Source organism: Candidatus Methylopumilus universalis (assembly GCF_006365315.1).
Lineage (GTDB): Bacteria > Pseudomonadota > Gammaproteobacteria > Burkholderiales > Methylophilaceae > Methylopumilus > Methylopumilus universalis.
The window spans coordinates 226157-455587 of the sequence record NZ_CP040968.1; the positions used below are offsets into that span (position 1 = coordinate 226157).

Below are 229431 nucleotides of genomic sequence, written 5' to 3' on the forward strand. Positions count from 1 at the left end.
TTTTCCTGGGTTCTTTTGTGCATCCTCAGTATGTTCCGAATATAAATCAAGACCTTCAATCGCAGCATCTAAAGTAATTGAACCAAAAAGCTTCCAAAGATGTTGGTAGACTTTAATAGAGCCTTGGCTTCCGGGCTTATTCTCGATAGAGCCTATTAATGTATTATTTTTATAAATCTCGATGCGATCAATATGATCTGAATTATCGAGTGTCAATAGAATTTCATTGAATTTTTGCATTGATTAAATTTTTGCAGAGAGCGTAGTCATAACTTTTGATGTTAATGACATTGCTTTTTTGACTTGATGAGGCAATTCGATACCACCTAATTCCTTTGCTTTGGCTGCATGCTGTTCTTCATCGTTCGCCATCACTTCTAAAATTTTATTAGTTTTAAGATCTTTTTTTGATATTTTATTTAAGTGATTTGTTAAATGTTGTGTTACTTGACGTTCTGTTTCAGCTAAAAATCCTAAGTTATATTTTTCACCTAATACGCTTGCAAAAGAGCCCATTAAGAACGATCCCGTATACCAAATAGGATTAAGAAGGCTGGTTTTGCCCCCTAGTTCATGAATTCTAGTATTACACCAATCAAGATGATCAATTTCTTCCTTGGAAGCTTTTTTTAAAGACTCCGTCCCTTCGCCATGCGGATTGAAAAGAAGTTGTCCGCTATATAAAGCTTGTGCGCATACCTCACCCGCATGATTGACTCGCATCAATTCGATGGTGCGTTTTTTTTCGTCTGGAGTTAATTCGGTATCTTCAATGTGAAGATCAGGTCTTGGTCTTGAGCCCTTAGGTTTGGAAAATAAAACCTTCAGGCCCTTATCAAATTCAATAATGAGATCATCAATCATTTGTTTTGAATAATTTGTAGGCCTTTGAGAATATTCATCGCTTCTTGAAATTGCTTATCTGCTTTACTTGCAGGTTCAATCGGGCCTGATGGCGTATCAGAAGTTTTCTTTTTCTCTTCTTCAGGTTTTTTGATTGGTGGAGCTAAAGGTTTGCTATCTTTATCTTTAGGTGCAACATTCGTATCCGTATCTTTTGGATTTGAAAGATGGTTTGTAAGATCCGCTTCTTTAGTCATAAATGAAGGATCGCTTCCGTCATCAACAATGATATCAGGCACAATCCCTTTAGCCTGAATAGATCTTCCTTTAGGCGTAAAGTATCTTGCTGTTGTCATCTTAATCGCCGTACCGTTATTCATAGGCAGAATACTTTGTACAGAGCCTTTACCAAAACTTTGCATACCTACAATCAAAGCTCTCTTATGATCTTGGAGTGCGCCTGCTACAATTTCAGATGCAGATGCTGAACCGTTATTTACTAAAACAGCCATGGGTGTTGTTCTAATATCCTCTGGAAAATCTTTAAGGTAGTCATCTTTGCCCCCGCCTTTTAAATAATCCCCTGGTACAGCTGTTAAGTGCATTTTTGAATCTTGTGCACGACCTTCGGTATAAACGACTAAGTCACCTTTTGGCAAGAAGGCAGCAGATACACCTACAGCGGCATTCAATAGACCGCCTGGATTATTTCTAAGATCAAGCAATATACCTTTTAATGGTGTTTTATTTTGCTGGCGAAGATTTTTTAGGAGCTTCGCTAAATCTTCACCTGTATGTTCTTGGAATTGAGCGACACGAACGTAAGCGTAATTAGGTTCAACAAGCTTTCCTTTAACGCTTTGTGACTTGATGATGGCGCGCACTAGATTAAAAGTTAAAGGTTTAGTTTCCCCCTTTCTTAATACAGTGAGAACAATGCTGGTCCCTGGTTTACCACGCATTTTTTTAACTGAGTCATTAAGCGTTAAGCCTTTTGTCGAAGTCTCATCTAATTTCATGATAAGGTCGCCGCTCTTCAGACCTGCTTTATAAGCTGGACTATCTTCAATCGGAGAAACCACTTTTACAAAACCATCTTCCATGCCGACTTCAATACCAAGACCACCAAACTCACCTTGAGTGGCTTGATTTAAGTCCTTAAAATCTTCGGTATTTAGGAAAGAAGAGTGAGGATCAAGTCCTGTTAACATGCCGTTGAGTGCTTCGTTAATAAGCTTCTTGTCTTCTACAGGCTCAACATAGTCAGATTTAATTTTGCCAAAGACTTCAGCAAAAGTTCTAAGCTCATCAACGGGTAAATTATTTTTTTCAGCTTTATCCGCAAAGACGGGTAAATTTAAACTGATTAGAACACCAATAATAGCGCCACAGGCTATAAGGGTAAATTTTTCGAATTTTGAGCGCATGTAGGACTTTCGTAATAAGCTATTAAGCAGTAATTATTTAATAATAAAGCATTCTGTCTTTTTGTTTGCCTTATATCAATAGGCTTGAATAAATATATTTTAAGAATACCTTTGAACCATGGGAACTAAATCTAAAACATATGAAATCGAAATTCAATTTTGCACTCAATGTGGCTGGCTTCCCAGAGCATCATGGATGATGCAGGAGATATTAACGACTTTTCAGGATGAAATTTTATCAGTCACATTAACCCCAAAGTCAGGCGGAATTTTTGAAATTTTCCTAGATAAAGAAAAAATCTATTCTAGATCGGACTTCGGAGGATTCCTGGATATTAAGGATATTAAAAAATTGATTAGAGATAAGATTAACCCAGGAAAAAACCTAGGTCACACTGATCTTTAGAGTGTTTCTTCTGGATCAACTCTCGTTGCGCCATTAAATCTTTTATGCCAATAGTTTTTTGTAAGATTTTCTACGCGAATAGTTTTTCCTGTGCGTGGCGCGTGTATAAATTCATTATTTCCCACATAGATACCAACATGAGAGAACTTAGATTTTCTTGTATTAAAAAACACAAGATCCCCCGGTTGTAAGTCCTCAAATTTTATAGTTTCACCAATCTTACTAAGTGATCTGGCACTTGGCGGAAGGCTTAAATTTAGCGCTTGCTCGAATACATATTTTACAAACTGACTACAATCAAAACCCGTTTCTGGTTTTGAGCCACCTAACTTATATTTAATACCCGTAAGCTCATAAGCTTTATCAATGATAAGAGGGATGTTGTTAGTCCATTGTTTATCAACTACTGGTGTCGACTCTGAGGCTACCACCGAGTCTTGACTGCTAACATTAATTGAATCAACTTCAGCCCAAGCGGGACTTGAAAATGCAAGTATTAAAAGGGTAATTAGCGTTTTGAAATTCATAGTTTGAAAATGAGTTAATTTAAGACATTTTACCATTTAAGGTGTGTTTGTGAAATCGGAGTTTCATCTGCATGAGATAATCCTGGGACCATGAATGAACTATTTATTAAACAATTTTTTAGTGAAAAAGGCGAGCTATCTCAGAGTATTGAAGATTATCGTCTGAGACAGGAGCAGGTCGACATCTCGGTGTTAATTGACGAAGCTATCACAAATAAAAAAAAGTTAATTGTTGAGGCCGGAACGGGTATTGGTAAAACTTTTGCGTATCTTGTGCCAGCGTTTTTGTCTGGCGGGAAAATTATTATTTCTACGGCTACCAAAAATCTTCAGGATCAGTTGTTTACTAAAGATATTCCCATGATTAGAGATGCATTAAATGTCCCCGTGACTCTAGCAATGTTGAAGGGCAGATCAAACTATCTATGTCATTTGCGATTAGAAAACGCCATGATCGAAGGCGCATTTATGACCAAAGAAGATGTCACTTATTTGCATCTCGTTAATCAACATGCGAAGCATAGTATGGATGGCGATAGATCAGAATTGGATACAATTCCAGAGAGCTCCTCCATATGGCCCCAGGTGACCTCTACTAAAGAAAATTGTTTAGGTCAGGATTGTAGTTTTTATAAAGAGTGCTTTGTTATGAACGCCAGAAAAAAAGCATTGACTGCTGATGTCACGATCGTGAATCACCATTTATTTTTTGCCGACCTTAACATGAAGGAAGAAGGCATATCCGAACTTCTACCAAAAGCCACTACTGTTATTTTTGATGAGGCCCATCAAATACCTGACATCGCATCTATTTTCTTTGGAAAAAATGTTTCAACGGCTCAAATTAGCGAGATCGTTCAGGATGGCTATCAAATTTATTTGAAACATATGAAAGACGTTTCAGATTTTGAAACAATTTTAAATGATCTAGAAAAAGCAAATAAAGATTTTAGACTTGTATTTCCAAGGGAATCTAATCGATACCCATACCAAAAAATTTCTACTTTTAGCCGATTCGACTCTGCTTACGAAAACTTAATTGAAAAACTCAAAACATTAATTCAGTTATTGGCTCATCACAAAGACAGGGATACGGAGATTGAAAAGTATTTTGATAGTTCGAATGAAATAATTTCCAATTTTGATAATTGGCGTGACGATAAAGATAACAACTCAATAAAGTGGGTAGAGGTTTATTCTCAGTCCGTGCAACTTAATAATACCCCCTTATCGATTGCCGATATGTTTGCAAAACATATCAATAATGAATTAACTTCATGGATCTTTACATCTGCAACTCTCGCTGTAAAAAATAATTTTGATCATTTCAAAAGTCAGCTAGGTTTAACAGATGCGGATTCTGTTTCTAAGGAAAGTCCATTTAACTACGCTGAAAAGGCTTTACTTTTTGTACCTAAACTAATGCCAGATGCTAATCATGAGAACTTTAACTTTGCGGTTGTTAATCAAATTTATCCCTTTATCAAAGCGAGCAAAGGTAGGGCATTTATTTTATGTACTACACTAAAGTCTATGCGGGAGATATTTACGCTCCTTCAAGATAAAATTGAAACGGATCAGTTGGATTACCCCATATACCTTCAGGGCGATGGTTCAAGGAATCATCTTTTAAATAAGTTTAGAGAACACGGTCACGCTGTCCTCATAGGCTCTTTAAGTTTTTGGGAGGGGGTTGATGTGAAGGGAGATGCCCTATCATTAGTGGTAATAGATAAATTGCCTTTTTTTTCGCCAGAAGATCCGGTGCTCGCTGCGAGAATTGATAAAATTAACAAAAGTGGAAAGAATGCCTTCATGGAATATCAGTTACCTAACGCAGTGATTACTTTAAAGCAGGGAGCTGGTCGATTAATTCGCGATGAATTTGATAAGGGCGTACTGGTGATATGTGATACAAGAATTATTGAAAAAGCTTATGGAAAAAGAATGTGGCAGAGCCTGCCTCCTTTCGCTCGATCACGAGATGATTTAGAGGTTATCCAGTTCCTAGAAAAAATTTAATCTATGAAAATCTTATCTTTAGATACTTCGACCGAATATATGTCTTTAGGCTTAAAAATTGATGAGGATTTTTACTCGATCAATATCAAGGCTGGACAGACTCACTCAGAAATTGTCTTGCCGGAAATAAAAAAATTACTAAGCGAGCATCAATTAACCATAACGGATCTTGATGCTGTTGCATTTGGCAGAGGTCCAGGTTCATTTACAGGGATTAGAATTGCATGCGGCATAGCTTATGGATTGGGCTATGGTGCATCGATTCCAGTCATCGGTGTTAATAATCTTTTGGCACTTGCTGAGGCATCAGGTAAAGATAAAGTGGTCAGTGGTATTGATGCCAGAATGGGTGAAATATATTTAAGTGCTTACATAAAAGAGGGGAAAACATTTTCAGAGCCTATACTCGAAGGTGTTTATAAGCCTCATGAATTGCCCCAGCTTAAGGGCTTAGGTTGGACCTTAGTTGGAAATGCAATTGAGACATACGAAAAGCAAATGAAAGATCACTTTGGTCAGCAGATTGAAGAAGTTATTTTTGGCCCCTATGAAGTGGTCGAATCCATTTCTAAACTCGCAATGCCCCTCATTAAAAATAAATTATTCAAGCTGATTCATGCCGAACCTCTCTACTTAAGAAATAAAGTGGCCTTTACGACCGAAGAGCGAAAGTCATTGAATGCAGTTTAGTGACTTCAAAGAGATTGATTTAAGCGCGATTGAATTGATTGAAAATGAAGTTCATGCTTACCCTTGGACGCGAGGTAATTTTTTAGATTCAATAAAATCAAGTCACACATGTTTTATGATGAAGGCAAATGAAGAAATCATAGGGTATGCGGTCATAATGTTTGTATTAGATGAGTGTCACATACTTAATATAAGCATAAAAAAAAGTATGCAAAGGAAAGGCTATGGTTCGGATTTACTTAAAGAAGTAATTCGTCGTTCAGAGTTGGCTCATTCTAAAACGATTTATCTTGAAGTTAGGATGTCCAATCATGCCGCTATTCACTTGTATGACAAACATGGGTTTAATGAAATGAGCATTAGAAAAGATTATTATCGTGCTAAAGAAGGGCGGGAAGATGCAGTTTTAATGGGGCTCGAGATTTGATGGATGCTGAATACACAAAAAGAATTTTAAAGGAACTTGAATTATTTCCCCTTTGGAAATTAAAAGACAAGGATATTGCTTTATCTATTTCAAAAGAAGAGATAAAGCCCATTGAGACCGATTTATTTTTTGTATTCAAAATTAATTGTGTAGAAGGATCGTTATTACTTTTAAGCCAGAATTTTGTATTGGAACAGGAAGGGGCTGTACAAGAATTATTTTTAAATATTGCAAAATTTATTACAACGACGATAGGTCAAGACACATTCCAGAAAAATCATTTATTAATACTCACTAAAGATCAATTAAGCGATCTATGCCTAAATACTCCTCCAAAGCATATGCTAGCTTTTGGGTTAAATAATCAGTTTTTTGAAGAATACAAAACAAATAATTTGATGAATAATGTCACTTTGAACATTAAGCATACGCTTGATCTTAATCATCTTCTTCAAAACCCAAAAGATAAGAAATTAGTTTGGGAAAATATTTTAGATTTAATTAAAGACTTTTAAAAAAGAAAGAACATTAATGCTTGCATCAAAATTTTACATTTCAACCCTAAAGGAGGCGCCATCAGAGGCTGAGCTTATTAGTCATAAACTTATGATTCGCGCAGGCTTTATTAAGCGACTCGGTTCAGGCCTTTATTCTTGGATGCCACTTGGCTTAAAAGTTTTAAGAAAAATTGAAGCGATTATTAGAAATGAAATGAATAAGGCAGGGGCCTTAGAGTTATTAATGCCAGCCATACAGCCAGCTGAGCTATGGGAAGAGACAGGGCGATGGGAACTCTTCGGACCACAGATGTTAAAAATCAAAGATCGCCATGATCGAAGTTTTTGTTTTGGACCGACGCACGAAGAAGTGATCACAGATATTGCTAGAAAAGAAATTAATAGCTACAAGCAGCTGCCTATTAATTTTTATCAGATTCAAATGAAATTTAGGGATGAAATTAGACCTCGTTTCGGGGTGATGCGTGCTCGCGAGTTTCTTATGAAGGACGCCTATTCTTTCCACGCCTCAAAAAACTCTCTGCAAGAAACCTACGAGACGATGTATCAGGCCTATACCAATATTTTTAATAAGATAGGTCTTCAGTTTAGAGCAGTTAAAGCGGATACCGGTGCAATTGGAGGAGACGGGTCACATGAGTTTCATGTCTTAGCTGATTCCGGTGAAGATGCGATTGCATATAGCTCGGTTTCTGACTATGCCGCTAACATTGAATTAGCAGAAGCTATTCTTCAGGATCATAAAAGGCCAGATGCAATAGAGAAGATGGTTAGATTTGACACACCTAAACAGACGACATGTGACGACGTCGCTAAGTTAATTGGCGCATCTACTAAGAAGACAATCAAAACGATAGCCCTTATCAATCAAACTAATGAAGCGAATGAGTTTTTCTTGGCTCTTCTTCGCGGCGATCATGAACTTAATGAAGTGAAATTATCTAAACTAAAAGGATTTGAGAATTTCCGTTTTGCAACTGAAGATGAAGTGAAAGAGCATCTTAAATGCCCACCAGGATTTATTGGGCCTGTAGGAGTTAAATCTTCTATAAAAATTATAGCGGACAAGTCCGTCGGTATTCTATCTGATTTTATCTGCGGAGCTAACGAGCCCAAGCTTCATCTAAAAGGGGTAAATTTTGTGCGAGACGTTCCGGAGCCACTACTTTATGCAGATATAAGAAAAGTGGTTGAAGGTGATGTTAGTCCAGATAAGCAAGGCATGCTTCAAATATGCAGAGGGATTGAAGTAGGCCATATTTTTCAGTTGGGTAATAAATACTCTAAAGCGATGAAAGCTGAATATTTAGATGAAAATGGCCAGACTCAAACTTTAGAGATGGGCTGTTACGGTATAGGAGTGTCACGCATTGTAGCTGCTGCTATTGAGCAATCACATGATGATAAGGGCATTGTTTTTCCTATTAATATCGCACCTTTCGAAGTGGTGATTGCACCTATAGGTTACGACAAAAGTATTGAAGTTAAAGCTTCGGCTCATAAAATTTATGATGCGCTTCAGGCTTTAGGAGTTGACGTCTTGCTCGATGACCGAGGAGAGCGCCCGGGGATTATGTTTGCCGAGATGGAGTTGATAGGTATTCCTTATAGAATTGTCATTGGTGATCGTAATTTAAAAGAAGGTAAAGTCGAGTTCCAAGGTCGATTGGATCAAGAGTCTAAGTTAGTTGATGAATATCAAATAGTTAAAGAAATTAAATCTTTGTTAGTCCATTGAAAATTTAACCAATTTATTCATAAGTATTTGATTTAATTTAGTTTTTTTTGTCAAGCATTTATTACAAAATAATTACAATTAAGGGGTGTATTTGTTAAAAAAAAGGGTTAATATTCGGCAAGTAGTTAGTAATCAATGACCTGGAAGACTAGGCCCATATGATAACTAAGTGCTCAAGTACTACAGCTCTTTGATGTATATACAGTCAACTAACTTAGGAGATGTTATGTCGAAATCATTAGCAGTAGCAATTAGTGTTGGTGTAATAGCAGGTCTTTGGACTTTCCTCGGAAGTGGTTATCTCAGCTTTGCAAGTATCGCGATTGGTTTTATAGCTTGGGCTGCTTCTGGCCTAGTTGGCAAATCAGACGCAATGCAAAAAACAGTTATTGGAATGACGTTCGGCGCAATTATTGCATCAGTTGCAGTTTATTTAGCGGGTGTTGAACTACCGCTTATAGGTGCAAATATCGCAGTAGGCGTTGGTGTAGCAGCACTCATTCTTGTTCTGGTTGCTGATAAGGTGTCTCAAGTTGCTAATGTTGGCGTAAATGTTTTAGGTTTTGCGTCAGCTTTCACACTATCACCAAGTGCAGCTAGTATCGGTGCAATGGATTTATCTAATCCAGTAGCTATTGTTTTAGTTTCAAGTATCTTGGGCGTAGTTGCAGGTAACTTAGCAGGAAGACTTGCCGCTGCAATTAAATAATTGTTTTAAATAAAAAAACGCACCTTTTGGGGTGCGTTTTTTTTATTTAGATTTGCTAGAAATTTTAAACCCATAATAGGTTCCGAACTCACCCTCAGATTCGTTATATATAAAGAATAAATTATTTGCGAAGCCAAGGCCGTTGTAATGATTGTGTGCCCTTAACTTGATATCCTTTGGCAAAGAAGATTTACCAACGAAGCTACCCTTAACATTAAAGATTAATACTGCTTTATGGTCCACATCGAGAATAGCTAGCTCTTCGCCATCAATGCTCGTTGCCGCAATAAAGCTATCGCTTAAGTCATCAAATGCTACACCTGCTGATTTGAGATCCAAATTAATTTCTCCCACTTTGCTGCCATCATTCACATCAATAATAATGATCCTGCCACTTCTTTTTTGTTTAGCAAAGTAACGATTCGTTTTTGAGTCAAAAGAAGGCATAGTTGCTGAATCGCCAAAGGCAGGATTAAAGCTAGACACTTCTTTGGAGGTACCTTTTAAAATACCTTGTGAATCGAGGTCTAGAGAAAAAATACCCGTGTTAGGTGCGAAACCAGCTTCACTCGAAACGTTATAAGTGATGGTTGTTAGCTGAAAGCTTAATTCATTATAAAAAATGGAGCGATTATCAAATCCTGCTTGTGTTGAAGCCACATACTTTCCAGATTGATCATAGGTGTGAATAAGTGATTTAGAGATAGGCGCTTCAGTTTCAGAGCCTAAAGGAGCTAGGCCGCCATCTGCGATGTAATATTTTTTCTGTCCCGGAATAAAAGCCACTGTCATAGGCCGCGTCGTGGGCTTCCTAGCAAGCGTAATTTTAACTTCTGATTTTGCTTCAGGAAGCACGTCCGCATAAATAGAATAATTAAATATTAAAAAACATAATGCAATAATAATTTTCATAAGATCTATCTTCTAAGGTTGATTGTTAATTTAAGACCGCTCAATAAATGTAGCATCGCCATAACTAAAAAAGCGATATTCATTTTTAATGGCGTGCTGATATAGTCTTTTCATAGTATCACTTCCACTAAAAGCCGAGACTAAAATAAATAATGTGCTTTTCGGTAAATGAAAGTTGGTAAGTAATGCGTCAACAATTTTAAATGTATAACCTGGTTTAATAAAGATAGAAGTTTCTTTAAATCCAGATTGCATCGTTTCTTCAGAAAATAAACTTTCAAGCGCTCTTAAAACCGTGGTGCCGATTGCAATAATTCTGCCATTCTTTGACTTGGCATCATTAATCATGTGAATGGTTTTATCTGGCACATTAAAAGACTCGCTATGCATTTGATGGTTATTAACATCGTTATCTCTAACGGGTTGAAAAGTACCAGCTCCGACATGCAGCGTTAGAAAAGTGTATTTAATTTTCTTGTCATCTAAGGCTTTAAAAATTTCATCGGTAAAATGGAGTCCAGCAGTAGGCGCTGCAACTGCGCCGGACTCTTTGGCATAGATTGTTTGGTATCTTTTTTCATCAGATTTATCCGCATCCCTCTCGATGTAAGGGGGTAAAGGGATATGCCCATATTTTTCAAGTATGTCGTAACTGGATAAATTTGAATTAAATTCAATATAAAAAAGATCGTTTTCTTTCTTGATGACTTTAACCGACACGTCTTTATTGATTTCAAAAATATTGTCATCAACTATTTTTTTTGATGTTTTTAAGTGCGCGAGCGCATGATGGTCATCCAAGATACGCTCAATCATGATTTCAACTTTTCCGCCTGTTATTTTTTTTCCAAATAACCTGGCTTTAATTACACGTGTGTCATTGAAAATCAAAAGATCATTCGGATTTAACAAATCAACAAAGTCTGTAAACTTTTTATCGCTGAATGACTTTGTATTTTTATTCAAAACAAGGAGCCGACTCGAGTCCCTTTTTTGAAGGGGAGTTTGGGCAATAAGATGCTGGGGCAGTTCAAAATTAAAGTCTTCAATTAGCATATTAGATTTATGCGCCTAACATTTTAAGAGCAGTTTTTAAATGATCTGAATATTAGAATTATTTAATATGGTTTAAAATAACACTTACTAAAATTGCAAGCGTTAATAGCAAAAGAATTGCCACTAAAAAACCTATAATCACAAAATACTTTATCCCATGCTTTTCAACAAAAGCATCATCCTGAGAAAATCTTCTATTATTTTGGATGCCGAAAAAAGCCGATAGGATACTTTTGATGATATTAAGCATGGTCTTTTATTTAGTTTTAAATTCCTACAATCATAATATAGTTATCAGATTTAAGCCGATATTATCTATAATGTTAAGCTTGTAAGCATCTAGCGGCCGGGATGGCGGAATTGGTAGACGCACGGGACTCAAAATCCCGCGCTAGTAATAGCGTGCGAGTTCGATTCTCGCTCCCGGCACCATAAATTATTGGAATTTTTTTCTTTTATGTACGTCAAGAGAAAATATGATTCAAATCAAAAAGTCAAAGAAAGGCACTTTAGACGAATTTATTCTTCGCCCAAATCCATCTATGCCTTGGAGAGTGATTAAAAAAATATATCTTTTTTTCTTTATCTTTATTCTCATAATTTCCTCAATACTCTGTTACTTTGGATTATATCTAGCGATTCCTTTTTACGGCATTGAAGTTCTTTTGCTTGGATATACTTTATATTTCACTTGTCTTAAAAGTACCTTTTATCAAATTATAAGAATCAGTTCCCGCTTAATTGAGATTAAAACTATTCAAGGGAAAAAAATAATTAGAGAGGAGTTTAATCGAGACTGGAGTAAATTTAGACTTGTGACAACATACTTTAATCGACCTAGCTATATAATCATAAGCTCTCAGGGGAAAAATACTCGTATTGGAGATTTTTTATGCGAGAAAGAGCGCTTAGAATTGTTTAAAAAAATCTCATGATTACAATTTTTCGTATTGATTTTAAAAAATCCTACTGATAACATGAGGAACATAAAATTTCAGTAAATATAGATCATTCGACTTTTACGGTAAGGAATAATAAATGCATTTGAATAAAAGTATGGCTAGATTTTTATCTAATTTCATAGTTATCGTCTCAGCACTATTCTTATTAAGCCCCGATATATTACATGCTGCCTGGGGTTTAAATATGAGAGAGGGAGCTACCCCTATAAGTCAAGATGTTTATAACATGCATATGACTTCTTTATATGTAGTTACTGTCATTGGTATTTTGGTGTTTGGCGTGATGTTTTGGTCGATATTCCATCATCGGAAGTCGAAAGGCGTTAAACCAGCAAAATTTTCACACAGCACAACTGTTGAAGTAATTTGGACTCTTATACCTTTTGCTATCATTGTTGCATTGGCAATACCTGCAACTAAACTTCTTGCAAGGATGGATGACACTTCAAAATCTGAAATCACTATCAAAGCAACAGGGTATCAATGGAAATGGAAATATGACTACATAGATGAGGATATTACTATTTACAGTAATTTGGCCTCTGATAGTGTTGATGCTAGCCAGAGGAATTCAGGCATTGATCCAAAGACTGCTGATAACTATTTACTAAATACTGATACAGCTCTTGTACTTCCTGTCGGTAAAAAAATTAGAATTATGACAACAGCGAACGATGTTATTCATGCTTGGTGGGTACCTGATTTAGGTTGGAAAAGAGACGCTATCCCAGGATTCATTAATGACAACTGGACGATAATTAATAAAGAAGGTGTTTATCGCGGGCAGTGCGCTGAAATTTGCGGCAAAGGACATGGATATATGCCCATTGTTGTAAAGGCTGTTCCAGAAAAACAATACTTAGCTTGGGTTCAAGAAACAAAACTTGCATTAAAATCTAAAAAAGATAGTGGCGATAAAGAGCTGTCAATGGATGAGTTAAAATCTAAAGGTGAGGCGGTTTATAAAGCAAATTGTCTAGCTTGTCATCAAGCAAATGGACAAGGTATTAAGGGGGTTTTCCCATCAATTGATGGCAGTCCTCTTGCAAACCTAAAGGAAAATATTCCAGCTCATATTCATCAAGTTATTTATGGCAAGGGAAATATGCCAGCTTTTGGCGAGCAACTATCGGACACTGATATTGCCTCAGCAGTTACTTTCACAAGAAATAATTGGGGTAATAAAACAGGCGATATTATTCAGCCTAAAGATGTAGCAGCTGGCAGAAAGAAATAATTTTAAATTTAATTTTTTTAATTTAGGAAGATTTTAAGAATGAGCACAATAGCACACGCCGATCACGATCATCACGATCATCACGATCATAAGCCCGCAGGCATTAAACGTTGGTTGTTTTCAACAAACCATAAAGACATAGGTACGATGTATCTCGTTTTTTCATTGATTATGTTCTTTATTGGTGGCGCAATGGCGATGGTTATTCGTGCAGAGTTATTTCAACCAGGGCTTCAGTTTGTAGACCCCCAATTTTATAACTCGATGGTTACTGTGCATGCGCTTGTAATGATTTTCGGAGCTGTTATGCCTGCTGGAGTCGGTCTTGCTAATTGGATGATACCTATTATGATTGGCGCTCCGGACATGGCCCTTCCTCGTATGAATAATATGAGTTTTTGGATTATGCCTTTTGCTTTTGCACTTCTTTTAGGCACTTTATTTATGGAAGGTGGAGGCCCTGCAGGCGGCTGGACTATGTACCCTCCTCTTGTTCTTCAAACAGGAAAAGCATTTCCGTATTTAATCTTTGCGGTTCATTTCCTAGGTATCTCATCTATTATGGGTGCAATTAATATCATTGCGACAGTCTTCAATATGAGAGCGCCAGGTATGACATTAATGAGATTGCCTTTGTTTGTCTGGACTTGGGTGATTACAGCCTTTTTACTTATTGCCTCTATGCCAGTTTTAGCAGGTGCCGTAACAATGCTCTTAACAGATAAATATTTTGGCACAAGCTTTTTTAATGCTGCCGGTGGTGGTGACCCGGTATTGTTCCAGCATATTTTTTGGTTCTTCGGACATCCAGAAGTTTATATTTTAGCCCTACCAGCTTTCGGAATCGTATCTCAAATTATCCCGACTTTTGCTCGTAAGCCACTTTTCGGATATGCATCTATGGTTTACGCAACAGCATCAATTGCAATTCTTTCTTTCTTTGTATGGGCGCATCACATGTTTACAGTTGGCCTTCCTATCAACGGCGAATTATTTTTCATGTATGCAACGATGTTAATTGCTGTTCCTACAGGCGTTAAAGTATTTAATTGGGTGGCTACAATGTGGAGAGGCGCTATGACTTTTGAGACTCCCATGCTATTTGCATTGGCATTTGTAATTTTATTTACAATTGGAGGCTTTTCAGGACTTATGTTAGGTATTACGCCGGTTGACTTCCAATATCATGACACATACTTTGTTGTAGCTCATTTCCATTATGTCTTATTAACAGGTGCAGTATTTGCTCTTATGGCCTCTGTTTATTATTGGCTTCCTAAATGGACAGGCAACATGTATGACGAGAAATTAGCTAAGGTACATTTCTGGTTATCGACCATTTTTGCAAATGTACTTTTCTTTCCACAACACTTTTTAGGTTTAGCCGGTATGCCAAGAAGAATTCCAGATTACAGTGTGCAGTTTGCAGATTTTAATATGGTTTCAAGCCTTGGTGGTTTTGCTTACGGCATTTCACAATTGTTATTCGTATACATAGTTATCAAATGTGTTCTAGGCGGCAAAAAAGCTACAGGTCAAGTTTGGGAAGGCGCACGCGGTTTGGAGTGGACATTGAGCTCACCTCCGCCATACCATTCATTCACTAAGCCACCAAAAGTCACAAAAGCTTTAATGGACTATTAATGGTAAAAAAAGCATTTCAAAATAATAATGAATTAGTTAAAAAAAGAAATAAACGATTAGCATTGATTCTAGGGTTAGTTGCCTTTTCTTTTTACGTAGGGTTTCTTCTAAGCAATATGAAATGATTAAATTTGGCGGCATTAAGCGAACAACTGTTTATTTAACGCTGCTCACAGTTGTAATGTTTGGTTTTGGTTATGCGCTTGTGCCTCTATATGATGTTTTTTGTGAAGTCACTGGGCTGAATGGAAAGACAGGACGTATTTATAATGCAGAAGCGTCAAAGTTAGTTGTAGACACTCAACGATTTGTTACTATTCACTTTGATTCGAATATAAATGGTAATTTAGCTTGGAAATTAAAAGCCGATCAAAAGTTTTTAAAGGTTAATCCAGGTAAATTTTATGTTGTAACCTATACTGTTGAAAATATGATTAGTGAGGAAATCGTTGGGCAGGCAATACCAAGTGTTACACCTCAAATTGCATCACTTTATTTAAAAAAGTCAGAGTGTTTTTGTTTTAGGAATCAAGTATTAAAGCCCGGTGAGAGTAAAAAACTTACTGTACGGTTTGAGGTAGATAAAGATATTCCTAAAAATGTGGAATCACTTACTCTTTCTTACACTTTTTTCAGAGCTTTGAAAGATGACAAAAAGGCAAGTTAAGTAATATTAATATATTAATAATTAAGGAAATTATATGGCAAGCAAAGATATCTATTTTGTTCCAGAGTCAAGTAAATGGCCAATAGTCGGCAGCCTTGCTCTCTTTACTACATTCGTAGGTTCAGCGATGTTATTAAATCAATCGCCCAATGCAAAATATGTCTTTATTGCTGGCATAGCAGCAGTAATTTACATGTTTGCAGGATGGTTTTCAAATGTAATAGCCGAAAGCCTTTCAGGGAAATATAACAAACAAGTAGATATTAGCTTCAGAATGGGCATGGGCTGGTTTATTCTTTCAGAAGTTATGTTTTTTGCAGCTTTTTTTGGTGCGCTATTTTATGCTCGTGTATTATCTGTGCCTTGGCTTAGTGGTGAAGGTCATGGAGTAGTAACGCATCAGTTTTTATGGCCCGCATTTAAAGCATCTTGGCCTATGTCAGTGATGCCAAATCCAAGCAATTTTACGGTTTATAAAGACACTATCCCGGCATTTGGCTTGCCCGCAGTTAATACCTTAATACTTTTAATAAGTGGGGTGACAGTTACATTTGCTCATTGGGCTTTAAAAAAAGCACAAAGAAATTATCTTAATATCTGGCTTGCTGTTACGGTCGCATTAGGTGCATTATTTGTGTACTTGCAAGCAACCGAGTATCACCATGCTTACACCGAATTAAGTTTAAAACTTAGCTCTGGAATATATGGATCTACATTTTTCTTGCTTACAGGATTCCATGGTTTTCATGTAACAATGGGCGCTGTTATGTTAGCAGTGATTCTATTGAGATCAATTAAAGGGCATTTTACAAAAAATGATCATTTTGCTTTTGAGGCTGTCGCTTGGTATTGGCACTTTGTGGATGTGGTTTGGCTAGGTTTGTTTATATTTGTATATTGGCTTTAATCTAGCACATTTAAAAAGCGCTATATTTATAGCGCTTTTTTATTTCACATGCCATGAGGATGAATCAGGCCAGAATAAAATCCATAAAAAAGCAGGAAGAATAAAAGAAGAGAAAGGCCAACTCTAAAGGAAAGCGATGTAACCATTCTGTTAGAATTCTTTTTTTTATCTTTGATTAGAAAGAAAAGCCCACCCGAAAGGGATAGAAGTATAAATAATAGAATTGCTATTACAAGAATCTTAAACAATAATTCACCGCTCATAAAATAACCTTGTCCTCAATATAATTTTGAAATTTTCAATCTATAACATAAGTTTTAATTATAAGTTATTACCTACTCTGATATTTATTATATTTTTTACCCTTTTTATTAAATTAGGGTTCTGGCAGATGGACCGTGCCGATCAAAAAAAGATAATTAATATGGCATTTGTCGAAAGACAAAATCAGCCGCCAATAAATTTAAATAAAGAAACTATCCAAATGCCAATAAAGGATATTATTTGGCACCATGTTACTTTAAGTGGGGAGTTTTTAAATGATAAGAATATTATTCTAGACAATCAAATTCGTGAAGAAAAAGCAGGCTTTCTCATTTACACCCCTTTTAAAATTTTAAATTCTAATAAAATTATCTTAATTAATAGGGGCTGGTACCCTCTAACTAATTCAAGAAAAGATATTCTTGATATACCCCCTATTAAAGAGATACGAATAATTGAAGGTCAAGTTAGTCAAATGCCCTCTTCTGGTATTTCACTAGGAAAAGTAGTAACTGAAAAATTAAATGAGTCGTCTTTTAGGCTTCAGAAGATGGATTATGAAGTTTTAAGCTCTTTAATAAGCAAAGATTTAATGGGGTATGAAGTTAAACTCAGAAAACCAATTTTTGATAAGACTTATGTTGTAGATTCAGGTATCCCAGTCCCGGACAGTGATAAAAATTACGGTTATGCCTTTCAGTGGTTTGCGATGGCATTTACTCTTTTCATTATTTTTATAAGATTAGGCGTAAAAAAGAAATGATCTTAAGCGATATTCTTAAGTCACGATTAAAACTAATTGGCATTGTATTGTTATTTTTTATGCCTGTAGTTTATGCATGGTATTTAGTTTTTTTTACAAATTACAAAATGCATACAAAAGGAGTAGAGCACGGACTCTTAATTAGTCCAATTATTCAGGTTGGTGATTTCGAGTTATTTGAACCGATAAGCCAAGAAAAATATCAATTAATTGGTAAATGGACATTAGTTTCCTTCGTGGAAAATAAATGTGAGAAGGCGTGTGAGTTTCAATTATATGAGTTAAGACAAATTTGGCTTGCATTAGGTAAAGATGGCAATAAAATTCAAAGGCTAGCTATAGTTAAAGATAAAAATTTAATTTCATCTGAACAGATTAAATTGAGCCAAGGCCACCTCTTCTTGAAAGAAGATAAAGATTCAAAAGATAGACTAAATAGTCGAATTAAATCTTATCCAGCCTTTGATAGCGAATCTATCTATCTGATAGATCCTTATGGAAATTTGATGATGCAATATAAAAAAGGAACGAATCCATCTGGAATAATTAAAGATATAGAACGATTAATAAGAATTTCAAAATAATTAGGAATCTAGATGCTTTTTCAAAAGAGCATTTAATTTATTAAAATCTAATTCTCCTATGACTTTATCAATGATTTTTCCATTTTTATCAATTAGTATTGAAGTTGGTGTAAGACGAATGTTCTCAAATGATTGTGCAATTTGACCGTCAATGTCTAGCACAACAGGAAAAGGGATTTTATTTTTTTGAGTAAAATTTAAGACATGATTTGGCGGGTCATAGCTCATAGATACAGCGATAATTTCCAAACCTTGCCCTCTGAATTGATTATAAGTAGTAGCTAGACCTGGCATTTCTTTGATACATCCTGGACAGTCGGTTGCCCAAAAATTGATGATTGTAAAATTGTTTTTAACTTGATAAAGCTGGAAAGCTTCACCAGTAATTGAAGTAACCCGAATCTCAGGAACTTTTTTATTTGCAGTTAATGACAAAAAAAATAAGACTAAAAGAGCTAATAAAACGAATAACAGCCAGAGAGATTTTTTTGCCATAATTGGGTGAATGTTATAATTCTTTCATAGTAATGGAATTATTTCTTATGAGTCTAATCGATATTATTATAATTTTATAGAAATTTAATTATGAATCTTTTTAAAAAAATTACTTTATTTACAACAATTATGACATTTTGCTTAATTGTTCTAGGCGCCTATGTAAGGCTGTCTGATGCTGGTTTAGGTTGCCCAGATTGGCCAGGATGTTTTGGAACGCTAACAGTGCCAGAAAGCCAACTGGCTATTGAAAAAGCCCAACATACTTTTCCAGGTCAGGTTATAGAAAATGACAAAGCTTGGAAGGAAATGGTTCATAGATATGTGGCAGGCCTATTGGGGCTTTTAATTTTATCAATTGCATATTTGGCTTATAAAAATAAAAAATCACTTAAAGTGAACATCCTTGTTCCTTACAGTCTTCTGGGTATTGTATTTTTTCAAGCTATGTTAGGAATGCTTACAGTTACACTTTTACTCAAGCCTATTATTGTTAGTGCCCATTTAATAGGTGGCATGGCAACTTTAGCTATACTCACCTATCTAAGCTACGAACATTTCAACAAAAATTCAAAATTAATTCTAAAGAAAAGCATAATTTTTTATATGGCAAGGTTTGGCCTTATTCTGATTTTTATGCAAATATTTTTAGGTGGTTGGACAAGCACCAATTATGCTGGTCTCGCTTGTACAGATTTTCCGACCTGCCATGGTCAATGGATCCCTGATATGGACTTTAAGAGTGCGTTTAATATTTTCAGAAATCTAGGCCAAACTTCTGAAGGGGCTCCAATTAGCCTTAACGCACTGCATGCAATTCAATGGATACACAGAGTAGGCGCTATAACTGTAGTTATTTATTTTGGCTATTTATCTTATGCATTAATGAAATATAAACAATTGAGATTTGAAGCAATCCTTCTATTAATTATATTGGCAGCCCAATTTGTTATTGGAGTTGCTAACTTGATTCTTCATCTCCCAATGGTCTTAGCTGTTAGTCATAATCTAACAGCAGCTTTACTAGTTATCATAATAACAATATTAAATTCAAAAATTAAAAAACAATATGCTTAACTCTCTTAAAAAAAATGCTTTGAATCTTAAGGTTGATTTAAAGAATTTTTTAGTTCTTTGCAAGTTGCGAGTTAATTCACTTATTGTTTTTACTGCTGTGATAGGAATGTTTTTAGCTACCCCAGGGATGGTGCCATTTAATCTATTGCTAAGCTCTATTTTGGGTATTGCTTTTGTCTCGTTTGCAGCAGCAGCTTTTAATTGCCTGATTGAACAAAAAATAGATGCTGTGATGGCAAGAACAAAAGGAAGGCCAATAGGGACAGGGCAATTGTCATCCGAACGCACTGTAGTTTATGCAAGTATTTTGGGAGGTATTGGATTAGCAATTCTTTTTTATTATGTGAACTCTCTAACAATGTGGCTTACTCTTGCAACTTTTTTCTCTTACTCTGTCATTTATACAATTTTCCTTAAGCCTGCTACGCCAATGAATATTGTTATTGGTGGGGCCTCTGGCGCCATGCCTCCTATTTTAGGGTGGGCAGCAGTTAATAATACTGTTGGACCGGAAGCGCTAATTTTATTTTTAATTATCTTCTGCTGGACGCCACCTCATTTTTGGGCATTGGCACTTTACCGGAGAAATGATTATGCAAAAGTAGGTATACCAATGTTACCTGTCACACACGGCGAGTCTTTCACATTATTACAAATTGTTCTATATACAATCATTTTGATTATTGTGACTATGGCGCCATTTAGTCTTGGTATGAGTGGGCTTATTTATTTAATTTGTGCCACTATTCTTAATGCCTTTTTCTTGTACTATGTAATTATGCTTTATAAAAAGTACTCAGATAAATTGTCCATGAAAACATTTAGATATTCTATTATCTATTTAAGTTTGATTTTTTCTGCGATGTTAGTTGACCATTATTTTAAATTTACTCTGTATTAAGATTACAAAAGGAAAGTTAAATGAATTTAGAAAAAGAAAAAAATGTATTATTTGAATTAACTATAATTATTGTTGGAGCAATTGTAGGGGGAATTTTATTCATTTCATTCGTAACCTATGACTTTAAGAGCATTACTAGTTCTAACGTTATGGTAGAAAGTAAAATTAAAGAAAATATTCAGCCAGTAGCAAAGGTAGAGTTATCACAGGCTATTGCAGAAGGGTCAGCTTCGGGAGGAAAATCAGGAGAGGAAGTCTACAAAGCTGCTTGTTTAATGTGCCATCAAGCTGGTATGTTAAATGCTCCAAAATTTGGTGATGTGCAAGCCTGGGCTCCAAGAATAGCTCAAGGTTACGAAGTGCTTGTTCAGCATGCCATCAAAGGAATTCGATCTATGCCTGCAAAAGGTGGGAATGCATCTTTGTCTGACAATGAAGTTGCAAGTGCGGTCTTATATATGTCGAATTCATCAGGCGCTAACTTTAAAAAATAAATATCTATGGCAATTTACGCAATTGGTGATATTCAAGGTTGCTACTATTCTTTTCTAGATTTACTAAAAAAAATTAAATTTAAACGTGGCAGAGATCAACTTTGGCTCGTAGGTGATTTAGTTAATCGTGGTAATGGATCATTAGAAATTTTAAGATGGTGCTATAAAAATAAATCCTCAGTGACAGCTGTCTTAGGCAATCATGATCTTCATGCATTAGCTATCAAATATAAAGTCATTGAGCCAGACGATGAAGATACTTTGTCTCGCCTTCTTAAAGCAAAAGACTCAGATTTACTTTTTAAATGGTTAAGATCACTCCCATTAGTGCATTATGAAAAAAAACACTTAATGGTTCATGCAGGTTTAATGCCTCAGTGGACTATTAAAGATGCTCTTAAATTCTCGAAAGAAGTAAGCACGCAACTCCGTAGTAAAAAATATATAGAATTTTTATCTTCTATCTATGGCAATAAGCCAGATAAGTGGTCTAGCAGTTTAAATAAAAATGATAAAGCAAGAATTATCATTAATGCGACAACAAGATTGAGGGCTTTATCTTCAGACGGAGCTATTGATTTTACCTATAAAGGCGAACTTAAAAATATGCCTAAAAAATTAAAAGCTTGGTTTGATTTTCCTAAAAGAAAAACTAAAGATAATGTTATTATTTTTGGCCATTGGTCAGCACTTGGACTTGTCACAAGAGGAGATATTTTTTCGATTGATACAGGCTGTGTTTGGGGAAGAGCTTTAACGACCATCAGACTTGATGATAAGTCAGTATTTTCTGTCAAAGCTAATTCAAAAGATACCTAGTTAATTATTTTCTTCGATTAATTTTTTTGTATAAAGCATTTCGATGTCATCACGGGTAGGCCGATGATTCTGACCTCCTTGATTTTGAATTTTAATAGCACTCATCACAGAAGCTAATCGACCAGTAGATTGCCAATCCCATTTTTTAGAAATTCCATATAGAAGGCCTGCGCGATAAGCGTCGCCGCACCCTGTTGGATCAATAGTTGATTGAACCTTAATGGGTTCGATCTTATATGTTTTATGATCAGCATAAATGATTGAGCCTTCACCACCCCTGGTAACAATTAATGCCTCTACTCTTTTAGAAATTTCTTCTAAAGAAAGAGAAGTCTTTTCTGATAGAAGAGTTGCTTCATAGTCGTTCACCGCAATATATGAAGCATCATCAATAAATTTTAAAAGTTCTTCACGATTAAACATTGGCAGCCCTTGACCAGGATCGAACATAAAAGGGATATTAAGTGCCTTACATTCTTTAGCGTGATTCATCATGCCATCTTTCCCATCTGGCGCAATAATGGCTAAACATACATCCTTCACTTCTTTAATTTTGTTCTGATGAGATTCCACCATGGCGCCTGGATGAAAAGCTGTAATTTGATTGTCACTGAGATCAGTTGTAATATATGCCTGCGCTGTATAGAGACTTTTAATTTCTTTGATATATGAAGTATCAATTCCATTTTGATTAAGCCAGTCAAAATAAACGGAAAAGTCACTACCTACCGTTGCCATAATTACAGGATTTTCATCGAGAAGCTTAAGATTGAAAGCAATATTTCCTGCAGTACCGCCAAATTCTTTCCTAAGTTCTGGCACATAAAAAGCCACACTTAATTTATGAATACTTTCAGGCAAAATATGGTTTTTAAATTGGTCTTTGAATACCATAATGGTATCGAAAGCCATAGAGCCACAGATGAGTATACTCATGCTGGTTTAAATTCGACTAAGTAAATTATGACAACAAGAGCTATTACAGGCACCTCATTAAACCATCGGAAATATATATGGCTATGCTTATTTTTATTGTTTTTAAAATCAATAAGATGTTTAAAACATAGATAGTGATAAGCAAGCAATAAGATTACAAGACCTATTTTAATTTGAAGCCATTGTTCAGTGACTCCATAGAGATTCCAAAGCCATCCTCCGAAAAGTATTGTTAAAAAAGCGCCGGGTGTCATGATGCCAAAAAAAAGCTTTCTTTCCATGACTTTGAATCTTTCATGGCTAATTTTATCTTTACTCATGGCGTGGTAAACAAATAGCCTTGGCAAATAAAAAAGGCCAGCAAACCAAGTCACCATAAATATAATATGAAGGGTTTTTATCCAGAGCATTTTGGGTGTTTTTGAGAAATTAATCTGAACTTTGTTAAAGTCATTGGATTCATAAAATGATAAGGGGCGGGCTCTTTAAGCCGAGTAAATTGAGTTCATATTTTAACTGAATTTTTTGCCTAAAGTTCAATAACCCTATGGGTTATAACGTTGTTAGCAATTCTCCTCCATGATATGCTCATGGTTAAATTAAATTTATTTAAATGAACGCCCCAATACTCAAATCTATTTTTAAAACGCAACCATTTCCAATCAATCGATTGCGTGAAATACCCTATAACTATACTTCGTTTTCAGACCGAGAAATTGTCATTAGATTCTTGGGGGAAAATGTCTGGAATATTCTGAATGAATTGAGAGACGAAAGAAAGACAGGCCGATCTGCTCGAATGCTTTTCGAGGTGCTAGGTGATTTATGGGTAGTTAATAGAAATCCTTACCTTCAAGATGATCTTTTAGAAAATCCGAAGCGACTGAAAGCATTAGTAGATGCTATGTATCATCGTATCCATTCGATTGGGGAGCGAAGTTCTGGCAATGCCAAAGTCATTGAGCTTTCTGAGGCAGCGCATAAGGCAGTTAAGACTTTTGAAAATGATTTCAAGTTGGTCAAAAAACTTAGAAGAAAAATTTTTTCTAAATTAAAAAAAATCACTAAAAAAGATAATATTCAATTTGATGGATTGGCGAGAGTATCTCATGTAACTGATGCAACGGACTGGAGAGTTGAATACCCATTCGTGGTAATAAACCCAGATCACGAAGAAGAGATGGCGCACATTGTTAAAGCTTGTATCGAGCTTGAGTTAACGATTATTCCTCGAGGTGGAGGTACAGGATACACTGGTGGGGCTATTCCGCTCTCCCCGTTCTCAGCGGTCATTAATACCGAAAAACTTGATGATATAAGCAATGTCGAATATCAGAATTTACCTGGTGTTAGTGAGCGTGTGCCTGTTGTGAAGTGCGGTGCTGGGGTTGTTACAAGACGCGCTATGGAAATGGCGACAAATAACGGTCTTGAATTCGCTTGTGATCCAACATCAGCAGATGCATGTTGTATTGGTGGCAATATTGCAGTAAATGCTGGCGGAAAGAAAGCGGTTCTGTGGGGGACAGCTTTAGATAATTTAGCTTCTTGGAAAATGGTTGACCCTAATGGTAATTGGATTGAGATTGAAAGATTAGATCATAATCTTGGCAAAATTCATGATGTAGATTTGGTGCGCTTTAAAATTAGTCGTTACAACACTAATGGTAAAGACTTAATTGATAAGCCAGAAATATTAGAAATTCCAGGAAGCAGTTTTAGAAAAATTGGATTAGGTAAGGATGTTACTGATAAATTCTTGAGTGGGCTTCCAGGTGTCCAAAAAGAAGGCTGTGACGGACTTATCACATCTGGTACTTTCATCCTTCATAAAATGCCAAAGTATATAAGAACTATATGCTTAGAATTTTTTGGTAATGTCTCTCATGCAGTTCCAGCAATTGTTGAAATCAAAGATTATTTAGATCAATCAAATAGCACGCTCTTAGCTGGCTTAGAGCATATGGATGAGCGTTATATTAAGGCTGTTGGATACAGCACAAAAGCTGCAAGGCAAGAGCGTCCCCGCATGGTTTTGATTGCTGATATAGCTAGTGATGATGAAGATGCTGTAGGAATTTCAGCCTCTCAAATTGTCCAGATAGCTAATTCAAGAGATGGCGAAGGTTTTATAGCAGTTTCAGCAGATGCACGAAAACGTTTTTGGCTAGACCGTGCAAGAACAGCCGCTATTGCAAAACATACGAACGCATTCAAGATTAATGAAGATGTTGTAATTCCCTTGCCAAAGCTTGGTGAATATTCTGACGGTATTGAAAGAATTAATATTGAGCTTTCAATTAGAAACAAATTAAAACTTTTAGATGATTTAGAAACTTTTATTGAGCACGAAAAGTTTCTTTATGAAGAAGAGGGTTTGAATTCAGATCCAGAGCTTAATCAAGTTAAGCAAAAAATGAGTATAGATTTGATTCATGGATTAAGGGAAAAATGGGGCCAGATGCTCGACAATTTGGATGGTCCGCTTTCATCACTTCTTCAAAGAAATGTTGATATTGAATATAAATATGAAAATATCTTTAGAGCCCTTCAATCTTATGAGTTAAGAATTTCTTGGAAGAAAGAACTTAAAGATCCACTTCATGAAATTTTTAGTGGAAGAGAGTACCAGGCCTTCCTACTTAAGCTAGATCAAATACATAAAAATACTTTGAAGAGCAGGGTATTTATAGCCCTTCATATGCATGCTGGAGATGGTAATGTGCATACCAATATTCCAGTCAATTCAGATGACTACCAAATGATGCATGAAGCGCATGAGGCGGTAGTGAGAGTTATGGCTTTAGCTAAAAGCCTCAATGGTGTTATTTCTGGCGAGCACGGCATTGGCATTACAAAAATGGAATTTCTAGATGAGAGCACAATTGAAGCATTTGAGAAATATAAAAATAAAGTAGACCCCTTTGGACATTTTAATAAAGGCAAACTACTTCCAGGATCTGGTTTAGAAAATGCTTATACGCCAAGCTTCGGACTATTAGAGCAAGAATCGATCATCATGGAACAATCTGCTATTGGAGAAATCGCAGATTCAATAAGTGATTGCCTGCGATGCGGTAAATGTAAGCCCGTTTGTACTACTCATGTTCCGCGCTCTAATTTACTCTACAGCCCAAGAAATAAAATTTTAGCAACCTCACTTCTGATCGAAGCATTTCTATATGAAGAACAAACAAGGCGTGGCATTTCAATTAAACATTTTGATGAATTCAATGATGTAGCTGATCATTGCACTGTCTGCCATAAATGCTTAAATCCATGTCCGGTAGATATTGATTTTGGTGAAGTCTCTATCGCTATGCGAAATTTTCTAAGAGAGCAGGGTAAGCGTCATTTTAGTCCAGGCACTGCTCTAGCTATGACTTATTTGAATATGAAAGACCCTGTCACTATTAAAATTATGAGAACTTTAATGGTTGATTTCGGTTACAAAGCTCAACAAGCTGGGCATAATCTATTAAAAAAACTTGGTGTTATTAATTTATTTAAAAATAACCCACCTTCTACAATTGGCAAGGCTCCAATTAAGTCTCAGATTGTTCATTTCTTAAATAGGCCTATGCCTAAAAATATGCCCACTAAGACATCAAGAGCTCTTCTTGGCATAGAAGACGATAAGCTTGTTCCCGTAATAAGGAATCTACAAAAAATCAATGAAGACTCTGATGCAGTTTTTTATTTTCCCGGATGTGGCTCTGAAAGACTTTTCTCTCAAGTAGGCTTGGCGACCCAAGCAATGTTATATGAGGTAGGTGCTATTACTGTGCTGCCGCCAGGTTATTTGTGTTGTGGTTATCCGCAAACATCGTCTGGCAACCATGATAAAGGTCAAAAAATAACTTCTGATAATCGTGTTCAATTTCATAGAGTCGCTAACACGCTTAATTATTTAGATATTAAAACAGTGATTGTTTCTTGTGGGACTTGTATGGATCAATTACAAAAGTATGAATTTGAAAAAATATTTCCTGGTTGTAGATTATTAGATATTCATGAATATCTCATGGAAAAAGGAATAAAAATGGAAGGTGTATCAGGTACGAGATATATGTACCATGACCCATGCCATAGCCCAATGAAAACATATGCGCCTAGCAAAGTTACAAATGCATTGATGAATACAAATGTACCTCTAAATGATCGCTGTTGCGGTGAGTCTGGAACGTTTGCTGTAGGTAGGCCAGATATTGCAACGCAAGTTAAAAAGAGAAAACAAGAAGAAATTGAAAAAGGCATTCAAAAAATGGGCGAGGATCAGCCAGAGGCTTTAGGAGAAGTGAAAATTCTTACTTCCTGCCCTTCTTGTCTGCAAGGGCTTGCTCGTTACGGAGAGGATACAAATACGACTGCAGATTATATTGTTGTTGAATTGGCTAAGAATTTATTGGGCGCCAATTGGATGCAAAATTATGTCGAGAGCTCAACCAAAGGTGGCATTGAGAAAATACTTTTGTAATTTAAAAGGGTATCAATAAGCCAGTCGTGACGTTCTGAATAATTCGCGTAATACTGCGCTCAGTTTTTTCAGATAACGTAAAAGCTAGAAAATCTGTTCTACCAATAATTTTTCCAAACTCTCTTTCAAAAGATAAATTACTTTCTTTTTCATTTATTTCATTCGCTAGTAAAAAGAATTTACCGGAGCTATCTTTAGTGTTAGAGAGTTTCCAAACAGCTGTTTCAATATTGCGAGAGGCGTTGTACAACATCTGAGGATCAACGGAGTCGAATAAATAAAATTCTTTTTTGCCTCCATGAGCTTTGATAAGCATTGTATAAATACCCACAATAAATGGAAGCACTTTGTCGCCTTTATAGTCCTCGCTAAATGTTAAATAAATAGCATCCGTGCCTTGAGCATTATTGATAGCTTCAAAATTCCAATTATGGTTTCCATTAAATACCCAATTCACCATTTTTTCAGGATCTTCAGACGTACTTTTTTTTAATTCAGAAGGATTTCTTTTGTAAAGCTTAATCATAAGTGTTTTTAAACTTTGAATATTTTCTCTGATCTCATGATCAGCCATACGATCAAAATCTGTTTTTCCAAGCTGTCTTGCAGACTGCCTATCTGGCTCAACAATTTCTTTTGCATGTGAAATGGGAAGGGACACTAAAAATACCAAACAAAAAAAGAAATAATAAAATTTATTCATTTTCTTCTTCATTTTCTTCTTCATTTCTTAAGAGACAGTCTTTCTTGCGGGAAAATGATTTTAAATTGACTGCCTTTACCTACCTGACTTGTAATTTCTATTTGTGCCTGATGTCGAATGCAGACATGTTTTACAATAGATAATCCTAATCCAGTACCCCCAGTAATTCTGCTTCTATCAGCATTAATTCTATAAAAGCGCTCCGTAAGTCTCGGAATTAGCTTTTCATCAATACCGATACCAGAATCTTGCACTTCAAAATAAGGTTTTTGATTTTCCATATCCCATATAACATTAATCGACCCGCCTTTTTCTGTATAGCGTATAGCATTACTTACTAAATTCAGAAATGCACTATATATTTCTTTTTCATATCCTAATAAAGCAATATTTTTTTTAATGGACATATTAATTTTATGTAATTTGCCGGATATCAAATCTGAATCTTTCTCCAGTCGCTTAAAGAGTTGGTGCATATCTATTTCTTTTTTTTCGGCTGCTGCTGCGTTTGATTCTATCGAGGAAAGTTGAAGTAAGTCCTCAACTAGTTTTTTCATGCGATCTGATTGCTCAAGCATCATTTGCAGATAGGGATAGGTTTTTTTATTGAATTCATTTTTCATATCTGAAAGTGTTTCTAAAAATCCAATGATGACCGTTAGCGGCGTTTTTAACTCATGTGAAACATTTGCAATAAAATCACGCTTAATAGAATCATTTTTTTCAATCTGTGTAATATCTCTACAGATAAGAAGTTTTTGACTTGCACCAAAAGGGACTAGAAGTATTTCGAATGATCTGCTTGTATTGCGCCAAGAAATTAACTTAAGCGAGTCATTGTATTTATTGTCACTGAGGTATTCAGTAAAGCTAGTTTCGCGCAATAAGTAGTTGATAGGCTGATTGATATCTTTGGATAGATTAATGCCGAGCATTTTTTCTGAAGGCTTGTTGCACCATTCAATCTCATTATTTTGATTTAGAGCAACAATACCATCAGGAATAGCTTCTGCTGCTGTCATAAATCTGCCAAGTGTTGTGGTTAGTTCAGACTTACTTTTCTTTTGTTTTCTATATTCTCGATAGAGTATGGAAAATATTTCTTCCCAGATGCCTGATCCATCAGGGATAGTTGATAGATTTGGATTTTTAAGCCATTTGTTTAGACGGTGAATCCAATAAACATGAGAAAGTAAATAGACAGTGAGGCATAAGACAAAAAACAAAAAAGCAACTTCTAAACTTTTAAATCCCCAAACAACAAGAGATAAAAAGGATACAAATAATAAAACCCAAAAAGTATTCCAACGGATATCTTGCAATGTTATTTCTCGCTAAAAACTTATCAGTATTATAGCGAGTAATGCTTGAAGTGATCTAGGTAAATTCTATTTTGTAGAGAGTCTGTAACCTGAGCCTCGGACAGTCTGAATTAAATTTTCATGTTCAGATTGGGTAAGAATATTTCTCAATCTTCGAATATGAACATCGACTGTTCTATCCTCAATAAAAATTTGACTCCCCCAAACTTTATCCAATAATTGACTTCTTGAATAAACTCTTTCAGGGTTGCTCATAAAAAAATGAAGCAATCTAAATTCTGTTGGACCCATCTCCAGCAGTTTATTGTTTCCGGTAACGCGATGGGATACAGGATTTAATTCTAGGCCATTAATTTTCAAGATATCTTCAGTAAGTTCAGGTGCCTTTCTTCTAAGAACAGCTTTGATTCGAGCGTTAAGTTCTCTAGGACTAAAGGGCTTCGTAATATAGTCGTCTGCACCAACCTCCAAACCTTTAACTTTATCTAATTCATCACTTCGGGCTGTTAACATGATAATTGGTATTGTTTTTGTTAAAGCATTGCTACGCAATTTTTTTGCAAAATCTATACCTGACATACCAGGCAACATCCAGTCGAGCAGGATAATATCGGGAAGAGCTTCGTTAATGAGTTTTTCTGCATGTTCTGCACTTATAGCCCTTAAAGGGTTATAGCCGGCCTGAGAAATATTAAGTGCCAAAAGCTCAAGAATCGGGCTTTCATCTTCAACGATCAGTATATTGGCTTTCATAGTTGCTTATATTAATGGATTGGTTATGATCGTATGACATTTGTATGACATTTTAATGACAATATATAGTTTACAAAGAATAAGATGTTTTTTTTAAAAATTAATTTAATATTGAAATGTTGATTTTCGGAGAATGTGTATGCCAAGTTTTTTTTCAAAAGAATATATCACTGCTAAGGCTTCTTATAATCGTTGGTTGGTTCCCCCTGCAGCATTAGCCATTCATCTTTCAATTGGTATGGCCTATGGATTTAGTGTCTTTTGGAAGCCTTTAGGGAACGCCTTAACAGGTCCAGATGGCAAGGCTTTAGCTGCATGCTCTGCTGGAGCAGCTACCTTTGCAGATAAACTTCATGGAACACTTAGAGCTTTAACTGCGACAGATTGTAACTGGACTCAATTTGATTTAGGGTGGATGTACACCCTGTTCTTTGTTCTTTTAGGCTGTTCTGCAGCTTTTTGGGGAAGCTGGTTAGAGCGAGCGGGCCCCAGAAAAGCCGGGCTTGTATCTACATTATGTTGGTGTGGCGGATTGTTGCTTTCCGCATTTGGCATATATACACATCAGCTTTGGATGATGTGGCTTGGCAGTGGCGTCATTGGTGGGATAGGCTTAGGCTTAGGATATATTTCCCCTGTATCGACTCTAATTAAATGGTTTCCCGATAAAAGAGGTATGGCCACTGGCATGGCGATTATGGGTTTTGGAGGAGGTGCAATGATTGGCTCCCCACTAGCCACAATGCTAATGACAAAATTTTCTACAAGCACTAACGGCATGATTCAGCCTGGGATTTGGCAAACATTCGTTGTATTGGCCATTATTTATACTATTTTTATGATTTCAGGCTCTTTAGGCTATAGAGTCCCTCCAACAGGATGGAAGCCAACAGGATGGAATCCTCCCAAGAATAAAAATAATAATATGATTTCGGTTAATCACGTGCATTTAAAAAAGGCGCATAAAACGCCACAATTTTGGTTTCTGTGGATAGTTCTTTGTATGAATGTGTCAGCAGGTATAGGTATTATTGGAGCGGCAGCACCAATGCTTCAAGAAACTTTTGGCGGTGCCTTAATTGGCCAATCAGATCTAGGTTTTGCAGATCTTAAAAAAGATGAGGCCCTATTGGCGCTTGCAGCAGCCGTAGGCGCAGGATTTGTAGGGTTAATTTCTTTATTTAATATTTTTGGCCGATTTTTTTGGGCCAGTATTTCAGATAAATTAGGAAGAAAACTGACTTATATTGTATTTTTTACACTTGGTATCTTGATGTACGTCACCGCGTCCTATATGGCTGGATCAAAATCATTAGCGCTCTTTGCAGCATGTTTTTGTATTATTGCTTCTATGTATGGTGGAGGATTTGCAACGATACCGGCTTACTTAGCAGACATGTTTGGAACTCAATTTGTGGGGGCAATTCATGGAAGAATTCTCACAGCTTGGTCAACTGCCGGCATATTAGGCCCTGTGATTGTAAATTATATGCATGATATGAGGGTTGAAGCACAAGTTCCTTTTTCGGAAATTTATGCACCCATTTTTTATATTTTAGCGAGCATGCTTGCTATCGGATTTATTGCAAATCTTATGGTGAGACCTGTGGACAAAAAATTCTTTATGACTGATAAAGAGTTATTAGCTGAAAAAAAATTAGCCCATGAAAAATTTATTTCAACAAAAGAAACCTTTGGGAAAGCTGAAAAAACTCCATTAATATCTTTTCTTGCTTGGTCAGCTGTTGGCATACCTATATCTTATGGGATATGGAGCACCATACAAAAGGCTTGGATATTGTTTCATTAACTTATATAAAAGCAAAAGATAGCTCTCATATAAGTTAAAATTACTTTTTTATTTAAAAGTAATACTAAAGGACTTAGTGAATTGAGAGAGATTTTAAAAAATTCAAATGGAGAATTGTTCTCTATTGGTATTGTGATGTCAGAATTTAATCCGCATGTTGGTGAAGCTCTAGTTAAGGCATGTCATAAAGAACTTCTAACTCTTGGTGTAAATGATGAACGTATTGTATTGGTAAAAGTTCCTGGTGCCTTAGAAAGTCCATTAGCTCTTAAAAAGATGGCACAAACAAAAAAATTTGATGCACTTATTGCAATGGGAGCTGTAATAAGAGGAGAGACTTTTCACTTTGAAGTTGTAGCAAACCACTCAGCAAAATCAATTATGGATGTTCAATTAGAATTTAGTATGCCAATTGTGAATGCAATATTGACTACTGAAAATGACGAGCAGGCTATGGAGCGAGCCCCAGTTAAAGGCAAAGAAGCTGCTCAAGTGGCTATACAAATGATTCATTTATTAAAGTCAATCTAATGTTAGAAGTGCAACCGATTAAAAAGAAAAAGAAGCTTGTCAATAATAGACGTAAGTCCAGAGAGCTTGTGATGAAAAGTATTTATCGCGGCATCTTAAATCAGTTTGATATTAATCAGATTAAAAAAGACATTAAAGATGACCCTGATTATTTAAAAGCGGATGAAGTTTTTTACCACCAAATTTTTGATGGCATCATGAATAATATGGATCAATTAAATAATGAAATTTCAAGTTTCATTGATCGACCTATTGAAAAGCTAAGTCCTATAGAGCATTCAATTCTATGTATTTCAGTTTATGAGCTTATGTATGACGCGCTAATTCCATATAAGGTGGCTATTAATGAAGGCGTTGAATTAGCTAAGACCTTTGGTGGAATTGATGGGTATAAATATATCAATGGCGTGCTAGATAAAGTAGCTGAAAAAAGAAGACCGTTAGAGTTTCTAAAGCATTAAATTTGATGAGTTTTGATACCATGCAAATCTAGGGTTAAATAACTCCCCTGTTCATACCAGTCACCTAAAACAACGCGTTGCATTTGATGGTCATCAAGATTAATTGAATGATGGTATGGTCTATGTGTGTGGCCATGAATGAAAAAATCTGGGTAATTAAATTGAATTAGGATTCGATTTACTTCATCAGGATTTGCATCCATGATTTCTTCAGATTTATTTTTTTTATTTAATTCACTTTGCTTTCTGAATTCATTTGCAATTAAGACTCGCTCAGGAAGAGGTTTTTTTAGAAATTCATTTTTCCATGATTCATCTCTAACTTTGTTTTTGAAAGATTGATACTCAGTATCATCTGTACAGAGTGAATCCCCATGACTTAGAAGTATTTTTCTGTCATAAATTTTGATAAGCGTTGGATCCTTTAATAAAATGGCGCCCGTTTTTTTTTCAAAGGTAGACCCTATAAGAAAGTCTCTATTGCCGTGCATTAAAAAAACTTTAACATGACGTTCGACCAAACTTTTAAGGGCGCTGATTACATTTTCATGATAGCTTGAATCGTCACCGATCCAATATTCAAAAAGATCGCCAAGTATAAAGAGTGCATCAACCTGACTAGTCATTTTATTTAAAAAATTAACGAAAGCATCAGTAATGCTTGGGCGACTTTCGCACAAGTGTATGTCTGATACAAAGATAGTTTGATTAGGCAATATTAGTTAATAGCGACATTAAGAATTGTGACAGTTTCAATAGGAACATCTTGATGGCCACCCGAATTACCTGTTGCGACTTTTTGAATTTTATCGACAATGTCAGAACCTTCAATGACTTTTCCAAAAACGCAATAACCCCAACCATCTTGGCCTGGGTAATTTAAAAAATCATTATTATTTACATTAATAAAGAATTGGCTCGTAGCAGAGTCGGGTATTGAAGTTCTTGCCATGGCAATAGTGTATTTGTTATTTTTAAGGCCATTATTAGCCTCATTTTTAATAGGTTTCTCAGTAGCTTTTTGCTTCATCGAAGCATCAAATCCACCACCTTGAATCATGAAACCATCAATGACTCTGTGGAAAATAGTGCCATTGTAATAACCATTCTTAGCATAACTTAAAAAATTTTCGACAGTAATGGGAGCCTTATCAGTGTCAAGCTCCAAAATGATATTGCCAAAATTGGTTGAGAGTGTAATCACTTTAATTCCTTTATAAAAAATTAGTTAATATGTTTTGCATTAATAATAATGACGGGCCTAATGGGCACATCAGAGAAGCCTTTGGAGTTGCCTGTAGGTAGCTGACCAATTTTTCGAATAACATTCATACCCTCAGTTATTTTGCCAAAAACACAGTAACCGATAGAACCTGCCTCAGGGCTTGTATAGTTTAAAAAATTGTTATCGATAAGATTTATAAAAAATTGGGCTGTTGCAGAATTAGGGTCATTTGTTCGAGCCATAGCAATAGTTCCTGCGCTATTTACTAATCCATTATTTGATTCATTAACAATAGGAGGTTGCGTTGTTTTTTCAGACATCTCTCGAGTAAATCCGCCACCCTGAATCATAAAGTTATTAATGACTCTATGAAAGATAGTTTCCTTATAAAAACCGTTATTTACGTAATATAAAAAATTAGCGACTGTTTTTGGAGCTTTTTCAGGATAGAGCTCAATCTTAAAGTTGCCTTGATTAGTTTCAAACTCAACTACTGGATTAGCCGCATAGGTTAAGGGTGAAAATAAGAAAAAAACAAAAAGTAATTTGATTAAATTAAGCGCCGCCTTCATACATAATTCTCCATTCATTATTTTCATTAATCCAATACTGCCTTTTATTCATTTTATTGTTAATTGTAGGGCTTTTATAATCCTGAATAAAATCTACCAAAACCATTTCATTTTCTGTGTTCGGATAATCAAAGAATGAAATTTCAGATAGCCCTACAAAAACCTTTTGCTTTTGAGCCTGAATAATTCTTTTTCTCTCAGCCCATGAGTCATAATTATCTTTTTGACTAAAAAAGTTTTTTGAATAAAATTTTAGGTAGCTTTCAGTATCTTGATCTTCCCATTTTTCTCTCCATCTTTCTATGGCATTAATAAGTGAAAGTTTTCTCTCAGCCAAATTTTTGTTACTAGACTCTAGATCTTTTAATGACTGAAAAGAAATAATAATAGGAATTTTGTTGTTATCTAAAACAGAAGATAGCTTCATTAGATCAGGGTTACTTAATACAATACATCCATCACTTGCTAGCGGTGCTCTATTGTAAGTGGTCTTTGGCGTGCCATGAAGCCATATGCCAGAGCCATTTCTTTTATTTTTTATATCAATTTCATTTGGGTAACTTAAAGGGTAGGCTGCTTCACCATAAAAATCAGATAATGATTCTCTGATTTTTTTTCCTGTAAAGTAAACGCCCACCGGTGTCTTTTTATCGCCTTCATACTGCTTGCCAAATCCATTTTTGCCTATAGAAACATAAAAATCATCTTTATAAGAAAGCTTTCCATCTATATTTTCGTATAGATACAGTCGAGAACTACCTGCATCTACATAAAAAAGATATTTATCTTTATCGTTAAGTTGAGCAAAAATTTTCGGTTCATTTTGTAGATTTAAATTATTAAGGTATCTTTCAATTCTTACTTTTGCTTCATTTTTTAAATTTTCAACTTCTTCTTTTTTTTCACCTTTAGTTTCATCACCAATACCATTAATTTGCTTTGCGTGAGCTAAAAGCAAGTCCCCTTGAATTAGATAGGCTAACTTAAAATTTGGTGTTTGTTTGATAAGGGCGTCAATAGTTTTAAGGGCTATATCTACCTTACCTTCTGAAATTTCTACTAAAGATTTTACAAGCATCTTTTCAGGTGTTTCATATTTTAATTCAATAGGATTTAAATTATTATTTGCAACAAGCATTTCTTCGCTTAAGGCTTGGGAGGAATTAAAAAGAAGCGCCAGGATTAAAAAAAAGCGAAATTCTTTTGTCAGTAATATTTTGATGAAATTTATCATCAACTATTGTTTGCCAGAATATTCTTGCTCAATAAACCAACCAGAACCTTCTTTTCTTAAGATAAGAGTTTTGCTTGATATTTGAGTTAGTTTATTTGAAGTATATTTTTGTTTAAAAGTCACCTGAGCAAAACTATCGCCTTTTCTTGAGATGCTTGTTCCAGAAACTTCCACTGTAATTATGTCCTTACCTACAATTCTATTCCTTCTTGATTCTTGCCAGTCTGAAAAGCTTTCTCCATTCGGTGTTCTGAAGTTAGAAGAATATTTAGCTAGATAAGCATTAACGTTTTTTGACGACCAAGCTTCAGCCCATTCTGCTAAAAAAGAATCAATTTCAGAATCACTATTATTAGCTATATTATTTTTAACAGAAGGCATTTCCTGGGGTAAATTTTTTGGTGGCTGCACATTTGCAGTTTGAGTCGGCGGTGATGTCATAGTCGATTGCGCAATTGCAGGTTTCTTGTTGACGTCGTTAGTCGCTATTTGAACTGGCTGTGAGGTAGGGGCAACTGGTGCTTTAATATCATTTGCATTAAAGAGTTTTTTGATAAGGGATAGTTTTGTTTTAGCTTGTAAATTTGTTTTATCAATTTCCAAAGCTTTGTTGTAGGCAACCGTAGCTCGTTTAGTATAAAGATCACCCAAATTAACATGAGCAGTTGCGTAGCTAGGGTGAGTTTTAATAGCTGACTCCAGAGCTTTTTGTGCCTTATCGTAGTCACCTAATTCAGCATAGAGTACTGCTAAATTATTAAATGGCTCAGGAAGGCTGGGATGTTTTTCAGTGAGGTAAGTGAATGCTAATATGGCTTCGTTATATTTTCCAAGCTCAGCCTTCACAACGCCTTTAATAAAGATGATCTGAGGGTCATTAGGATTCGTTTTAAGATACAGGTCTATTTGTTGAGCGGCTTTTTCTTTTTCGCCTTTTTCAATAAGTTGCATAATCGCTTTAAAATCATCAGCTGCGTAAATGTCATTTGCTATGAAAAATGTAGATAGGGATAAAAGGATAAACAGTAAAAAACCTTTTAAATTCTTAATATTAGAACATTCGTTTTTTTGCGGCATGGTATGATTTAACCTAATAAATTTAGCATAATTCTACCAAATAGCACCCTTATCATCTATATGTTATTTATGAATAAGCCCTTCACTATTCCTTTGTTATTCTTGAAATTACAAGCTTATTTGTAATGATTAAAATCTATAACACCCTTTCGAAAAGCAAAGAGACTTTTAAGCCTATCCAGGAAGGGCAAGTGAACATCTATGTATGCGGAATGACGGTCTATGACTTATGTCATATTGGGCATGCGCGTGTAATGGTTATTTTTGACGTGGTAAGGCGTTGGTTTGATATCTTAGGATATAGCGTGAATTATGTTAGAAATATTACTGATATAGACGACAAGATTATCAGTCGCTCCATTCAAAACAATGAATCGATTCAAGCTCTCACGCAAAGATATATAAACGAAATGAATGATGATGCGAAAGCGCTCGGCGTTTTGAGTCCTTCAAACGAGCCAAAAGCAACAGAACATATTAAAGACATGCTTTCTATGATTCAGATATTGATTGAAAAGCAGCATGCCTATGTTGCTAAAAATGGAGATATTTTTTATTCAGTAAGATCTTTTAAGGAATATGGAAAATTATCGGGCAAATCAATAGAAGATTTGCGGGCGGGCGAGAGAGTTGATATCGACCAAAATAAGCATGATGAATTGGATTTTGTTTTGTGGAAGTCTGCAAAACCTAATGAGCCGAGCTGGGAATCGCCTTGGGGTAAAGGAAGGCCGGGCTGGCATATTGAATGTTCAGCAATGAGCTCTCATTATCTTGGCCATCATTTTGATATTCACGGAGGTGGACAGGACCTTCAATTTCCTCATCATGAAAACGAAATAGCTCAATCTGAAGCCGCACATGATTGCAAGATGGCTAATTATTGGATGCATAACGGTTTTGTGAGGGTTGATGATGAAAAAATGTCTAAGTCTTTGGGAAATTTTTTCACTATACGGACAGTGCTTGAAAAATTTGATCCAGAGGTGGTTAGATTTTTTATTTTAAGAGCCCATTATCGAAGCCCACTCAATTATTCAGATGCGCATCTTGATGATGCAAAATTAGCATTACAAAGATTATATGTAAGCTTAAGGGGATTTAAGATTGAGAATTCTGATGTGGATTGGCGCCATCCATTAGCAAATAAATTCAAAGAAGCTATGAATGATGACTTCAACACACCTGAGGCTATCTCTGTTTTATTTGAACTAGCAAATGAAATTAATAAAAGCAAATCTGAACCTCTTGCTGGCTTGCTTAAAGCTCTTGCGAAGACAATTGGACTTCTCGAAAGAGATCCAGAAAATTTTCTAAAAGGCGATGAAAAAATTTCTCTTAATATTGATGCATTAATTTTACAAAGATATGAGGCGAAAAATAATAAAGATTTTAAGGAGGCAGATCGTATAAGATCTTTATTGCTTGAAAATGGCGTTGTGTTAGAAGATACCCCTCAAGGGACTATTTGGAGAAAAGAATAAGCTATGCCAGTTAATCTTAAGCCACTCACTATAGATTCTATTTTCCCCATCAAAGGTATATCGCTTGGGACTGCTAAAGCGCATATTAAAAAACCTAACCGGAAAGATTTGCTGTTAGTAACTATTGCAGAAGGCTCAAGAGTTTCGGGCGTATTTACGCAAAATGCATTTTGTGCAGCACCTGTTCTTCTTTGCAAGGAACATTTAAAAAATGAATCCGGTATTCGTGCGCTCATTATTAATACTGGTTGTGCTAATGCAGGTACGGGAGAAGAAGGCATCTCAAAGGCGAAAGAAACGTGCCAAGCTGTCAGCGAACTTCTTTCCATCAACTCAAGACAAGTTTTACCATTTTCGACGGGTGTCATTTTAGAAAGCCTGCCAATTGATAAAATTAAAAATGGATTGCCAGATACAGTAAAAAACTTAGACCCAGCTCACTGGTTCGATGCAGCAGAAGCTATCATGACTACAGATATTGCTCCAAAGGGAGCCTCGAGAAGAATAAAGATTCAAGATAGGGAAATTTTTATTTCTGGTGTAAGTAAAGGCTCCGGCATGATTCATCCAAACATGGCAACCATGTTGTCATTTATTGCAACAGACGCTTCTATCAATCAAATCCTACTTGATAAACTTCTTAAAGAAGTGACGCAACAATCATTTAATTGCATTACTGTTGATGGCGATACATCTACTAATGATTCATTCATTCTCATTGCAACAGGGCATGCAGGGAATCGTGAAATTATTGAAGAAGATAATGATTATGAGATTCTTAAGGCTGCCATTCTTGAGGTTGCCATTGAGCTAGCGCAGGCTATTGTGAGAGATGGAGAAGGCGCTACGAAATTCATTACTATTCAAGTCGAATCAGGTCTTGATAATGTTGAATGCAGAAAAGTAGGTTTTGCAATAGCACATTCACCTTTAATTAAGACAGCTTTCTTTGCATCTGATCCGAACTTGGGAAGAATATTAGCTGCAATTGGCTATGCTGGTATTGAGTCTCTTGATATTTCAAAAATAGAATTATATCTGGGAGATTTTTTAGTAGCAGAAAAAGGTGGTCGAGCAACTTCATATACTGAGCACCAGGGACAGGAAGTCATGAAACATTCTGAGATCAGTATGCGAATACTTCTTAATCGCGGCCATGCTAAAGCAACAATATGGACATGTGATTTTTCATATGACTATGTAAAAATTAATGCCGATTACCGCTCTTAAATTGTGAATATTGTTCGCGCAGCCGCAGCTGTTATCCAAAGACATGATGGATTTCTTCTGATGGCCCAAAGACCCCCTGGTCGAGGATGGAGCGGGTGGTGGGAATTTCCAGGTGGCAAGATTGAAATAAATGAATCACCTTTTGAGGCACTTCAAAGAGAGCTTCAGGAAGAAATTAATATTTCCGCAAATGATGCGACGTTATGGTTTGAGCGAAGTTACATCTACCCAGATAAGAAGGTCTATATCTACTTTTTTAAAGTGACTGATTGGACTGGCCAAATCACATCATGTGAGAATCAATTATTAGATTGGCAAAATCCATCTCATGTAACAGTTGCTCCAATACTACCTACCAATTTATTTGTGCTGAAATCTATTCTGCTTCCCTCAGTTTATGCCATTACGAATATTGAAGAAATGGGAGATACATTATTTTTTGAGCGATTCAAAATTAAACTTGAAGAAGGCTTGAAGATGATACAGGTGAGAGAAAAAAACTTACCTTACCAAGACGTAAAAAAAATAGCTCAAAAGATCTTAGATATGGCAAGGCCTTATCAGGCAAAAGTTTTAATTAATGAAAATGAAAAGCTCGCATTAGATATTGGAGCTGACGGTGTTCATTATCCATCACATAGACTAAATAAATTAAAAGACCGACCAGCCTTTTCTCTATGCGGAGCTTCTTGTCACAGCATAGAAGAGCTGATGATTGCACAAGATTTAAATATGTCATTTGCTGTATTTTCCCCAGTTCAAAAAACTGAATCTCATCCTCTTGCCGATCCGATAGGCTGGGAATTCTTTAGTGAATGTACAAATAAATTAGATTTACCAATTTATGCGCTTGGTGGACTCAACCCTTCGAGCTTAAGCACATCCTGGCAATATGGTGGACATGGTATTGCGATGAAAACGGCTATTTGGGAATAAAATTACTTGATGACTGCGTTAATTGATTTATCAAAAGACTGATTTTTTTTGTCCTTAAAATGAAGTGTAAGTTTCACTTTTTGGCCAGCCTTTAGAGGACCTTTAAAATCCATGAGCATTAAATGATGTCCACCGGACTTAAATTCAAATGTCTTGTCTTGGTCAATTCTGATTTCATGCGCCATACGCATTTTCATGACGCCTTTTTCTTGAATAGTATTGTGCATTTCTATCGTTTTAATTCTTTGAGAAGTAACCGAAGTCAGAATTAAATCTTCATTACTAAAAAGTGACATATAAGCGACGCTCATATCATCAGCTTCTTCAGTAGAAGCAATCCAAGCATTTTCTATTTTGATATCTGGCGCTGCTAGTATTTCTGTCGATATTAGAAGTGCAATTGCAAATAAGATAAATTTTAACAATTTTCTAGATAGAGTCTTCATTTAAATCCTCGAGGTTAATTTCAACAGGAATTTTATAGCCTTCATTTGCCCACTGACCCAAATCAATCATGCGGCATCGTTCAGAGCAAAAAGGCCTAAAAGCATTAGATAGACTATATTCAATGCTTTGATTGCATTGAGGGCAGTTTACAAAAGTAATCTTCGCGCTCATAACCAGCAAATACTATATTTAAATTCAAGATTTAATTTAACAGGCTCTTTTTTTAATTCTTCACTAAGCTGGTTAAAGAAAACATTAACGGTATATTTGTTTGCGCTAATTTCAGGATAAATATTTAAAGTCTTTTCAAGTTCAAGTCGGATAAGGTCGAATGTCTTGAGCGGGTCAATGGTTTGCTGATGTTTGCCTTCTTTTGCTTTGATCGACTCAACGTGACATTGATTTCTCAATATTAATAAAATGATAGAGGCCGCATCCTTAAATACCATAAGTGGCTGAGCCCAGGATTTAAAATCCTCTAATTTAGATTTTCTCGTTTTATGAGTTGCCCAGTTACGAAAATTTGGAAAATCAACATCTAGAAGGCCGCCGGGAGAGCTAATCCTTTTTTTAACCTCTTCTAAAAATAAATTGTTATTGAAGTTAAAGCCAGGCTTTACATCTATATTCTCTAACTTTTTACGAGCTACTTGTATCATTGGAATAATTTCTTTTGGATTGAGCTGCCCTTCTTTTAATGTTTGACTCTCTATGAGCGTTGACTGCTTCTTTTCTTGCCTTTCAAGCTCCTGAAGAAAATCAATTTTTAAATCAGACCTTGATACAAGCTGTACTATTTCAAAAAGTGTATTGAAACAACCGAATTCAAAATAATCATGTGTATTTTTTAATTGATGTTCAAATTTTTGATAGATTTCTTCAATACGAAGTAATCTTCGAATGCGTTCATTAAGCGGAAATTCAAATGTGATCATATGGGCATTATCGGTTTGATTTTATTTAACAGCAACTAAATTTAAATATTTCTTATGTAATGATTTTATCGATTCTTCTAGCTTTTCTATTGATCCATCATTAATAACGACATCATCTGCTTTTTCGATGCGTGAGCTACGATTGATTTGTTGGTCGATGATGGATTGAATAACAGAGATATCAATACCATCTCTTTTTTTAACACGTTCGATTTGATCATTTTCCTTACAGTCAATAACAAGTGATCTAGAAATAAGACTTGTGTATTGATTTGTTTCAAATAGTAGTGGAATGTCAATCACCACATAAGATTCGTGAGATAACGCATTTAGTCTTTTTTTCACTTCTTCATAAATTTTTGGGTGAAGAATTTTTTCGAGATTTATTTTTTTATTCTTATCTGAAAAAATAATTTCTTTTAATTTTTTTCGATCTAATTGATTGTCTTTATCGAATATAGCATCCCCAAAAACTAATTTGATTTCTTGTATAGCTTGATGACTTGTCTCTGTAATTTCTTTTGAAATATTATCGAGATCAATAACTTTAATACTTAAGGATTTAAATATTTTCAGCGCTTCACTTTTGCCTGATCCAATGCCGCCAGTCATCCCAATAATAAACATTATTTACCTTAAACTTTTTTAAATATTATGAATAAATTTACTTGAAATTATAGAATTAATCACCATTAATAGATCATGAATGATTTAAACTATGACTTATGAATGAATTGCAAAATACGCCAAACAACTTAATTCCATCGGAAGATCAATCTGCCTGGGCCGATTTAGTGATTTGTCGAGTAGAGGTTGATTTACCTAATTGGCTTTCACAGCTCGCAGGTGGCAGCAATTGGCAAGTTTACTCCGAATCGGAATATGATCACTCCATTAGTTTCTTATTGCGACAAGGCAAGAAGGAAGCAGAAGTAACTTTGTTTAATAATGGCTATGCTCAAGTTGATCTTAACGGTAAATCGATTTTTGATGGATCCATAACCTCAGGCACCAATAAATGTGCGCATCTGAGTTATTACCGTGCTGATAACGGTGATCCTATTGTTTTAAACTAGTAATCTCTCAATATTACAAATTGGGTGAGAGCTAAAAGAGCATCTTTATAAACTGAAGATCTAATGTGTTTAATCAGTTTTTCACCTTTTTCTATTTCTTCTTTTGCAAGCTGCCTCACATATTCTAGAGCTTTGGTTTCTTTGACAGCATTTAAAACACTCTCTAACTCCGTTAAGCCTCCATTTTCAATAGCTGCTCTAATAATATTTTTTTGCTGGTCATTACCTTTTTTCATTGTATATAAAAGAGGCAGTGTAGGTTTGCCTTCTGCTAAGTCATCACCTAGATTTTTTCCTATCTCTTCAGGGTTGCCTGATAGATCAAGAACATCATCAATCAACTGAAAAGCAATACCCATATGTTTTCCAAACTGAGCAAGGGCTTTTATGTCGGCATCATCAGCGCCACCTATAATGGCTCCGAGTTCGGCAGCAGATTCAAACAATTTGGCAGTTTTGTAGTACACAACTTTTAAATAATCCTCGTCTTCAATAGAAGCGTTATGAATATTTAAGAGCTGTAAGACTTCACCTTCTGCAATTGTGTTTGTTGTATTCGCTAAAACCTCCATCACTTTCATATGATTGATTTTCACCATCATCTGAAATGCCCTGGAGTAGATAAAATCGCCCACTAAAACGCTCGCAGCATTTCCAAAAATAGTATTCGCTGTTTTGTGGTTTCTTCGTTTTGTGGACTGGTCTACAACATCATCGTGAAGAAGTGTTGCAGTATGAATAAATTCAATGACTGCAGCCAATTCATGGTGCTCTTTTTGAATGGGGCCAAATAAACCACCCGCTAAGAGAAGGGTGCTTGGCCTTAAGCGCTTACCACCCCCCTGGATAATATGGCCTGCGACTTGGTTTACGAGAGGCACTTCGGAATGAAGTGAAGCTCGAATAACCTCGTTTACGGCAAGTAAATCGCTTTTAATTGGGGATAAAATGGTGCTAAGAGTCACAAAAACAAGGCTTAAGGGTTGTTAAAGTCTTATTTTAGCATAGCCCTCTTTGGGCTTTTTACAGACAAAAGGCCTTCATCCTTACCCTTGAAGAATTTGCTTAACAGGCCTAATTTAAGTATAATTCGCGATTCTTTTAAAGTTGTTAAAGTTTGAGGTTTTATCATGTACGCAGTAATCAAAACAGGTGGTAAGCAATATCGCGTAAATCAAGGCGATAAGCTTAAGATTGAAAAAATAGCAGGTGATGTAGGTGCGAATGTCGTTCTAGATCAAATTTTAACAGTCGTTGATGGTGATAACGTGACTATAGGCTCGCCTATTGTAAGAGGCGCTAGTGTTACAGCAACCGTAGTGAGCCACGGCCGTCATGATAAAGTGCGAATTTTTAAAATGCGCCGTAGAAAACACTACCGCAAATCTCAAGGTCATAGACAAAGCTTTACTGAGATTCAAATTGATAAAATATCAGCTAAATAATTTAAGGATTAATCATGGCACATAAAAAAGCAGGCGGAAGTTCAAGAAACGGTCGTGACTCCCAAGCCAAACGTCTTGGCGTAAAGGCTTTCGGTGAGCAGGTTGTTTCAGCTGGTAGCATTATTGTTCGTCAACGTGGCACTAAGATGCACCCGGGTGTAAATGTAGGTATGGGCAAAGATCATACCCTTTTTGCAAAGGCTGACGGTAAGGTAACCTTTACCATCAAAGGCGCATTAAAACGTAAAACCGTTAATATTGTTCCAGTCTAAGCAATTCTAAGATTCTACAAAGCCCTGTCAGTTGATAGGGCTTTTTTATTTGGTAAATTGATATTATGAAATTTATAGACGAAGCAACCATTAAGATCTACGCGGGCGATGGCGGCAATGGCATTGCAACATTTCGTCGAGAAAAATATGAGCCTATGGGAGGGCCTAGTGGTGGAGATGGTGGCCGAGGTGGCTCCGTATTTTTCGAAGCCGATCAAAATTTAAATACGCTCGTTGACTACCGTTACACGCGAACTTTAAAAGCGCAAAGAGGTGAAAATGGCCGAAGTGCTGAATGCTACGGCGCTAAAGGGGAGGATTTAATATTAAGGGTGCCTGTCGGCACAGTGATCTCAGATAAAGCGACTGGCGATTCTTACGCTGATTTAAGCCATCATGGGGACAGAGCTCTTTTAGCTAAAGGCGGTAAAGGCGGTCTTGGCAATATTCATTTTAAATCGAGTATTAATCGAGCGCCGAGACAATGCACTAAGGGCGAGCCTGGTGAAGAGTTTGAGCTTTATCTTGAGCTTAAAGTGCTAGCTGATGTGGGTCTCTTGGGTATGCCAAATGCTGGCAAATCTACTTTTATAAGATCTGTATCAGCGGCGAAACCAAAAGTAGCGGACTATCCTTTTACAACATTGCACCCTAATTTAGGTGTGGTGAGAGTAGGTGAGAATCAAAGTTTTGTGATTGCCGATATTCCTGGCCTTATTGAAGGCGCTTCAGAGGGCGCTGGTTTAGGGCATCAATTCTTAAGACATCTTGCAAGAACTACAATACTCTTACATTTAGTTGATATCGCACCTTTTGATCCCTCGGTGAATCCGGTCGATGAAGCGCGCGCTATTGTGAATGAATTAAAAAAATATGATGAACTTTTATATCAAAAACCACGCTGGTTGATATTAAATAAAATTGATATGGTAGAAGATGTTGCAGATAAGGTGAAAGCATTTGTTAAATCTTTCGGTTGGGCAGGCCCAGTATATTCAATCTCCGCAATTAAGGGAGTTGGTTGTAAAGAGCTTACATATGACATCATGACCTTTATTGAAGAAAATAAAAAAATTCAAAATGAAATCGTTATTAGCGAATAGTCAACGCATTATTATTAAAGTAGGCTCTAGCTTACTCACCAACCATGGTGAAGGGTTAGATCAAAAAGCTATTGCTTCATGGGTAGAGCAGATCGCTCATCTTGTTAAATCAGGCAAAGAAATTGTTTTGGTTTCAAGTGGCGCCGTCGCTGAAGGCATGCAAAGACTTGGTTGGAAAGCGAGACCAACTTTAATTAATGAATTACAAGCAGCAGCTGCTATTGGTCAAATGGGTTTAGTTCAAATTTATGAAAAGAATTTTTCACAGCACGCATTAAAAGCTGCACAGATTTTATTAACGCATGATGACCTTGCTGATCGGAAAAGATATCTCAATGCGCGCTCAACATTAAATACACTTTTAGAACTTAAAGTGATTCCAATTATCAATGAAAACGACACAGTAGTGACGGATGAAATTCGTTTTGGTGACAACGATACGCTGGCATCCCTAGTTGCTAATCTTATCGAGGCTGATCTCTTAGTGATTTTGACAGATCAACCAGGACTATTTTCTGAAGACCCAAGAAAAAATGAAGAAGCCAAGCTCATTCATCATGGCGTTGCAGGCGACATATCCCTAGAAGCAATGGCTGGCGGTGCAGGCTCTTCAATTGGTACAGGGGGTATGCTTACTAAAGTTTTAGCTGCTAAACGCGCATCTAGAAGTGGGGCGCATACAATCATCGCATCTGGCAAAGAAGAAAATGTTTTAATTCGACTTAGTCAAGGTGAAACCATTGGGACTCATTTAGAAAGCAAACAATTAAAAGTTGCAGCAAGAAAACAATGGCTTGCTGATCATTTACAACTAAGAGGCAAGTTAATATTAGATGACGGTGCTGTCGATGCGTTAAAAAAAGAAGGCAAAAGTTTATTGCCTATTGGTGTCACTTCGGTTGAAGGAGATTTTGATCGGGGAGAGGTTGTGCTTTGTCTTGATTCAAAGGGCGGCGAGATTGCGCGTGGACTCATCAATTATAATGCGGCCGAAACAAAAAAAATTATGGGCAAATCTACTAATTCGATAGAAAATTTATTGGGCTACATTGATCAGCCTTCTTTGATTCATCGAGATAATTTAATTTTACTTTAAGATTTTTAAAGGGAGTTTTGTATGTCAGAAAATAAAAAACTTGTCGCCATTGTTATGGGATCTGACAGTGATTGGCCGGTCATGAAATTTGCAGCTCAAATGCTTGCAGATTTTGATGTGCCTTACGAAGCCCAGGTCATTTCAGCGCATCGAACCCCAGATTTGATGTTTAAATTTGCTGAAGATGCTGCAAAAGAAGGCTATCAAATTATTATTGCAGGCGCAGGAGGTGCGGCTCATCTGCCTGGCATGGTTGCTTCTAAAACCACGTTGCCCGTATTAGGCGTGCCGATTCCTTCAAAACATCTTCAAGGTCAAGACTCTTTATTATCGATTGTACAAATGCCAAGAGGTATTCCTGTAGCCACTTTTGCTATCGGTGAGGCAGGGGCTGCAAATGCAGGACTTTTTGCAGTATCTATTTTGGCGCATGAAAATAAAATATTAGCTAAAAAGCTTGAAGTGTTTAGAGAAAAGCAAGCTAAAAAAGTCATCGATATGAATTTATCGGAGAAGCCTTGAGTCAACTAGATCAACCGCTTTTACCTCCAGCGATGCTTGGCATTCTTGGAGGAGGTCAGTTAGGCCGTTTCTTTGTGATTGCAGCTCATGAGATGGGTTACAAAGTCACTGTATTAGATCCTGATCCACAAAGTCCGGCAGGGACCATCGCAGATATTCATTTATGTAAATCTTATGATGACGTATCGGCTTTGGAAGTTATGAGAGATACATGTCAAGGCGTAACCACTGAATTTGAAAATGTTCCTGCAGATAGCATGGACTTCTTATCGAAAAAGATACATGTGAGCCCTTCAGCAGAATCGGTAAGAGTCGCTCAGTATCGCGTTCTTGAAAAAACTTTTTTAAAAGAATCGGGACTTCCCGTAGGTCCTTTTGAAATCATTCGGGACGACAAAGATATTCCATCTGATACTTCCTCTATTTATCCTGCTATCTTAAAAGTCGCTCGCTTTGGATATGACGGTAAAGGCCAGGCAAGAGTTGCTTCACAAAAAGAAGCATTAGTTGCTTTTCATCAATTCTCAAATCAGGAATGTGTTTTAGAAAAAATGCTTCCTTTAGATATGGAAGTTTCTTTAGTTTTGGCGCGAGATCAAGCAGGCCATATAGAGACGTTTAATGTTTCAGAGAATATTCATACTAACGGTATTTTAGATATCTCCATTGTGCCGGCGCGTTCAACACAATTGATTAATAATTTAGTAGATCAACTTGCAAAACAAGTAGCTCAAGCACTTAATTATGTCGGCGTACTAGGCGTTGAGTTCTTTGTCAGTGAGGGTAAAGTTTTTGTTAATGAGATTGCTCCTAGACCTCATAATTCTGGTCATTACACCATTGACGCTTCTGTGACGAATCAGTTTGAACAACAAGTAAGAGTGCTAGCAGGTCTTCCGCTTGGAAGCGCTGAGCTTCATTCATCCGCTGTCATGGTTAATCTATTAGGGGATGTTTGGACAAACAGCAAACAAAAAAAACCTGATTGGGATAAGGCTTTTAATGAGCCGGGTTTAAAAATGCATCTTTATGGAAAACATGAGGCAAGACCAGGTCGAAAGATGGGTCACTTTACCGTGGTAGATAAAAACTTAGATATAGCCTTTGAAAAGGCTATAAAAGTAAGAAAGCTTTTGGGAATTGCTTAGATCAAAGAGAGAAGCTCTCTTTGAAATTAAGCCATTGATTTGATTGCTGCGTTTAAGCGTTGTTTATGACGTGACGCTTTGTTTTTATGAATAATCTTTTTATCAGCGATACGGTCGATAACTGAAACATTTTCTTGGAAAGATGTTTTTGCAGCTGCTTTATCGCCAGTTTGAATTGCTTTTAAAATCTTTTTAATTGCAGTACGCAAAGTTGAACGCAAACTTGCATTGTGAGCTCGTTGCTTCGTTGCTTGGCGGGCACGTTTTCTAGCCTGTGCGGTATTTGCCATGTTTATCCTTTAGTTAATATCTTTTATTACGAAGGCGAGAATTTTAGCGATATTTGAGGTTTTATACAAGATAAAACGCTCATTTTAGCCCTAAATTTCAGTCATATCCCCTTGATATTCTAAGCTTATCAATATTTTTGTTGGAAACCTTGATAAAACGACCTCCATGCTAAAATCTTTGTAATTTAGTGACACTTAAATAGATAAATTCAATGAATCTTCTTAGAGCACTCGCAACCGTCGGAAGCATGACTTTCGTATCAAGAATTTTAGGTTTTGTGAGGGATAGCTTGATCGCCAAAATCTTTGGCGCGGGCATGGAGACAGATGCTTTTTTTGTAGCTTTTAAAATTCCCAATTTATTAAGGCGGATTTCAGCAGAAGGCGCCTTCTCCCAAGCTTTTGTCCCAATTCTTGCTGAGTATAAAAACAAACGTAGTTATGAGGCAACACATCTCTTAATTAATCACGTATGTTCATTATTAAGTCTTTTTCTAATAGCAATTACATGCATTGGTATTTTTGCGGCACCTTGGCTTGTCTATGTTAGTGCGCCAGGTTTTATTGAGCATTCCGAAAAGTTTCAGCTCACTGTTGATTTATTAAGAATCACCTTTCCTTATATATTTTTTATTTCTCTTGTCTCGATGGCCGGCGGCATTCTGAACACTTTCAACAAGTTTTCCGTACCTGCTTTTACGCCTGTATGGCTTAATTTATCTTTTATATTTGCAGCATTATTTTTTGCCGATTATTTTGATCGGCCTATTTTAGTTCTAGCTTGGGCTGTATTTGTTGGGGGCGTGCTCCAGTTAATTTTTCAGATTCCCTTTTTAAGACAAATTGGGTTTATTCCTAAATATCAATTGGATCTTAAAGATCGAGGTGTATGGAGAATTATTAAACTCATGGGACCTGCAATTTTCGGGGTATCTATTGCGCAACTATCTTTGCTTATTAATACTATCTTTGCATCATTTCTCGAGACCGGAAGTATTTCATGGCTGTATTATGCCGATCGACTCATGGAGTTTCCAGCAGGCGTTTTAGGCGTAGCACTCGGAACGATTCTACTGCCAAGCCTTTCGAAATCTTATTCAGGTAAGAATCAAAAAGAATACTCAGGTTTACTTGACTGGGGACTAAGGCTGACTTTTATTCTTGCAGCGCCTGCAGCTGTTGCATTGGCCGTATTATCTCTACCCTTAATTACAACCTTATTTCACTATGGCGCTTTTAATATGCATGATGTTTTGATGACTCAGCAAGCTACCATTGCATACAGTTTTGGACTGATGGGTTTAATCATGATTAAAGTATTAGCACCTGGATTTTATGCAAGACAGAATATTAAGACGCCGGTCAAAATTGCACTTTTTACTTTATTCTCAACTCAACTCATGAACATGTTATTTATTGGACAATTCAAACATGCAGGCTTAGCGCTCGCGATTGGTTTGGGCGCATGCCTAAATGCAAGTCTTCTTTATTATCATTTAAGAAAAGGCAGGTATTACAAACCTCATGATGGATGGTCACAATTTTTAATAAAACTTTTTATTGCCTTAGTTTTGATGGGTCTCACTTTATTTTATTTAAAAGGTGATTCATTGCTTTGGCTTGAGTATTCAATTTCAAAAAGATTGATTTACTTAATAATGCTTATTCTTGCGGGTTCAGTTGTTTATTTTGGCTCATTGTGGATGATGGGATTAAGACTTCAATCATTCATCCGAAGAGCTATCTAAGTTTTTGTGATGCAAGTCTTTCGCCATTTTCCACTAAGTTCAGAAACGCCTATTGGTCTTACAATTGGCAATTTTGATGGTGTTCATATAGGCCATCAAGCCCTTATTCAAAAACTTATAGAGGAATCTAAAAGAAGAAAAATTACACCATCGGTTATGACATTTGAACCGCACCCTAAAGAACTTTTTGTGCCTGAACATGCACCAACTCGACTTACGAGCCTAAGAGAAAAGCTAGAGTTTTTTTCAAGCTGTGGCGTTGAAAATGTTTTTGTATGTGCCTTTAATAAAAAATTTGCAAACATTTCTAGCGATGTGTTTATGCATCAAATATTAAAAAAGCAATTAAAAGCAGAGCTCATTATCGTAGGAGATGATTTTCGTTTTGGAGCTCAAAGATTAGCGGGAATAGAAGACTTGAGAAAAAGTGGATTTGAATTATTCGAAATTCCAGAAATCGATGTGAAAGGTAAGCGAGTATCAAGCACATCAATTAGAGAAGACCTTAAAGAGGGTCGTATTGAATCAGTCAATGAATTTTTAGGAAGGTCTTATTCGATCAGCGGAAAAGTGGTTAAAGGAGACGGGCGCGGAAGACAAATGGGCTTTCCAACTGCCAATATTCATATGAAGCATTCGAGACCGGCTCTAACAGGCGTATATGCGGTAAAATTAGGAAATAGAAATGGCGTTGCTAATCTTGGAATCAGACCGACAGTTGCAGGCATCCCGAAACTTTTGCTAGAAGTTCATTTGCTTAATTTCAATGAAGATATTTATGGGCAGCATGTGCAAGTGACTTTTCTGGAAAAGATTAGAGATGAAATGAAATTTGAAAATATTAATGCACTCATTGAACAGATTAAAAAAGACGTAATACATGCAACACGTTTTTTTGAAAAATAAAATATATGACCGAAGAAAATAAATATCAATTAAATTTGCCAGATACGCCATTTCCTATGCGTGGTGATCTTGCTAAAAGAGAGCCTCTTTGGGTTAAGCGCTGGCAGGAATTTAAGCTGTACCAAAAAATTAGACAAAAAAGAAAGGGTGCTAAGAAATTCATTCTGCATGATGGCCCACCTTATGCAAATGGAGATATTCATATTGGGCATGCTGTTAATAAAATTTTAAAAGATATTATTGTTAAATCAAAAACCTTATCTGGGTTTGACGCACCATATGTTCCAGGGTGGGATTGCCATGGACTTCCGATTGAGCTTGTTGTCGAAAAATTGCATGGCAAGAATATTGACCCTAAAAAATTTAGAGAACTATGTAGGGAATATGCAGCAACGCAAGTTGAAAAACAAAAAAATGATTTTATACGTTTAGGTGTATTAGGGGACTGGAATCAACCCTACCTCACGATGAATTTTGAAACCGAAGCCGACATTATGAGATCGCTTGGACATATTCATCAAAATGGATACCTCTATCAAGGAAGCAAGCCTGTGCATTGGTGTGTTGATTGTGGTTCAGCATTGGCTGAGGCTGAAGTGGAATATGAAGATAAAACTTCACCTACGATTGATGTGGGGTTTAAAGTTATAGACGGTGATATTTTAAAAAAGATATTCAATATAAACGAAGTAAAAGATACGTTCGCAGTGATTTGGACAACAACACCCTGGACACTTCCAGCGAATCAGGCTGTATGTGTTCATCCTGAACTAAGTTATGGTTTATATAGTACTGAAAAAGGTAATCTTATCCTCGCTGAAGATTTGGCTGAAAAAAATCTTATGTATTATGGTTTAGAGTCTTTTAAGAAATTATCCTCATGTAAAGGTCAAGATTTAGAGCATCTTAAACTCAGCCACCCGTTTTATAAAAGAAATGTACCTATCATATGTGGCGACCACGTCACTCTAGATGCTGGAACTGGACTTGTTCATACAGCACCTGCACATGGGTTAGAGGACTATGCAGTTGGGATGCAATATCAATTGCCTGTAGATAACCCTGTCAACGAAGAGGGAAGGTTTTATTCTTTTGTTGAACAGTTTGCAGGCGAGAGTATCTGGGAGGCCAATAAAAAAATTATTGAAACATTAGACGCTAATCAATCTTTATTTGCTTCGAAGAAATTAGCACATAGCTACCCACATTGTTGGCGCCACAAAACACCAGTGATTTTCAGGGCTACACGTCAATGGTTTATTGGTATGAATCAAAAAAATAATAAAAAGACATTGCGTGAGAATGCAAACGAAGCGGTCAGTCATACTACTTTTTATCCTGAGTGGGGGAAAGCGCGTTTAGAAGCTATGATTAAAAATCGCCCTGACTGGTGTGTTTCTCGCCAAAGAAACTGGGGTGTTCCTATGCCACTTTTTGTTCATAAAGAAACTTACGAATTACATCCGCGCACCAATGAATTAACTGAATTAGTTGCTAAAGAAGTTGAGAAGTCAGGTATTGATGCTTGGTTTAATTTAGATGCTAAAACATTACTTGGCGAAGATGCTAATCAATATAAAAAAATAAGTGACACATTAGATGTCTGGTTTGATTCAGGAACGACGCATGCTTCTGTGCTAAAAAAACGTGAAGACTTAGCTTATCCAGCTGATCTTTATCTGGAAGGCTCAGATCAGCATCGGGGCTGGTTTCAATCGAGCTTACTTACAGGTTGCGCAATTGATGGAAGAGCGCCTTATGAATCTCTATTAACGCACGGCTTCGTTGTTGATGGAAGTGGACATAAGATGAGTAAATCTAAGGGCAACGTCGTAGCGCCACAAAAAGTCATGGATCAATATGGTGCTGATATTTTAAGATTCTGGGTAGCCTCTACAGATTATTCTGGCGAACTCACTATTTCAGACGAAATTTTAAAGCGAGTTGCTGAGGGATACAGGCGCATAAGAAATACCTTACGCTTTCTGCTAGCTAACCTTGGCGATTTTGATGATAAAAAAGATTTACTTCCCGTGAAAGAATGGCTGTCGATAGATCGCTATGCATTATATTTGACGCATCAGCTGCAAGATCATATTAAAAAAGATTATGCATCTTATGAATTTCATTTAGGCATGCAAAAGTTTGTAAGCTTTTGTTCTGAAGACCTAGGTGGATTCTATCTTGATATTTTAAAAGATCGACTTTACACATCAAATGAAAATTCTAAAGCAAGACGAGCTGCGCAAAGTGCAATCTTCCATATTACACATTCCTTAATGAGATTGATGGCCCCTGTTTTAAGCTTTACAGCAGATGAAATTTGGCAGATTCTCATGCCCCAAAGTGATGAACATATATTTATGGATGAATGGTATGACCTGCCACCTCACGATTTGAATTCTAGAGAGTTGTTAGCGTGGGAGCATATTATTCATGTGCGCGCAATTGCTAATAAAAAAATTGAAGAGTTGCGCGAAAAAGGATTAGTAGGCTCTTCACTTCAAGCCGAGATTGATATCTTCGCTTCAGGTGATATTTATCAATCTTTATCGATGCTTCATGAAGACCTTAAGTTTGCGATCATTACATCGCATGCAAAGATTCATGAAAGACAAGGCGATTTACATATAGATGTTCGCGCAAGCGAGCATAAGAAATGTGATCGATGTTGGCACTATCGAGAAGAAGTTGGATCACATCATGAGCATCCAACCATTTGCAATCGATGTATTAGTAATCTTTTTGAAAAAGGTGAAGTAAGGTCTCATGCGTAAATATATTGTGATTGCATTCTTGATTGTTATTTTGGATCTCATAACCAAACAATGGATATTTAATCATTTAGATTTTGGAAGTACTTTAGTAATAACTCCATTTCTTAATATTGTGCATTTTCAAAATACGGGAGCCGCTTTTAGTTTTTTAAGTGATGCTTCTGGCTGGCAGAGATATTTCTTTATCGTCGTTTCATTGATCGCAATTTTTATCATTATTCGATTAATGCATCAGCGATTAAAACAGCCATTATTATGCTTAGCGCTGGCCTTCATACTTGGCGGAGCTATAGGTAATTTGTGTGACAGAAGCTTTTATGGTTTTGTGATTGATTTCATTTATGTTCACTACGAAGCCTATTACTGGCCAGCATTTAATGTGGCAGATAGCTTTATTTCAATAGGCGTCACTTTAATTCTTTATGATGCATTTAAAAACAAAAAACCTTTGTTGAGCTAATCATGCCTGACTGGAAAAAACTGATAGAAGGTAAAATCGCTCTTGCTAAAAAGGGCTTAAAACGAAACGAACCCAATCAAAATGAGCGTATTCCCTCAGGGCAAACACTCACCACTAAATTTCCTATACTTGATTTAGGAATCAGACCTGACTTAGATGAAAGTAATTGGAGCTTGAAAGTATTTGGTCTAGTTGAAAAAGAAATTGATTTGGATTGGACTTCTTTATTAAAACTACCTCAAACAAAAGATATTTCGGATTTTCACTGCGTGACACGCTGGTCTATGTTGGATGTGCCGTGGGAGGGTGTTTTAGCTAGGGACATTTTAAGTTTGGCTAAGCCATTAGATAAGGCTAATTTTGTAACGCTTCATAGTTATGACGATTACACGACTAATATCCCACTAGAAGTTATGCTAGATGATGATGTGATTGTTGCGCACCATGTTTTTAATAAGTCATTAGAAAATGAACATGGTGGCCCAGTAAGATTAGTTGTGCCTAAACGTTATGCATGGAAAAGTGCAAAGTGGCTAAAAGCCATTGAATTGCACGCTGAAGATAGGCCGGGCTTTTGGGAAGTCCGCGGATATCATAATGATGCTGATCCATGGCTTGAAGAGCGTTTTTCAGAAAATTAACAATCAATTCTTGTTATAATATTCTGACCATGAAAAATGCATATAAAAAAATAGGAAGTTGGATTGCGATTTTTGCAATGCTTTTAACATCCTTTATGCCATTAATTTCACACGCAACTGAGTCACAAAATAATCTTGATAATCAAGAGAGAATTTGTACTTCTCAAGGCATTAAATTTGTTTCGACGGGAAATGATAATCCAGATAAAAATCATACAAGTATTAATATGATTCATTGTGCTTATTGTTCGGCATCTTCAGACAAGAATTATCTACCAGAAGGCAATATTCAATTAGGATTAACTTTGATTCCTAATCCTGCGAAATTTTTCCTAGAATACGAATCTCCAATACTTCAGTCCTACTTTAGATCCTCTCACCCTCCTCAAGCTCCACCAGTTATTTAATCTGTCTATTAATGCATTACTTGTGCAGAAATTTGCACAATTTTTTTCTATTGTATGGATATTGATTAAATGAACTTGAAGAAGATTATTCCTACTATTTTATATTTATTTGTTATGCCATCAGCCTTGTCTGTAGAGACATCTGATTTAGTGACCGGCACTATTACAGTCAAAGATTCTTTTGTCGATAGCCGTATTATGAAATTTCCGGCTACCGTTGAAACTTATGACAAAAAGCAAATTGAAGAGAGTGTTAACGCTGCAACACCAGCACAGACTTTAAAATACCTACCCAGCATTCAAGTGAGGGAAAGATCTATCGGAGATAGAAACGGCATTATTTCGTCAAGAACCATAGGAAGTATATCTAGCGCGCAAAGTATGCTTTATGCAGATGGTATCCTTTTATCTAATTTACTTGGGAATTCATTTTCATATCCTCCAAGATGGGGCATGGTAAATCCAGAAGAAATTCAAAGGATAAGTATGATGTATGGTCCTTTTTCTTCACTTTATGCTGGAAATTCAATGGGTGGAGTGATCAATATCGAAACACGTATGCCTGAAAGATTAGAAGCTCATGCCGGAGTGCAAAGTTTTATCCAAAATTTTAAGCTTTATGGTACAGATCAAACCAAGATTGGTAACCGTGAATTTTTTTCTATAGGTAATAAAGTCAATGATTTCAGTTTTTGGGCGAGTATGAATAGACTTGAAAATACAGCACAGCCTCTTGATTTTTCTGTAACTGACAGTAAAGGGGTAGGGACTACAGTGGATACTATAACTGGCGCCTACCGGGACAAAGGCATAAGAAATCAAGATCGAATCATATTCGGCGCTACAGCTATTGATACTTCTATTCAAACAAATGGAAAATTTAAAGGTCAGTATGAATTCTCAAATCAATCTAAGCTCACTTATACGATTGGCTTATGGGATCTTGATAGCAGACAGAATGTTCAAAGTTATGTTAAGGATACACTGGGAAATTCGATTTATGGTGGGGACGTTACTCTTGGCGGGAAAAATTACTCTGTAACTAGAATGAATCCAGCTCAGGCAGAAGCGTTTCACGTGATGCAATCTATAGATTTTAAATCTAATGATAAAGGTTTTTTTAATTGGCAAATGACACTGTCTGATTATTATTACAGAAGAGACTTGAGTAATCGATCAAACTTGGTGGAAACTTCAAATGCCAACCCCTCGCTCACTAATCCTTATATTTCTAAAACAGGGCAGATTACGGATCTTTCAGGCACGGGTTGGACGGTATTTGATAGTCGCGTTACTTTGCGTCCAAAAGATCATACAATCGATCTAGGTTATCACTTAGATTATTACCATTTAAGGCAGACAGTAAATGCATCTAGCGATTGGATGGGCTCACAAAAAGGAGCTTTTAGTTCCTTATCTTCCGGTAATACAAAAACGCATGCTGTTTATGTTCAAGATAAGTGGCAAATAACGCCACTATGGGCGCTCACATTGGGAGGTCGACAAGAACATTATGAGGCTTATGATGGAGTAAACCAAACTACAAATCTTGCCAGGTATGAGGGCAGGTCTAGAAATACTTTTTCTCCCAAGGCATCTTTAAGTTTTGAACCTATACCAGCTTGGGGATTTCGAGCTGCCTTTGGCAAAGCGTACCGATTTCCAACTGTCACAGAGCTATTCCAACAGTTAACAAATGGGTCTACCATTGTTACGAATAATCCAAATTTAAAACCTGAAGAGATTTATTCCGCTGAAATAACTGCAGAGCGTCGTTTTGCGAATGGTCTTGCGAGAGCTAGTCTTTTTAGAGAAGACAGGTATGACGCATTAATCTCTCAAACAAATATTTCGAGTGTTGGTACTTCAAGTACTTATATTCAGAATGTAGATCATGTCAGGATACATGGCATAGAACTAGCAACTGAATTGAAAAACGTAATGATTCCTAAACTTGATTTGATGGCTAACGCAACTTTAACTGATTCAGAAATTTTGAAAAATGATGCAGCACCGTCGTATATTAATAAAAAAGTGCCCCGTATCCCAAGACAGCTTTATAAAGCTGTAGCAACTTATAGAGTTAGTGAAGATTTCACAATGAGTTTAGCTGCAAGATATAGTGGACGTCAATTTATACAATTAGACAATTCAGATATTAATCCAGAGACATATCAAGATGCTAGCCGATTACTATTTGTAGATGCTAAGGCAAATTATAAGTTTAAAGACAGATGGACAGCGTCATTGGGAGTAGATAATATTTTTAATGATCAGGCTTATGTTTCTCATCCACTTTCTCAAAGAACAGGCTATGCGCAAATTAAATTTGATTATTAAGTTTTTTAAAAAAATAATATTTTTACTATTGATTTTATTCTGTGAGACGAGTTTTTCTCATGAGGGTCATAGTCATGGCCCTTCGGTTGTCGCTTCGGTCTCATTTGATAAGCCAGGAACTTTATGGCGAGTGAGAGAGCAGCAGGGATTTATTATTGTTGACTCATCAAATGATCAAGGGCTTAATTTCTCGAAAACTATAAATGTAAATACCGAACTTCAGAAAATAGGAACATCAGGAGACGCAAAACCTAAGATTGCTATCGGCCCTGAGGGGAATATTTATGTCACTTGGACTCAAACGCTCTCAAAGCCTTATACAGGCTATATATGGTTTGCAAGATCAAAAGATCATGGCAAAACTTTTGAATTACCTCAGATTGTTCACCAAGATAAGTCAGAAATTACACATCGTTTTGATGCTATCAATATAAATAAAGACGGACGAATTTTTGTAGCATGGGTAGATAAGCGCGATTTAGAAAAAGCCAAACTACAAAAAAAAGAAAAAGAGTATAAAGGAGCAGCCTTGTATTATGCAGTTTCAGAGAATTATGGCGAATCATTTAAAGTCGAGAAAAAAATTGTTGATAGCAGTTGTGAATGCTGCAGAATTGGTTTAACCAATGATAGTAGAGGAAACGTTATTGCTATGTGGCGGCAGCTTTATGATGAAGGTATTAGAGATCATGCAGTAGCTAAGATTGATCTTAACGATAATATCGTTGTCAATAGAGCCACTTTCGGTGGTTGGAAAATTGACGCATGTCCTCATCACGGCCCTGCAATATCTAGAGGAGGTGACTGGGGATATCATATGGCTTGGTTTGATGGGGGAGAGAAAGCAGGTTTATTTTATGGGCGAATCGATGGCGATGCTTGGGTAAGCTCACCCGCTAAGAGATTTGGAAATGCTAATTTTCAGGCAGGCCACCCATCACTATTGAGTATCAATGAAAAAGTTTATCTAGCCTGGAAAGAGATCAATGAATCGGACAACTATATTGTTTTAGCTATTTCAGAAGATGGCGGAAAAAATTGGCTAGAAGCTAAAAAAATCAAAAAAACTGAAGGTGCTTCAGACTATCCTGAGCTCATTCAATTTAATAACAAAGCCTTTCTTTCTTGGAATACCATTAAAGATGGCTATCAATTAATATCTCTTGAATAAATTTTTATGAAATTAAAAATCTTTTTATTCTTTTTGTTTTTTTCTCACTTTTCCTTTGCGTATGACTTTATGCCATTTGATATGAACACACGTCAAGTTATTGAAAAAAGATATATTGATCAACCTTTAATTATTTCTTTTTGGTCGATTGATTGTCCCTATTGTATAGACGATCTTAAAAAGCTTGGCAAAGCTCTTAGTAAAAATACAAATGTTAAATTAATTACAGTATGTGTAGATGGAAAAGAGTCCGCTAAAAAAGCTGAAAGAATTTTAAGTCAGGCTAATCTGCCAAAACACGAACAATACCAATATGCAGAAGTAGATGAAGACAGACTTAGATATAACATTGATCCAGCATGGTACGGCGAGCTTCCAAGAACATACTTTTATGATGCGGCACACCAAGTCACTCCTTTAAGCGGGAAAATCTCTAACTCATTCCTCGATAAATGGTTTAAAAAATAAGTTAATAATCTGATTGAAATTTGTGACTTCATCCCCATATTAGTAGTATTAGACTAATTGATGAGGAATTAATATGCGTTTTGATAAATTGACCACAAAGTTTCAGCAAGCATTTGCTGATGCACAGAGTCTTGCAAATGCGAATGACAATCCTAATATCGAGCCAGTTCACATGGTTCAAGCTTTGCTTGATCAAGATGACGGAAGTACAGCTTCACTTCTATCTTATGCCGGTGTTAATTTAGCACCACTTAAAGTATCCCTTAAATCATCTATTGATAAATTAGCTAAAGCAGAAGGCAATCAAGGTGAAATTTCAATATCACGAGATTTAAATAATCTTTTAAATCTCACTGAAAAAAATTCACAAAAATTGGGTGATGCATACATCTCAAGCGAGATGTTTTTACTAGCATTAGCCGATGATAAAACCGAAGCAGCTAGACTATTAAAACAACATGGCCTAACTAAAGCCGCCTTAGAAAAAGCTGTTCAATCTGTGAGGGGTAGCGACAAAATAAATTCTCAAGATGCAGATGGTCAAAGAGAGTCCCTAAAAAAATATACAATAGATTTAACAGAGCTAGCGAGAGTCGGCAAGCTTGATCCTGTGATTGGCCGGGATGACGAAATTCGTCGCACTATTCAAGTACTACAACGTCGAACAAAAAATAACCCTGTGTTGATTGGTGAGCCTGGAGTAGGTAAGACAGCTATTGTTGAGGGCTTAGCCCAGCGCATTGTGAATGGGGAGGTTCCCGATTCATTAAAAAATAAACGAGTCTTGTCACTTGATATGGCTGCTTTGTTAGCAGGCGCTAAGTATCGAGGCGATTTTGAAGAGCGCTTAAAGGCTGTTTTAAAAGAAATTGCATTAGATGAAGGTCAAACAATTGTCTTTATCGATGAGATTCATACAATGGTTGGTGCTGGCAAGACTGAGGGTGCGATGGATGCAGGTAATATGTTAAAGCCTGCATTAGCTCGCGGAGAACTTCATTGTGTAGGTGCTACGACTCTAGATGAATATAGAAAATATGTTGAGAAAGATGCTGCATTAGAAAGACGATTCCAAAAAGTGCTTGTAGATGAGCCTTCAGTCGAAGCCACCATTGCAATCCTTCGTGGACTGCAAGAAAAATATGAACTTCACCATAATGTAGAGATTACTGACCCTGCGATTGTGGCAGCAGCAGAATTGTCACATCGCTATATTACTGATCGCTTCTTACCTGATAAAGCAATCGACTTAATCGATGAGGCAGCGTCTCGTATAAAGATGGAAATCGATTCAAAACCTGAAGTCTTAGATAAATTAGAGCGTCGACTTATTCAATTAAAAATTGAACGTGAAGCGATGCGCCGAGAAAAAGATGAAGCATCTAAAAAGCGTTTTGAGTTAATTGAAGATGAAATAAAAAAACTTGAAAAAGAATTTAGTAATTTAGAAGAGATTTGGAAGTCAGAAAAAGCACAACTTCAAGGTTCAAAACATATTAAAGAAGAGATTGAACAAATACGTTTAAAAATTGAAGAGGCAACACGCAAAGGCGAATGGCAAAAAGTTTCTGAGTTGCAATATGGAAAGTTACCTGAGCTAGAAGCACAGCTCAAGCAAGCTGCTAAAGCTGAGACTGCTAAACCACAAGCGAACCGAATGTTGCGGACCGAAGTGGGTGCTGACGAGATCGCAGAGGTTGTAAGTCGTGCTACAGGTATCCCTGTCGCAAAAATGATGCAAGGAGAGCGTGAGAAACTTTTAAAAATGGAAGATAAACTCCATGAGCGCATTGTAGGTCAAGATGAAGCTGTTCGTGTTGTATCGGATGCAATCCGTCGTTCTCGCTCAGGCTTGAGTGACCCTAATCGACCTTATGGCTCCTTCCTTTTCTTAGGACCGACAGGTGTAGGCAAAACAGAGCTCTGTAAATCTTTAGCTAATTTTTTATTTGACTCCCCAGATCACTTAATCAGAATTGATATGAGTGAGTTTATGGAGAAGCATTCTGTAGCCCGCTTAATCGGTGCTCCTCCAGGTTATGTAGGTTACGAAGAAGGTGGATACCTCACTGAGGCTATCCGAAGAAAACCTTATAGCGTGATTCTATTAGACGAGGTAGAGAAAGCACATCCAGATGTGTTCAATGTGCTTCTTCAAGTTTTAGATGATGGTCGTTTAACAGACGGACAAGGGCGCACTGTAGATTTTAAGAATACCGTCATCATCATGACCTCTAACTTGGCTTCTAATATGATTCAATCAATGTCAGGCGATGATTACCAGGTCATTAAATTAGCGGTAATGGGCGAAGTTAAAAATCATTTTCGACCAGAGTTTATTAATCGTATTGATGAAGTGGTTGTCTTCCATGCATTGGGAGATGATCATGTTAAATCGATTGCAGCGATTCAATTGCAGTATTTGAAAGATCGATTAGCACAGCTTGAAATGAAAGTAGAAATTACTGACGCTGCTTTAGATGAAATATCTAAAGAAGGGTTTGATCCGGTCTATGGTGCAAGACCTTTGAAGAGAGCGATCCAGTCTGAAATTGAGAATCCACTTGCTAAGGAAATTTTAGCAGGTCATTTCATGGCAAAAGATACAATTAAAATTGACAGTGTTTCAGGTAAACTTAAATTTATTAAAGTTTAAATAAAGTCTTATTTATGAAGCAACTCAGTCAAACATTGGCGATCCAAACTTCGGGTCGCCACTTTTATGATGTCACTCAAAAAGTTTTGGATTGGGCAGAGCAGTCAAATTTTAAAGAAGGCCTATTAACGCTTTATGTCCAACATACCTCTGCCAGCCTGCTTATTAACGAAAATTATGATCCAGATGTTTTAGTTGACTTGGAAAGTTTCTTCGAGCGTTTAGTGCCTGACGGCGACCCATTATTTATTCATACAGCAGAAGGTCAAGATGATATGCCAGCTCACATTAGAACTGCTCTAACGCAAACAAGCCTCTCAATACCAATCAAGGAAGGAAAGGTTGCATTAGGTCAATGGCAGGGCATTTTTTTGTATGAACATCGTTATCAATCCCACGAGCGTCGTATCTTAATGCATGTGATTGGTGAATAAGTTATTTAATTGAAGTCCAGGCAAGAGGATCAAAGGGTTTGCTGAGTTTTCTTAATTCAAAATAAAGACCATTTGAGTCATTGCCCCCAGTATTGCCCACCAAAGCAATCACGTCTCCACCACGCACAATTTCACCTGTCTTTTTAATTGTGGATTGATTATTTCCATATAGACTCATATAGCCTTCGCCATGATCCACAATAATAAGATTTCCAAAGCCACGAAGCCAGTCTGCAAAGACGACGCGACCAGTCGCAATGGATTTAACTTCATTACCTTCATTCGATTTAATAAATAAACCTTTCCAAGATAAGCCAGTATCTTCTCGAGGTGAGCCGAATCGATTAATTACATCTCCCTTAACGGGTAAGCTTAATTTACCTCGTAATGTTTCAAATTTTTGACCTGAAAATGTTTCTGTAGGGATGCTCTCATTACGAACAATAGGTGTTTTTGAAGATATTTTTTCTTCTCGTTTTGAAGGAACAGGGGCTGAAGGTAATCTTGCTAAACGATCAACAAGGTCTGTTAATCTTTTTTCATCTCGTATTAATTTTTGAATTTCATTGCGTTGTTGATTAATTTTTGAAGACAAACTTGCAATAAGTCTAGCGCGATCTTTCTTTTGAGATTCGAGTTCAGTTTTCTTTACTTCTTCTTTTTGTTTTAAGCCTGCAATCTCTTTAAGCTTCTGTGCAGTTTCAGCACTATAAGCCTCGATTTTTTTTAAGTTGCCTTGCATTTGGTAAATACTTTTAGCGCGAGCTTTTGCCACATAAGAGTAATATTGAATATTTCTTGCGACAACACTAGGATTTTCAGATTGGATAATCATTTGTAAGTAGCCAGGATCACCATGAAGATACTGCTGGTAGATTTGTTCACCCAACATTTTTCTCTGGAGATCAACCTGAGATTCTACTGTATCGGATTGTGCTTTAAGCTCTTGAAGTTTGGTGTAATTTTTCTTTTGTTGAACTGATATTTCATAAAGTGAGCGATTGGTATCACTGATCTGTTTTTCGCTTTTTCTTAACTGATCGGTCGCATCTTCTTGAGCTTTTTGCGTGCCACTTAATTCTTTTTTCAACCGATCAATTTTTTCATGAACAGCGTTTAAATTTTCTTTAGCTGAATCAGCTTTTGTTGCAGCTAAGCCATGATGAGAAAAAGATAGAAGGAATATAAAGATGCATTGAATCAAAAAACTCAATGAGCTATTTTCGACTTTAATCATTCAATTGAATTAAGTTTTGTCCTGTCATTTCGGATGGCTGTTTTTCACCCATGAGATGAAGTAGGGTGGGAGCTATATCCGAAAGTCTTCCATTGGATTTAATCGTAGCTTTTCGACCAATATAAAGGAAAGGCACTATATTTGTAGTGTGTTGTGTGTGGACTTGTTTATTTTCATAATCTTCCATGAGCTCTGCATTGCCATGGTCTGCCGTAATAATGACTTCGCCGCCTATAGATTCCATAGCATTTACGACTTGACCAATACATGTATCGAGTGCTTCCATCGCTTTAATTGCAGCATTAAGGTTGCCTGTGTGGCCTACCATATCTGCGTTCGCAAAATTACATATGATAGCGTGATATTTTTTACTCCGAATAGCGCCCTCTAACTTTTCGGCGACTTCAAATGCGCTCATTTCAGGCTGTAAATCATAAGTAGCTACCTGTGGTGAGGGCACTAGAATGCGATCTTCACCTTCATAGACAGTTTCATTGCCACCATTAAAGAAAAAAGTAACATGCGGATATTTTTCTGTTTCAGCAATGCGCAATTGTTTTAAACCTAATTTTGAAATGTATTCACCAAATGAATTATTCACAGATGTCTGTTTAAAAATCACGGATGATTTTTTGTCATTCTGGTCGTATTGAGTCAAAGTGAAATAGTGGCTAATATTAATTTTCTTTTGACGCTCAAAGGCGTTGAAGTTGTCTTGCAAAAGCGCATCTGTAATTTGTCGTGCACGATCCGATCGATAATTCATGAAGACGACTGCATCTCCATCTTGAATCGTAATAGCTTTCCCATTTCCATCATGAATGGATGTAGGTTTAATAAATTCATCTGTTTCTTCTCTGTTGTATCCCTCATGAATTGCATCGGCTGCATGAGAGGCATGGATAGGAGATCCTATCGTTAATGTGTTGTAAGCTAATTCAATGCGAGGCCAACGTTTATCACGATCCATCGCATAGTAGCGACCTGATATAGAGGCGATTTTTCCAATACCGATATCTTTTAAATGAGATTCAAGTTGTTCGATAAAATGTAAAGCGCTTTTAGGGGGAGTATCTCGACCATCTAAAAAGGGGTGAATATAAACATTTTTCAATTCACATTGCTTTGCGACTTTGAGCATGGCGTAGAAATGATCTAAATGACTATGGACGCCTCCATCAGAAAAAAGGCCCAGAAGATGTAAGGCCTTGCCATTTTCTTTAAGTGATTTAAATGCATTAATAAGAGATGGATTTTTAAAAAAATCACCCGACGTAATACTTGTGTTAATTCTTTCAAGATCTTGCTGAACAATTCGGCCAGCGCCTATATTTAGATGGCCAACTTCTGAATTACCCATTTGTCCTTTAGGTAAGCCTACAAATTCTTCAGAAGCATTAATAAAGCTATGTGCGTATTTATTCCACAAACCATTCCAGTGGGGCATCTTTGCATTTTTAATTGCATTATGGTCTTCGTCATCTCGATGGCCAAAGCCATCCAAGATAATAAGTAGCACAGGTTTTTTTAACATAATAGAAGACATGTGTATGTGGCTTTAAAGATTAATGAATTATAATGCTTGTCATCAAATTTCACACTCCTTAACGTTAGTGCGCTATGAAATCAATCAAGATGTATACCAGTGCTTATTGCCCTTATTGCTCAAATGCTGAAAAGCTTTTGTCTAAGAAAGGGATTACGCAGATTGAAAAAATCCGCGTAGACGAAGATTCGGCTATTTTAAAAGAGATGATTGAAAAAACTGGACGTCGAACAGTGCCTCAAATTTATATTGGTGACTATCATGTGGGCGGGTTTGATGATTTAAGATCTCTAGACTTGCAAGGCAAGCTCGATCCACTTCTTGGTATTTCTTAGAAAGATTACTTCTTATTTTATTTAAATATTGGCGATAAAAAGATAGAATGCTGTATTCGTTTAATTAAATAACAGCGGTTTTAATGCCGCGTGACTGGAAAATAACATGGCAGAAAAAAAGAAAGCAGCTCCCAAATCAACCAAGGCAGAAAAAAACGTCAAAATTGACCCCCAGGCAAATGGAAGTGCGCAACCTGGTTTTGCTATCGAAAAACTTTTTCTTAAAGATGTTTCAGTTGAGGTACCTAATTCCCCAGAAATTTTTACACAACGTGAGGCGCCTCAAATCGCTATTGAGTTAGGTAATTCAGGCAAGCCTCTCGCTGATGGTTATTTTGAAGTTGCTTTAAAAATTACTGTGACGTCTAAAATTGCTGATAAAACAGCTTTTCTCATTGAGGTGACACAAGCAGGCATCTTTGCATTGCGTAATATTCCAGAAGAAAATCTTGAAATGATTATCGCGATTACTTGCCCTAATATTTTATTCCCATACGCACGCGAAGCTATTTCAGACTTAGTGATTAAGGCAGGTTTTGCACCTGTTCTTTTAAATCCAATTAATTTTGAAATGCTCTATATGCAACAAAAGCAGCAAGCAGCGGGTAATGCGGTTGACACAAAAAACTAAGTTTTTTTTCCGTTATTTTTTTGTGGGGATTCTCTGCGCTATATCGCAATCCGCGTATGCTGAATTTCGATCCGTCATATCACCTAAAACCATTCTCTTTGAAGCGCCATCAGCAACTACCAAAAGAGTCTATTTGGTGGGCGAAGGCTACCCTTTAGAAGTTATTGTGAATTTAGGTGACTGGCTAAAGGTAAGGGATCCTTATGGTGCTTTAAGCTGGGCTGAATCAAAAAATTTACAATCCAAAAGGACGGTGATTGTGAAGGTAGATAAAGCAAATATATACAAAGAGCCTGAATCTAAATCAGCGCTGATAGCTACCATCGAAAAAGATGTTGTCATTGAACTATCAGATCCTCTTATCACTAATGGCTGGATTAAAGTACGTTACCAACAAGATCTTGATGGATACATTCAAACCTCTCAAGTATGGGGAATTTAATTAATTGAAAATCGCAGTCTTAGGTGCAGGCGCATGGGGCACGGCTTTGGCGATGCAAATCAGTCAAAAGCATCAAGTCACCTTGTGGGCTAGGAATGCAGGTCATGTATCTGGCATGCGTAAAGCAAGATCAAACCCGCTTTATTTAGGCGACTTCCCATTTAACGATCAATTGATGCTTGAAGATAATTTAGAGGAAGCGATTCGCGATGCCGAGCTTATTCTGTCGGTCGTACCTACCTCAGGTTTTAGAGCTATTCTAAAAGAGATAAAATCCTTAAATCATAAAGCTCCTGTCATATGGGCCAATAAAGGCTTGGAAGCAGGGACCGCAAAATTACCTCATGAAGTTGCTATCGAAGAACTAGGCGACCCTAAAAAAACAGGACAGCATTGGGGGGCTTTATCAGGCCCGAGTTTTGCAGCTGAGCTTGTAAGATCTCTACCTACCGCATTAACTTTAGCCGCAACTGACGAAGCATTCACACAAAGCTTAGCTTCCATTATCCATGGGAATAACTTGCGCGTTTACACAAGTCAGGACGTGATTGGAGTGTCTGTCGGTGGCGCGCTTAAAAATGTGATCGCTATTGCTGCAGGTATTTCAGATGGCATGGGATTTGGAAATAACGCGAGAGCCGCTTTAATTACCCGAGGCTTGGCTGAAATTACGCGTTTCGGTATGAGTTTGGGCGGCCAAAAAGACACTTTCATGGGACTTACAGGCGCAGGCGATTTAATTTTGACCTGCACTGGAGACTATTCGAGAAATCGTGAGGTAGGCTTGAGGCTTGCTAAAGGTCAAACGATTAATGAAGTTCTAAAGGGGTTGGGCCATGTTGCAGAGGGTGTATACACTGCCAAAGAAGTTGTGAATCGCGCAAAAGCGCTTCATGTCTCTATGCCTATTATGCACGAAGTGAATCAAGTGTTAAGTTTTAGTAAATCACCTAAAGAAGCTGTGATCGATTTATTGGGTCGCGAGCAAAAATCAGAAACACACTAAGTCTAAGCCCCGCCTTTAAATCCATTTTGTCGCCAAGCTTCGTAGAGAAGAATTGCGGCTGCATTCGATAAATTTAAACTCCTACTATTTTCCGCCATAGGAATTCTTATTTTTTTATCGTGATCAAATTGACTACGAATCGACTCAGGTAAGCCTCGGGTTTCAGGCCCAAATAAAAAGATATCACCCTCTTGATATGAAACCTCATGGTAGGGCATTCCGCCTTTAGTCGTGACTGCAAACATGCGACTTTTACTGTAAAGCGATTCGAATGCTGAAAAATTTGGATATGTTTTGACTGGGGCGTACTCATGATAATCAAGTCCTGCCCGAAGAAGCTGCTTGTCATCCAAACTAAAACCCAAGGGCTCAATTAAATGAAGTTGAGTGCCCGTATTGGCGCAAAGCCTAATTATATTTCCAGTATTAGGCGGGATTTCAGGTTCAAAAAGGGCAATAGAAAACATAAAATATAACAACTGATTAATTTTTATACAATTGTAACAAATTATAGTAAAATATCTTAACAATTGGTTTTTAATGATATTTTTATAATTAAATCATATAGATAGGGAATTTTCATGATTGAATCTCAGCCTAATATAAGTCAGCAACCCATTCAATTTGAACGAAAGCCCCCTAAAAAACCAAAAAATTCCCCAAAAGATCGCTGGTCAATTATTGAAATTGAAGCCTTATATGCGCTACCTTTCAGTGACCTTATGTTTAAGGCCCAAACGATTCATCGTGAAAATTTTGATCCCAATAAAGTTCAGGTAAGCACGCTCTTATCTATTAAGACGGGAGGATGTTCTGAAGACTGTGGCTATTGCCCTCAATCTGCTCGCTATGACACCAATGTAGAGAATGAAGCCATGATGCCTATCGATGAGGTGCTTAAAGCTGCAAAGGCTGCAAAGGACGCGGGTGCCAGTCGCTTTTGTATGGGCGCTGCTTGGAGAAGTCCAAAGGATAAAGATTTAAAGCCCGTCTTGGAAATGATTCAAGAAGTTAAAAAAATGGGACTTGAAACTTGCGCAACCCTCGGCATGTTAAAGGATGGGCAAGCTAATATGCTAAAAGAAGCGGGGCTTGATTATTACAACCATAATTTAGATACGGCCCCTGAATTTTATGGCGACGTAATTTCAACACGCGTATATCAAGACAGACTTGACACATTAGATCGTGTTCGAGAAGCTGATCTTCATGTGTGTTGTGGTGGCATAGTTGGTATGGGCGAGAGCAGAACTCAGCGCGCAGGTCTGATTGCGCAGCTCGCCAATATGGAAAAGCAGCCTGAGAGTGTGCCGATTAATTTATTGACACAAGTAGAAGGTACGCCCTTGCATGGTACCGAACCACTCGACCTTTTTGAGTTTGTGAGAACGATTGCTGTTGCAAGAATTACGATGCCAAAAAGTTATGTAAGATTATCTGCAGGAAGACAGTCGATGCACGAAGGCATACAATCATTAGCTTTCTTAGCTGGAGCCAATTCAATTTTTTATGGCGAAAAGTTATTAACGACAGATAATCCGGATGCAAAAGTTGATCAAGCCTTATTTAATAAGTTAGGTATTCATCCTATATAAGCTTGTGATGCTAGATCAAATTCATCGTGAACTCCAATCCTTAAAAGACAATCATCTTTTTAGAACAAGAAAATTATTAAGTGGAAGATTGGGATCTAACCTTTCTTTTAATCATCAAAATTATTTAAGCTTTTCATCGAACGACTATTTAGGTCTTTCACAAAATGAATCTATTCAAGCTGCGCTGATCGAAGGTATTCATTTGTCAGGTAACGGCATGGGGGCTTCTCATCTTATCTCAGGCCATCATGAATTCCATGAGGCATTTGAAAGTGCATTTAGTGAAGCGCTTCATTTTGAAAGAGCGCTTTTATTCTCATCAGGCTATATGGCCAATATGGGGATCATCTCAGCATTAGTTGGAAAAGACGATACTATTTTTTCTGATAAATTAAATCACGCATCATTAAATGATGCGTCTATTCTTTCTCGCGCTATTCATAAAAGATATCGGCATCATGATTTTCAACATCTAGAAGAGTTACTGCAAGCATCAAAATCAAAAGCAAAGCTTATTGTTACGGATGCTGTTTTCAGCATGGATGGCGATTTAGCTAATATTCCAGACTTATTGCAATTATGTGAAATATACGATGCTTATCTTTATATAGATGACGCACATGGTTTTGGTGTATTGGGAAAAAATGGCAAAGGTATACTGCAATACTTTTATGACCAAGAAAAAATTAAAGAACCTTATTCGCCCAGGATTATTTATATGGCAACGTTAGGGAAGGCTGCTGGTATTCATGGCGCTGTCGTAGCATCTTCAAAGAATCTTATCGAATATTTCATTCAAAAATCTAAACAATATATTTATACAACTGCTATCCCAGCTTTTATGGCGCATGGATTGAAAGAATCCTTAAATCAAATTTTGAAGGCAGATCACATAAGAGCTGACTTAAATAATCTTATTGCGCATTTTAAAGCTGAGGTTAAATTACAAAAAATGAATTTAGGTGACTCACTAACGCCTATTCAGCCACTTATTGTTGGAAGTGAAATAAATGCATTAAGATTAAATCAATGGTTAATGGAAAAGGGAATATATGTCCCTGCTATTAGACCGCCTACGGTTCCTCATGGCACTTCTCGTTTACGCATTTCATTTTCAGTATTACATCAAGATAAGGATGTGATGACATTAATAGAAAATATATTAGATTTTGAAAGTCAATCTGATGCACATTAAAAAAATTGGACAAGGCAAAGATCTTGTTCTTATTCATGGATGGGGTATGCATAGTGGTATATGGGAACCTATCATTAAGAAATTTTCAAACCAATACACACTTCATCTTGTCGACATCCCCGGTATGGGTAAAAGTGATAGCATCGACCCTTATGATCTCGATCACCTAGCTGAAGCGATCAGTCAAAAATTACCATCATCTTTTGATATTTTAGGATGGTCTTTAGGTAGCCTCATAGCATTAAAAATGAGTTTGTTACATCCACAAAAAATTCATCGTATGGTTTTGGTGGGGGGGACGCCTTGTTTTATTAACCAGACAGATTGGAGTTGTGGCGTTGATGTTAGAGATTTTAATGATTTTGCTGATAAGCTTTTTAAAGATTATAAATCAACTATGATAAATTTTTACACTCTACAACTCATACATTCAAAAGACAGCAAATTCCTTATTAAAAAACTTAAAGAGATAAATGAAAAATCAGATCCACCCAAAATCAAGTCTTTGCAGCTTGGCCTTGATATCTTGTTAAATAATGATTTGCGAGATGACATTGATAAAATTAGCCATAAAACACTTTTAATAGTGGGCGACATGGATCGCTTGACACCAAAATCAGCTTCTATATGGCTTGAAGGTCATTTAAAGAAGGCGCGATTAAAAGTAATCCGAGGCGCATCACATATTCCTTTTTTATCTCACTCACATGAGTTTTTTGATCATCTCGATCAATTTTTATTAGCAGCTTAATCATGACTCAGCATTATATTGATAAAAAAAGAGCTCAAGCCTCATTTAATAAAGCTTCTGCTTTATATGAAGATTCTGCTGTTCTTCAAAAGCAAGTATTAGAAGAAATGTTTCTAAGGCTAAAATTACTTAAAATTAATCCCAACAGCATTCTTGACTTAGGCTGTGGACCCGGTAATGCTGGACCTGAATTAAAAGCTGCATATAAACCTCATGATCTTATTTATTTAGATTTTGCCTATGACATGCTAACAAAAGCAGAAGAGAAAAACAGAGGTCATTTCTTAAAGGTATTATCAAGTAAAACGACACAGCGATTTATTTGCGCGGACATGGAAGCTATCCCATTAGCAGAAAATAGTGTCGATATGGTTTGGTCAAATTTATCTCTTCAATGGTGCAACGACCTTGATCAGGTATTTACTCAAATAGCAAAAACATTAACGCATAATGGACTTTTTATATTTAGTACATTTGGACCAAGCACACTTCATGAATTAAGAACCTCACTCGCATCATTTTCTCAGTACTCACATGTAAATCAATTTATAGATATGCACGATATTGGTGATGCGCTAATACGATGTGGCTTTTCAGATCCGGTTTTGGATGTAGATGTTTACACACTTACCTACAGTACATTTAAAGAAATAATGTATGACTTGAAGCAGATCGGTGCTCGCAATGCTCTTCAGGGAAGAGCAAAGGGCATGACAGGTAAAGGCTTCTTGTATCAATTAGAGAAATTATATGAAGTTTATAGAGCTGATGAAAAATTGCCTGCAAGTTACGAAGTTGTATATGGGCATGCATGGAAAGTGAATAAGCTGCTTGATGAATCTTCAATTGTCAAGTTTTACCCAAAACAATAATGCATTCATTTTTTATAACTGGGACTGATACAAATATAGGAAAGACTGCTGTTACGTGCAGCTTAATTGTTAAGTGTATTGAGGAAGGATTTCGAGCAGGCGGTATGAAGCCTGTTGCTGCAGGGTGTCATTTGGAAAATGGTTATATGATCTCTGATGATGTTAAAAAGATTATTGAAGTGAGTAATGTAGATCTAAATATCAAAGAAATTAATCCTTACTCATTCGAACGGCCGATCGCACCTCATATAAGTTTTAAGTCAAATGAAATTGATATTCATTTAGTTGAAAAATATTTACGATCTTTTGAAAAAAAAATAGATTATTTATTTATTGAGGGGGTGGGAGGATATGCAGTGCCTTTAACCGAAACCTTTACCACAGCTGATTTAGTCGAGAGTTTAGAGATACCAGTTATTCTGGTGGTGGGTATGAAATTAGGGTGTATCAATCACACTTTATTAACAGTTGAATCAATTTTGAATAAAAAGCAAAAACTCTGTGGCTGGGTCGCCAATCGTGTAGATGAAAACATGGAAGCTTACGAAGAAAATTTTTCTTTCTTAAAAGAAAAAATTAAGGCGCCTTGTTTGGGTGAAGTCCCTTATTTCAAAGATTTTGACCCTTACAAAGCATCAAAATTTATCGATATAAATAAGCTTAATGATAAAGCTTATGAAGATTGATGTAGTGAGCAACACCTGCAGGCAAAAGATTTATAAGATTTTTATTTGAATAAATAGTGTCTCGAATTTGAGATGACGAGATATCAATATACTCAAATGTTTTCGTCATAATTAGCCCGTGACTAGATGTGCGAAGATCCTCAACATTTTGAGTGAGTCTTTCAGCCCATTCTTTTTTTAGAGCTGATGTTAATTGTTCTTCAAAAATAGGGGATTCGCGCCTTTCTACTACTAATATGTGGCAATAATTAAAAAGCTCATTCCATAAATGCCATGATTCAAGCTTTAGGAAAGCATCACTTCCCATTAAAAAACAAAACGCTTGCTCCTCTTTTTTTTCTAGCGCAAGACTTTGCAATGTTTCAATAGTATAAGAGGGCTTTAGGTCGCTCTGATTTTTTTTAATTTCACGATCATCAATGAAAAAATTAGTGTGCGGATTGAGAGCGAGTTTGAGCATTTCTATGCGATGCTTATTGTCTATGACGATATTTTTATGCGGAGCTAAACCGGATGGAATAAAAAGAACTTTCGACAATGACGCTAAGTCTTGCCAGGCTTTAGCTAATTCTATATGGCCACAGTGTATTGGATCGAATGCACCACCTAATACACCAATAAGTTTCAAAGACATTCCTTATTTACGTATATGCCCATTACCTAATACGATATATTTTAGCGAAGTAAGTCCCTCAAGCCCTACAGGACCTCTTGCATGTAATTTATTTGTTGAAATGCCTATTTCAGCACCTAGGCCATATTCAAAGCCATCAGCAAAACGAGTTGAAGCATTCACCATAACGCTACTTGAATCCACTTCTTTTAAGAATCGCATAGCGTGTCCATAGTTTTCAGTAACGATAGCATCTGTATGATGAGAAGAATATTGATTGATATGATTAATTGCATCCTCAATGTCATCGATAATCTTGCATGAAATAATTGCATCAAGGTATTCGGTATAAAAATCATCTTCACTTGCTGCTTTAATACCCTTTACAAGCTTCAAAGTTTCTTTGCAGCCACGAACCTCAACTTTATGTTGATGCAGCATTCTCACAATTTTAGGTAAAAAATCTCGCGCAATGTCTTTAGATATTAAAAGTGATTCGGTCGTATTGCATGTTCCCAATCTTTGAGTCTTAGAGTTCTCAATAATTTTAAGTGCTTTATCTAAATCTGCATTTTTATCTACAAAGACGTGGCAATTTCCATCTAAGTGTTTAATGACAGGCACAGTTGCCTCATCGCTAATCATCTTAGTTAAGCTTTTGCCGCCCCTTGGAATGATCACATCAATGTAGTTATCAAGTTTAATCATAGCTTCAACTATCGATCTATCGGTTGAATCAATCACCTGAACAGCCTGAACTGAAAGACCGGCTTTTTTAAGTGCCTCATGAATAATATTGCTTAAAGCAATATTGGAGTGAATAGCTTCGCTACCACCTCTTAATATAATGGCATTTCCAGATTTGATAGATAAACTCGCTGCATCAATGGTGACGTTAGGACGAGATTCATAAATCATACCTATAACACCCAGAGCTACACGCATTTGACCGACTTGAATACCTGATGGCCGTGTATTCAAATGCATAATTTCACCAATAGGGTCCTTAAGATCAACAATACCTTGTATGCCTTTAATCATCGAATCAATAGTTTTAGTTGAAATGATAAGGCGGTCGATAGAAGCGCGATCTAATTTATTTTTTTTAGCTACCTGGACATCCTTCTCATTGGCTTTCAGAATAGTTTTTGCTTTTGTATTCAAAAGCTGAATGAGATGAGTCAATGCATCATTCTTTTGTTGTGTTGATGCTTTAGCCATCAAGCGCGAAGCTTTTTTTCCTTCTAGGCCAATTTTTTTAAGATATTGATTTATATTTGTCATGTGTGAATTATACGCGTTAAGAAATTAACTTGTATAGGATTAAATTTTTCGACTTCGAGATGCTATTTTTGCAAGTCCTAGACAAAGCCTATCTGTCTCTAACCAAGCATCCCCATGGGAAACACCTTTTGATATTTTATCGATTTCGGATAGCTTTTGAATAGCCGCTCTTAAATGCTTAGCCGAAAAAAAAGAAAGTGCTTTCTTAACATATATAAGTTTGTCTCCAAATATTCTTGATTTTGTAAGATGACTTTCTAAAGATTGACCTCTAAAATCAAGCTCTTTTATTTCAAGCATGGGTTTTAATACCCAAGAAAGTGAGCTTGTAATGCTAATTGGGTTTTGACCTTCTTCTTTTAAAAAATTAAGTGTCGATAACGTTTTCATCTGATCACCAATTAATACATATTCAGTGAGTTCAAAAGCGTCATAACGAGATACATTGGAGATAGATTGAGAAACTTTCTCGTACGAAATAGGTTGGTTTGGAAAAAGCAATGCTAATTTATTTAATTCTTGATCTGCAGCATGCATATTCCCATGAACAAACTGACTAATAAGCTGAATACTTTCATCCTCAAGGATTATAGCTAATAATAAAGCTCTTTTTTTTAACCAGGAAGGAATTTCAGCCGGCTTGATTTCGTCAAGCCTAATTGTGTAAGCAATTTTTTCAAGATTTTTAAACCATTTCTGCTGCTTGGTTTCTTTCTCTGTTTGAGGTAATTGAACAATAAGAAGGTCGTCTTGAGAAAAATTTTGCAGAATTTCATAAAAAAATTCGCCACCTTCTTCATTTATTTTTCCTGAGGGAATAACGATTTCAATAATGCGCTTTTGAGAAAATAAACCTTGAGATGAAAGAGACGAGGCACATTGATCCCATTTGAAATAGCGGTCAATAGTGAAACTCAATTTTTCTAAGTAAGAATGTTCTTTGGCAAATTGACGTAGGATGTCGAAAGCTTCTTTTCTTGAAAGAGCCTCATCTCCTATAAGAAGAAATTTTGATCGCTGATTTTTTTGAAGCTCTTTATTAAGAGCTTCTGAATCAAATGCTACCATTAATTATTTTTTAATAAGCTGAATTTGATTAAATAGATTTGTAATGGCTTCATTACGCATAGCTTCATTTAGCTGTCTTTCTTCCTCTTCTTTACCAATAAGATTTGAATCGCTATAAGTAAAATCCTTGCGCGATTCTATTATGTTCTCTTGGCTCCAGATTTCACTATCGATGGTCTTAACTCGATAACGAACCCTGTAAAAAATTTCAAATTCTCGAACAAGACCCTGGCCGCTTAAAGAAAGAATTCTTTTTTCGCTTTCTTCACTCAGGAGCTCAACTCTTAATTCTGGATTTTCTGTCGACGATACAATAGCTACTTTATTGCTGTTCAAGACTTTTTTAAGGTTTTTTGTGAAACTTAATTCTTTACCTTCTAGACTGATTGTTTTAAATGATATTTCTGTCATACCCCTCATGTGAAATCCACAACTTGAAATAATTAGAAGCATTAATAAAGCTATAAGTTTTTTCTGTATGAAATTCATAATTTATCCTGTGACGATATTAATGAGTTTTTTAGGTACAAATATCATTTTTTTAACTTTACTTTCTTGATCAATAAATCGCTTAACATCTTCATTTTGCAGAGCCATGCGTTCAATATCTTTTTGTTCAAGATCAGCCGATACTAGCATATTTCCTCTAAGTTTTCCGTTCACTTGAATCACCATTGCATATTCGTTTTTAATTAATGCGTTAGGGTCAGCTTTAGGCCATGTCTCATGGTCGATCGTGGTATCAAAAAGATGACCCCATAAGGTATGACATATATGAGGCACAAAAGGATTAAGCAATAAAATAACATTTTGTATTACTTCTTGTTTTACTGAAAGCGTAACAGCATCCTCACCTTCAATCTTTGCAAAGGTATTCATAAGTTCCATCACAGAAGATATGGCTGTATTAAAGCTATGTCTTCTTTGAATATCGTCGGTAATTTTTTGTATAGTTTGATGTAGCTCAAACCTTAAATTTTTTGTTTGAGCCGTGAGCTCACCCTCTTTATAAGATGCAATCTTACCTCTAGCATGATGATCATAAACAGTTTTCCAAAGTCTCTTAAGAAAGCGATTGGCGCCCTCAACCCCACTATCAGACCACTCCAAACTTTGCTCAGGCGGGGCTGCAAACATAATAAAAAGTCTTGCAGTATCAGCGCCGAATTGATCAATGAGAGATTGAGGGTCTACAGTATTTCCTTTTGACTTTGACATTTTGGTGCCATTTTTTAATACCATACCTTGTGTTAAAAGATTTTTAAATGGTTCAGAATGTTTAATGAGACCAAGATCTCTTAAAAGTTTATTAAAAAAGCGCGCATATAATAAATGCAAGATAGCATGCTCAATTCCCCCGATGTATTGATCAACAGGCATCCAGTAATTACTTCTCTCATCAACCATGGCATCTTGATTGTTATAACTTGGATAGCGAGCAAAATACCAAGATGATTCTACAAAAGTATCCATCGTATCTGTTTCCCTTTCAGCTGGCTTGCCGCAGGAAGGACAGGTTGTCTTATAAAAAGATTCATCTTGTTTGATAGGCGAGCCAACACCATGCATAACGATAGATTCGGGAAGCACTACGGGCAAATCTTTTTCTGGCACAGGTACTTCGCCACATGAATAACATTTAATAATAGGTATTGGGCATCCCCAGTAACGCTGTCTTGAAATCCCCCAATCACGCAATCTAAATTGCGTTGTTTTTTTACCTTTATGGAGAGAGCTTAATTTATTAACAATGGCATCAAATGCCTCTTGAAATTCTAAGCCATTAAATTCACCCGAATTAATTAACCGCCCATAATCAGTAAAAGCAGCTTCAGCAAGGTTGGTTCTTTTTGCGTCAATTGGCTCAATAACTTGTTCAATATTGAGATTGTATTTTTTTGCAAAATGAAAATCTCTTTCATCATGAGCAGGAACTGCCATCACCGCTCCTGAACCATAATTCATAAGTACATAATTGGCGATCCAAATTGGCACTTCTTTTTGTGTGATTGGGTGAATCGCTCGAAATCCAGAGTCGATACCTATTTTCTCTGCAGTTGCAAGATCAGCCTCAGCAACGCTGCCTCTTGTGCATTCGTTAATGAATGCTTCAATTGTAGGATTATTTTTTTTAATCGATGAAGCAAGTGGATGTTCTGCGGCAATAGCTAAGTAAGTTACGCCCATAAGCGTGTCTGGTCTGGTGGTATAGATTTTAACGGGATCAGTATGATCTTTAATGGTAAATTCAATTTCACAACCATGACTTTTACCAATCCAATTTCTTTGCATGGTTTTGACTTGTTCTGGCCAGCCTTCAAGCTCATCTAAATCTCTTAGAAGCTCATCCGCATAATCAGTAATTTTCATAAAATACTGAGGGATTTCTTTTTTCTCAATAACAGCGCCAGATCGCCATCCTTTTCCGTCAATTACTTGTTCATTAGCAAGGACAGTTTGATCGACGGGATCCCAATTAACCGTAGAAATTTTTTTGTATATTAATTTCTTCTTAAAGAGTTCAGTAAATAACCATTGCTCCCATTTGTAATACTCTGGCCGACATGTTGCAATTTCTCTTTTCCAATCGATTGCAAGGCCCAGCTGTTTCAACTGATGTTTCATGTAATCAATATTGCTATAGGTCCAAGCAGCAGGAGCAGATTTATTTTGTAATGCTGCATTTTCTGCAGGCAAACCAAAAGCATCCCATCCCATAGGTTGCAATACATTAAAACCAAGCATGCGATGAAAGCGGCTTAATACATCACCGATCGTGTAATTTCTAACATGTCCCATATGAAGTTTTCCGCTCGGATACGGAAACATAGAAAGACAATAATATTTTGGTTTTTTAGAGTCCTCTGAAACAGAGAATGTATGTTCTTTATCCCAATAGGACTGAACTTCTTCTTCAATGCCTTTGAAAGGGTAGTTGAGTTGCATATGCTAATTAATTAATTTGATCAAAAATTGTTTTTTGAATGTCTTTTACATCACCGAGACCGTTAATCTTGATATAGCGAAGCTCTTGATTTTCAGTCATTGCCCATTTTGAATAATAATTAACAAGTGGTTTCGTTTGGGTATGATAAACATCAAGACGTTTTAGAATGGTTTCTTTTTTATCATCATCTCTCTGAATAAGAGGCTCACCTGTGATGTCATCCTGATCTTGAATTTTAGGTGGATTATTATGAATATGATAAATACGACCTGAAGCAATATGCGTCCTTCTTCCGCTTAATCTCTCTACAATGACGTTATCTGGCACATCAATTTCAATGACTATATCTATCATAATCGAAGCCTGTTTCATTGCTTCGGCTTGCGGAATAGTTCTAGGGAAACCATCTAACAAGAAGCCTTGTTTGCAATCGCTATCTTGAATACGCTCTTTAACTAATTCAATAATTAGTTGATCCGGAACAAGTGCGCCACTATCCATAAATTGCTTGGCTTCAAGCCCTAATTTTGTATTTGCTTTAATAGCAGCACGAAGCATGTCGCCAGTTGATATTTGGGGGATGTTAAATTTGTCTTTAAGTATCTGGGCTTGTGTGCCCTTACCAGCGCCTGGCGCTCCTAGTAGAATAATTCTCATGTATCTCTCCTTAAGTCTTAATTATATCAGCCGATCTTCATTTCACATGGCTATTAGCCCGTATTAATTAATCTAGATAATTTGAAATATTCACGAAATCTGATACTGATAAATTTTCGGCTCTTAACTGATGATTGATACCTATTTTTTCAAAATCATTTTCGTTAATAAAAGATTTAAGTGTATTGCGAATAGTCTTTCTTCTTTGAGAGAAAGCTTCCTTAACAATCTTTCCAAACTGATTGATATTATTTGCTATAAAAGGATATTGCTCATAAGGAATAAGCCTCACGAAAGATGATTCGACTTTAGGCTCGGGTTCGAATGCCTCTTTAGGCACATGAACCAAATGTTCCATTGAAAAAAAATATTGAAGCATCACTGATAGCCTCCCATATTCTGAAGACGAGGGGATGGCGATCATGCGATCCACAACTTCTTTTTGTAACATAAAATGTAGATCTTTTACAATTTGAATATTTTCAATGCATTTAAATAGAATGGGTGTTGAAATGTTGTAAGGTAAATTACCTACAATTCTGATTTTTTGATCAAATTGATGAAAGTTAAAATTTAGAACATCCTCATTGAATATGGTAATGCTTTTTTTTTGGTATTCATTTTCCATCCAACTTACAATATCTCGATCAAGTTCAATCGCTAACAAATGAGCACATTTTTCGAGCAGAGGTTTTGTAAGCGCTCCAAGGCCAGGACCTATTTCAATAATAGTGTCATCTGGAAGAGGGTTGATTGATTGAATAATTGAATGAATAATCGAAGCATCTTTGAGAAAATTTTGCCCAAATTTTTTCTTAGGAATATGTCTCATGCGTGAGATTTTTGAGCTAAATCGATTGCTAAATCAATCGCACTATAAAAGCTATTTGGGTCTATATTTCCTTCTCCAGCTAGATCGATAGCGGTTCCATGGTCAACTGAGGTTCTAATGATTGGAAGGCCAAGGGTAACGTTCACACCTAAGCCAAAATTAGCATGTTTAAAAACTGCGAGACCTTGATCATGGTACATCGCCAAAAAGCAGTCAGCTTTTTGGATATATTTTTCTGTGAAAAGTGTATCTGCTGGAAGCGGCCCTTCAATTAACATGCCTTCGCATTTTAATTTGCTGATAACAGGCGCAAGAATATTAATTTCTTCTAAACCTAAAACGCCATTTTCACCTGCATGCGGATTAAGGCCTGCGACAAAAATTGCAGGCTTATTTATTTTAAAACGATGAATAAGGTCACGATGAATTGTTCTTAGTGTTTGTTCAAGTTTTTCTGATGTAATTAAGTGGCTTACTTGTGATAAAGGCACATGTGTTGTCACAAGTGCGACTTTCATAGTTTTGGAAGCGAGCATCATAACTTCATTTTTGGCTTGAGTGTAATCCGCAATGTACTCAGTATGGCCTGTAAAAGGCTGACTTTCATTGATAATGCTTTTATGGATAGGAGCTGTTACAAGCGCATCAAAAGATTTATTTAAGCAGCCATCTAATGCAAAGTTTAGGACATCAAGAACATATTGATTATTCTTAGGATTAAGTAATCCTGTCTGAATGTTTTCGCAAGCAGGAATATGATGAATAGAAAGTGAGTGATCACCCTTATGTTCTATAGGAACATTTTCATAAAATGTAATCGATTTATTGAGACGAGCAGCTCTGTCAGATAAAGCATTTTTATCGCCAACCACTGTAATAAATGCTGGAAATTTTTTTGTGCTAAGCAGAACGCAAAGATCAAGACCAATACCCGCAGGTTCGCCTGAGCTTATGACGATATGTGGCTTAAAAGCAGTCAAGATAAGAAATTAAAAGTTATCTTCTAAGCGAAGCTCTACAAAAGAGCGATCTCTTAATTCTTGAAGCCAATCTTGATAGGCTTCTTCAGATTTACGCATTTTAATTTGCTGTCTTGCTTGCATTCGAGCCGATTCTTTAGACATATCTTGAGATCTTTTTTCAAGAACTTGAATAAGATGCCATCCAAATGGAGTTTTAATGGGATCGCTGATTTGATTTATATTCAGTTGCTTCATTGTTTTTTCAAATTCAGGCACAGTATCTCCTGGATTAATCCAGCCTAGATCCCCACCATTGGTTGCAGAAGGATCTTCCGAATATTGCTTTGCCATATCCTCAAACTTTATACCATTTTCTAATCGCTCTTTAATGCCAATCAATTTTTGACGCCCCTCATTTTCTGAGGTAATTTCAGAAAGCTTAATTAAAATATGCCTTACATGCGTTTGCTCCACAACAACTGGGCCACTTGATCCTTTTTTGTTAATTAATTTAAGGATATGAAAGCCGTTAGGACTTCTTAAAATAGGGCTAAGCGAACCTACTTCTATTTTTTTAAGGGCGTCCACAAATAATGTTGGCAAATCTGAGGCTTTTTTCCATCCAAGATTGCCGCCTTCAAGCGCATTGGAGGTTTCCGAAAATGCTGCAGAAACTTGTGTGAAATTCTTACCCGATTGAATTTGTTTAGAGGCCTCCTCAGCTTTATTCTTTAATTTTTCAAGCTTTTCAGGGGACGCGTCTTCAGGAACCCGAATAAGAATATGGGCGACATCAAATTCGTCTTGAATTTCTTTTGATTGAGCATTTAAGAAATTATCAATCTCACCATCTGTAATTAAAATTTTACTATCAACTTCACGTTCTTTTAATTGCGCAATAGTGATTTCATTTCTAATTTCTTCTCTGAATTTATAAAAATTAGTGCCATCTTTTTCTAACGTTTTTTTAAAATCAACCACATTAAGCTTATTTTTTTCCGCAATACGCTCAATAGTTTTATCAACTTGGGCATCATTAATTTTTAATCCAGTTTGATTAGCAAGTTGGATCTGAATGCTATTAGCAATTAATCTTTCTATTACTTGTTTTCTTAAAACGCTTTCAGAAGGTATTTCAATCTTCTGATTTTTTAAGTTGCTAATCACTGAATTGATTTTTTCTTGTAATTCTTTTTCGGTAATAACATCTTGATCAACTACAGCAATAATTCGGTCGATTTTTTGAATGCTACTTTCTGTCTTTGTGTAACCATAAGAGGAGATTACCAGGCCTAGAAAGACGAGAGTTAACTGTAAAAAAGATATTAATTTTTTAAGCTGCATATTTGAGATTAATTGAAATTTGCCTGACGATTAACATCTGGAATTTGATTGACATTTCTTACGCCAGGAACATTTCTATATAAGAAATTATTAAGTTTATTGGCATCGGATCCAATAGCTCCTAGCCCATTAAGTTCAAGTTGCACGAAGAGCGTGTAATTAGGTTGGGGGCTAGTGGGCAATGATATCCTGTCAAAAACTGTTCTTGCAACCCAGCAGCCACCATCATATTCGACGCCACCGAGAATTTCGATAGTTTGTGAAGTTTTTAAATCGTAATTGTATCTTGCTATGGAATAAAAACGATTTCCAAGCGGCCATTGGCCTGCTGCATTGAAAACCTTTAAATCCTGAGTATTATCAGACACATTGTCAATCATGCGGTAGCTCAAATTAAGCATTTTTCCGGGCTCAGGGTTATATCTGCTACTGAGGGTACTTCTGAGAAGTTTGCTAGAAGTTGGGTCATATTGAAACATGGCATCAAGATTCAAAGAGTTTGCAAGTCTAGCAGTACCGCCCATAAAAATATCAGAATTTGCTTTTTTTGCATCTAGATCCGCACCAAATATTTTACGATCTTCAAAGTAATATCTTTGCGCAACAATGCCTGAAAGTCTCTCTTTGCCATTTTTATCAAGAAATTTGGATGTAATAGATGCAGTAAGTTGGTTAGCATCATTAATTCTATCTTGCCCATTGTATTGATTTTCAGAAAATAGTGTTTGCATATTTAAGTCTGAAAGGCCTGTATCAAAGTTGGGTAATGCAGCTTGGTCTTTATAGGGTATGTAGACATAAAATAATCTTGGCTCAAGAGTATTGGTAAAATTTTGGTTAAGAAGATTTACCGTCCTATCAAAATACATGCCGCTATCTAAAGAAACTATTGGAGTATAAATATCTTTATTATCAATACTTGAGTTATTTAAATTATAAGATCTTACATTGGCGGATAATTTTGGCTTGATATAGCCATATGTTTTTGTAAAGGGGACTGTAATGCTTGGGGTGATGCTTAAGCGACTCCCTGTAGCTTTTGTGTTGGAATCATAAGTAAATTTTTCATCTCTATCAAAATAAGCCCATTGAGATTTAAAGTCTAGAATATAGCTGTCAAAATCTTTTCTCCCTGAAAGATCAAGTTGAGGCAGTCTTTGGTAAGGGGAATTAGAAGCATTTGTTAAAGTTTGATATTTTTCAGTAAGAGCATTGAATTTCCAAGTATCGCCCGCATAGCTGATATTGGCTCTTTGAGGTAAGTTAACAACACTCGTTACCTGAATCATCGTTGCCATATCAGAAAAATAAGCGTCATCAGAAACTTTCTGGTAATTGTAAGAAGCTGACCAGCCATTATTAAATTTGTGTTGATGTTCAAGCCTTACTAAGTATCTATTATCTTTGCCGCTCTCTTCGTCATGCTTCATAAATTGAATTTGATTTTTACCAGAATAATTTTCCTCCATATAGCGGAATTCGCCATCAGCTTGGGGACCTCTTTTGCCGAAATATCTTGCGGTCAGAGTAGCGTCCATATTAGGGGAGATATTAAAGTAATAAGGGATTTGGAAATCAAAACCACTTTTTGTTGTGGTTCCAAAAGTTGAGGCTAAAAACCCAGATTTTCTATTTTTATTTAAAGAAAAATTGATATAGGGCGTGTATAGAACAGGAAGCCCTTTAAATTCAACAACAGCATTAGAGGCATTTACACGGTCTGTTTTAGTATTAACTTCCATATTACTAGATTTTAAATACCAGTCATCTGAATCAGCTTCGCAGGTTGTAATCCTACCTGCTTGCAAGCGTTTCTTGTTTTCACCTTCAAAAAAGATTGCTTTGGCATCACCCCGAAAGTTATATGATCTCTTCGTAATAACAACACCATTTTTAATGACAGATTTTTCTTGCTTGTCTCCACGCTTAAAATTAAATGAAGCATCATCCATTTGCCCAGTTTCATCACTTAATTTAAGGCTGAGTTTCGAGCCACTTAGAGACATGCTTTCTAAATCAATATTTGTATTGCCTGTTGTAATGAGTTTTTCTGAAATTTCATCATATTCAATCACCTCGGCTTTAATCGTTTTATTACCTTTTTTGAGAATGGCATTCCCTTTAGCCTTCATCTTTCTATCAAGAAGAGTTTCAAAGCTATCACCTTCAATTTCAATTGAACTTGGAGAGATTTCTGTTGATTGCTTTTGCGTCGCTAAATCTTCAGCTGACGATAACTGAGGAAGAAGAAAAAACACTAGCCATAGCGGTGAGATTGTTTTTCTAAACATGGAATTTTGCTGAAGGAGCAAGTAGGGGTGCTATAGTTTTAATTTTGAATATTTCATAAACGTTAAAATCTCATATTTTAGATATTTTATCAACTTAAATTTATTAATAATCAGGTAGTTATATAACTTACTTCATTAAGCTAATTGCTTAAAACGTACAATTTTTTTAAAAATTTATAGGTATTTTTTATTGTGACTCGTGAAATTCAGATTGCTACGTGGTTAAATAATACACTTAAAAATCAAGAGTATACGATAAATCCTGCTTCTTCAGATGCTAGTTTTCGTCGTTATTTCCGTATTGTTGCAAATAGTCAGTCTTATATCTTAATGGATGCTCCTCCTGATAAAGAAAATTCAAAGCCCTTTGTTGATATAGCAAATATTCTTTTTAAGGCAGGACTCAATGTGCCTAAGATCCATGAGACTGACTTAGGAAAAGGGTTTTTGTTGTTGTCAGATTTAGGCAATAACACTTACCTTGAAGTGCTTAATCATGAAAATGCATCATCGCTATATAAAGATGCTTACCTAGCACTTATTAAAATACAAAAAAATGCTGATACTTCATCGCTTAAGCTCTATGAGGATTCATTATTGATGCAAGAGCTGCAATTATTCCCTGATTGGTATCTAAAATTCCATAAATCTTATGAAATGAATGATACGGAAAAAAATATCCTTAACTTAACTTTTGACTTACTCATCAAGAATATTCGGTCCCATGCAGAAGTTTTTGTGCATAGAGATTTTCATTCGAGAAACTTGATGTTTTGTGATGGAGAGCAGGGCGAAAATCCAGGCATTTTAGATTTTCAAGATGCAGTGAAGGGATCTATTGTTTACGATCTCGTTTCTCTATTTAAAGACGCTTATATTGTTTGGGAAGAAGAACAGATTATAGATTGGCTAATTCGATACTGGGAATCAGCAAAGAAAAATGGGCTTAAAGTTCAGGAGGATTTCGCAGAATTTTATAGAGATTTTGAGTGGATGGGTGTTCAAAGGCATTTAAAAGTATTAGGTATTTTTGCTCGCTTAAATTACAGAGACCATAAAGCAAATTATTTAAACGATTTGCCAGCCGTTGAAAATTATCTTCGAAGAGCCTGTGAGCGCTATAGGGAATTGCGCCCTCTATTAAACATGATTAACAAATTAAGCTTGATATAACTTTATGAAAGCTATGATTCTAGCAGCGGGCAAGGGCGAAAGAATGCGCCCTTTGACTGATCAAATACCAAAGCCATTATTAGAAGTAGCTGGTAAGCCATTAATAGTTTGGCATATAGAAAAATTAGCTAAGGCTCATTTTAAAGAAGTGGTCATTAATCATGCATATTTAGGCGAAATGATTGAAGCATATCTTGGCAATGGTTCAAAATGGGGCCTTAAGATTCAATATTCCAGAGAAGGTAGCCCATTAGAAACAGCAGGGGGTATAAAAAAAGCGCTAACGTTTTTGGGCGATGAGCCATTTTTAGTGGTTAATGCAGACATATTTACTGACCTAGATTACATTACATTAAAAAATATGAACTTAGATAATTTTAAAGGTCACTTAGTAATGGTTAAAAATCCACCGCATCACATGAAAGGGGATTTTGTTTTAAAACATAACAAGATTGAACTAGAGGGGAATGATAAATTAACTTTCTCTGGCTTAGCAATTTATCGACCAGAAATTTTTGAAGAAATTAATATGGATCCTGTTGCAAAGTTAGCACCTATACTCAAGAAATTAATTGATGCAGGATGTGTTTGTGGTCAAGAGTATCGTGGGCTTTGGTTTGATATAGGCACACCAAAGAGACTGGAAGAAATTAATTTCTTTTTAAAAAATAACAATTTCAAAAGCTAAATTAAATATGAACAATAGAGATTATCAAGAATTTAAAAAAAGGAGAGATGCTCTAGCCAATAAAATTGGTGATGGCATAGCTATCATTTTTAATGCTAATGAAGCAATTAGAAATCGAGACAGTCATTACCCTTACCGATCTGATAGCTATTTTCATTATTTCTCAGGATTTAATGAGCCACAATCTGTACTTCTTATTTTGGGCGGTAAATCTCCAAAAACGATTCTATTTTGTCGCAACAAGAACGTTGATATGGAAATCTGGAATGGTTTTATATACGGACCTAAAGAAGCGAAAGAACTTTTTCTATTTGACGAAGCTTACGATATTAAATTGCTAGATGAGATTGTTTTAAAAGAAATTCCAGGACATCAAAAAATATATCATCGAATAGGTCAAGATATTCTGATTGATCAAAAAATTAATGATTGGATAAAACAATTAAGAGACAAAGGTAGAGCTGGAGTTCGGGCGCCTCATGAAATTGAGGATATTAGCCATATTGCAGATGAAATGCGACTTATAAAAAGTGATTTTGAAATTGACATGATGCGACGTTCAGCAAAGATTGCATCTTTAGCTCACAATCGAGCAATGAAATTTGTAAAGCCTCGTATGTATGAATATGAACTTGAGGCTGAAATTATGCATGAGTTTATGTCTCAAGGAATTCGTTCGCCAGCATACCAATCCATTATTGCCGCTGGGGGAAATGCATGCACATTGCATTATATTAATAACAACTCTGAGATTAAAGATGGCGATCTCATCTTAATAGACGCAGGGTGCGAGTTAGAAGGTTATGCATCCGATATAACAAGAACATTTCCTGCAAATGGAAAATATACAAAAATACAAACAGATTTCTATCAAATGGTATTAGATGCTCAAAGCGCTGCCTTAGAAAAAATATCCCCGAAACATCATTGGAATGAGCCTCATGAGGCAGCTTTATCAGTTTTAATTGATGGTTTTAGAGATTTTGGTTTATGCCAAGGAAGCCGCGAAGAAATTTATGAAACAGGCTCCTATAAAGAATTCTACATGCATAGAACAGGGCACTGGCTGGGTCTTGATGTTCATGATGCGGGAGAATATAAAAATGTTTCAAAGGAATGGAAGCAGCTTAAACCAGGCATGACTTTAACAGTGGAACCAGGATGCTATATTAGACCGTCTTCAAAAGTACCTAAAGAGTTTTGGAATATTGGCATTAGAATTGAAGACGACGTCTTGGTTACGCAAGATGGGCATGAGGTGCTTACCAAAGACAGTCCAAAAAAAATAGAATCCATTGAAGCATTAATGGCAAAATGAAAAAGTCAGAATACCTCATTGTGGGGGCTGGTCCAGTCGGACTAATTTTATCTTTATTACTAGCAAAGCAAAATAAAGCTTCACATCTTTTAGAGGCAAGGAAAAAAAATGACGCACATTCAGACAAACGAGCACTAGCTCTTTCATATGGAACGAAACTGATTCTTGAAAATCTTGGAATATGGAGATTGCTAGAAAAAAAAATTACTTCTATTCAAAGCATTCACACAAGTCAAAAAAATAGCTTTGGACGCACACTGCTATCCTCAGATGAATATAATTTACCTGCATTAGGTTATGTTGTCTCTTATGGCGACTTATCAAAAGCTCTAGAAGATGAAATTAGTAAATCCTCATTAATAAAAGTGAGTTACGAATTTAAAGTTTCAGCTATCGAAAATAAAAAAGATAAATCTATTTTATATAGCCTGACTAAAAATTTACCTCTCGAAGCGCCACTTTTAATATTGGCTGATGGTGGAAAAAATACGATCGATTTAATTGAAAACCTCAAAAGAAAAGAAACTAGTTATAACCATACTGCACTAGTTACGAAAGTAATTTCAGAAATCCCACCTAACAATGTGGCTTATGAAAGATTTACTTCTATGGGACCCATTGCACTTTTACCAAATGGACTAGAAGAATTTTCATTAGTTTGGACAGGTAAAGATAAAGACATTCAAGCGCTGGCTAAAAATAAAAAAAATATTTTCTTAGAAAAATTGCATGAGCACTTTGGAGATAGAGTTGGAAGATTTCTTGATTGCAAGGAATTTATTACTTTCCCATTGAAAAAAATTGTTCTTGAAGACTTTCCGAAATCCAACATAGTGGTTATCGGTAATTCCGCACAAACAATGCATCCAGTTGCTGGGCAGGGCTTTAATACTGGCATCAGAGATGCTTATGCATTATCAAAATTAATGAATGAAACAGAGTTGGCTCATATAGGCTCCGAACCATTTGTTAATCAATATTATTCTTCTAGAAAGCTAGAGACAAAAAAGACACTTTTCTTTACGGATTCTTTGGTAAGCATTTTTTCAAATGATTTAGTTGGATTATCAATAACAAGAGGATTTAGTTTATCCCTTTTAGATAACTTTAAGCCTATTAAAAAATTCTTAGTCAACAAAATGAGTTTTGGTAGATGATTCAAGAGTCGAGTGATGTATTAATTTTAGGCTCAGGTATTGTGGGCATGGCTGCTTTAATTGCTATTGATAAATATGATATCAAGGCAACTCTATTATCAGAAACAAAAACCATCCATAAAAAAGATTTTGATCCTAGATTTTATGCAATTACCCCAGGCGTTAAAACATGGCTGGAAAAAAATGGCGTATGGGATTTTTTGCCTAAGAAAGAAGTATCATCGGTGCGATCTATCATTGTTTATTCAGACAGGGAAAATTCATCTTTAAAATTTAATGCCGATGATGTAGGCATGAATGAGCTTGCATTTATTGTGAGCCATGTCGACATCGAAAAAGCATTTATTCACCGAATAAGCAAAATAGATTATAAGGAAATTAAAACAAACAAAGTTGAATCCTTAAGTGCCGGATTAGAAGATGTAAATCTTATTTATGCGAATGGTAATAAATGCCAATTTAAATTAGCTATTGGCGCTGATGGTTCGAATTCTTGGGTACGCAGTCAGTCATCTATAGATTTTAAGAATAAAGATTTTGATCAGACAGCAATGATATTTAATGTTAAAACATCAAAAGCACATCAAGGGTGCGCTTATCAAAAATTTACGCATCACGGTATATTGGCATTGCTGCCCTTGCTTACCAATGAATTTTCTGTTGTCTTTTCTTTAAATAATGAGATGCTTAAAGAATATAAGAACTTAATTGATGCTAAATTCATTCAAATACTCAAAAATGAAATAGGTGAAATTTTCGGAGATATTACTTTAATAACAAAGCGCCAATACTTTCCTTTAAATATGAAGATTAATAAATCATTAATTTCAGATCGCATTCTACTTGTTGGAGACGCAGCTCACCAGATCCATCCACTTGCAGGCCAGGGTTTAAATTTGGGCTTAAGAGATGCAATAGAAATTGATAATTTGTTAAGTTCAAATAAAAAATATCATCATGATCTTGGATTAAAATCTTTTCTTAAAAAATATAACCGTAATAGAAAGACTGATATATTATCCTTAAGCTATTTGACGGATAAATTAAGCTCTCTCTTCACTGCTAAAAATGATTTTTTAGATTTTGTGATTAATTTTGGCCTCAATAAAATTAATCAAAATCAGTTAATTAAAAAAATTCTTATAGAAAAAGCAATTCATTAAATGATAACTTTAAAAAAAATTACTGCACTTCTTTTATTATTCCCTTCTTTCTATTCCATGGCAGATGAAGTCAATTTAAAAAAGATGATTGAAGCTTCTTACCCAAAATACAAGGTTGAGAGTATCAAGAAAACTTCATACAGTGGTCTCTATGAAGTCTTTATGGGCGGTCAAATTATTTATACAGATGAAAAATTTTCATTTCTTATCGCAGAAGGCCGAATTGTTGATCCAAAAACAAAGAAGGATTTAACAGGAGAGCGTCTTGAGGATTTAACTAAAATTGATTTTTCATCGCTCCCTCTTTCCTCAGCGATTAAAACTATCAAAGGTGATGGCTCGAGGAAGCTAGTTGTATTTTCAGATGTCGATTGCCCTTTTTGCAAAAGGCTTGAGCAGAATGAATTTACACATATAAATAATATTACGATTTATACATTTCTTTTTCCTATTGAAAAATTGCATCCTGATGCTAAGAATAAATCACGACTTATTTGGTGCGCTAAAGATCGCTCAAAAGCTTGGCTTGATTGGTCGCTTAATGAGTCACTTCCTTCAGGTAAGCCGAATTGTGAAGCACCGACAGAGCAAGTGCTTGAATTGGGATCAAAATTAGGTATCACATCTACACCGACCCTCATTTTTTCTGATGGTAAGCGAATGCTAGGTGCTCAACCCTATAAAGAGATAGAAAAAGTATTAAACAACGTTAAATTATAAGGTTTTTTAGGCAACAAATAGCTTGACATTTATGACTAAACAACGTAAAAAAGCTCCCAGGTGTTTGGTTTCGAGTTTTATTTAGCTAGCTTTAATTTATATTTAAGTAGTGCTTTAGTTCTTGATTCAAACTTTTGGGGGGCCTCCCTTGTTTAAAGTTAAGGATTTATGAAATGGCAACAGGTACAGTAAAGTGGTTTAATGATTCAAAAGGTTTTGGTTTTATTACTCCTGATGATGGTGGTGATGATTTATTTGCTCACTTCTCAGCAATCGTAGATACAGGATATAAAAGTCTTAAAGAAGGTCAAAGAGTAACTTTTGACGTTACAGACGGACCAAAAGGCAAGCAAGCTTCAAATATAAATAAAGCCTAGTTTCAAATTGAATAAATAAGCCCGCGTAAGCGGGCTTTTTTTTACATATAACTTATGATGGCATCAGCAAAGCTATCGGTAGATAGCGCGTCAACATTATTTAATTGTGATGAAAAATCTTGAGTAACTTTTTGAGCTACCAATGTTTTTCTAAATGCTGATAAAAGGATGCTAGCAGCCTCCGGCCATCCCATATGCCTTAACATCATTTCAGCCGAAAGAATCAGAGAGCTGGGATTGGCAATTTTTTTACCCGCAATGTTTGGGGCGGTGCCATGGGTAGCTTCAAAAATAACAGTCGAATCTGATAAATTAGCACCTGGCGCAATGCCAATGCCTCCCACTTGGGCTGCTAATGCGTCCGAAATATAGTCCCCGTTAAGATTAAGTGTAGCTACAACATCATATTCGTTAGGGTGCAGTAAAATTTCTTGCAAAAAGGCATCAGCAATGCAATCTTTGATGATGAGGCCGTTATTACATTTAAAACCAGACTTTCCTTCAATAGCTTTAGCACCAAACTCATCTCGTGCTAATTCATATCCCCATTCTTTAAATCCACCTTCAGTAAATTTCATGATGTTGCCTTTATGTACGAGCGTGACCGATTTCTTTTTATGCTCAATAGCATATTCAATAGCTTTTTTTATTAGCCTTTGGCTTCCTTCTTTAGACACAGGTTTAATTCCTATCGCAGTTGATTCAGGGAAGCGTATTTTATTTTTAAAGCCCAACTCCGAAATCAATTGAATAATTTTCTTTGATTCCTCAGAGTAGGCCTGCCATTCAATCCCTGCGTAAATATCTTCTGTATTTTCTCTAAAAATAACCATATTAGTTTTTTCAGGATTTTTTAAGGGGCTTGGCACGCCATCAAAGTATTCAATGGGCCTTAAGCAAACATAAAGATCAAGCCCTTGTCTTAATGCTACATTAAGTGATCTGATGCCACCACTTACGGGCGTCGTGAGGGGGCCTTTAATAGATACAACATACTCCTTCATAGCATCAAGAGTTTCTTGAGGCAGCCATGTATCTTTATCGTATGTTTTTGTAGCTTTTTCTCCAGCATAAATTTCCATCCAAGCAATTTCTTTTTGACCGTTATAAGCTTTTAAAACGGCTTGATTGACGACTTTAAGCATTGCCGGTGTAATGTCGACACCGATGCCATCGCCTTCAATAAATGGGATAATGGGACGATCTGGAACATTCAAAGTTGAATTTGAGTTAACAGTAATTTTTGATGCATTTTTTGGAAGATTAATTTTGTTAAGCATTCATACTCACTTTTATTTTAATGAAAATATTATTTAACAAGCCTTATGGCGTGGTTTGTCAGTTTAGCAAGCATGACAACCATAAAACTTTAAAAGATTTTATTCCAATACCTAATGTTTATCCTGCTGGAAGGCTTGACACAGATAGTGAAGGTTTAATTATTCTAACTGATGATGGGATATTTCAACATCAAATTAGTGATCCAAAATACAAAATGCAAAAAAATTATTGGGTTCAGGTTGAGGGTGCTCCGAAAGATAGTGATTTGGAGGAATTAAGGAAAGGCATTGATTTGGGAGATTTTAAAACATTGCCAGCAGAGGTAAAAATGATAAATGAACCCGCAATATTATGGGAAAGAATACCGCCAATTAGAGAGAGAAAAATGATTCCCACAACTTGGCTAGAAATTAAAATATCTGAAGGTAAAAATCGTCAAGTGAGAAGAATGACCGGAAAAATTGGATACCCCACCCTAAGATTAATTCGTTTTGCGATTGGGGCTTATAAATTAGATGAATTAGATCCTGGTACCTATAAAATTATCCATGAATAAAAAATTAATTTTAATTCAGCCTTTAAGGGCTGCGGATTAAAGGATTGCTATCCCATTAATAAGTAGCCGATTATGATAAAATTTAACTACATTTATAAGAAGCATATCTATGTCAGGTAACACTCTAGGTACATTATTTACACTCACTTCTTTTGGTGAATCCCATGGTGCCGCTATAGGCGGTATTGTAGATGGCTGTCCACCAGGATTAGATTTGTCGGAAGAAGATTTGCAAATAGACTTGGATCGAAGAAAACCTGGTACCTCAAAGCATGTGACTCAGCGCAACGAAGAAGATAAGGTTGAGATTTTATCTGGTGTATTTGAAGGCAAAACTACAGGCGCACCTATAGGCTTTATTATTAGAAATACAGATCAACGTAGTCAAGATTACTCAAAAATTAAAGATGTATTTCGCCCCGGACACGCAGATTATACTTATGCTCATAAATATGGCCTAAGAGACTATAGAGGCGGAGGAAGATCAAGCGCTAGGGAGACGGCAGTAAGGGTTGCTGCTGGTGCCATAGCTAAAAAATGGCTTCTTAAAAAATATGGGATAAAAATTCGTGCTTATTTAAGCCAAATGGGGACTGTTAATATTCCATTTAAAAATTGGGAGGATGTAAATCAAAATCCATTTTTTTGTCCTAATCTTGATCAAGTACCTGAGTTGGAAAAATATTTAGATAGCATTCGTGCCGATAGAGATTCTGTAGGCGCAAAAATTACTGCAGTTGCTGAGAATTTGCCTGTGGGCTTGGGTGAGCCAGTTTTTGGGAGATTAGACGCTGAAATTGCTTATGCAATGATGAGTATAAATGCTGTAAAAGGCGTTGATATTGGCGAAGGCTTCGGCTCGGTCATTCAAAAAGGAAGTGAGCATGGTGATGAACTAACACCACAAGGCTTTTTAACAAATAATGCAGGTGGTATTTTAGGGGGTATTTCCACTGGGCAGCCTATTATTGCTCATGTCGCTTTTAAGCCAACTTCAAGCATTCCTCAAGATCGAAAATCAATCAACACAAAAGGTGAAGCCGTTCTTATGCAAACAACAGGCCGTCACGATCCTTGTGTTGCCATTAGAGCAACACCTATCGTTGAAGCTATGTTGGCTTTGGTTATTATCGATCAAGCATTAAGGCATCGAGCTCAAAACGCCGATGTAATTCCACATACACCTAAAATTTAGTGAGTTCTAGTCACAATCTTCATTGGCGTTTATCACGCTTTTATTTTTTTTATTATTTCTTCGTAGGTTCTTTCGTCCCTTACTGGGGAATTTATTTACAATCAGAAAATTTTTCACCCTCTAGCATTGGCATTCTTCTCTCTTTGTTCCAAATCAGCCGCATCGTTGCTCCTAATTTTTGGGGTTGGCTAGCTGACCATACAGGCCATCGAGTTAAATGGATAAAGCTCACATCATTTTTAGGCCTCATAGGGTTTATCGGTGTTTTTTGGGCTAAGGGATTCTTTTGGATCTTTTTAGTAATGTCAGCATTAAGTTTATTTACGAGCTCAACATTGCCACTTGCCGAATCTTTAACTCTTGCACATTTAGCAACTACAGATGGCCATTACAGCAGAATAAGACTATGGGGATCAATCGGATTTATTGTAGCGTCCTTATTCTTAGGATATTTAATAGATCTTCAAGGCATTAATATTTTATTGTGGGTTTTATTGATAGCTCAAGCCATTATATTTTTCTTATCAAATACTATTCCTGAAACTCAAGAGATTCATCATAAAAAAAACCATGTACCTATTTGGAAGATTATCAAAACACCATCTGTAGTGGCACTTTTAATCGGATGCACTCTAATGGTTTCAGCGCATGGAGTGCTTTATAATTTTTATTCAATTTACCTAAAGGAACATGGATATAGCAGTGCTACCATAGGATGGCTTTGGGCAGTTGGTGTCATTTGTGAAATTTTGATTTTTATGTTGATGCCAAAAATTTTACGCCGCTATTCACTTAAAACAATTTTACTGATGAGTTTATTCTTAGGTGTGATTCGATTTATTCTAATCGGAGCCTCTCCTGATCACCTATATTTATTATTCATTGCACAAATGTTTCATGCTGCAACTTTTGGAAGTTTTCATGCGGCATCAATAGAAGTTATCGCTTACTTTTTTAAAGGACGAAATCAGACAAGGGGACAGGCAATTTACAATAGCGTAGCTTATGGCATTGGTGGAACCGTTGGAGGATTAGGAGGTGGTTATTTAATACAATATCTTGGCGGTCAGATTGGATTTATGATTGCCGCTATATCACCACTGATTGGATTTATAGTGATTTGGTTTGGATTAAAACTAGAAATTAAAGGCAATAAAATATTTGGATAGGTTGATTTAGCTGGGATTACCCTTCAATCAATGCGTAAGCTGAATGATTATGAATAGATTCAAAGTTTTCAGATTCCACAATGAAGTGATCAACTCTTTTTTCTAGTTTTAATTGAGCCGCTACATCTCTTACCATATCTTCTACAAATTTAGGATTGTCGTAAGCTTTTTCAGTTACATATTTTTCATCTGGTCTTTTTAGCAGACCATAAAGCTCGGATGATGCCTGTTTTTCAATAAGCTCAATTAAATCTTCTACCCAAATAAATTTGTTAATTTCAGCCGTAACCGTAACATGGGATCTTTGATTATGCGCACCATAATCTGAAATTTTCTTTGAGCAAGGACAAAGGCTTGTCACTGGAACAACGACTTTGATTGTATTTTTGAATTTTCCATCAACAATTTTCCCAATAAAACTTACCTCATAATCTAAAAGACTTTTGACCCCAGAAACAGGAGCAGTTTTATTAATGAAATATGGAAATGTCATTTCGACATCGCATGATTTAGACTCAAGTCGCTTAATCATTTCTCTTAAGATATTTTCAAAAGACTCAACAGAGATTTCTCGCTCATTCATGTTTAAGATCTCGACAAATCTAGACATGTGCGTGCCTTTAAAATTGTGCGGCAAATATACATACATATTGAATGTTGCAATAGTATGTTGAGCGCCACCCGTTTTATCTTTTACCAGTACAGGATGTTTTATAGATTTAATGCCAACTTTGTCAATATCCAAACTCCTTAAATCAGGGGAGTTTTGAACGTCTTCAATAGGGCAGATGTGGTCGCTTGTAGTCATAATAAAGAATTAAATAGTAATACTTGAGTGTAACACTAGGTTAATTTTTTCTCAATTGATTTAATAATAGATGCTGCATCTAAACCATATTTTTTACGTAACTGTTCCTGACTCCCTTGTTCGACAAACTTATCAGGTATGCCAATGCGAAGCGATTGACATTTTAAATCATATTCACTGATGACTTCTAAAACAGCTGAACCAGCGCCACCAGATGTTGTATTTTCTTCCAAGGTTACAAGAAGTTTATGTGATGAGCCCAAATCTCTAATTAATTTAATATCGAGTGGTTTAATAAATCTCATATTCACGACAGTAGCATTAATTTTGTCTCCAGCTTTTAAAGCTTCCTCTAACATATTACCAAAAGCCAATAATGCAATCGTGCGACCTTTTCTTATAACTTCAGCTTTACCAATAGGGATAGTTGTCATTTTAGATTTAATAGCAGATCCTGGACCTGGACCTCTTGGATAACGAACCACTGAAATACCTTTGAATTTAAATCCGGTAAAAAGCATTTGCCGACATTCATTTTCATTGCTTGGCGCCATAATAAGAATGTTCGGAATACACCTTAGGAACGATAAATCGAAACTTCCTGAATGTGTCGGGCCATCTTGCCCTACAATGCCAGCCCTATCTATTGCAAAAAGCATTGGAATGTTTTGCAATGCAACATCATGTATTAATTGATCATAAGCTCTTTGAAGAAAGGTTGAGTAAATAGCAATTACAGGTTTGTAATTTTCACAGGCAAGCCCAGCCGCAAAAGTTATTGCATGTTGTTCTGCAATGCCTACATCAAAAAAACGATCAGGAAATTTTTCCGAAAATTTATTTAGACCAGATCCATCTAACATAGCCGGGGTAATAGCACATAGCTTTTTATCAATCATAGCCATGTCAACAATCCAATCCCCGAAGACATCGGTATAAGTAACCTTTTTCATTTTTAATGGCTGAGCGCCGTCACTCAAGCTGAATTGACCTACACCATGAAATTTATTGGGATCAGTCTCTGCAGGCTCATAACCAAATCCTTTTTGCGTTGCCACATGAAGGAGCTGCGGCCCTTGAAGTGCCTTAAGATTATTTAGGGTATCAACCAGTGCGTTAAGATCGTGACCATCAATAGGGCCAATATAGTTAAACCCAAACTCCTCAAATAAAGTACCTGGAATTACCATACCTTTCACATGTTCTTCAGCACGCTTTGCAAATTCAAGCATAGGAGGGATGGCTGATAAAACTACCTTACTCGAACGTTTAATACTTCCATAAAGATTGCCTGACATGAGCTTTGCTAGATAGTTATTAAGCGCACCTACGTTTTTAGAAATTGACATATCATTATCGTTTAAAATAACCAAGATATTATTTTTTGAGTCGCCAGCATTATTAAGACCTTCAAAAGCCATGCCAGCAGTCATGGCGCCATCCCCAATAATTGCAATTGCTTTGTGATCTAAATTTTTCTTTTTAAGAGCTTCGGCCATGCCTAAAGCAGCTGAAATTGAAGTGCTTGAGTGCCCAGTCCCAAAAATATCATAATCACTTTCTGATATTTTTGGGAAACCTGAAATTCCATCCAAAGCTCTTAAAGAGCCCATTTTCTTTTTTCTGCCAGTCAGAATTTTATGGGGGTAAGTTTGATGCCCAACATCCCATATAAATTTATCTTGAGGACAATCAAAAACATAATGGAGCGCTACAGTAAGTTCAATAACACCTAGATTTGATGAAAGATGACCACCTGTTTTTAAAACGCTTTCAATAATAAAGCTTCTTACCTCATCACATAATGTAACAAGCTCGCTGCGACTGAGTTTTTTTAAATCTTTTGGCGAATTAATTTTATCAAGGAGATTCATGTCAGTGTGATCGTGTCATTATTAATTCAGCCATACTAGACAAATAATATGCCTTATCACCAAAAGGCTTAATTGCCGTTAAAGCTTCTTCATAATATTTAGCGGCTAATTTTTTTGATTTAGAAATACCTAATAAAGATAAAAAAGTAGCTTTATTATCTTTTTCATCCTTACCAGGTGTTTTACCTAAAGACTCTTGGCTTGCCTCTTTATCAAGAATATCATCTTTAATTTGAAACATAAGGCCAATTGATTTTGAATAAGTATCTATTATATCTAGCGTATTTTTATCATAATTATTAGAAGCTAGCACTGTCATCAAACATGCGCTATTAATCAGAGCGCCAGTTTTAAATTGATGCATGATTTTAAGCTCATCCAATGAGATTTTTTTGTTGGTATTATTAATATCTAAAGCCTGGCCTTTTGCCATACCTTCAATACCAATAGCATTAGAGAGTGTGTGAATAATCTTTAACTGATTTTCAGGTTTAATCTGAAGAGACGGTGAAGATAGAAGAGAAAAAGCAATTGACTGCAACGAGTCTCCAACCAGAAGGGCGGTGCTTTCGCTAAACTTTTTATGGCAAGACAATTTTCCTCTTCTCAAATCGTCGTTATCCATGCAAGGCATATCATCATGAACTAAAGAGTAAGCATGTATGAATTCTACAGCGCATATAATTTTTTCAATTGCATTCGGCGGTACTTCAACAATTTCAGCGATCGCAAGTATAAGTAATGAACGCATTCTTTTTCCGCCGTTTAGAACGCTATATTTTATTGCTTCATTTAAATGAGTTTCATCGCTAGTTTGAGGCAAGTTTTTTACAAGCAAAGATTCAACAAATGCTTGTTTCTTAGAAAGCCAATCATGAAAATTACTCATTAGTAGGCTTGAATTTTTCGAGAGTATTTTCTGCAGAAAGTACCAAAACTTTTTGCTCGATTTCTTTTAGGGAGTCTTGGCATGATTTAAGAAGAAGCATGCCTTTTTCATAAGATTTGATCGAGTCTTCAAGCGCCATATCGCCTTGTTCCATTTTTGACACGATAGACTCAAGCTCTTTAAGATTTACTTCGAGTGAATTTTTATTCATAAAAATTATCTTTATTTGAATGTTTGGTTGAAGAAAGTTGATAAGTCATCGATTTCTTTTTCACATACCTCATGGCCCATAGGGTATTTTTCAAAGTTCGTAGAATTAAACCTTGCTATTAGTTTTTTAAATGAGCGGTCGGCAATTTGTATATCTATAACATTATCATATAGGCCATGAGCCATAAAGATTGGTGTCTTAATTAAATCATCTTTTATAGATGATATAAGCTTGTCTTTTAAAGGAAGGTAGCCTGACAAGGCCACAATACCACCTAATTTTTTATGGTATTTTAATCCTAAGTAAAAACTCATTACAGCCCCTTGAGAAAAGCCTCCAATAACAATTTTTTCTGAAGGGATACCCAGGGAAATTTGCTCTTCAATCAACTTTTGAATGATTAAACTTGATTTTTGCATCCCCAATTCATCTTCATCTTTTTCCAAAGATAGATCATACAAATCATACCAAGCCCTCATTTCAAAACCTTGGTTGATCGAGACTGGCTGATAAGGGGCATGAGGCAGGATAAATCGAATTTTATTGAACTGCGATCTTTCGAAGATAGCTTTGAAATCAAATCCATCAGCCCCTAGACCATGAAGAAATATGACTGAGCCTATGGGTGATTCAATAGAGTCAATAATAATGTGTGTCATAAATAAAAAAAGCAGAATTAAATTCTGCTTTTTTATGCGTAAGTTATTTTATTTCGTTTCAGCTAATTTCTTAAGTGCCGGAAGTCCTGAATCATACATTTCAGTCACAGCTTTAATTGCTGTCTCATCATCTTGACCAGGTGGAATTGGTGGATTGAGTTTGTAAACTCTATAAAAACGTCCTACCCATGTTACAGAAGATTCATTAGGGCCAGAACCCTTTGCTACAACAATAAATGAGTTATAGTCTGCCACAGGGACTGCGCCTTCTAAGATTTCATATTTTAACTTCATAGCCTCTTCATCGACACCTTTAAGCCTCTCAACGACCTTACCACCAGATTTTAGTGTAAGCGTTCTCAGGGTATCCTCACCTTTTTTTTCTACTTTGCTATCAGTTACAAGTGGTTGCCATTTTTGAAAATTACCAAAATCTTTAATGATTGCCCAGACCTTATCAGGCGACGCATTAATTTTGATCGATTTTTCAACTTTCTGGGGCGATGGACCATGAGCAAATACATTAATTGATACGAATAAAAGGAAAAAGCCAATAATAATTTTTTTCATTTGAATAGAGCCTTTTGGTGTTTAGTAAACTGGATAATTATAAATTGTTTTTATATATTACATTAGTCAATTTTGATAAATTGACCAAAAGATCGACTTTGCTTCCCAGTTTTAATTTCATAGAGATATTCATGTTTAGCCAAGTCAATGATCGAAATAGAGTCACTTCTCCAATTTGAAGTGACTAATATATTATCTCTTTCATCAATATCAATACCTTCAGGATTTCCACCTACTTTGATTTTTTTAATTTCTTTTTTCATCTTAAGATCAATAACACTTACATTGTCATCTTGAGTGTTTGTAACAAATGCAAATTGGTTTCTTGTATCAGATACAACCCCATAAGGGTGATCTCCAACTTTAATAGTTTCTGTAGCGAATGATTGGGTATTCGCGATAGATATTGAGTCATCTAAAACATTAACAACAAAAAGTAAGTTTTTGCTTAAGAAGAGGCCGTAAGGATGATTGCCTACCTTAATTTTCTTAACGAGATTCAAGTCAAATTGGTTATATATTTCGACAGTATTCTCATCGCGATTAGAAATAAAAAGATATTTACCCTCAGCGTCACATATCATGCCAGATGGAGATTTGCCAACCGCTATTTTTTTAATAATTGTTAAAGATTTTGTTTCGATTATAAGAATTTCACTATTAAACCAATCACTCACATAGATGAAGTCTTCATTGGTTGACTTGGTAATTCCTACTGGTGTTCCGCCAATCTTTATTGTTTTAATAATACGATTATGTTGAAGATCTAAAACATTTACAGAGGCATCATTTGAGTTTGTAATAAATGCATAGGATTTTTTTAGAGAAATAGCAATTCCGACAGGCCCTTTGCCTACTGAAATTTCTTGAATGACTTTTTTTTCTTTTAAATTAACAATGCTTACGGTATCAGAGCCTTGATTGGTTATGTAAGCAATAGGTGTGCTTGAGCAAGCACAAAGTAATAAATATAGAGCGAGTGAAATAAGTTTTTTAAAATTCATAATTTAATTTTTTTCATAATAGATTCTAGCTTTAATTCTTGCTTTTATTTAAACTAAATCTATGAAAAAATTAAAGAAATACTTAGGGTGGCTTTATGATTGATAAAGATGGTTATCGGCCAAATGTTGGTATTGTCATTTGCAATGCCGAGAATCAGGTTTTTTGGGCTAAACGAACACAAGAGCATGCATGGCAATTCCCTCAAGGCGGCATTCAAAAAGGCGAGGCACCAGAAGAGGCTATGTATAGAGAGCTGATGGAGGAGGTTGGGTTAAAACCACATCATGTAGAAATACTTGGCCGTACAAAGGACTGGTTAAAATATGAAGTGCCTTCTCAATGGCTTCGGAGAGATTTTAGAGGTGTTTACAAAGGCCAAAAACAAATATGGTATCTCTTACGAATGAAGGGGCAAGATACCGATATCTTTTTAAGAAACACTAAGAAGCCTGAGTTTGATGCATGGCGCTGGCATGATTACTGGCTGCCTCTTGATGAGGTGATTGAATTTAAGAGAGATGTTTATAGGCTTGCTTTGAACGAACTTCGATTGTTTATAGATAATTAGTCTATTTTTTTAATTCAGCAATAATTGTTTCACCATTAAAAACTTTGTCGCCCAAAGTAACTTTTATCTTTGAATTGATAGGTAAATACAAGTCAACACGTGAACCAAATCTTATAAAGCCATACCTTTCACCGACTTCTAATGCATCACCTTTATTTGCGTAGCATAAAATTCTTCTAGCAATTAACCCTGCAATTTGAACGCAAGTAATATCAAAACCTTCTTTTGTTTTTAAGTGAAGCGCGCATCTTTCGTTTTCCAAAGAAGCTTTTGATAGAGCTGCATTTAAAAATTTTCCAGGAAAATACCATTTATTCATAATAATTGATTTGATCGGGCTTTTATTAGAGTGCACATTAAAGACATTCATAAAGACACTTACTTTAATTGCGCGTCTATTAAGATAATCGTCTTTACATTTTTCAATCACAATTACTTTGCCATCAGCTGCTGATACCACCATATTTTTTTTAGAGGGCGTGCTTCTTTTGGGATCTCTAAAAAATTGCAAAATAAATAAAGAGATTACCCAAAGAGGAATTGACCACAAAGCACATAGATTAAATACAAAAGCTGATATGACAATAGATGCTATTAGAAATGGCCAGCCTTCTTTTGCTATGATTGGGTAAGCTCTTTTTGCCATGGAGCTAGTTTTTACTTTGATCAACGAGCTTATTCTTAGCGATCCAAGGCATCATTGATCTAAGTTGCGAGCCAACTTTTTCGATAGGATGTTCAGCGTTGAGTCTTCGTCTTGCGGTCATTTCTGGATAGTTAGTTTTTCCTTCAAGGATAAAACGTTTCGCATATTCTCCATTTTGAATATTTTTTAAAGCTTCTTTCATAGCTAACTTGGCTTCATTGCCGATAACTTTAGGGCCAGTTACGTACTCTCCGAATTCAGCGTTATTTGAGATAGAGTAGTTCATATTAGCAATACCACCTTCGTACATTAAATCTACAATAAGTTTCAGCTCATGCAAGCATTCAAAATAAGCCATTTCTGGAGCGTAGCCTGCTTCAGTTAATGTTTCAAAACCTGCTTTGACAAGCTCAACTGCGCCACCACATAAAACAGCTTGTTCTCCAAATAAATCAGTTTCAGTTTCCTCACGGAAATCTGTTTCAATGACGCCCCCTTTAGTGCCGCCGTTTGCAGCCGCATATGAAAGTGCAATTTCTTTTGCTTTGCCAGATTTGTTTTGATAGATAGCAATTAATGAAGGCACGCCACCACCTTTAAGATATTCTGAGCGCACTGTATGACCAGGACCTTTTGGTGCGATCATAATGACATCCAGATCATCCCTTGGAATAATTTGGTTGTAGTGAATATTAAATCCGTGAGCGAAAGCTAATACAGCATTTTTTTTCAAGAATGGCGCAACTTCTTGATGGAAAATCTGAGGCATTGTTTCATCGGGTATTAAAAGCATTACGACATCAGCATTTTTGACAGCTTCATTAATTTCTAAAACGTTATGTCCTGCACTTTTGGCTTTATCCCATGATGCGCCACCTTTTCTAAGAGCAACAGTGACGTTGACGCCTGATTCTTTAAGATTGGCTGCGTGAGCGTGGCCCTGTGAGCCGTAACCAACAATAACAACATTCAATTTTTTAATTAAATTTAAATCAGCATCTTTATCGTAGTAAACCTTCATAATAACCTTTCAGTTTTAATTTATACTTTTAAAATTCTATCACCGCGTCCAATTCCTGACGCACCAGTTCTGACTGTTTCTAAAATAGCAGCTTTATCAATGCTTTCAATATAAGCGTCTAATTTGCTAGATGATCCTGTTATCTCAATAGTAAATGAGCTGTCAGAAACATCGATAATTCGGCCTCGGAAAATATCACACATTCTTTGCATCTCATCCCGATACTGAGCATTTGCTTTAACTTTAACTATCATTAGTTCCCGCTCAATAAATTTGCCATCATTTAAATCTAATACTTTTACAACATCAATTAATTTATTAAGTTGTTTAATGATTTGTTCAATAATTTCATCTGAACCAGAAGTCACAATCGTCATTCTTGAGAGCGTTGCATCTTCGGTAGGTGCAACAGTCAAAGATTCAATGTTGTAACCCCTCGCAGAGAATAACCCTGAAACTCTGGATAAAGCACCAGATTCATTTTCCATTAAAAGAGAAATAATATGTCTCATTTATAGATCCTCAGCTGTAATCATTTCTGACAAGCCTTTTCCATTAGGAATCATTGGAAATACATTTTCTTTTTGATCTGTAATAAAGTCCATAAAGACCAAGCGCTCTTTTAGTTTGCTGCTAAAAGCTTCTTTGAGAGCTGGTTCCACATCACTTGGTTTTTCGATTTTCATTCCAACATGGCCATAAGCTTCGGCTAATTTTACAAAATCAGGCAATGCTTCCATATAGGATTCTGCGTAGCGATTACCATAAAAAAATTCTTGCCACTGCCTTACCATTCCCATGTATCGATTATTAAGATTAATAATCTTGATAGGTAAATGAAATTGTTTGCATGTAGATAGCTCTTGAATACACATTTGTATAGAAGCTTCACCGGTAACACAAGCAACCTGAGCATCAGGATGAGCTAATTGAGCACCCATCGCATAAGGTAATCCAACTCCCATGGTTCCAAGTCCACCAGAATTAATCCATCTTCTAGGTTTATCAAATGGATAGTATTGCGCTGCCCACATTTGATGTTGACCTACATCAGAAGTAATAAAGGCATCGCCTTTTGTGACCTGATGAAGGGTTTGAATAACAAATTGAGGCTTAATGAGTTTTTTGTCATTTTTAAAATTTAGGCAATTCAACGATCTCCATTGGTCAATTTCTTTAAACCAATGCTTAAGAGATGTATTTTGTTTTATTTTTTCTTTAGATAAAAGATCATTAAGTTCGGTAAGAACTGAAATGACATCGCCTACGATAGGTATATCAATCTTCACTCTTTTAGAGATGGATGATGGATCTATGTCGATATGAATGATTGTTTTTGGTTTGGATAAAAAATGCTCCGGATTACCAATCACTCTGTCGTCGAAACGAGCGCCAACAGCCAACAATACATCACATTCTTGCATAGCCATATTCGCTTCATAGGTGCCATGCATACCTAACATACCTAGAAATTGCTTATCACTTGCTGGAAAGCCACCCAAGCCCATAAGCGTGCTTGTTATAGGAGCTCCAATAGTACGAACAAATTTAGTTAATTGTGAAGAGGCATCACCCAATACAACGCCACCACCTGAGTAGATCATTGGTTTTTTTGCACTTAAAAGAAGTGACAATGCTTTTTTGATTTGGCCGCTATGTCCCTTAATAATAGGGTTATAAGATCTTAAATGAACTGATTTAGGGTAGTTAAACTCATATTTTTCGGCTGTGATGTCTTTTGGGATATCAACCAAAACAGGACCAGGCCTTCCGCTCGATGCAACATAAAAAGCTTTTTTCATTGTAGATGCAATGTCTTTAATATCTTTAACTAAGAAATTGTGTTTTACACATGGACGAGTAATACCTACCGTGTCACATTCCTGAAAGGCGTCTTGCCCAATAGCGTAAGTTGGAACTTGACCGCTAATAATCACCATAGGAATGGAGTCCATATAGGCTGTAGCAATACCTGTCACAGCATTGGTAGCTCCTGGGCCTGAAGTTACAAGAGCGACGCCAACTTTTCCAGTAGATCTTGAGTATGCATCAGCCGCATGAACGGCTGCTTGTTCATGACGAACTAGGACATGCTTAAATTTATTTTGCTGAAAAACAGCATCATAAATATTAAGGACAGCGCCACCAGGATAACCAAAGACGAATTTGACTTTTTCCTCGTGAAGGCATCGAATAACAATTTCTGCTCCAGAAATGTGATTTGAGTTCATAGAATTATTGATTGTAATTAATGAGATAGCTATAAACCCTCAACCTTAACGCTTTAAGCGTATTTGGTCAAGTTTAGAGACTTTTAAAAGTCTCAATTTTCATAGATAAATCAATTGCTTTGATATTTTTTGTGAGTGAGCCTAGAGAGATTCTATTTACGCCCGTGAGTGCAATTTTTTTAACATTTTTTAGCGTAATGTTTCCTGACGCCTCAAGAATCGCTCTTTTTTTATTAATAAGTACAGCTTTATTAAGATTTTTAATATTAAAGTTATCTAACAATATATTTTTAAAGCCTAGTTCAAGAAATTTTTTCAGTTGATCAAGATTTTCAACTTCAATTTGAATATCTTTATTTTTGGCATGTTTCAGGGCGAGGGGAAGTAAATTATCTATTTTTTTAGTGGATTTAATATGGTTTTCTTTGATAAGTATTTGATCATAAAGTCCAATACGCTGATTATTGCCGCCCCCGATCGTGACAGCATATTTTTGTGCAATTCTTAACCCCGGGATTGTTTTGCGTGTATCAAAGATTTTTGCATCAGTGTTTGAAATAGCTTTGACATATTGCTGTGTAATCGTTGATGTAGCAGATAGAGTTTGTAAGAAATTAAGCGCTACCCTTTCTCCAGTGAGAATCGGTCTTGCTCTTCCGTAAATCTCACAAAGCCTTTGATTTTTTTTTATAATTTCACCTTCTTTAACAAGCCACTTTATTTTGATTTTTGGGTCTAGCATCAAGAAGGTAGAGTTAAACCAAGGAATGCCAGAAATGATGGCTGACTCTTTAGATTTAACATAAGCCATTGCAAACGATTTTGCTTCGATAAGTTGGGCCGATAAATCAATATTGGCTATATCTTCCTGGAGCGCCGTTTTGATATTTTTTCGAATGGCTTCAATCAAAGTTTTCTTATTTATTTTTGATCTTTGCATAATGTAGAAGCTTATCAAATTATAATAAATTTAGTTTTTTTAATTGAGAGAAAAATGAAGCTTTTTTATTCAAACAATAGCCCGTACGCTAGAAAAATAAGAATTTTAATTGATGAGAAAAAAGTTGCAGTGACTTTAGAGAAGGTGGTACTTGCTAATAAAAATTGCACTATTCACGAATACAATCCTTTAGCTAAAGTGCCTACATTAGTGATAAACGATATATCAATTTTTGATTCACCAGTGATAGCTGAATATGTGGACCATAAGAGTGGCCCGCTTTATTTAATACCTAGTGATTTTGATAAAAAAATATTACTAAAAAGATGGGAAGCTATAGCTGATGGATTATGCGATGCAGCAGTTGCAATTATGTTGGAAAAAAGAAGGCCGGCCTCTCAACAGAATCCTGATGTTTTTGAAAAGCAAATGAAAAAGATTAGGCTAAGCCTTAAATGGCTTAATCGAGAGATGGAAGGCAAACAATATTACCTAGAGGATACATTTTCATATGCTGATATAGCAGTCGGAAGTGCTTTGGGATACGTTCAATTAAGATATCCTGAAATTGACTTTAAGAATGAATATCTAAATCTATATGACTTGCACGAATTGCTTATGCAGCGACCATCTTTTCAGACAACGGTTCCTGAGCCTTATCTATAGCACTTTCAATAATAGCTCCGCCTAAACATACATTGCTCTCATAAACTACCACAGATTGACCCGGGGTAATGGCCCATTGTTTTTGCCCAAAAAATATTTCAACTGAATCATCTTTTATCATATCAATTTCACAGGGGGCATCAGGTTGGCGGTATCTTGTTTTAGCACCATACACCCAATGTTTTTCTGGTAACGCCCCATCTATCCAGTGAGCTTTCTTCGCAACTAATCCATCTTTAAATAACAGGGGATGGGTATGCCCTTGAGCAACAATAAGTACATTTTCTTTAATATTTTTTTCAACTACAAACCAAGGCTCACCATTGCTTGTTTTGGAGCCGCCGATGCCAAGCCCCTGTCTTTGGCCAAGAGTATAAAACATAAGGCCTATATGCTCTCCCAAAGTCTTTCCGTGTTCATCTTTAATGGGGCCTGGAGAATTCTCTATGTATTTATTCAAAAATTCTGTAAAGGGTCTTTCGCCAATAAAACATATACCCGTCGAGTCTTTTTTATCGCTGTTATGTAAGCCTTCTTTTTTAGCAATCTCCCTTACATCTTTTTTAAGAAGATTACCTAAAGGAAATAAAGACTTTGAGAGTTGATGTTGATTAAGGCGATACAAGAAATAACTTTGATCTTTTGTTGAATCGTCTGCTTTAAGAAGCCTATAAAGGCCATCTGCTTCTTTTATTTGTGCGTAATGACCAGTCGCAATCTTGTCGGCCCCCATTGAAATTGCATGATTTAAAAAAGCATTAAATTTAATTTCAGAATTACATAAAATATCTGGATTCGGAGTTCTGCCACTTTTAATTTCATTAATAAATTCAGAAAATACCTTTTCCTTATATTCTTTGCTGAAGTTTACTACTTCAATATCAATGCCAATTTTATCGGCAACAGATACTGCATCCAAAAGATCTTGTTTGCTTGAGCAATACTCATCATCATCGTCATCTTCCCAATTTTTCATGAAGAGACCAACGACTTTATAACCTTGGTTTTTTAAGAGTAAAGCAGCTACAGAAGAGTCAACGCCGCCTGATAAACCTACAATGACTTTACTTTTTTGCATTTAATTAATTAAACTCTAAGCCAATTTTTTTTGATTTTTCATAAGCAGCACGAGTAGCCTTTAAAAGCATTTCATTTAATTTATATGATTCAAGTTGCTTCAAGCCTTCTTCTGTTGTGCCACCTTTTGAAGCGACAGATAAAATGAGATTTTGAAGGTCATTTAATTGATCCAAAGCCAAATGAGATGAGCCGAGCAAAGTTTTGCCACATAATTTTTCAGCCTCATTTCTTGATAAGCCTAATTCAATCGCTGATTCAATAAATGCATTGAGAAAATAGAATATATAAGCCGGCCCACTTCCTGAGATTGCTGTAACAGCATCCATTTTAGATTCATCATCTAACCAAATAAACTCTCCAATGGCGCTCACAATTTCTTCGACCGCTAATTTGGTTTTTGTATCCAAAACTTCTTTGGTAAAAAGAGCCGTTACACCAAGCTGAATTTGAGCGCACACATTAGGCATAGACCTCACAATATTTTTATGACCGCGTGCCCACTTCCCAATGGATTCGATTTGAATACCTGCTGCAATAGATAAAATAAGTTGTTCGGAAATTTCAGTGGAAATTGATTTAAGAAGAGATTCAGCTTGTTGGGGCTTAACGGCAAGTACAATAATTTCATCTTTATCAATTTTTTTAAATTCCGCCATTGAAGAAACTTTGAATTTATTCTCAATGACTAATCTTTTTTTACTATCAGATTCAATCACACGAATAAGCGCAGGACTATAATTTTTATTTAATAAGCCGCCAATTATAGCTGCAGCCATGTTTCCACCACCTAAAAAACAAATATTCAATTATCGTCCCCTTGAGTTTTCATTGCTCGCGCCCCAAAAATAGCGGTACCTACTCTAACAAGATTTGAACCATGCTCAATCGCTGGTTTGAAGTCATTTGACATTCCCATAGACAATGTATCAACAGTATCAATTTGATTTTTTAATTTGGAATAAAGCATATACATGGATTTAAATTCATTAATGACTTGTTCGCTACTTTCTGTATTGGTAGGTATAGACATAATACCTCTTAGTTTAAGTTTAGGAAGTTCTTTGAGTGCGCTAACAAGATCCATTAAATGTGATTGTGCATCATTCATCCCGATGCCGCTCTTAGTATCTTCGCCACTTGAATTAATTTGAATGCAGATATTTAAAGGGGGAGCATTTGAAGGTCGAAAATCATTAAGAAGTTTCATGACTTTTATTCTATCTACGCTATGCACCCAATCGAAGTTTTCTGCGATAAGTCTACATTTATTACTTTGAATGGGCCCTAAAAAATGCCACTGAATTGCAAACTCTTCTAAATGTAATTTTTTATTAAGCGCTTCTTGAAGATAGTTTTCTCCAAAATTTATGATTCCGGCATTAAAGGCTTCAATAATTTTATCAAAAGAATGACCCTTGCTTACGGCAACCAGAGTAACTTTCTCAGGAAAATTACTAATAACAGAAGCCTCTAGAATGCTTTCATTGATTCGAGCAATGTTTGAAGAAATTGTAGGCATTATTTAAATAAAAAAACCAAGCAAAAAAGAAGTTTGCTTGGTTTTAGTTTGTTTAGCAACAAAGAACTTGCTAATAAAAACGGGACCTAAAGTCCCGTAATATTTATTTCTTAGCTGCTGGTTTTCTCTTAGCTGCTGGTTTTCTCTTAGCTGCTGGTTTTCTCTTAGCTGCTGGTTTTCTCTTAGCTGCTGGTTTTTTCTTAGCTGCTGGTTTTCTAGCTGCTGGTTTTTTCTTAGCTGCTGGTTTTTTCTTAGCTGCTGGTTTTTTCTTAGCTGCTGGTTTTTTCTTAGCTGCTGGTTTTTTCTTAGCTGCTGGTTTTTTCTTAGCTGCTGGTTTTTTCTTAGCGCTAACTGATGTTGAAGGTTTAGAAATTGTTGCTGGAAGTGTGCTATTAGTTTCTGCTGGTTTTGAAGAACCAAAAATTGCTGAAATTAATTTTTTGATCATTTAAAAATACTCCAAAGAATAAAAAAAATTTTTTTTACTGCAAATGCAAGTGTAAATATGGACTTCTTTTTAAACCTAGTCAAGTTTTTATTGCAATTATTTTCATATTACTTTTCGCGCGAAAATTAGTTTTTTTATTTAATTTTTTAAATTTCTAAGTGCCAATAAAGACAATATTACCGTTAAAAAAAGTACTCGATACTTTTCCAGTAAAATTTTGGTTCAAAAATGGTGTATTTTTACCTTCACTAATTAAAGTTTTTGAATTTATTTCCCATGAATGTTCGGGGTTAAATATACAAATATCTGCATCCGAATTAACCGAGAGACTTCCCTTATTAATTTCCAAAATGCTTGAAGGCTGATTCGTTATTTTATTGATTAGCAAGCCTAAGTCTATTTTGTAATCCTCGGATAGCTTGTATACAAGAGGCATCAGAAGCTCTACGCTTGATGCACCATATTCAGACTCGGCGAAAGGTTTTAACTTATTATCTTCATTTACTGGTGAATGGTCTGAACATATTGCATCAATTGTGCCGTCAATAATTGAATCAATAATCTTCATTCGATCAGATTCTTTTCTTAAAGGAGGCTTTAAAAAACAGTTAGTGTTAAAAAAGCCAATATCATTGTCTGTAAGAAAAATTTGATGGATAGAAACGTCACAAGTTACATTGACACCATTTTTTTTAGCTATTTTTATTAAATTTAATCCATCAGCAGTTGATATTTTATTCAAATGAATCTTCGTTTTGGTTAAATGAGCTATTTCCAGTATTTTATTAATAGCAGTAGTTTCACTTATGCTTTGAATACCTTTTAATCCAAGTCGAGTTGAGATTTCACCGGCATTTATAATGCCTTTTTCTGATAAATAAGCATCCTCTGCTCTTAAAAATGCTTTTAAATTGAATGTGGAGAGATATTGAAATGATCTATATAAAACTTCAGTGTCTTGTATTGGCTTTTCTGCTTGAGAAAAACCAATACACCCAGATTCGTATAAATCGTTTATTTCGGTTAATAATTTCCCATTCAATTTTTGAGTGATAGCTCCAAGAGGATATACATTACCTAATTTAAGTGCCTCTGATTTATTCTTTAGCATTTTCACAAGGCCTGGCTCATCTAGAATCGGCGTTGTGTCTGGAGGACAAACCATGCCAGTGACTCCACCAGCATTTGCAGCTTTCATTTCACTTTCTAATGTTGACTTATATTGGTTGCCTGGCTCTCTTAAATTTAATTGAAGGTCAATAATGCCTGGTATAACTATTTTTTTTGAGGCGTCAATTATCTGCTTTGCTTTTTTTGAGTCTAAATTTTTATTTAGCTCCGTAATTTTTCCATCTACGACCAATATATCTAATATGTCATCTATATTATTTTTTGGGTCAATCACTCGACCATTTTTGATTAGAATACTCATGAATGTTGTCCAGCTAAAATTGCCATCACAGCCATTCTTACAGCTATACCAAAAGTCACTTGGGGAAGGATGACAGATTGCTCACTGTCAGCTACTACTGAATCAATTTCAACTCCTCTATTCATTGGACCCGGATGCATAACTATTGCATCTTTTTTCGCCAAATCTAATCGCGCTTGATTTAATCCATAAGTTTTGAAGTATTCTTCTTGGGAAGGCAACATGATTCCATCCATTCTTTCATTTTGAATCCTTAGCATCATAATCACATCTACATCTTTAAGTCCTTTGTCGATATCGTAAAAAACATGTACCCCTAGCTTTTCAATTTCATCGGGAAGTAATGTTTTGGGAGCAATCACTCTGACTTCAGGAACGCCCAGTATATTTAATGCGTGAATATTAGATCGTGCAACTCTAGAATTTAGAATATCTCCGACGATAGCCACTTTTAGCTTATTAAAGTTTGTTTTGTATTTTCTTATAGTAAAAGCATCAAGAAGACCTTGGGTGGGGTGGGAGTGATTTCCGTCACCTGCATTGATAATGTGAATATTTGGCTTTACATGAGATGCGATAAAATGAACTGCGCCTGATGATGAATGCCTTACAACAAAAATATCTGCATTCATAGCAATCAAATTATTGATTGTATCTAAAACAGTTTCACCCTTAGATTGAGACGAGGTAGCAACATTTAGGTTAATGACATCAGCAGAGAGTCTTTTGGCGGCAATCTCGAAAGTAGTTCTAGTTCTTGTGCTATTTTCAAAGAAAACATTACATACTGTTTTGCCTCTTAAAATAGGAACTTTTTTAACATCTCTCTCGCCTATTTTTAAGAATGATTCCGCTGTATCCAAGATTTGGATAATTTTATCTTTTGACAAACCTTCAATAGATAAAAGATGATTTAAATTGCCTTTATTATTTAGCTGGGGATTAAACATGAGATTCCTTTAGCTGAAAGGCAAATTTTTTATTCTCATCCAATATAAGCTCTAAATGTTGATCTTTATTGAGGCTAATTTTTTCGATACAAATCTGCGGAGCAATAGGAAGCTCTTGCTCATTTCTGTCAATTAAAACAGCTAGTGTAATTTTGTCAGGTCTTCCATAATCAAAAATTTCATTCATGGCAGCTCTTACAGTTCTTCCTGAAGAAAACACATCATCAATAAGAATAATATGCTTGCCATTAATTTCCGTATCAATTTTTGAAGGCTTGTTTTTTATTTTTAAGCCGCGACTGGAAAAATCATCCCTATAGAAAGATGTATCAATTGAGCCTGTTGCGACGGTATTTCTTAAGCCAGGTAAAATTTTTTGAAGAATAAGTTCCCCGCCGCGCTGCACACCAATAAGAACAGTGTTGTCATCAATCACTTCATTGATTTTATTTTTTAGGCTTTCTATAAGATTTTCTGCGTTAGGTAGATTCATTTTTTAACTTAAATTTGATCAAGATAAGATTGTAAAATAATTTTGGCAGCTATCTGGTCAATTAATAGTTTCTTTTTCTTTACATCAATTTTTTTATCTTTAAGCTCATGACTAGCTTCTATTGAAGTATAGCGTTCATCAATAAGATGAGTGGGGAGTGAGTATTTTTCCTCTAGTTGCTTAGCGAATTTTTTAGATAGATTAGTGACTTTATGTTCAGACCCGTCTACATTAAATGGAACCCCAACAACAATAGACACAGGCATCCATTCTTCCATAATTTTTTGAATAGCTTCGAATTTTTGATTATTCGTTGCAGATTCGATTGTTATTAAAGCCTGAGCTGTCTTGGATACATTGTTTCCAATCGCAACCCCTATGCGCCGTTGTCCAAAATCAAATCCTATGATATTCCCTTCTCTTTGCTTACTAATCACTTGATGATTTTCAATATTTAACATGGTAATTTGGTCGAGCTTAATTCTAAATTTAAGCTAACAAGGGAAGTTTTTTTCGAAAAAAAAACTGACATGAAGTCAGTTTGACAGTGTGCTTTAAAATTATTTTTTCTATAATTTTTCAATGTCGCCATTCTAGCATAATTTATTAATGACACATATTAATTTTCTAAATAACCTGTAATTTCAAGTCCAAAGCCAATCATGCTTGGCATCTTTCTTGGAGCGGAAAGTAGCTTCATTTTTCTAACTCCTAAATCTACCAGTATTTGAGACCCAATCCCATAATTTCTTAAATCATTATGACTCTTAAGTGGCAGGGTGTTTTCTGTTTTTAAAATATTTAGAAGATCATTGGTGTTTGTATTGTGGTTTATAAAGACCAATACACCGCCATCCTCACTTATTTTTTTGATAGCCTTCAAAGCATTCCATGAGTGTTTTTTGTCTTCTATATCTAAAAGATCTATCACCGATAAAGGTTCATGCACTCTTACAATAGTTTCTTTATCTTTTTGAATTTCGCCCTTAACAAGTGCGATATGAATTTCTTCTAAGATTTTGTCTTTATATAAAATTAATTTCATTTCGCCATAAGGCGTTAAGATGTTTTTTTCGATTAATTTTTCGATTAATTTTTCATTTTTTCTTCGGTATTCGATGAGATCTGCAATTGTTCCAATTTTAATATTATGCTGCTCTGAAAATTTAATTAAATCTGGAAGTCTTGCCATATTTCCATCTTCATTAAGAATCTCACATATCACTGATGCTGATTCAAGGCCTGCAAGATGAGCAAGATCACATCCAGCTTCAGTATGGCCAGCCCTAACAAGCACGCCACCTTTTTTAGATATTAATGGGAATATGTGGCCGGGTCTTACAATACTTTTTGAAGTGGCATTTTTATGAATTGCAGCTTTAATTGTAGTGGCTCTGTCATTTGCTGAAATTCCAGTAGTGACACCTTCAGCAGCTTCAATAGATACCGTAAAGTTAGTCCCTAAACGAGTTTCGTTTTCTTGAACCATAAGGGGCAATTCGAGCATTTTGCATTTCTCTTCTGTCAGCGTGAGACAAATAAGGCCGCGTCCGAATTTAGACATAAAATTAATATGATCTGAATTAGCAAATTCAGCTGCAAGAACGAGATCACCTTCATTTTCTCTATTTTCCTCATCTACAAGGATAACCATTTTGCCTTGTTTTATATCTTCAATAATTTCAACTATAGGACGGATCATCTATTCTTTATTTTCTTTTGAGGATGTTTTCAAGGTATCTGGCAATCAAATCTACTTCAATATTAACTTCACTTCCCTTGGTTAGATTTCCTAAATTAGTTTCCTTAAGGGTAAATGGAATGATGTTTACTTTAAAAGTATCATTTTTAATTGAGTTTACTGTAAGGCTTACGCCATTTATTGCAACAGATCCCTTTTCAGCAATAAATTTTAGTAGTTTTTTAGGGGGCTTGATTTCTAAAATCCAACATTGGCTATTAGTTTTAATGCTATTGATTTTTGCTATACCATCAATATGACCTGTAACAAAATGGCCGCCTACTTTTCCATTATATAAAACGGCACTCTCTAAATTTACTAGAGATTTTTCAGTGAAAGATATAGTTCTTTTTAATGTTTCTTCGGATACATGAAATATAAATTGATTATTTTGTTTTTTCTGAATGGTAAGGCATACCCCATTGATAGATATACTATCGCCCAAGTTGCTTGTCCCCATTTTATTAGCTTTATAGGCCACAGTAATGCGAGCATCTTTTTTTAAAGATTCAATTTTTTTTATTGAGCCAATGGATTGAATTATGCCTGTAAACATAAGGTGATTTTATCAGATTAGAATGTATAACCCTGATAAAATAAAGCAAATGTCTTTACTTAACAAATACCTGCCTTTTGAAGTTTGGATTGCTTATAGATATATAAAGTTTAAGCAAAAAAATAGCTTCATATCTTTTATTTCAATGACAAGCATGGTTGGAATAGCTCTTGGAGTTTCAGCGCTCATCATTATTCTATCTGTTATGAATGGTTTTCAGGATGAACTTCGCACACGAATCCTTGGGGTGGCTTCTCATATTGAAATTACAAGCTCAAATAATACATTGACACATTGGGAAGACTTAACAAAAAAACTTCATGAATCTCCGGAGGTAATAGGGTCGGCGCCTTATGTAGATGGTCAGGGTATGTTGGTTAGTGAATTCGGAAGTCAGGGGATTATGCTAAGAGGTATTTCATCAGAACTTGAGGGCAATGTTGATGACCTGGAAAAGAAAGTTAAGGTTGGTAAATTATCTGATTTAAAACCTAATACATTTAATTTGATTTTGGGCATAGACACTGCAAAGCAACTAGGTATTGTGGTTGGAGATAAAGTTAATATTTTAATTCCGCAAGGCTCATATACGCCTGCAGGCACATTTCCTAGAATGCGACAATTTAATGTTTCAGGTATTTTTGAAATTGGAATGTATGAATATGATTCCGGCATGGCGCTAATGAATCTGGAGGACGCCCAGAAATTCCTTCAAATGAACGATGCTGTTTCTGGGGTTAGGGTAAAGATTCTTGATCTTTTTTTAGCGCCTTTAGTCGCAAAAAAATTATCGGACGGCTTGTCGGAATCGGGTGTTTTTTATGTCAGTGATTGGACAAAAAAGCATGCCAATTTTTTTGCGGCTGTTCAAATGGAAAAAAGAGTGATGTTTATCATTCTTATGTTGATCATCGCGGTTGCAGCATTTAATATCGTTTCTACTTTAGTGATGGCGGTGACTGATAAAAGATCAGATATTGCAATTCTTAAAACATACGGCGCGAAACCCAAAAGCATTCTATATATATTTATTATTCAAGGTTCTTTAATTGGCATAATCGGAACTATCAGCGGGGTATTTTTAGGGACTGTTGTTGCGTTAAACATTCATTCAATCGTGCCTTTTATTGAGCATTTATTCAACGTTCAGTTTTTATCAAAAGATATTTATTATATTTCTGAAGTACCTTCCAAGCTTTTGTTAAGCGATATAACTGTTATAGCCTTTATCTCGATTTTGTTATCGATTATTGCCACAATTTATCCAAGCATAAGAGCTTCTAACACTTCACCTGCTGAGGCGTTAAAGCATGATTAAAAAATTACTTATTGCTTGTAAGGATTTATCTAAGACATTTCCTGGTTTAGATGAAGCAATTATTAACAAGCTAAATCTTAATATCAGCGAGGGAGACCATACAGCGATTATTGGTGTCTCGGGGTCTGGTAAAAGTACACTTCTTCATCTTATGGCTGGACTTGAAAAGCCCTCATCTGGACAAGTAAAAATTTTAGATCAAGATATCTCATGCTTAAGTCAAGATGAATTAGGAGTTTTGAGAAATACACATTTAGGCTTCGTGTATCAGTTTCATCATTTGCTCAGCGATTTCAATGCTATAGAAAATGTTGCAATTCCGTTGCTAATTAGAAGGCATACATACAAACAGGCTTTTAAGGAAGCTGAGACCCTATTAAAAAAAATAGGCTTAGGTAAAAGGCTCACTCATAAGCCATCCGAATTATCTGGGGGCGAAAGGCAGAGAGTGGCAATCGCGAGGTCTTTAATCACTAAGCCAAAGTGTATTCTTGCAGATGAGCCCACAGGAAATTTAGATGGTAAAACAGCACATTTTGTATTTGATTTATTGCTTGATTTAGCCAAAGAGAATCAATCAACTCTAGTCTTGGTAACTCATGATAATCAGCTAGCATCAAAATTAAAGTTTCAATATAAATTAAATCAAGGAAAACTTAAAAAGACGTAAGTTTATTTAAGCAATTAACCGAATATTAAGATAAGTTGATTTAAGCAATTAACCGAATATTAAGATAGAATAATACCCATCAAATACTTGGAGAGTTAGTTATGTGGGAAATTATTTTAGCCGCTGGATGGCCGATTTGGCCACTCATATTCGCATCAATTATCGCTTTGGCAATTATTGGCGAGCGATTTTGGTCTTTAAGGCATGAAATTGTTGCCCCAAGCGATCTTCTCCCAGAAGTTCAAAAGTTATTAAATCAAGGCGCAATTAAAAAAGATGTGATTGCAAAAATCAAAGAACACTCTCTCTTGGGTGAAATTTTTGCAAGTGCTCTTATTAATTCAAATACATCTGCAGCTCATATTAAAGAAGCGATAGAAGAGTCAGGCAGAGGAGTTAACTACAAGCTTGAAAAGTACTTACCAACACTTGGAACGATCGCAGCAGTCGCACCTCTTTTAGGGCTGCTAGGTACGGTGATAGGTATGGTCGATCTTTTTAGTTCATTTACAAACAGCGGCCATGATGTGGCAGTATTTGCGAGAGGTATTTCAGTAGCTCTCTATAACACAGCAGCAGGTATTGTTGTGGCGGTTCCCGCTATGATTTTTTATCGATTTTTTAGATCCAAAGTAGATGATTTAATTTTTGACATGGAGCAACAAGCGCTTAAGTTGATTGAATCTATGGGCGTTCGTAAATAAATAATTAGGATTGCATATGAATTTTCAGCGAGGAAAAAAACACGAAGAGATGGAATTGAACTTGGTTCCTTTGATCGACGTTTTATTAGTTATTATTATTTTCCTTGTCGTAAGTACAACCTTTTCTAGATTTAGTGAATTAAAAATTAATCTTCCTACTGCTGAAGCCAATAGCCCTGATAAGAAACCTAATGTTATTAATGTGTCTATTACAGCGGAAGGTCTCTACGCTATAAATGATAATCCTTTGCCAAATAAGAGCCTTGAATCTATTGTTGCGGCTTTAAAAAATTCAGCAAAAGGTGAAAAAGAAATACCGGTGATTATTAATGCAGACGCGAAATGTGAGCACCAATCCGTTATTAATGTTATGGAAGCCTCAAGACAGGCCGGGTTAACTCATATTACCTTCTCAACAAAAGTTAACTAAATTTTAAAAAGGTTTAGCTTTTCTTGGCCTAATGGCAAATATTATTGAAACTGTGCCCCATACAAAACCGCTTGACATAAAAGGTCTTTATAAAAGACTTTTCAAGTATTCATGGAAATATAAATACGTCTTATTTATTAGTGTCATTGCGCTAATTGTTCTTTCTTTAACTAATACAGCATTCCTGGTCATTATTAAAAAAATAACTGATCAGGGGTTTGTTAATCATAGTGAGCATAGAAGTCTATCTCTAGCCCTGATGTTATTGGGCGTTATGTTTACAAGAGCCATTTCTGGGCTCGTCTCGAGCTATTCCATGGACTGGGTTTCATCAAAGGTAGTTGAGAGTCTTCGTTGTGATGCTTTTAAACGTGTTATGCATTTCCCCATCAGCTACTTTGACAAAAATTCTTCAAGTTTCATTGTTTCAAAAATTACATACGACGCGGAGCAGCTGTCTAATGTTGCTACTAAGATTACTTTAACGCTTATTAAGGATGGATTAACAATCATTGGCATTATTGCTTATATGCTTTATTTAGATTGGCAATTAACACTAGTTTTTTCATTATTAGCACCGTTAATGGCTATATATCTAAGCGCTATGTCCCCTAGATTAAGATTAGCTGGGAAAACAGTTCAAGAAACCATGGGAAGAATGACCATGGCTTCAGATGAAGCCATTTCAGGACAAAGAATTGTAAAGATTTTTGGATCAAGTCAATATGAAATTTTAAGGTTTTCAAAAATCGCAGCGAAGATAAGACAAATGAATACAAAGCTTTCAAGACTGTACTCACTTAATTCATTTACTGTCGAATTGTTAGCAGCTATCGCTCTATCATCAATTGTTTTTTATTCGTTTGGAAAATTTACTGCTGGTGAGTTTGCAGCTTTTTTTGGTGCTTTATTAATGCTTATAGCCCCCATTAAAAATTTAACAGCAGTTAATGATAGGAATCAAGTTGGCCTATCAGCCGCTCAAAGTGTTTTTGGTTTGATTGATCAGGATCTTGAGCTAGATTCAGGTGTAAAAAATATTAAAAGAGCCAAAGGTAATATTAATTTTAATGATGTATCTTTTAAGTATGAAAACACAAAGCAAAATGTCCTTAAAAATATTAATTTAAATATAAAAGCGGGTGAAAAAATAGCGCTTGTCGGTAAATCTGGAGGAGGCAAAACTACATTAGTTAATTTAATACCAAAATTTTATAATATTGATAAGGGTAAAATATTATTAGATGGTATTGATATTAGAGAACTAAAGCTTCAAAGCCTTAGAAATCAATTTTCTTTGGTTAGCCAAGACACAATTTTATTTAATGATACTGTTTTTAATAATATTGCCTATGGAAATCTTAATAAAAAAGTATCCAGAGATGATGTTAAAAAAGCTGCTATAGCTGCTAATGCGTGGGAATTTATTGATTCACTTCCAAATAAGCTGGACAATGAAATTGGTGATAGAGGCGTTAGGCTGTCTGGTGGTCAGAGACAAAGAATTGCTATTGCTAGAGCAATTTTAAAAAATGCTCCAATATTACTTTTGGATGAAGCAACTTCAGCATTAGATTCCCACTCAGAAAAATATGTTCAAGCAGCGTTAGATAACTTAATGAAAAACAAAACAACTATTGTAATTGCCCATAGATTGTCTACGGTTCTTAATGCAGATCGAATCGTGGTTATTGAAAAATCTGAAATCATAGATTCTGGAAGTCATCGTGAACTTATGAAGCGCTGCAAACATTATTCAAGCCTATATAAAAAAGGCCTTGAATAAAGCTTTGAGAATAATTGAGTCATTTTCTAGATTGCATTACTCAAAAAGTTTATTTCCTTTATTTCTGCTTCCTCTATCAGTAATATTCTTTCTGATATCACTTATTAGAAAGTATCTTTACAAATATAATTTTCTAAAGTCTTTTAAGTTGAGAATCCCTGTCATTGTTGTTGGAAATATAACCTCAGGTGGAACTGGGAAAACACCTCTAGTTATTCACCTTGCAAATACATTAAAGAAAAATGGATACCATCCTGGAATTATAAGTAGAGGATATGGGGCCAAAGGAAATGGCATAAGTGAAGTCAATCAAAAAAGCAATGTGGAGAATGTCGGCGATGAGCCGATATTGATTCAGAAACATACTCGCCTACCAGTTTTTATCTCAAAAGATAGAGTATTGGCAGCGCAAGCACTTCTTAAAAAATACAAAAAAATAGATGTCATTTTGTCTGATGATGGATTGCAACATTATCGTTTAAAACGCGATATAGAAATTATAGTCATAGACGGGGCTAGAGGATTTGGAAATGGATATCTTTTACCAGCGGGGCCATTAAGGGAGTCAAAGCGAAAATTAAAGGCCGTAGATGCTATCGTTTGTAATGGAAAAAAAGTGATAGATGACAGTTACCTGATGAAATATAAGAGTGACTCCCTAATTAATCTAAAAACTAAGAAAAAAATTCCACTAAATAAGCTGCGCTTAAATAACCTTCATGCAATAGCTGGCATTGGAAACCCAGATCGATTTTTTAATTACCTTAAGGTATCAGGCATGGTATTTGGTAGCTCTTCCTATCAAGATCATTATCGATTCACAAAAAAAGATTTTAAAGTTATGAATGATAAGAATATTATAATGACTGAAAAGGACGCTGTTAAATGCGAAAAGTTTGCTAGGGATAATTTTTGGTATTTGCCAGTTGTTGTTGAAATTGACTCAAAGTTTACTGATTTTATTTTAAATAAAATGAAAAATATAATCCATGGATAAAAATCTATTAAAAATTTTAGTTTGTCCGGTTACTAAGGGGCCATTAATTTATAAAAAAGAACAGAATGAGCTTATTTCGAAGTCGGCTAAACTTGCCTACCCGATTAAAGACGGTATTCCAATTTTACTGGAGAGCGAAGCGAGAGTGATAAAAAGCGATGAAAATTATTCATGACATTTAAAATTATTATTCCGGCGAGGTATCAGAGTAGCCGATTAGAAGGAAAACCTCTTTTGGAGATTGATGGTGTTCCTATGGTGATTCACGTTGTAAAGCAATCATTAAAAAGCAAGGCAGATGAGGTTGTGGTTGCAACCGATGACCAAAGGATTTTTGATGTTGTTGTAAAGTTTGGATATAAAGCAATCATGACAAATCTTAATCATAGATCCGGTACAGATCGAGTTGCAGAGGTTGTTGATTTGATGGGTTGGACAGACAGCGAGATTGTCGTCAATGTTCAGGGAGATGAGCCTCTTATTAATCCATCATTAATTAATCAAGTTGCAGAATATTTGGATGACCGAAGAGATGTCTTTGTTTCTACAGCGTGCCATTCCATCAATGATTATAATGATTTTGTTAATCCAAATAATGTGAAAGTCGTATTGGATAAAAATTCACAAGCCTTGTATTTTAGTAGAGCGCCAATTCCTTTTCCTAGAGATGAATTTAATCAAAAGATAATTAGAAGAGAGGGGTTTTATAAACATATTGGTATTTATGCTTATCGCGCTAAGTTTCTAAAAGGCTTTAAAGATATTGAGCAAGCACCATTGGAAGATATTGAAAAGTTGGAGCAGCTTAGAATTCTATATGCAGGTTACAAAATTGGTGTAGTTCAGTCAATTGACACGCCATTTCCTGGAGTTGATACCCCCGAAGACCTTGAAAGGGTAAGAAAGCTACTTTCTAATTAAATAGCAGATTCACCCGTTTCGCCAGTTCTAATCCTCACCACCTCTTCAATATTGCTTACAAAAATTTTTCCATCCCCAATTTTTCCGGTGTGAGCAGCAGCTGATATTGCTTCAATGACTTTTTTAACCATTTTGTCTGAGACAATAATATCTAATTTAATTTTGGGTAAAAAATCAATTACATACTCTGCGCCTCTGTACAGTTCAGTGTGACCTTTTTGTCTTCCGAAGCCCTTAACTTCCGTCGCTGTAATTCCATTGATGCCAATTTCAGAAAGAGCCTCTCTTACTTCGTCTAATTTAAATGGCTTAATTACTGCCTCAATTTTTTTCATCTAATTTCCTTCTTCAAATGCATTAATGTTTAAAGGTTACGGGGTATCTTCTGTCTTTGCCAAAAGCCCTATGAGTAATTTTAGGTCCTATGGGGCTTTGGGCTCTTTTAAATTCATTATTGTTAATTAACTTTACAACGCGATTCACATTTTTACTAGTAAAACCTTTTTTGACAATCGACGCTATATCTAAATCTTTTTCAATATAAAGCTCAATTATCTTATCAAGAATTTCATATTTAGGGAGGCTATTCTGATCAAGCTGATTAGGACTTAATTCAGCTGTAGGTGGTCTTTTGATTATTTCATTAGGAATGATGGTTGATATTGAATTTCTATAATGTGCTAATTTATAAACCCATGTTTTTGGCACGTCTTTAAGAAGTGCAAAGCCTCCAACCATATCTCCATAAAGAGTTGTATACCCTACAGCAGTTTCACTTTTATTACTTGTTGATATTACAAGGCCATTAAATTTATTAGATAAAGCCATTAATAAAACACCCCTGATACGAGCTTGTAAATTCTCTTCAGTCGTGTCAAAAGGCTTATTTTTAAAATCACTAGATAATGTTTTTTTAAAAAGTTTAAAAATAGGTTGAATATTTATTTCTTTGTAATTGACACCTGTATTTTTAATCATTTTGCGAGATTCAATAATACTTATTTTAGAAGTGAATTCTGAAGGCATCATGACGGCAGTAATATTTTTTTTGTCAAATACGTCATTTGCCAAAGCCAAAACCAGAGCAGAATCTATACCACCAGATAAACCTATAAACAGGCTTGTAAAATTATTCTTAACTACATAATCTCTAAGCGCTAATTTAAGTGCCTCATATAAATGTGATTCTTTGTTATAAGGAGACTCATCAAAATTATTCTTAATATTTATTTTTGATGAAACATCAATAATCGCTGTTTCTTCTTTAAAAAATGATAACTGGTGGATAAGCTTTGCATGTTTGCTAACAACAAAAGAGCCGCCATCAAATATGAGCTCATCTTGACCTCCAATTGCATTGACGTAGATCACAGTAGATTTTGTTTCTTTAGCTAACTTGGAAATAATTTTTACTCGAGTTTCATATTTTTCCATTTCATAAGGGGATGCATTAATTACAATAATGGCATCCACCGATTTTTTCTTAAGTAATTGGCTTGGGGGAGCTTTCCAAGCATCTTCGCAAATAAGAAGACCGATCTTTAAACCTTTATGAACAAAAATAAACTCTTTTTTACCAGGTTCAAAATATCTATTTTCGTCAAATACCCCATAATTAGGAAGAATTTTTTTAAAATAGGTGCCTTGAATTTTTCCATTAAAAAGTAATGATGCCGCATTGTATATTTTGCTGCCTTTTTTTAATGGGTGCCCAACAATTACTTTAATAGAAGGCACGGCTTGCGCAATTTTACTCAATGCTTTTGAACATGCTTTAAGAAAATCTTCTCTTAAGACAAGGTCTTCAGGTGGGTAGCCACAGATTGAGAGTTCAGGTGTAATAAGCAATTCAGCCCCTTTTTTAGAAGCCTCTTTAGCTCTTTTGATAATAGCAATGCTATTGTTTTCAATATCACCAACAAATGAATTTATTTGCGCTAGTGCTATTTTCATAGTTTTAGTAGCTGCCACCCGCATTTTTAATAATGTCAACAATCTCTGTATTTTTTGCTTTGAGTGCGTATACAAGAGCTGTTAATCCATAACGATCTTTTGCTTTTAAATTAACTTTTGATTCAATAAAAAGCTGAATCATTTCCTTGGATTTATTTGCTACAGCATAATGAATTATTGGTGTGCCATCAGAATCTTTGTGGTCAATATTGGCACCATTTGCTATAAGAAGTTTTGAAACTGCTAAATGATTTTTTTTCGTAGCCCAAGTTAGAGCTGTCCAATTGAACTGATCTTCATAATCAATTTTTATGCCACGCTTTATGAAAAGACTTACTGCATCTGCATTACCTTCTCTTGCAGCATACATAAGAGGACTGCATTTATATTTATCTACGATATTTGGATCAGCGCCCTGGTCAAGAAGTATTTGAATGGTTTTAATATCACCGTTTTTTGCGGCATACATTAAAACAGTTTGCCCAGCATCGTTAGTGTTGTTAGGATCAATACCATGTTTTATTAATAGATCTACGATGTTATGAAATCCTGATATCGCAGCTAGTCCATAAGCACTCCAGCCGTCATTGTCTCTTATTTTTGGATCTGCCCCATTATCTAAAAGTAATTGCGCTGATCGAGTGTAATTTTTCTTTGCAGCAAACATTAGCGCCGTCCAGCCGTTACTTTCAATCGCATTCACTGAGGCACCTTTTTTAATTAAGAGCGCTACAACCTTATCCATATCTTTTCTTGCTGCATACATAAGCGCTGTGACGCCATCTTCATCTTTAGTATTTGGATTTCCACCACTTTCCAAAATAGCGCTTACTGTTTCAAGATCGCCTTTTGCTGCTGCTGTTAAAAGATAATTTACTGATTCTTCTGCATTTGCTATTAAGGCAAAAAATGAAGTGATTAGAAAAAAGGTAAGAAGAGTTTTTTTATACAATTTTTATTTTTTTAACAATGCTTGCATAGTAAGTCCCATGTCTGCGGGGGATTTAGACATACTCACACCGGCTTTTTCTAGCGCCTTAATTTTATCTATTGCAAGGCCAGAGCCTTGAGAAATGATAGCACCTGCATGACCCATTCTTTTCCCTTCAGGGGCTGTAATGCCAGCAATATAGCCTGCTATAGGTTTTTTTATATGTTGTTTAATATATTCAGCAGCCACTTCTTCGTCTGAGCCACCAATTTCACCAACTAATATAACGCCCTTTGTATTTTTATCTTCTTCAAACATTTGCAGACATTCAATAAAATTCAGTCCTTTGATGGGATCGCCACCAATACCAACACATGTGCTTTGGCCTAGCCCAAGCATTGTTGTTTGTTGAACAGCTTCATAGGTTAAAGTGCCGGATTTTGAAATAATTCCAATCGATCCGGGTAAGTGAATGCTTCCTGGCATAATGCCAATCTTACATTCGCCAGGTGTAATAACACCGGGACAATTAGGTCCAATCAGTTTGGATTGGTTAGCTCGAATAGCAGCCTTCACATTAATCATATCTTGAATTGGAATACCTTCAGTAATACATACGATAATTTCAATACCTTCTTCAGAAGCTTCGATAATTGAATCTGCAGCAAAGGCAGGGGGAACGTAAATGACCGATGCATTGGCTCCAGTTGTTTTAATAGCATCTCTTACTGTATTAAATACAGGTAAATTAAGATGCAACGATCCACCTTTACCAGGGGTAACCCCGCCCATTAATTTTGTGCCATAAGCTAACGCTTGTTCTGAGTGAAAGGTACCTTGCTTACCAGTGAAGCCTTGGCAAATAAGCCTGGTAGATTTATTAATAAGAATAGACATTTTATTTTTTGATGAGACTAGTTGCGATCGTTGCCGCTTCAGTAAGTGTATTTGCAGCCTTAATATTTAAGCCACTTGTTTGTAAAAGTTTTTTGCCTAAATCAACGTTAGTGCCTTCTAATCTTACGACAATAGGAATTTTGATACCAACCTCTTTGATTGCAGCGATAATACCTTCAGCGATAATGTCGCATCGCATAATGCCGCCAAAAATATTCACCAAGACAACTTGTACATTTTTATCGTCAAGAATAATTTTAAAAGCTTTAGCAACTGTTTCTGCAGTTGCTCCACCACCCACATCTAAAAAGTTTGCAGGTTCGCCTCCGCAGAGTTTGATGAGATCCATCGTAGCCATTGCAAGACCTGCACCATTGACCATGCAACCAATATTGCCATTAAGTGCAATGTAATTAAGCCCAGCAGCAAAAGCTTCAGCTTCTTTAGAATCGTTTTGTGACCAATCACGGAGCTCAGCTAATGTTTTTTGTTTGTAAAGAGCATTGTCATCGACATTTATTTTGCAATCGAGGGCAATAATTTTTTTATGTGAATCGATAACAAGCGGATTAATTTCTAATAAAGCTAGATTATTTTCAATAAAACTTTTAAAAGCACTTCTAGCAAACTTAACGAAATCATTAATCATTTCATTAGGTAAGCCTAATGCAAAGGCAATATTTCTAGACTGATAGTCCATAAGGCCATTAATTGGATTGCATGTTTCTTTAATAATTTTTTCAGGGTTATTTTTAGATATTTCTTCAATTTCCATGCCGCCTGCAGAAGATGCAATAACGACAATTTTTTCTGACTGCCTATCAACCAATATAGAAAAATATAACTCTTTTTCTATGTCACATGACTCTTCTATAAGAAGGGTATCAACAGGCTGGCCATCTGGTTTGTTTTGATAAGTAACGAGTTTTTTGTGAAGAAGAGAATTTACAACCTCAGCTGCTTCTTTTTTAGAAGTTACAATCTTAACGCCACCTGCTTTACCTCTGCCACCCGCATGAATCTGGGCTTTGATAACATAAGCAGAAGAGTCAAGCTGAGTTATCGATTGATGCAATTCATCTGGGGACTTAATTGCAATGCCTTTTGGCACGGAAATGCCGTATTTTGCAATTAATTGTTTGGCCTGATATTCGTGGAGATTCATGTTAAAAAGGGGCTAAATAAACATTATTTTCTACGAATTTAGATAAACATGCCAGTTAAGAATTATATTTTAATAGCAATGTTAGAATTATTCTTTTGTAGGCTTATATCATTTATACATACCATGAAATTATTAGTCCAGTCTTCATATAGTCTCCAAACTCATTTAGCAGAAATCTCTGGAATTTTAGGCCAAGTGACAACTTCTCCTTACACGCTTATCAATGATACTGCTGCTATATATGAGATTGAAGCCGACTTACCAGATGATTTAAAAAATAAGCTTCATCTAAAGCATGTAGATTTTGCAGTTTTAGACAATTACAGAGCTTTAAGTGAATTTAGCCTATGTGTGATGGATATGGATTCAACACTTATCTCGATTGAATGTATTGATGAGATTGCAGATTTGTGCGGTAAAAAACAAGATGTAGCCTTAATTACTAAAAGTGCCATGATGGGTGAAATTGATTTTTCACAAAGCCTAATCAAGCGCGTTTCTTTGCTGCAAGGACTTGGAGAGGAGATGCTCTTCAAAGTCATAGAAGAAAGATTAAAGTTGAATGAAGGCACCCAGGCATGGATTGAAGCTTGTCGCAGAAATAATGTGACCACAGTTCTTGTATCAGGCGGCTTTGATTATTTTGCAGATTATGTGAAGAATAAGTTAGGGATTGATATTGCTATATCTAATCAACTTGAAATTAAAGACAAGAGGCTGACTGGTAAAGTGCTAGGCCGAATTGTCGATGATGAATTAAAGGCTAAAACTGTAAGAGATTTTCAAGCAAAACTTAGTATTGATAAATCAAATACAATCGTCATTGGAGATGGGGCAAATGATTTAAAGATGTTAGCTGAGGCTCAATATAGTATTGCGTATCACGCCAAGCCTATTGTGCAAGAAAAAGCGCGATTTAAATTAAACCACTCAGATTTTAAAGGTGTATTAAATCTTTTTAAGGTTTAAATAAGCTCTTCTTTTAAGAAGCCAGCTCTATAACGCGCTTCTTTATTTAATTTTTGGTAATTTAATTTAATATCATAAGCTCCCAGCAATTTTTTATATGTCTCATGTGGGTCTAGTTTTTGAGATTCACATGCCCAACGATACCAAATATTTCCGATAGATACATGATGAATTTCTTCTTCATAAATGATTTGCAGAATAGCTGCAATGTCGTCGTCTTTTTGCTGCTTAAATTTTTCTATAATTGGGGGCGTCACATCCAGACCTCTTGCTTCCATTGTTTTTGGAATGAGCGCTAATCGATGAATTAAATCATGGCTTGTTCTATCAGCCATTTCCCATAGACTGTTGTGCGCATTGAAGCTACCGTAACTTAAGCCAAATTTTTTTAGATAGTTATTAAGGAGACTGAAGTGTACATGTTCTTCATAAGCAATTTGAAGCCAGTCACTATAGAATTGATTTGGAAGATTTTTAAAGCGCCAAATGATATCAAGCGCTAAATTAATCGCACTAAATTCAATATGAGCTAATGCATGAATGAATATTAATTTCCCTTGCTCTGTAGAAGTTGATCTTTTTTCAACAAGTTTTGGTGGAACAATTTGAGGTTTTGATGGTGCGCCCGGTAAATGATAGACATTTTGAATGTCAGCTTTTGAATCAATCGTCAGCTGATCGGACTTAAAAGATTCGTATATAACATTTACTTGATTTAATTTTTCATTTAAATCATTTATAGCAAGAGCCTTTAGGCAATTAGCTCTCAACTCCATAGCTGAATGATTAGTGAATTGGAACGAGGGTTACGGAACCAGTTTTCATGTCTGGAGTGATAATTGATCTTTTATCATAGGATAGCGCTATATCAGCAGCAGCCGTAAAGCCTTCTTTAAATAAGGTGACTTTGTTACGTTGTAATTTAAAAATCTTTCCATTTTTCCAATCACTAACAAAGAAACTATCCCCGGATTTAATTAAACCATCTCCGCCACCAAACCCTTCAGCAATTTTCAAGATAGATTTTGTATTCAAGTTGATTTTATATAAAATGCCACTTGCAAAATCTACTTCGAATAGATCGTTTTTAACAACTAAAAGCCCATTAGGGGCTAAAATTTCAGGGGTATTTTCATTCAGGATTAAAGTAATTTTTTTATCCTGAGTAATTTTAAAAATGGCACCACCTGCTGAGAGGTTTCCGCTATCACTCACATATAAATTGCCAGCTTCGTCTGAAGTAATATCATTTAAAAAGATAGGTGTTTGTGGAAATGCCATAGTACTTCCAAACACCATCCATTTACCATTGGACTCAACTTTTAAAACCCTATTTTTGTCTGTCACATACAAAGACGTTCCGATAAACGTTAAGCCTTTAGGGTCGTCCATGCCGCTTGCAAATGTTGAAAGTTTTCCGTCAATTGAAATACGTGTAATTTTTCCGTCACCATCTTTATTGAATTCACCGATTTCAGATACGTAAATATCTCCCTTAGCATCTTGAACCACTGACTCAGGGCTTGTAAATCCTGAGATTAGATTTAGTGATTCATGCGCTTTTGAGGGGGTAGAAATAAGTGTTAATAATAAAATTAAAAATACACGCAAATTTTCCATAGTTTAATTAAGAAGCCTTAATGATTAAATACATTTATCTTCGCAGCCTTCTTCACTTACACCTAGAGAAAGAAGTAACTCGACCATTTTTTTATCGCCTTTTTCTTGTTTTACTACGCGGATAATAGACACGCCACCCTTCATTTTTTTATTAATATCAGCGCCCTTGGATGCAAGGTATTTAACAATTTCAGTTCTGCCATCAAAAGCAGCATGGTGAAATGCATTCATTTTTGTAAGAGGATGCGTGTAATTAATATCAGCGCCATGTTCTGCTAAATATTTAAGCACTTGAAATTGACCTTTAGCAGCGGCCATAAGAAGGGGACTCCATGCAAAATAAGTTGCATTGACATCTACTTTTTTTACTTCAACATATTTTTTAACGATAGGCAGTTTGCCTTCATTTACAGCACCTGAAAATTCGATTTCTTCTGCATCTGTTAATGCAAAAAGTTGCATTGAGAAGGTGAGTAAAATTAATGTCAGTGTTGTTTTTAAAAATTTATTCATATTAAGTGACTCTTTCATTTAGTTAAAAAATTGATAAGCATTTGCAAACATTTTATACCATGGCGCTAATTCATCCCATGCTTCAGGATGCCAAGAATTTTGTACCGCCCTATAAACTCTCTCTGGATGAGGCATCATAATTGAAAAACGTCCATTTTCAGAAGTAAATCCAGTAATTCCCTCAGGAGAGCCATTTGGATTCATAGGGTAGACAGAAGTTCCCTTATGGTAGTTATCAACATAGCGAAGTGTTGCAAGTTGATGATTTAAAACATCATTCATTTGAGTCTGGCTTTGATATTCTGTATAACCTTCACCATGGGCTACTGCAATAGGAAGGATGGCGCCATCCATTCCACTAAAAAATAAAGAATTAGACTTAAGAATTTCAACTGATACAAATCTTGCTTCAAATTGTTCAGATCTGTTTTTTACAAAGTGTGGCCACAATGCAGAGCCTGGAATAATTTCTTTAAGGTTGCTCATCATTTGACAGCCATTGCATATACCAAGTGCGATCGTATCAGGCCTCGAGAAAAATGCCGCAAAAGCGTCACGTGTTTTTGAATTAAATAGAATGGATTTAGCCCAGCCTTCACCTGCGCCTAATACATCGCCATATGAAAAGCCACCGCATGCAACTAGCGCTGAAAAATCAGTTAATGATTTTTGGCCTTGAATAATGTCTGACATATGAACATCATGCGCTTCAAATCCTGCGGCAGAGAATGCAGCTGCCATTTCAACATGACCATTTACGCCTTGCTCTCTTAGGATGGCAATTTTAGGCTTCATCTTTTTAATTGCAAAAGACTGTGGAATTTCAAAATCAAATTTTGGGATAATACCTGGATCAAGGTCATCTGAAATTTGTGAAAACTCTTCCAGGGCAGACTCTGGATTATCCCTCATAGTTTGCATCTTGAAGGATGTTTCACTCCAAGCACTTTGCAAGTTTGATCTCGTCTCTTTAAATACAGTTTCATTCTGATGTTGAATATGAATTGTTTGATTTTGACTGATAGATCCAATGAGGAAAGCATTGTGTTTTAGGGTCTCATTAATTTTTTTGAGTGTATTGGAAATATGCTCTTTTTGAACTTGTATGACAGCACCCAATTCTTCGTTAAATAAAATGGCTTTAATATCATTGCCGCAATTAGTTAAATCAATATCTAGACCACAGCGCCCTGCAAAAGCCATTTCAGTTAACGTTGCAAAAAGACCGCCATCAGATCGATCATGATAAGCCTCAATCACGTTTTCATTTTTAAGTGTTTGAATCACATCAAAGAATGCTTTAAGTGTTTTCGCATCATCAAGCGTAGGAGGGATATCACCTACTTCATTGAACACTAAATTAAATGTGGAAGCCCCTAATCTATTTTTGCCTAAACCTAAATCGATGTAGATAAGACCGCTATCCTTAAGGCTTCTATTAAGTGTTGGCGTTAATGTTTTTCTAGCATCAAAGACGGGTGCAAAAGCACTTACAATAAGAGACACAGGAGAGACCACCATTTTTTCTTTTGTGCCATCTAACCAGGCTGTTTTCATAGACATGGAATCTTTACCGACTGGAATACTGATACCTAAGTCAGGACATAGGCGCATGCCGATTTCTTCAACGGCATCAAATAAGGCAGCGTCTTCCCCATCATGACCTGCTGACGCCATCCAATTGGCTGATAATTTAATATCTTCCAAATGACGAATCGAGGCTGCAGATAAATTGGTAATAGCTTCGCCTAAGGCCATACGAACAGAAGCTTTTGCATCGATCATCGCAATAGGTGTTTTTTCGCCAATAGCAAAAGCCTCACCGAGTAAACTATCAAATGATGATAACGTGACGGCAACATCAGCAACTGGCACTTGCCAAGGACCTACAAGCTGATCTCTTGCAATCAATCCTGTCACTGAACGATCGCCAATATGAATTAGGAACATTTTATTTGCTACAGCTGGGTATCTCAGAACACGATAAGCCGCATCTTTGATGTCAATATTTTCTGTGGTAAACCTTTTAAGAGCCTTTTCTTTTCGTTTCACATTGCGCGTCATCTTAGGTGGCTTGCCTAAGAGAGTAGATAAATCCATATGGACCGCATCTTTTTTTAGAAGACTATCTTCGACGATGAGTTGTTTATCTTTTTTTGCAACACCTACAATCGCGAAGGGGCATCTTTCTCTCTCACAAAGCGACTTAAACAAATCAAGATCTTTTTCTATAATAGCCAGTACATAGCGCTCTTGGGCTTCATTACACCAGAGCTCACGTGGTGACATACTGGGCTCTTCATTATTAATTGAACGTAATTGAAATGTTGCCCCCACGCCGCCATCATTGACTAATTCAGGGAATGCATTTGATAAACCACCAGCACCTACATCATGAATGCTTAAGATGGGATTGTCTTTGCCTAATTGCCAGCATCGATCAATCACTTCTTGCGCTCTTCTTTGTAATTCGGGATTGCCTCGTTGCACAGAATCAAAGTCTAGATTTTCTGCATTAAATCCAGTCCCCATACTTGAGGCTGCACCACCACCTAATCCAATAAGCATTGCCGGACCACCTAATTGAATGAGAAGAGCGCCTGGAGGAATTGCGTGTTTTTTCGTATGGATATCGTTAATACTTCCAATGCCGCCTGCTAACATAATGGGCTTATGAAAACCTTTTATTTCATTATCATGCTTAATTTCTAATGTTCTAAAGTAACCTGCAATATTAGGCCTGCCGAATTCATTATTATAAGAAGCGCCACCAATCGGACCATCAATCATAATTTGAAGTGCTGATGATATGCGGGAAGGCGCACCATAGATATCTTTTTCCCAGGGCTGAATAAATTCAGGAATATGTAAATTAGAAACTGAAAATCCTGTAAGACCTGCTTTAGGTTTTGAACCTCTTCCTGTTGCGCCCTCATCTCGAATCTCACCCCCTGCACCAGTCGCAGCTCCCGAGAAAGGAGAAATGGCTGTTGGATGATTATGTGTTTCCACTTTCATAATAAAGTGAGTTAATTCTTTATGATCTTCATAAACACCATTTTGATTTGGATAAAATCGATTAATCTCAGCACCTTCTACGATAGAAGAGTTATCCGAGTAAGCCACAATCGTATTACCTGGATGTAACTGATGTGTATTTTTAATCATGCCAAAAAGTGATTTAGATTCTGCCTTACCATCTATAACCCAATCAGCATTAAATATTTTATGACGGCAGTGCTCAGAATTTGCTTGAGCAAACATCATGAGTTCAGCATCTGTAGGATTTCTTTTGATGGAGATAAAGTAATTAAATAAATAATCGATTTCATCTTCAGATAACGCAAGCCCGAGATTTTTATTAAAATCATTTAAGACTTGTTTGCCGCCTTCAAGTATCTCTGCGAACTGAATGGTCTTGGGCGGAAGATGAGAAAAAAGAGATTGAGCTTCATCAAGATCAAAAATAGAAATTTCTGTCATACGATCATGCAGTAATAAAGAAAGCCCTTTCTTTTCATCTTGCGATAATAAAGATTCATCTTTTAACACTACATAAACGGCGATGGCTCTTTCGATACGTTTGATATCATGAAGACCGCAATGGTTTGCAATGTCAGTTGCCCTCGAAGCCCATGGTGATATCGTACCTGGACGTGGAATCGTGATAATGGAATTATTTTTATACTTTAATGGATGAGCCTTGGGACCATAATGCAGAATTTTTTCTAAGATGACTTTTTCTGAGTCTGTAATTTTTTTTTCGCACCAAACAATATGAATGTATTCAGAATGAATATCTTTGATTTGGCCATTAACTTTTTGAAGCCTTCCAAGAAGCTTTTCTTTTCTAAACTTTGAATAAGCTGGACCGCCAGCGATATGAACAATTTCTTGGCTTTGCATGATTTGGGTAGTGTTTAAGACGTTACTTTAAGCTTATGATTTTAACAGAAGCTATTTTTTTAAACCTTGTTAATTTTTACTAAATTAACTAGAAAAATAGAGCGAGGTTTGATAGAAAATAAAGCTAAAAACCCAGGCCAGAAGAAGAGCCCAGAAAACAGAATAAATCACAAATGAAAGACTTTTAGATTCATTTCTAAGCGTAGCAATTGTTGAAAGACAGGGTGTATAAATAAGGGTAAAAATCATAAAACTAATCGCCTGTATTTGGCTTACATTACTGTAAAGGTGATGGGCTAGTGCAGATCCTTCTACGCCATAAATCACAGCTAATGCGCCAATCACAATCTCTTTAGCGATAAAGCCAAAAATTAAAGCAATCACTAATTGTTCGTTGATGCCAATGGGGTGAAAAATAGGGGACAACCATTTGCCTAGTTGGCCTGAATAAGTAAGCTCGCTGGCGATAGGGACATCCATTGGAAAGTGGGTTAATGCCCATACAAGAAGAACGCCAATAATAATAAATTTGGTAGCGCGCGTCAGAAAATGCTTAATCTCAAGAACGCTTCTTTTGATAATCTGATTCATCGTAGGAAAGCGGTAGGGAGGTAATTCAATGATGATAGGCTCTTTATTTTTAAACTGATGTTTAAAGATGAGGGCTGAAATAAAGATCGTAAAAAAGCTTAATAAATAAAGACCAAAAAGAACCAGTGGCCCGTATTTAGCACTAAAAAGAGCCGTGATAATAAATAAAAATACTTGAAGTCTCGCTGAGCAGAGTGAGAATGGAATTACAAACATCGTTAAAAGACGCAGTTCTTTTGTGCGCATAATTTTAGTACCCATGAGCGCCGGCACATTGCAACCAAAGCCCATAAGCATCATGACAAAACCTCTTCCATCTAAACCTATTTTTTCCATCAATGTATCCATCAAAAATGCAGCTCTAGAAAAATAACCGCTATCTTCTACGACGCTCATAATAAGGAAGAAGAGAACAATGATTGGTACAAAAGCAGCCACCGTGGTCACGCCTAGATAGAGACCATCTAAAAGCAGGCTTTGGAAAATGCCATGATGATCTGTGAATAACGGTTCAAGATAATCCACCCTAAAAAAATCAAAGAATTGCGTCATTAAATCTTGAATGGGTTTGCCGAGAGTAAAAATAAACTGAAAAATTGAAAATACAATAATAAAGAAGATAGGTAAGCCCCAATAAGGATCTAGAAAAAGCCTATCTAATTTTTTGGTATTTTTGTCGTTGAGTTTGATAGGGTACTTAACAGTTAATTTAATTAATGTCTGAATCGTTTTTTCATTCGATATTTGATCAGATGCATTTAGTGGCTTAATTTTTTTAATCGGAGTAGTGACTTTTTGATTTATGACTTTAGTGCATGCTTTTAAAAGCTCAGCTATACCTTCGCCATATTTGGCGCTTGTTTTAATGGCGGGCGTTTTAAGTTTTTTTTCTAATAACAAAGCATCAATAGTGATACCCATTTTCTTTGCTTCGTCATGCATATTAAGGGCGAGCACGCAGGGTATGTTAAGTTTTTGAAGTTGCAGCAGCAAAGAAAGCTGTCGTTCAATTTGAGCGCTACATAAAACAACAATGGCTAAATCAATCTTGTTCTGATTGATAAAGCTTTGCACAATTTTCTCATCTTCAGATAGGCCTTGAAGATCATAAATACCTGGAAGATCAACTAATTCTGCGATGTGGCCACCTAAGAATGTTTTAACCGCATGAAGATCAACAGTGATACCAGGCCAATTACCGACGCGCGCAGATGAGCCGCTTAAGCGATTAAAAAGTGTCGACTTCCCAGTATTGGGCATGCCTAAAAAAGCGATACGTTTCATGCTGCAGCTGAAGTAATATTAATGAGCGAAGCTTCGTGCTCTCTAATCATGAGTTCGGTTGTATCAATCATGATATGAAAAGGACCTTTAAATTGAGCTTTTCTTAGAACAGTTATTTTTTTCCCACGGCGAAGCCCCATGGCATTTAGCCTTTGAATAAGCAGGCGGTCCATATTGAGTTTATGGATAATGCCACTTTGACCTTCTGCTAGCTCTAATAAGGTAGTCATAGATATCTAAATGATAATGATTCTTATTATTATATACAAAAAAGCCTGCATAGCGCAGGCTTTGTGTGGTTTCTGAGGACAGCTTCTTTATTTGCGATTATCTACAATCTTGGCTTTTGCTTTGAGATCTAATACAAGCTTATCAAGTTGTTTTTGTTGAAGCGTTTTAGCTAAACCCTCTTTCACTTTATCAAATTCAGGCGCTTGAAGTGTTCTTGTATCTTCCAATTTGATCACATGCCAACCAAATTGCGTTTGTACAGGCGTTGTTGTGAAGTTACCTTTTTTAAGAGAAGTGAGTGCTTCAGCAAATGGTTTAACCATGGAGTTAGCAGGGAACCAACCTAAGTCACCGCTTTTATCTTTTGAACCCGGGTCTTTTGATTTTTCTTTAGCAATCTTACTAAAGTTGCCACCTTTATTGAGTTCAGCAATCACGTCTTTAGCTTCTTGTTCGTTTGCTAAAAGAATATGTTTTGCATTGAACTCCTGAGTTCCTAAATCTTTCTTGTATTGCTCATATGCATTTTTAATATCAGATTCTGAAATAGGATTTTTTTGAACATAACCTTGTAAGAATGTGTTGTATAACATTTCTTTACGAGCTAACTCTTCTTTTAAAAGATAAGTTGCATCTTTATTTAATCCAGTTCTTTCCGCTTCTTGGTTGATAAGTTCCATTGCAATCATACGATTCACAATCATGTTGTTAAGATTGTCATCCATTTTTTGACCGCGACTTGCGAGATCTTTTACTACAAAATCATATAGATTTTTTTTAATAGGTTTTCCATTGACTGTAATATTTAAATCAGCTGCTAGAGCCAAACTTCCAATCTGGATAAGTAAAACAAAAACGAAGGTTTTGATAAAAGAAAACATAAAGCTCCTTGGTTATTAATATTGAAAAGTGATTCCTTAAGGCAAATCAGCTTTGATACTTAATGCATGAATTTTTTCAGGAATTAAATCTTTAAGCGCATCGTATACGAGGCGATGCCTCATTATGGTTGATTTTCCTAAAAAATGCGAACTAGTAATTTCCAGATCGAAATGACCCCCACCTGTATTACCTGTATGACCTTTATGAAGGTCGCTTAAATCTTTAAGGCTTATATGGGAAGGCTCTAAAAATGCTAGCCTTTGTTTAATAATGTCTTGAATCATAAATATTTAAGGAAGTGTTTTTCTAAAAGGTTTTACTTCAACAGAAGCATATACACCTGAAATGTAAAAAGGATCTTCATGCGCCCAGAGGATAGCTTCATCGAGCGAAGAAAATTCAGCGACAATCAGACTGCCTGTAAAACCATCCAAGCCCGGGTCGATTGAGTCAATAGCAGGTAAGGGTCCTGCGAGAACCAGTTTACCTTGATCTTGCAATACTTTAATCCGCGCTAAATGCGCGGGCCGATGAGCCAATCTTTTGTCGAGACTGTTTTGATGGTCTTTGGCGATGATGGCGTAAAACATATTATTTATGATTTGCTCTCGATGCTAAGATCCCAATCAAGACGGCATAGCACATGATTAATCCTGTGATACCAAATAATTTAAAGTTAACCCACGTACTTTCTGAAAAATTAAAAGCTATATAAAGATTGAGCGCGCCTAACACACCAAAAAATACAGCTGAAGTTATGCTGATTTGGTCCCAACCTTTTTCAGTCAATTGGATTTGTTTTCCCATAAGATTTTTAACAAGGTTTTTTTTCTTAAAAAATTGAAAAAATAAAAGTGCGCCTGATAATAGCCAATACAAAATACTAGGTTTCCATTTAATGAAATTTGCATCATGAAGCCATAAAGTAGTGCCACCTAAAATACTGATCAATACTGCATTAAATATAAGTAACTTGTCGACTCTCTTATGAACGAGCTTGCTATAAATCACTTGAAAGATCGTGGCGCCAATAACGACTAATGTTGCGGTATAAATGTTTGAAAATTTATAAGCAATAAAAAAAAGGATGACGGGAAATAGATCGAATAGAAATTTCATTTGTAAAATTACCCCAAGCTTTCGTTAATTATCTTTGGTAAAGACTATCTGATACTATGGTAGTTCATATTGAAGTACTAAATATCCATGATTGATCTTCACTCACATTCTACTATATCTGATGGTTTGTTAACTCCAAGCGGACTAGTTCAGCATGCACACTCTAAAGGTATTAAAGTGCTTGCCTTAACTGACCATGACGATGTTGAAGGTTTGAAAGAGGCTGCATCGGAAGCAAATTTATTAGGCATGCATTTAGTGCATGGCGTTGAAATTTCAGTGACTTGGAAAAGAAACACAATTCATATCGTTGGATTAAATGTGGACTCTCAAAATAAAATACTATTACAAGGACTTTCTTCCATTAGAGAAGGGCGTTTTGAGAGAGCCAAACAAATGGCACATTCACTTGATCAAATAGGAATCAAAGGGAGTTTGGAGGGCGCATTAAAATACGCAAAATCAGGCATTTTAGGCCGTACGCATTTTGCAAGATTTTTAGTAGAAACAGGGCATGCTAAAGATGTCAAAACCGTATTCAAAAATTATCTCGTGAAAGGCAGGCCGGGTTTCATCGAGCACACCTGGACGAGCTTAGAAAATGCGCTTTTATGGATTCATGAAAGTGGTGGCATTGCAGCTATTGCGCATCCTGCAAGATATGATCTAGGTAAAAATAATCTTTTGGCGTTTTTAAATGAATTTAAAGAGCTGGGTGGTCAAGGCATTGAGGTCATTTCAGGAAGTCATACAACTGAAGATTCTTTAAAATTTGCAAGAATTGCAGAAGAGTTTGAATTCCTAGCATCCACAGGTTCTGACTATCATGGACCAGGCATTTCTTACAGGGAGATGGGGTCTTTACCAAAGATACCCGAAACATGCATTCCGATATGGAAAAGTTGGAATGAAGTCAATGCCTTACTGAACTAATTTTTTTCTTAAAAACACATATTTCTTGAATGAATATAAGAATATTCAAATAGAATGACATTCTATATATGGAATTAACCGCTATACAAAAAGTTACTGTTTACGCACTCCCCATCATCTTTGCAATTACGGTTCATGAGGCAGCGCACGGCTATGTTGCGAAGCATTTTGGTGATTTAACCGCCTACAAGCAAAATAGAATCAGTCTTAATCCATTAAGGCATATTGACCCCATTGGTACCATTGTTCTCCCAGCCTTAACTGTATTGTTAGGGGGCGTTTTATTTGGATGGGCTAAGCCTGTGCCAGTGAATTTTATGAATTTACGCCATCCAAAAAAAGATATGCTTTGGGTAGCGGCTGCAGGCCCTTTTTCAAATTTAATTATGGCGATCTTCTGGGCGATTTTATTTGGTCGAAGCGCTTACTTTCCGGAGTCGATGTCTTTGTTTGTTCAGCAGATGGGTATTGCGGGTATTAGTATTAATTTATCCTTAATGGTATTAAATTTAATTCCACTCCCACCTCTTGATGGAGGAAGAATTGCTGTGAGTTTATTGCCTAATCATTTGGCATATAAGTATGCGCAAGTTGAGCGATATGGCTTTTTAATATTAATTATTTTATTAATGACTCATATGCTTGATTTATTTATTTTTCCACTCATCCAAATTAGTCAAAGTCTAATTTTATGGATATTTGCTTAGGAGCTCAGGGATAGGTTATGGCTATTGAACGCGTTATATCTGGCATGCGACCTACAGGCAATCTTCATTTGGGCCACTACAATGGAGTATTGAAAAATTGGATCAATCTGCAACATGAGTTTGAATGCTTATTCTTTGTAGCAGATTGGCATGCACTCACGACACATTATGATTCCCCCGAAATTATTGAAGAGAATGTTTGGGAGATGGTTGTGGATTGGCTCGCAGCAGGCGTAGACCCAGCGACGGCAACTATTTTTATTCAATCTAAAGTGCCTGAGCATGCCGAACTTCATACTTTACTTTCTATGATTACACCCCTAGGTTGGCTGGAGAGGGTGCCAACTTACAAAGATCAGCAGGAAAAATTATCATCTAAAGATTTGTCGACCTATGGATTTTTAGGTTATCCATTACTGCAAAGTGCAGACATTTTAATTTATAAAGCAACGCAAGTGCCTGTCGGTGAAGATCAAATTCCTCACATCGAATTTACGCGCGAAATTGCGCGACGCTTTAATCACCTCTATGGCAAAGAAACGGGTTTTGTTGAAAAGGCTGAGGAAGCAATTAAAAAATTAGGCTCTAAAAAAAGTAGTCTCTATATGGAGATGAAAACAGCGTATCAAGAAAATGGTGACGAAGAAGCGCTGGACTCGGCTCAAGTGTTAATTGAAGAGCATCAGGGTTTAAGTTTAGGAGATAAAGAAAGGTTGTTAGGCTTTTTAGAGGGTGGCGGCAAAATGATTTTAGTTGAGCCTGAGTATAAATTAGCGCCTGCATCTAAGATGATTGGTTTAGACGGTCAAAAAATGTCTAAATCATATAACAACACTATTGCCTTAAGAGAGCCACCCGAATCTGTTGAGAAAAAAATTAAAACGATGCCAACTGATCCTGCTCGTATCAGAAGAAATGATCCGGGGAATCCAAATCACTGTCCTGTATGGCAGTTACATCAAGTGTATTCAAGTGATGAAGTCAAAGCTTGGGTTGAAACAGGATGTAAAGAAGCTAAAATAGGATGTATCGAATGCAAACAGCCTGTGATTGATGCGGTTAATAAAGAACTAAAACCTATCCAAGAAAGAGCATTTCATTATATTGAAGATCCTGATCTTGTGAAAAATATCGTAGCCGAGGGCTGTGAAAAAGCAAGAAAACTAGCGAGAGAAACCATGCGTGAAGTAAGAGAAGCGATGGGATTAAGTTACTAATGAATCAAGAAGCACAAATAGCCACGATTGGAAAAATTCATGGAGAGAATATTGAGGTCTTACCTCAAGATCTCTATATTCCACCCGACGCACTAGAAATTTATTTGGAAGCATTTGAAGGGCCGCTCGATCTTCTTCTATATCTTATTAGAAAACATAACTTAGATATTCTCGACATACCTATGGCTGATTTGACAATTCAGTACATGGATTATGTAGAGAAAATGAAAGAAATTAAACTTGAGTTAGCTGCAGATTACTTACTTATGTCAGCAGTTTTGATTGAAATTAAATCAAGAATGTTATTACCTAAGAAAATAGCTGAGGTTGATTCAGAACAAGATCCTCGCGCAGAACTTGTTCGAAGGCTTATGGAGTATGAGCTCATTAAAATAGCCTCTGAAAAACTCACTCAAATGCCGCAAGTAGGCGTTGATCTTTATGTAGCCAATGCGTATTTTGAAAAAATTACAGAAATTACCTATCCTGATGTATCAATTGATGAGATATTTTCAGCATGGAAAAATATCTTAAATCGTGCAAAACATTTTGAGGCGCATAAAGTTGCTCGAAATGAACTCTCGGTGAGAGAGCACATGACAATGATTTTAAGAAAACTTCAACAAGAAGAATTTGTAGAGTTTTCGTCATTATTTAATGTGGCTGAAGATAGAGTTCAAAAATTGGTTGTATGTTTCTTAGCTATATTAGAATTAGCAAGAGAGCGACTTATAAAAATTACCCAGCAAGAAAGCTTTTCTCCTATTTATATTAAACTACAGATCAACTAAGCTATGACAGACTTAAATAACATATCAAAAATTAAACAAATACTAGAGGTAGCATTGCTAACAAGTGCCAATCCTTTATCTTTAGATGATTTGCAAAAGCTATTTTCAGAAAAAATTGAGCGATCTACATTAAGAATGTTACTAGATGAGCTCAAAACAGAATGGCAAGATCGCACTATGGAATTGGTTCTTGTAGCTTCGGGCTATCGCTTTAAAGCAAGAGATGAATACTCAAGTTACTTAATGAGATTAAGTCCAGAAAAAGTAGCTAAATATAGCCGCGCCGTTATGGAAGTGCTAGCGATTGTAGCTTATAGGCAGCCAGTGACACGAGGCGAGATAGAGGAAATTAGAGGTGTTGCACTTAATCCCAATGCTATTAGACAGCTTCAAGAAAGAGATTGGATTGATGTAATTGGTCAAAAAGAGGTTCCGGGCAGACCTTCGTTATATGCAACAACAAAACATTTTTTAAATGACTTTAATTTAAGATCTTTATCTGAGCTTCCTGATATTGAAAGCTTCCTCCAAAATGAAATTCCTTTGAATGTCTAATTTTAAGTCATTGATGACTTAAATCACTTTATGCGTTCACAAGATCAAGACACAGCTAAAGAAAGAAAGACCACTAGCCCATCTAAAACACAGCGCTTACATAAACTCCTTGCTCAATCTGGGATTGGCTCCAGGCGAGAAATGGAAAAATATATTGAAGCGGGTCGTGTACATGTGAATGATAGCCCAGCAATATTAGGTCAATTAATTCATGAGCACGATGTGATCAAGATTGATGGAAAGACAATTCATCTTTTCTTTGATTTAAAATTTCCTAAAATTCTTATTTATCACAAACCTGAAGGTGAAATTGTTTCAGTAAGTGATCCGCAAAAAAGAACTACAGTATTTTCAAAGTTACCTAGAATTAAAAACGAAAAATGGATTTCCATAGGGCGTCTTGATATCAATACTTCGGGACTGCTTATGTTTACAACCTCAGGCGATCTTGCTAATCGACTTATGCACCCTAAATTTGAAATTGAACGCGAATATGCCGTTCGTATCTTCGGTGAATTAACTGAAGAGCAAATGTCAAAATTAAAATCCGGAGTTAAGTTAGAAGACGGCCTAGCAAAGTTCGATGAAATTCGTTATCAAGGTGGGGAGGGTGCTAATCGATGGTACCAAGTCATCCTTATGGAAGGTAGAAATCGAGAAGTTAGACGTTTATTCGAACATTTCAATCTACCAGTAAGTCGTCTTATTCGAACCAGGTTTGGCTCTGTATCACTTCCCTCGCGCGTTAAACGAGGCATGATGTTGGAGCTTGAAGTAAAGGAAGTTGAGAATATTTTAAAATGGCTCGACATGCCTTTTTCTGTGGTGAGCCGCAATGAAAGTCTCATTAAGGTTAAGGCGCGCAAAAAGCATGCACACCCATCACCTTATGCACCTAAAGTTAAGCTTGACCGAAAAGCAATACTAGACAAAAAAATTAAAAAAATTGGAAAAAAACCAGTCAAGAGAAGAATCAGAAGTGATTTGGATATTAAAAAAATCTAATTAGATAGCTGAGATTTTTGCAGCATAAACACAAAATCATTACCTAAAGAAACATCTAGCCACTGAAATTGAAGTCCTGGAAATTTATCTAATAAAGCTTCTTTGTTGTGACCAATTTCAACAATAAGCATACCGCCGTCGTTAAGATATTGCTTTGCTTCATAAATAATTCTAATTGTATGGTCTAAACCTTCATCTCCACTTCCAAGAGCCATGCTTGGTTCTTTTAAAAATTCCATAGGAAAGTTGTTCACTGAAGCTTGATTGACGTAAGGAGGATTCGAAATAATGAGGTCGTATTTCTTTCCTTTTAATCCATCAAATAAGTCGGATCGAATTAATTCAATGCGATCATCCAATCCATACTGATCAACATTGATTTGCGCAACTTGCAATGCTTTTTCAGAAAGATCAACAAGATCAATTGTCGCGTTTTGGAAGCTGTGTGCCATCATGATACCTAAGCAGCCACTTCCAGTGCATAAATCAAGTGCACTATAAATAGTTTCGGGATCATCAATCCATGGATAAAGATTTTCGCTTAATGATTCTGCAATTAAAGATCTAGGAATGATGACGCGCTCATCAACATAAAATTTATAATCTCTTAACCATGCTTCATTAAGCAGGTAAGCTGTTGGCACTTTATCGTTAATTCTTTTTTCAATTAAAAATAATAAATCTTTTTTTTCTTTGCTCGTTATATGAGCATCTAAAAAATTTTCTATTGTGTCGTGGGGTAAATGGAGAAAGCCAAAAATAAGCCAGACGGCTTCGTCATATGCATTTGAGGTGCCATGGCCGAAAAATATATCGGAGCTCTCAAATTGACTTACCGCGTATCTTAACCAATCGCGTATTGAGAAAAGCTCTTTAAATAGTTGCGTTTGGCTCAAGTGAGAATCTTGTGAAGCGTAAGCTTGTAAATATTTTTAAGTGGTTCAATATCTTTCATATCAATACATTCGTTGATTTTATGAATCGTAGCATTGAGCGGACCAAACTCAACGACTTGATCACTAACATTCGCGATAAAGCGACCATCTGAAGTGCCACCTGTTGTTGATAGTTCAGGCGTAATACCAACAGTTTCCTTAATAGCATCCGATAAAATTTCTACAAGCTTCCCTTTTTTTGTTAAATAAGGATTGCCTGAATACTCCCAATCAATCACGTAATCAAGTTTATGCTTATCTAAAATTGCGTGCGCTCTTTCTTTTAAATTCTCTGCGGTACTTGCTGTTGAGTATCTAAAATTAAAAAGAATATCTACTTCGCCAGGCACAACATTTGTAGCGCCTGTTCCGCCTTTGATATTAGAAATTTGCCATGATGTTTTAGGAAAATATTCATTACCTTCATCCCAAGACATATTCACTAAATCTGTAATAGCAGGTGCAACCATATGAATAGGATTTTTTACTAAATGGGGATAGGCAATATGGCCTTGTATACCTTTTACGGTAAGTTTTGCTGAAAGCGATCCTCTTCGGCCATTTTTAATCATGTCACCGAATTTAAGATGTGAAGTCGGTTCTCCCACTAAACAGAAATCAATTCTTTCATTTCTTTCCTTGAGAAGTTCAACTACTTTAACTGTGCCATCGACTGCAACACCTTCCTCATCAGAAGTAATGATTAACCCAATTGAACCTTTAAAACCCTTAGTTTCTTTTAAAAATTCTTCGATAGAAACAATAAAAGCTGCAATAGATGTTTTCATATCCGCAGCACCTCGACCATAAAGCTTGTCATCTTTGATTGTAGGTTCAAAGGGCGGTGATATCCATTGGTCAACGGGGCCGCTAGGTACAACATCTGTATGCCCTGCAAAAACAAAGAAAGGTGCTTCAGTGCCTTTGCGCGCGTATAAGTTGTCTACATCACCTGATTTAATTTTCTCGCATTTGAAACCTAAAGGCTCCAAGAGGCTGATCAGCAAATCTTGGCAGCCAGCATCATCTGGCGTATTAGATTTTCTAGCAATTAAATTTTTAGTAAGCTCTAAGGTTCTGGTCATTTTATTTTTTAAATAATTGTTTAAATACCGCTTCATCAAATCCAAGCGATACTACTTTCTTATCGATGGCTACCAAAGGTCTTTTCATTACCGTTGGTTTTTCTATAATTAATTGAACGGCAGTTTCTTGTTTGTCAGCGAGTTTTTTCTCTCGGTCTGTAAGATTTCTCCAAGTCATGCCAGATTTATTAATAAGCATATCCCAAGTTAAATGACTTGGTAACTTTTTAAACCATGAAGTCAAAGTGGCCTCATTTAACGCATCTTTTTTGAGATCGTAAAAGTCATATTTAATTTGATGACTATCAAACCAAGTTAGTGCTTTTTTGACGGTGCTGCAATTTTTAATACCATACACCATCATGATTTAAATACCTCTAAGTAACTCGTTAATACCTACCTTGCCAAGCGTTTTTTCATCTACCTTTTTTACAATCACTGCACAATAAAGACTATAAGAGCCATCTTTTGAAGGGAGGTTTCCTGAGACTACAACAGAGCCTTTAGGAATGCGACCGTATGTCACTTCGCCTGTTTCGCGATCATAGATCTTAGTTGATTGGCCAATATAAACACCCATAGAAATAACCGCATTATCTTCAACCACAACACCTTCGACCACTTCTGATCGGGCGCCAATAAAACAATTATCGCCAATTATAGTTGGACCTGCTTGAATGGGCTCTAATACTCCACCAATACCAACTCCGCCTGAGAGGTGAACGTTTTTCCCAATTTGCGCACATGATCCAACGGTGGCCCATGTATCAACCATCGTACCTTCATCTACATAAGCACCGATATTGACATAAGAAGGCATAAGCACAACATTTTTACCAATAAACGAACCGCGTCTTGCAATGGCGTTAGGCACAACACGATAGCCACCTGCTTTAAAATCTTCATCTGTGAAGTTCGCAAATTTTGAATGTACTTTATCAAAGTAATTTGTATAACCACTTTTCATAACTTCGTTATCGTAGAGTCTAAAAGAGAGAAGCACCGCTTTTTTAATCCATTGATGCGTTTCCCATTCTTGGGAGTCTTTAATGCGTGTTGCAACGCGAAGCGATCCATTATTTAGGTTGTTGAGGACTTCATCCACAGCATCTTTAATTTCTTTTGGCGCATTTTTTGGATTGATTTCAGCTCTTATTTCAAAAGCATTTTCGATAATTGATTTTAATTGGTCCATGAGAGTATTTATTTTAGTTAAAACAGTATTTTACATTAAAGTCTAATGTAATTAGCGTGGTCGGTTTGATTCGTATAAAGGTTTTAATTGATATGCAAGCTCGGTGAGATCTCTAATACGGTTATCGTCCGATGGGTGAGTGCTTAGAAATTCAGGTGGTTTTTTTGTATTTTGTTGTTTCATTTTTTCCCATAAGGTCACTGCCGCAAAAGGATTAAAGCCAGATCTTGCAGAAAGCTCAAGACCAATAGCGTCTGCCTCTCTTTCTTGTGTGCGACTATTAGGGAGAGCAAAAAATAGGGTAGCGCCTAATGAAGCTGCTTGCATCGTTGCATTAGCTCTATTTCGACTGGATGTATTAGAAATGTAAGCTGCAAATCCAATTAAACCAAACTGCTGAATGGCGGCCGTCGACATTCTTTCTCGCCCGTGTTCGCGAAGTGCGTGAGAGATTTCATGACCTATCACAGCTGCTAATTCATCATCTGTTGCTTTGAGCTTTCGAATGAGGCCTGAGTAAACCATGATTTTTCCTCCAGGCATACAATAAGCATTTACTTCGTCACTATCTTCAACATTTATTTCCCATGCCCATTGACTCGCTTCAGGTTTAAAATAATTTGTATTGGCAATGAGTCTGTTGCTAATTTTTTTGACGCGCTTAACTTGGAAAGGATCGACATTGAGTTTATTTTTTTTGCTCGCTGCTTCAAGTGCGCCTCGGTAGCTATCACTTGCTATTCCTGCCACCATAGATTGCGGCATAAGTAACAGTTGTTTCCTATCGACACCTGATTGATTTTTTAGAGTTGTTGAAGCACAACCCAAGGTAAGAAAGGCTAATAAAAATAAAATGCTATATTTCATTCTTAAAATAATACTTGGCTTCCTAACTCAACCACGCGGTTGGGAGGTAATTTAAATTGATTGGTAATTGTTTCTGCACTTCTAAATAAACCTATAAACAATTTCTTTCTCCAATAGTTCATATTCTCTTTTGGTGTTGCCAATAAAATTTCCTTACCAATAAAGTAAGAGCTATTCATTGGGTCAATATTGATACCATTTTTAGCATGCAGGGCAAGGTCTTTGGGTAAGTCAGGCTCATCTTTAAATCCATATTTCACAGTAACTTTATAAAAGTTGTGAGGTAATTTTTCAACAGTAACAAGATCTTTTGTAAGTGAATGAGGGTAATCCATAAACATCACAGTCAGAATAATAACTTTTTCATGGATAACTTTGTTGTGCTTGAGATTATGAAGCAGGGCATGAGGCACACCATCTGGATTAGGCGTTAAGAATATTGCTGTACCTTCCACCCGAGGTGGAGGGTTCGTGCCCATGGAAGTAATAAATGAATTAATTTCAATAGCCTCACCTTTAAGTATTTTGTACAGAAGTGCACGCCCCTTTTTCCAAGTCGTCATTAAAATAAAAATAACAGTGCCAATTAAAATTGGGAACCAGCCGCCATCAGGTATTTTTAAAATATTTGCACTAAAGAATGCAAGATCGATTATTAAAAAGATTGCCATGAAAATAACTGTTTTTATGGAATTCCATTTCCATACTTCATAGAACACAAAGCTTGCGAGAAGTGTCGAGATCACCATGTCACCCGTAACTGCAATACCATAAGCCCCTGCAAGATTACCTGAGCTTTTGAAGGTTACTACTAAAGCCATAACTGCAATCATTAAGAGCCAATTAATTCTTGGTAGATAAATTTGCCCTTCTTGATTTTCAGAAGTATGTTCGACATGCATTCTTGGCAGAAATCCTAAGAGAAGCGCTTGTCTTGAGACTGAAAAAGCGCCTGTAATGACAGCTTGTGATGCAATGATTGCTGCAAGCGTTGCTAAAATAATAAGAGGTATGACAAGAAATTCAGGCGCCATGAGATAAAAGGGATTTTTAATATTCTCAGGGTTGCTAATAATTAATGCGCCTTGGCCAAAGTAATTTAATGTAAGCGCTGGAAGTACAAAAATAAACCATGCCAGTCTAATGGGCTGCCGACCAAAATGCCCCATATCTGCATAAAGTGCCTCAGCGCCTGTGACTGATAAAACGACCGCGCCTAATGCTACGAATGCCACCATGGGTGCTAGCTGAAAGAAATGAAATGCATACAATGGATTAATAGCTTCTAGAACATGTGGCTCCTGAGCGATATTGATGATCCCTAATAGTGCAAGCGTTAAGAACCAAAAAAACATAATTGGCCCAAAGAAGGCACCCACAACATTCGTCCCTTTGCTTTGTGCATAAAATAAAATAAATAACACTGCAAGAGTAATAGGAATAATAAGATAACTTAAAGAGGGCGCTACAACTTCAAGACCTTCGATCGCAGATAAAACAGAAATTGCAGGGGTAATCATTCCGTCTGCATAAAACATGCATGCCCCAAGAATACCTAAAATCACAATTAAATTTCTTTTATTGCCACTGGGTGCATTTTTATTAGCAAGAGAGAGTAGAGCCATAATGCCTCCTTCACCTCTATTGTCAGCACGCATAATAAAGGCAACATATTTAACTGACACAATCATAATGAGTGACCAGAAAATAAGAGACAGTATGCCGAGGACGTTAAACTGGGTGAGCTCGACAGGATGTTTGCTGAGAGAAAAAACTTCTTTCATGGTGTATAGCGGGCTTGTACCAATATCACCAAATACAACACCTAATGCTGAAAGTGAAAGTGTAGCTAGAGAAACCTTGTGATTTTTTTTATCTTCCATGTGTGCGTCAGTTTTTTTAAATCAATCTAAAATTATTGATCTTTGAGGTCTGAAATATTTGCGTCAGCTTGCCCATGGTTTAGTTGAATATGAATTTTATCATCAAGCTTTAACTGGGCTACATTATTTATAATCTGGCCATCCACATTCGTAATAATGGAATAGCCTCTTGATAAAACAGCATGAGGGCTTAAGTGATCCAAATTTAACTTTAATTTATCGATGTGCAAACGATATTGGATCACAGCATTTCTCATGCTTTGATTAATCCTTTGTATATATTGATGAATCTGTTCTTTTTGTCTTTGAATCTGTTGGTGAGGCGATACAAGACGTTTTTCTAGATAATCAATTTTCTGCATCACTTCTCGAATAAGAACTGCCATGACTTTATTTAATTGGTTTTTATAAATCTGAATTGTTTTAATAAGTTCGACAGTATGGCTGGTAACGAGCTCAGCAGCACCTGTCGGCGTGGGGGCTCTTAAATCAGAAACAAAATCAGCTATCGTTGTATCAGTTTCATGTCCAACACCTGTAATTGTAGGTATTTTTGATGCAACAATCGCACGCGCTACGATTTCCTCATTAAAGGCCCATAAGTCTTCAATCGAACCTCCACCGCGTGCCAAGATCAGTACATCACATTCTTTTCTTAAATTTGCAGTTTCAATGGCTTTCACAATTGCGAGAGGTGCTTCTTTACCCTGAACGAGACTAGGATAAATAATGACCGGAATATGAGGACTTCGTCTTTTAAGTGTAATTAAAATATCTTCGATCGCAGCCCCTGTGGGTGAGGTAATGACCCCAATGGATTGAGGAAATTGAGGTATAGATTTCTTGCGCGAATCCTCAAAAAGACCTTCTTTGAGCAGTTTTTCTTTTAATTGATTGAAGGCTTCTGATAAAAGCCCCGCACCTGCTTGTCTAATTGACTCAATATTGAGTTGATATTCGCCCCGCGCCTCATATAAACCGATAAAACATTTTGCTTCAATTTTTTCGCCATTTTTGGGTGTCCAATCCATGGCCATATTTTTATTTTTAAACATGGTGCAACGGACTTGAGCTTCATCATCTTTAAGGGAAAAGTACCAGTGCCCTGAAGATGCACTTATGAAATTAGAGATTTCACCCGAAATCCAAAATGAGGGAAAGCTTTGCTCAAGGAGCTCCCTTACAAGACGGTTAATTTCTTTAACAGAAAAAACCCTTGCTTCGTTAGGTTTGGTGGTATTTATTGGCGTTGAATTAATCAAACTAGAAGGATATCCGTTACAATTATCTTCATTATAGAGTTAATGAATAACTAAAGAGCTTTAATTGAAGAAATTTTTTTTATCACATAGACAAGCCCACTTAACTGCTTTTGTTGCTGCTTATTTTTTAGTTGCTTTAGCAGTTTTTATCCAAAAAAAATTCAACCTCGAACCATGCCCTTTATGTGTGACCCAGCGAATTATTTTTATGGTCCTTGGGTTACTTTTTTTAATCAACGCCTTCATTAAACCTACATATTTAATTAAAAAGTTATCTTTAGTCGTTTTATCTATAACTTCAATCACGGGCATGGTATTTTCTTTTAAACATATATTGATTCAATCAAAAGCTATTCAGGTGCCAAATGAATGCGGTGTTGATCTAAATTATATGTTTGAAAATTTTCCATTCTCAAAAGCTTTGAATTTACTTTTTAAAGGAACAGGCGACTGCTCACATATTGATTGGACTTTGTTAGGCCTTACGCTTCCTGAATTAGCTTTAATTGGATTCGTATCATTTTTTATCTATACCGTTTTTTTATTTCGGATGAATTTAAAGTAATGCAATTAGAAGATTTTATTGGAAATACACCACTCGTCGCTTTGCAGCGGATGCACGGAAATTCAAGCAGTGCTATCCACTTAAAGTTAGAAGGGAATAATCCCGCCGGCTCAGTCAAGGACAGGGCGGCATTCTCTATGATTCACAATGCTGAATTACGAGGTGAGATTAAACCTGGTGACACCCTCATTGAAGCGACATCTGGCAATACAGGTATAGCGCTTGCCATGGTGGCTGCAATGAAAGGTTACAAAATAATTCTGGTCATGCCAGAAAATCAAACCATCGAAAGACGGCAAACCATGAAAGCATTCGGCGCAGAATTTATTCTGACTTCAAAAGAAGGCAGTATGGAGCTTGCTAGAGATACTGCATTAAAAATGCAAAAAGAAGGTAAGGGTTTTGTGTTGGATCAATTCAGCAATCTTGATAATCCTAAAGCGCATTATGAGACTACAGGTCCTGAAATTTGGAAAGACACAAAGGGTCGTATCACACACTTTATTGCGAGCATGGGAACCACAGGTACGATTGTAGGCACTTCGCAATTCTTAAAAGAAAAAAATAAAAATATTCAAATTATTGGTGTGCAGCCAGAAGAGGGTGCTCAGATTCCAGGTATACGTAAATGGCCGGAAGCCTATTTGCCGAAAATATACAGCGCAAAAAATATTGATCGCATTGAATACGTTTCTCAACAACATGCAGAAGAGACTGCGAGACGCCTTGCAAAAGAAGAAGGTATTTTTTCTGGGGCATCGACAGGTGGAGGACTTTATATAGCACTTCAAATCGCAAAAGCAAATAAAGATGCCGTCATTGTTTCTATTGCATGCGATCGCGGTGACCGTTATTTATCTTCTAATTTATTTTTGAGTTAATACATTGGTCCCTATTTTAGTTTTTGATATTGAAACCATTCCTGATATTCAAGGCATTAGATCTTTATACGCCTTAGATAAAAATTTATCTGATGATGATGTCGTCAATGTAGCTACTTACAAAAGAAGACAAAAAAATGGCTCTGATTTCCTGCAGCATCATCTTCAAAAAATTGTAGCTATATCGTGTGTCCTTCGAGAAAAAGACCAGTTAAAGATTTGGACGCTTGGAGAGATTGATGATCCTGAAGAAGAAGTCATCCAACGTTTTTTTGATGGCGTTGATAAATATACACCCACCCTTGTATCCTGGAATGGCTCAGGGTTTGATCTTCCTGTATTAAATTATAGGGCGTTAATGCATGGCATTAATGCATCCAAGTATCTAGACATGGGTGAAATAGATAAAGATTTTAAATGGAATAATTATTTAAGCCGGTATCACACACGCCATACGGATTTAATGGAATTTTTAGCCATGTTTCAAGGTAAAAATAACGCGCCCCTAGATGATATTGCAAAGCTGTGTGGCTTCCCGGGTAAGCTAGGTATGGATGGCGGTAAAGTTTGGGACACTTACAGGCAAGGAGATATTCAGTCGATCAGAGATTATTGTGAAACGGATGTCGCCAATACTTATCTTGTATATCTTAAATTTCAATTGATCAGAGGCCATCTCAACCAAAATGAATATGAATCTGAAATTAATTTAATTAAAAATACCATTCAAGAATATCAAAAAGATTATTGGGATGAATTTTTGTCCGCTTGGAAATCATAAGCATTTCTCAATGCAAGACGACATTAAACCTAAAAAAAAATTATTACTCGCCACAATAGAAAATATTGATCAAGAGGGTAGGGGTGTTACCCATATTGATGGTAAAGCTATTTTTGTGGAGGGTGCTCTTCAGGGCGAGCTTGTCGAATTCGAGTCTTATGTTAAAAAGCCAAGTTACGAAATTGCCTTTACAGAAAGAGTGATTCGGCAATCTAATTTAAGAGTTAAGCCCAAATGCGAACACTTTAATCGTTGTGGCGGTTGCTCTATGCAGCATTTTGAGTTCCAAGCTCAAATTGCAGCTAAGCAAAGAGTCTTTGAAAATACATTATCCCGCATTGGTAAAGTTAAAACTGAAACAATACTCACGCCTCTTGCAGGACCCTCATGGCATTACCGATATAAAGGTCGCTTAAGGGTTAAGTTTGTTGTTAAGAAAAATAAAGCGCTTGTGGGGTTCAATGAAAAAAGGACACATTTCATTGCTGATATTTCTAGTTGTGAAGTATTGCCTCAAACTCTTTCCGATATTTTGCCTCCACTTCAAGACTTAATAACTCAGCTTTCGATTAAAGATAAGATTCCTCAAATCGAATTTGCTGCCGACCAAAACCATTTAGTACTCGTATTAAGAATACTAGACGCATTAAATACGAATGATGAGTTGCTCTTAAATACATTTTCATCTCAACACCCGGTGCAATTTTGGACCCAATCCAAAGGGCCTGATACGATAAAGCCTTTATCGCCGAGAGATGACGTTAAACTTTCTTATGCATTAAAAGAATTTGGGTTGCGATTTAGTTTTATGCCTTACGACTTCACGCAAATTAACCCCTTCATTAATCAAGTGTTAGTTAGAAGGGCAATGAGTTTATTAAAGCCTTCAAAAGATGATCGTATTTTCGATTTTTTTTGTGGTTTAGGAAATTTCACATTACCTATAGCAACAAGTGGCGCAAAAGTTATGGGTATCGAAGGATCCGCATCGCTTATAGAAAGAGCAAAGCAATGCCGAGATGAAAATCACTTAAACGATTTTGTTGAATACCAATGTATGAATTTATTCGAAATCACTAAAGAATCCTTATTAAAGTTAGGTCACGCAAATAAATGGCTCATTGACCCGCCACGAGACGGCGCATTTCAATTGGTCCAACTGATTGATAATGACATTCAGCCATCAGTCATTGTTTATGTATCTTGCAATCCAGCGACGCTAGCAAGAGATGCTCAAATATTAGTGCATGAGAAGGGTTACAAATTAGATAAAGCTGGTATTGTAAATATGTTTCCCCATACTTCACATGTTGAATCTATTGCATTATTTGTAAAGACGGAATCTTAAAAATCATTTAACTATGCATATTAAAATTTCAATTGCAGAACAGAAGCTTCATTTATATCGCGACGATAATCTGTGGGTAAAATCTTTTGTGATATCCACAGCCGAAAAAGGCACAGGTCAAAATAAAGGTAGTTTTTGTACACCATTAGGCCAACATATCGTTCGCGCAAAAATTGGTCAAGGCGCACCTCTTTATGCTCAGTTTGCAGCTCGAAGACTTACAGGAAAAATATGGGATCCATCGATGTCAGCAAATAACACGAAAGAAGATTGGATTTTAACGCGCATCCTTTGGCTCTCAGGTCTCGAGATTGGATTTAATCGCCTAGGCAATCAAGATACGATGCAGCGTTTTATTTACATTCATGGGACTAATGATTTATCACGCCTAGGTATGCCCGTGTCACATGGATGCATTCGCATGGATAACCAAGACATCATTGATTTGTTTGAAGAGATTAATATAGGTGATCATGTATTGATCAATGAAATCTAAATATGTTTAAAAACCAATACCGATATTACGATCTTGTCATGGCAGCATTTGTGACTGTATTGATCACTTCAAACTTAATTGGACCTGCAAAAATTTCTCAATTAGAGGTTCCATTTTTTGGACTTCTTACCTTCGGTGCCGGAGTTTTATTTTTCCCTATCTCATTTATTTTTGGCGATATCTTAACTGAGGTTTATGGTTATGCCGCTTCAAGAAGAGTGATATGGGCAGGATTTGTCGCACTTGCTTTTGCATCTTTCATGGCTTGGATGATTGTAGCACTTCCACCAGCACCCTATTGGCACAATCAAGAAGCATATGAAATTGCATTTGGCTCTGCCTGGCGAGTTTCATTAGCGAGTTTGATTGCTTTTGCCGCTGGCGAGTTTGTAAACTCTTTTGTTATGGCAAAAATGAAAATTATGACAAAAGGAAAATATTTGTGGAGCCGCACGATCGGATCGACTGTTGCAGGGGAAGCGATTGATTCTATTTTATTCTATCCATTAGCTTTTTATAATAGTGGCGTGATTCCAAATGACAAGCTCATCCTTGTTGTGATTGCGCAGTTCATTGCTAAAACATCGATAGAAATTCTATTTACGCCAGCAATTTATAAGATTATCGCTTTCTTAAAAAAGAAAGAAAATCTAGATCATTTCGATACACACACCAATTTCAATCCTTTTATTTTTAAATAATATGAACGTGATGCAATCAAAATGAAGATGGGCCCATTAATGATTGATGTTGAAGGGATCGCATTAACCGATGAGGATGTTAAAAGAATTTCACATCCCTTGGTTGGCGGACTTATTTTATTTACAAGAAACTATCAAGACACTTCTCAATTAAAAACATTAACAGACGCTATTAGAAAGATCAGGGGCCATGACTTCTTAATCGCTGTGGATCATGAAGGCGGGCGCGTACAAAGATTTAGAGAAGGCTTTACTGCCATCCCTGCCATGAGAAAGTTGGGTGAAATATGGGATAAAGATCCCAAAAAAGCGAATCACTTAGCTTTTTTAATTGGTCAAATTATCGCCATGGAATTAAGAGTATTCGATATCGATTTTAGTTTTACACCCGTTTTAGATATTGATTACAGCGAAAGTACCGTGATTCGAGACAGAGCCTTTCATGGGGATATTGAAGCTATTAAAGCTTTGGCATCTCATCTTTTGGAAGGTTTAAACGAAGGGGGTATGCATGGGGTTGGAAAACACTTTCCAGGGCATGGGTATATTAAGGCCGATTCACATCTAAGCATTTCGGAAGACACGAGAACGTTCGACGAGATTGAGTCTAAAGACATGAGTATTTTTATCTCATTAATCAAGCATGGATTAAATGCAGTCATGCCTTCCCACGTCCTATACTCTGCCGCAGATAATGAACCGGCTGGGTTTTCGTCTTTTTGGCTTAAAAATCAATTGAGAGAAAAGGCTCAATTTAAAGGCGCTATTTTTAGCGATGATATGAGTATGAAAGGGGCTATACTTGGCGGTGAAATGAAGGATAGAATTGCTAAAGCACTCGAGGCTGGTTGTGATATGGTTTTATTATGTAATAGCCCTCAACTGGTAGATGAAGTTTTGGCTCAACTAGACTGGAAGATGTCATCTGAAAGCATTGAAAGACTTCTTGCTATGAAAGGCTTTAAAGCGCCTCATATAGCCCTAAAAACCACCCAAGAAAAAGGTTTCAAGGATATGACAGATCAAGTTAGAGCGATGTAAAAAAATCACATGAATATTGAAACTATTTAGTAAGTTATATAATCTAAGAAATGTATTAAAAACTTTTAAGAGGAAAACATATGCAAGAAAATATAAGAATTGAAAGTCAGTCGCAATCAGTATTAGCGACAAATAAAGTACTGAGAAATACTTATGCTTTACTTGGTTTATCACTTATTCCAACCGCCATCGGCGCTTACATAGGTATGAGCATGAATTTCATATTTGCTCAACAACATCCTATTATGTTTGCCATTATGCTTATGGCAGGTATGTTTGGTTTATTTTTTGCAATTCAAGCAAATCGCAATAACAGCTTTGGTGTTGTTTTATTATTAGCGCTCACTTTATTTTTAGGTGTGATGTTAGGCCCGATTCTTCAAGTAGCCTTCAGTTTAAGTAATGGCGCTCAAATCGTAGGTTTAGCGGCGGGTGGCACAGCTGCAATATTTTTAACCTTAGCTACGATCGCTACCACAACTAAAAAAGATTTTAGCTTTATGGGAAAATTTTTGATGGTTGGTATTATTCTTCTCATCTTAGCTTCCCTAGCTAATTTATTTTTCCAAATACCTGCGATGGCTTTAGCATTGTCTGGTGTAGCAGTTTTATTATTTTCTGGATTTATTCTCTACGACGTAAGCCGTATTGTGAATGGTGGAGAAACGAATTACATCATGGCAACTTTAGCGCTTTATATGAACATCTATAACTTATTTGTAAATTTACTTCAGTTATTGATGGCACTTTTAGGCAACAGAGACTAAGTTAATTTTGCTCAAAAAAAAGCCGTAGTTTTCTACGGCTTTTTTCTTTTTGAAAGAAAGAAATCTTTTAGTATTTGACTGCATTCCTTTTCTAAGACGCCACCCATAGCTTCTGCATGATGGTTAATTTCTTTAATGCCAATAAGATCAATCATACCTCCGCAAGCACCCGTCTTAGGGTCCGGAGCGCCATAGATAATTTTTCCAATACGCGCATGCTGAATGGCGCCTACACACATCGCGCAGGGCTCAAGGGTCACATAAATCGAACAGTCTTTTAATCTATAGTTTTGGATAAGTTTAGCCGCTTCTCTTATGGCATTAATTTCAGCATGTGAAGTGGGGTCGTGGTCGCTAATTGATGTGTTCATGCCGCTACCAATCACTTTACCGTCCTGAACAATCACCGCGCCTACGGGTACCTCATCTTTTAATTCAGCTTTTTTTGCTAGCTCTAAAGCCAGATTCATAAACTTAAGATCTTCATCAGTCATGCAATAGTTTATTTTCTCTTAAGGTCGGGGATTGTTTTTCTAAACCGAATAACGAGGATATAGAGAACACCGATAAGAAATGCGCCTCCTACCCAAATACCCACTTCTTCAAGGGTTGGTTTTGTGTCTTGAACTGGAAGTACGATCAACTTTCTAAGAAAGAGCACCATCACAACCTCAATAAAAGTTTCAACTTCCAATTTACTTCCATTGAGATAGCGCATTTCAGCTGAAATAAGGGCTGATATCGACCAAAGTAACATTAATGTACCCAGTGCATGAATAAAGCCATGAATGAGGTTGTTAGCATGCGCTGCGACACTTATTTCAATGAAGAAAAGCCAAGTAAACATAATGATAGATGTTGCCAAAGCTAGACCAATGACAATATGAGCAAAACCATTTAAATACAGCATAGCTTTAATAGCAAATCGATTAATACCTTTGAATTCTGAAGGGAGTTCAGTTTGAAGCATCATGGAATCCTTGTTAATTAAATTTGAAGGAAGTGAAAACTATCTTTATTATAGAGACAACTTTAAATATAAAGATAGTTTCTCAATGAAAAAACCAGCAATTACTGAGCAGCCTATCCATTCGATTTTGGCAGATAGATGGAGTTCAAGAGCTTACGATCCCACTCAATTTGTGTCTCAAGAATTGCTTTTATCTCTCATGGAAGCGGCACGATGGAGTCCTTCATGTATGGGAGATCAGCCGTGGCAATTTATTGTATTTAATAAGAAGGATGCGACCCCTTGGACACAGGCGCTTAATTGCTTGTCTATTGGGAATCAAAATTGGGCTATGGATGCATCTATATTAATTTTGGCTTGTGCCCATCAAAACTTCTCGAATAATGAGAAAACGAACCGATGGGGCCAATACGATACAGGCGCTGCTTCTGAAAATATCAGTCTTCAAGCCACAAGCTTGGGGTTGGTAGCTCATCAAATGGGTGGATTTGATGTTGAAAAAACTAGACAATTATTTCAAATTCCAAGCCAGTATGATTTAATGTCTTTTATTGCGATTGGTTATCCACTCGCCATAGAAAAAGTGAATGCTGAAGCATTAGCTAAAGAAAAAGAAGCTAGAAAGCGCAAACCCTTAAGAGAGATTTTTTATACCAACCAATGGGGCGAGCAGTCGTTATAGTTTTTTTAATCGAATATAACTAGGATACTAGATGGCAACGGTAAAGCTTACAAAAAAGAACTTTAAAAAAACAATCGAAGATAACGATTTTGTTATTGTTGATTTTTGGGCGCCATGGTGTGAGCCTTGTATTGAATTTACCCCATTATTTGAAGCAGCTTCAGAAAAGAATAAAGATATTATATTTGGCATGGTAGATATAGAAGCCGATCCAGAAATTGGTGAATATTTCCAAGTTGATAAAATACCAGGCCTTCTTATTATTAGAGAGCAAGCAGGTATTCATACTCAAATCGGTCAAATCGGTGACTCAGCGCTTGATGAAATTATCAAGTGGGCAAGAGAACACGATATGTCAACTGTCAGAGATTATTACGAAAGAGAAGCTAAAGGCGAAATTAAGGTTGCCCGAGAAAAGTAGTCGGATCGACTGACTGCCCTTGTTTTCTAATTTCAAAGTGAAGTTTCACTTTGTCAGCGCCAGAGTCACCCATCGTTGCGATCTTCTGCCCCTTCATAACCACCTGACCTTCTTTAACGAGAAGCTCTTTGTTGTGAGCATATACAGATAAGTAAGAGTTATTGTGTTTAATGATCACAAGTTTGCCATACCCCTTTAGATCTTCCCCGCTGTAAATGACTTTCCCTGGACCAGCTGCTTTAATTTCTTGACCAAGTGTTCCTACAATATCAATTCCTTTTTGGCCTTGTGCTTCATTAAAAAGATTTTCTAACTTACCTTTAGTAGGCCATTGCCAATCTAATTTATCTTCTAAAGCAATAGGCGCACTTTCTTTAGGTGTGATTGATGTGACATTATTTGTAGATTGATTCGTCGTCTTAAGGTTATAGGCTTCATCGGTATATTTTTCTCTATAAGCCTTTGGGTTATCTAAGTGAGTGATGCCATTTGGAGCTGCTTTTGTTTGGGGTTGCGGTGCAGCTTCCGAATTGGCAACCGCTTCTTCATTGTTTTTTAATGGCGTAGTGACGACATCTTCATTTTTCTTAATTTCATTTGTATTGACCACAGGGTTATTTGTTTTAACTTGATCGAATTTTATTTTTTCGCCCACTTTAATTGCATAAGGCTCTTTAATATCATTTGCCTGTGCAACTTCTTTGTAATAAAAACCACAATCAAGACTTAAGCTATAGAGTGTATCGCCTGGTTTGACGATATAAACATCTGGACATGGTTGGCTCGGATCTCTTTTTGCTCTTGCAACGGGTTTATTTTTTTGTATGGTAATTGATTTATCCGCTGGAATTTTTTTCTCTATGACGGGCGCTGGTGAATTCGATGCGCAACCGACGATCAACGAAAATAGTGCCATATAAATAATAAAAAAACTTAATCTCATTTAAAGTTATTCATCCATGTTTTTAAATCATTAATTTGATTATGTCTTGTAAGGTCTGCGTGAATAGGCGATACAGAAACAAAACCATGGCCGACAGAATAAAAATCAGTACCTTCTCCTCCATCATTCGGCAAGCCTGCAGCACCCACCCAGTAAACGGTATTGCCATCAGCATCTTGTGTTTTATTAACAGGCTCTGCTTTATGTCTTTTTCCAAGTCTTGTGATGTGTATACCTTGAATTTTTTCTAAAGGCACATCAGGCACATTAATATTTAAGAGCATGGCTTCTTTAGGTTTATTATTTTGGTAATGCAAAATAAGATCATTTGTAATAGATGCAGCTGTTTCAAAATAAGTTGCTTCATGTTGTGACATTGAAATAGCAAAGGAGGGAATGTCCAACAAGTAGCCTTCCATAGCCGCTGCTACCGTGCCAGAGTAAATAGTGTCATCACCCATATTAGCGCCATTATTAATACCAGAAATCACCATGTCTGGCATATGATCTAGTAATCCCGTCAATGCTAAATGCACGCAATCTGTTGGTGTGCCATCAATATAGTAATAATCTTTTTCAACTTCTGTGACTGTCAATGGACGATCAAGCGATAAGGAGTTACTTGCGCCACTTCTATTTCTATCAGGTGCCACGATAGTAACGTGCGCTATTTTTTTTAAATAGCTTGCAAGTTTTTTAATGCCAGGCGCATCGTAACCATCATCATTAGATAAAAGAATATTCATATTACGTACGGCTGACTTTCACATAAAACGTTGCACATAGAAAAAATACAATACTTAAAAAAACTTCAAGAAGCGCTATTTTAGATGATAGACCCAGATCAGAATAGGATCTAACCACACCTTCAATAAAATAAATGAGTATGAGCATGCCAGACCATTTGTAGGTATAAATTTTTCCTTTAAGAACACCCATCAATGGAATGAGAAGCGGTATGATTTTAAGCACAAGCCATGAGCTCTGATTTTTAAAGGGCGCCAAAAATAACTCCCAAGAACATAAAAGAAAAATAAGACAGACAAGACTAACGGAAGCCCCTAACTGGAAATAGTTTTTCATACTGAGAGCTTAAGCGCGGTTTCAGCTAATCGCTTGCCCATAGCAAGACATATTTTTTTTTCATCCTCAGATATGGGGGCTTTATTAGACTCACCAGCCACATGAGAAGGGCCGTAAGGTGTCCCCCCTGTTTTGGTGCTACTTAATTCTGGAACTGAGTAAGGCACACCCAAAATGACCATACCTAAATGAAGCAATGGAAGTTGCATGCTAAGAAGTGTTGATTCATTACCTCCATGGTGAGAGCCTGAAGACGTAAATACACAAGCAGGTTTTCCAATCAAGTTTCCACTTAACCATAAAGATATCGTGCTATCGATGAAATATTTAAGCGGCGCTGCCATATTGCCAAATCTCGTCGGACTTCCCATGGCAAGACCAATACATTCTTCAAGATCTTTGTGAGCCACATAAGGAGGGCCTTCGCTAGGGATGCTGTCTTCCAAAGCCTGAACGGTAGATGTTACCTTAGGCACAGTTCGAATTCTGGCTTTAACACCAGGAATAGATTCAATACCTCTCGCAATAAATGTGGCCATTTCTCCAACCGCACCCCCATGAGAGTAGTAGAGCACTAAAACTTCTTTCATTAGATTTTTTTTGCCAGCTGAACGGCGTCACCGATATAAGTTGCCGGTGTTAATTGAAGCAATCCATCTTTGGCTTCTTTAGGAATTTCAAGTTGCTGAATGAAAGCTTGAATTACTTCTTTCGTTATATGATCTTTGCCGCGTGTTAACTCTTTAAGTTTTTCATATGGATTTTCAATACCATACCTTCTCATAACAGTTTGAATAGGCTCAGCTAAAACTTCCCAAGCATGATCTAAATCATCAGATAATTTTTTTGCATTAATTTCTAATTTATTAAGGCCTTTAAGACAAGAGTCAATGGCAAGCAGTGTATAACCAAAACCTAGACCAATATTTCGAATGACAGTAGAGTCAGTTAAGTCTCTTTGCCATCTTGAGATAGGAAGCTTTTCTGAGAAATGAACCAACAGAGCATTTGCAATGCCAAGGTTGCCTTCTGAATTTTCAAAATCAATCGGATTAACTTTGTGAGGCATCGTAGATGAGCCCACTTCATTTTCTTTTAATTTTTGTTTGAAATAACCAAGTGATATATAGCCCCAAATATCTCGATTAAGATCGATGAGAATCGTATTCATTCTTGTCATATTTTGAAAGAGCTCCGCCATATAATCATGCGGCTCGATCTGTGTTGTATACGGGTTGAAAGTAAGACCAAATGACTCTACAAATGTTTTTGAAAATGCCAGCCAATTAAATTCAGGATACGTTGTGATATGCGCATTAAAATTACCTACTGCACCATTCATTTTGCCTAAAATCTCTTGGGCTTTAATTTGATCAATTTGTCTTTGTAATCTATAGGCGACATTAGCCATTTCTTTACCCATCGTTGTTGGGCTTGCAGCTTGTCCATGCGTTCGGGCCAACATGGCGTGACCACTTAAATCATGTGCTAGATCTTTTAATTTTTTAATGATGTTTTCATAGCTAGGGGTTAAAACAGTTTCTTTGGCATGTTTAATCATGAGGGCATGTGAAAGATTATTAACATCTTCAGAGGTACATGCAAAATGAATAAACTCTGAAATACTTTTAATTTCTTGATTGTCTTTGAATTTATTTTTTAACCAATACTCAACTGCTTTGACATCGTGATTGGTTGTTTCTTCAATTTTTTTAATTTCAGCGGCATCAGTTTCGCTAAAAGATTGAATAGTTTTTTGAAGTAATTCTCTTGTTGATGCGCTTAGATTGGTAACTTCTTTAATCGCTTTTTCATCAGACAATGAAATGAGCCATTTAATTTCAACTTCAACGCGGAATTTAATGAGAGCAAACTCACTAAAGTATTGGCGCAAATTATCGACTTTTTTAGCGTATCTTCCATCTAAGGGAGACAGGGCATTCAGCGTTGATAATTGCATGTAAAAATCCTATGAGATATATAGTGTTATTTTAACTCGTTTTTGCATCAATTTCATAGGAACCATGGCCGTTAAGCCCTAATTGCTGGCTTAAATACGGCATGATTTCTTGTAATTGTTCTTTGAGTTTCCATGGTGGATTGATGATAAAAAGATAGCTACCGAACATCCCAATATCATCACTAGGTTTGGCAATTGAAAGGCTTACATAAAGCCATTCTTTAACATTCAATTTTTGAAGTTGTTTGAGCATCGTTAAGGGTTCCGTTCGATCAATCAAAGGACACCAAATCATATAGATGCCAGTTTCAAAACGTTTTAAGCTATCTTTTAAGGATTCCACCACTTTTAGGTAATCGTTTTTAATTTCATAAGAGGGATCAGTTAAAACAAGGCCTCTTTTTGGAGGTGGCGGAATAAGGGCTTTTAATCCCTGGAAGCCATCTTCACCATAGATTTTAATATTATGCTTTTTACCTAACGCATGAAGAAGGGAAGTTAAGTCGGTAGGGTGTAATTCAAAGAGTCTGATTCTGTCTTCATGAGATAGCATATGGCTTGCGATCCAAGGAGAGCCAGGATATTGCTTCAATTGATCGCCACCATTCAGATGCCTGATAACTTCAATATATTTTGCTAAAGCTAATGGCTTTTTTTCATCATGAAAGATTTTTTTAATGCCATCAAGATGTTCAGATGTTTTATTAGAAAACTCACTTTCAAGCGAATACTTGCCTGCCCCTGCGTGCGTATCAATAAACCAATAAGGTTTATTTTTTTGTTTGAGGTAATCCAAGATAAGGGTTAGCACAATATGTTTTAACACATCTGCATGATTGCCTGCGTGAAAGCCGTGACGATAACTAAGCATGGATAGAGGACATGATGAACATGGGCTATTATAGAGTTTATAAATAAAATACGTGAATTCTCACGATATAAAATAATGACACAATATAAAGAAGACTGCAGAGAATGCCCTCGACTTGCTACATTTCTAGATCAAGTTAAATTAGAGCAACCGAATTATTTTTGTAAGCCTGTCCCACCTTTTGGTGACACATCGATTCGTTTATTGATTGTAGGCTTAGCGCCTGGCATGCACGGCGCAAACAGAACAGGCAGGCCCTTTACTGGCGATTACGCAGGCATTCTTTTATATAAAGCCTTATTTCACTTTGGATTTTCAAACCAACAAGAGTCGATCGCAGCTGATGATTCGTTAAAGCTTATGGATTGTAGGATTACAAATGCTGTGAAATGTTTGCCTCCACAAAATAAACCCGAACCTAAAGAAATAAAACAATGTAATCATTATTTAAAATCGGAACTAGATTTACTAAAGCCTCGCACATTAGTTTTAGCTTTAGGCAGTATCGCGCATCAATCTATCTTATCTGCTTTTCAATTGAAAAAATCTGATTATGTATTTTCACATGGCGCTCGTCATAATTTACCTAATCAATTAGTTTTATATGATAGTTATCATTGCAGTCGATACAATACGCAAACAAAAAGACTCACCGAAGAAATGTTTTTTAGTGTTTTTCAATCAATCAAAAAAGAAATGGAGAATTAAAAATGCCTTACATCAATATTAAATTAGCAGGAACCTTAAACCGCGATCAAAAAGAAACAATCGCAAAAGAAATCACAACGCTTATGGAAAAAGTAGCTCATAAACCAGCTTCGTACACCTACATTGTATTTGATGAAGTTAAAGGTGAAGATTGGTCGGTAGGGGGCAGTTTGTTAGGCTAGTCAAATGGACATTAAACCCTTTTTAAAAACACTGCCTAATTTACCTGGTGTATATCGAATGATTAATCAGGCTGGGGAAGTCATTTATGTCGGGAAAGCCAAAGACCTAAAGAAGAGGGTTTCATCTTACTTTGTGAAAACGATTGTAAGTCCTAGAACTAAAATGATGGTGGGTCACATCGATCATATTGAAATAACAGTGACCCATTCGGAAGCTGAGGCGTTGATCCTAGAAAACAATATGATCAAGTCACATATGCCCCGTTATAACGTTATTTTTAGAGACGATAAATCTTATCCATACATTGTATTAACAAATGAAAAATATCCACGTTTAGCTTTTCATCGCGGCGCCCAGAAAAAAGGAAACCAATATTTTGGACCCTTCCCAAATACAAATGCAGTCAGAGAAAGCATTCAGCTTTTACAAAAAGTTTTTAAATTAAGAACATGTGAAAACTCAGTGTTCAAAAATCGATCAAGGCCATGTCTTCAATATCAGATTCATCGCTGCACAGCGCCATGTGTCGATTTTATTCCAGAGGATGAGTATAAAAATGACATCAAACATGCCTCACTTTTTTTAGATGGAAAAGACAGCGAAGTCATAAGCCAACTTACAAACCAAATGAATGAGGCAGCTAATTCACATGCATATGAACATGCAGCTTTATATCGCGATCGCATTCAAAGTTTAAGACAAGTAAGAACAAAACAGTTTGTCAGTGACTTTAGTGCTAGCGATGCTGACATTATTGCTTGCGTTGAAGAAGCTGGAGAATATTGTCTGAACTTAGTTATGATCAGAGCAGGTAGACATTTAGGTGACAAAAGTTTCTTTCCAAAAAACGCTGCCGACATTGAAACTCAAGATGTGATCGAAACTTTCATCGCTCAATACTATACAAATCAGACCATACCTAAATTGATCGTGACCCAACAGCATGTGAATCAATCGCTTCTTTCTGAATTTTTTAAATTAAATTACGACATTGAAGTGAAGGTGATTAACAAAGCAATTGGTGATAAGCGTGTATGGCTCGCTATGGCACAAAAGAATGCGCAGATTGCATTAAAACAAAAACTGATGCAAACAGAAAGCCAGGAAAATAGGGTAGAAGCATTGAAAGCGATTTTCAATCTTTCGGACTCATTTTCAAGAATTGAATGTTTTGATATTAGCCACACAATGGGTGAGGGCACCGTCGCCTCTTGTGTTGTATTTGATAAAGGTAATCTTCAAAATAAAGAATATAGACGTTTTAATATTCAAGATATTACGCCAGGCGATGATTATGCCGCCATGCGAGAAGTCTTGATGCGTCGCTATAAAAAAATTGCAACAGGTGAGGGCGTTAAGCCGGATCTTATTTTTATTGACGGAGGCAAGGGCCAGCTCAATATAGCCATTGAGGTGATCCAAGAATTAGGCTTGAGCGACATTATGCTTGTTGGTATTGCAAAAGGTGAGGGAAGAAAACCAGGATTGGAGCAGCTTTTTTTAGAGGGCAAAAGCGAGCCTATCATTGTGAGAAAAGATAATGTTGGATTTCATTTAATACAACAAATAAGAGACGAAGCGCATCGTTTTGCTATTTCAGGTCATAGAGCTAAGCGCGCTAAGAAAAGAATCACTTCATCTCTAGAAGATATTGAGGGTATTGGTTCGCAAAAGAGAAAAAATCTACTCGTCTATTTTGGCGGTATAGAGCGTATTAAAAATGCTAGTATTGAAGAAATAATCATGGTTGATGGTATTGATAAGAAATTAGCTGAAAAAATTTACGACTACTTTCATTAAAAAATAAATACATATGAAGATTAATGTTCCGAATGCGCTTACTTTTTTCAGGGTATTTTTGATTCCTTGTTTTGTAGGCATTTATTACCTGCCCCATACTTTAATTGGTCAGCCCTTAATGAATTGGATAGGTGCTGGTATTTTCTTATTTGCGGCAATCACAGACTGGTTAGATGGATTCTTTGCCCGGTATTTAAATCAAGCCTCTAAATTTGGTGCTTTTTTTGATCCCGTAGCAGATAAATTGATGGTAGTTGCTGCCCTTCTTGTTTTGATAGAGCTTGATCGGGTCAACGCGATTATCTCTCTAATAATCATTGGTCGCGAGCTTTCCATCAGCTCATTACGCGAATGGATGGCAACCATTGGTAAGCCAGGCGGTATGGCAGTGATGTTTGTCGGTAAGCTTAAGACTACGATCCAAATGATTGCTATTTTGATGCTTCTTTACTACGACAATTTATGGTTTATCAATGTAAAGTGGATAGGTAATATATTGATTAATATAGCCGCACTGCTTACTGTGATTTCGATGGGTTATTACATCCGCATGGCATGGCCTACCTTAAGAAAGAGCATTAAAATAAGGTAAGCCTTAAGGTTTGGGCGAGACTTTAAATTGACACTAGCTCAAAAAACGCTAAAATACTCGCTTCTTTACGCGGGAATAGCTCAGTTGGTAGAGCGCAACCTTGCCAAGGTTGAGGTCGCGAGTTCGAGACTCGTTTCCCGCTCCAAATCAAAATCGGGGAAGCATCGTCTTCCCCTTTTTAATTTTGGAGATATTGATGTGGCGCGATAGCAAAATGGTTATGCAGCGGCCTGCAAAGCCGTAGACGCCAGTTCGATTCTGGCTCGCGCCTCCACTTATTAGTAGTTGAGCCTATTTAAGAATAATTTAGTGATAAAATTCGGTCTTAGTTTTATTTCAAAAGGCCCGGGTGGTGAAATTGGTAGACACAAGAGACTTAAAATCTCTCGCTCGCAAGGGCGTGCCGGTTCGATTCCGGCCCCGGGCACCACATTCTATTATTTCCTTGTAGTTTGAATACAACACTTATTTGCAAAGCTTCTCTTGAAGATCATCCAATACTTGATCGATTTTTAACGATAGGAGAAGCGGAGTCTTTAAATTTTTCCTACGAAGAATTTTTATGTCATTTATTGGGCGTCAAACCTAATCCAGATTACCCATTAGCTTCGGTGGACTATCGGAAAAATCAAACACATTATTATCTCTATGCAGACCCTGTGTATTTAAGTCTTCAAAGGGATACATTTTTTTTGGAAAAAAAATTAACAGAGGATTTTACTCAAAAAGAAATCAAAAGTTTATGCGAAGCCCTGAATGAGACATTTCAAGATGACGCTCGTGCATTTGTCTTCAACGATCAAGGGCAGTTATTTCTTGAGTTAAAAAAACAGCCTCATATTAAAACGACGTCGATTGCACATATCAAGCGTCAGTCTATTGAACTATCTATGCCGCAAGGTGATGAAGCTATGGCATGGCATGCATTTATGAATGAAATTCAAATGTTTCTTTTTGATCATCCTTTCAATCAAGACAGGATTCGTCGAGAACTTCTACCGTCTAATAGCATTTGGTTTTCGGGCGGCGGTGTCATACCTCAGGTTATTCAAAATCCATACAGAGCTATTTTTTCCAATACCGACTTCTTAAAAAAGTTATTGTCGATTGATACAAATAGTTCTCTTCAAAGTTTAGATAAGTTTCGTCAAGATGATAGTAATCAAGACACATTAATTGTCTTTGAAGATGACGATGAGTTAGATCGTATTTTAGAAATGATATGGAATAATTTTAAAAAAAGAAAAATAAGGAATTTAAATATTTATTTGAGTTACCAAGATCAGCTTTTGCATATTAACAATCAATTCATACAGCTATTTAAAGTATGGAAAAAAACCAATACCGTAAAAAATTATTTCAATGTTCATTAAATCAAAAAAAATTGACCATACTGCTTTAGATGCACTTGTGAATGCAGGGCTTAATCGTCATTTGGCAAAGTTTTATTCAGCACGTGGCATTAAGCATATTGATGACGCCACACTCTTGATTGAGAAAATTATCCCACCGGAAGCTTTAACTAATAATACCTTGATGGCATCTATCTTAGCTGACGCTATCTTACAAAAACATAAAATTCTTATCATTGGTGATTATGATACTGATGGTGCAACTTCAACGGCTGTAGGGGTGAGAGCGCTTAAGATGATGGGCGCTGAGGTAGATTACTTGGTTCCTAACCGGTTTGAATTTGGTTATGGTTTGACACCTGAAATTGTTGATTTAGCGAAAGAAAAAAATCCTAAAATTATTATTACCGTGGATAACGGTATCGCCAGTGTAGAGGGAGTAAATCAAGCCAATCAATATGGGATTGATGTGTTGGTCACAGATCATCATCTTCCTGGTGAAACATTACCGCATGCTAAATGTATTGTGAATCCTAATCAGCATGGCTGTTCATTTCCAAGTAAATACTTATGTGGGGTAGGTGTTATTTTTTATGTGATGCTAGCTTTGAGAGCTGAACTTAGAAAACGAGATTATTTTAAAGATAATATTGAGCCTAACTTAATGCAGTTAATCGACCTTGTAGCTTTGGGTACAGTTGCAGATTTAGTCCCTTTAGATCGGAATAATCGTACTTTAGTTGAATACGGCATTCGAAGAATCAGATCAGGCCAGGCTAATCCTGGTATTCGAGCACTGATGGCATTAACTAAAAAAAATCCATCGCAATTTCATACTTCTGATCTCGCTTTTAGCATTGCACCAAGACTTAATGCCGCAGGAAGATTAGATGATATGACTTTAGGTATTCAATGTCTTTTGTCTGAAAGTTATGAGGATGCCCGATTAATTGCATCATCACTTGAAGCTTTAAATCTCAAAAGAAGATCGATTGAATCTGAAATGAAAGATGGTGCATCTATTCAATTACATGATTTGAATTGTGAGGCTCAATTCAGTATCGCTCTCTATGACTCCACGTGGCATCAAGGTGTGATTGGTATTATTGCTTCCCGTATCAAAGATAAATATCATCGCCCCGTCATTGTGTTTGCTAAGTCTGAAGAAGGTATTCTTAAAGGCTCAGGCAGATCTATTCAATCGCTCCATTTAAGAGATGCACTTGATCTTATTTCGAAAAAGGATCCAAGCATTCTGATCACGTTTGGTGGTCATGCGATGGCTGCTGGGCTCACTATAAAAGAAAAGGATTTTGATCGCTTCGTTCATTTCTTTGAAGAAACAGTCCAGGGTTTAATTACCTCAGAGGACCTTGAGTTAACTATTGAAGTTGATGATGCGCTTAATTTTTCAGAAGTAACTTATGAAGATGTGGAACATATCAATTCACAAGTGTGGGGACAAGGTTTTCCGCTTCCTATTTTTGAAGGTGAGTTTGAAGTTGTTGAGCAAAGAATCCTTGCAGATAAACATTTAAAGTTAAATCTTTTACTACAAAATAAGGTATTTGAAGCTATTTATTTTAATCACAGTGAGCATCTCCCTAGAAAGATTAAAGCGATCTATCAGGTTGATTCTAATGAGTTTAATGGCAATAAAAAAATTCAAATTCAATTAAGGATGTTGACCTAAAGATGACATCCTTAATTGCCCATCCTGCCCCAACAAAGTAAAATTTAACAAACTATTTAAGAGACTGTCATGAGACGTAAAATCGTTGTGGGTAATTGGAAAATGAATGGTTCCTTGGCGTCTAACGAAAGACTTCTTAAGGCCTTGGCAGAAAAGATCCCCCAAGCAATTTCGGTGGATATTGTGGTCTGTGCCCCTTATCCTTATTTGTTTCAAACACAATCCTACCTAAAGCATTCACCTATTTTTTGGGGCGCTCAGAACGTGGCTAAGTTTGAGTCAGGCGCTTTTACAGGCGAAGTGAGCGTTTCTATGCTCAAAGAATTTGGTGCAAGCTATGTGATCATCGGCCACTCAGAGCGAAGTACAGCTTATTGCGAGTCCGATGAAAATATTGCCACTAAATTTATGATGGTTAAAAAAGCAGGCATGACGCCGATTCTCTGTGTAGGTGAAACTTTAATTGAGAGAGAAGCTGGCATCATGGAAAAGGTCGTATCTAAGCAGCTTGATACGATTATTGAAATGTATGGCGAAGAAATTTTCGACGAGACCGTGATTGCTTATGAGCCTATATGGGCTATTGGCTCTGATTTGGCGGCTTCACCTGAGCAAGCGCAAGCGATGCATCAATTTATTCGTGAGAAATTATCCTCAAATACTAAGGTCATAAAGAGCCTTAAAATCATCTATGGAGGGAGCGTAAACCCCCAAAATGCGTTACAATTATTCTCTATGCCAGACGTAGACGGCGGACTCGTAGGGCGAGCATCTTTAAATGCAAGTGATTTTGAGTCTATTTGTCATTCAGCCGAAATATAAATCAAAGAAAATAGGATTATGGAAAATTTAGTAACAATTATTCATGTGATTGCATGCTTAGGTGTCATTGGTTTGGTGCTGATGCAACACGGCAAGGGCGCTGATATGGGTGCCGCTTTTGGAAGCGGATCATCAGGTAGTTTATTCGGCGTAAGTGGTTCATCGAATTTTTTAAGTAGAACAACAGCAATATTTGTTTTAGTCTTTTTTCTGACCAGCATTTCCTTGGCATTCATCGCAGGTCAAAAATCAGGCACCGGAAGTGTGGTGAAAACAACTGGGTCATCAGAAGTGCAAAAACCTTCTGAAACTAAAAGCGGTGAAGCTCAGTCGAATTCATCAAGTGGCGCTCAAAATATCCCAAAATAGAGACTGTTAAATCTATAAAGCCGTCGTGGTGGAATTGGTAGACACGCTATCTTGAGGGGGTAGTGACGAAAGTCGTGAGAGTTCGAGTCTCTCCGACGGCACCAAATTAAGAAAATCATGTGGTATTTGTTTAAGGAATCGCTGTGCTGGAAAATTATTTTCCAATTTTATTGTTCATATGCGTAGGACTTGCGGTTGGTGCAGGGCCTCTTCTCATCGGCAGCATTCTCTCACCTAATAAACCTGATAGTGAAAAAAATTCCCCATACGAATGCGGCTTCGAAGCTTTCGAAGATGCGCGTATGAAATTTGATGTCCGATATTATCTTGTCGCTATCCTCTTTATTTTATTTGATCTTGAAATAACATTTCTTTTCCCCTGGGCAGTAGTCATTCAAAAAATTGGTATGTTTGGATTTATTGCCATGATGATTTTCTTAGCTATTTTAGTTGTTGGGTTTATTTACGAATGGAAGAAAGGTGCCCTTGATTGGGAATAGCGAATGAGCATTGAAGGCATTATGGAAAAAGGATTTGTCACTACAAATCTAGATACCCTTATTAATTACACACGCACAGGATCTTTATGGCCTATGACTTTTGGCTTGGCTTGTTGCGCTGTTGAAATGATGCATGCTGGTGCAGCTCGATATGACCTAGATCGATTTGGTGTTGTATTTAGACCTAGCCCAAGGCAGTCAGATGTGATGATTGTGGCAGGAACGTTAGTGAACAAAATGGCACCCGCATTAAGAAAAGTTTATGATCAGATGGCGGAGCCTCGCTGGGTTATTTCAATGGGCTCTTGTGCAAATGGTGGTGGTTACTATCATTACTCTTATTCAGTGGTTCGTGGTTGTGATCGTATTGTTCCTGTAGATGTGTATGTGCCTGGTTGCCCGCCAACAGCCGAGGCTCTCATGTTTGGGATCATTCAACTTCAAAACAAAATTAAACGAACCAATACGATTGCGCGCTAATTCATGAGCTCAGTTGAAACTTTACTTAAAGAAATAAAATCTATTTTTGGTAAAGAAATCATTCAAGCATCTATTGAGCACAATGAACTTACAATTGAAGTAAAGATCGATGATCTCCTACCTACTTTAAAAACTTTAAAACAACACAAAGCATTTCAATTTGCGCAGTTAATTGATCTTTGTGGAGTTGATTTCAAGGATTATGGCGAAGGCACTTGGACGAAATCTCGCTTTGCTGTCGTCTACCATTTCTTATCGATTGAACATAATCATCGGATTCGTGTAAGAACTTTTTCTCAAGAAGAAGATTTTCCATTGTTCCCATCAATTATAGATTTATGGCCAGCTGCTAATTGGTATGAGCGTGAAGCTTTCGATTTATTTGGTTTTATGTTTGCCGACCATCCCGATTTGAGACGCATACTCACTGATTATGGATTTGTAGGTTATCCATTCCGAAAAGATTTTCCGATGATTGGTAAAGTTGAAGTGCGTTACGATGATGTGCAAAAACGTGTGATTTACCAACCCGTCTCCATCGAAGAAAGAAATAACGTCCCACGAATCATTCGTGAAGAAGGTTTCCATAATGGCTGAGATTCGAAATTACACAATGAATTTTGGTCCTCAACACCCTGCGGCACATGGCGTGTTGCGATTGGTATTAGAGCTTGATGGCGAAGTAATTCAGCGTGCAGATCCTCATATTGGATTACTGCATCGTGGCACAGAAAAGCTAGCTGAAAATCGAACGTACTTACAAACCGTTCCTTATATGGATCGTTTAGATTATGTATCCATGATGGCGAATGAACATGCTTATGTTTTGGCTATTGAAAAATTGCTCAATATAGATGTACCCCTTCGCGCACAATATATTCGTGTAATGTTTGATGAGATTACGCGCATCTTAAATCACCTATTATGGTTAGGCGCACATGCGCTTGATGTAGGTGCTATGACTGTCTTCTTGTATGCATTTCGTGAAAGAGAAGATCTCTTCGATTGTTATGAGGCGGCATCAGGTGCCAGAATGCATGCAGCATACTATCGTCCTGGCGGTGTTTATCGCGACCTCCCTGATCGCATGCCTCAATATGAATCCAGTTTGAAAAACAAAAAAGAATTGGATGGTTTAAATCAAAATCGTAGCGGATCACTTTTAGATTTTATCGAAGATTTTGCAAATCGCTTTCCAACATATGTAGATGAATATGAAACGTTGTTAACAGATAACCGTATTTGGAAACAACGTACAGTGGGTATTGGTGTTGTTGATCCTGATCGAGCAATAGCGCTTGGCATGACGGGCCCTATGTTAAGGGGATCAGGTGTTGCATGGGATTTAAGAAAAAAACAACCTTACGAAGTGTATGACAAACTTGATTTTGATATTCCTGTTGGTGTTAATGGAGATTGTTATGACCGATACCTCGTTCGTATTGAAGAGTTTAGACAATCTAATCACATTATTAAGCAATGCATAGACTGGCTAAGAAAAAATCCAGGCCCTGTAATTAGTGATAATCATAAAGTAGCACCTCCTCCAAGAGCTGCCATGAAAGAAGATATGGAAGCTATGATCCATCACTTTAAATTATTTACAGAAGGTTTTCATATCCCAGCAGGGGAGGCCTATGCTGCAGTTGAACACCCTAAAGGCGAATTTGGTATTTATTTAATTTCAGATGGTGCAAATAAACCTTACCGTTTAAAAATACGGGCTCCTGGCTTTCCTCATTTAGCAGCATTAGATGAAATGACACGTGGTCATATGATTTCTGACTTAGTTGCCATTATTGGTACACAAGATATTGTGTTTGGTGAGATTGATCGGTAAAAAATGATACACGCTGACGACATTAAATTAATTGATAAAGAGTTAAAGAAATTCCCGGATAGCCAAAAGCGATCCGCAGTCATTTCTGCATTACGTATTGTTCAAACAAGACATGGTTGGTTATCGCATGAACATATTTCTGATGTGGCACATTATCTTGAGATGCCAGAAATTGCAGTGATGGAAGTTGCAACTTTTTATAATATGTTCAATTTAGAATCAAAGGGTAAGTATCAAATTACTGTATGTACCAATATTTCATGCATGTTAAGAAATTCTGATGAAATTGTTCAGCACCTAGAAAAGAAATTAGGTATTCGTTTTGGTGAGTTGACCAAAGATAAAAAGTTTTCACTTAAAGAAGGTGAGTGCATGGGAGCATGCAGTGGTGCACCTTTATGCCTAATTAACAATCACACTATGCATGAACATTTGACTACTGAAAAAATTGACAAGCTGATAGCGAGCCTTAAATAAATGGTCAAGCAAATAGACATCATTAAGCCGCATAAAATTTTTCCTAATCAAGATTTGGTTTGTCTAAGAACTATGGTCCATGACGATCCAGGTTCAATAAGAACCTATCTGAAAGTAGGTGGGTATGAGCAGTTTAAAAAAATTCTTAAAAAGAAAATAAAGCCGGAAGAAATTCTAGCTGAATTAAAAACTTCAGGTTTAAGAGGTCGCGGTGGTGCAGGATTCCCAACTGCTATTAAATGGTCTTTTATGTCTCGGGATTACGATGGTATTAAATATCTTGTATGTAACTCAGATGAAGGTGAGCCTGGCACATTTAAAGATCGCGATATTCTTAGATACAATCCTCATCAACTTATCGAAGGTATGCTCATAGCTGCCTATGTGATGGGCACTCGCACTGGTTACAACTATATTCATGGCGAGATCTGGCGTGAGTACGAGATTTTTGAAAAAGCACTCGACGAAGCAAGAGACCATGGATTTTTAGGCGAAGACATTTTGGGTTCAGATTTTAGTTTCGATTTGTACGCGTTCCATGGGTATGGGGCATACATATGCGGCGAAGAAACAGCCCTTATTGAATCGATTGAAGGTAAAAAAGGACAGCCACGTTATAAGCCACCTTTCCCAGCAACTTATGGTATTTACGGTAAACCTACTAATGTGAATAACACTGAAACATTTGCATCAGTTCCTTGGATTTTAGAGCACGGTGGTCAGGCATTTCAAGATTTAGGTGTTGAAAATTCAGGCGGTGTTAAATTATTTTCTGTATCAGGCCACGTTGAGATGCCAGGTAATTACGAAATTAGAATGGGCACGCCTTTTAGTGAATTGTTAAATATGGCTGGCGGTGTGTGGAATCGAAGAAAATTAAAAGCAGTTATTCCTGGCGGACCTTCCACAGCAGTTGTTCCAGCTGCCCTCATTGAAAATGCAACCATGGATTATGATGGATTACAAAAGATTGGATCGAGTTTAGGTGCTGGCTCCGTGATTATCATGGATGATTCAACATGTATGGTCACGGCTTTAAAACGTCTTTCTTATTTCTTTTATGAAGAGTCTTGTGGTCAATGCACACCTTGCCGTGAAGGAACAGGTTGGGTTTATCGTGTCATCAAAAGAATTGTCGACGGTAAAGGCACTATGGAAGATCTTGATCTTTTAACGGATGTTAGTAAAAAAATTTCTGGCAGGACAATATGCGCTTTAGGTGACGCAGCCGCGACACCTGTATTAAGTTTTATTAAACACTTTAGACCAGAGTTTGAATATTTTATTCAGCATGGTCATTCTATGATTAAAGCTAAATGACAATCACAATTGAAATTGATGGCAAGAAGATCAAAGTAGAAAAAAATACGACGATCATTGCAGCTGCAGATAAAGCAGGAATTCCAATTCCTCGTTTCTGTTATCACAAAAAATTATCGATCGCTGCAAATTGCCGTATGTGTTTGGTGGAGGTAGAGAAATTTAATAAACCATTACCCGCATGCGCTACGCAAGTTTCAGATGGGATGAAGGTTTCAACAAAATCTAAGATTGCTGTCGAGGCACAGCAAAGTGTCATGGAATTCTTGCTCATTAATCATCCTTTAGATTGTCCAATTTGCGATCAAGGTGGCGAGTGTGAGCTTCAAGATACTGCTGTTGCATTTGGCGGTGGTCAAACACGTTATAAGGAAGAAAAACGTGTGGTATTTAATAAAAATATAGGCCCACTTATTTCAACAGATATGACCCGATGCATTCAATGCACGCGATGTGTAAGATTTTTACAAGAAGTGGGCGGTATGATGGAGCTAGGTATGGTCGGTCGTGGCGAGCATTCAGAAATTACCGCTTACGTTGATCGATCCATTCAATCAGAACTCTCTGGCAATATTATTGATTTATGTCCTGTAGGAGCACTTACAAGTAAACCATTTAGATATAAAGCGCGCACATGGGAGTTAATTAGAAGAACAACTTTTGCTCACCATGATAGTCTTGGCTCCCCTCTTGAAGCACATATTAAACAAAACAAAGTGATCAGAATGCTTCCTCGTGAAGAGGAGTCTATTAATGAATGCTGGATTTCTGATCGTGATCGTTTCTCATATGAAGGCTTGAATAGTGAAGATCGCTTACAAGTTCCTATGATTAAAGAAAAGGGTCAATGGAAAGAATCAGATTGGGAAACTGCTTTAGCACTTGTAAGTGAAAAATTAAAACATGTCCTAGATCATAATGGCCCTGAAGAATTAGGTATCTTAATATCACCTCAAAGCTCAATCGAAGAGGGTTTATTAGCTAAGCAAATAAGTAACGCATTAAAGTCACCTCATATTGACCATCGGATACGTCAATCGGACTTTTCAATAAAGCATCAAGGCTCGCCTTGGCTGGGTTGTCGTATTGATGAAATCGGTCACTTTGATCAATACCTTTTAATTGGTAGCAATATAAGAAATGAACAGCCACTTTTAGCATCAAGAATTCGTAAGGCCGTAAATCATGGCGCCAATCTTTTTATAGTCAACTCAATAGATGCAGATCCTCTTATGACCGTGTCTGAGAAAATGATACAGGCTCCACATAAGCTCCCTTATGCGCTCGCAAAAATTTTAAAATCGATGACGGAAATAAAAGGCATATTAAAAAAAGATATTAAATTTATAAAAGCTGATATCGAAAAAGTTAAAACAGATAAAACAAGCGATGCAATAGCAGAGCATTTAATGAAAAATGTTTTAGCAGGTAAAAAAAATAATACATCATTACTTTTAGGCCAAGCAGCGCAAGAGCATCCAGATTATGCAACCATCTATCAACTTGCTTTAGAAATTTCAAAATTATCTCAAGCTACTTTTGCTCTATTGCCAAGCTATGCAAATAGTGTCGGACTTCATGCTATCAATGTTCTCCCTGAAAAAGACGGCTTAAATGCGCGTACGATGTTAGAGAAAAAATTAAAAGCTTATATTTTATTAAATATTGAGCCTCAATTAGATGCATCAAATGCACAGCTAATGGAAAATGCAATTGTTTCGTCAGACTTCACTGTTGCATTAACTTCATATAATTCGAAATACCTTGAAAATGTGGACGTACTTCTCCCCATCTCACCATTTACAGAATCATCAGGTACGATCATTAATATAGAAGGGCGAGTTCAAAGCTACACAGCTGTTACTCAGCCTTTAGGTCAATCAAGACCGGCCTGGAAAGTGTTAAGAGTATTGGCTAATCATCTTGACTTAAAAGGATTTGATTATGAATCGAGTCTAGATGTTAAAGAAGCGCGCATTAAATCTAATGTTCAATTCATCTCAAAAGAGCTTTCTAATGAAATCGATATTACAAGCGATTACAAAATACGCAACACGAAGCCAAAGCAATTCTCTCGCATTGGTGAAATACATCAATACCTTATAGATCCAATTGTAAGAAGAGCCCCATCTCTTCAAACAGCGATTCAAAAATCAAAAGCACATGCAAAGTTACATCCCTTAGAAATGAAAACATTAAGACTTAAAGCGAACGATAAAATTAAAGTTATGCAAGGTAATCAATGGGCGAGTCTTATGGTTATTGAAGACATAAGCATTCCAGAAGGCTCCATCTATATACCAAGCGGTATCGATGAAACGGCTAATCTGGCTGATATTTACGGTGATATCACAGTTCAAAAAATAATTCCAAGGGGCGCATCTTAAGATGGATGCTTTGATGACATCTATATTTGGAATTTGGTGGCCTGATATTGCCAAAACATTATGGGTGCTTTTAAAAATTGTAGCTGTCGTTTTGCCTTTGATGATATCTGTGGCCTACCTTACTTATTTCGAAAGAAAAGTGATTGGATACATGCAAGTCCGTATCGGACCTAATCGTGTCGGTTATTTTGGATTGCTGCAGCCTATTGCTGATGCATTAAAGCTTCTATTTAAAGAAATTATTCTTCCTACAGCATCAAATAAAGTTTTATTTTTCTTAGCACCCATTTTGGCAATTGCTCCAGCTTTTGCAGCCTGGGCTGTCATTCCTTTCGATCTCAATGTGGTGATCGCAGATATTGATGCAAGTCTTTTATATATTTTAGCTATGACATCTATCGCTGTGTATGGGGTAATCATTGCTGGTTGGGCTTCAAATTCTAAATATGCTTTTTTAGGAAGTTTACGTTCCGCAGCTCAGATTGTGTCGTATGAAATTGCAATGGGATTTACTTTAGTAGGCGTTTTAATGTGTGCCAACAGCTTAAATTTAGGAAAAATTGTCATGGGACAAGAGGGTGGGTTTTGGCATTGGTATATCTGGCCTTTATTTCCTTTATTCATCATTTACTTTATTAGTGCTGTAGCAGAAACAAATCGAGCGCCTTTTGACGTGGCTGAAGGTGAGTCAGAAATTGTAGCTGGATTTCACGTAGAGTATTCAGGCATGGCCTTTGCAGTTTTCTTCTTGGCTGAATATGCAAATATGATTTTAGTATCGATGCTTGCAGCTTTAATGTTCTTAGGTGGATGGTTATCACCCATTCCATTTATTCCAGATAGCTTTTTATGGCTTTTAATTAAAGTCGCATTTTTATTATTTTTCTTCTTATGGTTTAGAGCGACATTTCCTCGTTATCGATATGATCAGATTATGCGTCTGGGTTGGAAGATTTTTATTCCAATCACCATTGCTTGGATTGTATTTATTGGAGGCATGATGCAAACCTCATGGGGATATTTATTTCACTAAATGATTAAAAAAACTAAACAATTCTTATCAAGCTTGATGCTTATCGAGCTACTTAAAGGCATGCTCCTTACGGGCCGTTATTTCTTTGCAAGAAAAATTACTGTTCAGTATCCGGAAGAAAGAACGCCACAATCTAATCGCTTTAGAGGCCTTCATGCGCTCCGTCGTTATGCAAATGGTGAAGAGCGATGTATTGCATGTAAGTTATGTGAGGCTGTATGTCCTGCAATGGCAATCACTATTGAATCTGAAGAGCGCGAGGATAAAACGAGACGGACAACACGTTACGATATTGATCTTACTAAATGTATCTTTTGTGGTTTCTGCGAAGAATCTTGCCCAGTAGACTCGATTGTTGAGACGAGAATTTTTGATTATCACGGCGAATCGCGAGGCGATTTGCTTTATACAAAAGAAATGTTACTTGCGGTAGGTGACAAATATGAAAAACAAATTGCGGAAGATCGCGCTCAAGATGAGAGGTTTCGATAAACATGTTTGAGTTTAAAGATTTCGTCTTTTATGTTTTGTCTTTCGTCCTTCTAGCTTCAGGATTAAGCGTCATTACTTCCAGAAATCCTGTAACTGCAGCGCTATCTCTTGTTCTAGCATTTTTTAATGCTGCAGGTATTTGGCTTCTTTTGCATGCTGAATTTTTAGCGATTGCTTTAGTGCTTGTGTATGTTGGTGCTGTGATGGTCTTATTTCTTTTTGTGGTCATGATGCTTGATATTAATCTTGATAAATTAAGAGAAGGTTTTTGGGATTATCTGCCTATGGCAGGATTTATTGGCGTCCTCATGATGGTTGAAATGGTGATGGTATTTAAAACTAAACAATTTAATCTTTCACCTATTTCAGAATCAATTTCAAGTACATCGAATACAGAAATGATAGGCAATACATTGTATTCAACTTATGTGCTTCCATTTGAGCTAGCTTCTGTCGTATTGCTTATCGCAATTATTTCAGCCATTGCATTGACGCTTCGCGATCGTAAAGATAGTAAAAAGGCTAATCCTGGTGATCAGGTGGCTGTAAAACGAGAAGATCGAGTGCGATTAGTTCAAATGAAGTCGGAAGAAAAATACATAAAACCTAAAAAGAAGGAGAGAACATGATTGGTTTATCGCATTATCTTATCCTTGCCGCGATTTTATTTACAATCAGTGTGGTGGGTATTTTTCTTAATCGAAAAAATATCATTATTTTACTTATGTCGATTGAGTTAATGTTGCTCGCAGTTAATATCAACTTTATTGCTTTCTCACATTATTTAAATGATATTGCTGGTCAAATTTTTGTTTTTTTTATTTTAACGGTGGCAGCTGCAGAATCTGCGATAGGTTTAGCAATTATCGTTTTAATTTTCAGAAATACTCGCTCTATTAATGTAGACGACTTAAATCGTCTTAACGGGTAATCATTTGAATTCTATCTATCCATATCTAGCCGTTCCTTTATTGCCCCTAATCGCATCTTTTTGCGTGGGTATTTTGGGTCGAAAATTGCCAGAGTATTTTGCTTCAAGCATGACAATCGCCTCTGTCTTTTTTGCGTTTGTTATCTCATGCATAACTTTAAATGAGACTCTAAACGGTTTAGTTTTAAATCAAACCATCTATCAATGGCTTGTCACAGGCCACTATCAATTTGAAGTCGGATTCTTAATTGATAATTTAACTGCCATGATGATGGTGGTTGTGACTTTTGTATCTTTGATGGTTCATATTTATACGATGGGTTACATGAAAGGTGACCCAGGCTATCGAAGATTTTTTAGTTACATCTCCTTGTTTACCTTTTCAATGCTGATGTTAGTCATGAGCAATAACTTTATGCAGCTCTTTTTTGGATGGGAGGCGGTAGGTCTTGTTTCATATCTTCTGATTGGATTCTGGTTTGAGAGACCCACTGCAATCTATGCAAACTTAAAAGCCTTTTTAGTAAATCGCGTCGGCGATTTCGGTTTTATTTTAGGGATTGCTTTGATTCTATATTGGACAGGTTCTCTTGATTACGCGACGGTTTTCAAAAGTACAGGCATTATGGCGGCCCATACAATGCAGTTATTTGGTCAGCCTATTAATGTGGTTACCGTAATATGTATTTTGTTATTTATTGGGGCTATGGGCAAATCTGCACAAGTGCCTCTTCATGTGTGGCTTCCAGATTCGATGGAAGGTCCGACACCTATATCAGCCCTGATTCATGCGGCAACCATGGTAACTGCAGGTATCTTTATGGTCTCACGCACATCACCTTTATTTGAGCTTTCTGATACAGCGCTTTCATTCGTTATGATCATTGGTGCTATTACAGCCTTGTTTATGGGCTTATTGGGCATCATTCAAAATGATATTAAGCGTGTCATAGCTTACTCAACACTTTCACAATTAGGTTATATGACGGTGGCGTTAGGCGCTTCAGCTTATTCGGTGGCTATGTTTCATCTCATGACGCACGCATTCTTTAAAGCCTTACTTTTCTTAGGTGCTGGTTCAGTCATTATAGGTATGCATCACGATCAAAATATTCAAAACATGGGCAACTTAAAAAAATACATGCCTGTGACTTGGATAACTTTTTTGATTGGCTCTTTAGCATTAATAGGGACGCCATTATTTTCAGGATTTTATTCAAAAGATAGTTTGATTGAGGCTGTGAAGTTATCCCACATTTCAGGAAGTCACTTCGCTTATTTTTCTGTATTGGTTGGTGTATTCGTAACAGCTTTTTATTCTTTTAGACTTTATTTCCTTGTGTTTCATGGCAAAGAGAAGTGGCGTCTTCAAAAACTTGCTCATCATGACGATCATCATCATGGCTTAAGTCCAAAAGATAACCCACATGAGAGTTCGTTAAGCGTTACTTTGCCATTAGTGCTTCTCGCTATCCCTTCTGTTGTGATTGGCTTTATGACAATCGAGCCAATTTTATTCGGTAGTTTTTTTGCACAAAGTATTTTCTTAGATATTGAAGCGCATCCTACGATGGAATACTTAAGCCATCACTATAGAGAAATTTATCATGGACCCTTTGGTATGGCTTTGCATAGCATCACAAGCCTACCTTTCTTATTCGCACTTAGTGGCGTTGCTTTTGCTTATTACTGTTATGAAGTGAATTTAAATTTACCTAAAGTAATTTTTAACCGCACACAAATAATTTACAAAGTGTTACAAAACAAATATGGCTTTGATTCATTCAATGAAAAGTTCTTTGCATTTGGCAGTCGTCTCTTAGGTGAGAAATTCTGGCAAATTGGCGATGTCAAAATTATTGATGGATGGCTTGTGAATGGAACTGCTAAATCAATTAGTAAGTTTGCAGAAAAAATACGTGTGATTCAATCAGGTTATATTTACCACTATGCTTTTGCGATGGTGATAGGTGTATTTTTATTCTTAACCTTCTTTATCAAAATATAAGATGAATTTAACTCACCTACTAAGCTTCTCAATTTGGACACCTATTTTTTTAGGTGGCCTTATACTTTTATTAAGTGGAAAAATGAGTGATACCCAAGCCAAATGGTTTTCACTTTTCAGTAGCGTGATTTCATTTTTAATCACTATCCCACTTTACACAGCATTTGATTTTTCATTTGGACAGTTTCAGTTTCAGGAATTCTTTCATTGGATTCCTGCCTTTCATATTAATTACCATTTAGGCGTCGATGGTTTTGCGGTGCCGTTAATTCTTTTAACAAGCTTCACTACAGTTATTGTTGTGATGGCTTCATGGCGATCAATACAAGATAGAGTTGCGCAATACATGGCAGCTTTCTTGATCATGTCAGGCCTCATGATTGGTGTTTTTAGTGCACTTGATGCCATGCTCTATTACATTTTTTGGGAGGCAATGCTTATCCCTATGTTCTTGGTGATTGGTATTTGGGGTGGACCTAATAGAATTTATGCCACGATCAAATTCTTTTTATATACCGTTTTAGGCTCATTATTAATGCTAGTCGCATTCATTTACCTTTACTTGCATACACATTCATTCGAGGTAGTAGATTTTTATAATGCCGGTCTAGGTCTCTATCCGCAGATCTTTATTTTCTTAGCTTTCTTTATGGCTTTTGCAGTAAAAATTCCTATGTGGCCTTTGCATACATGGTTACCTGATGCTCACGTTGAAGCACCTACTGGTGGATCAGTTGTTTTGGCAGCAGTGATGTTGAAATTAGGCGCATATAGTTTTATGCGATTTGCAATGCCGATTGCACCTGAAGCCGCGATTTATTTAAAAGATTTTATGGTGACTTTGTCACTCATTGCTATTTTATATATTGCATTGATTGCTATTGTGCAAAAAGATATGAAAAAATTGATCGCTTATTCATCGATATCACATATGGGCTTTGTCACGCTAGGTCTATTTATGTTTAATGCAATTGGTATTGAGGGTGCGTACGTTCAAATGATTTCTCATGGTTTTATTTCTGCAGCCATGTTCTTATCTGTAGGTGTTTTATATGACAGATTACACACAAGACAGATTGCAGATTATGGTGGTGTCATTCACGCAATGCCTACCTTTGCAGCTTTTGCTGTATTTTTTGCCATGGCCAATTGTGGGCTTCCTGGTACTTCAGGTTTTGTAGGAGAATTTATGGTGATCATGAGTGCGATGCAAAACAATTTTTGGATTGCATTAATAGCGGCAAGCTCTCTGATCTTCGGTGCTGCTTATTCTTTATGGATGGTGAAGCGCGTATTTTATGGCGAACCACGTAATCAAAAAATTAGTGCACTTAAAGATATCTCATGGCGTGAATTCTTTATCCTGTCTATATTGGCAGTGCTCATTATTTTAGTGGGTGTTTACCCAAAAGTTATTACGGATATGACAAATGCAACGACAGTTCAATTTCTAGAGCATATGCATTTGATAAAACCAGTCACACCATTACCTTTGGATATATAAATGAATCAACTTATTCAATCCGATCTTTTTTTAATCTTGCCAGAAATTTTTGTGCTTTCAATGGCAATGGTTGTGCTGATGACAGATTTATTCATTAAGCCTTCTTCGCGTTGGATTATTTTTGCTTTATCTCAATTCACTTTATTAGGCGGTGCTTATTTAACTGGCCAACATTTTAGTCACGAAACACAATTTGCTTTTTCAAATATGTTTGTTCGTGACGGCTTGGCAGATTTTTTAAAAATGATAAGTTATATAGGCACCTCACTTATTTTTTTCTATAGCCGGTCTTACATGAAAGATCGGGATTTATATCGTGGCGAATACTTTGCGCTCGTTCTATTTGCATTGCTGGGCATGATGATTATGATCTCAAGCCATAACATGCTTCTTGTTTATATGGGCTTAGAGCTTCTCTCTTTATGTTTATATTCTCTTACGGCCCTTGATCGTGATAACCAAAAAGCCACTGAGTCAGCAATTAAATATTTTGTATTAGGTGCTCTTGCATCAGGTCTTCTTCTATACGGTATGTCGATGATTTATGGTGCGACCTCGAGTCTAGATTTAAGCGTTATTTCAACAACATTATTGAATCATCCTACAGACCATGCAATTCTTATACTAGGTCTGGTCTTTGTGGTCGCCGGCCTTGCATTTAAATTAGGCGCAGTACCTTTTCAAATGTGGGTCCCTGACGTCTACGAAGGATCACCTTCATCAATTGCCATGCTCATTAGTTCTGTACCTAAATTAGCAGCTTTTGCAATTACACTTCGTATACTAGGCGAAGGACTTCAATCTATGATGGTTGATTGGAAACAAATGATGCTCATTATGGCGGTGCTTTCCATTGGTATTGGAAATATCACAGCTATTGCACAAACAAATATTAAACGTATGTATGCATACTCAACGATTTCTCATATTGGCTTTATTCTTTTTGGCTTGATGAGCGGTACACTTAATGGTTATGCATCTAGTTTATTTTACGTTGTGAGTTATATGTTTATGACTCTTGTATCTTTTGGAATACTCATGATGATGTCTCGGAAAAATTTTGAGTGTGAGCTGCTTGAGGATTTTAAAGGTTTGAATAAGAGAAATCCTTGGTATGCATTCCTTATGCTCATTACTATGTTGAGCATGGCAGGTATACCTCCTACCATAGGGTTCTATGCAAAATTCATGGTGCTTCAAGCGGCCTTTGATGCGGGCTTTGCAATTTTTGTTGTCTATGCAGTTATGATGGCCTTGATAGGGATGTTTTATTATATGAGGATTGTAAAGCTGATGTATTTTGATGAGCCAAAATTAAAAGGTAAATTAGATGTCCCAATGGATATGCAATGGATTTTATCGGCTAACGCATTAGCACTTCTGGTTATTGGTTTAGTACCCCATACATTTATGCAAGCAACAACGCAAGCAGTAGCTTTGAGTCTTCATTAAATGACGCAATCAATACTCATTCTGATTACGATCATCATGGCCAATATCCCTTGGATGTTTAGTGACTTTCTTTTTATTAAGAAATTTACATCCCATAAAAAACCTTTTTCTTGGGCTTTGTTTGAAGTGGTGATTCTGTATTTTATTACCGGTGGCATTTTACTTTTTGCAGAGCTTAAAATGATAGGACATATTCAATCGCAAGCTTGGGAATTTTATGCGGTGACTTTCTTTTTATTTTTAGTTTTCTCTTTTCCTGGATTTATTTTTAAAACGCTTTGGAAATAAAATCTCTTAAAATTTTAATTGTAGGCTGCGGTCAACTCGGTTTTTCAATCGTCAAAAATGCTGATCCTGATATATTTAAATTATATGGATTTAGTCGAAGTTTAAGAAAATCACCCCCTTCTATCGAAATGCATCAAGTTGATATTTTAAAAACTGAAGCTATTGATGCCATTAAGTTAATAAATCCTGAAATTATTATCTACGCTGTTTCTGCAGATACTCAGTCAATTGAAAGTTACCAAGAGCATTATGTAGCGGGCTTAAAAAATACTTACAAAGCGATTTTAGAGCTTGATCAATTCAAGCATCTTTTCTTTGTTTCAAGTACAAGAGTTTATGGACAAAAAACGACTAAGATTTTAAGTGAGCTTGATATAGCAGAGCCTTCTGATTATGGAGGTGAAGCTTTATTAGAAGCTGAAACGGTTGCCCGCCAACTAAAAGATAAAGCCACTATATTACGTTTGTCTGGTATTTACGGCCCTAATCGAACGCGTATGATTCAATTGGCCCAAAGTAATCCAGGTAATTGGCCTGCAACTAATAATTGGTCTAATCGAATTCACGAAGAAGATGCTGCGCGTTTTATTGTATTTCTTATAAATCGAATTATGCTGAATGAACCTATCGAGTCACTTTATCTTGTGACGGATGGTGTGCCGACTAAACAATATGACGTATTAACGTGGATCAGAAATCGTCTGCAATTAACAACCGATACTATTGAAGTTCCGATCTTGGAAAGCGGGAAACAATTGCAATCTGTTTTGTTGAATCAAAGTGGATTTGAATTAAAGTACCCCGATTTTACATATGGTTACGAAGCGATCATTGATTAGGGTTCTTCAATAGGATAGAATCCAAACTCCTAAATTCTTTAGGCGCGTAGCTCAGCTGGTTAGAGCACCACCTTGACATGGTGGGGGTCGTTGGTTCGATTCCAATCGCGCCTACCAATTTTTTGCCTCATGGCTCAAGCTATCAAGAATGCTTAAAAGCTTATAAAATGATGCAATGCTAAATGATTCAATTCAACTATGCCTGAAATAAGATTACCAGACGGGTCTAAGCGACAATTTGAAGGTGACGTTACCGTCGCAGAAGTTGCACAAAACATCGGCGCTGGACTAGCGCGCGCAGCTCTCGCAGGCCGAGTGAATGATCAGCTTGTCGATCTTTCATTCGTCATTCGTCAGGATAGCGATCTTGCAATCATTACTGACAAAAATCCTGAAGGGCTTGAGGTTATTCGTCATTCAACTGCCCATCTTTTAGCGTATGCCGTAAAAGAGTTATTTCCGGATGCACAAGTAACGATTGGCCCTGTCATTGAACATGGTTTTTATTATGACTTTTCATATACACGACCTTTCACACCAGAAGATCTAGAAAGTATTGAAAAGAAGATGACAGAAATTGCTAATCGCGATTTACCCATCACAAGAAAAGTATTGCTGCGTAATGATGCAGTGAAATATTTCAAATCAATTAAAGAAAATTATAAAGCTGAAATTATTGAATCTATTCCAGCTGATCAGGAAGTTTCTCTATACACCGAAGGTGAATTTACAGATCTTTGTCGAGGCCCACATGTGCCATCAACTGGAAAATTAAAAGTATTCAAATTAATGAAAGTGGCTGGTGCATATTGGCGTGGCGACTCTAAAAATGAAATGCTACAAAGAATTTACGGCACTGCATGGACTAATAAAGAAGACTTGCAAAACTATCTCTTCATGTTGGAAGAGGCGGAAAAAAGAGATCATCGTAAATTAGGAAAGCAACTCGATTTATTTCATATGCAAGATGAAGCACCTGGTATGGTGTTTTGGCATCCCAAGGGATGGTCGATTTGGCAAGAAGTTGAACATTACATGCGAAAAATGTTCTTAGATTATGGGTATCAAGAAGTTAAAACCCCAACAGTCATGGATAAGACTTTGTGGGAAAAATCTGGGCATTGGCAAAACTATCGCGACAATATGTTTACAACCTCTTCTGAAAATAGAGACTATGCGGTGAAGCCTATGAATTGCCCTGGTCATATTCAAATTTTTAATAACGCTCTGCATAGCTATCGTGACTTACCTCTAAGGCTTGCAGAATTTGGTTCATGCCATCGTAACGAACCATCAGGATCGCTCCACGGTTTAATGCGTGTTCGTGGATTTACGCAAGATGATGCTCATATTTTTTGCACAGAAGAACAAATTAAAGATGAAGTGGCTAAGTTTATTGTCATGCTATTTAAAGCCTACCAAGACTTCGGATTTAAGGACGTTTTAGTGAAATTATCCACTCGCCCTGAGAAACGTGTAGGTGCTGACGAAACTTGGGATAAAGCGGAATCTGCCCTTAAAGCTGCTTTAGTGGAAAATAAGCTTGAATTTGACCTTCAGCCTGGAGAAGGGGCTTTTTATGGACCTAAGATCGAATTTACCCTAAAAGATAGCTTAAGTCGTCTTTGGCAGTGCGGTACGATCCAGCTCGACTTTAACTTGCCTGAACGCCTAGGCGCTGAATATGTCACGGAAGACAATAGCCGCAAGCACCCTGTGATGCTACATCGGGCTATTGTAGGTTCTATGGAGCGTTTTATTGGGATTCTTATTGAGCATTACTCGGGTGCTATGCCTCTTTGGCTTGCCCCGACACAAGCGGTTATCCTTAATATTGCTGACGCACATGCAAGCTACGCCTCAAAAGTCATGGATGAACTCAAGAAAAACCACATCCGATGCGATTCTGACTTGAGAAATGAGAAAATAACCTATAAAATACGCGAACATAGCTTACAAAAGATTCCTTATCTCTTAATTGTAGGGGAAAAGGAAATGGAAGCTGGGCAAGTTGCCGTGCGAACCCGAAAAGGCGAAGACTTAGGATCCATGTCGATTAAGTCATTGATTGATCGACTAAATCAGGAAGTTCAAACTAAAGTCTAGCAACAAGGTAGCGCGGTTTTTCTTTTATATTTACAGGGGATTTGTTATCGCTCAAGAGAAAGAAGTCAGAATTAACGGAGACATTACAGCTCAAGAAATTCGATTAATTGGCGTAAACGGCGAAGCGCTTGGCATAGTGACACTAGCTGAGGCATTTGCAAAAGCAGAAGAGATAGATATCGATCTAGTGGAAATTGCTCCACAAGCCCAACCTCCCGTATGTCGATTGCTTGATTACGGTAAGTTTAAATATGCAGAAAGTAAGAAGCAACACGAAACCCGCTTAAAACAGAAGCAGGTCAAGATTAAAGAAGTGAAGTTTAGACCGGGAACAGATGATGGTGATTACAACATCAAAATACGAAACCTCATTGGGTTCCTTTCAGACGGCGATAAGGCAAAGATCACCTTGCGCTTTAGAGGTCGAGAAATAACGCATCAAGAATACGGTTTAGCAATTTTAAAACGTGTTGAACATGATTTAATGGAATACGCAGTCGTCGAACAATTTCCGAAAATGGAAGGTCGACAAATGGTGATGGTTCTGGCTCCGCAAAAAAAAGTCAAACCAAAAACCACTGAAGCAAAAGTTTCTGAGTGATACGGCTTAAACGGCATGCCTAAGCACTCTTATTACTCTAACTAAGGAGATCAAAATGCCAAAAATGAAAACAAAAAGTGGCGCGAAAAAGCGCTTCAAGTTTTTAGGAAGTGGTATGGTAAAGAGAACACGTTCTCATTTACGTCATATCTTGACCAAAAAAACAACGAAACAAAAACGTAATCTTAGAGGCACTGTCCTCATTTCAGCAACCGATATCAAACGCGTTCGCGCGATGATGCCAACTCAATAAGGGGAATAATATGCCTAGAGTAAAACGTGGTGTCACCGCTAGAGCGAAACATAAAAAAGTTTTAGCACTTGCTAAAGGTTATCGCGGCCGTCGTAAAAACGTATACCGTATAGCTAAACAAGCAGTGATGAAGGCAGGTCAGTATGCATACCGTGATCGCCGTCAGAAAAAACGTCAATTTAGAACACTATGGATTGCGCGTATCAACGCAGCATCTCGTGAATGTGGTCTTACCTATAGCCGTTTCATGAATGGCCTTAAGAAAGCTTCTGTTGAAGTGGATCGTAAGGTATTAGCAGATATGGCAGTATTCGATAAAGCAGCTTTTGCTAAGTTTGTCGAAATTGCTAAATCTGGTTCAGGAGCAGCATAAAAATTATTAATTTTTAAAAGGAGGCTTCTAGCCTCCTTTTTTTTATTAAAATAATAGTCAATGAATAATCTCGAACACACCTTAAAAGAAGCCCGTGAAGATTTTGATCAGTGCCATTCTGTGACGGACCTTGATCAAGCAAAAGCTAAATACTTAGGTAAAAGCGGTGTCTTAACTGAAGCGCTTAAATCACTTGGTAAATTATCTGCGGAAGAAAGACCTAAAGTAGGTGCTGAGATCAATGTCGTTAAACAAGGCGTTGAAGAAGCTTTAGAAAAAAGACGAGAAGCTATTTTAAATGCCTCGCAGGCGAAACAGCTTGCAGAGGAATCATTAGATGTGACTTTACCTTCAAGAAAAGAAGATCGAGGAAGCCTACATCCAGTCACGCAAACGCTTCATCGCATTGAATCTCTTTTTCATTCCATCGGTTTCTCAGTAGCACATGGACCACAAATTGAATCTGATTTTTATAATTTCACTGCGCTGAATATTCCTGAGTCACATCCAGCACGCGCGATGCATGACACATTCTATATTGATGAATCTTATGTATTAAGAACGCACACATCCCCTGTGCAAATTCGTCATTTAGAAAAAAATAAACCACCCTTAAAAATTATTTCACCAGGTCGCGTTTATCGCGTTGATTCAGATGCAACACATTCACCGATGTTTCATCAAGTTGAAGGTTTGTGGGTTGATCAACAAGTAAGCTTCGCAGACCTTAAAGGTGTCATCGAAGATTTTCTCCAAAACTTTTTCGAGAATAAAGATTTGAAAGTGCGCTTCAGACCTTCATATTTTCCATTCACAGAACCTTCTGCTGAAATGGATATGAGTTGGAAGGGCGGTTGGCTTGAGATTGGTGGGTGCGGCATGGTACATCCAGAAGTATTTAAACATGTAGGTATCGATTCAAATCAATATCAAGGATTTGCTTTTGGATTGGGGGTGGAGCGCTTAACGATGTTGCGTTACGGTGTTCAAGATTTACGCCACTTTTTTAATAACGACTTACGCTTTCTTCAGCAATTTATTTAAAGATATCTCAATATGCAATTTTCTGAAAATTGGTTAAGGTCATATGTGAATACATCACTGGATAGTGATGCGCTGAACCACATCATGATTATGGCAGGCTTAGATGTTGATGAATCTCATCCTCTAGGCGCATCTTTTACTCATGTGGTGGTGGGTGAGATTGTTTCGATTAAAAAACATCCTGATGCTGATCGACTTCAGGTCTGCGATGTCAATATCGGAGACAAGACATTACAAATTGTATGCGGCGCATCAAACGCAAGACAGGGTATTAAGGTGGCGTGCGCATTAGTAGGTGCTACATTACCTTCCATCGATATTAAGGAAGCAAAAGTTCGTGGCGTTGAATCATTCGGTATGCTTTGCTCGTTAAAAGAATTAGGATTGGCTGAAGAAGCTGAAGGCATTTTAGAATTAAGCCATGATTTAAAAAATGGTACTGATTTAAGAGTAGCACTTGATCTTAATGATCAAATTACGACATTAAAATTAACACCCAATCGAAGCGACTGTTTGAGTTTATGGGGTGTCGCCCGAGAAGTCGCTGCCATTAGTCAATCTTCACTATCTCCTATCACCTATGAAGTGAATCCGATCAAGCAAAGTGAAAAGAAAAATATAGTTGTCGAAGAAAAATCGGCATGCCCTCGTTACTGTGGTCGCATCATTAAAAATGTAGACAATACCAAATTATTACCTGATTGGATGATCTCGAGACTCGAGCGCTCCAATATTAAATCAATCAGTCCGATTGTGGATATCACTAATTATGTATTGCTTGAAATTGGACAACCCCTTCATGCATTTGATCATGACAAATTGCAAGGTGATGTTGTGGTGAGATTCGCAAAGCCTGAAGAGCCTATCCATTTGCTCAATGACACAAAAATTAAATTATCTAAAAAAGATTTAGTGATTGCAGATAATTCAGGTGCAATTGCTTTTGCAGGTGTGATGGGTGGGTTGTCATCGTCAGTGACCGAAGCTTCTAGAAATATTTTCTTAGAAAGCGCTTTTTTTGATCCTATTGTGATTGCTGGTAAAGCAAGAGCGTATAACTTATCTACAGATTCATCTTACCGTTTTGAACGAGGGGTTGATTTTTCGAACACTCGACATGCGCTAGAGCGAGCTACATCTCTTATTATCGAATACTGTGGCGGTGAAGCAGGTGAGATCTCAGAAGTTTTAAACGCTTTACCAAAGCGTAATGAAATCCATCTAAGACTTAAAAAATTAAATGCTATTTTAGGCATTGAAGTACCGAGCCAAGATGTTGAGCAGATATTCCATCAGTTAGGTTTTGAAGTGAACAAAACTATCGAAGGTTTTAAAGTCACACCACCTTCTTATCGATTTGATATTGCGATTGAAGAAGATCTTATTGAAGAAGTAGTTCGCTTATATGGTTATGACAAAATACCTTCTCATCATCCTGTGAGTCATCAGGCGATGTTACCCTCTTCTGGACCATGTCAGCGAGATCTTAAAGAAGCACTCACATCACGCGGTTTTTATGAAGTAGTGACTTATAGTTTCATTGAAGATGAGATTGAAAAAGCATTGCACGGAAATTTAAACCCTATTCAATTACAAAATCCAATAGCAAGTCAGATGTCGACGATGCGATCATCATTGTGGGGAAGTCATCTTGAAGTCTTAACTTATAATTTAAATCGACAAGTATCGCGATTAAATATTTTTGAAATTGCACAAACTTTCCAAGGCGCAAAAAAAGATTTTATTGAGACCGAAGTGATATCTGGTTTAAGTTACGGTAGCTTTTTGCCTGAGCAATGGGCTGACAAGATACGCGAGATTGATTTTTATGATATGAAAGCGCATGTTGAAGCTCTAACGTCTAAATCACTCACATTTAAAAGAAGTGATAAAACACCATTAGCGCTTCATCCCGGACAGTCTGCAGAAGTCTTTTTAGACGGTCAGTCGATAGGTTGGGTAGGTAAATTGCATCCAAAATGGCAGCAACACTTTTCTCTTCCAAAAGCCCCCTTTATCTTTGAGTTAAAAATAGAGAAGCTTTTAGAAGATAAAGCGTTTAAATACGAAGATATCTCAAAATTCCTTCCCGTAAGACGTGATATTGCCATCGTGGTAGATGAGTCAGTCGAGGTCGATTCGATTTTAGATGCTGTATTTAAGGCTAAAATCCCGTTCTTAAATCGAATGGCTTTGTTCGATCTTTACCAAGGAAAAGGCATCGCCGAAAACAAAAAAAGTGTTGCATTTCTGATACTTATGCAGGATACTTCAAAGACATTAGTTGATAGCGAAGCTGATTCTTCTGTATCAAAAATCGTTGAATTACTTGAAAAACAATTTGGCGCAACGCTCCGCAACTAATCCCATATTTAATACCGATTTAAAAGTAGGCCGTTATGACATTAACTAAAGCAGATTTATCCGAAATTCTATTTGACCGTGTAGGTTTAAATAAGCGCGAAGCGAAAGATATGGTTGAAGCTTTTTTTGAAGAGATTCGCAACGCACTTGAAAATGGCGACAGTATCAAGCTATCTGGTTTTGGCAATTTTGAATTAAGAAAAAAATCAGAAAGACCAGGTCGCAATCCTAAAACGGGTGAAGAGATTCCTATCAAAGCAAGACGTGTGGTTACTTTTCACGCAAGTCAAAAACTAAAAAGCAATGTAGAAGAGAACTACTCTGGAAAGAAAGCTTAAATCCCCCGTCTTACCTGAAATACCTTCAAAGAGATATTTTGCAATCGGAGAGGTAAGTGAGCTTTGTCTCGTCAAGGCGCATGTGCTGCGATATTGGGAGCAGGAGTTTGATCAGCTCAAAGATGTCAAGCGACGTGGCAATCGACGTTATTATCAATTACCTGAAGTGCTTCTCATTCGTAAAATTAGAGAGCTTCTACATGACGAAGGCTTTACGATTCAAGGCGCTAAACAGCGACTTAAAGATAAAAGTTTTGTTAAAGAAGTAAAGCAAGCTGAGCCACCTAGAGAGCTTCAAGTGACTAAACAAGGTCAAGTTGAGTTGCCTTTAGAGAATCTCAATCAATCCAATTCACTTGCCGGCCTTAATATAAAGTCGATTAAAGATGAATTGCTCAGTATCATAGATCTGCTTAAAAAGTAATTCATCATGGTTTTGATTTTCGGGGCGTAGCGCAGCCTGGTAGCGTACTTGCATGGGGTGCAAGGGGTCGTGAGTTCGAATCTCACCGCTCCGACCAATTAAAGCAATGAATTAGTTTTCAAAAATAGATTTCTTAGCCTTATAATTTTCATAGATCATTTTTAAGCCTATTCAATTTTTCAGGTGATTCATCATAAAACCTAAGCAATCCTCTAAAAACATAAGCACGCAAAATCGTAACAGTTCGATATTAAATACGTTGTGGGTGAGTTTTTTCTTTGTCGCTTTATTAAGTGCAATATGGAGATGGGTAGTTAAAGGTGACACTGAAGTGTTTGCCTCTATGGTGGATAGCCTTTTTTCCATGGCAAAGCTATCTGTTGAAGTGATGATATTGCTTTTTGGAACCCTAACGCTTTGGCTAGGCTTTTTAAAGATTGCTGAACACGCAGGTTTAGTTGAAAAAATAGCATCTTGGCTTTCACCGCTTTTTAGGCGTCTCATGCCTGAGGTTCCTAAAAATCATCCAGCAGCAGGTCTGATCACCATGAATTTTATTGCGAATGGATTAGGTCTTGATAATGCTGCGACACCTATTGGACTTAAAGCGATGCGATCATTGCAATCACTTAATCCAACACCAAAGATCGCAAGCAATGCACAAATTCTTTTTTTGGTTATGAATGCTTCATCACTCACCTTACTTCCAGTATCAATCTTTATGTATCGTGCACAGCAAGGAGCATTAGATCCCACACTTGTTTTTTTACCTATTCTTTTAGCAACAAGCGCTTCCACTTTGGCTGGTTTTTTCTCAGTCGCTTTTATGCAACGAATTAAATTAAACGACCCTGTAGTCATTACATGGATGTTAGCCATTGCAAGTTTATTAAGTGTGTTTATCTTATTCTTAAGTCACTTATCAGCATCGGCATTGGGCGCATTCTCATCCCTCTTAGGCAATGCTGTCCTGTTTGGACTGATTGTTACTTTTTTACTTATAGGCATATTAAAACGTGTGCCAGTCTATGAGTCATTTATTGAAGGTGCTAAAGAAGGTTTTGATGTATCTAAAAATTTACTGCCTTATTTAGTTGCGATGTTATGTGCAGTCGGTATTCTTCGAGCATCAGGTGCGCTTGATGTTGTATTGGATATGATTCGTTATCTTGCTGATAGCTTTCACTGGGATACACGTTTTGTAGATGCGCTACCAACAGCGCTTGTGAAACCTTTTTCTGGAAGTGCTGCAAGAGCTATGCTCATTGATACTATGACAACACATGGTGTCGATAGCTTCCCGTCACTTTTAGCAGCAACTGTTCAAGGCAGCACTGAAACTACTTTTTATGTTTTGGCAGTTTATTTCGGTGCAGTTGGTATTCAGCGTGCACGACACGCAGTTGCTTGTGCACTATTTGCAGATCTTGTTGGTGTGTTAGCCTCTATTGGTGTTTGTTATTGGTTTTTTGGATAAAATTATTTAATAAGGATAAATGATGTATGTATTTATGATTGTGATGTATGCCGGTATTCTTTTTTTAATAGCTGCTTTATCTTTCGGTTTTCTTTCATGGCTCATCTATCAAAAGAATAAAAAAAGTAAGCAATTAAAAAATTTATATTGGGCGCGTGTTATATCTGCAATTCTTTTAACCCCCTATATATTCTTCCAATATATATTTTCTGATCTGACTTATCTCCCAATCCGAATTTCTTTTGTAGTTTTTTCTTTTGTTATTCTTTATCTTCTTGTAAAAAGATGGGGTAAAGACGCGATACCAAAACGTAAATGATTACCGTTAAATCAATTAAGGAATCAGATTTTGAGGTAATAGTTGAATCGAAGTCGATCACACAACATAAAGTTCATGTCTCAAATGATTTCTATAATTTCCTAACTGATGGCAAAGTTTCTTACGAACATTTAATTATTGCGTCGTTTGAATTTTTGTTAGAGCGAGAATCGAATAACTCCGTACTTTCTCAGTTTGATTTAAAGGTCATCTCTCACTATTTCCCTGAGTATGAAAAAGAGATTAAGAAGCGGCTGAAGGCTTAATCTTTCGTATACAATAATCATTTAAACAACCTATTAAAGAGGCGATATATGGGCAGTAAAGACAAAAGAAAAGAATCTAAAGGTAAAAAACCACAACCTAAACCAGCCAAGGTGTAATTTTATAACCTATTGATTTATATAGTTTTTTTATAATTATACCGGTTTAGTGTTACTTCTCTCATGATTTTCATGAGACCTCATTCATGATCCTCAAGGTGTTTACTTTTTAAGTCCGAGTAAGATTACATTTAAGTAATTTCTCATTAACTTAATAAAAGGATCAACATCATGTGGACAACTCCAGCTGCTACTGAAATGCGTTTCGGTTTCGAAGTTACAATGTATGTAATGAATAAGTAATTATTCAGATTTAACAAAAAAGCCCGCTTAATGCGGGCTTTTTTGTTTCTAATCCATTTAAAAATTAATCCAAGCTTTTGTTCTGATAGAGGCTTGAGCGGCTTCTAATACTTTTGTATTCCAAAGAGCATCATCTAAAGAAAGTTTTGGCGCAGTATTGTTGATAATGCATTGGTTAAAATGATCAATCTCAAGTGTAAAGTGATTCGCTTTTTCAATATGCTCATTCTTTGATCCGTCTTTGTCAGTTGTTATGGTTAATTGTGCCTCGTCATTTTCATGCTGCCACACCGTGTGGCACATCAACTTTCCTTTTTCCCCAAAGATTTCAAATTGAGAACGTCTCACGCATTCAAAGCTAATATCAAATTGCGCGCGTCGATTCAGGCCAAAATTAATCATGCCCGAAGTTGTGAGATCTGCCCCATGTTCATTCAGATGGCTTGTTGCAACCATTGATAGAGGGTTCTGATTAAAGCATTGTCGAATCGTATGGATAGCATAAGGTCCAATGTCCCAAAGAGCGCCACCACCATTTTCAATGGATCGATCGATACGATAAAAACGCGCAGGCTGGATTGGGAAAGAAAACATAGAATGCACATACTGCACATCACCTAATAATCCTGAACTAATAATTTCTTTTATACGATTAAACTGTGGATGAAAGACATACATAAATCCTTCCATCACTTTGACGTGATTTTGATGAGCCGCTTCCTGAATTAACTCAACTTCCTTTGAATGAAGTGCGATAGGCTTTTCTATGAGTACATGTTTTTTATGATTGATTGCTTGAAGAGCGGGCTTGGTATGCTCCTCGTTTGAAAGTGGGATATATATAGCGTCTATATCAGGATGATTAATCACTTCATCTAAAGAATTGAAGGTCTGAACTTTACCTAAAAGTGATGGCTGGTATTTTTCTAAACATTCTGCCGCTGCATTGACTCTTCGACTTCCAATAGCAGCAAGCTCACCAAAAGGGCTATTTGCAATAGCGGGAAGAAGTCTCTCATTGACACGTGCTGCTCCTAGAATACCCCAACGTACTTTTTTCATTTTTTTGTCTTAAATTAAACGATGTTTTATTATGCTTAGCCTTCAGTGAATAGACAAGCCATCATTTCTCAGAAGTTTCAGGTTGAGAAAAGCCTTATTAAATGCGATCATTTGATCCATGAAATTTTTACTACTTCTTTCATTTCTCATTCCAATTAATTCCTTTGCTGATTGGTCTTTAGTGCATCAAGATGATGCTGATCATTATATTGATTATAAGTTGATGAGCAAAAGTGGACATAAGACAAGGGCGTGGTATTTGCAAAATTATGCTGAGCCACAAACTATTAAAAATCTTCAATATCACTCTGTTAAAAATAGATCAGAATTTGATTGCAAGGCTCGAAAAATGAGAATTCTAGCTTATGCTTTATACCCAGAACCTATGGGTCAAGGCCACGCTTTATTTAACAAAGGCGAAGCATTAGATTGGCAAGTGATCAAACCTAAAACGCTTAATGATTTATATTTAAAGCGCGTCTGTAGCAAAAAGAAATAGAGTTTTATTTACGTCCGCGTTTAGGAAGTACAACACCAAGTCTTTGAGCAGCCATTTCATTATTACCTTCTGAGTCTGCTAAAACCCATCCAGCCATAAACATACGTGTCATATATTGTCTGTTGTATAAAAAAGCCACAATCGCCTGCCATAGTCCCAGTGTGATAATTGAGAAAAGCATATGAAGCGCTGCCACACCTAATTCACCTCTAAAAAGCGGCACAAACCATCCAAAAAAAAGATAGGTCCAACTAAAACCATAGTAACCAATTTTGATCATGCCCGAATTCGGGTGTTTAATAATTACGGCAGTAGCCATTGTTATCCCTTGTTTTAGAAAATTAAATTTTAGTAGAGATTATGAGAAATAAACTAATTGTAGTGGTGGGGGATGCGAGGGTCGAACTCGCGACAAACGGATTAAGAGTCCGCTGCTCTACCAACTGAGCTAATCCCCCAGGAACGGATATTTTACAGTAATTGTGGGGGTTGTAGAGGGGGTTTCAGTGTGCTAACAGTGCTCTAAAGTTTGTGGTGCGTAATTGAAAGTTAAAAAAAAGTAGATTTTTGTCTTTGCTTAGAGGGTTTTTTTTAACTATTTCCCTTAAGTATTCCTACGGTCGCAGGATAGTCAAAGCAGGGGGGGGGTAGATAAAATATTTAAAATCTTTCGCGCCTTAGAAATTGGATAATTTTGAATATAACTTTGAGCTATTAAAAGCTACACGCCTAAGCAAAAAAATCTCAGCGCAAAGTATAGCTGCTGATTTATGTTTAGCAGAACGTCAAATCATTTCTATCGAAGAAAATAGCGCTCAATATTTTCCTTCTAAATCTCTTAAATACACCAGCTTAAAAAAATACATAGCAGCACTTGGTTTAAAAAATGAGGATGTCATCTTCAATTTTAATGAAGTTGACCCCACCCCAAGTTTGTTAAAGAAGCCATAGAGTATGCGAGCATTTGGTAATCTATTCATTATTTTAAGTATTTTCACCTCAATACTCTTTGGACTTGAGTATTTTTCTGAAGCAACGACTGTGTTCTTAGCAGTTCTTCTGTATCTCACCGGTCATTATGTGAGGCATAATTTTACCTATCGCAATTTTAAGATAAGCAGGCGATCAAAACCTTTTTTTGAATCAATATTAAAAAATACAATACAAGCCATTGCCTATGTAACTATCTTCATTTTTGTAGGCTACATACTCCTAAAAATCTCAAAAACTGATTTTTATCTAAATAATCTCCAAAGTTTGATGCAAAGCTCCATTGATCTAATCAATGAAATGATTAATTTTTGGATAAGCCTACCTAACCGATTGATGAAATATGGACAATAAGCATCCTTTATTGACGAGTGCTTGTGAATATATAGAAATAAATCTTCATCTTAAGATTTCGATGTTTGATCTCAAGCGCCATACCAATTATTCCGAACGATCTTTACAGTTAATATTTAAAAAACACTTAAATAAAAGTCCATTTGAATATATTGAAGAGCAAAGATTGTTAAAGGCCTACGAATTAATTAAACAACATAAACAATCAAAGAACACCACTGACATTGCTTCAGAAGTAGGATTTAGACATTTAGGAAGATTCTCTGTGAACTTCAAAAAAAGGTTTGGCATTCATCCTTCCGCATTGGCTCGAAGTTAGTGTAGTTAATTTTTAATCATCAAGTTCGTGTTGAATCCGCCAAAGAGCTATTCTCGTTTTAGGTCCAATTTTCCCGGTTTGCTCTAAATCTTTAGATTTTTGAAAGGCTTTTATCTTTTCTGGAGTTGAGACATCAGGTATAGGTGTTTTGCATATTTTCTTTTTATCAAAGATATTAAATACGCGACAGTCTTTTCCTGATAATGCACTTAAAGCATGATCGGTTAAAGTTTTCTTTGTGACGGCAGCGCTTCCAACATCACCAGCTGTTTTTAACATATCAATGGTTTGTGCGGTCTGAACAGTTGCCACTGAACCACCTGCAGATGACGCTAGCAAAACACAGCCTTGGAGGCAGGTTGATAGCAGGAATAACAAAATAAGTTTTATTGAAATTTTCATTTAACTTGCAACGTTAAACTGATTATGTGGCTAGTTTGTGACAACGTCAAAACTTTTGACACTCGGTGTGCTTTGGTGTGCTTGCAGAAATTTACTGAATAAAAACTTCTACTTCTGCCACTGCTAGGATCTTACAGGGTCTCTAGTCTTGATATTTAACTGATACTGCGAGTCCGCTGCTCTACCAGCTGAGCTAATCCCCCAGAAACGGATATTTTACAGTATTTGTGGGCTAGGCAGAAGGTTCAAGGCGGGGGATTTTGCGAGTGGTGGAATAGGGGTGTGTTTGTAAGTGCTGGTTTTTTTAGTTCAAATTTCTCTAATAGCCGTGCTAATGACTTTATAGGATGAGCGTAGCAAAAAGATTGATAGTGCTAATCCCACCACGATATCTGCCCAACCGCTCTGTGTAAACCACACAATAAGTGATGCAATGATGACAGCAATATTATTTGCAATATCATTTCTTGAACATTCCCAAACAGATGACATATTAATATCTTGATCTTTGTGTTTTGTAAGCAAATACAAACAAGTTAAGTTTCCTACTAATGCTATTACTCCAGCAATACTCATGATTTCAAAAATGGGTGTCGTATGGTCAATGATGTTCTGAATGACTTGTGATAAAACAAAGAGCGCACCTATTAAAATTAATATCCCTTTAAAAAGTGCTACGCGAGCTTTAGCTTGATTACTTTTGTAAATAACAAATAGACTTAATACATAGGTGATTGCATCTCCTAAATCATCTAAGCTCTCTGACATAAGACCTGTGGATTGAGCAATCAAGCCTGAACTAAAAACAACAATAAATAAAAAGACATTAATCGCTAAAACGATTTTTAATGTTTTAGACTGATTCACTTTCATAGCTTCAATAGCACAGCTTTTATTTTCGCAGCAATCTGACATTTGTTATCTTATTAAGTTGAGTTTTAGCTGCTCTACCAGCTGAGCTAATCCCCCAGAAAAGAATATTTTACAGTATTTGTCTGAGTTGTAGAGGGTCTAGGTGGGGGGATTTTGGTGCAGGCGGAATAGGGGTGTGCTAGGAAACAACAATTATTGCTAATTATTGTATACATTCAAAACAATCATCTTGCTGTATAGTGACGGTTAGATTCAGTCACAAGCACTAAAGGTCACTAACCTTTTAGTCTAATCCTCATCTCTCCTGTTAATGAGTTTTTCTCTAAAACTTAATTTACAAGGAATTCTCTGATGAGAAAATTTATATTTGCACTTGGTTTATTTGCTCTTCCGCTTATTTCTTTTGCAGTTGGTCTCCAATTGTCATGTGGTGACGCAGGGACTTGTGAGCTTCCTATTAGCTCAGCATTAGGTGCGAACTCAAGAAACGATACAACTTGCTATTTAGGTTTAGTCGGATCCTGGCATCAAAATTTATTTAAAGATTGGCCTGATTTGTCTGCAGGTTGTAGATTTATAAAAGTTAAATCTAACGACGATGTAAGTGGCGTAGATATTAATACGCGATGGACGGCAAACCGAAATGAAGGAAAAGGTATTTTTGATAGCGCTAAAGTTATGGCTGTCATGGGAGATAGAAACAATATGTTTGAACCTGGTATTGGTTGGTCTAAAACATACAATGGTTTAATTTTACCTGTCTTCTTGCAAAAAGATCATATGCGTATTGGTGCAGACATTGCAATTAAACCTGACTACCGTCCAGATGACTGGAAAAATTCTAAGCCTAACTATACAACTCAAGGACAATTTTTAGCCATCGATGGAAGCTTTGAAATTAACACACTAAGTAAGCCAAGTGCAGTCGTTGGTGGCAATGGTGCATTAAGCTGTGGCGTTGGTCGAACACTAGTTCCTATTTCAGTTATTACAGATCGCAACTACTTAATTTCTGATGATCGCCAACTGAATGGCCAAACTTGCACTAATTTACCATGACCTGTGTAATTCTTAACAGTATTTTTTTGATTTAGATTTTTATAAAACTAAAGCCACTCTTAGCAGTGGCTTTTTTTATGTTCGGTGTGCTTAGGTGTGCTTGCAGAAATTACTTCCAAAAAAAACTTCTATCTCTGCCACTGCCTGGGTCTTACAGGGTCTCTAGTCTTGATATTTAACTGATCTGCGAGTCCGCTGCTCTACCAACTGAGCTAATCCCCCAGAAGAGAATATTTTACAGTATTTGTCTGGGTTGTAGAGGGGGAAGGCTAGGGGATTTTGGCAGGGGTGGAATAGGGGTGTGCTAGGAAACATCCGGAATCCGGTTATTTTGGATTGAACTCACCAGCTTAAATGAACTCTTAAGAACAATATGATTAAAAATACTATTAACTATAAAGATAACTTGAATCACAGTCCGATTGTGTTTGATTAATATGGCTATTGAAACAGTATATTTGGCAGGAGGTTGTTATTGGGGGTTCGAGGATCTTTTAAGTAAAATACCGGGTGTTGTTGATACAACGGTAGGGTTCTCCGGCGGGCATGTTAAAAATGTATGTTATAGAGAAGTTACAACAGGAACTACAGGGCATGCAGAGACAGTAAAAGTTGTTTTTGATTCTGATATTTTAAGTTTTAAGGACTTACTTCTATTCTTTTTTAAAATACATGATCCCACAACACTTAATCAACAAGGTAATGATATAGGCACTCAATACCGATCAGCTATTTTCGCAACAAACAATGAGCAAATCTTGTTAGCTGAAGATTTGATTAAAAAGATTGATGCATTAGGTGTGCTTAAAAGTAAGATTACGACAGAAGTAAATACATTCAACTCATTTTTCTCGGCTGAAGAAAATCACCAAAAATACTTAAAGAAATTCCCAGATGGTTACTCATGCCATTTCATTAGAGATATTAATTTATCTGTTTAATTGATAATGATTCATTCTAACTTTATTAAATATAATGTAATTTATGGCTATGGAAGATAAAAGATGTTGTGGAAGAGGGGTATGTATTATTAATGCCCAAGGTATTTGTTGGTGTGGTCAGAAGTGGGATGGCGAGAAAATGATTTCTGCAAAACCAGATAACAGCAAAAAAATAGAATTAGATAAAAAACAACAATCAAAAAAATAATGTTCATTTAGATTTATTTTAATCTATAAAAATATAGTAATAATTCTATAAAATAAGACTATGAAAAAAATTGCATATATTTTTTTGCTAGCCGCTCTCTTTTCTTGTCAAACAATACCTTCTGCAGACTCACCTGGTTTGAGTTTAGGTAAAAATCCTAAATTACCTGAACCAAGCTCATCAATTATCCCTACAGTTAGTATTGCAAAAGCATCGCAATGGCCAGATGGCGTCATGCCAAAAGTCATAGATAGTTTTATGATTAGTCTTTATTCAAAAGAACTCACACATCCTCGATGGTTATATGTTTTACCTAACGGCGATGTTCTTGTTGCTCAAAGTAATAAACAACCCCCTAAAAAAACACAAGGATTAAAAGACCTTGTATCAAAATATTTTATGAATCGTGCTGGAGCAGGTAAAGATAGCCCAGACAAAATTACACTACTTCGAGATTCTAATGATGATGGTGCTGCCGAATTGGCTAATGATTTTTTAACTCACTTGCATTCGCCCTTTGGAATGACTTTGATTGGTAATGATTTATATGTAGCTAATACTGATGCCATTTTGCGCTTTCATTATGAGGCAGGCGACATAAAAATTGATACTAAAAAACATCCCCCTGAAAAAATTGTAGATTTGCCAGAAGGGGAGATTAATTCACATTGGACAAAAAATATTATTGCATCTTTGGATGGTACAAAGCTTTATGTAACAGTTGGGTCGAATAGTAATATTGGAGAGCGTGGATTAGACCAAGAAAAAGATAGAGCGGCAATTATAGAAATTGATCTTAAAACAAAACAAAAAAGAATTTATGCATCAGGCTTGAGGAATCCTAATGGCCTTGCATGGCATCCATCTTTAGGCCAATTATGGACGGTAGTGAATGAAAGAGATGAATTAGGTAATGATTTGGTTCCTGATTATTTAACTTCCGTTAATGACGGCGATTTTTTTGGATGGCCTTATGTGTACTTTAAAAATTATAAAGACCCTCGTGTAAAAGAATCTATGCCAAAAAATCTTAAGCCTCGTTCACCCGATTATGCACTAGGAGCGCATGTTGCAGCTTTAGGCTTAGTTTTTTCTAATACATCGCAATTTAAATCACCATATAACAATGGTGTATTTATAAGTGAGCATGGCTCATGGAATAGGAAGCCACGTAGTGGCTATAAAGTTGTTTTTATACCTTTTGAGAATAATGAACCTCAAGGATTACCCATAGATATTGTCACTAATTTTGTGGTCGGTGACGAAGCGTATGGAAGACCTGTAGGATTGGCTATTGATAAAAAAGGAAATCTTCTTGTTGCTGACGATGTAGGAAATCGTGTTTGGAGAATTACTTCAAAATGATAAAAAATTAGACCGCCAAAAATTTTGATGTTCAAATAAAAAAAAGCCACTCGAAAGTGGCTTTAATGAGTAATTATAAAATTTAATATTACTTGCCCCCACTGTTTTCAGCTCCAGGGTTAAATGGGCCATTGCCACCAATCAATAATGCATCTGTAGGGTGAAATGGTTTAAAGTCAGGTTCTGCTTCAACCTTATTTCCACTTTCAGCACCAGGATTAAATGGGCCATTACCGCCAATCAATAAGGCATCCGTCGGATGAAAGGGTTTAAAGCCCAAATCTTCTTGAGCAAAAAGAGGAACGTTTAAGAAAGAAAGTAAAAAAACAAAAGCTAATATTTTTTTCATAATGTTTACCCCAGTAATTTTTTAAATTAAACGATCTAAATTCCAAAAAATGAAGTTTTTTTGACTTTTAGAAAATAATCGTATTCCTGAGATATATAGATGTCAACAATGAGCATTATTTACATTAAATTAATCTGGCTGTGTAGATTTAGGTTCATGATTTTGGCAGGAGTCAAAAAGAGGTGTGCTAAGAAATGCTAATTACCTGTTCAATTTCTTCGATAAAAAAACTAGGCTTCACTTTCAAGGCGTCGCTCAATTTAAATATAGTAAATAAGCTTGGATCTTTTTTACCCATTTCTAACTCGCTGATATAGGGTCTAGATAATCCTGACTTTAGACCAAGTTGTTCTTGAGACAAGTTTGAACTGCACCTTCTTGATTTAAGAGTTTTTCCAAAAGCTCCATCTAATTTAGCTAATAGTATCAAGTCATTACTATGCTCTTTATCCTGTTAATAGCTAGTAAAACCTTATTTTTTTTAAGGTTAAATATAGGGCTTGCTTTAAAGCGGCCGATGTTTTGATTTTCAGGATATTTAATGATTTTTTGCTTGACAGTAGGGGCTTAAAAAATACATGCTGACATTATTCTTTAAATTACAAGAAAATAGATTTATGAGTTTTAGAAAAAAAATCGCTCGTGTTACATTTTTGTTAGCTGTAATTTCGCTAGCATGGTTAATTTTAGGAATTTTAGAATTAGCCCCCTTATTATTTCAAATACCTGGCGAGACAAGTTTTAGAACTCATGCTTCAGCAACTGTTTTGTTCTTGCTCTTTGCTTCATGGGCCTTTTGGAATGAAAAATAGTAAAAATCTTTAAATGATTAGGAGAACTTATGCTTAAAATGTCCGATATATGTATTTTGTTGTCTGTTTTTGTGGCTTTTATTACTACAGCTTACTTATGGTTTACTGGCCAACAGCAGGAGGGGTTATTTACAGCTACCTGGATTCCTTCTATTTTGTCCTTCGCAATATACTTTAAAGTTATCTCGAGAAAGGGATAAACATGACTAATCCAATATTATTTGGCACAGGCTTATTCTGTTTTTTTCTTGCAATTGTTGGCGTTGTTTTAACAGTTCAAGAATTTAAAAACATGGAATTAAAAGAAAAATTAAAAAACAAAAGCAAATAATTAGCTTTTAATTAGATTTGGTGTTCTAGAAGAGCATTTTGGCAGGAGTATCATCGGGCGTGCCTCGGAGCATGCCTACTGAACTTTACTTGTTAAGAAGATGCAGCATTAAACCAAAGTATAGAAAAGCAAAAATAGCGACAATCCAAAATACTTTTAGCATATTCGCATTGATGTCTGAAAGCTTTTGATAAATTTTTTCTAGTAATTCCTCTTGTTTTATTTTTTTTGTCATATATCCCCTTTGAATGTTTAGATATTTTCAATATTTTTGATTAAATTTTTAGCCTGTAATTTAATATCTTCAATGAGATTAGGATCCATATCTCGGATTTGTTTATTAACAATTGCTAATCTTGGGTTTTTGCTTAATTGTTGTGAGTTCGCAATAAAAAAATTCCAGTATAGGCTGTTGAACGGACATGCCTTATCGCCAACCCTCTCATTTTTCGAATAATAACACCCCTCACAATAGTTACTCATTTTGTTTATATAGTTCGCTGTTGATACATAAGGCTTGCTTGCTAGTTTGCCACCATCAGCAAATTGACTCATACCGAGTGTATTAGGCATCTCAACCCATTCAAATGCATCAATATAGATACCTAAATACCACTCATGAAGGCTTTTAGGATGAAGGCCTGCAAGTAGAGAAAAGTTACCAACAATCATCAGTCTTTGGATATGGTGAGCGTATGCTTCATCAAGAGATTGGTTGATTGTATATTTAAGGCAATTCATTTTAGTTTGCCCATTCCAAAACCAATTGGGCACTGGCAATTGATGATTGAAATAATTCTGATCACCAAGGGCTGGCATATGAGCCCAATAATATCCCCTGATATATTCTCTCCAGCCTATGATTTGTCTGATAAAGCCTTCGGCAGTATTGATAGATAATTTGCTAGAAAGATATGATTTTTCGACGGCTGATACAACCTCTTTAGGAGAAAGCATTTTAGTATTCAATGCAAAAGAGATTAAAGAATGAAACATTCTTGTTTCATCTTTATGCATCGCATCTTGATAGTCGCCGAAGAAAATTAGTATATGCCCAATAAAAAAATCTAAATGCTTTAATGCTTCTTTTCTATTTAAAGGCCAACGAAATTGAGATGCATTATGATTTCCAAAGCTCTTTATTTTAGCCGCTGTAATTTCATCCCATAATTCACTGTGATCATGGATAGGCCTATAATCCTCAAAGGCTTTAGGTTCTCCTTTCCAAGCTTTTCTATTCTCGTGATCAAAATTCCATTTTAAGCCAACAGGTTTTCCATCTTCAGACATGAGGACACAGTGTTTTTTTCTCATAGCACGATAGAAAGATTCCATCAGCCACTGCTTCTTACCCGCAAACATTTCACTAACCTCGAAACGATGTGTAAAAAAGTGTTCTGATGGAAAGCACTCAGATGGTATAGAGACTTCATTACAAAGCTCGATTAAATCTTGATCAAGTCTATATTCGTCAGGCTCTTGGTACTCAAACTTTTGAATATTGTATTGATCAAATAAATTTTTTAGATTTGCTTTAAAGGAATGAAGATTGGACTTCTCATTAATTCCAAGATAAATGACTTGATGATTTTCTTTGATAAGTGCACTTTTAAAATCTCTCATCGCTGCAAAAATACCTAAAATCTTTTGCGCATGATGAAGAACATAATTTGTTTCTTGCTTAACTTCCATTAAAACATAGAGGATTTCATCATCTAGTTTTTTAAACCAAGAATGGTTAGGATTAAGCTGATCTCCCAGAATGAGTCTAAGGATTTTCATTTTTGAGTTCTAATAATAGAATTGGCACGTTTAAGATTAAATGGTACTTAGATTTAAGCTGGGCTTATCTCTCAGATTTAAATATTTTACAGTATTTGAAGATTTCTAGAGGGTCTGGGCAGTCGTTTTTGGGAGAGACAAAATAGAGGCGGGTGCAGAGAAAATATAGGTATAAACTACATGTTAGTATGCATCTATATCTTTATAGCTATCATAATTAGATTGACCATTATTTTAAAAGAAATCCAAAGTGAATTTTAGCTTTGTTTAAAAGCAATACATTAAAGGTAAATTTTTTTACACAACATATAATGAAAACTAAATGCAAATCCAATTCTTAGGCGCAGCAGGCGAGGTTACAGGATCAAAGTATCTCATTAATACTGAGCTTGAAGATTCGGCTTGTAAATTCATGATTGATTATGGAATGTTTCAGGGCGCTCGCGAAGCCGATGAAAAAAATCAGAAATCCTTGCCCTTTGATCCGAGAGAGATTTCTTTCTTAGTACTCACACACGCGCATATAGATCATTGCGGACTTATACCGCGTTTATGTGCCGAAGGATTTAAAGGACCAATTTATTGCACAAGCACAACCGCTAAATTAATCGAAATCATGTTGCTTGATAGCGCACATATTCAAGTGTCTGATTTTGAAAGAGCAGAGAGAAAAAATAAATTAGGTAAGTGGCGAGGAGAGATGCCGGTTCTTTTGTATGACACTAAGCAAGCTATAGAATCGCTCAATCAAATTAAACCCATTCCCTACTCTAAAAAGTTTTCACCAATCAAAGATATTGATGTGACATTTGAAGAAGCGGGGCATATTTTAGGCTCTTCTATTGCAGTGATAGACGTTAAAGAAAAAAATAAAGATTCCAAGCGATTAGTTTTTTCTGGAGATTTGGGGATGTTTGAAAAACCTATCTTTCGTCAGCCAGCACTCATTGAATCTGCAGATGTATTACTTGTTGAATCAACTTATGGAGACCGTCTTCACCGAAGCCTAAAAGAAACAGAAGATGAGCTAGTAGAAATTTTGACAAACACATTAAATAGAGGCGGCAATGTGATCATGCCTGCTTTTGCAGTTGGAAGAACACAAGAAATACTATTTATACTCGCTGATCTTATTAGACGCGATCGTTTGCCCCATTTAAATGTGTGGGTAGACTCACCGATGGCTACCAAGGTGACGGAATTGACAACAGCCTGTTTAGATGAGCTTGATGATGACGCTAAATTACTTTACCAATGGCTACTTGATCATAAAAATAAAATTGACGTGCGATTTGTAGCTGATGTTGATGAATCAAAAGCATTAAACAGATTAAAAAGTGGCGCAATTATTATTTCCTCAAGTGGTATGTGCCAGGCTGGAAGGATTCTTCACCATTTAATGAATAATCTACCTTTTGAAAAAAATGCCATTGTGATTACCGGATTTCAGGCACTAAGAACATTAGGGCGAAGATTGGTAGACGAGGCTGCTTCAGTGAAAATTATGGGTGAATACATCGATGTTAAAGCTTCGATTCATACCTTAGGTGGTTTATCGGCACATGCTGATCGAGATAATTTACTGAAATGGCTGAAGGGATTTAAACAAAAACCAAAACATGTGTTTGTGGTGCATGGCGAACCCACCGCCTCAATTCATTTTGTTCAAACTATTCGAGAAACTCTGAATTGGAATGATGTCATTATTCCAACACTTAATAGCATATTTGATATTAGTTAAAGACTGAACTTTAAAACTTAAGTAAATATATAGCCATTAAAAAGTGGCTTTTTTTATGTTTGGTGCTTTGCATCAAGATAAAAAAGATATTTTTAATTATTATATTTTTTTATTATAAGCAAATAGATTAATAGTATTTCCTTTTAAATATATAAATCGATATTCTTTATCAAACTTTTTAAGGGATAGCCATGCGTATCAATCGTAACTCAGAATATTCAGGTTCTAAACAAGATAAAGAACATCTTAAGTTCGGATTACCTCCTTCTGACTTAGATACAAATATTTTGAAATTTAATCGTAAGATTTTTTTAAGCGTATTAATTTTAATTGCTATTGCTATAGTCATTTGGTTACTGGGGCTAACTTCAGAAGAAAAAATTAATATCACTTCTTTTGCTTCAGATGTTATTGCTTCGGATTTGTTTTACCTGGCTTTGCTTGTGGGGCTATTGGCTCAATTAGTTGATGGTTCGCTAGGTATGGCCTATGGCATTACCTCGACATCATTCCTGATTGGTACTGGTGCTTCGCCAGCCGCCGCTTCTGGTGCTGTCCATATTGCTGAGATATTCACGACAGCATTTTCGGGGATTTCACATATCAAATTCGGTAATGTTCGTAAGGACCTATTTAAAAAATTAGTAGTTCCAGGTGTTTTGGGCGGTATTATTGGTGCTTACATCCTTACGTCGATTGATGGTAAATCAATAAAGCCTTACATCACAGCTTACCTTTTAATAATGGGTTTATTTATTCTTCGAAAAGCATTTGTTTTGGTTAAAAATCATGATCAAAAAATTAAACATGTTAGAAAGTTAGCTTTTTCAGGTGGATTTTTAGATGCAATTGGAGGAGGAGGGTGGGGTCCGGTAGTAACTTCAACTTTGATAGGTCAAGGGAATAGCCCAAGACACACTATTGGCTCAGTTAATACAGCAGAATTTTTTGTTTCTTTTGCTACTGGAATAACATTTATGCTTCTTGGAGGTATTGACCATTGGATATTTGTAGTAGGACTCATTATAGGAGGTCTATTCAGCGCTCCTTTTGCAGCTTATCTTACAAGTAAATTATCAACAAAGCGGCTTTTAATAGCTGTTGGTTTGCTAATTACCGGTGTCAGTATTTTTAATCTTTATAAGATTTTTGGTTAATATAAATTACAGGTTCTTCATTCAAATAACAAGACATGTAAATTGATTATTTAAATGAAAACATTAGTCTTAAGTGAAATTGAATTTGGCAGGATTGGCTTAGCATCGCAATTATTATCTGATGGAGAGCTTGTAGCCATTCCCACAGAAACTGTTTATGGTTTAGCTGCAGATGCAACAAATCGATCTGCAATTGATAAGATTTTTGCAGTTAAAGGTAGACCTAAAAATCATCCTTTAATTTTACATTTAGCAAGTATTGATCAATTGAGTGATTGGGCTATAGAGATACCAAGTAGCCTCAGTATTCTAGCTACACATTTTTGGCCTGGGCCAATGTCACTTCTGTTAAAAAAACACCCTCATGTTTTAAATGAAATTACTGGTGGATCAGATAAGATTTGTATTCGGATTCCTAATCACCCCATAACACTCTCACTATTAAGAATGCTGAATAAGGGAATTGTTGCGCCATCAGCTAATCTATTTGGTCGCGTGAGTCCTACTTCAGCCAAACATGTTCTGAATGAGCTCGATGGAAAAATTTCAGCTATTCTTGATGGGGGTCAGTGTGAAGTTGGTCTTGAGTCTACCATCATTGATTTAACGGAAAAAAAACCTACGATACTTCGTCCAGGCGGCTTATCCCTATTAGAAATTGAAAAAGTCTTAAATGAGAAAATTATTGTTAATTCCAATTTGAATGAGAAGGTCTCTGGTAATTTAATAAATCATTATCAACCCAAAGCATCGGTTCACTTAATCAAGACATCAGAAATTGGAAATTTAACTGAAGAGCCATTAGAGGCCAAATCAGTCTTATTGCTACTAAGCGATATCAATACAGACAATATTCAGACCTATTCAATGCCAAGGGATCCTTATAAATATGGACAGATTTTATATTCAACACTGAGATTAATGGATGATAGGCATTTTGAAAAAATTATTATTGAATTGCCACCAGAAAAATCTGATTGGTATGCCATACATGACAGAATAAAAAAAGCTTCTTTTAAAAAATTATAGAAACTGCCAAAAGATGCTATTAATTAATACAACGAGGAATTAGGGCGCTCTCAGCGGCCAGTCAGTTTTTTATTTTTCGAAATAATTGCATTTAGAATACTTTCAGAAGCTTCTTTGATATTTGTAGGTTCATACCCGCCTTCTAAAACAAACAATAGACGATTAGACGCATATTTTTCTGCAATGGTGGACAAAATATCTGTAGCTTTGCTGTAGCCATTATTTGTATATTTTAATTGTCCTAGTAAATCATTTTCATGCGCATCAAACCCCGCAGATACCAATATAAATTCTGGCTTGAATTTATCCATGGCAGGAATTAATTGGCTTTTTAAGCCATGAATAAATTCTTCATCGCCGGCACCTTTTGGTAAGTCAATATTTAATGTGTACCCATAACCTTCGCCACTTCCTTTTTCATCAGGGCGACCTGTTCCAGGATAGAAAGGATGTTGATGGATACTGAAATAGAAAACTGTATTATCACTATAAAAAATATCTTGTGTTCCGTTGCCGTGATGAACATCAAAATCAACAATTAATATTCGGTTGATACCATAATTTTTTTGTAGATATTTTGCTGCAATGGCGACATTATTAAAAATACAAAATCCCATACCTCTATCTTTAGTTGCATGATGGCCAGGCGGCCTCGAAAATACGAAGGCACTTGAAGCCTTACCCTGCATCATTTGATCAACCGCTTCAGTCATCGCCCCGACTGATTTTCTGGCAACTTGATACGAATGTTTTGATATAACTGTATCACCAGTACTAAGCTTTGCATTAGATTCAGAAAGTTTTTCAGATTCGCGCTTAACAAGATGAATATATTCTTTTGAATGAGCGAGGCTTATGACGTCTGAGGATGCATAACCAAAGGTAGGCCAAATTAAATTTGGCTGTAATTTAGAATCATTTTTGAGAAAATTAATTACACTTGAGAGTCGATCAGGGTTTTCTGGATGATTAGGGCCGGTGTTATGAAGAATAAATTCATCATCATAAAGAATTGCAATTTTTAATTTACCTCTTTCTTGATCCGCAATTAAATTCATTGGTTGAAAAAGCGATATGAGAAGTAAAAAGTTAAGTAAGTATTTCACTTAAAAACGTCTTAATTAAGTATGAGTTAGTTTCATTATCTAACCACCCTTTTTTTGTCGAGCACGGATATTTAGAACTTCGACACCAAGAGAAAAGGCCATTGCGAAATATACATACCCTTTGGGAATATGAACATCAAGACTTTCAGCAATTAAAACAAAACCCACAATCATTAAGAAAGACAGTGCTAAAACTTTAATTGATGGATGATGATGTACAAAGTCACCAATAGGTTTTGCAGCCCACAGCATGAAAATGACAGAGATCAAAACAGCGGCAACCATAATTGAAATTTCATCGACTAAACCAACCGCAGTAATGACACTATCGAGTGAAAAAACTATATCAAGGATGCCTATTTGGAAGATAGAACCCCAAAAAAGCTTCTGAATTGATTTTGATCTGATACTGGAGGCATTAATTTCACTTGCGGTTTTTTCTTCTGCCTCAACCTCAAGATAAATTTCCTTGCTAGCTTTCCATAAAAGAAATAAGCCCCCGAAGAATAGGATTAAATCTCTACCACTAATTTCTTGGTTATAAAAAGAGAAAAGTGCATCTGTTAATCCCATTACCCAAGATAAGCTCAGCAGCAGCAGAACACGTGTAATTAAAGCGAACAATAATCCAAAACGGCGAACTGATTCTCTTATTTCTATGGGTAGGCGATTGGCAAGAACGCTAATGAAAATAATGTTATCAATGCCTAAGACAATTTCAAGAGCTACAAGTGTTAAAAAAGCAATGATTGTATTTGGGTCAAGAATGAATTCAAGCATTTTGTACCTATTCTAGTTTTTAGTGATTTTTGTATGTTTATTTTATAGTTTTTAGATAAAAACTATACATTTTTTAAAAAGTATACGTGACTGTCGCTCGAGCAGTAAGTGGGTAGCCATACATAATGTTGTTATTGTTATGAGCCGACTGATAGTAGGTTTTATCCAGTAAATTTTCTATATTCAACTGAAGTTTAGTTTGTTTATTTATATTTGCATAAATGGCAGCATCTAGTCGAGCGTATCCAGGAAGTTTTACTGCAGTTGATGTCGTTGGGGTAGCAGCATACATGGCACTTCGACTTACAACACCTAAGGCCGCACTCCATGTTTCATTGATTTCATATTTATTCCATAACGAAAATGTATGTTCTGGTACATGACCTAATGACGTACCGGAAGTAATTTGAGTGGGTCCAGTGCCTTGATTTTTTGTTATTTCTGCATCTTGATAAGTGTAGCCACCATACATGCTATATGAATCAAATAATTTACCTGCAACACCCAATTCAAAACCTTTTGTAACCTGACCATCAACAAGAATGATATTTGTAGAAGGAGGCGAAGGATCTGTAATTGCCATCCTTGATCGCTCTAAGCGGTAAATAGAAGAACTAATTGAAAAGCTTTGTAACAAGTCATATTTTATTCCAGCTTCAATGTTTGTAAATTTTTCTGGATCAAATGATTTATTAGTTGGCGTAAGTGAAGTTAATTGTTCTCCAGTTCTTGGGAGATAACTTAAGCTATAGTTTGTGTATAAAGAAACGGGCTCAATAGGTTTGTAAACTAGACCAATTCTTGGAGTCAGAAATTGATCATTGATCGTGGCGCTATTAGACGAATCTTTAATGTCATTATATTTAGTTTTAAATTGATCGTAGCGCAAGCCTGCAATGATTTGATATTGCTCATTCAAGGATATTTGATCTTGAATATAGATAGCTTGATTAGAAATGTCAGTGGATGTATTCCGATCTCTGGAAGAATCAAATGTTAGAAATGTAAAAGGATTAGAGGCTTCAACAAGTTCTCTAGTAGTACTTTTTATCCTGTAATTTTCATTTTCCTGAAATCCAATTTCTAAGCCCATTAATAATTTATGTGAAACGGACCCGGTCTTAAAGTTATAAGTTAAGTCAGTTTGGTTGAAAAAATTTTGTCTTTGTGTGTTGTCGTAATACCCGTCGATTGTAAGTTTTTTATCAGCAATTGAAACATGATTATATGCATATACGTTTTGATAATATTTATCGTAGTTAGAAAATCGTGTGTGATTTTTAACACTCACACCATTATCAAAAGTATGGTCAATAATTGCATAACCATTTTTAACTATCGCTTCATTTGGGCTTTGTGATGCATTTCCAAAAAATGTTGATCGACTCGTTGAATAGGGGTAGCTTTGAAGCCCATTGCTTACAGAAGGAATACCTCGATCACTCGTTCTTTTATCATTAAAATATTCCATACCTACAACAACCTTCGTTTTGTCTGATGGCTTAAATGTAAAAGTTGGATTAATGGCTTTTCTTTCACTTTCAACGCCTTGTCTAAAACTTCCAGAATCTTCAATCATAGCGTTGACTCTTACAGCAAGTGTTTCATCAATTCGGTTGTTAAGATCTACTGATGAGCGTTTATGGTCATATGCGCCACCTTGTATTTTTATTTCATTTTTATTTTCCCAGGTAGCCTCTTTGACAACGCGATTTATCACGCCACCAACCCCACCTCGACCGAAAATCATCCCGTTAGGACCCATTAAGACTTCAACGCGATCTATATTGTAAAGATCTCGGTAATATTGAACATCATCTCTCACACCATCTACAAATAAGTCTGATGTACTTTGGTTGCCTCTAAACCAAATACTGTCTCGGTTGCCTTCTCCTTGACCTGCCATGACACCAGGGGAGTATTGAATTGCATCTTTCAGGCCAAGTAGAGATTGATCTTTGATTTGTTCTTCAGTGATCACTGAAATTGATTGGGGAATATCGCGAATACGCGTATCTGTTTTTGTAGCAGTACTCGTTGTTTTTTTAAGGTATGTTTTAGCTAAATTGTCTTTAACTTCAATCTCATGTAATTCAATTCTCTTGTGGTATAGATGATCTTTTGAAGATGTATCAGCCATTGACAGGCCCGGTAACATACCTCCAATAAAGAGGTAAGCACATATCTTTTTGAAATATTGGGGTTTTTTGAGTATTTCCATACCTAAATGATAATCATTCTCATTTAAAATAGCAAGAAAAATTATGCCCAAATCGCTTGAGGTGACAGGGTTTTAAATGGAGCGGAGTAGGGTTGAGTGACAAAAAACAGTTATTCATACTAAAAGCCGGTATCAAAAAAAATAATCTTCAATATAATTAAAGGACTTCTTTTATTGTCTTAAGAATGGCGAGGTCTACTAAATGAAAGCATTAGTCAAAAAATACGCTAAAGAAGGTTTATGGCTAGAAGATATGCCAGAACCTGAAATGGGTAATAACGACGTACTAGTTAAAATAAAAAAGACTGCTATTTGCGGCACAGACATTCATATTTACAATTGGGATGAGTGGGCTCAAAAAACAATTCCCGTTCCTATGATTACTGGGCATGAGTATGCCGGAGAGATTGTAGATATCGGCTCTAATGTAACGGACTTAAAAGTAGGTGATATTGTCTCAGGAGAAGGTCATCTCACATGCGGCCGTTGCAGAAACTGCTTAGGTGGCAGAACGCACTTATGTCCCAATACAATAGGCGTAGGCGTAAATCGAACAGGATGTTTTGCAGAACTTTTGTCAGTTCCTGCTAAGAATATCTTTAAACCCAGTCGTGAAATTTCAACTGACTTACTTGCTATTTTTGATCCTTATGGAAATGCAGTTCACACAGCACTCTCTTTTAATATGGTGGGCGAAGATGTTCTTATCACAGGAGCAGGTCCAATTGGTATGATGGCTGCTATGGTTTCAGACCATGCTGGCGCAAGAAATATTGTGATCACAGATGTAAATCAATATCGTTTAGACCTTATCAAAAAAATTCTTCCACGTGTAATTACAATCAATGTTGAAAAAGAATCAATAAGCCGTGACATGATGAAGTCTGTGGGTATTTTTGAAGGATTTGATGTGGGACTCGAAATGTCAGGCTCCCCCAAAGCCTTTAGTGGGATGTTAAGCCTTATGATTAATGGCGGCCATATCGCTATGCTCGCAATCATGCCTGCAGGTTCTGGCATAGATTGGGATATGGTGGTCTTCAAAGGCCTCACAATTAAAGGTATCTACGGCCGGGAAATTTTTGAGACTTGGTATAAAGGTACCATGATGGTTCAAAGTGGACTACCTTTAGAAAAAATGATTACACATCGATTCCCTTACACTGAGTTTAAAGAAGGTTTTGACATTATGCGATCAGGTAAGTCTGGCAAAATTATCTTAAATTGGGAAAATTAATATTAAGGATCTTTAATGAGCTTTAAAAAAGCTAAAGAAAGTTTTTCGTCTGATTTAGAAGAAATTAAAAAAGCAGGACTATGGAAAACTGAGCGCATTATTAATTCTGATCAGAAAAGTAAGATTCAGCTTTCTGATAATCAAGAAGTTATTAATATGTGTGCGAATAACTATCTTGGTTTGGCTAATAATCCCGAAGTCATTCAAGCGGCAAAAGATGGTCTCGATCGATGGGGCTTTGGTCTTGCCTCTGTAAGATTTATATGTGGAACTCAAACACTACATAAAACGCTAGAAGCAAAAGTGAGCGAGTTTTTAGGCACAGAAGATACGATTCTCTATGCTGCATGCTTCGATGCGAATGGTGGGTTATTTGAAACCATACTCACAGCAGATGATGCTGTTATCTCTGACGAGCTCAATCATGCGTCCATTATTGATGGCATTCGTTTATGTAAAGCGCAACGTTATCGTTATAAAAATAATGATATGAATGATTTACGTGCAAAACTAGAAGAAGCCAAGAAAAATAAAGCGAGACGTATTCTAATTACCACCGATGGCGTATTTTCTATGGATGGTACGATTGCACAATTAGATAAGATTTGTGATCTTGCAGATGAATTTGATGCCATGGTGCATCATGATGATTGCCATGCAACAGGATTCATGGGAAAAACAGGCCGCGGTATTCATGAGTATTGTAATGTCATAGATCGCGTGGATATCATCACAAGTACATTTGGCAAGGCTTTAGGTGGGGCCACTGGTGGCTTTACATCCGGCCGTAAAGAAATTATTGATATGTTAAGACAAAGATCTAGACCTTATTTATTTTCAAATACACTTGCCCCAAATATTTGTACTGCTTCATTAAAAGTTTTTGAGATGCTAAAAAAATCAACTGCACTTCGTGATACGTTGGAAAAAAATGTGCACTACTTTAGAGCTGGAATGCAAAAAGCTGGCTTTGATGTAAGCGATGGTGATCACCCTATTGTTCCTATTATGTTAGGTGATGCTAATCTTGCCCAATCCATGAGTAAAAAATTACTAGAAAAAGGTATTTTTGCGATTGGATTTTTTTATCCAGTTGTGCCACAAGGAAAGGCTAGAATTAGAACGCAAATTTCAGCTGCGCATACATTTGAAGATCTAGATAAAGCAATAGATGCTTTTGCTACAACTAAAGATCAGTTAGCCTAATTGTTAAAACATTTGGTGCCTATGGCGCTAATGAATCTTTGCTGAGCAAATAGGGCAGGTACATTTCCAAGAATGGACAAACCAGTCAAAAGCTTCATTTTTACTTTTATATTTCATAGTTTTCTCACAAGTAATTAAACGCAATCGCCCAATGCTGACGAATATCTATGCCAGCAGTCTTTATCATTTTGTTTGCATACAAAATTATTTTCATCTGAATTTTTTGACATTTTTGAATTTTTTAAATTTTCATTTTTCTCTAAAATTTTAGATGTTTTAATTTCTTTTTTTGATTTCATTTTCATTTCCTCACAAATAGTTTGTATGAGCAAATTCTATGTCTCTTGTTTAGATAAATCCAATGAATTGTTCTTAAGTATGTGATAAGTATTACTTATCAATAGCAAAACCTATCAAGGGTATAGGTATGCTCTAAGGATAGATTTTTGGTAAGGCGGTGATAGGGCCAACTTACAAAGCGTCAAAATTTTTTGAGGCTCTTAGCTTTATTACTTCTTGCTACTAAGCTTCGACAGCTTATTTTTAATCTTTATATACTCTTGTTCGGTAGGGGTACTCCAGTTGCCGCCAGAAGCATTTACCATATAAATTAAGGCCTCTGAAAAGTCTTCTAAAGTTAAATCAGGCTTCCCGCCTTTTGCTGGCATTTTTCTCACGCCGTTATAGGCTTCAGCAATTACATGAATCTTGCCTTCTTTGATAATAGATGCCCAGTCGCGATTATTCTGAAATTTAGGAGCCCCATTCATACCGGCAGCATGACAAGCTGTACAAACCGATTTATAAGTAGCCTCTCCACTTGCAGAGGAAGTTAACGGGACTAATATAGTCAGCACAAAGAATGAAAAGATTATAGTTTGTCGTAGCATAAGATTTATTGCTAGTAAGCGCTTTAGTTATTTATAGGCTTTGTAGATGAAATCACATTTTAGCTGGGAGCAAAAAGGGCGTGCAAGCAAAAGCTGAATTTTGTGTTAATTTCTAAGTTATGAAGAATACGAATTAATAGAATGCTTAATGTCTACATCCAATCAATCACTATTGAATCAATTGTTAAGTAAAGACCTTACTTACACTTACCACTGCTCACCTTTTATAAAAAGGCTATTTGAGGCAGATAAAGCGCTCGAGCAATTCTCACTTCAGCATATTAGTCATCCTTTTAGTCGGCAAGAAATGGAATCATGGCTAGATGGCCGCCAAATTTCTGATGAGATTAGTTTAAATAAATCTCTTCGTATACTTCGTCAGCAAGTAATAGCAAATATTATTCTTCGTGATCTTAATAAATTAGCTGATTTAGATGAAGTTTTAAAGTCAGTAACAGCGCTTGCTGAAATCACTCTCATTCATGCTCATCAATTTCATTTCAATGCCCTGAAGTCTATTCATGGTGCTCCTATAGGATTAAGGGGTGAAGAGCAGCAATTAAGTATTGTCGGCATGGGAAAGTTAGGTGGAGAAGAGCTTAATGTGTCATCTGATATTGATCTAATCTTTGCCTACCCAGAAGAGGGAGATACTGAAAGTAAGATGCCTATAAGCAATCAAAGCTTCTTTATTAAACTTTGCAAAAAAATCATATCGAGCCTTAATGATGTGACAGAAGATGGGTTTGTGTTTCGCGTAGATATGCAATTAAGACCTTTTGGTTCTGAGGGCCAGATTGCATGTAGTTATCAAATGCTAGAAGATTACTATCAAAAATACGGGCGAGAATGGGAAAGATATGCTTGGGTCAAAGGTCGCGTTATTGTAGGACCTCAAATAGAGCTTACTAAAATTATTGAGCCATTTGTTTACCGTAAATATTTAGATTACGGTGCATTGAATTCTATGCGTGATTTAAAAACTCAGATTCAAAATGATGTAAATAAAAAGGGCATCCAAGAAAATATTAAAGTGGGTCGAGGCGGTATTCGTAAGATTGAGTTTATTGCACAAGTTTATCAATTGATACGAGGTGGCCAAGATAAAACATTAAGACTTAAATCGCTTTTACCTGCATTAGCACTTCTCGAAACTAAAAATTTATTATCTAAAAATGGAGTTAAGTCATTAACGGAGGCTTATAAGTTCTTAAGAAATTTGGAGCATAGACTTCAGTATATAGAAGATATGCAAACGCAAGAGCTACCAAAAACAGATGAAGGTAAATTAAGAGTGGTTCAGTCTATGCATTACCAAGACTGGAATATGTTTTATCAAGATCTTGAAATTCACAGAGCAAACGTAGAATTCTATTTTGATGAGGTTTTTAAAGAAACAATTAAAGATGAAGATTCGCCGCAATTAAATTTAACTAAAGTGCTATGGAATAACGCTTTAACTTTAGAAGATGCATATAAGCATCTAGAGGACTTAGGATTTAAATTACCTGATGAAACCTATCAGATTCTTCAGGGATTAAAGGGTAGTTCACGTTATTTACATTTACCTGAAGTAAGTCGGCAACGATTCGATCTCCTCATGCCTTTAATTATCCATGAAGTTTCTTCAGCTTCTGATCCTAATGCAGATTCAACGCTCATCAGAATCATTTCAATTTTAGAGAGTATATGTAGGCGTGCGAGTTATCTCGCCATGCTCACAGAAAATCCAAGTGCATTAAAGATACTTATTAAACTATCTAAAGCGGGTCCATGGCTTACGCAATATCTTATTCAGCATCCGATATTGATTGATGAATTGCTTGATATTAATCATTTTTATACAAAGCCAGATTTTGTGGCAATAAAAGAAAAGCTTCATAAAGATTTATTGGAAGCTAAAGATGATATTGAGCAGCAAATGAATATCATGCGCAATATTAAGCACGCTAACATTTTTAAGTTGGCTGCTTTGGAAGTCATAGGTGATGTGTCAGTTGAAAATCTCTCTGATTACTTAACTGAGCTTGCTGACCTACTTATAGGAGAAACGCTCTTATTGGTATGGCGTCATATGTATCCAGAGCAAAATGACCCACCTAAATTTGCTGTTATTGCTTATGGGAAATTCGGAGGTAAAGAAATGAGCTATACCTCGGATTTAGACATTGTGTTTATCTATGATGACAAGCGAGATGGCATGGCAGAAAAATATGCAAGATTTGCACAGAGGATTAATAGTTGGCTCAATACTTACACATCCTCAGGTGTTCTCTATGAAATAGATCTTGCATTAAGACCTGACGGAGCAAGCGGTCTATTAGTGAGTTCTATTGATGCTTTTAAAGATTACCAATCAAAAAGAGCTTGGACATGGGAACACCAAGCAATTACCCGTGCGCGCTTTTGTGCTGGAGATGAAAGTATAGGCAATCAATTTGAAAAGGCTCGATTAGATATTCTAGAAACGCAAAGAGATATAAAGCAGCTAAAGATAGACGTATTGGATATGCGCGAAAAAATGCTTGAAAAACACAAGGTCGATCATGAACTTTTCGATCTAAAACAAGATCGTGGAGGCATTATTGATATTGAATTTATTGTGCAATATTTTGTTTTAGCTTTTGGTTCTGCAAATAAGGCGCTTACTCAAAATATAGGCAATATTGGATTACTTAATCTTTTTAGTGAGCAAAATTTAATGGAGGCTCTCACAGCTAGAAAACTCATCAGCGCTTATCGATTATATAGAGAGCTTCAACATCAATTAGGTCTTGAGACTAAATTAGATGGAAAAATAAAGTATTCTGAAATTGTAGATCACCCGGCTGAGGTTGTATCTATTTGGAAAAGTATTTTCAATAGTTAATTTTTTTTACGCTTGAAAATATTTAATCTCAATATAAGTAATAGAGAGACTATGACAGCGTAAATAAGTGGCTCAGTTAAATCCTTTTTTACAAGCCATACAAAATGAAGTGCACCTAATATAGCTATGAGGTAAATAAGGCGATGCAATCTTTTCCAATTTACTTTAAGTCTTCTCATCATCCTATCTGAAGAAGTGAAAGCTAATGGAAGTAATAAAAGCCAAGCTAAAAAACCTACAAGTACATAGCGATGTTTAATAATGTCATTTTTGATATCGATCCATGCAAAATGGTAGTCAAGCCATATATAGCAAAGCAGATGAATTGATGCGTAGAAAAATACAAAAAGCCCTAGCATTCTTCTGTATAGAATCCACTGACTAATCGTTGTAATGTTTCTTAAAGGTGTCATGCTAAGTGTTAAACATAAGAAAATGAGCGTCCATTTTCCGAAGTGACGTTCAACAAACTCTATGGGATTAGCTCCAAGATTATTTTGTAATATATCAATGCCGACAGAAAGAATAGGCCAAAGACCTAAAATAAAAATAAAACGTTTGATATAGATTGGATTTAACTTCAAGGCGAATTAAAAATTTTTATTTAAATCCATACCTTGATAAAGATGAGCCACTTCTTCTTTATAGCCATTAAACATTTGTGTTTTAAGTCTAGGAGATAATAGGCTTTCTCCAATTCTTCTCTCGGTAGCTTGTGTCCATCGAGGATGGTCTACTTCAGGATTCACATTGGAATAAAATCCATACTCTTTGGGATTGGCTTTCATCCAAGTAGATATAGGCATTTTTTCTACTAATCTAATCTTAGTAATTGCCTTGATACTCTTAAAGCCATATTTCCAAGGGACCACCAACCTAATAGGTGCGCCATTTTGTTTTGGTAAAACTTTTCCATATAAACCTACTGCCAAGATAGTGAGTGGATGCATAGCTTCATCTAATCTTAGTCCTTCCGTGTATGGCCAATCTAGCATGTCATCTTTTTGCCCAATCATTTCGCTTGGGCGCTTTAGAGATACAAATTCAACATATTTAGCATTTCCTGTTGGCGTTACTTTTTTAAGTAACGAATTTAATGGAATACCTATCCAAGGAATCACCATAGACCAACCTTCAACACAGCGAAGTCTATAGATGCGTTCTTCTATTGGTATGAGCTTTATGAGTTCATCTATATCAAGTTTTAATGGTTTCGCTACAGAGCCTTCAATCGAAATTGACCATGGGTCAATTTTTAATAAATGCGCATGATCTTGTGGGTCTGATTTTGAAGTCCCAAATTCATAATAATTGTTATAGCTTGTAATATCTTTAAAAGAAGTGAGCTTTTCATTACCATGGTCTTTTGATTGAATAAATGAAGGGAGAGTATTAAGCGCAGCAAAACCTGTGTTTGTAAATGTGGAGAGTGCAGAAGAGCTTAAAATTAGACCTAAATTTTTTATAAAATTTCTACGGCCATTATAAATATGCTCAGGGGTAATTTCTGATGAGGGTATTTTTTTAAATGTAGTCATAGTGAATTCTAACTATTTTTTCTATAGAAAGCTGACCTAATATCCCTAGAAGTAGAAATTTTAATGTATATGATAGTTTGACAGAAGTGTTTAGGGTTATGAATTTTGGCAGTATAGAATAGCGATATACAAATGCAGATAAAATAGTATTGAACTTTAAAAGTAAGAAATGTATCTAGATCACTTCATTAATATGAAAGATAAAAAAATGGCAAAGAAAAAATGTAAATATAATTGGCATATGGCTTTTAGATGCAGCCTTGGTTCAGCATTTTATGTATTAGGTATTGCCGCTTTTATTAAATATTTATTCAATTAGGTCTGATGTCAAAAAAAGAGACTTTGTCAACCGAAGGAGATATTTCCAGGCTAATCGAAATGGCTTGGGAGGATAAAACACCTTTTGAAGCCATCTTAATGACGTATCAATTAGATGAGCCTTCTTTAATGAGGCTCATGCAAAAGCACCTTAAGCCTTCATCTTATCGATTGTGGAGAAAGCGCGTTAAAGAGCGATCAAGTAAGCATTTAAAACTTAGATCGCCTGACATTAAGCGAGATCACTGCGTTACTCAATATAAAATTAGCCGTTAAATTATTATGGGAATGGTAAAAAAAGAAAACTTACCGACAAAAATTTGCCTAGTTTGTCAAAAGCCTTTTTCTTGGAGAAAGAAGTGGCAGCTTGTTTGGAATGATGTTAAATACTGCTCAGAGCGATGTAAGCGTCATAAAAATTAAGCATGATCGGAAAAATTAGAAAAAAACTTCTACCACCTATATTATCAGAGGCCATTCCGGAACCTATAATATGCCCAATATGTAGCAGAGTTATTCCAGAATCTCAAAAAGATGCGCACCATTTAATTCCAAAATCTAAAGGCGGTAAATCTACGGAATATCTTCACCGAATCTGCCATAAACAAATCCACGCTTTATTTAATGAAAATGAACTCGCTAAAATATTGAATACTGCAGAGTCATTAAGAAACCATTCCGATATGAAAACGTTTATTAATTGGGTGAAAAATAAGCCAGATAATTTTTACGAGAGAGCTGCTAAAAGTTCACGTATTAAGAAATAGTGAGATCATTCATAGTATTTTTTGCAACACATAGAAAAGTATGATCATAAGAATTGTTACCATCATCATTGAAGTGAAGAAGCCATAACCATTTTTAAGTAACCAACTAAATAAAGGTAATACAGGCATTACTGGCAATACGTAAATAAAATTTTCATTGGCTAATTTAGCAATTTTCTCTGTATCTTTGCTTTCAAACCAAATCATCGTATAAGCAGTAAAAGAAATAATTGGCAGCGCCAACAAGAGCGCAGCTAATTTTGTATCTTTCTTGCTTAACTCAGTAACAAGAACAATCACCAAGACAGCGATAATAATTTTTATGAGATAAACCATTAGTAAACGATCTGCATGTTTGGTTTCTCAGGTATTTTTGGTATATATGAAGCTTGATTATTTGCTATTCTTTTAGCGCTCCATAGAACAACGAGGGCATCTAAAATATCATTATCCATGACATCTTTTTTTTGATATTTAGTTCGGATGGCATCAAAATTTAAATTCAGAAAATGTTTATCAAGAAGAGACTTTCTTATTTTAAAGCCTTCATCTGTCTTTTTGCTCTCAAGGATTACTTTTTCATTATTCATAGCTCTAAAGCTTAGCTCCGGATGTATTTCAAATACTTTTATATTCTCATAATGAAGTATATTTTGGACATCTTTTATCTTGGGAAATAAATACCAAGATTGAAGTGACATGGATTTCCCAATAAGTTTTTTAGATACAAGGGATGCTTTCTCATAATTCGGTTGATCTAGCATTTCTGGTGTTGGCGCTGTAAATACAGAAGAGGCTTTTTTACTAAGAAGTTTTCTAGCTAATTGATCGGCTTGTCGAGGCATCACTTCCGATAAGATGACGGGTATATCGATACCAATGATTAACTGATTGGTCTCAATAAAAAAATTCTTGAGATTACTTATGCTTTGAAAAATAGCAGTTTCAATAACCCCCTCTTGATTCTGCCAAGCTGCAAACCAACCAGATTTACATCCATCGATGCCGACGATTAAAGGCAACTAATTCACCCTGCAGTATTTCATTTTATTAAAGCGCCATAGAGCGAAGTATGAATAGAACACTTTACTCAGTTGGTAAATTAATGGCATTTTGATTATAAAACTTAATAATCTCCAGCCTTTTAGGTTGTTCCATATAAGACAAAATGCATCTACACCCCTATAAAGTCTCTCTTTTCCATCGATAGTATGAAGACTTAATAAAGCATCCTTCTGTGTAATTCCATATTTACGAAGTAATTCATGATGCGTATGAAGATTGCACCATAAGAAAACGCCTTTCGGTGCGATTGATTTATAGTAGTTAATCTCTTTTGAACAAAGGCTGCAGTGTTGATCGTAAAGAATTTTTATCATATTTTTTAATCTTTAAAAGAGAAAGGCTCCAAACCATTCGGGGGAAAAATTTGGAGCCGATCGAGCAATATTTCAGCTTATTGCTTCTTAACTAGAGTTTAAAAGCCAATAAAAATTCATTTTTTATAAAAATATACAAAAAATGTAGCTTATAGATAGCAGTTTATTAACTGTCAAGAATTTGAGCCATTTCAGGTGGCTTTAATTAGAATTTAAGCTGAAGATTTATTGTGGAAGGTAAAGTAAAAGAACCCCTCCATTCTGCATGTTCTTAAAGGATACTAAGTAACAAAAAGGAAGGGGCGAACTTAGAAAAAATTTACATCAAAATAAATTTTAACTGATCTAATTTATGCTTTTTTTTATAAAAATCAACACATTAAAGCACATTTATTTATTTCCATAATTTAGTTATGGTTAATGATAACCATGAAACAAAATTTAAGTGTTTTGAAAAATTCAAATCACAGGCTAAACTGACCCATAGATAATTTACTAAAACACCAGTTAATTATTTTAGTTCTTGAAAGTTGTTTTCTATCAACCATTAGGAGGTTCCTATGTTTCAAGGTTTTTTTAAATCGTTAAAAAATAAGAGCTTATTAGGTTTGTCTTTATTAGGCTTATCAACATTAGCTTTTGCAGAGGGCCATTCAGCCCAAGTTCTCCAATCAAGTGATTTTGTTGGTATTACTTTTTGGTTAATTTCAATGGCATTAGTTGCTTCAACTGCTTTTTTCTTTCTTGAAAGAGATCGCGTAGTAGGTAAGTGGAAAACTTCTCTTACTGTATCTGGACTAGTTACATTAGTAGCAGCTGTTCACTATTTCTATATGCGTGACGTGTGGATTGCAACAGGATCAACACCAACAGTGTATAGATATATTGATTGGTTAATTACAGTGCCTTTATTAATGATTGAATTCTATTTAATTCTTTCAGCGATTACGAAGGTTTCTACAGGCGTCTTTTGGAGACTTGTAATTGGTACATTAGTAATGCTTGTTGGAGGTTATGTCGGTGAGGCTGGTTATGCCGATGTTATGACATCATTCATTGTTGGTATGCTTGGATGGTTCTATATCCTTTACGAAATTTTTGCTGGTGAAGCAAGTAAAATCGCTGCAAATAAAGCTCCAGCAACAGTTCAAAAAGCCTTCAATACAATGCGATTAATTGTTACATTTGGTTGGGCAATTTATCCATTAGGCTATTACTTTGGTTATTTAACTGGTTCAGATCCTGCAAGCAGCATGGCATCATTAAACATCATCTATAACTTAGCTGACGTTTTAAACAAAATTGCTTTCGGTGTAATTATTTGGTCTGTAGCAGTATCAGAATCAAAATAAGTAAAGTAAGTATGTAATTTCTTTAAAAAACTGTGCAGCTTAGGCTGCACAGTTTTTTTATTTTTACTAATTAAATTTAATAATATCA

254 protein-coding genes and 8 tRNA genes (1 of these 262 running past the window's edge) are annotated in these 229431 nt (G+C 36.3%); 152 read left to right on the forward strand and 110 right to left on the reverse strand.

All coding sequences use genetic code 11. The features are described from left to right. The 3 genes in view from FIT79_RS01295 to FIT79_RS01305 are tightly spaced (at most 3 nt apart) and all read right to left on the reverse strand, a layout consistent with a single transcriptional unit that may run on beyond the window. Nucleotides 1–240: the 5' portion of a DUF2322 family protein gene (locus FIT79_RS01295; RefSeq protein WP_139866963.1), read on the reverse strand. 75 nt of this gene lie to the left of the window's left edge; only the first 240 of its 315 coding nucleotides appear in the window; its start codon is at nt 238–240; its stop codon lies off the left edge, out of view. Between the two features lie 3 nt (nt 241–243). Further along, on the reverse strand, nt 244–864 hold the full coding sequence (coq7, locus tag FIT79_RS01300) for a 2-polyprenyl-3-methyl-6-methoxy-1,4-benzoquinone monooxygenase (protein WP_139866964.1): 621 nt from the start codon (nt 862–864) through the stop codon (nt 244–246). Further along, a complete protein-coding gene (locus tag FIT79_RS01305; protein WP_139875368.1) occupies nt 861–2270 on the reverse strand; it encodes a S41 family peptidase in 1410 nt (469 codons plus the stop codon). The genes coq7 and FIT79_RS01305 overlap by 4 nt, the downstream gene beginning before the upstream one ends. Nucleotides 2271–2388: 118 nt before the next feature. Between FIT79_RS01305 and FIT79_RS01310 the strand changes: the two genes are divergently transcribed. Beyond that, a complete protein-coding gene (locus FIT79_RS01310; RefSeq protein ID WP_139866968.1) occupies nt 2389–2676 on the forward strand; it encodes an Rdx family protein in 288 nt (95 codons plus the stop codon). Here FIT79_RS01310 and FIT79_RS01315 read toward each other — a convergent pair. Continuing rightward, nucleotides 2673–3203, reverse strand: coding sequence for a C40 family peptidase (locus FIT79_RS01315; RefSeq protein WP_139875369.1), 531 nt, complete (start codon nt 3201–3203; stop codon nt 2673–2675). The two genes, FIT79_RS01310 and FIT79_RS01315, sit on opposite strands and share 4 nt — an antisense overlap. Nucleotides 3204–3293: 90 nt before the next feature. Here FIT79_RS01315 and FIT79_RS01320 point away from each other — a divergent pair, with 90 nt between their 5' ends. The 6 genes from FIT79_RS01320 to FIT79_RS01345 all read left to right on the forward strand — a co-directional run bounded on the left by FIT79_RS01320 (nt 3294) and on the right by FIT79_RS01345 (nt 9307). Next, nucleotides 3294–5225, forward strand: a complete 1932-nt coding sequence (locus FIT79_RS01320) for a DNA repair helicase YoaA (RefSeq protein ID WP_139866972.1) — start codon at nt 3294–3296, stop codon at nt 5223–5225. Nucleotides 5226–5228: 3 nt separating this feature from the next. Beyond that, nucleotides 5229–5915 (forward strand): tRNA (adenosine(37)-N6)-threonylcarbamoyltransferase complex dimerization subunit type 1 TsaB, encoded by a 687-nt coding sequence (gene tsaB / locus FIT79_RS01325; RefSeq protein ID WP_139875370.1) that lies wholly within the window; start codon nt 5229–5231, stop codon nt 5913–5915. Next, nucleotides 5905–6342, forward strand: coding sequence for a ribosomal protein S18-alanine N-acetyltransferase (gene rimI / locus FIT79_RS01330; RefSeq protein WP_139866976.1), 438 nt, complete (start codon nt 5905–5907; stop codon nt 6340–6342). Before tsaB ends, rimI begins: the two co-directional genes overlap by 11 nt. Continuing rightward, complete coding sequence (locus tag FIT79_RS01335; protein WP_139875371.1) at nt 6342–6857, forward strand: hypothetical protein; 516 nt, start codon at nt 6342–6344, stop codon at nt 6855–6857. The genes rimI and FIT79_RS01335 overlap by 1 nt, the downstream gene beginning before the upstream one ends. Nucleotides 6858–6873: 16 nt before the next feature. Next, nucleotides 6874–8598: a proline--tRNA ligase gene (locus FIT79_RS01340; RefSeq protein ID WP_139875372.1), complete on the forward strand. Its 1725-nt coding sequence runs from the start codon at nt 6874–6876 to the stop codon at nt 8596–8598. Between the two features lie 226 nt (nt 8599–8824). After that, complete coding sequence (locus tag FIT79_RS01345) at nt 8825–9307, forward strand: DUF1097 family protein (RefSeq protein WP_189340252.1); 483 nt, start codon at nt 8825–8827, stop codon at nt 9305–9307. 42 nt (nt 9308–9349) lie between these two features. On the opposite strand, the gene FIT79_RS01350 is transcribed toward FIT79_RS01345, so the two are convergent. The 3 genes from FIT79_RS01350 to FIT79_RS01360 are packed head-to-tail and all read right to left on the reverse strand — an operon-like array spanning nt 9350 to nt 11525. Beyond that, entirely contained in the window at nt 9350–10219 is an 870-nt protein-coding gene (locus FIT79_RS01350) for a hypothetical protein (RefSeq protein WP_139875373.1), read from the reverse strand. Nucleotides 10220–10249: 30 nt separating this feature from the next. Continuing rightward, nucleotides 10250–11275, reverse strand: coding sequence for a tRNA preQ1(34) S-adenosylmethionine ribosyltransferase-isomerase QueA (gene queA / locus FIT79_RS01355; RefSeq protein ID WP_139875374.1), 1026 nt, complete (start codon nt 11273–11275; stop codon nt 10250–10252). A gap of 58 nt (nt 11276–11333) precedes the next feature. Then, nucleotides 11334–11525 (reverse strand): DUF2970 domain-containing protein, encoded by a 192-nt coding sequence (locus tag FIT79_RS01360; protein WP_139866988.1) that lies wholly within the window; start codon nt 11523–11525, stop codon nt 11334–11336. A 95-nt stretch (nt 11526–11620) separates the two neighbouring features. On the opposite strand from FIT79_RS01360, the gene FIT79_RS01365 reads away from it, so the two are divergent. From FIT79_RS01365 to FIT79_RS01390, 6 genes are all read left to right on the forward strand, one after another. Next, nucleotides 11621–11707 (forward strand) — tRNA-Leu (locus FIT79_RS01365). A 44-nt stretch (nt 11708–11751) separates the two neighbouring features. After that, entirely contained in the window at nt 11752–12210 is a 459-nt protein-coding gene (locus tag FIT79_RS01370; protein WP_139875375.1) for a DUF2244 domain-containing protein, read from the forward strand. 103 nt (nt 12211–12313) lie between these two features. Next, entirely contained in the window at nt 12314–13474 is a 1161-nt protein-coding gene (gene coxB, locus FIT79_RS01375) for a cytochrome c oxidase subunit II (RefSeq protein ID WP_223259642.1), read from the forward strand. Nucleotides 13475–13513: 39 nt separating this feature from the next. Further along, entirely contained in the window at nt 13514–15118 is a 1605-nt protein-coding gene (gene ctaD, locus FIT79_RS01380) for a cytochrome c oxidase subunit I (protein WP_139875376.1), read from the forward strand. Between the two features lie 121 nt (nt 15119–15239). Beyond that, on the forward strand, nt 15240–15785 hold the full coding sequence (locus FIT79_RS01385) for a cytochrome c oxidase assembly protein (protein ID WP_139870036.1): 546 nt from the start codon (nt 15240–15242) through the stop codon (nt 15783–15785). Nucleotides 15786–15819: 34 nt separating this feature from the next. Then, complete coding sequence (locus FIT79_RS01390; protein ID WP_139870037.1) at nt 15820–16692, forward strand: cytochrome c oxidase subunit 3; 873 nt, start codon at nt 15820–15822, stop codon at nt 16690–16692. A 44-nt stretch (nt 16693–16736) separates the two neighbouring features. Here FIT79_RS01390 and FIT79_RS01395 read toward each other — a convergent pair whose 3' ends face one another. Next, nucleotides 16737–16955 (reverse strand): twin transmembrane helix small protein, encoded by a 219-nt coding sequence (locus FIT79_RS01395; RefSeq protein WP_139866998.1) that lies wholly within the window; start codon nt 16953–16955, stop codon nt 16737–16739. Between the two features lie 26 nt (nt 16956–16981). On the opposite strand from FIT79_RS01395, the gene FIT79_RS01400 reads away from it, so the two are divergent. Beyond that, nucleotides 16982–17719: an SURF1 family protein gene (locus tag FIT79_RS01400; protein ID WP_139875377.1), complete on the forward strand. Its 738-nt coding sequence runs from the start codon at nt 16982–16984 to the stop codon at nt 17717–17719. Further along, nucleotides 17716–18303 carry an SCO family protein gene (locus FIT79_RS01405; protein WP_139875378.1) on the forward strand — a complete coding sequence of 196 codons (588 nt, stop codon included), beginning with the start codon at nt 17716–17718 and terminating at the stop codon, nt 18301–18303. The genes FIT79_RS01400 and FIT79_RS01405 overlap by 4 nt, the downstream gene beginning before the upstream one ends. Here the strand turns inward: FIT79_RS01405 and FIT79_RS01410 are convergent, their stop codons facing one another. Beyond that, the gene (locus FIT79_RS01410) at nt 18304–18798 is read right to left on the reverse strand and encodes a peroxiredoxin family protein (RefSeq protein ID WP_139875379.1); all 495 of its coding nucleotides are present in this window, start codon (nt 18796–18798) and stop codon (nt 18304–18306) included. It abuts the gene before it with no gap. Between the two features lie 90 nt (nt 18799–18888). Between FIT79_RS01410 and FIT79_RS01415 the strand changes: the two genes are divergently transcribed. The 4 genes from FIT79_RS01415 to FIT79_RS01430 are packed head-to-tail and all read left to right on the forward strand — an operon-like array spanning nt 18889 to nt 22089. Next, nucleotides 18889–19875 carry a COX15/CtaA family protein gene (locus FIT79_RS01415; RefSeq protein WP_139875380.1) on the forward strand — a complete coding sequence of 329 codons (987 nt, stop codon included), beginning with the start codon at nt 18889–18891 and terminating at the stop codon, nt 19873–19875. Beyond that, nucleotides 19868–20776: a heme o synthase gene (gene cyoE / locus FIT79_RS01420; RefSeq protein WP_139870042.1), complete on the forward strand. Its 909-nt coding sequence runs from the start codon at nt 19868–19870 to the stop codon at nt 20774–20776. The genes FIT79_RS01415 and cyoE overlap by 8 nt, the downstream gene beginning before the upstream one ends. A 20-nt stretch (nt 20777–20796) precedes the next feature. Then, nucleotides 20797–21270, forward strand: a complete 474-nt coding sequence (locus FIT79_RS01425) for a c-type cytochrome (RefSeq protein ID WP_139875381.1) — start codon at nt 20797–20799, stop codon at nt 21268–21270. Between the two features lie 6 nt (nt 21271–21276). Continuing rightward, complete coding sequence (locus tag FIT79_RS01430) at nt 21277–22089, forward strand: symmetrical bis(5'-nucleosyl)-tetraphosphatase (protein ID WP_139875382.1); 813 nt, start codon at nt 21277–21279, stop codon at nt 22087–22089. On the opposite strand, the gene FIT79_RS01435 is transcribed toward FIT79_RS01430, so the two are convergent. Beyond that, nucleotides 22090–23025, reverse strand: a complete 936-nt coding sequence (locus FIT79_RS01435; protein ID WP_139875383.1) for a carbohydrate kinase family protein — start codon at nt 23023–23025, stop codon at nt 22090–22092. Further along, nucleotides 23022–23435, reverse strand: a complete 414-nt coding sequence (locus tag FIT79_RS01440) for a CopD family protein (RefSeq protein ID WP_139867017.1) — start codon at nt 23433–23435, stop codon at nt 23022–23024. The genes FIT79_RS01435 and FIT79_RS01440 overlap by 4 nt, the downstream gene beginning before the upstream one ends. A gap of 203 nt (nt 23436–23638) precedes the next feature. Here FIT79_RS01440 and FIT79_RS01445 point away from each other — a divergent pair, with 203 nt between their 5' ends. Next, entirely contained in the window at nt 23639–27502 is a 3864-nt protein-coding gene (locus tag FIT79_RS01445; protein WP_139875384.1) for a DUF3683 domain-containing protein, read from the forward strand. A gap of 1 nt (nt 27503) precedes the next feature. Here the strand turns inward: FIT79_RS01445 and FIT79_RS01450 are convergent, their stop codons facing one another. The 3 genes from FIT79_RS01450 to phoB form a co-directional block, all read right to left on the reverse strand. After that, complete coding sequence (locus FIT79_RS01450; RefSeq protein ID WP_223258095.1) at nt 27504–28205, reverse strand: hypothetical protein; 702 nt, start codon at nt 28203–28205, stop codon at nt 27504–27506. A 20-nt stretch (nt 28206–28225) separates the two neighbouring features. Then, nucleotides 28226–29527: a phosphate regulon sensor histidine kinase PhoR gene (phoR, locus tag FIT79_RS01455; RefSeq protein WP_139867021.1), complete on the reverse strand. Its 1302-nt coding sequence runs from the start codon at nt 29525–29527 to the stop codon at nt 28226–28228. A 66-nt stretch (nt 29528–29593) separates the two neighbouring features. Further along, nucleotides 29594–30280, reverse strand: a complete 687-nt coding sequence (gene phoB / locus FIT79_RS01460; RefSeq protein ID WP_139867023.1) for a phosphate regulon transcriptional regulator PhoB — start codon at nt 30278–30280, stop codon at nt 29594–29596. Between the two features lie 139 nt (nt 30281–30419). Between phoB and FIT79_RS01465 the strand changes: the two genes are divergently transcribed. The 3 genes from FIT79_RS01465 (at nt 30420) to nusB (ending at nt 33082) form a co-directional block, all read left to right on the forward strand. Further along, complete coding sequence (locus FIT79_RS01465) at nt 30420–32090, forward strand: OFA family MFS transporter (RefSeq protein ID WP_139875385.1); 1671 nt, start codon at nt 30420–30422, stop codon at nt 32088–32090. A gap of 81 nt (nt 32091–32171) precedes the next feature. Beyond that, entirely contained in the window at nt 32172–32621 is a 450-nt protein-coding gene (gene ribH, locus FIT79_RS01470; protein WP_139867027.1) for a 6,7-dimethyl-8-ribityllumazine synthase, read from the forward strand. Then, complete coding sequence (nusB, locus tag FIT79_RS01475) at nt 32621–33082, forward strand: transcription antitermination factor NusB (protein WP_139875386.1); 462 nt, start codon at nt 32621–32623, stop codon at nt 33080–33082. The genes ribH and nusB overlap by 1 nt, the downstream gene beginning before the upstream one ends. Here the strand turns inward: nusB and FIT79_RS01480 are convergent. Genes FIT79_RS01480 through FIT79_RS01500 form a run of 5 tightly spaced genes read right to left on the reverse strand, consistent with a single transcriptional unit; the run spans nt 33079 to nt 37190 of the window. Continuing rightward, nucleotides 33079–33798: a UDP-2,3-diacylglucosamine diphosphatase gene (locus FIT79_RS01480; protein ID WP_223259643.1), complete on the reverse strand. Its 720-nt coding sequence runs from the start codon at nt 33796–33798 to the stop codon at nt 33079–33081. The genes nusB and FIT79_RS01480 overlap by 4 nt on opposite strands. 2 nt (nt 33799–33800) lie before the next feature. Continuing rightward, nucleotides 33801–34286 carry a peptidylprolyl isomerase gene (locus tag FIT79_RS01485; RefSeq protein WP_139875388.1) on the reverse strand — a complete coding sequence of 162 codons (486 nt, stop codon included), beginning with the start codon at nt 34284–34286 and terminating at the stop codon, nt 33801–33803. A 20-nt stretch (nt 34287–34306) separates the two neighbouring features. Continuing rightward, nucleotides 34307–34897 carry a peptidylprolyl isomerase gene (locus FIT79_RS01490; RefSeq protein ID WP_223260789.1) on the reverse strand — a complete coding sequence of 197 codons (591 nt, stop codon included), beginning with the start codon at nt 34895–34897 and terminating at the stop codon, nt 34307–34309. Then, complete coding sequence (locus tag FIT79_RS01495; RefSeq protein WP_139875389.1) at nt 34863–36113, reverse strand: L,D-transpeptidase family protein; 1251 nt, start codon at nt 36111–36113, stop codon at nt 34863–34865. The genes FIT79_RS01490 and FIT79_RS01495 overlap by 35 nt, the downstream gene beginning before the upstream one ends. A gap of 3 nt (nt 36114–36116) precedes the next feature. Beyond that, nucleotides 36117–37190, reverse strand: a complete 1074-nt coding sequence (locus FIT79_RS01500) for a nuclear transport factor 2 family protein (protein WP_139875390.1) — start codon at nt 37188–37190, stop codon at nt 36117–36119. A 125-nt stretch (nt 37191–37315) separates the two neighbouring features. Between FIT79_RS01500 and cysS the strand changes: the two genes are divergently transcribed. From cysS to FIT79_RS01515, 3 genes are read left to right on the forward strand one after another with little or no spacing between them, the layout of a single operon-like run. Next, a complete protein-coding gene (gene cysS / locus FIT79_RS01505) occupies nt 37316–38674 on the forward strand; it encodes a cysteine--tRNA ligase (protein WP_139875391.1) in 1359 nt (452 codons plus the stop codon). A gap of 3 nt (nt 38675–38677) precedes the next feature. After that, on the forward strand, nt 38678–39904 hold the full coding sequence (gene argJ, locus FIT79_RS01510) for a bifunctional glutamate N-acetyltransferase/amino-acid acetyltransferase ArgJ (protein WP_139875392.1): 1227 nt from the start codon (nt 38678–38680) through the stop codon (nt 39902–39904). A gap of 3 nt (nt 39905–39907) precedes the next feature. After that, complete coding sequence (locus tag FIT79_RS01515) at nt 39908–40840, forward strand: Nudix family hydrolase (protein WP_189644861.1); 933 nt, start codon at nt 39908–39910, stop codon at nt 40838–40840. Nucleotides 40841–40842: 2 nt separating this feature from the next. On the opposite strand, the gene FIT79_RS01520 is transcribed toward FIT79_RS01515, so the two are convergent. Genes FIT79_RS01520 through coaE form a run of 4 tightly spaced genes read right to left on the reverse strand, consistent with a single transcriptional unit; the run spans nt 40843 to nt 42849 of the window. Beyond that, nucleotides 40843–41286 (reverse strand): copper chaperone PCu(A)C, encoded by a 444-nt coding sequence (locus FIT79_RS01520; protein WP_139871072.1) that lies wholly within the window; start codon nt 41284–41286, stop codon nt 40843–40845. Next, nucleotides 41270–41458, reverse strand: a complete 189-nt coding sequence (locus FIT79_RS01525; RefSeq protein ID WP_139870058.1) for a DNA gyrase inhibitor YacG — start codon at nt 41456–41458, stop codon at nt 41270–41272. Before FIT79_RS01525 ends, FIT79_RS01520 begins: the two co-directional genes overlap by 17 nt. Next, nucleotides 41455–42222 (reverse strand): cell division protein ZapD, encoded by a 768-nt coding sequence (gene zapD, locus FIT79_RS01530; protein ID WP_139867048.1) that lies wholly within the window; start codon nt 42220–42222, stop codon nt 41455–41457. Before zapD ends, FIT79_RS01525 begins: the two co-directional genes overlap by 4 nt. Nucleotides 42223–42243: 21 nt before the next feature. Next, nucleotides 42244–42849, reverse strand: coding sequence for a dephospho-CoA kinase (gene coaE, locus FIT79_RS01535; protein WP_139875394.1), 606 nt, complete (start codon nt 42847–42849; stop codon nt 42244–42246). A 98-nt stretch (nt 42850–42947) separates the two neighbouring features. On the opposite strand from coaE, the gene FIT79_RS01540 reads away from it, so the two are divergent. Continuing rightward, entirely contained in the window at nt 42948–43298 is a 351-nt protein-coding gene (locus FIT79_RS01540) for a hypothetical protein (protein WP_139867052.1), read from the forward strand. Here the strand turns inward: FIT79_RS01540 and FIT79_RS01545 are convergent. After that, entirely contained in the window at nt 43295–44263 is a 969-nt protein-coding gene (locus FIT79_RS01545) for a polyprenyl synthetase family protein (RefSeq protein WP_139875395.1), read from the reverse strand. The two genes, FIT79_RS01540 and FIT79_RS01545, sit on opposite strands and share 4 nt — an antisense overlap. A gap of 165 nt (nt 44264–44428) precedes the next feature. Here FIT79_RS01545 and rplU point away from each other — a divergent pair, with 165 nt between their 5' ends. The 6 genes from rplU to FIT79_RS01575 all read left to right on the forward strand — a co-directional run bounded on the left by rplU (nt 44429) and on the right by FIT79_RS01575 (nt 48884). Continuing rightward, a complete protein-coding gene (gene rplU / locus FIT79_RS01550) occupies nt 44429–44743 on the forward strand; it encodes a 50S ribosomal protein L21 (RefSeq protein ID WP_139871077.1) in 315 nt (104 codons plus the stop codon). A 14-nt stretch (nt 44744–44757) separates the two neighbouring features. Beyond that, nucleotides 44758–45015 carry a 50S ribosomal protein L27 gene (gene rpmA / locus FIT79_RS01555; protein WP_139867058.1) on the forward strand — a complete coding sequence of 86 codons (258 nt, stop codon included), beginning with the start codon at nt 44758–44760 and terminating at the stop codon, nt 45013–45015. Nucleotides 45016–45080: 65 nt separating this feature from the next. Beyond that, nucleotides 45081–46118 (forward strand): Obg family GTPase CgtA, encoded by a 1038-nt coding sequence (gene cgtA, locus FIT79_RS01560; protein ID WP_139867060.1) that lies wholly within the window; start codon nt 45081–45083, stop codon nt 46116–46118. Beyond that, nucleotides 46096–47214, forward strand: a complete 1119-nt coding sequence (gene proB, locus FIT79_RS01565; RefSeq protein WP_139875396.1) for a glutamate 5-kinase — start codon at nt 46096–46098, stop codon at nt 47212–47214. Before cgtA ends, proB begins: the two co-directional genes overlap by 23 nt. Before the next feature lie 21 nt (nt 47215–47235). Further along, complete coding sequence (gene purE / locus FIT79_RS01570; protein WP_139867064.1) at nt 47236–47736, forward strand: 5-(carboxyamino)imidazole ribonucleotide mutase; 501 nt, start codon at nt 47236–47238, stop codon at nt 47734–47736. A 32-nt stretch (nt 47737–47768) separates the two neighbouring features. Beyond that, nucleotides 47769–48884, forward strand: coding sequence for a 5-(carboxyamino)imidazole ribonucleotide synthase (locus FIT79_RS01575; protein ID WP_420898289.1), 1116 nt, complete (start codon nt 47769–47771; stop codon nt 48882–48884). Nucleotides 48885–48910: 26 nt separating this feature from the next. On the opposite strand, the gene rpsT is transcribed toward FIT79_RS01575, so the two are convergent. After that, nucleotides 48911–49174 (reverse strand): 30S ribosomal protein S20, encoded by a 264-nt coding sequence (rpsT, locus tag FIT79_RS01580; RefSeq protein WP_139867068.1) that lies wholly within the window; start codon nt 49172–49174, stop codon nt 48911–48913. 212 nt (nt 49175–49386) lie between these two features. Between rpsT and murJ the strand changes: the two genes are divergently transcribed. From murJ to FIT79_RS01635, 11 genes are all read left to right on the forward strand, one after another. Next, nucleotides 49387–50922, forward strand: a complete 1536-nt coding sequence (gene murJ / locus FIT79_RS01585; protein WP_139875398.1) for a murein biosynthesis integral membrane protein MurJ — start codon at nt 49387–49389, stop codon at nt 50920–50922. Between the two features lie 9 nt (nt 50923–50931). After that, nucleotides 50932–51828 carry a bifunctional riboflavin kinase/FAD synthetase gene (locus FIT79_RS01590; protein ID WP_139875399.1) on the forward strand — a complete coding sequence of 299 codons (897 nt, stop codon included), beginning with the start codon at nt 50932–50934 and terminating at the stop codon, nt 51826–51828. 5 nt (nt 51829–51833) lie between these two features. Continuing rightward, nucleotides 51834–54605: an isoleucine--tRNA ligase gene (gene ileS, locus FIT79_RS01595; RefSeq protein WP_139875400.1), complete on the forward strand. Its 2772-nt coding sequence runs from the start codon at nt 51834–51836 to the stop codon at nt 54603–54605. Then, nucleotides 54598–55065 (forward strand): signal peptidase II, encoded by a 468-nt coding sequence (gene lspA / locus FIT79_RS01600; RefSeq protein WP_139875401.1) that lies wholly within the window; start codon nt 54598–54600, stop codon nt 55063–55065. Before ileS ends, lspA begins: the two co-directional genes overlap by 8 nt. Before the next feature lie 2 nt (nt 55066–55067). Continuing rightward, nucleotides 55068–55706, forward strand: a complete 639-nt coding sequence (locus FIT79_RS01605) for a sulfite oxidase-like oxidoreductase (protein ID WP_139875402.1) — start codon at nt 55068–55070, stop codon at nt 55704–55706. 29 nt (nt 55707–55735) lie between these two features. Continuing rightward, nucleotides 55736–56113, forward strand: a complete 378-nt coding sequence (locus FIT79_RS01610) for a DUF2946 domain-containing protein (RefSeq protein WP_139875403.1) — start codon at nt 55736–55738, stop codon at nt 56111–56113. A 69-nt stretch (nt 56114–56182) separates the two neighbouring features. Further along, nucleotides 56183–58453, forward strand: coding sequence for a TonB-dependent receptor (locus FIT79_RS01615; protein WP_139875404.1), 2271 nt, complete (start codon nt 56183–56185; stop codon nt 58451–58453). Beyond that, the gene (locus FIT79_RS01620; RefSeq protein WP_139875405.1) at nt 58428–59624 is read left to right on the forward strand and encodes a sialidase family protein; all 1197 of its coding nucleotides are present in this window, start codon (nt 58428–58430) and stop codon (nt 59622–59624) included. Before FIT79_RS01615 ends, FIT79_RS01620 begins: the two co-directional genes overlap by 26 nt. 6 nt (nt 59625–59630) lie before the next feature. Then, nucleotides 59631–60092, forward strand: coding sequence for a TlpA family protein disulfide reductase (locus FIT79_RS01625; RefSeq protein ID WP_139875406.1), 462 nt, complete (start codon nt 59631–59633; stop codon nt 60090–60092). Nucleotides 60093–60165: 73 nt separating this feature from the next. Then, complete coding sequence (gene clpB, locus FIT79_RS01630) at nt 60166–62748, forward strand: ATP-dependent chaperone ClpB (protein WP_139875407.1); 2583 nt, start codon at nt 60166–60168, stop codon at nt 62746–62748. Between the two features lie 14 nt (nt 62749–62762). Continuing rightward, a complete protein-coding gene (locus FIT79_RS01635) occupies nt 62763–63182 on the forward strand; it encodes a secondary thiamine-phosphate synthase enzyme YjbQ (protein WP_139870072.1) in 420 nt (139 codons plus the stop codon). A 1-nt stretch (nt 63183) separates the two neighbouring features. Here FIT79_RS01635 and FIT79_RS01640 read toward each other — a convergent pair whose 3' ends face one another. Together FIT79_RS01640 and gpmI are read right to left on the reverse strand one after the other, a co-directional pair. Then, nucleotides 63184–64419: a murein hydrolase activator EnvC family protein gene (locus tag FIT79_RS01640; RefSeq protein WP_139875408.1), complete on the reverse strand. Its 1236-nt coding sequence runs from the start codon at nt 64417–64419 to the stop codon at nt 63184–63186. Beyond that, complete coding sequence (gpmI, locus tag FIT79_RS01645; protein ID WP_139876077.1) at nt 64412–65953, reverse strand: 2,3-bisphosphoglycerate-independent phosphoglycerate mutase; 1542 nt, start codon at nt 65951–65953, stop codon at nt 64412–64414. Before gpmI ends, FIT79_RS01640 begins: the two co-directional genes overlap by 8 nt. A gap of 86 nt (nt 65954–66039) precedes the next feature. Here gpmI and grxC point away from each other — a divergent pair, with 86 nt between their 5' ends. The 4 genes from grxC (at nt 66040) to FIT79_RS01665 (ending at nt 68379) form a co-directional block, all read left to right on the forward strand. After that, complete coding sequence (gene grxC / locus FIT79_RS01650) at nt 66040–66300, forward strand: glutaredoxin 3 (RefSeq protein ID WP_139867094.1); 261 nt, start codon at nt 66040–66042, stop codon at nt 66298–66300. A gap of 106 nt (nt 66301–66406) precedes the next feature. Continuing rightward, nucleotides 66407–66931 (forward strand): protein-export chaperone SecB, encoded by a 525-nt coding sequence (secB, locus tag FIT79_RS01655; RefSeq protein ID WP_139867095.1) that lies wholly within the window; start codon nt 66407–66409, stop codon nt 66929–66931. After that, a complete protein-coding gene (locus tag FIT79_RS01660) occupies nt 66915–67373 on the forward strand; it encodes an SH3 domain-containing protein (RefSeq protein ID WP_189446843.1) in 459 nt (152 codons plus the stop codon). Before secB ends, FIT79_RS01660 begins: the two co-directional genes overlap by 17 nt. A gap of 4 nt (nt 67374–67377) precedes the next feature. Beyond that, nucleotides 67378–68379 (forward strand): NAD(P)H-dependent glycerol-3-phosphate dehydrogenase, encoded by a 1002-nt coding sequence (locus FIT79_RS01665; RefSeq protein WP_139867099.1) that lies wholly within the window; start codon nt 67378–67380, stop codon nt 68377–68379. A 2-nt stretch (nt 68380–68381) separates the two neighbouring features. On the opposite strand, the gene trmL is transcribed toward FIT79_RS01665, so the two are convergent. Next, nucleotides 68382–68846, reverse strand: a complete 465-nt coding sequence (trmL, locus tag FIT79_RS01670) for a tRNA (uridine(34)/cytosine(34)/5-carboxymethylaminomethyluridine(34)-2'-O)-methyltransferase TrmL (protein ID WP_139875409.1) — start codon at nt 68844–68846, stop codon at nt 68382–68384. A 114-nt stretch (nt 68847–68960) separates the two neighbouring features. Here trmL and bioB point away from each other — a divergent pair, with 114 nt between their 5' ends. The 5 genes from bioB to bioD are packed head-to-tail and all read left to right on the forward strand — an operon-like array spanning nt 68961 to nt 73478. Continuing rightward, nucleotides 68961–69974 carry a biotin synthase BioB gene (gene bioB, locus FIT79_RS01675; protein ID WP_139875410.1) on the forward strand — a complete coding sequence of 338 codons (1014 nt, stop codon included), beginning with the start codon at nt 68961–68963 and terminating at the stop codon, nt 69972–69974. A gap of 7 nt (nt 69975–69981) precedes the next feature. After that, nucleotides 69982–71169, forward strand: a complete 1188-nt coding sequence (locus FIT79_RS01680; RefSeq protein WP_139875411.1) for an aminotransferase class I/II-fold pyridoxal phosphate-dependent enzyme — start codon at nt 69982–69984, stop codon at nt 71167–71169. Beyond that, complete coding sequence (gene bioH / locus FIT79_RS01685) at nt 71159–71920, forward strand: pimeloyl-ACP methyl ester esterase BioH (protein ID WP_139875412.1); 762 nt, start codon at nt 71159–71161, stop codon at nt 71918–71920. The genes FIT79_RS01680 and bioH overlap by 11 nt, the downstream gene beginning before the upstream one ends. 2 nt (nt 71921–71922) lie before the next feature. After that, nucleotides 71923–72792 carry a malonyl-ACP O-methyltransferase BioC gene (gene bioC / locus FIT79_RS01690; RefSeq protein WP_189644862.1) on the forward strand — a complete coding sequence of 290 codons (870 nt, stop codon included), beginning with the start codon at nt 71923–71925 and terminating at the stop codon, nt 72790–72792. Continuing rightward, nucleotides 72792–73478 (forward strand): dethiobiotin synthase, encoded by a 687-nt coding sequence (gene bioD, locus FIT79_RS01695; protein WP_139875414.1) that lies wholly within the window; start codon nt 72792–72794, stop codon nt 73476–73478. The genes bioC and bioD overlap by 1 nt, the downstream gene beginning before the upstream one ends. On the opposite strand, the gene nadD is transcribed toward bioD, so the two are convergent. The 10 genes from nadD to FIT79_RS01745 form a co-directional block, all read right to left on the reverse strand. Continuing rightward, complete coding sequence (gene nadD / locus FIT79_RS01700) at nt 73453–74112, reverse strand: nicotinate (nicotinamide) nucleotide adenylyltransferase (protein WP_139875415.1); 660 nt, start codon at nt 74110–74112, stop codon at nt 73453–73455. The two genes, bioD and nadD, sit on opposite strands and share 26 nt — an antisense overlap. A 3-nt stretch (nt 74113–74115) precedes the next feature. Further along, nucleotides 74116–75375 (reverse strand): glutamate-5-semialdehyde dehydrogenase, encoded by a 1260-nt coding sequence (locus tag FIT79_RS01705; protein WP_139875416.1) that lies wholly within the window; start codon nt 75373–75375, stop codon nt 74116–74118. 39 nt (nt 75376–75414) lie between these two features. Then, nucleotides 75415–76443 carry a DNA polymerase III subunit delta gene (gene holA, locus FIT79_RS01710; protein ID WP_139875417.1) on the reverse strand — a complete coding sequence of 343 codons (1029 nt, stop codon included), beginning with the start codon at nt 76441–76443 and terminating at the stop codon, nt 75415–75417. A 3-nt stretch (nt 76444–76446) separates the two neighbouring features. Then, nucleotides 76447–76932 (reverse strand): LPS-assembly lipoprotein LptE, encoded by a 486-nt coding sequence (locus FIT79_RS01715; RefSeq protein ID WP_139867117.1) that lies wholly within the window; start codon nt 76930–76932, stop codon nt 76447–76449. A 3-nt stretch (nt 76933–76935) separates the two neighbouring features. Then, nucleotides 76936–79389, reverse strand: coding sequence for a leucine--tRNA ligase (gene leuS, locus FIT79_RS01720; protein ID WP_139875418.1), 2454 nt, complete (start codon nt 79387–79389; stop codon nt 76936–76938). A 7-nt stretch (nt 79390–79396) separates the two neighbouring features. Continuing rightward, entirely contained in the window at nt 79397–80047 is a 651-nt protein-coding gene (gene adk / locus FIT79_RS01725; RefSeq protein ID WP_139875419.1) for an adenylate kinase, read from the reverse strand. A 67-nt stretch (nt 80048–80114) separates the two neighbouring features. Then, on the reverse strand, nt 80115–80879 hold the full coding sequence (gene rsmA, locus FIT79_RS01730) for a 16S rRNA (adenine(1518)-N(6)/adenine(1519)-N(6))-dimethyltransferase RsmA (RefSeq protein ID WP_139875420.1): 765 nt from the start codon (nt 80877–80879) through the stop codon (nt 80115–80117). Beyond that, nucleotides 80876–81859 (reverse strand): 4-hydroxythreonine-4-phosphate dehydrogenase PdxA, encoded by a 984-nt coding sequence (gene pdxA, locus FIT79_RS01735; RefSeq protein WP_139875421.1) that lies wholly within the window; start codon nt 81857–81859, stop codon nt 80876–80878. Before pdxA ends, rsmA begins: the two co-directional genes overlap by 4 nt. 9 nt (nt 81860–81868) lie before the next feature. After that, a complete protein-coding gene (locus FIT79_RS01740) occupies nt 81869–83185 on the reverse strand; it encodes a peptidylprolyl isomerase (RefSeq protein ID WP_139875422.1) in 1317 nt (438 codons plus the stop codon). An 8-nt stretch (nt 83186–83193) separates the two neighbouring features. Continuing rightward, nucleotides 83194–85476 carry an LPS-assembly protein LptD gene (locus FIT79_RS01745; RefSeq protein ID WP_139875423.1) on the reverse strand — a complete coding sequence of 761 codons (2283 nt, stop codon included), beginning with the start codon at nt 85474–85476 and terminating at the stop codon, nt 83194–83196. 192 nt (nt 85477–85668) lie between these two features. On the opposite strand from FIT79_RS01745, the gene FIT79_RS01750 reads away from it, so the two are divergent. The 7 genes from FIT79_RS01750 to FIT79_RS01780 all read left to right on the forward strand — a co-directional run bounded on the left by FIT79_RS01750 (nt 85669) and on the right by FIT79_RS01780 (nt 92072). Beyond that, nucleotides 85669–86649 carry an aminoglycoside phosphotransferase family protein gene (locus tag FIT79_RS01750; protein WP_139875424.1) on the forward strand — a complete coding sequence of 327 codons (981 nt, stop codon included), beginning with the start codon at nt 85669–85671 and terminating at the stop codon, nt 86647–86649. A 4-nt stretch (nt 86650–86653) separates the two neighbouring features. Continuing rightward, nucleotides 86654–87337 carry an N-acetylmuramate alpha-1-phosphate uridylyltransferase MurU gene (gene murU / locus FIT79_RS01755; protein ID WP_139875425.1) on the forward strand — a complete coding sequence of 228 codons (684 nt, stop codon included), beginning with the start codon at nt 86654–86656 and terminating at the stop codon, nt 87335–87337. A 7-nt stretch (nt 87338–87344) separates the two neighbouring features. Next, a complete protein-coding gene (locus FIT79_RS01760) occupies nt 87345–88655 on the forward strand; it encodes an aminopeptidase P N-terminal domain-containing protein (protein WP_139875426.1) in 1311 nt (436 codons plus the stop codon). Further along, complete coding sequence (locus FIT79_RS01765; RefSeq protein WP_139875427.1) at nt 88652–89812, forward strand: FAD-dependent monooxygenase; 1161 nt, start codon at nt 88652–88654, stop codon at nt 89810–89812. The genes FIT79_RS01760 and FIT79_RS01765 overlap by 4 nt, the downstream gene beginning before the upstream one ends. Next, a complete protein-coding gene (locus FIT79_RS01770) occupies nt 89809–90975 on the forward strand; it encodes an FAD-dependent monooxygenase (RefSeq protein ID WP_139875428.1) in 1167 nt (388 codons plus the stop codon). The genes FIT79_RS01765 and FIT79_RS01770 overlap by 4 nt, the downstream gene beginning before the upstream one ends. Then, on the forward strand, nt 90976–91695 hold the full coding sequence (locus tag FIT79_RS01775; protein ID WP_139875429.1) for a DsbC family protein: 720 nt from the start codon (nt 90976–90978) through the stop codon (nt 91693–91695). Between the two features lie 173 nt (nt 91696–91868). Then, entirely contained in the window at nt 91869–92072 is a 204-nt protein-coding gene (locus FIT79_RS01780) for a cold-shock protein (RefSeq protein WP_046487297.1), read from the forward strand. Nucleotides 92073–92113: 41 nt separating this feature from the next. Here FIT79_RS01780 and icd read toward each other — a convergent pair whose 3' ends face one another. After that, nucleotides 92114–93352, reverse strand: coding sequence for an NADP-dependent isocitrate dehydrogenase (gene icd / locus FIT79_RS01785; RefSeq protein WP_139875430.1), 1239 nt, complete (start codon nt 93350–93352; stop codon nt 92114–92116). 20 nt (nt 93353–93372) lie between these two features. On the opposite strand from icd, the gene FIT79_RS01790 reads away from it, so the two are divergent. The 3 genes from FIT79_RS01790 to FIT79_RS01800 all read left to right on the forward strand — a co-directional run bounded on the left by FIT79_RS01790 (nt 93373) and on the right by FIT79_RS01800 (nt 96273). Next, complete coding sequence (locus FIT79_RS01790; RefSeq protein WP_139875431.1) at nt 93373–93909, forward strand: pseudouridine synthase; 537 nt, start codon at nt 93373–93375, stop codon at nt 93907–93909. A 109-nt stretch (nt 93910–94018) separates the two neighbouring features. Then, nucleotides 94019–95104 (forward strand): chorismate synthase, encoded by a 1086-nt coding sequence (gene aroC / locus FIT79_RS01795; RefSeq protein WP_139875432.1) that lies wholly within the window; start codon nt 94019–94021, stop codon nt 95102–95104. Continuing rightward, on the forward strand, nt 95104–96273 hold the full coding sequence (locus FIT79_RS01800; RefSeq protein ID WP_139871128.1) for an MFS transporter: 1170 nt from the start codon (nt 95104–95106) through the stop codon (nt 96271–96273). The genes aroC and FIT79_RS01800 overlap by 1 nt, the downstream gene beginning before the upstream one ends. A 16-nt stretch (nt 96274–96289) precedes the next feature. Here the strand turns inward: FIT79_RS01800 and folE2 are convergent, their stop codons facing one another. The 7 genes from folE2 to FIT79_RS01835 form a co-directional block, all read right to left on the reverse strand. Continuing rightward, the gene (folE2, locus tag FIT79_RS01805) at nt 96290–97081 is read right to left on the reverse strand and encodes a GTP cyclohydrolase FolE2 (protein ID WP_139871130.1); all 792 of its coding nucleotides are present in this window, start codon (nt 97079–97081) and stop codon (nt 96290–96292) included. 35 nt (nt 97082–97116) lie between these two features. Next, complete coding sequence (gene dxs, locus FIT79_RS01810) at nt 97117–98955, reverse strand: 1-deoxy-D-xylulose-5-phosphate synthase (RefSeq protein ID WP_139875433.1); 1839 nt, start codon at nt 98953–98955, stop codon at nt 97117–97119. Between the two features lies 1 nt (nt 98956). Beyond that, nucleotides 98957–99844 (reverse strand): polyprenyl synthetase family protein, encoded by an 888-nt coding sequence (locus tag FIT79_RS01815; RefSeq protein WP_139875434.1) that lies wholly within the window; start codon nt 99842–99844, stop codon nt 98957–98959. Then, a complete protein-coding gene (xseB, locus tag FIT79_RS01820; RefSeq protein WP_139867152.1) occupies nt 99837–100055 on the reverse strand; it encodes an exodeoxyribonuclease VII small subunit in 219 nt (72 codons plus the stop codon). The genes FIT79_RS01815 and xseB overlap by 8 nt, the downstream gene beginning before the upstream one ends. Nucleotides 100056–100066: 11 nt before the next feature. Further along, complete coding sequence (locus FIT79_RS01825; RefSeq protein WP_139875435.1) at nt 100067–100714, reverse strand: alpha/beta hydrolase; 648 nt, start codon at nt 100712–100714, stop codon at nt 100067–100069. Between the two features lie 48 nt (nt 100715–100762). After that, nucleotides 100763–101284, reverse strand: a complete 522-nt coding sequence (locus FIT79_RS01830) for an SRPBCC family protein (RefSeq protein WP_139875436.1) — start codon at nt 101282–101284, stop codon at nt 100763–100765. A gap of 62 nt (nt 101285–101346) precedes the next feature. Then, on the reverse strand, nt 101347–102288 hold the full coding sequence (locus FIT79_RS01835) for a YncE family protein (RefSeq protein ID WP_139875437.1): 942 nt from the start codon (nt 102286–102288) through the stop codon (nt 101347–101349). 95 nt (nt 102289–102383) lie between these two features. Here FIT79_RS01835 and FIT79_RS01840 point away from each other — a divergent pair, with 95 nt between their 5' ends. Continuing rightward, on the forward strand, nt 102384–102857 hold the full coding sequence (locus FIT79_RS01840; RefSeq protein ID WP_139867159.1) for an RNA pyrophosphohydrolase: 474 nt from the start codon (nt 102384–102386) through the stop codon (nt 102855–102857). A gap of 1 nt (nt 102858) precedes the next feature. On the opposite strand, the gene FIT79_RS01845 is transcribed toward FIT79_RS01840, so the two are convergent. From FIT79_RS01845 to nadC, 5 genes are all read right to left on the reverse strand, one after another. Next, nucleotides 102859–103503: a phosphatidylserine decarboxylase gene (locus tag FIT79_RS01845; protein ID WP_139870104.1), complete on the reverse strand. Its 645-nt coding sequence runs from the start codon at nt 103501–103503 to the stop codon at nt 102859–102861. A gap of 4 nt (nt 103504–103507) precedes the next feature. Beyond that, nucleotides 103508–104524, reverse strand: coding sequence for a ketol-acid reductoisomerase (ilvC, locus tag FIT79_RS01850; RefSeq protein WP_139867163.1), 1017 nt, complete (start codon nt 104522–104524; stop codon nt 103508–103510). 20 nt (nt 104525–104544) lie between these two features. Beyond that, nucleotides 104545–105036: an acetolactate synthase small subunit gene (gene ilvN, locus FIT79_RS01855; protein ID WP_139867165.1), complete on the reverse strand. Its 492-nt coding sequence runs from the start codon at nt 105034–105036 to the stop codon at nt 104545–104547. After that, nucleotides 105037–106755, reverse strand: coding sequence for an acetolactate synthase 3 catalytic subunit (locus FIT79_RS01860; protein ID WP_139875438.1), 1719 nt, complete (start codon nt 106753–106755; stop codon nt 105037–105039). Nucleotides 106756–106828: 73 nt separating this feature from the next. Continuing rightward, the gene (nadC, locus tag FIT79_RS01865) at nt 106829–107695 is read right to left on the reverse strand and encodes a carboxylating nicotinate-nucleotide diphosphorylase (protein WP_139875439.1); all 867 of its coding nucleotides are present in this window, start codon (nt 107693–107695) and stop codon (nt 106829–106831) included. Nucleotides 107696–107749: 54 nt separating this feature from the next. Between nadC and FIT79_RS01870 the strand changes: the two genes are divergently transcribed. After that, nucleotides 107750–108361: a glutathione S-transferase family protein gene (locus tag FIT79_RS01870; RefSeq protein ID WP_139875440.1), complete on the forward strand. Its 612-nt coding sequence runs from the start codon at nt 107750–107752 to the stop codon at nt 108359–108361. Here the strand turns inward: FIT79_RS01870 and mnmA are convergent. The 10 genes from mnmA to FIT79_RS01920 form a co-directional block, all read right to left on the reverse strand. Then, entirely contained in the window at nt 108312–109439 is a 1128-nt protein-coding gene (gene mnmA / locus FIT79_RS01875) for a tRNA 2-thiouridine(34) synthase MnmA (protein WP_139867173.1), read from the reverse strand. The two genes, FIT79_RS01870 and mnmA, sit on opposite strands and share 50 nt — an antisense overlap. 4 nt (nt 109440–109443) lie before the next feature. After that, nucleotides 109444–110217, reverse strand: coding sequence for a pyrroline-5-carboxylate reductase (proC, locus tag FIT79_RS01880; RefSeq protein WP_139875441.1), 774 nt, complete (start codon nt 110215–110217; stop codon nt 109444–109446). A gap of 26 nt (nt 110218–110243) precedes the next feature. After that, a complete protein-coding gene (locus FIT79_RS01885) occupies nt 110244–110960 on the reverse strand; it encodes a YggS family pyridoxal phosphate-dependent enzyme (RefSeq protein ID WP_139875442.1) in 717 nt (238 codons plus the stop codon). A gap of 103 nt (nt 110961–111063) precedes the next feature. Beyond that, nucleotides 111064–111408 (reverse strand): hypothetical protein, encoded by a 345-nt coding sequence (locus FIT79_RS01890; RefSeq protein WP_189644863.1) that lies wholly within the window; start codon nt 111406–111408, stop codon nt 111064–111066. A gap of 154 nt (nt 111409–111562) precedes the next feature. Then, on the reverse strand, nt 111563–112840 hold the full coding sequence (locus tag FIT79_RS01895) for a dihydroorotase (RefSeq protein ID WP_139875443.1): 1278 nt from the start codon (nt 112838–112840) through the stop codon (nt 111563–111565). Then, nucleotides 112837–113790 (reverse strand): aspartate carbamoyltransferase catalytic subunit, encoded by a 954-nt coding sequence (locus FIT79_RS01900; protein WP_139875444.1) that lies wholly within the window; start codon nt 113788–113790, stop codon nt 112837–112839. Before FIT79_RS01900 ends, FIT79_RS01895 begins: the two co-directional genes overlap by 4 nt. Next, complete coding sequence (gene pyrR, locus FIT79_RS01905) at nt 113783–114283, reverse strand: bifunctional pyr operon transcriptional regulator/uracil phosphoribosyltransferase PyrR (protein ID WP_139875445.1); 501 nt, start codon at nt 114281–114283, stop codon at nt 113783–113785. The genes FIT79_RS01900 and pyrR overlap by 8 nt, the downstream gene beginning before the upstream one ends. 8 nt (nt 114284–114291) lie before the next feature. Beyond that, nucleotides 114292–114744 carry a Holliday junction resolvase RuvX gene (gene ruvX / locus FIT79_RS01910; RefSeq protein ID WP_139867185.1) on the reverse strand — a complete coding sequence of 151 codons (453 nt, stop codon included), beginning with the start codon at nt 114742–114744 and terminating at the stop codon, nt 114292–114294. Nucleotides 114745–114902: 158 nt separating this feature from the next. Further along, nucleotides 114903–115985 carry a bifunctional 3,4-dihydroxy-2-butanone-4-phosphate synthase/GTP cyclohydrolase II gene (gene ribBA / locus FIT79_RS01915; RefSeq protein ID WP_139875446.1) on the reverse strand — a complete coding sequence of 361 codons (1083 nt, stop codon included), beginning with the start codon at nt 115983–115985 and terminating at the stop codon, nt 114903–114905. Nucleotides 115986–115992: 7 nt separating this feature from the next. Then, the gene (locus tag FIT79_RS01920; protein WP_139870114.1) at nt 115993–116580 is read right to left on the reverse strand and encodes a riboflavin synthase; all 588 of its coding nucleotides are present in this window, start codon (nt 116578–116580) and stop codon (nt 115993–115995) included. 49 nt (nt 116581–116629) lie between these two features. On the opposite strand from FIT79_RS01920, the gene FIT79_RS01925 reads away from it, so the two are divergent. The 8 genes from FIT79_RS01925 (at nt 116630) to kdsB (ending at nt 123406) form a co-directional block, all read left to right on the forward strand. Continuing rightward, nucleotides 116630–117898 (forward strand): lipoprotein-releasing ABC transporter permease subunit, encoded by a 1269-nt coding sequence (locus FIT79_RS01925; protein ID WP_139875447.1) that lies wholly within the window; start codon nt 116630–116632, stop codon nt 117896–117898. After that, the gene (locus tag FIT79_RS01930; protein ID WP_189340269.1) at nt 117891–118568 is read left to right on the forward strand and encodes an ABC transporter ATP-binding protein; all 678 of its coding nucleotides are present in this window, start codon (nt 117891–117893) and stop codon (nt 118566–118568) included. Before FIT79_RS01925 ends, FIT79_RS01930 begins: the two co-directional genes overlap by 8 nt. 101 nt (nt 118569–118669) lie before the next feature. After that, nucleotides 118670–119272, forward strand: coding sequence for a MotA/TolQ/ExbB proton channel family protein (locus tag FIT79_RS01935; RefSeq protein WP_139867193.1), 603 nt, complete (start codon nt 118670–118672; stop codon nt 119270–119272). Nucleotides 119273–119288: 16 nt separating this feature from the next. Then, on the forward strand, nt 119289–119702 hold the full coding sequence (locus tag FIT79_RS01940) for an ExbD/TolR family protein (RefSeq protein ID WP_139867195.1): 414 nt from the start codon (nt 119289–119291) through the stop codon (nt 119700–119702). Nucleotides 119703–119733: 31 nt separating this feature from the next. Beyond that, the gene (gene msbA / locus FIT79_RS01945; protein ID WP_139875448.1) at nt 119734–121488 is read left to right on the forward strand and encodes a lipid A export permease/ATP-binding protein MsbA; all 1755 of its coding nucleotides are present in this window, start codon (nt 119734–119736) and stop codon (nt 121486–121488) included. Continuing rightward, nucleotides 121481–122485 (forward strand): tetraacyldisaccharide 4'-kinase, encoded by a 1005-nt coding sequence (gene lpxK, locus FIT79_RS01950; RefSeq protein WP_189644864.1) that lies wholly within the window; start codon nt 121481–121483, stop codon nt 122483–122485. The genes msbA and lpxK overlap by 8 nt, the downstream gene beginning before the upstream one ends. Then, a complete protein-coding gene (locus tag FIT79_RS01955) occupies nt 122478–122660 on the forward strand; it encodes a Trm112 family protein (RefSeq protein ID WP_139875450.1) in 183 nt (60 codons plus the stop codon). The genes lpxK and FIT79_RS01955 overlap by 8 nt, the downstream gene beginning before the upstream one ends. Beyond that, on the forward strand, nt 122657–123406 hold the full coding sequence (kdsB, locus tag FIT79_RS01960) for a 3-deoxy-manno-octulosonate cytidylyltransferase (protein ID WP_139875451.1): 750 nt from the start codon (nt 122657–122659) through the stop codon (nt 123404–123406). Before FIT79_RS01955 ends, kdsB begins: the two co-directional genes overlap by 4 nt. On the opposite strand, the gene FIT79_RS01965 is transcribed toward kdsB, so the two are convergent. From FIT79_RS01965 to sucC, 5 genes are read right to left on the reverse strand one after another with little or no spacing between them, the layout of a single operon-like run. Beyond that, nucleotides 123403–123741, reverse strand: a complete 339-nt coding sequence (locus FIT79_RS01965) for a P-II family nitrogen regulator (protein ID WP_139867206.1) — start codon at nt 123739–123741, stop codon at nt 123403–123405. The two genes, kdsB and FIT79_RS01965, sit on opposite strands and share 4 nt — an antisense overlap. 22 nt (nt 123742–123763) lie before the next feature. After that, on the reverse strand, nt 123764–125359 hold the full coding sequence (locus tag FIT79_RS01970) for an NAD+ synthase (protein WP_139875452.1): 1596 nt from the start codon (nt 125357–125359) through the stop codon (nt 123764–123766). Between the two features lie 4 nt (nt 125360–125363). Then, nucleotides 125364–126311, reverse strand: coding sequence for an ankyrin repeat domain-containing protein (locus FIT79_RS01975; protein WP_139875453.1), 948 nt, complete (start codon nt 126309–126311; stop codon nt 125364–125366). Between the two features lie 3 nt (nt 126312–126314). Beyond that, on the reverse strand, nt 126315–127187 hold the full coding sequence (gene sucD, locus FIT79_RS01980; protein WP_139867212.1) for a succinate--CoA ligase subunit alpha: 873 nt from the start codon (nt 127185–127187) through the stop codon (nt 126315–126317). Between the two features lies 1 nt (nt 127188). Then, nucleotides 127189–128352 carry an ADP-forming succinate--CoA ligase subunit beta gene (gene sucC / locus FIT79_RS01985; RefSeq protein WP_139875454.1) on the reverse strand — a complete coding sequence of 388 codons (1164 nt, stop codon included), beginning with the start codon at nt 128350–128352 and terminating at the stop codon, nt 127189–127191. A gap of 123 nt (nt 128353–128475) precedes the next feature. Here sucC and serB point away from each other — a divergent pair, with 123 nt between their 5' ends. Beyond that, nucleotides 128476–129321 (forward strand): phosphoserine phosphatase SerB, encoded by an 846-nt coding sequence (serB, locus tag FIT79_RS01990; protein ID WP_189644865.1) that lies wholly within the window; start codon nt 128476–128478, stop codon nt 129319–129321. Here serB and FIT79_RS01995 read toward each other — a convergent pair. The 10 genes from FIT79_RS01995 to FIT79_RS02040 all read right to left on the reverse strand — a co-directional run bounded on the left by FIT79_RS01995 (nt 129318) and on the right by FIT79_RS02040 (nt 139467). Beyond that, nucleotides 129318–130097, reverse strand: a complete 780-nt coding sequence (locus FIT79_RS01995) for a ferritin-like domain-containing protein (RefSeq protein ID WP_139875456.1) — start codon at nt 130095–130097, stop codon at nt 129318–129320. The two genes, serB and FIT79_RS01995, sit on opposite strands and share 4 nt — an antisense overlap. A gap of 10 nt (nt 130098–130107) precedes the next feature. Beyond that, on the reverse strand, nt 130108–130941 hold the full coding sequence (locus FIT79_RS02000) for an SMP-30/gluconolactonase/LRE family protein (protein WP_139875457.1): 834 nt from the start codon (nt 130939–130941) through the stop codon (nt 130108–130110). Nucleotides 130942–130965: 24 nt separating this feature from the next. After that, nucleotides 130966–131454, reverse strand: coding sequence for an ankyrin repeat domain-containing protein (locus tag FIT79_RS02005; RefSeq protein ID WP_139867222.1), 489 nt, complete (start codon nt 131452–131454; stop codon nt 130966–130968). Nucleotides 131455–131472: 18 nt separating this feature from the next. Further along, nucleotides 131473–135360 (reverse strand): phosphoribosylformylglycinamidine synthase, encoded by a 3888-nt coding sequence (gene purL, locus FIT79_RS02010; protein WP_139875458.1) that lies wholly within the window; start codon nt 135358–135360, stop codon nt 131473–131475. Between the two features lie 84 nt (nt 135361–135444). Beyond that, nucleotides 135445–137235, reverse strand: coding sequence for a ferrous iron transport protein B (gene feoB, locus FIT79_RS02015; protein WP_139875459.1), 1791 nt, complete (start codon nt 137233–137235; stop codon nt 135445–135447). Next, nucleotides 137232–137465, reverse strand: coding sequence for a FeoA family protein (locus tag FIT79_RS02020; RefSeq protein ID WP_139871175.1), 234 nt, complete (start codon nt 137463–137465; stop codon nt 137232–137234). Before FIT79_RS02020 ends, feoB begins: the two co-directional genes overlap by 4 nt. An 87-nt stretch (nt 137466–137552) precedes the next feature. Beyond that, nucleotides 137553–138347 carry a peptidylprolyl isomerase gene (locus FIT79_RS02025; RefSeq protein ID WP_139875460.1) on the reverse strand — a complete coding sequence of 265 codons (795 nt, stop codon included), beginning with the start codon at nt 138345–138347 and terminating at the stop codon, nt 137553–137555. A 36-nt stretch (nt 138348–138383) separates the two neighbouring features. After that, on the reverse strand, nt 138384–138632 hold the full coding sequence (locus tag FIT79_RS02030; protein ID WP_139867232.1) for a BolA family protein: 249 nt from the start codon (nt 138630–138632) through the stop codon (nt 138384–138386). 6 nt (nt 138633–138638) lie between these two features. Next, the gene (locus FIT79_RS02035; protein WP_139875461.1) at nt 138639–138938 is read right to left on the reverse strand and encodes a YciI family protein; all 300 of its coding nucleotides are present in this window, start codon (nt 138936–138938) and stop codon (nt 138639–138641) included. Between the two features lies 1 nt (nt 138939). Beyond that, nucleotides 138940–139467, reverse strand: a complete 528-nt coding sequence (locus tag FIT79_RS02040; protein ID WP_139867236.1) for a septation protein A — start codon at nt 139465–139467, stop codon at nt 138940–138942. An 87-nt stretch (nt 139468–139554) separates the two neighbouring features. On the opposite strand from FIT79_RS02040, the gene FIT79_RS02045 reads away from it, so the two are divergent. From FIT79_RS02045 to FIT79_RS02070, 6 genes are all read left to right on the forward strand, one after another. Further along, complete coding sequence (locus FIT79_RS02045) at nt 139555–140400, forward strand: 3',5'-nucleoside bisphosphate phosphatase (protein ID WP_139875462.1); 846 nt, start codon at nt 139555–139557, stop codon at nt 140398–140400. Between the two features lie 68 nt (nt 140401–140468). Beyond that, nucleotides 140469–141107, forward strand: coding sequence for a site-2 protease family protein (locus tag FIT79_RS02050; protein WP_139867240.1), 639 nt, complete (start codon nt 140469–140471; stop codon nt 141105–141107). A 17-nt stretch (nt 141108–141124) separates the two neighbouring features. Continuing rightward, nucleotides 141125–142324, forward strand: a complete 1200-nt coding sequence (locus tag FIT79_RS02055) for a tryptophan--tRNA ligase (RefSeq protein ID WP_139870132.1) — start codon at nt 141125–141127, stop codon at nt 142322–142324. Next, nucleotides 142324–143115: a segregation and condensation protein A gene (locus tag FIT79_RS02060; RefSeq protein ID WP_139870133.1), complete on the forward strand. Its 792-nt coding sequence runs from the start codon at nt 142324–142326 to the stop codon at nt 143113–143115. The genes FIT79_RS02055 and FIT79_RS02060 overlap by 1 nt, the downstream gene beginning before the upstream one ends. A gap of 3 nt (nt 143116–143118) precedes the next feature. Continuing rightward, entirely contained in the window at nt 143119–143670 is a 552-nt protein-coding gene (gene scpB, locus FIT79_RS02065; protein ID WP_139867246.1) for an SMC-Scp complex subunit ScpB, read from the forward strand. Nucleotides 143671–143700: 30 nt separating this feature from the next. Next, nucleotides 143701–144675: a pseudouridine synthase gene (locus FIT79_RS02070; RefSeq protein ID WP_139875463.1), complete on the forward strand. Its 975-nt coding sequence runs from the start codon at nt 143701–143703 to the stop codon at nt 144673–144675. Here FIT79_RS02070 and prmB read toward each other — a convergent pair. The 7 genes from prmB to xseA are packed head-to-tail and all read right to left on the reverse strand — an operon-like array spanning nt 144672 to nt 151902. Further along, complete coding sequence (gene prmB / locus FIT79_RS02075; RefSeq protein WP_139875464.1) at nt 144672–145571, reverse strand: 50S ribosomal protein L3 N(5)-glutamine methyltransferase; 900 nt, start codon at nt 145569–145571, stop codon at nt 144672–144674. The genes FIT79_RS02070 and prmB overlap by 4 nt on opposite strands. Then, nucleotides 145568–146695, reverse strand: coding sequence for a succinyl-diaminopimelate desuccinylase (gene dapE / locus FIT79_RS02080; RefSeq protein WP_139875465.1), 1128 nt, complete (start codon nt 146693–146695; stop codon nt 145568–145570). Before dapE ends, prmB begins: the two co-directional genes overlap by 4 nt. Before the next feature lies 1 nt (nt 146696). Next, a complete protein-coding gene (locus FIT79_RS02085; RefSeq protein ID WP_139867254.1) occupies nt 146697–147059 on the reverse strand; it encodes a Spx/MgsR family RNA polymerase-binding regulatory protein in 363 nt (120 codons plus the stop codon). Between the two features lie 3 nt (nt 147060–147062). Then, the gene (gene dapD, locus FIT79_RS02090; RefSeq protein WP_139867256.1) at nt 147063–147890 is read right to left on the reverse strand and encodes a 2,3,4,5-tetrahydropyridine-2,6-dicarboxylate N-succinyltransferase; all 828 of its coding nucleotides are present in this window, start codon (nt 147888–147890) and stop codon (nt 147063–147065) included. Nucleotides 147891–147941: 51 nt separating this feature from the next. Next, on the reverse strand, nt 147942–148757 hold the full coding sequence (locus FIT79_RS02095; RefSeq protein ID WP_139875466.1) for a M48 family metallopeptidase: 816 nt from the start codon (nt 148755–148757) through the stop codon (nt 147942–147944). Nucleotides 148758–148759: 2 nt separating this feature from the next. Then, nucleotides 148760–150640, reverse strand: a complete 1881-nt coding sequence (locus FIT79_RS02100; RefSeq protein ID WP_139871195.1) for a potassium transporter Kup — start codon at nt 150638–150640, stop codon at nt 148760–148762. 32 nt (nt 150641–150672) lie between these two features. Next, nucleotides 150673–151902: an exodeoxyribonuclease VII large subunit gene (xseA, locus tag FIT79_RS02105; RefSeq protein ID WP_223259647.1), complete on the reverse strand. Its 1230-nt coding sequence runs from the start codon at nt 151900–151902 to the stop codon at nt 150673–150675. A gap of 64 nt (nt 151903–151966) precedes the next feature. On the opposite strand from xseA, the gene FIT79_RS02110 reads away from it, so the two are divergent. The 8 genes from FIT79_RS02110 (at nt 151967) to FIT79_RS02145 (ending at nt 158482) form a co-directional block, all read left to right on the forward strand. Beyond that, on the forward strand, nt 151967–152467 hold the full coding sequence (locus tag FIT79_RS02110) for a disulfide bond formation protein B (RefSeq protein WP_139870143.1): 501 nt from the start codon (nt 151967–151969) through the stop codon (nt 152465–152467). Beyond that, complete coding sequence (gene cysM, locus FIT79_RS02115) at nt 152467–153348, forward strand: cysteine synthase CysM (RefSeq protein ID WP_139867264.1); 882 nt, start codon at nt 152467–152469, stop codon at nt 153346–153348. Before FIT79_RS02110 ends, cysM begins: the two co-directional genes overlap by 1 nt. A gap of 4 nt (nt 153349–153352) precedes the next feature. Further along, nucleotides 153353–154129: a 3'-5' exonuclease gene (locus tag FIT79_RS02120; protein ID WP_139875467.1), complete on the forward strand. Its 777-nt coding sequence runs from the start codon at nt 153353–153355 to the stop codon at nt 154127–154129. Nucleotides 154130–154139: 10 nt separating this feature from the next. Beyond that, nucleotides 154140–155477: a 23S rRNA (uracil(1939)-C(5))-methyltransferase RlmD gene (gene rlmD, locus FIT79_RS02125; RefSeq protein WP_139875468.1), complete on the forward strand. Its 1338-nt coding sequence runs from the start codon at nt 154140–154142 to the stop codon at nt 155475–155477. 13 nt (nt 155478–155490) lie between these two features. Next, nucleotides 155491–155973 carry a L,D-transpeptidase gene (locus tag FIT79_RS02130; RefSeq protein WP_139875469.1) on the forward strand — a complete coding sequence of 161 codons (483 nt, stop codon included), beginning with the start codon at nt 155491–155493 and terminating at the stop codon, nt 155971–155973. 2 nt (nt 155974–155975) lie between these two features. Further along, nucleotides 155976–156674: a queuosine precursor transporter gene (locus tag FIT79_RS02135; RefSeq protein ID WP_139875470.1), complete on the forward strand. Its 699-nt coding sequence runs from the start codon at nt 155976–155978 to the stop codon at nt 156672–156674. 27 nt (nt 156675–156701) lie between these two features. Beyond that, on the forward strand, nt 156702–157715 hold the full coding sequence (gene nagZ / locus FIT79_RS02140) for a beta-N-acetylhexosaminidase (protein WP_189644866.1): 1014 nt from the start codon (nt 156702–156704) through the stop codon (nt 157713–157715). Between the two features lie 80 nt (nt 157716–157795). Then, nucleotides 157796–158482 carry a Bax inhibitor-1/YccA family protein gene (locus tag FIT79_RS02145; protein ID WP_139875472.1) on the forward strand — a complete coding sequence of 229 codons (687 nt, stop codon included), beginning with the start codon at nt 157796–157798 and terminating at the stop codon, nt 158480–158482. A 32-nt stretch (nt 158483–158514) separates the two neighbouring features. Here the strand turns inward: FIT79_RS02145 and tadA are convergent, their stop codons facing one another. Both tadA and FIT79_RS02155 read right to left on the reverse strand, forming a co-directional pair. Continuing rightward, the gene (tadA, locus tag FIT79_RS02150; protein ID WP_189340279.1) at nt 158515–158976 is read right to left on the reverse strand and encodes a tRNA adenosine(34) deaminase TadA; all 462 of its coding nucleotides are present in this window, start codon (nt 158974–158976) and stop codon (nt 158515–158517) included. A gap of 8 nt (nt 158977–158984) precedes the next feature. Beyond that, complete coding sequence (locus FIT79_RS02155; RefSeq protein ID WP_139868829.1) at nt 158985–159452, reverse strand: phosphate-starvation-inducible PsiE family protein; 468 nt, start codon at nt 159450–159452, stop codon at nt 158985–158987. Nucleotide 159453: 1 nt separating this feature from the next. Here FIT79_RS02155 and FIT79_RS02160 point away from each other — a divergent pair, with 1 nt between their 5' ends. Together FIT79_RS02160 and FIT79_RS02165 are read left to right on the forward strand one after the other, a co-directional pair. After that, the gene (locus FIT79_RS02160) at nt 159454–160134 is read left to right on the forward strand and encodes a nitroreductase family protein (protein WP_317615455.1); all 681 of its coding nucleotides are present in this window, start codon (nt 159454–159456) and stop codon (nt 160132–160134) included. Between the two features lie 31 nt (nt 160135–160165). Further along, nucleotides 160166–160555, forward strand: coding sequence for a thioredoxin family protein (locus FIT79_RS02165; protein ID WP_139867280.1), 390 nt, complete (start codon nt 160166–160168; stop codon nt 160553–160555). Here the strand turns inward: FIT79_RS02165 and FIT79_RS02170 are convergent. Genes FIT79_RS02170 through FIT79_RS02195 form a run of 6 tightly spaced genes read right to left on the reverse strand, consistent with a single transcriptional unit; the run spans nt 160533 to nt 165412 of the window. Then, a complete protein-coding gene (locus FIT79_RS02170; RefSeq protein WP_139875473.1) occupies nt 160533–161498 on the reverse strand; it encodes a peptidoglycan DD-metalloendopeptidase family protein in 966 nt (321 codons plus the stop codon). The genes FIT79_RS02165 and FIT79_RS02170 overlap by 23 nt on opposite strands. Further along, nucleotides 161495–162244: a 5'/3'-nucleotidase SurE gene (gene surE / locus FIT79_RS02175; protein ID WP_139875474.1), complete on the reverse strand. Its 750-nt coding sequence runs from the start codon at nt 162242–162244 to the stop codon at nt 161495–161497. Before surE ends, FIT79_RS02170 begins: the two co-directional genes overlap by 4 nt. Nucleotide 162245: 1 nt before the next feature. Then, nucleotides 162246–162581, reverse strand: coding sequence for a DUF2069 domain-containing protein (locus FIT79_RS02180; protein WP_139867286.1), 336 nt, complete (start codon nt 162579–162581; stop codon nt 162246–162248). Continuing rightward, nucleotides 162578–163171 (reverse strand): NAD(P)H:quinone oxidoreductase, encoded by a 594-nt coding sequence (wrbA, locus tag FIT79_RS02185; RefSeq protein WP_139875475.1) that lies wholly within the window; start codon nt 163169–163171, stop codon nt 162578–162580. Before wrbA ends, FIT79_RS02180 begins: the two co-directional genes overlap by 4 nt. Then, nucleotides 163171–164541 (reverse strand): adenylosuccinate lyase, encoded by a 1371-nt coding sequence (purB, locus tag FIT79_RS02190; protein WP_139875476.1) that lies wholly within the window; start codon nt 164539–164541, stop codon nt 163171–163173. Before purB ends, wrbA begins: the two co-directional genes overlap by 1 nt. 31 nt (nt 164542–164572) lie before the next feature. Continuing rightward, nucleotides 164573–165412: a 23S rRNA (adenine(2030)-N(6))-methyltransferase RlmJ gene (locus tag FIT79_RS02195; protein WP_139875477.1), complete on the reverse strand. Its 840-nt coding sequence runs from the start codon at nt 165410–165412 to the stop codon at nt 164573–164575. Between the two features lie 75 nt (nt 165413–165487). On the opposite strand from FIT79_RS02195, the gene FIT79_RS02200 reads away from it, so the two are divergent. The 42 genes from FIT79_RS02200 (at nt 165488) to pqqA (ending at nt 198407) form a co-directional block, all read left to right on the forward strand. Next, entirely contained in the window at nt 165488–166120 is a 633-nt protein-coding gene (locus FIT79_RS02200; RefSeq protein WP_139875478.1) for a uracil-DNA glycosylase, read from the forward strand. Nucleotides 166121–166122: 2 nt separating this feature from the next. Beyond that, nucleotides 166123–166302 carry a tautomerase family protein gene (locus FIT79_RS02205; protein ID WP_139867296.1) on the forward strand — a complete coding sequence of 60 codons (180 nt, stop codon included), beginning with the start codon at nt 166123–166125 and terminating at the stop codon, nt 166300–166302. A gap of 4 nt (nt 166303–166306) precedes the next feature. After that, nucleotides 166307–168103 carry an excinuclease ABC subunit UvrC gene (uvrC, locus tag FIT79_RS02210; protein WP_139875479.1) on the forward strand — a complete coding sequence of 599 codons (1797 nt, stop codon included), beginning with the start codon at nt 166307–166309 and terminating at the stop codon, nt 168101–168103. Between the two features lie 13 nt (nt 168104–168116). Continuing rightward, nucleotides 168117–168695 (forward strand): CDP-diacylglycerol--glycerol-3-phosphate 3-phosphatidyltransferase, encoded by a 579-nt coding sequence (gene pgsA, locus FIT79_RS02215; protein WP_139867299.1) that lies wholly within the window; start codon nt 168117–168119, stop codon nt 168693–168695. Between the two features lie 69 nt (nt 168696–168764). Further along, nucleotides 168765–168840: transfer RNA gene (locus FIT79_RS02220), tRNA-Gly, on the forward strand. A 55-nt stretch (nt 168841–168895) separates the two neighbouring features. Then, a tRNA-Cys gene (locus tag FIT79_RS02225) sits at nt 168896–168969 on the forward strand. Nucleotides 168970–169038: 69 nt separating this feature from the next. Then, a tRNA-Leu gene (locus FIT79_RS02230) sits at nt 169039–169125 on the forward strand. A 22-nt stretch (nt 169126–169147) separates the two neighbouring features. Next, nucleotides 169148–170068, forward strand: a complete 921-nt coding sequence (locus FIT79_RS02235) for a hypothetical protein (protein ID WP_139875480.1) — start codon at nt 169148–169150, stop codon at nt 170066–170068. Then, entirely contained in the window at nt 170058–171740 is a 1683-nt protein-coding gene (gene recJ / locus FIT79_RS02240; RefSeq protein WP_139875481.1) for a single-stranded-DNA-specific exonuclease RecJ, read from the forward strand. The genes FIT79_RS02235 and recJ overlap by 11 nt, the downstream gene beginning before the upstream one ends. Before the next feature lie 69 nt (nt 171741–171809). Further along, nucleotides 171810–172562 (forward strand): triose-phosphate isomerase, encoded by a 753-nt coding sequence (gene tpiA, locus FIT79_RS02245; RefSeq protein ID WP_139867305.1) that lies wholly within the window; start codon nt 171810–171812, stop codon nt 172560–172562. Between the two features lie 18 nt (nt 172563–172580). Further along, the gene (gene secG, locus FIT79_RS02250) at nt 172581–172931 is read left to right on the forward strand and encodes a preprotein translocase subunit SecG (protein ID WP_028817754.1); all 351 of its coding nucleotides are present in this window, start codon (nt 172581–172583) and stop codon (nt 172929–172931) included. Nucleotides 172932–172950: 19 nt separating this feature from the next. Beyond that, nucleotides 172951–173035 (forward strand) — tRNA-Leu (locus FIT79_RS02255). A 39-nt stretch (nt 173036–173074) separates the two neighbouring features. Further along, on the forward strand, nt 173075–173431 hold the full coding sequence (locus tag FIT79_RS02260; protein WP_028817753.1) for an NADH-quinone oxidoreductase subunit A: 357 nt from the start codon (nt 173075–173077) through the stop codon (nt 173429–173431). A 3-nt stretch (nt 173432–173434) separates the two neighbouring features. After that, nucleotides 173435–173911, forward strand: a complete 477-nt coding sequence (locus FIT79_RS02265) for a NuoB/complex I 20 kDa subunit family protein (RefSeq protein ID WP_028817752.1) — start codon at nt 173435–173437, stop codon at nt 173909–173911. 3 nt (nt 173912–173914) lie between these two features. Beyond that, a complete protein-coding gene (locus FIT79_RS02270; protein WP_028817751.1) occupies nt 173915–174508 on the forward strand; it encodes an NADH-quinone oxidoreductase subunit C in 594 nt (197 codons plus the stop codon). After that, on the forward strand, nt 174501–175751 hold the full coding sequence (locus FIT79_RS02275) for an NADH-quinone oxidoreductase subunit D (protein WP_028817750.1): 1251 nt from the start codon (nt 174501–174503) through the stop codon (nt 175749–175751). The genes FIT79_RS02270 and FIT79_RS02275 overlap by 8 nt, the downstream gene beginning before the upstream one ends. 3 nt (nt 175752–175754) lie before the next feature. Then, entirely contained in the window at nt 175755–176228 is a 474-nt protein-coding gene (gene nuoE, locus FIT79_RS02280) for an NADH-quinone oxidoreductase subunit NuoE (protein WP_139871220.1), read from the forward strand. Continuing rightward, the gene (nuoF, locus tag FIT79_RS02285; protein ID WP_139875482.1) at nt 176229–177548 is read left to right on the forward strand and encodes an NADH-quinone oxidoreductase subunit NuoF; all 1320 of its coding nucleotides are present in this window, start codon (nt 176229–176231) and stop codon (nt 177546–177548) included. Beyond that, entirely contained in the window at nt 177545–179935 is a 2391-nt protein-coding gene (gene nuoG, locus FIT79_RS02290) for an NADH-quinone oxidoreductase subunit NuoG (RefSeq protein WP_139875483.1), read from the forward strand. The genes nuoF and nuoG overlap by 4 nt, the downstream gene beginning before the upstream one ends. 13 nt (nt 179936–179948) lie before the next feature. After that, a complete protein-coding gene (nuoH, locus tag FIT79_RS02295) occupies nt 179949–180968 on the forward strand; it encodes an NADH-quinone oxidoreductase subunit NuoH (RefSeq protein ID WP_420886384.1) in 1020 nt (339 codons plus the stop codon). Further along, a complete protein-coding gene (gene nuoI, locus FIT79_RS02300) occupies nt 180969–181460 on the forward strand; it encodes an NADH-quinone oxidoreductase subunit NuoI (protein WP_046487522.1) in 492 nt (163 codons plus the stop codon). Nucleotides 181461–181462: 2 nt separating this feature from the next. Next, nucleotides 181463–182089, forward strand: a complete 627-nt coding sequence (locus FIT79_RS02305) for an NADH-quinone oxidoreductase subunit J (RefSeq protein ID WP_139867315.1) — start codon at nt 181463–181465, stop codon at nt 182087–182089. Then, nucleotides 182086–182391, forward strand: coding sequence for an NADH-quinone oxidoreductase subunit NuoK (nuoK, locus tag FIT79_RS02310; RefSeq protein ID WP_139867318.1), 306 nt, complete (start codon nt 182086–182088; stop codon nt 182389–182391). The genes FIT79_RS02305 and nuoK overlap by 4 nt, the downstream gene beginning before the upstream one ends. A 4-nt stretch (nt 182392–182395) precedes the next feature. Then, complete coding sequence (gene nuoL, locus FIT79_RS02315) at nt 182396–184399, forward strand: NADH-quinone oxidoreductase subunit L (RefSeq protein ID WP_139875484.1); 2004 nt, start codon at nt 182396–182398, stop codon at nt 184397–184399. Nucleotide 184400: 1 nt separating this feature from the next. Next, entirely contained in the window at nt 184401–185903 is a 1503-nt protein-coding gene (locus tag FIT79_RS02320) for an NADH-quinone oxidoreductase subunit M (protein WP_139875485.1), read from the forward strand. Beyond that, a complete protein-coding gene (gene nuoN / locus FIT79_RS02325) occupies nt 185904–187355 on the forward strand; it encodes an NADH-quinone oxidoreductase subunit NuoN (protein ID WP_139871231.1) in 1452 nt (483 codons plus the stop codon). Then, nucleotides 187356–187643, forward strand: coding sequence for a DUF2818 family protein (locus FIT79_RS02330; RefSeq protein WP_139871233.1), 288 nt, complete (start codon nt 187356–187358; stop codon nt 187641–187643). It begins immediately after the preceding gene. Continuing rightward, entirely contained in the window at nt 187634–188482 is an 849-nt protein-coding gene (locus FIT79_RS02335; protein ID WP_139875486.1) for a sugar nucleotide-binding protein, read from the forward strand. The genes FIT79_RS02330 and FIT79_RS02335 overlap by 10 nt, the downstream gene beginning before the upstream one ends. Before the next feature lie 40 nt (nt 188483–188522). Then, nucleotides 188523–188599, forward strand: a tRNA-Val gene (locus FIT79_RS02340). An 81-nt stretch (nt 188600–188680) separates the two neighbouring features. Then, entirely contained in the window at nt 188681–190588 is a 1908-nt protein-coding gene (gene thrS, locus FIT79_RS02345) for a threonine--tRNA ligase (protein ID WP_028817790.1), read from the forward strand. Between the two features lie 106 nt (nt 190589–190694). Then, complete coding sequence (gene infC, locus FIT79_RS02350) at nt 190695–191189, forward strand: translation initiation factor IF-3 (RefSeq protein ID WP_478210059.1); 495 nt, start codon at nt 190695–190697, stop codon at nt 191187–191189. A 55-nt stretch (nt 191190–191244) separates the two neighbouring features. Beyond that, a complete protein-coding gene (gene rpmI, locus FIT79_RS02355; RefSeq protein WP_028817792.1) occupies nt 191245–191442 on the forward strand; it encodes a 50S ribosomal protein L35 in 198 nt (65 codons plus the stop codon). A gap of 10 nt (nt 191443–191452) precedes the next feature. After that, on the forward strand, nt 191453–191815 hold the full coding sequence (rplT, locus tag FIT79_RS02360; RefSeq protein ID WP_028817793.1) for a 50S ribosomal protein L20: 363 nt from the start codon (nt 191453–191455) through the stop codon (nt 191813–191815). Between the two features lie 60 nt (nt 191816–191875). Further along, a complete protein-coding gene (gene pheS, locus FIT79_RS02365; RefSeq protein ID WP_139870168.1) occupies nt 191876–192859 on the forward strand; it encodes a phenylalanine--tRNA ligase subunit alpha in 984 nt (327 codons plus the stop codon). A 12-nt stretch (nt 192860–192871) separates the two neighbouring features. Further along, nucleotides 192872–195223, forward strand: coding sequence for a phenylalanine--tRNA ligase subunit beta (gene pheT, locus FIT79_RS02370; RefSeq protein WP_139875487.1), 2352 nt, complete (start codon nt 192872–192874; stop codon nt 195221–195223). A gap of 35 nt (nt 195224–195258) precedes the next feature. After that, nucleotides 195259–195561, forward strand: a complete 303-nt coding sequence (locus FIT79_RS02375) for an integration host factor subunit alpha (RefSeq protein ID WP_028817796.1) — start codon at nt 195259–195261, stop codon at nt 195559–195561. Next, the gene (locus FIT79_RS02380; protein ID WP_139875488.1) at nt 195545–195985 is read left to right on the forward strand and encodes a MerR family transcriptional regulator; all 441 of its coding nucleotides are present in this window, start codon (nt 195545–195547) and stop codon (nt 195983–195985) included. The genes FIT79_RS02375 and FIT79_RS02380 overlap by 17 nt, the downstream gene beginning before the upstream one ends. Before the next feature lie 20 nt (nt 195986–196005). Continuing rightward, nucleotides 196006–196082 (forward strand) — tRNA-Pro (locus FIT79_RS02385). Nucleotides 196083–196349: 267 nt separating this feature from the next. Further along, complete coding sequence (locus FIT79_RS02390) at nt 196350–197462, forward strand: nucleoside recognition domain-containing protein (RefSeq protein WP_223259506.1); 1113 nt, start codon at nt 196350–196352, stop codon at nt 197460–197462. 19 nt (nt 197463–197481) lie between these two features. Continuing rightward, on the forward strand, nt 197482–197781 hold the full coding sequence (locus FIT79_RS02395; RefSeq protein WP_139874384.1) for a hypothetical protein: 300 nt from the start codon (nt 197482–197484) through the stop codon (nt 197779–197781). Further along, entirely contained in the window at nt 197778–198047 is a 270-nt protein-coding gene (locus FIT79_RS02400) for a hypothetical protein (RefSeq protein ID WP_139875490.1), read from the forward strand. The genes FIT79_RS02395 and FIT79_RS02400 overlap by 4 nt, the downstream gene beginning before the upstream one ends. Before the next feature lie 288 nt (nt 198048–198335). Further along, a complete protein-coding gene (gene pqqA / locus FIT79_RS02405; protein WP_012777389.1) occupies nt 198336–198407 on the forward strand; it encodes a pyrroloquinoline quinone precursor peptide PqqA in 72 nt (23 codons plus the stop codon). 57 nt (nt 198408–198464) lie between these two features. On the opposite strand, the gene FIT79_RS02410 is transcribed toward pqqA, so the two are convergent. Beyond that, nucleotides 198465–199469, reverse strand: coding sequence for a Gfo/Idh/MocA family protein (locus tag FIT79_RS02410; protein ID WP_139875491.1), 1005 nt, complete (start codon nt 199467–199469; stop codon nt 198465–198467). A gap of 118 nt (nt 199470–199587) precedes the next feature. Here FIT79_RS02410 and FIT79_RS02415 point away from each other — a divergent pair, with 118 nt between their 5' ends. Continuing rightward, the gene (locus FIT79_RS02415; RefSeq protein WP_139875492.1) at nt 199588–199968 is read left to right on the forward strand and encodes a surface-adhesin E family protein; all 381 of its coding nucleotides are present in this window, start codon (nt 199588–199590) and stop codon (nt 199966–199968) included. 4 nt (nt 199969–199972) lie between these two features. Here FIT79_RS02415 and FIT79_RS02420 read toward each other — a convergent pair whose 3' ends face one another. Both FIT79_RS02420 and FIT79_RS02425 read right to left on the reverse strand, forming a co-directional pair. Next, nucleotides 199973–200287: a hypothetical protein gene (locus FIT79_RS02420; protein WP_139875493.1), complete on the reverse strand. Its 315-nt coding sequence runs from the start codon at nt 200285–200287 to the stop codon at nt 199973–199975. 63 nt (nt 200288–200350) lie between these two features. Then, a tRNA-Lys gene (locus FIT79_RS02425) sits at nt 200351–200426 on the reverse strand. 226 nt (nt 200427–200652) lie between these two features. Here FIT79_RS02425 and FIT79_RS02430 point away from each other — a divergent pair. The 3 genes from FIT79_RS02430 to FIT79_RS02440 are packed head-to-tail and all read left to right on the forward strand — an operon-like array spanning nt 200653 to nt 201631. After that, entirely contained in the window at nt 200653–200919 is a 267-nt protein-coding gene (locus FIT79_RS02430; RefSeq protein ID WP_139875494.1) for a helix-turn-helix domain-containing protein, read from the forward strand. A 3-nt stretch (nt 200920–200922) separates the two neighbouring features. Then, a complete protein-coding gene (locus FIT79_RS02435; RefSeq protein WP_139875495.1) occupies nt 200923–201312 on the forward strand; it encodes a hypothetical protein in 390 nt (129 codons plus the stop codon). Continuing rightward, a complete protein-coding gene (locus FIT79_RS02440; RefSeq protein ID WP_139875496.1) occupies nt 201302–201631 on the forward strand; it encodes a helix-turn-helix transcriptional regulator in 330 nt (109 codons plus the stop codon). The genes FIT79_RS02435 and FIT79_RS02440 overlap by 11 nt, the downstream gene beginning before the upstream one ends. 12 nt (nt 201632–201643) lie before the next feature. Here the strand turns inward: FIT79_RS02440 and FIT79_RS02445 are convergent, their stop codons facing one another. Next, on the reverse strand, nt 201644–202033 hold the full coding sequence (locus FIT79_RS02445; RefSeq protein WP_139875497.1) for a peptidoglycan-binding domain-containing protein: 390 nt from the start codon (nt 202031–202033) through the stop codon (nt 201644–201646). Between the two features lie 309 nt (nt 202034–202342). After that, entirely contained in the window at nt 202343–202948 is a 606-nt protein-coding gene (locus FIT79_RS02450; protein ID WP_139870182.1) for a cation efflux transmembrane domain-containing protein, read from the reverse strand. Nucleotides 202949–203257: 309 nt separating this feature from the next. On the opposite strand from FIT79_RS02450, the gene FIT79_RS02455 reads away from it, so the two are divergent. The 4 genes from FIT79_RS02455 (at nt 203258) to FIT79_RS02465 (ending at nt 206479) form a co-directional block, all read left to right on the forward strand. Continuing rightward, complete coding sequence (locus tag FIT79_RS02455; RefSeq protein WP_139875498.1) at nt 203258–203965, forward strand: hypothetical protein; 708 nt, start codon at nt 203258–203260, stop codon at nt 203963–203965. Between the two features lie 437 nt (nt 203966–204402). Further along, nucleotides 204403–204906, forward strand: a complete 504-nt coding sequence (gene msrA, locus FIT79_RS02460; RefSeq protein ID WP_139875499.1) for a peptide-methionine (S)-S-oxide reductase MsrA — start codon at nt 204403–204405, stop codon at nt 204904–204906. A gap of 43 nt (nt 204907–204949) precedes the next feature. Then, the gene (locus tag FIT79_RS06710; protein WP_189644883.1) at nt 204950–205114 is read left to right on the forward strand and encodes a hypothetical protein; all 165 of its coding nucleotides are present in this window, start codon (nt 204950–204952) and stop codon (nt 205112–205114) included. 60 nt (nt 205115–205174) lie between these two features. Beyond that, the gene (locus FIT79_RS02465; protein ID WP_139875500.1) at nt 205175–206479 is read left to right on the forward strand and encodes a PQQ-dependent sugar dehydrogenase; all 1305 of its coding nucleotides are present in this window, start codon (nt 205175–205177) and stop codon (nt 206477–206479) included. Between the two features lie 88 nt (nt 206480–206567). On the opposite strand, the gene FIT79_RS02470 is transcribed toward FIT79_RS02465, so the two are convergent. Next, complete coding sequence (locus FIT79_RS02470; protein WP_139871285.1) at nt 206568–206828, reverse strand: hypothetical protein; 261 nt, start codon at nt 206826–206828, stop codon at nt 206568–206570. Nucleotides 206829–207015: 187 nt separating this feature from the next. After that, on the reverse strand, nt 207016–207258 hold the full coding sequence (locus tag FIT79_RS06780) for a helix-turn-helix domain-containing protein (RefSeq protein WP_139867361.1): 243 nt from the start codon (nt 207256–207258) through the stop codon (nt 207016–207018). A gap of 148 nt (nt 207259–207406) precedes the next feature. Here FIT79_RS06780 and FIT79_RS02480 point away from each other — a divergent pair, with 148 nt between their 5' ends. Both FIT79_RS02480 and FIT79_RS06755 read left to right on the forward strand, forming a co-directional pair. Further along, nucleotides 207407–207640, forward strand: a complete 234-nt coding sequence (locus tag FIT79_RS02480; RefSeq protein WP_223260790.1) for a hypothetical protein — start codon at nt 207407–207409, stop codon at nt 207638–207640. A gap of 202 nt (nt 207641–207842) precedes the next feature. Next, the gene (locus tag FIT79_RS06755) at nt 207843–207971 is read left to right on the forward strand and encodes a hypothetical protein (RefSeq protein WP_262981976.1); all 129 of its coding nucleotides are present in this window, start codon (nt 207843–207845) and stop codon (nt 207969–207971) included. An 85-nt stretch (nt 207972–208056) separates the two neighbouring features. Here the strand turns inward: FIT79_RS06755 and FIT79_RS06745 are convergent, their stop codons facing one another. Both FIT79_RS06745 and FIT79_RS02485 read right to left on the reverse strand, forming a co-directional pair. Next, entirely contained in the window at nt 208057–208206 is a 150-nt protein-coding gene (locus tag FIT79_RS06745; protein WP_189340281.1) for a hypothetical protein, read from the reverse strand. 17 nt (nt 208207–208223) lie between these two features. Next, the gene (locus FIT79_RS02485) at nt 208224–209753 is read right to left on the reverse strand and encodes a cryptochrome/photolyase family protein (RefSeq protein WP_139875501.1); all 1530 of its coding nucleotides are present in this window, start codon (nt 209751–209753) and stop codon (nt 208224–208226) included. A 322-nt stretch (nt 209754–210075) separates the two neighbouring features. On the opposite strand from FIT79_RS02485, the gene FIT79_RS02490 reads away from it, so the two are divergent. The 3 genes from FIT79_RS02490 to FIT79_RS02500 all read left to right on the forward strand — a co-directional run bounded on the left by FIT79_RS02490 (nt 210076) and on the right by FIT79_RS02500 (nt 213680). Further along, nucleotides 210076–211494, forward strand: coding sequence for an MBL fold metallo-hydrolase RNA specificity domain-containing protein (locus tag FIT79_RS02490; RefSeq protein WP_139875502.1), 1419 nt, complete (start codon nt 210076–210078; stop codon nt 211492–211494). A gap of 191 nt (nt 211495–211685) precedes the next feature. Then, entirely contained in the window at nt 211686–212651 is a 966-nt protein-coding gene (locus tag FIT79_RS02495) for a sulfite exporter TauE/SafE family protein (RefSeq protein ID WP_139875503.1), read from the forward strand. A gap of 54 nt (nt 212652–212705) precedes the next feature. Further along, the gene (locus FIT79_RS02500) at nt 212706–213680 is read left to right on the forward strand and encodes an L-threonylcarbamoyladenylate synthase (protein WP_139875504.1); all 975 of its coding nucleotides are present in this window, start codon (nt 212706–212708) and stop codon (nt 213678–213680) included. A gap of 50 nt (nt 213681–213730) precedes the next feature. Here the strand turns inward: FIT79_RS02500 and FIT79_RS02505 are convergent, their stop codons facing one another. From FIT79_RS02505 to FIT79_RS02515, 3 genes are all read right to left on the reverse strand, one after another. After that, nucleotides 213731–214738, reverse strand: coding sequence for a histone deacetylase family protein (locus FIT79_RS02505; protein ID WP_139875505.1), 1008 nt, complete (start codon nt 214736–214738; stop codon nt 213731–213733). Nucleotides 214739–214825: 87 nt separating this feature from the next. Then, nucleotides 214826–215566, reverse strand: a complete 741-nt coding sequence (locus FIT79_RS02510; protein ID WP_139867370.1) for a TerC family protein — start codon at nt 215564–215566, stop codon at nt 214826–214828. A 73-nt stretch (nt 215567–215639) separates the two neighbouring features. After that, nucleotides 215640–217706: a TonB-dependent receptor gene (locus tag FIT79_RS02515; RefSeq protein WP_223260791.1), complete on the reverse strand. Its 2067-nt coding sequence runs from the start codon at nt 217704–217706 to the stop codon at nt 215640–215642. 283 nt (nt 217707–217989) lie between these two features. On the opposite strand from FIT79_RS02515, the gene tdh reads away from it, so the two are divergent. Both tdh and kbl read left to right on the forward strand, forming a co-directional pair. After that, nucleotides 217990–219024 carry an L-threonine 3-dehydrogenase gene (tdh, locus tag FIT79_RS02520; protein ID WP_028817815.1) on the forward strand — a complete coding sequence of 345 codons (1035 nt, stop codon included), beginning with the start codon at nt 217990–217992 and terminating at the stop codon, nt 219022–219024. Between the two features lie 15 nt (nt 219025–219039). Further along, a complete protein-coding gene (gene kbl, locus FIT79_RS02525) occupies nt 219040–220230 on the forward strand; it encodes a glycine C-acetyltransferase (RefSeq protein WP_139875507.1) in 1191 nt (396 codons plus the stop codon). A 134-nt stretch (nt 220231–220364) separates the two neighbouring features. On the opposite strand, the gene FIT79_RS06715 is transcribed toward kbl, so the two are convergent. Next, nucleotides 220365–220529 carry a hypothetical protein gene (locus FIT79_RS06715; protein WP_189644867.1) on the reverse strand — a complete coding sequence of 55 codons (165 nt, stop codon included), beginning with the start codon at nt 220527–220529 and terminating at the stop codon, nt 220365–220367. Between the two features lie 210 nt (nt 220530–220739). Beyond that, the gene (locus tag FIT79_RS02530; RefSeq protein ID WP_139875508.1) at nt 220740–221120 is read right to left on the reverse strand and encodes a c-type cytochrome; all 381 of its coding nucleotides are present in this window, start codon (nt 221118–221120) and stop codon (nt 220740–220742) included. Nucleotides 221121–221268: 148 nt separating this feature from the next. Between FIT79_RS02530 and glnE the strand changes: the two genes are divergently transcribed. Continuing rightward, entirely contained in the window at nt 221269–223989 is a 2721-nt protein-coding gene (gene glnE / locus FIT79_RS02535; protein ID WP_139875509.1) for a bifunctional [glutamate--ammonia ligase]-adenylyl-L-tyrosine phosphorylase/[glutamate--ammonia-ligase] adenylyltransferase, read from the forward strand. Here glnE and FIT79_RS02540 read toward each other — a convergent pair. Then, nucleotides 223986–224573: a protein-methionine-sulfoxide reductase heme-binding subunit MsrQ gene (locus FIT79_RS02540; protein WP_139875510.1), complete on the reverse strand. Its 588-nt coding sequence runs from the start codon at nt 224571–224573 to the stop codon at nt 223986–223988. The two genes, glnE and FIT79_RS02540, sit on opposite strands and share 4 nt — an antisense overlap. Before the next feature lie 6 nt (nt 224574–224579). Continuing rightward, nucleotides 224580–225527 (reverse strand): protein-methionine-sulfoxide reductase catalytic subunit MsrP, encoded by a 948-nt coding sequence (gene msrP / locus FIT79_RS02545; protein ID WP_139875511.1) that lies wholly within the window; start codon nt 225525–225527, stop codon nt 224580–224582. A gap of 324 nt (nt 225528–225851) precedes the next feature. Between msrP and FIT79_RS02550 the strand changes: the two genes are divergently transcribed. Genes FIT79_RS02550 through FIT79_RS02560 form a run of 3 tightly spaced genes read left to right on the forward strand, consistent with a single transcriptional unit; the run spans nt 225852 to nt 226612 of the window. Next, on the forward strand, nt 225852–226121 hold the full coding sequence (locus FIT79_RS02550; protein WP_139875512.1) for a TIGR03643 family protein: 270 nt from the start codon (nt 225852–225854) through the stop codon (nt 226119–226121). A gap of 12 nt (nt 226122–226133) precedes the next feature. Then, on the forward strand, nt 226134–226268 hold the full coding sequence (locus tag FIT79_RS02555; RefSeq protein WP_082092869.1) for a DUF2256 domain-containing protein: 135 nt from the start codon (nt 226134–226136) through the stop codon (nt 226266–226268). 2 nt (nt 226269–226270) lie between these two features. Then, nucleotides 226271–226612, forward strand: a complete 342-nt coding sequence (locus tag FIT79_RS02560; protein WP_189644868.1) for an HNH endonuclease — start codon at nt 226271–226273, stop codon at nt 226610–226612. Nucleotides 226613–226621: 9 nt separating this feature from the next. On the opposite strand, the gene FIT79_RS02565 is transcribed toward FIT79_RS02560, so the two are convergent. Genes FIT79_RS02565 through FIT79_RS02575 form a run of 3 tightly spaced genes read right to left on the reverse strand, consistent with a single transcriptional unit; the run spans nt 226622 to nt 227991 of the window. Beyond that, nucleotides 226622–226948: a hypothetical protein gene (locus FIT79_RS02565; protein WP_139870203.1), complete on the reverse strand. Its 327-nt coding sequence runs from the start codon at nt 226946–226948 to the stop codon at nt 226622–226624. Next, on the reverse strand, nt 226948–227634 hold the full coding sequence (locus FIT79_RS02570; RefSeq protein ID WP_139875513.1) for a DUF429 domain-containing protein: 687 nt from the start codon (nt 227632–227634) through the stop codon (nt 226948–226950). Before FIT79_RS02570 ends, FIT79_RS02565 begins: the two co-directional genes overlap by 1 nt. Next, the gene (locus FIT79_RS02575) at nt 227635–227991 is read right to left on the reverse strand and encodes a thiol-disulfide oxidoreductase DCC family protein (RefSeq protein ID WP_139875514.1); all 357 of its coding nucleotides are present in this window, start codon (nt 227989–227991) and stop codon (nt 227635–227637) included. 560 nt (nt 227992–228551) lie between these two features. Between FIT79_RS02575 and FIT79_RS02580 the strand changes: the two genes are divergently transcribed. Continuing rightward, the gene (locus tag FIT79_RS02580; protein WP_139875515.1) at nt 228552–229343 is read left to right on the forward strand and encodes a bacteriorhodopsin-like; all 792 of its coding nucleotides are present in this window, start codon (nt 228552–228554) and stop codon (nt 229341–229343) included. Nucleotides 229344–229431: the final 88 nt, after the last annotated feature.

Coding starts and splice junctions, on each gene's coding strand:
- FIT79_RS06710 (WP_189644883.1), top strand. CDS start 204,950: ATGGCTATGGAAGATAAAAGATGTTGTGGAAGAGGGGTATGTATTATT.
- FIT79_RS01680 (WP_139875411.1), top strand. CDS start 69,982: ATGCTAGATCAAATTCATCGTGAACTCCAATCCTTAAAAGACAATCAT.
- murJ (WP_139875398.1), top strand. CDS start 49,387: ATGAATCTTCTTAGAGCACTCGCAACCGTCGGAAGCATGACTTTCGTA.
- FIT79_RS02550 (WP_139875512.1), top strand. CDS start 225,852: ATGTCAAAAAAAGAGACTTTGTCAACCGAAGGAGATATTTCCAGGCTA.
- FIT79_RS01350 (WP_139875373.1), bottom strand. CDS start 10,219: ATGAAAATTATTATTGCATTATGTTTTTTAATATTTAATTATTCTATT.
- FIT79_RS01740 (WP_139875422.1), bottom strand. CDS start 83,185: ATGCAGCTTAAAAAATTAATATCTTTTTTACAGTTAACTCTCGTCTTT.
- rplU (WP_139871077.1), top strand. CDS start 44,429: ATGTACGCAGTAATCAAAACAGGTGGTAAGCAATATCGCGTAAATCAA.
- coxB (WP_223259642.1), top strand. CDS start 12,314: ATGCATTTGAATAAAAGTATGGCTAGATTTTTATCTAATTTCATAGTT.
- coaE (WP_139875394.1), bottom strand. CDS start 42,849: ATGTTTATTATTGGGATGACTGGCGGCATTGGATCAGGCAAAAGTGAA.
- FIT79_RS01815 (WP_139875434.1), bottom strand. CDS start 99,844: ATGAGTAATTTTCATGATTGGCTTTCTAAGAAACAAGCATTTGTTGAA.
- FIT79_RS02485 (WP_139875501.1), bottom strand. CDS start 209,753: ATGAAAATCCTTAGACTCATTCTGGGAGATCAGCTTAATCCTAACCAT.
- FIT79_RS01840 (WP_139867159.1), top strand. CDS start 102,384: ATGATTGATAAAGATGGTTATCGGCCAAATGTTGGTATTGTCATTTGC.
- dapD (WP_139867256.1), bottom strand. CDS start 147,890: ATGGACCAATTAAAATCAATTATCGAAAATGCTTTTGAAATAAGAGCT.
- FIT79_RS01930 (WP_189340269.1), top strand. CDS start 117,891: ATGATTAAAAAATTACTTATTGCTTGTAAGGATTTATCTAAGACATTT.
- FIT79_RS02575 (WP_139875514.1), bottom strand. CDS start 227,991: ATGATAAAAATTCTTTACGATCAACACTGCAGCCTTTGTTCAAAAGAG.
- FIT79_RS01335 (WP_139875371.1), top strand. CDS start 6,342: ATGGATGCTGAATACACAAAAAGAATTTTAAAGGAACTTGAATTATTT.
- nuoF (WP_139875482.1), top strand. CDS start 176,229: ATGGTCAAGCAAATAGACATCATTAAGCCGCATAAAATTTTTCCTAAT.
- FIT79_RS01970 (WP_139875452.1), bottom strand. CDS start 125,359: ATGAAAATAGCACTAGCGCAAATAAATTCATTTGTTGGTGATATTGAA.
- FIT79_RS01940 (WP_139867195.1), top strand. CDS start 119,289: ATGAATTTTCAGCGAGGAAAAAAACACGAAGAGATGGAATTGAACTTG.
- pgsA (WP_139867299.1), top strand. CDS start 168,117: ATGAAGATTAATGTTCCGAATGCGCTTACTTTTTTCAGGGTATTTTTG.
- FIT79_RS01490 (WP_223260789.1), bottom strand. CDS start 34,897: ATGAATGGAGAATTATGTATGAAGGCGGCGCTTAATTTAATCAAATTA.
- rpmI (WP_028817792.1), top strand. CDS start 191,245: ATGCCAAAAATGAAAACAAAAAGTGGCGCGAAAAAGCGCTTCAAGTTT.
- rlmD (WP_139875468.1), top strand. CDS start 154,140: ATGCAAGACGACATTAAACCTAAAAAAAAATTATTACTCGCCACAATA.
- kbl (WP_139875507.1), top strand. CDS start 219,040: ATGAGCTTTAAAAAAGCTAAAGAAAGTTTTTCGTCTGATTTAGAAGAA.
- queA (WP_139875374.1), bottom strand. CDS start 11,275: ATGCTAATTGAAGACTTTAATTTTGAACTGCCCCAGCATCTTATTGCC.
- nuoK (WP_139867318.1), top strand. CDS start 182,086: ATGATTGGTTTATCGCATTATCTTATCCTTGCCGCGATTTTATTTACA.
- FIT79_RS01790 (WP_139875431.1), top strand. CDS start 93,373: ATGAAAATATTATTTAACAAGCCTTATGGCGTGGTTTGTCAGTTTAGC.
- FIT79_RS02305 (WP_139867315.1), top strand. CDS start 181,463: ATGTTTGAGTTTAAAGATTTCGTCTTTTATGTTTTGTCTTTCGTCCTT.
- rsmA (WP_139875420.1), bottom strand. CDS start 80,879: ATGAGACATATTCCTAAGAAAAAATTTGGGCAAAATTTTCTCAAAGAT.
- FIT79_RS01900 (WP_139875444.1), bottom strand. CDS start 113,790: ATGTTTAATCCCCAGCTAAATAATAAAGGCAATTTAAATCATCTTTTA.
- msbA (WP_139875448.1), top strand. CDS start 119,734: ATGGCAAATATTATTGAAACTGTGCCCCATACAAAACCGCTTGACATA.
- FIT79_RS01340 (WP_139875372.1), top strand. CDS start 6,874: ATGCTTGCATCAAAATTTTACATTTCAACCCTAAAGGAGGCGCCATCA.
- FIT79_RS01520 (WP_139871072.1), bottom strand. CDS start 41,286: ATGAAGACTCTATCTAGAAAATTGTTAAAATTTATCTTATTTGCAATT.
- FIT79_RS02000 (WP_139875457.1), bottom strand. CDS start 130,941: ATGGAAAATTTGCGTGTATTTTTAATTTTATTATTAACACTTATTTCT.
- FIT79_RS01830 (WP_139875436.1), bottom strand. CDS start 101,284: ATGAAAAAAATTATTATTGGCTTTTTCCTTTTATTCGTATCAATTAAT.
- dxs (WP_139875433.1), bottom strand. CDS start 98,955: ATGAATCTCCTTGATAAAATTAATTCGCCAAAAGATTTAAAAAAACTC.
- folE2 (WP_139871130.1), bottom strand. CDS start 97,081: ATGACTACAAGCGACCACATCTGCCCTATTGAAGACGTTCAAAACTCC.
- FIT79_RS01620 (WP_139875405.1), top strand. CDS start 58,428: ATGCGCAAATTAAATTTGATTATTAAGTTTTTTAAAAAAATAATATTT.
- FIT79_RS01345 (WP_189340252.1), top strand. CDS start 8,825: ATGTCGAAATCATTAGCAGTAGCAATTAGTGTTGGTGTAATAGCAGGT.
- msrA (WP_139875499.1), top strand. CDS start 204,403: ATGGCTATTGAAACAGTATATTTGGCAGGAGGTTGTTATTGGGGGTTC.
- zapD (WP_139867048.1), bottom strand. CDS start 42,222: ATGATCACATTTGAATTTCCGCTTAATGAACGCATTCGAAGATTACTT.
- FIT79_RS02440 (WP_139875496.1), top strand. CDS start 201,302: ATGGACAATAAGCATCCTTTATTGACGAGTGCTTGTGAATATATAGAA.
- FIT79_RS01705 (WP_139875416.1), bottom strand. CDS start 75,375: ATGACAAATATAAATCAATATCTTAAAAAAATTGGCCTAGAAGGAAAA.
- FIT79_RS02515 (WP_223260791.1), bottom strand. CDS start 217,706: ATGGCTGATACATCTTCAAAAGATCATCTATACCACAAGAGAATTGAA.
- FIT79_RS02025 (WP_139875460.1), bottom strand. CDS start 138,347: ATGTTTTCTTTTATCAAAACCTTCGTTTTTGTTTTACTTATCCAGATT.
- FIT79_RS02375 (WP_028817796.1), top strand. CDS start 195,259: ATGACATTAACTAAAGCAGATTTATCCGAAATTCTATTTGACCGTGTA.
- sucD (WP_139867212.1), bottom strand. CDS start 127,187: ATGTCTATTCTTATTAATAAATCTACCAGGCTTATTTGCCAAGGCTTC.
- FIT79_RS02470 (WP_139871285.1), bottom strand. CDS start 206,828: ATGAAAAAAATATTAGCTTTTGTTTTTTTACTTTCTTTCTTAAACGTT.
- FIT79_RS01425 (WP_139875381.1), top strand. CDS start 20,797: ATGAATTTAGAAAAAGAAAAAAATGTATTATTTGAATTAACTATAATT.
- FIT79_RS01370 (WP_139875375.1), top strand. CDS start 11,752: ATGATTCAAATCAAAAAGTCAAAGAAAGGCACTTTAGACGAATTTATT.
- FIT79_RS02155 (WP_139868829.1), bottom strand. CDS start 159,452: ATGCTTCAAACTGAACTCCCTTCAGAATTCAAAGGTATTAATCGATTT.
- FIT79_RS02580 (WP_139875515.1), top strand. CDS start 228,552: ATGTTTCAAGGTTTTTTTAAATCGTTAAAAAATAAGAGCTTATTAGGT.
- FIT79_RS02270 (WP_028817751.1), top strand. CDS start 173,915: ATGAGCTCAGTTGAAACTTTACTTAAAGAAATAAAATCTATTTTTGGT.
- bioD (WP_139875414.1), top strand. CDS start 72,792: ATGCATTCATTTTTTATAACTGGGACTGATACAAATATAGGAAAGACT.
- FIT79_RS01385 (WP_139870036.1), top strand. CDS start 15,240: ATGATTAAATTTGGCGGCATTAAGCGAACAACTGTTTATTTAACGCTG.
- FIT79_RS01625 (WP_139875406.1), top strand. CDS start 59,631: ATGAAATTAAAAATCTTTTTATTCTTTTTGTTTTTTTCTCACTTTTCC.
- FIT79_RS01315 (WP_139875369.1), bottom strand. CDS start 3,203: ATGAATTTCAAAACGCTAATTACCCTTTTAATACTTGCATTTTCAAGT.
- FIT79_RS02085 (WP_139867254.1), bottom strand. CDS start 147,059: ATGATGGTGTATGGTATTAAAAATTGCAGCACCGTCAAAAAAGCACTA.
- nagZ (WP_189644866.1), top strand. CDS start 156,702: ATGGGCCCATTAATGATTGATGTTGAAGGGATCGCATTAACCGATGAG.
- nuoH (WP_420886384.1), top strand. CDS start 179,949: ATGACATCTATATTTGGAATTTGGTGGCCTGATATTGCCAAAACATTA.
- FIT79_RS02275 (WP_028817750.1), top strand. CDS start 174,501: ATGGCTGAGATTCGAAATTACACAATGAATTTTGGTCCTCAACACCCT.
- secG (WP_028817754.1), top strand. CDS start 172,581: ATGGAAAATTTAGTAACAATTATTCATGTGATTGCATGCTTAGGTGTC.
- FIT79_RS02170 (WP_139875473.1), bottom strand. CDS start 161,498: ATGAGATTAAGTTTTTTTATTATTTATATGGCACTATTTTCGTTGATC.
- FIT79_RS02165 (WP_139867280.1), top strand. CDS start 160,166: ATGGCAACGGTAAAGCTTACAAAAAAGAACTTTAAAAAAACAATCGAA.
- FIT79_RS01635 (WP_139870072.1), top strand. CDS start 62,763: ATGAAGCAACTCAGTCAAACATTGGCGATCCAAACTTCGGGTCGCCAC.
- purB (WP_139875476.1), bottom strand. CDS start 164,541: ATGCAATTATCAACGCTGAATGCCCTGTCTCCCTTAGATGGAAGATAC.
- FIT79_RS02045 (WP_139875462.1), top strand. CDS start 139,555: ATGATTGATCTTCACTCACATTCTACTATATCTGATGGTTTGTTAACT.
- cyoE (WP_139870042.1), top strand. CDS start 19,868: ATGCTTAACTCTCTTAAAAAAAATGCTTTGAATCTTAAGGTTGATTTA.
- FIT79_RS01430 (WP_139875382.1), top strand. CDS start 21,277: ATGGCAATTTACGCAATTGGTGATATTCAAGGTTGCTACTATTCTTTT.
- rpsT (WP_139867068.1), bottom strand. CDS start 49,174: ATGGCAAATACCGCACAGGCTAGAAAACGTGCCCGCCAAGCAACGAAG.
- ctaD (WP_139875376.1), top strand. CDS start 13,514: ATGAGCACAATAGCACACGCCGATCACGATCATCACGATCATCACGAT.
- msrP (WP_139875511.1), bottom strand. CDS start 225,527: ATGACTACATTTAAAAAAATACCCTCATCAGAAATTACCCCTGAGCAT.
- purL (WP_139875458.1), bottom strand. CDS start 135,360: ATGCAAAGCCAAGAAATTGTTCATATCGCTGGCGGTCCAGCTTATTCA.
- FIT79_RS01500 (WP_139875390.1), bottom strand. CDS start 37,190: ATGCCGCAAAAAAACGAATGTTCTAATATTAAGAATTTAAAAGGTTTT.
- FIT79_RS01390 (WP_139870037.1), top strand. CDS start 15,820: ATGGCAAGCAAAGATATCTATTTTGTTCCAGAGTCAAGTAAATGGCCA.
- dapE (WP_139875465.1), bottom strand. CDS start 146,695: ATGACCAGAACCTTAGAGCTTACTAAAAATTTAATTGCTAGAAAATCT.
- FIT79_RS02565 (WP_139870203.1), bottom strand. CDS start 226,948: ATGGTTTATCTCATAAAAATTATTATCGCTGTCTTGGTGATTGTTCTT.
- FIT79_RS02505 (WP_139875505.1), bottom strand. CDS start 214,738: ATGAATTTAATTGCGGATCAAGAAAGAGGTAAATTAAAAATTGCAATT.
- scpB (WP_139867246.1), top strand. CDS start 143,119: ATGACAGACTTAAATAACATATCAAAAATTAAACAAATACTAGAGGTA.
- nadC (WP_139875439.1), bottom strand. CDS start 107,695: ATGCAAAGATCAAAAATAAATAAGAAAACTTTGATTGAAGCCATTCGA.
- grxC (WP_139867094.1), top strand. CDS start 66,040: ATGAAATCAATCAAGATGTATACCAGTGCTTATTGCCCTTATTGCTCA.
- nuoI (WP_046487522.1), top strand. CDS start 180,969: ATGATTAAAAAAACTAAACAATTCTTATCAAGCTTGATGCTTATCGAG.
- gpmI (WP_139876077.1), bottom strand. CDS start 65,953: ATGTTAAAAAAACCTGTGCTACTTATTATCTTGGATGGCTTTGGCCAT.
- FIT79_RS02450 (WP_139870182.1), bottom strand. CDS start 202,948: ATGTCAGATTGCTGCGAAAATAAAAGCTGTGCTATTGAAGCTATGAAA.
- FIT79_RS06745 (WP_189340281.1), bottom strand. CDS start 208,206: ATGACAAAAAAAATAAAACAAGAGGAATTACTAGAAAAAATTTATCAA.
- tadA (WP_189340279.1), bottom strand. CDS start 158,976: ATGACTGATGAAGATCTTAAGTTTATGAATCTGGCTTTAGAGCTAGCA.
- FIT79_RS02415 (WP_139875492.1), top strand. CDS start 199,588: ATGAAATTTTTACTACTTCTTTCATTTCTCATTCCAATTAATTCCTTT.
- FIT79_RS01995 (WP_139875456.1), bottom strand. CDS start 130,097: ATGGAGTTGAGAGCTAATTGCCTAAAGGCTCTTGCTATAAATGATTTA.
- aroC (WP_139875432.1), top strand. CDS start 94,019: ATGTCAGGTAACACTCTAGGTACATTATTTACACTCACTTCTTTTGGT.
- adk (WP_139875419.1), bottom strand. CDS start 80,047: ATGAGAATTATTCTACTAGGAGCGCCAGGCGCTGGTAAGGGCACACAA.
- FIT79_RS02030 (WP_139867232.1), bottom strand. CDS start 138,632: ATGATTCAAGACATTATTAAACAAAGGCTAGCATTTTTAGAGCCTTCC.
- FIT79_RS02020 (WP_139871175.1), bottom strand. CDS start 137,465: ATGACTACCTTATTAGAGCTAGCAGAAGGTCAAAGTGGCATTATCCAT.
- FIT79_RS01760 (WP_139875426.1), top strand. CDS start 87,345: ATGAACAATAGAGATTATCAAGAATTTAAAAAAAGGAGAGATGCTCTA.
- FIT79_RS01775 (WP_139875429.1), top strand. CDS start 90,976: ATGATAACTTTAAAAAAAATTACTGCACTTCTTTTATTATTCCCTTCT.
- ilvC (WP_139867163.1), bottom strand. CDS start 104,524: ATGAAGGTTTACTACGATAAAGATGCTGATTTAAATTTAATTAAAAAA.
- pyrR (WP_139875445.1), bottom strand. CDS start 114,283: ATGAATCTACCTAACGCAGAAAATCTTATAGAAAGCCTAAAAAATAAA.
- FIT79_RS02200 (WP_139875478.1), top strand. CDS start 165,488: ATGACACAATATAAAGAAGACTGCAGAGAATGCCCTCGACTTGCTACA.
- FIT79_RS02060 (WP_139870133.1), top strand. CDS start 142,324: ATGAATCAAGAAGCACAAATAGCCACGATTGGAAAAATTCATGGAGAG.
- nadD (WP_139875415.1), bottom strand. CDS start 74,112: ATGTCTTTGAAACTTATTGGTGTATTAGGTGGTGCATTCGATCCAATA.
- nuoN (WP_139871231.1), top strand. CDS start 185,904: ATGAATCAACTTATTCAATCCGATCTTTTTTTAATCTTGCCAGAAATT.
- purE (WP_139867064.1), top strand. CDS start 47,236: ATGTCAGAAAATAAAAAACTTGTCGCCATTGTTATGGGATCTGACAGT.
- FIT79_RS02455 (WP_139875498.1), top strand. CDS start 203,258: ATGAGAAAATTTATATTTGCACTTGGTTTATTTGCTCTTCCGCTTATT.
- FIT79_RS02480 (WP_223260790.1), top strand. CDS start 207,407: ATGCTGACATTATTCTTTAAATTACAAGAAAATAGATTTATGAGTTTT.
- FIT79_RS02465 (WP_139875500.1), top strand. CDS start 205,175: ATGAAAAAAATTGCATATATTTTTTTGCTAGCCGCTCTCTTTTCTTGT.
- holA (WP_139875417.1), bottom strand. CDS start 76,443: ATGGTAGCATTTGATTCAGAAGCTCTTAATAAAGAGCTTCAAAAAAAT.
- thrS (WP_028817790.1), top strand. CDS start 188,681: ATGCCTGAAATAAGATTACCAGACGGGTCTAAGCGACAATTTGAAGGT.
- FIT79_RS01895 (WP_139875443.1), bottom strand. CDS start 112,840: ATGAGTATTCTAATCAAAAATGGTCGAGTGATTGACCCAAAAAATAAT.
- FIT79_RS01410 (WP_139875379.1), bottom strand. CDS start 18,798: ATGGCAAAAAAATCTCTCTGGCTGTTATTCGTTTTATTAGCTCTTTTA.
- FIT79_RS02530 (WP_139875508.1), bottom strand. CDS start 221,120: ATGCTACGACAAACTATAATCTTTTCATTCTTTGTGCTGACTATATTA.
- FIT79_RS02555 (WP_082092869.1), top strand. CDS start 226,134: ATGGTAAAAAAAGAAAACTTACCGACAAAAATTTGCCTAGTTTGTCAA.
- FIT79_RS02005 (WP_139867222.1), bottom strand. CDS start 131,454: ATGAATAAATTTTTAAAAACAACACTGACATTAATTTTACTCACCTTC.
- serB (WP_189644865.1), top strand. CDS start 128,476: ATGAAATTATTAGTCCAGTCTTCATATAGTCTCCAAACTCATTTAGCA.
- FIT79_RS01825 (WP_139875435.1), bottom strand. CDS start 100,714: ATGACACACATTATTATTGACTCTATTGAATCACCCATAGGCTCAGTC.
- FIT79_RS01745 (WP_139875423.1), bottom strand. CDS start 85,476: ATGTTTAGAAAAACAATCTCACCGCTATGGCTAGTGTTTTTTCTTCTT.
- FIT79_RS01450 (WP_223258095.1), bottom strand. CDS start 28,205: ATGAATAAATTTTATTATTTCTTTTTTTGTTTGGTATTTTTAGTGTCC.
- FIT79_RS01495 (WP_139875389.1), bottom strand. CDS start 36,113: ATGATAAATTTCATCAAAATATTACTGACAAAAGAATTTCGCTTTTTT.
- tpiA (WP_139867305.1), top strand. CDS start 171,810: ATGAGACGTAAAATCGTTGTGGGTAATTGGAAAATGAATGGTTCCTTG.
- FIT79_RS02495 (WP_139875503.1), top strand. CDS start 211,686: ATGCGTATCAATCGTAACTCAGAATATTCAGGTTCTAAACAAGATAAA.
- FIT79_RS02070 (WP_139875463.1), top strand. CDS start 143,701: ATGCGTTCACAAGATCAAGACACAGCTAAAGAAAGAAAGACCACTAGC.
- FIT79_RS01780 (WP_046487297.1), top strand. CDS start 91,869: ATGGCAACAGGTACAGTAAAGTGGTTTAATGATTCAAAAGGTTTTGGT.
- mnmA (WP_139867173.1), bottom strand. CDS start 109,439: ATGCAAAAAAGTAAAGTCATTGTAGGTTTATCAGGCGGCGTTGACTCT.
- FIT79_RS01935 (WP_139867193.1), top strand. CDS start 118,670: ATGTGGGAAATTATTTTAGCCGCTGGATGGCCGATTTGGCCACTCATA.
- bioH (WP_139875412.1), top strand. CDS start 71,159: ATGCACATTAAAAAAATTGGACAAGGCAAAGATCTTGTTCTTATTCAT.
- rimI (WP_139866976.1), top strand. CDS start 5,905: ATGCAGTTTAGTGACTTCAAAGAGATTGATTTAAGCGCGATTGAATTG.
- FIT79_RS02400 (WP_139875490.1), top strand. CDS start 197,778: ATGATTACCGTTAAATCAATTAAGGAATCAGATTTTGAGGTAATAGTT.
- kdsB (WP_139875451.1), top strand. CDS start 122,657: ATGACATTTAAAATTATTATTCCGGCGAGGTATCAGAGTAGCCGATTA.
- bioB (WP_139875410.1), top strand. CDS start 68,961: ATGATTGAATCTCAGCCTAATATAAGTCAGCAACCCATTCAATTTGAA.
- ileS (WP_139875400.1), top strand. CDS start 51,834: ATGACCGAAGAAAATAAATATCAATTAAATTTGCCAGATACGCCATTT.
- FIT79_RS01640 (WP_139875408.1), bottom strand. CDS start 64,419: ATGATTAAAGTCGAAAATAGCTCATTGAGTTTTTTGATTCAATGCATC.
- sucC (WP_139875454.1), bottom strand. CDS start 128,352: ATGAATCTCCACGAATATCAGGCCAAACAATTAATTGCAAAATACGGC.
- ribBA (WP_139875446.1), bottom strand. CDS start 115,985: ATGATCCGTCCTATAGTTGAAATTATTGAAGATATAAAACAAGGCAAA.
- proB (WP_139875396.1), top strand. CDS start 46,096: ATGAAATCGTTATTAGCGAATAGTCAACGCATTATTATTAAAGTAGGC.
- nusB (WP_139875386.1), top strand. CDS start 32,621: ATGTTAGAAGTGCAACCGATTAAAAAGAAAAAGAAGCTTGTCAATAAT.
- ruvX (WP_139867185.1), bottom strand. CDS start 114,744: ATGTTAAATATTGAAAATCATCAAGTGATTAGTAAGCAAAGAGAAGGG.
- FIT79_RS02410 (WP_139875491.1), bottom strand. CDS start 199,469: ATGAAAAAAGTACGTTGGGGTATTCTAGGAGCAGCACGTGTCAATGAG.
- FIT79_RS02490 (WP_139875502.1), top strand. CDS start 210,076: ATGCAAATCCAATTCTTAGGCGCAGCAGGCGAGGTTACAGGATCAAAG.
- FIT79_RS01925 (WP_139875447.1), top strand. CDS start 116,630: ATGTCTTTACTTAACAAATACCTGCCTTTTGAAGTTTGGATTGCTTAT.
- FIT79_RS01955 (WP_139875450.1), top strand. CDS start 122,478: ATGGATAAAAATCTATTAAAAATTTTAGTTTGTCCGGTTACTAAGGGG.
- lspA (WP_139875401.1), top strand. CDS start 54,598: ATGCGTAAATATATTGTGATTGCATTCTTGATTGTTATTTTGGATCTC.
- FIT79_RS01305 (WP_139875368.1), bottom strand. CDS start 2,270: ATGCGCTCAAAATTCGAAAAATTTACCCTTATAGCCTGTGGCGCTATT.
- FIT79_RS02130 (WP_139875469.1), top strand. CDS start 155,491: ATGCATATTAAAATTTCAATTGCAGAACAGAAGCTTCATTTATATCGC.
- FIT79_RS02035 (WP_139875461.1), bottom strand. CDS start 138,938: ATGTTTTACGCCATCATCGCCAAAGACCATCAAAACAGTCTCGACAAA.
- nuoG (WP_139875483.1), top strand. CDS start 177,545: ATGACAATCACAATTGAAATTGATGGCAAGAAGATCAAAGTAGAAAAA.
- FIT79_RS02180 (WP_139867286.1), bottom strand. CDS start 162,581: ATGAAAAACTATTTCCAGTTAGGGGCTTCCGTTAGTCTTGTCTGTCTT.
- phoB (WP_139867023.1), bottom strand. CDS start 30,280: ATGAAAGCCAATATACTGATCGTTGAAGATGAAAGCCCGATTCTTGAG.
- FIT79_RS01440 (WP_139867017.1), bottom strand. CDS start 23,435: ATGCTCTGGATAAAAACCCTTCATATTATATTTATGGTGACTTGGTTT.
- FIT79_RS02265 (WP_028817752.1), top strand. CDS start 173,435: ATGAGCATTGAAGGCATTATGGAAAAAGGATTTGTCACTACAAATCTA.
- tdh (WP_028817815.1), top strand. CDS start 217,990: ATGAAAGCATTAGTCAAAAAATACGCTAAAGAAGGTTTATGGCTAGAA.
- FIT79_RS01540 (WP_139867052.1), top strand. CDS start 42,948: ATGAATGAATTGCAAAATACGCCAAACAACTTAATTCCATCGGAAGAT.
- FIT79_RS02100 (WP_139871195.1), bottom strand. CDS start 150,640: ATGGAAGATAAAAAAAATCACAAGGTTTCTCTAGCTACACTTTCACTT.
- FIT79_RS01610 (WP_139875403.1), top strand. CDS start 55,736: ATGAAAAATGCATATAAAAAAATAGGAAGTTGGATTGCGATTTTTGCA.
- pheT (WP_139875487.1), top strand. CDS start 192,872: ATGCAATTTTCTGAAAATTGGTTAAGGTCATATGTGAATACATCACTG.
- FIT79_RS01605 (WP_139875402.1), top strand. CDS start 55,068: ATGCCTGACTGGAAAAAACTGATAGAAGGTAAAATCGCTCTTGCTAAA.
- rpmA (WP_139867058.1), top strand. CDS start 44,758: ATGGCACATAAAAAAGCAGGCGGAAGTTCAAGAAACGGTCGTGACTCC.
- feoB (WP_139875459.1), bottom strand. CDS start 137,235: ATGAAACGTATCGCTTTTTTAGGCATGCCCAATACTGGGAAGTCGACA.
- leuS (WP_139875418.1), bottom strand. CDS start 79,389: ATGCAACTCAACTACCCTTTCAAAGGCATTGAAGAAGAAGTTCAGTCC.
- secB (WP_139867095.1), top strand. CDS start 66,407: ATGGCAGAAAAAAAGAAAGCAGCTCCCAAATCAACCAAGGCAGAAAAA.
- FIT79_RS01920 (WP_139870114.1), bottom strand. CDS start 116,580: ATGTTTACAGGCATAATTCAATCCATTGGCTCAATAAAAAAAATTGAA.
- nuoE (WP_139871220.1), top strand. CDS start 175,755: ATGATACACGCTGACGACATTAAATTAATTGATAAAGAGTTAAAGAAA.
- FIT79_RS01445 (WP_139875384.1), top strand. CDS start 23,639: ATGAACGCCCCAATACTCAAATCTATTTTTAAAACGCAACCATTTCCA.
- ilvN (WP_139867165.1), bottom strand. CDS start 105,036: ATGAGACATATTATTTCTCTTTTAATGGAAAATGAATCTGGTGCTTTA.
- trmL (WP_139875409.1), bottom strand. CDS start 68,846: ATGTTTTCTATTGCCCTTTTTGAACCTGAAATCCCGCCTAATACTGGA.
- FIT79_RS01770 (WP_139875428.1), top strand. CDS start 89,809: ATGATTCAAGAGTCGAGTGATGTATTAATTTTAGGCTCAGGTATTGTG.
- FIT79_RS02145 (WP_139875472.1), top strand. CDS start 157,796: ATGCAAGAAAATATAAGAATTGAAAGTCAGTCGCAATCAGTATTAGCG.
- tsaB (WP_139875370.1), top strand. CDS start 5,229: ATGAAAATCTTATCTTTAGATACTTCGACCGAATATATGTCTTTAGGC.
- FIT79_RS02390 (WP_223259506.1), top strand. CDS start 196,350: ATGGCAAAGCTATCTGTTGAAGTGATGATATTGCTTTTTGGAACCCTA.
- FIT79_RS02500 (WP_139875504.1), top strand. CDS start 212,706: ATGAAAACATTAGTCTTAAGTGAAATTGAATTTGGCAGGATTGGCTTA.
- wrbA (WP_139875475.1), bottom strand. CDS start 163,171: ATGAAAGAAGTTTTAGTGCTCTACTACTCTCATGGGGGTGCGGTTGGA.
- FIT79_RS02445 (WP_139875497.1), bottom strand. CDS start 202,033: ATGAAAATTTCAATAAAACTTATTTTGTTATTCCTGCTATCAACCTGC.
- FIT79_RS01890 (WP_189644863.1), bottom strand. CDS start 111,408: ATGATCAAAAAATTAATTTCAGCAATTTTTGGTTCTTCAAAACCAGCA.
- FIT79_RS02420 (WP_139875493.1), bottom strand. CDS start 200,287: ATGGCTACTGCCGTAATTATTAAACACCCGAATTCGGGCATGATCAAA.
- cysM (WP_139867264.1), top strand. CDS start 152,467: ATGCAATTAGAAGATTTTATTGGAAATACACCACTCGTCGCTTTGCAG.
- FIT79_RS02040 (WP_139867236.1), bottom strand. CDS start 139,467: ATGAAATTTCTATTCGATCTATTTCCCGTCATCCTTTTTTTTATTGCT.
- FIT79_RS02195 (WP_139875477.1), bottom strand. CDS start 165,412: ATGCTTAGTTATCGTCACGGCTTTCACGCAGGCAATCATGCAGATGTG.
- icd (WP_139875430.1), bottom strand. CDS start 93,352: ATGCTTAACAAAATTAATCTTCCAAAAAATGCATCAAAAATTACTGTT.
- FIT79_RS01835 (WP_139875437.1), bottom strand. CDS start 102,288: ATGAATTTTAAAAAACTTATTTCACTCGCTCTATATTTATTACTTTGT.
- FIT79_RS02160 (WP_317615455.1), top strand. CDS start 159,454: ATGGAATCCTTGTTAATTAAATTTGAAGGAAGTGAAAACTATCTTTAT.
- proC (WP_139875441.1), bottom strand. CDS start 110,217: ATGGCTGCAGCTATAATTGGCGGCTTATTAAATAAAAATTATAGTCCT.
- FIT79_RS01465 (WP_139875385.1), top strand. CDS start 30,420: ATGCCAAGTTTTTTTTCAAAAGAATATATCACTGCTAAGGCTTCTTAT.
- FIT79_RS01525 (WP_139870058.1), bottom strand. CDS start 41,458: ATGAGCGCGAAGATTACTTTTGTAAACTGCCCTCAATGCAATCAAAGC.
- FIT79_RS02330 (WP_139871233.1), top strand. CDS start 187,356: ATGACGCAATCAATACTCATTCTGATTACGATCATCATGGCCAATATC.
- FIT79_RS01615 (WP_139875404.1), top strand. CDS start 56,183: ATGAACTTGAAGAAGATTATTCCTACTATTTTATATTTATTTGTTATG.
- FIT79_RS01360 (WP_139866988.1), bottom strand. CDS start 11,525: ATGCTTAATATCATCAAAAGTATCCTATCGGCTTTTTTCGGCATCCAA.
- FIT79_RS02510 (WP_139867370.1), bottom strand. CDS start 215,566: ATGCTTGAATTCATTCTTGACCCAAATACAATCATTGCTTTTTTAACA.
- FIT79_RS02435 (WP_139875495.1), top strand. CDS start 200,923: ATGCGAGCATTTGGTAATCTATTCATTATTTTAAGTATTTTCACCTCA.
- FIT79_RS02560 (WP_189644868.1), top strand. CDS start 226,271: ATGATCGGAAAAATTAGAAAAAAACTTCTACCACCTATATTATCAGAG.
- coq7 (WP_139866964.1), bottom strand. CDS start 864: ATGATTGATGATCTCATTATTGAATTTGATAAGGGCCTGAAGGTTTTA.
- FIT79_RS01715 (WP_139867117.1), bottom strand. CDS start 76,932: ATGAATTTCATACAGAAAAAACTTATAGCTTTATTAATGCTTCTAATT.
- FIT79_RS02135 (WP_139875470.1), top strand. CDS start 155,976: ATGTTTAAAAACCAATACCGATATTACGATCTTGTCATGGCAGCATTT.
- FIT79_RS02050 (WP_139867240.1), top strand. CDS start 140,469: ATGGAATTAACCGCTATACAAAAAGTTACTGTTTACGCACTCCCCATC.
- pheS (WP_139870168.1), top strand. CDS start 191,876: ATGAATAATCTCGAACACACCTTAAAAGAAGCCCGTGAAGATTTTGAT.
- FIT79_RS01870 (WP_139875440.1), top strand. CDS start 107,750: ATGAAGCTTTTTTATTCAAACAATAGCCCGTACGCTAGAAAAATAAGA.
- FIT79_RS06755 (WP_262981976.1), top strand. CDS start 207,843: ATGACTAATCCAATATTATTTGGCACAGGCTTATTCTGTTTTTTTCTT.
- uvrC (WP_139875479.1), top strand. CDS start 166,307: ATGGACATTAAACCCTTTTTAAAAACACTGCCTAATTTACCTGGTGTA.
- FIT79_RS02095 (WP_139875466.1), bottom strand. CDS start 148,757: ATGAAATATAGCATTTTATTTTTATTAGCCTTTCTTACCTTGGGTTGT.
- FIT79_RS01435 (WP_139875383.1), bottom strand. CDS start 23,025: ATGAGTATACTCATCTGTGGCTCTATGGCTTTCGATACCATTATGGTA.
- clpB (WP_139875407.1), top strand. CDS start 60,166: ATGCGTTTTGATAAATTGACCACAAAGTTTCAGCAAGCATTTGCTGAT.
- FIT79_RS01320 (WP_139866972.1), top strand. CDS start 3,294: ATGAATGAACTATTTATTAAACAATTTTTTAGTGAAAAAGGCGAGCTA.
- recJ (WP_139875481.1), top strand. CDS start 170,058: ATGTTCATTAAATCAAAAAAAATTGACCATACTGCTTTAGATGCACTT.
- FIT79_RS02055 (WP_139870132.1), top strand. CDS start 141,125: ATGGCTATTGAACGCGTTATATCTGGCATGCGACCTACAGGCAATCTT.
- FIT79_RS02395 (WP_139874384.1), top strand. CDS start 197,482: ATGATGTATGTATTTATGATTGTGATGTATGCCGGTATTCTTTTTTTA.
- FIT79_RS02320 (WP_139875485.1), top strand. CDS start 184,401: ATGAATTTAACTCACCTACTAAGCTTCTCAATTTGGACACCTATTTTT.
- glnE (WP_139875509.1), top strand. CDS start 221,269: ATGTCTACATCCAATCAATCACTATTGAATCAATTGTTAAGTAAAGAC.
- FIT79_RS01415 (WP_139875380.1), top strand. CDS start 18,889: ATGAATCTTTTTAAAAAAATTACTTTATTTACAACAATTATGACATTT.
- cgtA (WP_139867060.1), top strand. CDS start 45,081: ATGAAATTTATAGACGAAGCAACCATTAAGATCTACGCGGGCGATGGC.
- murU (WP_139875425.1), top strand. CDS start 86,654: ATGAAAGCTATGATTCTAGCAGCGGGCAAGGGCGAAAGAATGCGCCCT.
- surE (WP_139875474.1), bottom strand. CDS start 162,244: ATGAATATTCTTTTATCTAATGATGATGGTTACGATGCGCCTGGCATT.
- bioC (WP_189644862.1), top strand. CDS start 71,923: ATGACTCAGCATTATATTGATAAAAAAAGAGCTCAAGCCTCATTTAAT.
- cysS (WP_139875391.1), top strand. CDS start 37,316: ATGATTAAAATCTATAACACCCTTTCGAAAAGCAAAGAGACTTTTAAG.
- FIT79_RS01765 (WP_139875427.1), top strand. CDS start 88,652: ATGAAAAAGTCAGAATACCTCATTGTGGGGGCTGGTCCAGTCGGACTA.
- FIT79_RS01310 (WP_139866968.1), top strand. CDS start 2,389: ATGGGAACTAAATCTAAAACATATGAAATCGAAATTCAATTTTGCACT.
- xseB (WP_139867152.1), bottom strand. CDS start 100,055: ATGAATAAAAATTCACTCGAAGTAAATCTTAAAGAGCTTGAGTCTATC.
- FIT79_RS02205 (WP_139867296.1), top strand. CDS start 166,123: ATGCCTTACATCAATATTAAATTAGCAGGAACCTTAAACCGCGATCAA.
- argJ (WP_139875392.1), top strand. CDS start 38,678: ATGCCAGTTAATCTTAAGCCACTCACTATAGATTCTATTTTCCCCATC.
- FIT79_RS01575 (WP_420898289.1), top strand. CDS start 47,769: ATGCTTGGCATTCTTGGAGGAGGTCAGTTAGGCCGTTTCTTTGTGATT.
- FIT79_RS01590 (WP_139875399.1), top strand. CDS start 50,932: ATGCAAGTCTTTCGCCATTTTCCACTAAGTTCAGAAACGCCTATTGGT.
- FIT79_RS01405 (WP_139875378.1), top strand. CDS start 17,716: ATGATCTTAAGCGATATTCTTAAGTCACGATTAAAACTAATTGGCATT.
- FIT79_RS01885 (WP_139875442.1), bottom strand. CDS start 110,960: ATGCCTACAATTTCTTCAAACATTGCTCGAATCAATGAAAGCATTCTA.
- FIT79_RS01395 (WP_139866998.1), bottom strand. CDS start 16,955: ATGAGCGGTGAATTATTGTTTAAGATTCTTGTAATAGCAATTCTATTA.
- FIT79_RS01860 (WP_139875438.1), bottom strand. CDS start 106,755: ATGAACTCAAATCACATTTCTGGAGCAGAAATTGTTATTCGATGCCTT.
- FIT79_RS01965 (WP_139867206.1), bottom strand. CDS start 123,741: ATGAAAAAAATTGAGGCAGTAATTAAGCCATTTAAATTAGACGAAGTA.
- FIT79_RS01845 (WP_139870104.1), bottom strand. CDS start 103,503: ATGGCAAAAAGAGCTTACCCAATCATAGCAAAAGAAGGCTGGCCATTT.
- rplT (WP_028817793.1), top strand. CDS start 191,453: ATGCCTAGAGTAAAACGTGGTGTCACCGCTAGAGCGAAACATAAAAAA.
- FIT79_RS06715 (WP_189644867.1), bottom strand. CDS start 220,529: ATGAAATCAAAAAAAGAAATTAAAACATCTAAAATTTTAGAGAAAAAT.